Genomic DNA, 220,993 nt, shown 5'->3' with positions numbered 1-220,993 from the left:
CAAGGGGAGCGTTTCGAGCCCCTTCAGCACCACCCAGGCGTTGAAGGCGCTGAGCGTCGGCCCGGTGTTGCGCTGGAAGGGCATCAGCACTTCGTCGATCCACTGCTTGCTGGCGCAGATCGCGCCCGCCAGCACGCGGCCCTGCCCGTCCATCAGCTTGGTGGCAGAGTAAGCCACCACATCCGCGCCGAATTCCATCGGGCGTTGCAGCACCGGCGAGGCGAAGGCGTTGTCCACTACCGTGGTTATCCCGTGCGCACGCGCGAGCCCGCAGACATGCCTGAGATCGACCACGTCGAGCGTCGGGTTGGCCGGGGTCTCAAAGAAAAACACCTTGGTGTTGGGCCGGATCGCAGCCTCCCACGCGGCGTTGTCAGCACTGTCGATGACGGTGGTTTCGATCCCGAACTTGGGCAGCAGATTGTCGACAAGCCAGCGGCAGCTCCCGAAGGCGGCGCGCGCGGCGACGACGTGATCGCCCACCGAAAGCTGGCACAGCAGCGCCGCGGTCATCGCCGCCATTCCGCTCGCCTGCGCGCGGCAAGCCTCGGCCCCTTCGATCAGCGCAATGCGTTCTTCGAGCATCGCGACGGTCGGGTTCTGAAGGCGCGAATAGGTCATCCCCACCGCCTCGCCCGCGAAGCGGTCGGCGACGGTCTGCGCGTCGTCGTAGGTGTAGCCCGAGGTGAGGAACAGCGCCTCGCTGGTTTCCCCGTGTTCGCTGCGCCAGGTGCCGCCGCGCAGCGCGCGGGTTGCGGGGCGCCAGCCGCTCGTGGCGGCGCGGTCCATGCCGGTGGTCTTCTTCATGGCGGCGTGGCTTAGTGCGCGCCGAGGTCGCTCGCAAGCAGTCCTTCGCTTGCGGTGCGCTCGTGGCCGACGGTCGCCAGCATCAGCGAACCTTCGAGCAGGGTCATGAGATAGCGCGCGCCCCCGGCGGGATCGGGATCGTCTTCGGGCATCTGCCGCTCGAGCCATTCCAATTGGCGCGTGATCATCCGATCGGCTGCGGCGCGATAACCCGGCAGGCCGCGCGCGGCCCCGGCGACAATTTCCCACCACAGCACCATGAAAGCCTGCATCCCCGGTTGCCGCCCCTGTTCCAGCAGCAGCGCAAAGCATTCCCTGCGGGTCGCGCCGCGAGCATTGCCCAGCGCCATGTCGAGCGCGGTGGAATAGACCCCGGCGATGTAGTCTAGCAGCTCGGTGATCAGCGTCTCCTTGTTGCCGAAATGATAGATCAGCATCCGGTCGCTGGTCCCGGCGGCCTTTGCCAGCGGGCGCAGGCTCGCCCCGCCCATCCCGTGTTCGAGCACATGGGCGGCCAGCAGCGGGAGCAGCGTTTCGCGGGACAATCGGGCGGTCTGCATTTTCCTCTTGTAGCGGGTGCTACATTTCACTAACAGGCGTTTGTAGCACTCGCTACATAACATGGAGTTTTCGACATGAGCACGCTGCAAATCGCTTGGCTGGCCGCGACCACAGGTGGCTTCATCGCCCTTCTTAGCATCCTGATGGCAAAGCGCGAGAGCGGCAGCGCACTGCTGGCCGCGATCCTGTCGGGCGGGTTTGCGACCTACACGGCGATCCAGATCGCGCAGGAGGGCGTGATCGGCTTTTTCACCAACCACACCCAGAACCTCACCGGGCTGCAGGTGTGGTGGGATCTGGTGATGTGCGCGATGATCGCGCTGTTCTTCATCGCACCGCGCGCCCGCAAGGTGGGCATGAATGTGGTGCCGTGGAGCCTCCTCGTCGCCGGCACCGCCAGCATCGGCTTGCTCGCGATGTGCGCGCGGCTGTTCTGGCTGGAGAATCGCGCCGCGAGCGCCGCTGCATAATCCACCTTGCTCTCCCCCGCGCCGCTGCCTAAGCGCGCGGCAACATGGCCCAAGCGCAAGCGCCCACCTCTCCCGCCGCTGCCCCGCCCCTCCGTCCGAGCGATCCGCTGGGGTGGTGTCTGGTGCTGACGGGGGTGTTCGCCCTCATCACCGGATGGCGGCTGGCGATCCCCTCGATCCCCTATTTCGACGAGGTCCACTACATCCCGGCCGCGCGCGAAATCCTGTCGTGGTGGCAGACCGGGCAAGGCGCCTATCTCAACCGCGAGCACCCGCTGCTCGCCAAGCTGCTGATCGCGGTGGGCATGGGCCTGTTCGGCGACACGCCGCTGGGCTGGCGGATCATGCCGTGGCTGTGCGGTGTGCTGGCCTTCCTCGCTGCGACCCGCGCCTTGTGGCATGCGAGCCATGACCGCTTCGCCACCCTCGCCTTTGCCGTCCTCTTGGGAACCGGGTTTCACCTCTTCATCCACACCCGTATCGCGATGCTCGACATCGTCATGGTGGCAGCGCTCACCGTGGCGGCATGGCAGTTCGCCGCCGCCTGCGCCCAGCCCGAACAGGGCCGCTGGCGGCTGGCGCTGACCGGTATCGCCATCGGCTGCGCGCTCGGGGCCAAGTGGAACGCGATTCCCCTCGCGGTGGTGCCGGGGATCACCTTCTTCATCGCCCGCGCGCTGGCCGGGCGTCGCCGCCTGCTTATGAGCCGCCGCGGCGCGCCGGTGCCGGGGATCACGCTGGTCGAGGCGTTCCTATGGCTCGGCATTCTGCCGCTCGCGATCTATGCGCTGACCTTTCTGCCGGGCTACTGGCTGGCCGACTATCTCCACCCCTCCCCGCTGGCCGAGAAGGGGCTGATCGGGTTCCACCACTACATCTTCCAGCTGCAAAGCCAGCTGATGACCCCGCACCGCTACATGAGCACCTGGCCGCAATGGGTGCTGAACGCGCGCGGGGTGTGGTATCTGTTCGAGCCGATCGACGGGGCGCAGCGCGGGGTGCTGCTGATCGGCAATCCGCTGACGATGTGGCTGGGCCTGCCCGCGCTGATGTGGTGTCTCGTGCGGGGCGTTTGGCAGCGTGATCGCGCGCGGCTGGCGGCGGTGATCGGCTATGCAGTCAGCCTCGGCTTCTGGATCGTCGCGCCCAAGCCGGTGCAGTTCTATTACCACTATTTCGTGCCGAGCTTCTTCCTGCTCGCCGCGCTGGCGCTGACATGCAGCGACCTGCGCCATTGGCCGCGGGGCAAGTGGCTCGCGTGGGGCATTCCGGCGGCCTCGGTGCTGGTCTTCGCCGGGTTCTTCCCGATCATCGCCGCCCTGCCCTTGGCGGATGGCGACAGCTACAAGATCTGGGCCTGGGTGCGCGGATGGCGGTGAGGCTCTAGAACCTTCCCCACACAAAGCGGCTGGAGAGGGCGTAGTTCCAGACTGACCCCACCACGATCCCCGCCAGCGCGGCGATGGCCCAGTGGATGCCGCGGCCTTCCATAAAGGTGGCGATCGCGACGTTGGCGAAGGCGCCGATCGCGCAGGTGGCGATGAAGCCCAGCCAGCCGCGCAGCAGCGCGAGCGCGCCCACCAGCCGCTTGTCACGATAGGTCAGCCAGTTGTTAAGCCAGAAGTTGAAGCTCATCGCCACCAGCACCGCAGCGGTCTGGGCGATGGTGAAGCGCTCCCCGAAGGCGAACAGCAGCGCGGTCAGCACGGCGAAGTGCACCACCACGCCCAGCGCGCCGACGGTGCCGAACAGGGCGAAACGGGTCGGGATCACCTTGCCCAGCGTCTTGTCGTAGAGCCCGGCGAGGAAATCGAACAGAATGGCGCGGTCCAGCTTGCTTTCTCCTTCGCGGCGGGCGGCGAAATTGAGGGGGAATTCCTTGACCTTCATCGGCGCGTCAGCGGTGGCGAGCAGGTCGAGCAGAATCTTGAACCCGATCCCCGACAGGCGCGGAACCAGCGTGCGGGCGGTGGCGGCAGGAAGCATGAAATAGCCGCTCATCGGATCGGACAGCTCCACCCCAGTGATCTTGCGGGCGATGGCGTTGGCGTAGGTGGATAGCTTCTCGCGCTCGGGCATGGCCCATTCGGCGGTGCTGGCGCCCTCGGCAAAGCGGCTGGCGACGCAGATCTCGGCCTCGCCCGAAGTGAGCGCGGCGAGCATGCCGGGGAGCAGCGCCGGGTCGTGCTGGTGGTCGGCGTCCATCACCGCGACGAAGGGCGCAGCGGTGGCGCAGAAGCCCTCGATTGCGGCGCTCGCGAGGCCCCGCCGCCCGATCCGCTGGATCACCCGCACGCGCGGGTCGGTGAGCGCCAGCGCGCGGGCTTCGTCCGCCGTGCCGTCGCGGCTGTCGTCGTCGACGATGATGACCTCCCACGCCGCCGCATCACGGATCGCGCGGTCGATTCGCTCCACCAGCGGGGCGAGATTGCCGCGCTCGTTGAGCGTGGGGAGAATGATGGCGAGTTGCAGTGTCACAGCCGCTCCCGCACCGCTGCGCCGATCGCCGCCGTGCCATGCGCGCCGCCCAGATCGCCGCCGAGGATGCCGTCAGCCAGCGCGCGCGCCACCGCCGCCTCGACGCGCGCGGCCTCGGCCTCCATCCCGAAGGAATGGCGCAGCATCATCGCCGCCGACAGGATCGTCGCCATCGGGTTGGCCTTGCCCTGCCCGGCGATGTCGGGCGCAGAGCCGTGGATCGGCTCGTAAAGGCCGAAGGTGCCGTATGCGGTCTGCCGCTCGCCCAGCGAGGAAGAAGGCAGCAGGCCGATCGAACCCACGGCGGCGCTCGCCAGATCGCTCAGAATGTCACCGAACAGGTTGCCCGTCAGCACCACGCCGAAGCGGTCGGGATGGCTCACCACCTGCATCGCGGCGTTGTCGACATACATGTGATCGAGCGCGACCTCGGGGTATTCGGCGGATACCTCCACCACCACGTCGCGCCACAGCTGGCTGGTTTCGAGCACATTGGCCTTGTCGACGCTGGTGAGCGGCAGGCCCGCCGACTGCGCCGCGCGGAAGGCGACATGGGCGATGCGGCGCACTTCGCTCTCGGCGTAGGACATGGCGTCCCACCCTTCGCGCTCGCCGCTGTCGGTGGTGCGCTGGCCCTTCGCGCCGAAATAGACATCGCCCGTAAGCTCGCGCACGATCAGCATGTCGAGCCCGCCCGCAATACCGGCGCGAAGCGGCGAGAGATGCTCCAGCCCCGCGAACACCCGCGCCGGGCGCAGATTGGCGAACAGGCCGAGATGCTTGCGCAGGCCAAGGATCGCCTGTTCTGGGCGCAGGTGCCGCTCCAGCGTGTCGCAAGAAGGATCGCCCACCGCGCCGAACAGCACAGCATCGGCCTCGCGCGCCATCGCCAGCGTTTCTTCCGGCAGCGGATGCCCGTGGCGATGATAGGCCGCCCCGCCGACATCACCGCTGAACAGCACCAGCCCCGGCAGGGCGAGGCTTTCGAGCACGGCGACCGCCTCGGCAGTGACCTCGGGACCGATCCCGTCGCCGGGCAGGACTGCAATCTTCATCTCGGGTGCTCTTTCAGCCTATGCGCGCGAGCCGCTCAGTCAGCAGCTTGCGTGCGCCCATAACATCGCGGCGGTCGCCTGCAAGCAAGTAGGTCGCCAACTGGCCTTCGAGTATCCCCAGCATCGCCAGCTGCGCGGCCCAATCGGCGGCCGGTGGCGGGGCCTGCCCGCCATAGCCGAGTTCGGACAGCAGCAGTGCCTCATAGGCCGCCAGCCCACTCACCCAGCCGCGCGCGGAGGGGGCGATGGCAATCGCCTCAAGCAGCGCGTCGAGCGCTTCGGGCAGGGCCGGATAGGCCTGTCGTTCGGGGAGGACGGCGGCGGTGAGCGCGCAGGCCCACTGGATCGCTGCGGCAGGCAGCGGCTCGGTCATCAAGGCGGCGCGCGATTGTTCCAGCTCCAGCCGGGCGAAGGGCAGCTGCGTTCCGGGACGCGTGGTAAACTCGGCGGCGACGCGGTTGCCGGGCACCATCACCGCGCGCATCTGCCGCCCGCGCCCGCCCGCGACATAGGCCGCGACCAGCCCGTTCTCGGTCGTCAGCAAGCGCGCCATCGCCCCGGTCTCGCCCTGAGGCCGCGAGCCGAGCAGAATGGCGGAGGCACGCGCGGTCATGATCCTGCTTCGTCACCCCTGCGCAGGCAGGGGCCCATACGACCGTGCATCTGCTTGTCAGGCATTGATTGTCTCGAACAGATCGAGCCAGTCGGGGTTCTGCTGCCGGATCAGCCGCAGCTTCCACTGGCGCTTCCATTTCTTCATCGCCTTTTCGCGGGCGATGGCATCAATGATCGTGTCATGATGCTCGGCATAGACGAGCCTGACCAGATCATATTTGCGGCAAAAGGCTGACCCGCGACCCTCGCGATGAGCACAGACCCGCGCGGCAAGGTCTGACGTAACGCCGATGTATAGCGTGCCGTGCGCACCGTTCGACATGATGTAGACCCACGCACCCATTGCCGCGCATTAGAGGCATTTGCGCTTGCGAGCCAGCTTGGATAGGCCCCTGCCTGCGCAGGGGTGACGGGACCGCCTATTTCTTCGACTTGGCTTCCAGCGCCGCCAGCCGCGCTTCGAGCGCGTCGGCCTGTTCGCGGGCCTTCTGGGCCATGGCCTTGACCGTTTCGAACTCCTCACGGGAGACGAAGTCGATCCCGCCAAAGGCCTCGCGCAGCCGTTCGCGCGCGCTGTCGCGGGCTTCGCGGCTCATGCCGGCCATAGTGCCGGCAGCGCTGTTGGCGAGTTTGACAAGGTCGGCGATGATCGGGTTCTGGCTCTGCATATTTTCTTTTTGGGGATGCTTGCCCTGAAGTGCAAGCATCCTCCTCGCTCATACGGCCTAAAGGCCGCGTCGCTGCGGGCGGCCCGTCGGCCTTGCGGGCGTCTGGCGACGCCCGTTTCACTGGCGACTGCAACCGGCTTACAAGGGCACCGAGATTTCCGCCCCGTCGCTGCCGCGCGCGCCGCCGTCGGGGTTGGCCACGATAAACGCGTAGTTGAGCGCGCTCGCAAAGCACAGCCACGCCAGATATGGCAGCAACAGCCACACCGCCGCGCGCCGCACCCGCCAGATCAGCGCCAGCGCGACCAGCAGGCTGGCGACGCCGAAGCCCAGCACCATCAGCCCGCCGGTCATGTCCTGCAAGCCGAAGAACACCAGCGTCCAGCCCTGCGTGACGATGAAATGGATCGCGAACGCCACCAGCGCCACGATGCGCCCCTGCGCGCCCCAGGCACTGGCGACCAGCGCGAGCGCGAGCCCGATCAGGATGAACAGAGTCGTCCAGACAATCGGAAAGGCGATGGCGGGCGGGTAGATTGCGGGCTTCACCAGTCCGGCGAACCACGGCGTGTTCGGCCCGCCCAACTGCCCGGCGGAAAAGCCGATCAGCAGCACCAGCGGCACCATGAACAGGGCCCAGCGAATAAAGCTCGCACGCAGTTGGGCAGGCGAGGCAAGGACGTTCATTGTGCGACTCCGACGCTGCTTTGCGCGAAATCCGGGGTTACCAGAGCCGTGCGGCGGATGGCAACCTGAGGCCAGTGCGCGCCGTCCGGCTGGTGAGAAATGGCTCAGGGCCTGCCCCGAATTGAGGCACGTCAAAGGTCGCTCCCCGGGGGCGCGGACAAAAATGTGGTAAAAATGGGGCAGACAGTCACGAAACGCTTTGGGGTTGGCAAAAACCTCTGCTAGAGGCTGCCACATTCCTGCCGTGATTCGAAAGCGCGTTGGCGGTGGGAGCTCAAAATAACGCGCTTTTGCTCATTATCGGCCCTCTCGGGCTCATAGGGGAATTGATTATGAAGAAGATCGCTCTCGTCGCCGTCGCCGGCCTCGCCCTGACCGCCGCCGCTTGCTCGAAGCCGGCTGAAGAAGCCAACACCGAAGCCGACGCCATGACCGCCGAAACCCCGATGGTTGAAGAAACCCCGATGGCTGGCGAAACCCCGATGGCTGCCGAAACCCCGGCCGCTGAAGACGCCATGGCTGCCGAAACCCCGGCTGCCGAATAATCCTTCGCGGATTGCCGGTTCCGGCCTTGCGCCGGAAGCACGGATTTGAAGAGCCGGTGGCGACCTTCGGGTTGCCGCCGGTTTTTCTTTTTGGGGTCGTTCCGGGCGCGCGAGGCGTGCTCAGCCGCGCCGGGCGGCGATCAGGAATTCGACATTGCCCTGCGGTCCGGTGATCGGGCTTTCGACGATCCCGTCGACCTGCCAGCCCAGCCCCTCGATCCAGCCGCGCACTTCGTCGCAGACCCGCGCGTGCAGCGTGGAATCGCGCACCACCCCGCCCTTGCCCACTTCCTCGCGCCCCACTTCGAACTGCGGCTTGATGAGCGCGACGAGGCGGCATTCCGGCGCAGCGAGTTGCAGCGGGACCTCAAGCACTTTCGACAGGCTGATGAAGCTGGCGTCGCACACCACCCAGTTGCACGGGCGGTCGATGTGCTCGGGTTTGAGCAGCCGGGCGGAGAGCTGTTCGAGCACGGTCACACGCGGGTCTTCGCGGAGTTTCCACGCCAGCTGATTGGTGCCGCTGTCGACGCAGAAGACGTGTTCCGCGCCGTGCGTCAGCAGCACATCGGTGAAGCCGCCGGTCGAGGAGCCGATATCCATCGCCACCGCCCCCCCCGGATCGAGCCCGAAATGTGTCAGGGCATGCGCCAGCTTGATCCCGCCCCGGCTCACCCAGGGATGATCGCGCCCGCGCACGGTCAATGCCGTGTCATCGGCCACTTGTTGACCGGGCTTGTCGACCTTGTTGTCACCGATAAACACCAGCCCCGCCATCACCAGCGCCTGTGCCCGCGCCCGGCTTTCGGCGAGCCCGCGCTCGACCAGCAATTGATCGACGCGGCGCTTTTGCGGCTTGGGTGTGGGAGGCGGATGGTCAGGCATGGACAATTGCCGCCTCTAGCGCGCAGAGTGACAGGATGAAAGCGATCACCCAAACTGCCGCCGCCATCCTTGCCCTGACCCTTGGCCTTGTCGCCTGTGTCCCCGCGAGCGCCCCGCCGCCCGCGCCCACCCAGCCTGTCGCGAGCCGCCCAGCACCAAGGCCCGCCCCCGCGCCGCCGACGGTGGTGCAGCCGCCCGTAACGACCAACTGGATGGACGTGCCTGCCACGGCCGGCAACTGGGAGTTCGCCGCCTTTCCGTTCGGCTCGCAGGCGATTTTCCGCGGCCCTTCGGGGCCGGCCAGCGGCTTCTCTGTCTCGTGCAATGCACAGGCCCGCCAAGTCACTCTGCTACGCCTTGGCGCAGGCGACCGTCCGTCGCCGATACGAATCCTGACCGAGACCGCCAGCCGCGCAGGTCTTGCCGAACCGGCGGGCGAGCAGTTTTCCGGCGTCGTCCTGCGGCTCGCCCCCAATGACCCGCTGCTCGATGCAATGGCGCTGTCGAAAGGGCGATTTGCGGTGGAGGTCGATGGTCAGCCGACGCTCTACCTCCCCAGCTATGCCGAGGTCAGCCGGGTGATAGAGGATTGCAGGGGTTAGTCCTCCTCATTGCGAGGAGCCAAGGGCGACGAAGCAATCCATGGCCGGCGTTAGCATTCATGCACACCGGCAGTTCATGGATTGCCGCCTCGCCTCTTCGAGGCTCCTCGCAATGACGAAGTGACCACCGATTCCATACATTAATATCCACAGGCTTGCCCCCAGCCTGTCCACAAGCCGCCTGTGAAACGCGAAACGCCCGAGGTCTCCCCCGGGCGCGGCTGCCTGCAGTGTTACGCGGCGACAAACGAGTATGACGCGGGAAAAGATTTATACAAGTCTTGTGGAAGCGCTCGCGATGAATCACATTGTATCCCGAGGCCAGCGGCGAACGCGGCTCTCGGCCCTCGGTGATGCGGCGGGTCTGGCTCACAAGCGCGAAAGGAGGTGATCCGATGTCTCATGGTTCAGTAGCGAGGTCGGTGAAGATCCCTACGGAGCATACTCGGTAATTATCCGCCTGAGTAAGGCTACGTGAGCGGCACTTCCGGCCGCTGACCATGTCAAGGGCGTTTCCTCCGACGGGCAGGAAACGCCCTTTTCATTTTTTGGTTTGCGAAGGCGCATCCGCGCCTTCGTCCTCGGCGAGCTTCAGGCCCTGCGGGCCTGATCGCCTGCGGGCGGGCGGTCGCCCTTGCGGGCCTGCGGCCCGAGCTATCGCGCCACTTCGACCTTTCAAGGGTCGCTCCAACACGCATCTTGCCCTCGCCCGCGCGCAGGATTAGGCGCATTCCATGCAACTCAACCGCCTCCCGCACCCCTCGCCCACGCCTGACGATACCCGCGATGCGCTGATCGCCGATCCGGGCTTCGGCACGGTGTTCACCGATCACATGGTGACGATCGACTACGACGAGGCGCTCGGCGGCTGGCAGACCCCCACCATCGGCCCGCGCGAGGCGATCCCGCTCGATCCGGCGGCGAGCGTGCTGCACTATGCGCAGGAGATCTTCGAAGGGCTGAAGGCTTACCGCCATCCGGACGGCAGCCTCGGCCTGTTCCGGCCCGAGGCAAACGCCGCGCGCTTCAACGCCTCGGCGGACCGGCTTGCCATGCCGCACCTGCCGCCCGAGCTGTTCATCGGTGCAATCCGCGCGCTGCTTGATGCCGACGGCAACTGGTATCCGGCGGTCGAGGGCGGCTCGCTCTACCTGCGCCCCTTCATGATCGCGACCGAGGCCTTCCTCGGGGTGCGTCCGGCGAAGAAGTACAAGTTCATCGTCATCGCCTCGCCTGCCGGCAACTACTTCAAGTCAGGTGCCAAGGCGGTGAGCATATGGATCTCCGACTACACCCGCGCCGCGCCCGGCGGCACCGGGGCGGCCAAGTGCGGCGGCAATTACGCCGCCAGCCTCGTCCCCACCGGACAGGCCTTTGCCAAGGGCCACGACCAGGTGCTGTTCCTCGATGCGGTGGAGCGCAAATGGGTCGAGGAGCTGGGGGGCATGAACCTGTTCTTCGTCTTTGCCGACGGTACCGTCATCACCCCGCCGCTGACCGGCACGATCCTGCCCGGCATCACCCGCGACAGTCTGATGATGCTGCTGGCCGAACAGAGCCTGACCGTCTCCGAAGCGCCCTATTCGATCGACCAGTGGCGCGCCGATGCGGCGAGCGGACACCTCGTCGAGGTCATGGCCTGCGGCACGGCGGCGGTCGTCACAGCAGTCGGCAAGGTCGCCGGGCCGGACGGCGAATTCACCATCGGCGCAGGCGGGATCGGCCAGACCACCGCGCGCCTGCGCGAGCAGCTCGTCGGCATCCAGACCGGCCGGGTGGCCGACACGCATGGCTGGGTGATGCGCGTTTAATCCCCGTGTTGCGCAAGACCACACCGTGGTGGGGCGAGGCCATAGCGGTGGCCGCTGTTCTCGCTGTGGGAATGGCGGGGCTAAGGCTGCTGTCCGATTACCGCGCTGCGGAAGTGCGCAAGGAGACGCCCGAAATCGTGCACGGCAGACTCTTAAAGACCGCAATCGGCTCGGGTCGCCACCTCGCTGAAGGGCGCTCGTTTCTGGTCAGGCTCCCGGACGGTTCGATGCGGTATCTTCCGGTTCGCGACAGGGACGATAGAGGTTGCGAGGTCGGAAGCCGCGTCACGTTGGAACAACGTGGGACCAGCTTTATGCTGGCCCCGATCGTGTGCCCGGATGGGCGGGAGGGTGATCGGTGACCGCCAACCTTCATGCCGCGTCCGGCATCACTGTCGCCGCGCTCTACCAGTTCACGCCTTTCCCCGACCCCGAAGCCCTGCGCGCGCCGCTGCTCGCGGCCTGCGAGGCGCATGGGATCAAGGGCACGTTGCTGCTCGCCCGCGAAGGGATCAACGGGACGATCGCGGGTGCGCCGGAGAACCTCGACGCAGTACTCGCCCACATCCGCGCGCTGCCGGGGTGCGCGGACTGCGATGTGAAGTTCTCCTCCGCGCCCGCGATGCCGTTCCATCGGATGAAGGTGCGGGTGAAGCGCGAAATCGTCTCCATGGGCGAGCCCGAGATCGATCCGACGCTCGCCGTCGGCCACTATGTCGATCCGCAAGACTGGAACGCGCTGATCACAGACCCGGACACGCTGGTGATCGACACACGCAATGATTACGAGGTCGCGGTGGGCACTTTTGCCGGTGCGGTCGATCCGGCGACGCCATCCTTCCGCGATTTTCCGGCTTGGTTCCGCGCCCATCGCGACGCATTGCTCGCGGGCAAAAAGAAGGTCGCGATGTTCTGCACCGGAGGCATCCGCTGCGAGAAATCGACCAGCTTCCTGCGCGCCGAGGGGATCGAGGAGGTCTATCACCTCAAGGGCGGGATTCTGAGGTATCTCGAACAGGTGCCTGAAAAGGAAAGCCTCTGGCACGGCGAATGCTTCGTGTTCGATGAACGGGTGACGGTGCGCCACGGCCTCGAACAGGGCACCTTCCAGCTGTGCCGCGCCTGCCGCCGCCCGCTGGATGCGGCCGCGCTTGCCCACGCTGACTACGCGGACGGGGTCAGCTGCCCCGCCTGCATTTCCGAGCGCACGCCCGAGCAGCGTGCGGGCTACGCCGAACGCCAGCGGCAGGAGGCGCTGGCCAAGGCGCGCGGCGAATTGCACGTCGGCGCGGTGCGCGTGCCGAAAGAATGACGCTGCCCGTCCTCTATTCCTTCCGCCGCTGTCCCTATGCGATGCGCGCGCGCATGGCGCTGTGGGTGGCGGGGGTGACGGTAGAGCTGCGCGAGGTGAAGCTGGCCGCCAAGCCGCCCGCGCTGCTTGCTGCCAGCGCCAAGGGCACGGTGCCGGTGCTGGTGCTAGCGGAGGGACGCGTGATCGACGAAAGCCTCGACATCATGCGCTGGGCGCTCGCGCAGCATGACCCGGAGAATTGGCTGGCGGGCGATGATCCGGCGCTGATCGCGGCCAATGACGGGCCGTTCAAGCACCATCTCGACCGTGCGAAATATCCGGGCCGCTATGAGGAGAACGGCGAGACCGACCACCGCGCCGCCGCCCTCGCGCTGCTCGAACCGCTCGAGACTCGGCTGGCGCAGGCGCCCTACCTGTGCGGCGAGACCCGCAGCCTGACCGACATCGCGCTGCTGCCCTTCATCCGCCAATTCGCAGCGATCGACCCGGAATGGTTCGCCGCCCAGCCCTTGCCCGGATTGCAGGCATGGCTGGCGGACCTGCTCGCCTCCGACCTGTTCGCAGCCATCATGCCCAAATTCGCGCCGTGGCGGGAGGGCGACGCGCCGGTGCTGTTTGGCCCTCAGACCTGATCCCCCAACCCCTCCCGAAAGGCATCGACCAGCCAGCTGGCTGCGGGGCCGAGCCGCGTGTCGCGGCGCCACAGGGCTGAAAGGCGGTAATGCGCACCGGGCTTTTCGGGCAGATCGAGTTCGACCAGCGCGCCGCTCGCCAGATCGCCTGAGACCATTGCGCGCGGCATGTTGCCCCAGCCCAGCCCTTCCTTCAGCAGAGAATGCTTCGCACCCAAGTCACCCAGCCGCCAGGTCAACGGGGAAAGCACCGAAAACTCGCGCCCCTCGGTCAGCGGGGAGCGGTCGGTCAGCACCAATTGCAGGTGGCGGCGGCTTTCGCCCGGCGCGATACCGGGACGCGCCAGCGGATGTGACGGCGCGGCGACCGGGATAAGGTCGATCTCGCCCACCGCCTGCCGTTCGAGCGCGGGGTTGTCGCCGATCACCGGGCCGCCAATGGCGAGGTCGGCGCCGCCCTCGATCACGCAGGCGGCGACCGCGCCCAGCCCCTCGATCCGCAAAGTGAGCGCGCAACTCGGGAACATTCGCCGGAATTCGCCCAGCACATGGGCGGTGACATCGCCCGGCACCATAACGTCGACCACCAGCGTCAGCGACGGCTCCTGCCCGGCGTGGAGCGAGCGCGCCTTGGCGAGCAGCGCGTCGGCCGCGTCGGCAATGCTGCGCGCCTCGGCCAGCAGGCCCGCGCCTGCCACCGTGAGCACCGGGCGGCGCGAGCCTTCGCGCTCGAACAGGGTCAGCGCCAGTTGCGCCTCAAGCTGCGCTATGCCGTAGGACACGGCCGAGACCGCCCGCCCCATCGCCCGCGCTGCGCCACCGAAACTGCCGTGTTCGGCCACTGCAATGAACAGGCGGAGTTGATCGAGACTGGGTTCGCCGAGCTTCATGCCGCTCTTGTTCAGATAATCCGAACATCTTGGCAAGTTTTATCGCACTTATCCGGATGAACCCTGCGGCCTATCTGACGTTCATCCAACAGGAGACACGCCATGATCGAACTTCGCCCCTTCAACACCCTCGGTGCCGCGAACCACGGCTGGCTCGATGCGCGCCATCACTTTTCCTTCGCCAATTACCACGATCCCGCCCGCGTCCACTGGGGCGCGCTGCGGGTCTGGAACGACGACAAGATCGCTGCCGGAACGGGCTTCCCCGCCCATCCGCACAGCGACATGGAAATCATCACCTACGTCCGCAGCGGCGCGATCACGCACCGCGACTCCATGGGCAACGAAGGCCGCACCGAAGCGGGCGACGTGCAGGTGATGAGCGCCGGGACGGGTGTGCGCCATTCGGAATACAACCTCGAAGGCACCGATACGACGCTGTTCCAGATCTGGATCATCCCCGATCAGCGCGGCGGCGAGCCGAGCTGGGGCGCACGCCAGTTCCCCAAGGACGACCGCAACGGCGCCTTCGTGCCGTTGGCGAGCGGCGTGGCGAACGACAACGACGCCCTCAAGATCCGTGCCGATGCGCGGGTGCTGGGTGCAACTATCCGGGCGGGCGAAAGCGTGACCTACACGCCCCGCAGCGCCGACCGCCACCTCTATCTGGTGCCCGCCACGGGCAAGATCCGGATCGACAATGTCGAAGGCGTGGAAAGTGTAGAAGCGGGCGCCCGCGACGGTGTCGCGATCACGCAGCTTGCCGAAGTGACCATCACCGCGCTCGAAGACAGCGAAGTGGTGCTGGTCGACGCGGCGTAAGCCTTCCCTCCGGAGCCGGCCGATTCCCCGATCCCCTCTCCCGCCGGCCGGCTCCACCCCCCTCCCACAATCGAAGGACATCTTACCATGAGCAATATTCTCTATCTCACCGCCAGCATCCGCTCCGAGACTGAAAGCGTCTCGCGCGGGCTCGGCCAGCGCCTGGTCGACGGGCTGGCCGCCAAGAGCGGTGCCAGCGTCACCACCCGCGATCTGGCGGAGAACGACCTTCCCTACATGACCGCCGAACGCTTCGGCGCGAACCTCACCCCTGCCGCCGAGCGCTCGCCCGAGCAGGCAGAGCTCGCGGCCATCGCCGATACGCTGATCGCCGAGCTGCAGGCCGCCGATACCATCGTGATCGCGACGCCGATCTACAATTTCGGTCCGCCCTCGACGCTCAAGGCCTGGGCCGATCTGGTCGCCCGCGCAGGCACCACCTTCCGCTACACCGCGACCGGCCCCGAAGGTCTGCTGACCGGCAAGAAGGCCTATCTCGCCATCGCCAGCGGCGGCACGCCGGTGGGCAGCGATGCTGACTTCATGAGCCGCTGGCTGACCTTCTTCCTCGGCTTCCTCGGCATCACCGATGTCGAGACCGTCGCCGCCGACGGGATCATGGGCATCGATGGCGAAGCCAAGATCGCCGCTGCACAGGACGCTGCCGAAAAGCTGGCTGCCTGATCCGGCACTGAGACGGAATTGGGGCGGGCGGGGACATCCTCGCCTGCCTCAGCGCGTCGGCTTCTCCGCCAGTTCATAGGGCACCACCCCGCGGCGCCAATGGTGCACGGCGATCTGCTGGTCGTTGGGCGGATAGGCGCGCTGTTCGCAGTCCGAGCGCGGGCAGATGCGGCACGACACCCCGATTGGCGTCACCGCCCGCCCGGCAGTAAGATCAAGCCCGTCGGCATAGACAAAATCGCCCGCGTGCCGCACCTCGCATCCCAGCGCCACCGCATAGCGGCGCGGGGTGCGGTCGAACCGGCCCGAGGCCTTCACCAACCCCTTGGCGATCGAGACATAGCGCGATCCGTCGGGTGTCTCCGCCAGCTGCACCTGAATGCGATCGGGGATCGCGGCGGCCTCGTGCACGATCCACAAGGGGCAGGCCCCGCCGAAGCGCGCGAACTGGAAGCGCGTGGCGCTGTGGCGCTTGGTGATGTTGCCCGCCATGTCGACCCGGCAGAAGAAGATCGGCAGGCCCCGCTCGCCCTCACGCTGCATCGTCGAGAGGCGGTGGCAGGTCTGCTCGAAACTGGTCTGGAAGGTCAGCGCCAGCCGGTCGACATCGTGGCGAAACTCGCGCGCAGCACGTCGGAAGTGGCCATAGGGCATCAGCACGGCGCCAGCGGCGTAGTTGCCGAGGCCCACTGTCAGCAACTCGCGCGCGACATCGCTGCGCAGGCCCGCGCCTTGCACAATCTCGCGGATCACGGCGCCGAGCGCGGTGGCGGCGACGTGATAGGCCAGCTGGAACCGCACGCTGGGCGCGGGCTGGCTCGAATCGATCCGCAGCACCTGCTCGCTCACATCGAAGCTGCGCAGAGAGGCCGCCGGGCGCAGTTCGACCGCGATGCCGTGGACGACGGTAAGGTGGCGGTGCAGCGCCTCGGTGGTCGGCACGCCGTCGGGCCCCGCCATGGCATCGGCCAGCCGCTCCGCCGCGCGGTCGATCGGATCGACATAGTTGTTCGAAAGGTGAAACCAGTCGCGCACCTCCTCCCACGGCAGGCGCGCGCCCTCGTCGGTTTCGACCGAGATCGCCTCGTCGACCATCTCGAGCCGCTGGTTGGCGCGGCGGAGCGCTCCGTAAAGATCGACGAAGCGCCGCGCGAATGCGGGCTGCTGCTGCGCAAGCCGGGCGACGGCATCGGGGGGCAGCGGGGCATCGAAGATCGGATCGGACACCGCCTCACGCAGCGCGAGCGATAGCTGTTCGGCATCCTCACCCGGGAAATCCTGCCATTCGAGCGGAAACAGGCGCGCCACCTGCTCGATCAGGCGCGGGGTCAGCGGGCGGTCGTCATGCTCGAGCTGGCTGAGATAGGACGGGCTGATCGCGAGCTGCTGCGCCAGCTCGGCCTGCATCAGCCCGCGCCTCTCGCGCAGGGCGCGCAGCTGGGCTCCGGCGAAGATGCGCGGTTTGGTGATGGTGGGCGTGGTCATGGAGATCAGGGCTAGTTTGCAAATCGGCACTTTGCAACTTTGCAAATTAACATTGGACTCGTGCCGGTCGCTTGCGCAGTCTCCGCCCTGTCGCTTCACCGCACAGGGAGACTGCTTGTGGCCACCAACGTGCTCGAACTTCGCCCCCATGAACGCGTCACCGCCAAGACCATGCGCGGCGCGGCGATCACCACGCTCGACGACATCCGTTCCGCTGCCGAATATCTCGCCAGCAAAGTCGCCGAATTCGGGCTCAAGGCGATGGTATGGCCTGACCTCGCGACGCTTGACGCGCCGGTCGATGGCGCGGGCGCCCCGCTGCATGGTTCCGTGTTCGGCTGGTCGGCCGAGGCGCTGGCCCCGTGGCAGGTGGTCGACCGGGCGATGCGCTCGCCGTACCTGCGCGCCGCCCGCGTGGCGAGTGAGCCGCTGCTGATCAGCCGCGACGGCATCCGCAGCCGCAGCCGCAGCGCCAACCGCCTGCTCGACCATATCGACCTCACCGAACTCGACACCTGCCCGGCCCCGGCGGCCAGCGCCATCGTCATCCCTATCCACATGCCGCTCGGTCAGATCGGCGCGGCGATCCTGACCCCGCGCGATGCTGACACGGGAGACCTCACCGCCCTGTTTGACGTCTGCGCCGCACCGCTGACGGCTGCGGTGTGGCGCTTCATCACCGGCTACGTCAGCGTCAGCCGCGACGAGCGCTATCTTCCCACAGAAGGCCTGCTCACCACCCGCGAGATCGAGTGCCTGAGCTGGGTCGCGCACGGCAAGACCGATTACGAAATCAGCATCATCCTCGGCTGCAGCCATGCCGGGGTGCGCTATCACGTGACACGCGCCTGCGCGAAGCTGGGGGCGGTCAACCGCGCGCAGAGCGTGTTCCGCGCCGCACAGCTCGGCTATCTCGGCGCCCCGCTCGCGCCCCGTAAGGCGGGCGGCGAGCGCGCCAACTAGTCAGGCGTCCCCCCGGCATTGGGTTGCATTTGACAATCCATTCGCGGGCCCGCAGTCTGCCGCGCGAGAGAGGCTCTCGAAGGGGATCATTGCATGCAAGCGCAAATACTCGCGCCCGCCGCCGTGTTGGTGGTGTGGTCGCTGATCATGCTGTTCTGGATGGCGGGCGTGCGCCTGCCCGCGTTGAAGAAGGCCGGGATCGATCTCGGCGCGCGGCCCGGCGGGCGGGGGCAGGATCTGGAAGGCCAGCTCGACCCGAAGGCCAACTGGCCCGCGCACAATTACGCGCACCTGATGGAGCAGCCGACGCTGTTCTATGCGGTGGTGACGATCCTTGCGATCATGGGCCCGGGCGCGGCCGACGCGCTGGCGGCGTGGATCTATGTCGGCTTGCGGATTGTCCATTCGGTCTGGCAGGCGAGCGTCAACAAGGTGCCGGTGCGCTTCGCCCTGTTCATCCTCAGCACCTTTGCGCTGCTGTTCCTCGCCGTCCGCGCCGCGATCGCAACCCTGCTGGCCGATCCCTCGGCCCTGCCCGCATAAGGAACCCGTCATGATCGGTATGGATATTCTGAAACCCGTCGTGGTGCTGCTGGCGTGGACCATGGTGATGTGGGTGTGGATGTATGCCACCCGCATCCCGGCGATGACCAAGGCCGGGATCAAGCCCGACGATGCCCGCAACACCGGCGCGCTGGGCTCGCTGCTGCCCGACCAGGTGCAGTGGAAGGCGAACAACTTCAACCACCTGCACGAATCCCCTACGCTGTTCTATGCGGTGGCGTTGGTGCTGGCGATCATCGGTCAGGGTGACGGGATGAACACCAACATCGCCTGGGCCTATGTCGCCCTGCGGATCGCGCACAGCATCGTGCAGGCGACCATCAACAAGGTCGCGATCCGCTTTGCGCTCTACGCGCTGTCAAGCCTCGCGCTCATGGCGCTGATCCTGCACGCCGGGATAGCGGTGTTCCACTAAGCCGGGCGCCGGCGGAGTTACTTACTCCGCCGCTTCGGCCTCCTGCACGGCGTGCTGGCGCGCAGCGAGGTAACGCTCGGCATCGAGCGCGGCCATGCAGCCCATGCCTGCCGCGGTCACCGCCTGACGGTAGACGTGATCGGTCACATCGCCCGCGGCGAAGACACCGGGGATCGCGGTCTTGGGGGTGCCGGGTTCGTTCAACAGATAGCCGCTCTCGTCCATCGGCAGCTTGCCCTTGAACAGTTCGGTCGCGGGCGCGTGGCCGATCGCGACGAAGGCCCCGTCGGTTTCCAGCGTGCTCGCCTCGCCTGTTACGGTGTCGGTCAGCGCGAGGTGGTGGAGCATACCATTCTCCCCCGCCTCGAAGCTGTCGACCGCTTTGTTCCACAGCACGGTGATTTTGGGATTGGCGAAGAGCCGTTCCTGCAGGATCTTCTCCGCGCGTAGGGAATCGCGGCGGTGGATCAGGGTCACGTTGTCGGAGTGGTTGGTGAGGTAGAGCGCCTCCTCGACCGCGGTGTTGCCGCCGCCAATCACCGCGACCTTCTTGCCGCGGTAGAAGAACCCGTCACAGGTCGCGCAGGCGCTGACACCCTTGCCGCCCAGCGCCATCTCGCCCGGAACGCCAAGCCACTTGGCCTGCGCACCGGTGCAGATGACGAGGCAATCGGCGATATATTCGTCCCCGCTGTCACCGATCGCGCGGAAGGGCGAGCCGTTCTCGAGATCGACCGTGACGATCGTGTCCCAGATCATCCGCGTGCCGACATGTTCGGCCTGCGCGCGCATTTCCTCCATCAGCCAGGGGCCCTGCACCACGTCGCGAAAGCCGGGGTAGTTCTCGACATCGGTGGTGATGGTAAGCTGCCCGCCGGGCTGGAGGCCCTGCACGACGATCGGCTCAAGCATCGCGCGCGCGGCGTAGATCGCGGCGGAATAGCCTGCCGGGCCGGAGCCGATGATCAGCATCTTGGTGGTGTGGGTCGCCATGGGGAGTGCCTCGCGTGAATTTCAGGTGAGCGATATGGGGATTTCGGCGGCGATTGTCACGCCACCAGCTTGGCGCGGAGGCGCTGTTTTCTATCCTCGTCCACACCTAAGATTGTCGCCAGATAGGCATCGAGCGAGCCGTGATCGCGTGTCACCTCTGCGATGTAAGTATCGATATATTCAGGCAGAACACCCATCAGATTGTGCAGCGCTTGCGCATCGATCGTGCCGTAGTGGGCTTCCATTCGGGGCAGCGACTGGCGTTCGAGGATGTCGCGGGTGGGCGCATCATTGGTCAGCAGGAATTCGGCAACGATATCATCGTGATGCACGCCCAGCGCATGGAGCAGCAGGCTGGCGGCGACCCCGGTGCGGTCCTTGCCGGCAAAGCAATGCACCAGAGAGCCGCCCTCGCTTTCGTCAAGCGCCCGGAAATATTCGCGGAAAATCCAGATCATCGCGGGGTTCACCGGCATCCGGCGATAGACCGCCAGCATCCGCTCGCGCGCCTTCTCCGGGGTCATCACCACCTTACCGCCCCCGCCTTCATGCGGCGGGGAGTTGGATGTTTCACCTTCATAGGCAATCACTTGCGCGACGAACTTCGGATGGCGTCGGCATGGAAATCCCTCCCGCTCGCTCGTGCCGCGCAGGTCGATCACGGTGCGGATGTCGAGTGCGTCGATCAGCGCCAGATCCTCGTCCGAGGCTTCCATGTGCTGGCCCGAGCGGAACAGCACGCCGCTGCGCACCCGCCCCTCTCCCGGCACCGCATAGCCGCCATAATCGCGCAGATTGTGAATGCCTTGCGTCACGAAGAACGGGCCGATGCGGGCGGTATCGATAGAATCGTTTGTCATCGCGCGAGACCCTTACACCCCTCCAAGACCCCGACAAGACCAGCGCAAGACAGGGACAATCCCCGCCCTAGGTGATGTTGCGAGGGGACAGGACAGGGCCCTCGGAAGAGCTGTGTGGTTAATGCCGCATTTCCCAACAATTGCTGTTCAAGGCCCCACCCCCATGGCCCGGATCCTGATTGCCGATGATGATGAGCTGATCGCCGAGCTGGCGAGCGAAGTGCTGATCGATGCCGGGCACGCCTGCGGCTGGGTCACCAGCGCCGCCGAGGCCTGGGCCTGCGTCCAGCGCAAGCGGCCCGATATCCTGCTGCTCGACCAGTCGATGCCGGGCGAGAGCGGCCTCACCCTGCTGCGCCGCCTGCGCCTCTCGCCCGCGTTCTACGATCTGCCGGTGATCATGTTCACCGCCATGAACGGCGAGCAGGACCATGTGCAGGCGATCTATGCCGGGGCGCAGGATTTCCTCTCCAAGCCCTTCGATCCGCTGTTTCTGATTTCGCGCGTGAACCGCCTTCTCAAGCAGCGCGGGATGCGGCCGCGCCATGTCGATCTGCGAACGGCGGTGGTGGGCGACAGTCTGCGGGTCATGCCGGCGATGCCCGCGCGGCGGGTGCTGTAATCAGGCCGCTGCCGCGCGCGCCGGCCCGGCCAGCAGCCCGCGCCCGATTACTTGCGCCTGAATCTCAGCTGCGCCTTCGAAGATGTTGAGAATCCGCGCATCGCATAGCACCCGGCTGATCGGATATTCGAGCGCATAGCCATTGCCGCCGTGGATCTGCACCGCATTGTCCGCCGCGCTCCAGGCCGCGCGGGCAGCGAGCAGCTTGGCCATCCCCGCCTCGATATCGCAGCGCGCGCCCGAATCCTTGGCGCGCGCAGCGGCATAGGTCAGCTCGCGCGCCATCACGGTTTCGACCGCCATCAGTGCGAGTTTGTCCGCCACGCGCGGGAAGCCGACCAGCGCCTCGCCGAATTGCCTGCGCTCCAGCGCGTAAGCCATCGCGAGGTCGAAGGCGTTCCACGCCACCCCCACCGCGCGTGCGGCGGTCTGGATGCGTGCGCCTTCGAAGGTGCGCATCAACTGCTTGAAGCCCTGCCCCTCGCGCCCGCCCAGCAGGCCCTCGGCGGCGACCGCAAAGCCATCGAGCCCCAGCGCATATTCCTTCATGCCCCGGTAGCCGAGCACCGGAATCTCGCTCCCGTCGATCCCCGCATCGGGGAACGGCACGGTCTCGGTGCCGCGGGTCTTCTCCGCGATCAACATCGACAGGCCGCCATAGCCGGGCTGCGCCGGGTCGGTGCGGACCAGCATCGTCATCAGATCGGCGCGCGCGGCGTGGGTGATCCAGGTCTTGGCGCCCGTCACCCGCCAGCTGCCGTCGCTCTGGCGCAGCGCGCGGGTGCGCACCGCGGCGAGGTCCGATCCGGTGTCGGGCTCGGTGAAAACCGCGGTCGGCAGGCAGGAGCCATCGGCGATGCGGGGGAGCCAGCGCGCCTGCTGTTCGGGCGTGCCGTTCTCGGCAATCAGCTCGCCCGCGATCTCCGAGCGGGTGCCGAGGCTGCCGGCACAGATCCACCCGCGCGACAATTCCTCCGACACCACCGCCATCGCCAGTTTTCCGAGGCCGAGCCCGCTGTGGGCTGGCGGAATGCAGATGCCGAACACGCCCAGCCCCGCCATCGCGGTGATGACATCATCGGGGATCAGCGCGTCCTCCAGATGCCAGCGATGCGCGTGCGGCGTGATCGCCTCGGCGGTGAAGGCGCGCATCGTCTCGCGCACCTGATCGAGCGTTTCGTCGCCCAGCGCCTCGTCGGGCCGCGCGCCATCGGCAAGCAGGGCGGCGAGGCGCGCGCGGGTTTCGGGCGTGTTGCCCTCGGTCAGCAGGCGGGCGACGGCGGAGTGTGCGGCCATTGCCTGCGCCTCGGCGCCGAGCCCGAAAGCCGCGGGGCGAACCACTTCATGCGCGCTCATCGGAAGGCCGCTGGCGATCTGGGCGAGGTATTCGCCAAAGCCGATCCGCAAGGTCAGCGCCTCGACCTCGCCGAAACGCCCCGCCTTTTCGGCGCGCACCGCCCAGTCGAGCGTCGCTTCGAGCGCGGCGAGGCTGGCGGCGATCCAGGCGAGGCCGTGAACGCGGTGCTGCTCCCGCGCGAGCCGCTCGGTGTCCACCTGCCCGGCGGGGGCGAGCGCCTGCCGCACACGCTCCTGAACGCTCTGCGCATAGTCGCGCGCCGCCCCCAGGCTCGCGCGCGCTGCTGTGATCCATTCCGTCATGCGCGCGGTGCTAGCAGAGCCCCCCGCCACGCGCGAACCCGCAAATTCGCAGGTGTGGCCCGGGTGTCACAATGGCCCGGCGAAGTGCCGTCAGCCCCCGGGCATATACGCAGAATGACCACTACCACGATTTCGGCGAGCCGTAATACCGGGCGTGTGCCGCAGCGCTTCTGCGCGCGGCGCAACGACAATCGGGGGCGGACAGGCGCCGGGCGACACGACCCGGCCACCTCCTCGCGCAGGAAGGACCGGACAGGACGTCCCGCAACGCAAGGCCAATACCGGCCGCGCGGGCTGCGATCCTGACGACGACGGCACGGAATGGCGCTGCCACGCAGCAGCGCTGGTCATGCCCCGGTCACACTTACGCGAGGACCCATCATGCGTATTTCGAAGCTCTCCCTTCAGTCGCCATCGCTCCCTGCCCTTGCCGCCGCGCTGCTGGTCGCCGGGCTTGTTCCCGCCGCCGCCCATGCGCAGGACAGCGTGGCCGAAGACGATCCCGCCGCAGAACCCGAAAGGGCGATCGTGGTCACCGGCTCGCGCATTGCGAGCGATCCGACCACCGCCTCTCCCAGCCCGGTGCAGGTCATCACCGCAGAGCAGTTCAGGAACGCCGGTGAAATCGACATCACCCAGACGCTGCGCGAACTGCCGGCCTTGCAGGGTTCTGACCCCGCCAACCTCGACAGCGCGCAGGGCTTTGCCCTGACCGGTGCGAGCACGCTGGATCTGCGCAGTCTTGGCGCGAACCGCACGCTGGTGCTGCAGGACGGCAAGCGCCACGTGCCCGGCATCGCCGGAACCGCAAACGTGGATATCAACTCGATACCGGCAGCGCTGGTCAAGGAAGTCCAGGTGCTGACCGGCGGCGCTTCGGGCGTGTACGGGGCCGACGCGGTCTCGGGCGTGGTCAACTTCATCACCCGCACCGGACGCGACTTCGACGGGCTTGAATACCGGCTGCAGACCGGCATCAGCGACAAGGGCGATTCCGAGGAAGTCTTCGGATCGGTGGCCGGCGGCGGCACATTTCAGGATGGCCGGGGCAGCGCCCTGTTCGCGATCGAATATTCGCACAACACCAGCATCACCAACGGCGACCGCGATTTTGCCTTTGGCGAAGGCAATTTCGAGTTCCGCCAGAGCTCACCGATCCTCAACGAGGCGCTGGGGCTCGATCCCGATGCGCGCAACGCGCTGATCCGCAACCCCACGCTTCCCGTCTCCAGCACCAACGCGATCATCGCTGTCGGCGGCTTCCCTTTCGACCGGCTGGCCTTCGGTCCGCGGGTTGCGGTGAACTTCACGCCGGGAACCAGCACGGTTCCCAACCTGCCGGGGACCAATATCCCGATCCTGCAGATCATCGACCCGGTGACGGGCCAGCTGCGCGCCTATAATCCGGGCATTTCGGCAAGCGCCTTCAATGCAATCGGCGGGGACGGGATTCCGAGCAACCCGGCGACCCTCACGCTGATTCCCGAAACCACGCGCGTCGTCGCCGCAGCCGGCGTCGATTACGAGGTGACCGACACCATCACGCTCTTCGCCGATGCCAAGTTCGCCTATACCGAGACTTCGAACACGGTGGGCATTCCCTTCACCGACGACCTGATCTTCGCGGCCGACAACCCCTTCGCGCCGCCGGAATTGCAGGCGCAGTTTGCCGCGACGGGGGCCACCTTCGCAGGTGTCGCGCTCGACAACCTCGGCTCCGACATCGGGCGCGGAGACGATATCGAACGCTCCACCATCCGCGCATCGGCCGGGCTGCGCTGGGATGCGCCGAACAGCAATGTCAATTTTGAGGCGAGCTACACGTGGGGTCGCACCCAGGTCGATGCGACCTTGCGCAACCGCCGCATCAATGATCGCTATTTCACCGCCTTCGACGCTGTTGCGCTGACGGCGGACAATATCAGCGGCGCTGACCCGGTGTTCAACTTCACCAGCGGTTCGGGCACGCTCAATGCCGTGCGGAACGGGCAGGAGATCCAGATCACCCCGGGCAGCGCACAGGTGGGCGATATCGTCTGCCGCGCGGAAGTGACCGGCCTGCCGGCCCAGTCCAATGCGCCCTTCCTCGTCGGCGGTCCGCCGGTCTATGCCGATGGCACGGTGATCAACGGCGTCGATGTCAGCGGGCTCACCCGCCCGGTGACCTTCCAGATCGGCGACGGCACCTGCGCCCCGCTGAACCTGCTCGACCCGCGCAATTTCGGTCAGGCCGGACTCGACTTCGCCTTCCTCGATCTCAAGCAGGACACCACGATCGAACAGCAGCAGTTCCTCGCTGTTCTGGCCGGCGATACCGAGCACCTGTTCGAATTGCCGGGCGGCCCACTCGGCTTTGCCGTCGGCTTCGAATGGCGCCGTGACGAGTCGCAGTTCGTCCGCGACAGCTTCGAGACGATCGAGCCGCGGGTCATCGAGAACGTCAATGCCCCGCTGTTCAACTCGCCGGCCAATGGCGAGGGGATCCGGGTGTGGGAAGTGTTCGGTGAATTGCGCGTGCCGATCCTCAGCGACATGCCCTTCGTCGACAAGCTCGAAGTCACCGCTGCGGGCCGTTACTCCGATTACAACACCATCGGTTCGACCGAGACCTACTCCTTCGGCGCCGTCTACAGCCCGGTCGACTGGCTGAGCTTCCGCGGCACCCTCTCCCGTGCGATCCGGGCGCCCAACATCGGCGAGCTCTTCGCGCCGCAGGGCATCGCCACGATCGGCGTGAACGAAGATCCCTGCGACGATGGCAACATCAATGACGGCAGCTCGAACCGCGCCGCCAACTGCGCCCAGTTCGTGGTGCCGGGCTTCAGCTCGGACGACTTCCTCACCGCCTTCTCGACCGGCACCAGCGGGGGCAACCCGTTCCTGACCGAGGAGACGTCGGACAGCTTCACCCTCGGCGCGATCTTCCAGCCGCGCGGCATTCTGGGCGGCGCGCTGGATAACTTCGTCGCGATCGTCGACTATTACGATATCGAGATCGTCGATGCAGTCGGCAGCCTCACTGGCGCAGAAATCGCCGCGGCCTGCGTCGATCTGCCCGATATCAACAACCAGTTCTGCGACGCGATCGACCGTGATCCGACGCGCGGCGGGGCGATTGTCGGTTTCCGTTCGGGCAACATCAACCTCTCGGTCCTGCGCGCGCGCGGTATCGACTTCGAAACCCGCTACACCTTCGATGCGCCGTTCGGCGAGGATTGGGGCAAGTTCACCCTCTCGGCGGTGGGCACGCACTTCCTCGAACGCTTCACTGAAGGCGATCCGGTCATCCAGCAGACCATCGCCGACACGACCGACCCGCTCGAAAAGCAGCTGTTGATCGTCGACCAGGCGAACAACAGCAACCTGCTGGGCGTGATCGGGGTGCCGGAATGGGTCGTCAATTTCGGTCTCAACTGGGAAGTGAACCGCTGGAACCTCGGCTGGAGAACGCGGTGGGAGGATTCCACCCTGCGCCTCGACAACGGAGCGGCCTTCACCGCGGAAATCGTCGGCGATCAGGTCGTCCTGTCACCCAATGAAGGCGTGGCCGATCCCTCGCAGCTCTACACCGGCGACGGTTTCGAGCATGATTTCAGCGTCAGCTACGAAGCGACCGACAACATCGAAATCTTTGGCGGCGTGAACAATGTCACCGATCGCGAGCCGTTCCTCGGCAGCTTCGCGCGCCCGGTGGGGCCGCGTGGGCGGTTCTTCTTCGTCGGGGTGTCCGGATCGTTCTGATCCGGGCTGACCGGCGCGAACAACGGGGGACGCGAGGGCCAATGCCTTCGCGTCCCTTCTTGTTTCTGACGCCTACTCCCGCGTGCCCAGCAGCGCGCGCGCCACCACCCAGTTGTGGATCTCGCTCGGCCCGTCGTAGATGCGCATGGTGCGCAGCTTGTTGCTCATCAGGTAGAGCGGCAATTCGCGGGTCATGCCCATGCCGCCGAACAGCTGCATGGCGTGATCGACGATGGTGTAGGCTTCCTCGATGCAGAAGCTCTTGATCATCGAGATTTCGCTGCGGGTGTCGCGGCCCTCGTCGATCTTCCAGGCGCAATCATAAGTCATCAGCCGCATCGCGTGGATCTTGGTCGCGGCGTCGGCGATCCAGTTCTGCACCGTCTGGCGCGCCGAGAGCGGCTTGCCGAAGGTGACACGCTGGGGGGCGTAGTCGATCATCATCTCCATCGCGCGCTGCGCCATGCCGATCGACCATGAAGCCATCTCGATCCGCCGCGTGCCAAGGCGCACCTGCATCGGCGCAAAGCCCTGCCCGCGCTTGCCGAGCAGTTTCCAGCCCGGCACCCGGCAATCGTCGAGCGCGATTTCGTAGGTCGCGGTCCCGTCGATCATCGGGATCTTGCGGGTGACGTTGAAGCCGGGGGTGTCGCGGTCGACGAGGAAGGCCGACATGCCGTTGCGCCCGTCGGGGTTCTTGTCGGTGACCGCCATCAGGATGGTGAAGTCGGCCTCGGCCCCCTTGGTGATCCAGATCTTGCGGCCGTTGATGATCCAGTCGTCGCCGTCCTGAACGGCGGTGGTCTTCATCCCCGCCGGGTCCGCGCCTGCGCCGGGCTCGGAAATGCCGATCGCGCTGATCGTCTCGCCGCGCACGTAAGGCGCAAGGTAAGCCTCGCGCTGGCGTTCGTCGGCAGCGACCATCAGCATCCTGAGGTTGGGCGAATCGGGCGGCAGGTAATAGGGCACCACGGTCTTGCCGAGCTCTTCCGAGACGCCGACCATCGCCACCATCGGCAGGTTCATACCGCCCACTTCCTCGGGCGCGTCGAGACCCCACAGGCCCAGCTCGCGGCTGACCGCGTCGACCTTCGCGGTCTCCTCGGGGGTGAGATAGGTGCCCTGCCCGACATTCTCGCGTGCGATCACCGTCGCCTCGTAAGGCATCAGCTGGTCGCGCACGAACTTGCCGACCAGATCCTTGAGCATTGCGTGTTCGTGGGGGAGTTCGAAATTCATGGGTCGTGTTCCTGTCTGATGGCGCCCCTGAGACCACACATTGCGCGGGCTGTCATCCGCCGAGATTGAGAGGAGCGGCGGATTTTCCGGCGCGTCAGGCCGGTTGGACAGATCGATGCGCAAAGCCGCTTGACGCCTGATACAAGATTACATACCTTCATAGTTGCAAACCTGCAAACTCTTGCAGGCTTGGGAGAGGGACATGCCGAGTCGGCTCATCGTTTCGCGCGAGCTTGCAGATCTGTTCAAGCTGCTCGCCCATCCCGACCGGCTGCGGCTGGTCGAGGAGCTGGGCGCGGGCGAGATGGATGTGACCGGCCTTGCCGACGCGCTCGATCTGCCTGCCACCCGCATCTCCCAGCATCTCGCATTGCTGCGCGCCCAGCGGCTGGTCGAGGAACGCCGCGACGGGCGCAACCACTTCTACCGCCTATCCAATCCGCATCTGGCCGCCTGGGTGCTGGATGCCCTGCCCTTCATCGACATCCGCCAGCGGCTGGAGGATGCCGAACATTTCGACAGCGCGCGCGCCCTGTGGTCGGCCCGCGAACCCCAGTCATCGTCTTCAAAGTAAAAGGATAATCGCAATGCCCCATTTTGCCCAAGGCGTGGTCAAGTTCCAGCGCGAGGTCTTCCCCGAGAAGGCCGAACTGTTCGAAAAGCTCGCCACCGGCCAGAGCCCCGAGGCGCTGTTCATCACCTGCTCGGACAGCCGGATCGAGACCGCGATGCTCACCCAGACCGATCCGGGCGAGCTGTTCATCTGCCGCAACGCGGGCAATATCGTGCCGCCGCACACCAACCAGACCGGCGGGATGACCGCCTCGATCGAATTCGCCATCGGCGCGCTGCAGATCCCGCATATCGTGATCTGCGGGCACACCGAATGCGGGGCGATGAAGGGCGCGATGAACCGTGCCGGCCTCACCAGCCTGCCGCACGTGCGCGAATGGCTGGGCTATGCGCAGGGCGCGGTCGACATCACCGAGGCGATGGGTGCCGGGCTCGATCCCGATGCCAAGATGCGCATGCTGCTCGAACAGAACGTCATCCTGCAATTGCAGCACCTAAAGACCCACCCCACGGTGGCGGTCGCGCTGGCGCAGAAGACCGTACAGCTGCACGGCTGGGTCTATGACATCAAGACCGGCGAAGTCTCCGCCTTCGACGAGGCGACCGGCAGCTGGATCTCGGTCGAGGAACGCTACGCCGGCGATCTCGCCGCGCAGATGGTGCACAGCCACGCCTGCTGACGCAGCAACCGCCTTCCCCCACTCTCTCTCCCCGGAGCCTTCCCCTATGTCCTCTGCCACTGCAACCCGCGTGACATCCGCGGTGCTCGGGCGCGATTTTCTCGCCTCGATCGTGGTCTTCCTCGTCGCCCTGCCGCTGTGCATGGGGATCGCGATCGCTTCGGGCGCGCCGCCCGCGCTCGGCTTGATCACCGGGATTGTCGGCGGGCTGGTGGTCGGCACGATCGCCGGGTCGCCCTTGCAGGTGAGCGGGCCTGCGGCGGGGATGGCGGTGCTGGTCTATCAGCTGGTGCAGGAACATGGCCTGATCATGCTCGGCGTGGTCGGACTGATCGCTGGCGGGCTGCAACTGCTCGCGGGCGTGTTCAAGCTCGGCCAGTGGTTCCGGGCGATCTCGCCCTCGGTGATCCACGGGATGCTGGCCGGGATCGGGGTGCTGATCTTCGCCTCGCAGCTGCACGTCATGCTCGACGATGCGCCGCGCGCCAACGGGCTGCTGAACCTCGCCGCGATCCCCGAAGCGATCGTCAAGGTCTTCCCGGTCGATGGTTCGGTCCACCACCTCGCCGCGATGGCGGGGATCGTGACCATCGCCACCATCGTGCTGTGGAACCAGTTCAAGCCCAAGTCGTTGTCGCTGATCCCCGGCCCGCTGCTTGGCGTGATCGTCGGCGCGGTGTTCGCCATGATCTTTGGCCTGCCGATCAATCTGGTCAACCTGCCCGAAACGCTGGTGAGCGGCCTCAACATCCCGACCCGCGAGGCGCTGGGCGGCTTCGTCGATCCCGACATCCTGACGCTGGGCCTGGTCTTCGCCTTCGTCGCCAGTGCCGAGACTTTGCTGTGCGCGACCGCGGTCGACAAGATGCACACCGGCGCGCGCACCGATTACGACAAGGAGCTGCGCGCGCAGGGGATCGGCAACATGATCTGCGGCGGGTTCGGCGCGCTGCCGATGACGGGGGTGATTGTGCGCTCCTCGGCGAACGTCGATGCCGGGGCGACCACGCGTTTTTCGGCGATCATGCACGGCGTCTGGCTGCTGCTGGCGGTCGCCGCCTTCCCCTTCGTGCTCAACGCCATCCCGACCTCGGTGCTGGCCGCGATCCTTGTCTATACCGGCTACAAGCTGGTCAACGTCGCGCAGATCCGCAAAATCGCCGAATTCGGCAAGCAGGAGCTGGTGATCTACTTCGCGACCCTGATCGGGGTGGTGGCGATCGACCTGCTCACCGGCGTGATCCTCGGCTTCGTGCTGGCGACGCTGAAGCTGGTCTATACCTTCTCGCACCTCGACATCCGCCGCGAGCATGACCCGGAAACGGGCCGCATCGACCTGTGGATGACGGGATCGGCGACCTTCTTCTCGATCCCGCAGCTGGGCAAGGCGCTGGAGTCCTCGCCCTTCGGGTCGGAGGTGCACATCCATGTCGAGAAGCTCGACTATATCGACCACGCCTGCCTCGAGATGCTGTCTTCGTGGGAGAAGCAGCACCAATCGACTGGCGGTTCGCTGATCGTCGAGTGGAGCGAGCTGGTGGAGCGTTATGGCCGCCGGTCGGAAGATCCGAGCAAGACCGCGATCCCCGGCCTGATGACCCGCTCCGCCGCCTGACGCGCCGGAGCGGGCGCGCCCGTTACATCACGGTTTCGGCCGCCTCGGCGTGCCACAAGCGCTTGGCCTGCTCGATATCGCTGCTGCTGGCGCGGCTGAAGCGGTGGGCGACGAAGTCGATGCCTTCGATCAGCCACAGCGCCAGATCGGGCTGCGCGAGCCGATAAACCCGCTGCTGGCCGCGCGTCTCGGTCTCCACCAACGCAATCGCGCGCAGCACGCCAAGGTGCTGCGAGACGCGGGTGGGCGAGATTTCGAGGAGTTCGCCCAGCTCGTTGACGGTCTGGTCGCCCGATTGCAGCTTCAGCAAGAGCCGGATGCGGTCGGGATGCGAAATCTGCCGGAGCACATGCGCCAATTCGTTCGCGACAATCTTGCGGCTCGGCATATCAACGACCTTTCGTGTTGGAGGGGAGTGCAGGATATGTTGTCACAACACGCAAATGCGGCATTTGGCTCCCGTCTTTTGCAATTTTTTCATTTTCGAGCGCGCGCCACGGTTGCTGCGCCCGTTTGCTGACCGCGGCATCGCTGCACAGCAGATCAAGGAAAGCCGCATCGTCGACCGCCTTGACGTAGGGCGCAGCGTCCCCGCAGCGGGTGGTGGTCACGCCGCTGTCCCGCAGCCGCGCCCAGGCCTCGTGCAGCCGCGACGCTGCACGCGCCGCGCCGCCGTGGTGGAGCGTCAGGGCAAGTGCGTGGATCAACGCCGCCGCATCGAGCGGCAGGCGGCTCACCCCCTCGCCCGGCGCTTCGCTGGTGACCGCGACCAAGGCGCGCTCGCCTGTCCCGTCAAGCCACAGCATCGGCCAGGCCCCGCGCATGCCGCTGGTGGCTGCCAGCAGGGTGAACACCGTCCCGCGCAGATCGGGCATGGCGATGATCGCATCCCACACGGGCGGGCCTGCCGTCAGCGTGCCGAGCGCATCTTCGAGCGTGAGGATATCGAGCGTCATCCCTTCGCGGTTCAGGCCCTTGCCCGCCGCCAGCAAGCTCTTGGCGACGGCGTTGCGCTGGCGGGCGGTGAGGATGATCGCGAGCCGCTGGCGCCCTTCGCGCTGCGCGGCGCGGATCATCGCGGTCAGCGCGCGCGGCGAAGGCAGTGGCGGGCCGCCGGCGTCCTCGGGCGGGCAATGCGCGGGATGCGGGCTCATCAGCACACAATCGATCCCCCCGCGCCCGCCCGCCTGTCCGCGCGGGTGGTCGATCAGATAGCTCGCGGCAAACAGCGCCTTGGGCAGACCGGCGAGGCCGCCGTGCTGGAAGGCGACGGGGCTCCACCCGGTCCACGGGGCGAACAGTGGGGCGGAGGCTCCGGCGGGCAGCGCCCAGCCGGCCATGCGCGGGAGGCGGCGCGCATGGTGTGCGGGCGTTGTGAGTTCGGCATCGATCCCGAGCCAGCCGAGCAGCCGCTCCAGCCCTTCGGCCCAGCCCTGCGGCGCGGGTTCTGGCGGCAGGGCAAGCGCAAAGCGCGAGGCCACCAGCGCCAGCGTCGGGCGCGGCGGCACCGGCCGCAGGGCAGAGACAGGGCGCTCGGAAATCAGCGTGCGATGATCCATGATGCGGGGTCCCTCAGCTGGAGGCGGAAGCGTGGGACCGGTTGTTAGCGGCCGATGCCAAATCGGAAAAATTCAATCTTTCTTCGCAAACGTTCTGTTATTTGAATAGTTGCAGATAGGGCCCATTCCCCTTCCGCCCACCCACTTGCCAGCACCGCGCAGCAAAGGCATCACAGGCGCGGGAGAAGAGGGGAGACAATCATGACAATCGCCCGATGGCGCGCGCGCGCCGCGCTGGCTCTTATCGCAGGGGTGGCCGGAAGCGCTGCGGCGCAGGACAGCGCGGCGCCCGCCAGCCCCACCACCCGCGCCGCGCAGGCCGAGGCGGCGACCCGGCTTCCGCCGGAAGGCACCCGCGATGCCGACAATGTCCGCCGCGGCTTCCTCGCCACCCGCGCCGATTCGGTGATCCTGAGTCCCGAAGGCAAGCCCGTCTGGAATCTCGACACCTATGCCTTTGTCGAAGGGCCTGCTCCGGACACGGTCAACCCCAGCCTGTGGCGGCACATGACGCATCTGAAGAACCACGGCCTTTTCGCCGTGACCGAGGATGTCTGGCAGGTGCGCGGGTTCGACCTGTCGAACATGACCATCATTCGCGGGCAAACGGGCTGGATCGTGATCGACCCGCTCACCAGCGTCGAGGCGGCGCGCGCGGCGCTCGAACTGGTCAACCAGACGCTGGGTGAGCGCCCCGTCAGCGCGCTTATTTATTCGCACAGCCACGGCGACCACTTCGGCGGCGCGCGCGGGGTGCTCGACCCTGCCGATGCCGGGCGCGTGCCCGTGATCGCGCCCGAAGGCTTCATGGAGGAAGCGACCTCGGAGAACGTCATCGCCGGGGGCGCGATGACCCGGCGCGCGGCCTATCAGTTCGGCACCGGTCTTGCGCCGGGGGCAACCGGGCAGATGGGCAGCGGCATCGGCATGGGCCTTTCGGCGGGCACGCTTTCGCTGATCGCGCCCACCGACACCGTCGCCGCCACAGGGGAGACCCGCGTGGTGGACGGCGTGCCGCTGGAATTTCAGATCGTCTCGGGCAGCGAGGCTCCGGCGGAGTTCAACATCTTCATCACCCCGGCCAAGACCTTCCTCGCCGCCGAGATCGCCACCTGCACGATGCACAACATCCTCACCCCGCGCGGCGCGAAGGTGCGCGATGCACGGGCCTGGGCGCATTACCTCGATGAAGCGGCGACCCGCTACGGCCCGCAATCCGACGTGGTGATTTCGAGCCATTGCTGGCCGATCTTCGGGCGCACCGCAGGCACCGCCTGGCTGACCGCCCAGCGCGACAATTACCGCTGGCTCCACGATCAGACTCTGCGCCGCATGAACCGCGGCGAGACGATGGACGAAATCGCCGAAGCGCTCGAACAATCGCCCCCGCCCGGCCAGTCCGCGGAATGGGCGACGCGCGGCTATTACGGCACGGTCAGCCACAACGCCAAGGCGATCTACCAGTTCTATCTCGGCTGGTATGACGCCGTCCCCGCCAATCTCCACCCCCACCCCCCGGTCGAGCGGGCGAAGCGGCTGGTGAGCGCGCTGGGCGGGGCCGAGCGCACGCTGGCGCTGGCCGAGAATGCGATGGCAGCAGGCGATTATCGCTGGGCCAGCGACCTGCTCCAAAGCCTCGTCTTCGCCGCGCCCGACAATGCCGCAGCCAGGGCGATGCTCGCGGCAAGCTACGAACAGCAGGGCTACCGCGCGGAAAGCGCGATCTGGCGCAACCAGTTCCTCGCCGCCGCAAATGAATTGCGGAACGGGCGCAGCGATCGCAGCGCGGTGCAGAGCAATGATCTGATCGCCGCGATCTCGACGCAGGAATTGCTCGATTCCGCCGCGACCCGCTTCGCGCCCGAAGGCCGAACGCCGGTGGGTCTGACCATCGCGATCGACATTCCCGACCGCGGGGAACAGGCAGTGCTGGAGGTAGGCCGACAGGCGCTGATCGGGCGCGTTGGCGCGCAGCCCGAAAAGGCCGATGTCACCATCCGCGGGCCGCGCCGGGCGCTGCTGGCGCTGCTCTTTGTCAAGCTGCCGGTCAGCACCGTGGCCGCGATGGAGGGGGTGACGATCGAGGGCGATCGGGCGCGCTTGCAGGAGTTGGTCGACACGCTCGACCCGCTCCCGCACGGGTTCGACATCGTGCTGCCCTAGAAAAATTGCACCGGGGCGCGAAGGGTGATGCGCGTTCAGCCGTTGATCAGGCGCCGTGCGGTTTTCTTGCCGTCGGTTGCCATATTCAGGAATGCACCGCCATGCCCGTGACCTTCGCCCGCAAGGAGCTGCCATGACCCCGGCCAGCATCGCGATCAACCGCTTCGGCTACGGCCATTCTGCCTCCGGCCCGGTGCCGAACGACCCGAAGCGCTGGCTGCTGCGCCAGCGCGATGCCTTCGACCCCGCACCGCCCGTCATCGCCGGGCGGATGGATACCCGCGCGAAGACGGGCGAAATGATCGAACTGGTGCGCAACCTGCGGCAGGACACCCGCGCGCTGGCGGCGATGGAGGGTGCCGAGGCTCCCGCCATGGCCGGGCCGATGGGCGATGCCATGACCGCCGACAATCCCCGCGCTGCGGCGCTCGCCGGATTGCCGCCCGAATATCGCGAAAAGCTGATCGACGCGCGCCGGGTGCTGGTCGACGACATCGCCGCGCGCGTCAATCTTGCGGTGACCAGCAAAACCCCGCTGGCCGAGCGGCTGGTGCACTTCTGGGCGAACCACTTCAGCGTCTCGGTCGGCAAGCTCGGCACCCAGTTCGAAGTCGGCCCGCACGAATTCACTGCGATCCGCCCGCATGTGTTCGGACGCTTTGGCGATATGCTCAAGGCCGCGGTGCTGCACCCGGCGATGCTGATCTATCTCGATCAGTTCCAGTCGATCGGCCCCAATGCGCCCTTCACCCAGCGGCGCGCGCGGCGGGGCGGCGATGCGCCTCAGCGGCCCCGCGGGCTTAACGAGAATCTCGCGCGCGAGGTGCTCGAGCTGCACACGCTCGGCGTCGATGGCGGCTACAGCCAGACCGACGTGACCGAGCTCGCCCGCGCGCTGACCGGCTGGACGGTGCCCGGGATCGGCCGCGCCGGACGCTTCGCCGAGACGCAGGACAGCGGCGCGGCCTTCGTTGCGCTGGTGCACGAGCCCGGCGCGCGGCAAGTGCTGGGGCGCAGCTATTCCGCGGGCGAGGCGCGGCAGGCGCTGGCGATCCTTGACGATCTCGCCGCCCATCCTGCCACTGCGCGCCATGTCGCCACCAAATTCGCACGTCATTTTGCGGGCGACACCCCGCCGCCTGCGCTGGTCGCGCGGCTGGAGGCCGATTTCCTCAAGACCGGCGGCGATCTGGCGAGCCTCACGGCGACGCTGATCGACGCGCCCGAAGCGTGGACCGCGCAGCCGGTCAAGTTCCGCACGCCGTTCGAATGGCTGGTCGCGACCCTGCGCCTCACCGGTGTGAAGGAGTTGCCGACACAGCGTATCGTCGGCGCGCTGGCGCAGCTGGGGCAGGCCCCGTGGCGCGCGCCTTCGCCTGCCGGGTATGACGATCTCGCTGCCAGCTGGGCCGGGCCCGATGCGCTGATCCGCCGCGTCGAATTCGCCGAGCGCGTGTCCCGTGCGGTTCCGGCAGACAATGTCGTCGCGCTGGCAGAAGCCGCCTTCCCCGGCGCATTGACCGAGCCGACCCTGACCCAGCTGAAGCGCGCCGAAAGCGGCAGCCAGGCGCTCGCGCTGCTGCTGGTCTCGCCTGAAATGATGCGGAGATAGATCCATGACCACCGCTCTCGATCGCCGCTCGCTGCTTGCCGGATCGCTGGTGCTGGGCGCAGGCGGCCTCGCCCTCCCCCGCATCGCCTTTGCGCAAGGGGCAGGAAGCCGCAACCTGCTGTTCGTGCTGCTGCGCGGCGCGGCGGACGGGATGGCGATGCTTGCCCCCGTGGGCGACCCCGGCCTTGAGGCGCTGCGTGGGGCCGCACTAGCCGATTACGACAATGCGCCCCGGCTCGGCAGCTTCTTTGCCGTCCATCCGGCGCTGGCCGAGATCGGCAAGGCGGCTGCAGCGGGCGAGGCGCTGTTCGTCCACGCGGCGGCAACCGCCTATCGCGAGCGCTCGCATTTCGACGGACAGAACCTGATCGAGACCGGCGGCACCGCGCCTTATGCGACCAAGGACGGCTGGCTCAACCGCCTCGCCGCGCTGGTGAGCGCAGGCGCCCCTGCGCCCTTGCGCGCGCTGGCGATTGCGCAGGCCGTCCCGCTGGCCTTGCAGGGCGCCGCGCCGGTTTCGAACTACGCGCCCTCCGCCCTCCCCAATGCCAGCGAGGATCTGATAGCCCGCGTCAGCCAGCTCTATGCCGGTGACAGGGAGCTTGGCGCGCTGTGGTCGCGGGCGCTGGAGACGCAGACGATGGCCGCCGATGATGGCCTGCGCAACCTCAACGATGCGCGCGCGGCGGGTGAACTCACCGCCTCGCTGATGCGCGGCGAGGGCGGCGCGCGGATCGGGATGATCGAGCTGGGCGGATGGGACACCCACGCCAACCAGCGCGGGGCCTTCGCCCGCTCGGCCCGCCAGCTTGATGCGCTGCTCGCCGCCTACAAGGCGGGCATGGGCGCAGGCTGGGCCGATACGATGGTGGTTGTGGCGACCGAATTCGGCCGCACCGCGCGTCTCAACGGCACCGGCGGCACCGACCACGGCACCGCCGGAGCGGCGCTGGTGATGGGCGGCAGCGTCAAGGGCGGACGGGTGATCGCCGACTGGCCGGGCCTTGCGACCAGCCAGCTTTACGAGGGCCGCGACCTCGCCCCCACCATCGCGCTCGAAAGCGTGCTGGCGGGCGCGGTGGCCGAGCATCTGCGGCTCGATCCCAAGCTGGCGATGGCGCGGCTGTTCCCGGGACGCAGCGGCGCGCCGTTATCCGGTCTGATCCGCAGCTAGAACGAACACTCCGCGCTCGCAGCCGCCTCGTCGCGGGCGATCTCGCTGATCTGGAGCGTAAAGTCCCCCTTCGAGGCAAAGCTCAGCGTGCCGCCGGTGGTGCCGAGGCAGGCCGGGGTCAGCACCATCTCGCGCCAGCCCTTGCCCTCGGCTACCGAGAGCCCCTGCGTGATGTCGAGCGGCTTGCCGCCCGCCGTCACTGTCACCGCCGCGCCGGGGCGGGCGGCGACCTGATAGGTGATGCGCCATGCCGCGCCGCTCTCCGGCCCGGTCAGGGTCAGCTTCGCACCGGGGGCAAAGGCGATGCGGCGCGCGTCTTCCTGCGCGCGGCGATCGAGGCCGGTGGCGGTGATCCCGCTGCCGGTGCCGCGCAGATCGGGGAGCAGAGCGTTGTCGGCCACGGCCTGCACCTGCGCGCCGAGCTTGCCGCTGGCGAACCACACCGCGCCATTATCCTGCGTCAGCGCCACACAGCTCTCGTCGAGCGGCACATAGGCCATCCGCGGGGCCTTGAAACCGAGCCCGTAGCCGAGCGGAAACAGCGCGCCTTCGGGCCTGTTGAGCGGCGTGCCTTCGCAGGTCTTGGGCCAGCTGAAGGACAGCTTGCCGGTGGGCTGCATCTTGCCAAACAGCACATCGGCCACTCCGGCGCCTTCGCTACCCGGCAGCCACGCGGCGACGAAGGCGTCGGCGGCATTCAGCTCGCGGTTGACCCACAAGGGGCGGCCTGAAAGGAAAACCGCCACCGTCGGGATGCCGCGCGCCTTGTAGGCTTTGAGCAGGCTCAGCCCCTCCTCGTCGCGGAAGGCGAGATCCTTCCGGTCGCCGACGAATTCGGCATAAGGCTCCTCGCCGAAGACGACGATGGCGATATCGGGCGTGCCCGCGCCATTGCCTTCAGGCGCAAGCACGGCCTCGCCGCCTGCGGCCTTGGCAGCCTCGGCGATGCCCTGCCAGATCGAGGTCGCGCCGGGGAAGTCGGCGGCGGTGAGTTCGCCCCCGCCCTGCCATGTGACCGACCAGCCGCCCGCCTGCTGGGGGATATTGTCCGCCGCCGCGCCCGCCACTTCGATCCGCGCGCCGGGCCGCAAGGGCAGCAGGCCTTGGTTCTTGAGCAGCACCATCGACTTTGCCACCGCCTCGCGCGCAATCGCGCGGTGTTCGGGCGCGCCGAGCCTGTCCCACTTGCCCCCAAGCATCCGCGCCGAGGGCGTGACCTCGCCATCGAGCACGCCCAGCCGCTGCTTCATCCGCAGCACCCGCAGCACCGCCTCATCGAGCCGGGCCATCGGGATCGTGCCGTCCTTGACCTGCTTGACGAGGCTGGCGTGGAGCGCCTTCCAGTCCTCGGGAACCATATAGACGTCGAGCCCCGCCATCAGCGCCTGCGGGCAATCGGAATTGGTGCAACCCTTGATCTGGCCGTGGCCGTTCCAGTCGCCGACGACCACGCCCTCAAACCCCAGCTTGCCGCGCAGCTCGCCCGTCAGCAGCGCCTGATTGCCGTGCATCTTGGTGCCGTTGATCGAATTGAAGCTCGCCATCACGCTGGCGACGCCGCGGTCGATCGCGGCGGGGTAAGGCGCGGCGTGGATCGCCATGAGCTCGGCCAGATCGCCGTTGACATCGCCCTGATCGACCCCTTGCGCGGTGCCGCCGTCGCCGAAGAAGTGCTTGGCGGTAGCGGCGACCTTGCCTTCGCCGAGGAAACCCGGCTCGCCGGGGCGGCCCTGGAGCCCCTCGACCATCGCCGCACCAAGGCGGCTGACCAGCGCGGGGCTTTCCGAATAGCTTTCATAGGTGCGCCCCCAGCGATCGTCGCGCGCCACCGCGATGGTGGGCGCGAAGGTCCAGTCGATGCCGGTGACCTCAATTTCGACCGCAGTCGCTGCGCCGATGCGGCGGATGAGGTCTTCATCACCCGTCGCGCCCAGCGCGATATTATGGGGGAAGACCGTCGCGCCGATCACATTGGCGTGGCCGTGCACCGCGTCGGTCGCCCACAGCGCGGGGATCGCGGGTTCGCCATTGGGGAGCGGCGCGGTCGAGGCGGCCCAATATTCGTCCGCCAGTTTCAGCCAGTCTGCCGCCGGGGCCTTGTCATCGCCATAGGGCCCGGAATTGCCGCCGTTGAGGATCGTGCCGAAGCGATATTCGCGCATGTCGGCGGGCGTGATCGATCCGATATCGGGCTGGATGATCTGCGCGACCTTGCGCTCGATGCTCATGCGGGCGAGCAGCGCCTCGGGGGTGTTTGCATTGGCCGGGGCGACGGCGCTCGCCGATTGCACCTCGGGCGCGGTGCTGCATCCGGCCACCAGCGCTGCCAGCGCCGCCCCGCATACCAGCCGGCCGATCCGTGTGTGGTGCATCGCGTCAGTCCCTCCCAAGACCTGTGATTTTCTTTGTGAACGTTATCAAACTATGCCGCCGCGCGCCGCCTTTGGCAAGCCCGCTGCGCGCTCCGATCAGCGGCGCAGGAAGCCCGCGAGCAGCACCGCGCTCGCCAGCGAGAGGCCCGCGAACAGCACGAACAGCGCGTTGTAGCCGAACTGCGGTACCAGCAGCACAGTCAGCCAGGGCATCACCATGCCGGGCACGGTGTTGGTGAGGTTGAACACCCCGAGATCGCGCCCGCGATGCTGCGGCTGGGGCAGCACCCGCAGCGTCTGGCTGGCATGGAGCGCAAGGAACACTGCGGCGGCAAGGCCGAACATAACATAGCCAGCGATCGCCCAGGGAAGGCTCGGCGCGGCGGCCATCACCAGCATCCCGCAGGCGCACAGCACCGCGGCCGCCACCAGCGGCAGGATCGGCCGTCCGTGGCGGTCCGACCAGCGCCCCGCCAGCAGCGAGACCGGCACCGCACAAACCAGCACCGCGCTGAAGATATTGGCCGCGCCGTTCTCAGGATAGCCGGGCGCGAGCGAGCGCAGCCAATACAGCAGGAAGGCGAACATGCCGCCCTCCGCCACCTGCACCAGCAGGCGCGCGGCCCACATCCGCAGCACAACGCGCTCGCGCGGGCGCTCCGGGTCGGCAGCGGGGAGAGGCTCGGCGGGGATCATCAGCGCAGGCTGCACCCGCCCTTTCCCGAGCAGGACCGCCGGCAGCACCAGCACGCTCACCAGCACCGCCACCAGCCCCAGCCGCGCCTCGGGCGCGACCAGTCCGGCCCAGGTCACCAGCGACCCCGCCAGCGCGCCCAAGGCGGGCGAAAGCGACAGCGCCCCGCCAAGCACGCCCTTCTGCTCATCCGGGAAACAGTCGCCCGCCCAGGCCATCAGCGGCGCAAGCATCATATTGAGCGCCACCTGCCACACCATCACCAGCAGCACGATCGTCCCCACGCTCCGGGCCTCTCCGATCGCCAGCAGCAGCGCGTTGGACAGCAGCAGCCCGGCAATAATCCACGGACGGCGTGTGCGGGTGGAATCGCTGAGGATGCCGACCGCGAAATTGGCGAGGCTCGCCATCGCCGCGCCAAGGAAGGTCACCCGCGCCAGCGCCGCGACATCCTCGCTGCCCTGAATGTCGGCAATCGCCTGCGGCAACAGCACCGTCAGCAGCGGGACATAGGCCACCGCGCCCCCGGCGGCGGCGAGGGCGAACAGCGCCAGAAACCAGCCGGGCTGGCGCTGCGGCGGGGGGATATTCAAGCCCGGACCGGCGGCGGCGCGGTCGAGGCGCGTTCGACGAGGCCAGCGGCCACCTCGATCACAGCATCGTCATCCCCATTGGGCGTGCGGGCGATCAGGTGCTCAACCGCGCGGCTGACCGTCGCGGCGATGGGCTGGTCGATCGCGGTCAACGGCGGCTGCGTGAAGCGCACGATCGGAGTGTTGTCGAAGGAGACCAGCGACAGGTCATCGGGCACTGTAAGCCCGCGCTCGCGCGCGACTTCGAGCGCGGCGAGCGCCATCTGGTCGGACGAGGCGATGATCGCGGTCAGATCGGGGTGGCGATCAAGCAGCACGCGCGCGGCGCGGATACCGCTGTCATAACCGAAATCGCCGACTTCCAGCAGCCCCTCGTCCGGCAAATCCAGCTCGGCCAGCGCGCGCCGCCAGCCGTCGATACGCCAGCCGCTGAGGCTGTATTGATCCGGCCCCGCGATCATCGCGATGCGGCGGTGGCCCAGCTGCGCGAGGTGCGTGGTGGCGAGATGCGCCGCCCCGTGATCGCCCATCGTCAGCGCGATGCCCGGGCCCGGCGCATCCGATCCGATCCGCGCGAAAGGAATGCGCCGTTCAGCCAGCAGCTGCGTGATCAGGCAGTTTTCGGAGTGCGGCGGGGTAAGAATCACGCCGTCGGGCTGCAGCGCCGAAAGCGCCGCGCCGAGCTCGCGCTCGACATGGTCGGAATGGGTGTCGACCAGCTCAACCATCATCCGGTAGCCGTGCGGGTTACAGGTCAGGATCCCGCCCAGCAGCATCTGGTCGACCCAGTCGGTGCCGATCCGCTCGCGCCAGTCGGCGAGCGTGCGTTCACGGTCGTTGATCGCAAGGATGATGTAGGAGCGCGACCCGCTCATCCGCTGGGCCGCAAGGCTCGGGACATAGCCGAGCTTGTCGATCGCGGCCTGCACCCGCTCGCGCAGTTGCGGGCGCACGTTGGGGCCGCCGTTGACCACCCGGCTCACCGTCTGGAGCGAGACCCCCGCATCCTCGGCCACGTCCCTGATCGTGACTGTCTTGCGCACCCGCGCCATGAAAAACCGCTTCCCGTTCCGCTTGCTCTGGGCCTAGCGCATGCAGGCGCGGCCCGTCTCCGGATCGCTCGCGCATTGATAGACCCTGATCCAGTCAATCGCGAATTGCGCGGGAAAACTGCTCGCGGCAACCCCCTTGGCGTTGTTTTCTTCCGGCAATCTGCCGCCGACGGCAAGATTAGCCATGACATAGAAGGGCTGGTCGAAGGGCGCCGCGGGATTACCCTTGGCAATTGGCGATGCCGTGTCCCACTGATCTTGCGTGACAGTGAAGTGCACCCGGTCATCGACCAGAAAGCGGATCAGCCCCTCGCCCCATTCGACCGCATAGACGTGGAAGTCGTCCGATGGCAGCGCACCACTTTCAAGCGCCGTCTTGTTGGCCACGAAGCGATTATTCGGCCACAGATCGCCGAAATGCACCGCGCTGATGGTGCGGTTCTCCCCGCGACCGCCCTCGCATTCAGGGCAAGTCGCGCCGATATTGATCGCCTCGAGAATGTCGATCTCGCCCGATAGCGGCCAAGGGCCGTAGGTGTCGTTGTTCTGCATCATCCACACTGCGGGCCACGTGCCCTGCCCGGCCGGCACCTTGGCGCGTACTTCGATCCGCGCATATCGCCAGGCGTGAAGCCCGCGCGTGCGAACCTTGCCCGAGGTGTATGGTTGCGTGAGCACCGGGTTGGGATCGTCGGCCGTCTCAGGCGGACGCGCCGGGCCGGTGAAGCGTTCCTTGCGCGCCTTGAGCAGCAAGAGCCCGCCCTCGACCGCGATGTTATCGGGACGGTCGGTATAGCATTGCCACTCGTTGCTGCCCCCGCCCCAGCAGGATTCCTCGGGGGTCCATTTGGTCCGGTCGAGCGCCTCGCCCTCGAACTCGTCGGCCCAGACCAGTTGCCAGCCGCGCCCATCCAGCGGGGCGAGCGGCTGTTCTTCAGACGGGGGCGTCGCCCCCAAAAGCAGCAGGGCCGCCGTCAGCGTTCCCGCTTTCGGCAGCCCTGTGCGTGTCATCGGCTTGCCCCCGCTCAGAAGTTGAAGCGGGCGATGAAGGTAAAGCGCCGGTCGTTGCGGAACACCGCGCTGATCGGGCGCGTCCCGTCGAAATCGACCAGCGTCGAAAGCTCGGTGGTCTCGTCGAGCAGGTTCACGCCCTGCACGCCCAACTTGATCTGCGGAGTGACGCTGTAGAAGATCGACCCGTCCAGCTGGCCGCCGGCTTCCTGGAAGATCGGCGAGAACGGGAAGAGGTCATCCCGCTGCGTCACCAGGAAGTCGCTGCGCCAGTTGTAGGCGGCGCGCATCGAAAGCGGGCCCTTTTCGTAGAACAGCGTCGCGTTGACGGTGTGCTTCGAAATCCCGGCAAGCGGCAGCTGACCGGCGAAGGGTCCGTTGTTGAGCGGCTGGCCGCTCGAATTGACCGACGGCGAACCGATGCCCGAGATATTGGGGTTCGGGAAATCGCTGCCGTCGACATAGGTATAGGTGAACTGCGAACCCAGCCCGCTGAGCAGCCCCGGCAGGAAGTCGTAGGTCTGCTGATAGGCAAGCTCGACACCCTTGAGCGTGCCCGAAATGTCGTTGGCCGGGCCGTTGATGATCACCTCTTCCTGATCGTTGCCGATCGAGCTCGGATAGATCACGGTGCCCGTACCGGATGTCACGATCCCCTGAATATCCTTCACGAAGAAGGCAGCGGTCAGCGAGCCGACGGCGCTGAAATACCATTCGGCGCTGATGTCGTAGTTCCAGGATTCGGTCGGCCGCAGGTTGCGGTTGCCGGTCGAGACCGCCAGCAGCGGGCCATCGTTCACCCGGCCGCTGAAGCCAAGCACCCCGCCTGCGTTGAACAGGTTGAGATCGGGGCGGCTGATGCCCTTCGACACTGCACCGCGGATGACGACACCGGTGCCCGAATCCCAGCGCACGTTGAAGGACGGCAGGAAGTGATCGAAACTGATGTCGCGCGTGTCGCGGATCACTTCACCCGTGAACAGCGCGGCATAATCGGCGAGGCGCTGTCCGGTCAGCTGGCAATAGGCCCGCTGCGGGATGAAACCGCCGTTGTCGGGAATGCTCGGATCGACCGGCGGGCAGCTGGCAAGGATCTCGGCTACCTGCACGACACCGTCGTTGTTGCCGAAGTTCGGATCGGCATCGAACTGCGCCGGGTCCGGGAAGGCGATCAGCGCGTTATTGCTGACATTGGTGCGGACGTAACGCAGGCCGATATTCCCCGCGAGCGACGATCCGCCGGCGAAATCGGTGCCGAAATCGACGCGCACATAGGCAGCCGAGGTGATTTCGGTGACATCCGAAACCTCCGACGGACAATAGGGATCGCACTGGACCGTCGTACCATCCGGCAGCGTCCGGCTGCGACCGTTGACACCGAGGTTAAAGCTTTCCGGCGACTGGCTGAAGGTGGTGATCTCATCCCATTGCTGATCGGTCACGCCGTCGAGATATTCCCGCAGGAAGTCGTCGCCGCCGTAGAAGTACGCGCCGCCGTTCTGGATCGGCGTGCCGGACTCGCCACGCTGGAAGTTGTCCGCAAAGGGGTTGCGATAGGCCGAGGCATCGGGGAATTCATCGACATAGGCGCCGCCGCCGATCGCAAACTCCTGACCCGGCAGACCGGTGAAGAACCGGCCCGGCTGAAAGCCGCCGGTCGCCGCACAGCCCGGTCCGGCGTTCCACGGGGCGCAGCCCGCGCGGCCCGCCCAAGGCGCCGAGAGGTTGCCCCAGGTGCTGAAGTTGGTGTTGCGGTTGGCGCGGTCGCGCGCCGCCCAGCGTCCGCCGAAGGCCGCCTTGCGGATGAAGCCTTCGTCGCTCACATCATATTCGAAATCGCCCGCGAGGCTGAAGAGCTCGCCGTCATTCCGCTCGCGGCTGTCGAGACCGAACCAGTAATAGGTGTAGAACCCGCTGGTGAAGTAATCCGACGGCGCGCCGACGGGTGCGAGGAACTCGATGTCCGGCGTGCCGCCCGACAGGTCGATCCCGATATCGGCCCAGGTACTGGTCGCACCGAACACCGAATCGCGCGTCAGATCCGATTGAACATATTGCATCTCGACCTTGCCGCGGAACCGGTCGGTGAATTCCATCTGCGCGTCGAGCGAGAGGTCCTGCGTGGTCGACTGGGTGTCGCGCACGAAGCGCAGCGCATCCATCGGAATGCCGCCGAGGCCGAAGGGCGTGGCGTAGGCATTGCCGACGTTCTGCGTGAGAATGCCGCTGACGAAATTGCCGTTCGCGTCGAACTCGTAATTCGTGCCCGCGCGCGGCTGGTTGGTCGACACGCCATCATCGATGCGGCCCAGCAGCGCGAATTCCTCGGTCGCGAAGCTGGTCTCCGAACGCAGGTATTCGAGCGTCAGCAGCAGGTCGCCGTCGAGTGTTTCGAACTGGCCGATCGCCGAGAAGGCCTCACGATCGCGATCCAGCGTCGTCGTGCGGACGTTGGCGAACTGCGGGACAAGCACCGAATTGGGCGGCGGGAAATTGTCGGGGGTGAAGTTGGGTTCATCCCCGAAGCCGCCCGAATTGAGATCGAAAATCCGCGCGCAGCCGCCGCTCAAGTCGGCCGGGCGATAGCAGTAGTCGACGAGCTGCGAGGCGTCGGTGCGGCTCTTGAGCTTGGAATTGGAATAGCTGAACTGCAGGCCGAAGGTGCCCTGCCCCGTCTCGAAGGTGTTCGAGGCGAGGATGTTGAAGGTCGGCGACCATTCCTGCCGCAGATCGCCGTAATTGCCTTCGACCGAGCCCGCCACGTGGAAGCCGGGATTGTCGAGCGGCTTGCGGGTGACGAGGTTGACGAGGCCCGCGATGTGGCCTTCGATCTGGTCGGCGGTGATGTTTTTAAACACTTCCACGCGGCCGACGAGCTCGGGCGAAACATCCTCAAAGCTCAGCGAGCGGCCGCCATTGGCCGAGAAGATGTCGCGGCCGTTGAGCTGCGAACTGACATAGGGAAGGCCGCGGATGATGAGGCCTGTGCCCTCGACCGAGAAACGGGTCGGGTCGGACTGCTTCTCGAAGCGGCCGATGTTGACACCCGGCACGCGCTGAAGCGCCTCGGCGACGGAACGGTCGGGCAGCGCGCCGATGTCTTCAGCGGTGATCACGTCGACCACGGTGTCGGCATTGCGCTTGATATTCTGCGCGTTCTGGAGCGAAGCGCGGAAGCCGGTGACGACGATGTCGGTCGCTTCCCCCTCGACTGCCGTGTCAGCGGTGTCCTGATCGGCCTGATCGGCGTCCTGCGCCATGGCCGGGCTGGCGGCAGCGATGGCAAGCGCCGAAGCCGTGCCAAGTGCGAACAGGCGCCGGGTCGGCGCACGCGATGCGATGTTCATGATGTTTCGTCTCTCCCCACGCCGCGCGACAGATTCATGCCTGACACTGCGGACTGCACGCATCTTCTAGCGTATGTTGAGAGCGTTCTCAAGACTTGTAATCTTGCGTTCATATTGCATTCTGGCAACACATGGCGAGGCAACAACGCCCGCGCCGACATGGCCCGCAGAGGCCCGATTGGGATCGAGGAAAACGTGACAATTGAACGTATTATTATCGTCGGCGGGGGAACGGCGGGATGGATGGCAGCCGCTGCCCTGTCGCGTATCAAGCGCGGTCGGCCTGTGGAAATCGCACTGATCGAATCCGAAAGCATCGGCACGGTCGGCGTCGGCGAGGCGACGATTCCGCCCTTCGTCGGCTTCAACGAGCTGATCGGCATCAACGAAGCCGAAATGCTGGCGGCAGTCGGCGGCACCTTCAAGCTGGGCATCCAGTTCGAAAACTGGGGCAAGCTGGGCGAAAGCTACATCCACCCCTTCGGCGCCTATGGCTACACCATGGGGGGCATCAGCTTCCATCATGTCTGGCATCGGATGCAGGGCGCGGGCGACAAGCGCCCGATCCAGGTCTTCAACCTCGAGACCATGGCCGCCTATTTCGGCAAGTTCGCGCGGAGCCAGGATTTCAAGCGCGATGATCTGCCGCCGGTGAATTACGCCTATCACCTCGATGCGGGCCGGTATGCCGCATTCCTGCGCCAGCTGGCCGAAAGCCGCGGCGTGGTGCGGCATGAGGGCAAGATCGCCGATGTGCAGCTCGATGGGGAAAGTGGCTTCGTCACCGGCGTCACGCTGGACGATGGACGCGCCTTCCGGGGCGATCTGTTCATCGATTGCTCGGGCTTCCGGGGGCTGCTGATCGAGCAGGCGCTCAAGACCGGCTATGACGATTGGAGCCACTACCTGCCCTGCAACCGCGCGGTCGCCCTGCCCTGCAAGCGCGACGACGGCGGCCCGCCCCCGCCCTTCACCCGCGCCACCGCGCACAGCGCGGGCTGGCAATGGCAGGTGCCGCTGCAGCACCGCAACGGCAACGGCCATGTCTATTGCAGCGCCTATATGGAGGACCAACAGGCGCTCGACATCCTGCTCGGCAATATCGCGGGCAAGCCCCAGGCCGAGCCCAACTGGCTGCGCTTCGTCACCGGACGGCGCAAGAAGTTCTGGAACAAGAACGTCGTCGCGCTGGGGCTGGCGGCGGGCTTCATGGAGCCGCTCGAATCCACCTCGATCCATCTCATCAACACCGGGATCGACAAGCTGATCTCGCTGCTGTCGCTGGACGGGATCACGCAGGTGCAGGAGGATACCTTCAATCGCCTGACGGGCCGCGAATATGCCCGCATCCGCGACTTCCTGATCCTCCACTACAATGCCACCAGCCGCGACGATTCCGACTTCTGGAACTATGTCCGCACCATGCCCGTGCCCGACAGTCTGACCGAGAAGGTCGAGCTGTTCCGCGCCAACGGCCAGATCTTCCGCGAGGAGGACGAGCTGTTCACCGAGACCAGCTGGGCGGCGGTGATGATGGGTCAGGGCATCCGGATGGGCGGCCACAACGCGATGGCCGATGCACTCGATGCCGAGCAGACCGCCCGCGAGATTACCGAGATTGAGCAGTCGATCCGCTATCTGGTGCAGCACATGCCCGGGCACGGCGATTACCTCGCCCGCTATTGCCCCGCGCCGATGGCAGCCTGAGCCGGGCCGGGCTTTCTTGACAAAGGCGCGCGGCGCTTGGAAGGGGGCGCGTCGCTTCCACCCTTGCCCCGACCCCACGACCCCCGAGGTTTGCCCGCCCATGACTGACGCTTCCCACGGCTGGACCGCGCTGGTGCTGGCGGGCCAGCGCCCGGGGGTCGATCCGGTGGCGGCGCAATTCGGCATCGAAGCCAAGGCGCTGGTGCCGGTCGCGGGCGAGCTGATGCTGAACCGGGTGCTGATGGCACTCGCCGATGCGCCCGAGGTCGCGCGGATCGTAGTGCTAGCGCAGAACACGCTCATGCTGGCGGGCCACCGCGATCTGGGCTGGGCCGTGGAAGAGAAGCGCATCAGCTTCCGCGTGTCGGGCCCGACGATCAGCGGATCGGTGCTGGCGGCGATCGACGATCCCGCGATCGGCCTGCCGGTGCTGGTGACGACTGCCGACAATGTGATGCTCACCCCTGCCACCATCGCCGAATTCGTGGCTGGGGCAGGCGCGAGCGACGTGTCGGTCGGCATGGTCGAGCGCAAGCGGCTCGAAGCGGCGGTTGGGCCCAACCGGCGCACCTGGCTGACCTTTCGGGGCGGGGCCTATACCGGCGCCAACCTGTTCGCGCTGACCGGCCCCGGCGCGAGGAATGCGCTCACTTTCTGGGAGCGGGTCGAACAGGACCGCAAGTCGGTGCTGCGCCTCGCCGCGCATTTCGGCCCGGCGCTGATGATGAAGCTGCTGCTGCGGCGTATGACGGTGCAAGAGGCGCTGGCCGCGGCGGGCCGCAAGCTGGGTGCCACCGCCGCGCCGGTGCTGCTCAGCGACGGGCGCATGGGGGTCGATGTCGACAAGGTCGAGGATCACGTCCTCGCCGAACGACTGCTCAAGGGCCCGCGCTGAGGATGCAGCGCATCGCTCTCTACGATCTCGACCGCACGGTGACGCGCGCGCCGACCTTCACGCCGTTTCTGGTGCACATGGCGGCGCGCGGCACGGGTCTGCGGCTACTGGCCCTGCCGCTGTGGATGCTGGCGATGCTGGGCTACAAGGCGAAGCTCTATGGGCGCGAGGCGCTGAAACGGTTCGGCCTCGCCCTGCTGGTAGGGCGCGTGGTGACGGACCCCGCGCTCCAGCCGCGCATCGACGCTTTTGTCGCGCGGCAGCTGGCGCACAATATCCAGCCCGGCGCGCGCGCGCAGATCGCCGCCGACCGGGCGGCGGGCGTGCGGCTCGTCCTCGTCACCGCCGCGCCGGAAATCTATGCCGAGGCTATGGCCGCAGGTCTCGGCTTCGACGCCTGCATCGCCACCCGCCACCGGCGCGATGCGCGCGGGCACCTGCTCGCCGCGATCGACGGCGCGAACAATTATGGCGCACGCAAGGTCGCGCGGGTGGAGGAGTGGCTCGCCGCCGAGGGGCTGACCAGAGGCGATGTCCACCTCACCGCCTATACCGACCACGCCAGCGACGCGCCGATCCTCGATTTCGCGGACGAGGCCGTGCTGGTCGGCCGCTATGCCAAGCCCCGGACAGGCTGGGCCAGCGCCGACTGGAGCACGGCATGAAGCGCATCTGCTTCCTGTTCAACCACGATCAGACCCATCAGGTCGCCCACGCCCTCCCCATCGCGCTGGCGCTGGCGGCGCGGGGGGAGCACCGCATCATGCTCGCCTATGCGCGCGACGCCATCCGCCGGGAGATCGAACGGCAGGCCGATCCGGCGCTGCTGGCGCGGGTGGAGCTTGTGCAGCTTGACCTCAAACGCGGCGCATCGCAGGCGCTGGCGGGGGTGCTCGAACGGCTGGTGCCCGCCACCAAACTGCTGATCTACCGCGACAACCTCGATTTCTTCCGAAGCTTCGATGCGGTGGTGGTGTCGGAGAAGACCACGCTGCTGCTCAAGACCCGCTACGGGCTGGACAACGTGAAGCTCATCCACACCCGCCACGGCGCGGGCGATCGGGCGATCGGGTTCAACCCCGAAAGCGCGCAGTTCGATCTGGTGCTGGTCTCCGGCCCCAAGATTCGCGACCGGCTGATCGCGGATGCGGGATTGACGCCGGAACAGATCGCGCTGGTGGGCTATCCCAAGTTCGATCTTTGCGCCAACAACCGCTTCCAAGACAGCTTCCCTGCGCCCGAGCGGCCCACGGTGATCTACAACCCCCACCCCTCGCCCAAGCTGTCGAGCTGGTTCAAGCACGGCGCGGCGGTGCTTGAGGCCTTTCGCGGGCAGGATCGCTACAACCTGATCTTCGCGCCCCATGTGATGCTGTTCGAGCGCAAATGGGTGGTGACGCTCGACCCGCCCAGCCTTGCCCGGGTCGAGCCCCCCGGCCCGGAATACGCTTGCGAGCCGCGCATCCATATCGACACCGGCAGCGCGGCCAGCAGCGACATGAGCTACACCAACCGCGCCGACATCTACCTCGGCGATGTCAGCAGCCAGGTCTACGAATTCCTGCGCGTGCCCCGGCCCTGCCTGTTCCTCAACAGCCATGGCGTGGACTGGCAGGGCGATCCCAACTACCTGCACTGGCAGGCCGGCCCGATACTGGAGAGCGCCGCCGGGCTGCTCGATGCGATAGATGCTGCCATCGCGGAGCAACCGCGCTATGCGCCGGTGCAGCAGGCGCTGATCGATGCGACCTTCTCGCTCTCCGGCCGCCCCTCGGCCGAGCGGGCGGCGGATGCGATCGGCGCATTTCTCGAAGGAACAGGCACCCGTGGCTAGTCTCGCAGCTTTCTGGCGCTACGGCGTGGTCAAGACCCTGCGCAAGTGGAAGGCCGCCGCGCTCTCGCCCGTGCTGGCCGCGCGCGGGGAGGCGGCGGTGCGCTCAAGCTACGGCGTGCTGATGGTGCCCAACTGGCAGGACACGACCTTCCGCTATTGCATCTTCGGCACCTATGGGCGCGATCTGGCCGATCTGCTGCTGGGCCAAAGCGAGGACTTCGTCTTCGTCGATATCGGCGCCAATCAGGGGCTCTATTCGCTGATCGCCGCGCAGAACCCCCGGTGCCGCAAGATCATCGCCTTCGAGCCGGTGCCCGCCACCCACGCGCGCCTCGCCGCCAACGTTGCGCTGAATGGCGGGGCGGAGCGGACGGTGTTGCACCCGCTCGCCATCGCGGACTCTGTTGGCGAAGTGACCATCAGCGTTGCCGAGGGGCACACCGGGACGGCCACGCTGGCCGGGCGCGAGGAGGGCACACCTTCGGGAGGCGGCGTGACCATCCAGACCATCGATGCACCCATGCTCGATCCGCTACTGGCAGGCGAACTCCCGATGTTCGTCAAGATCGACGTCGAGGGGCTGGAAGCGGTGGTGATCGCCGAGCTCGCCAAGACAGCCAGCTTCGCCCGCGTCGCGGCAATCTTCTACGAGGTCGACGACCGCTGGGCGAGCGCGGGCGAAATCGAGGCCTTGCTGCGGGCCTCAGGCTTCACCCGTTTCGCCAAATATGGGCGCGGGCACCACTACGACGTGCTGGCGACTCGCGCCTGACACACCGCCTCGGCGAGCGTCCGACCTGACAGCCACGCACCCTCGACCCGCGGGGAATGCAGGTAGTCCCCGGCGATCCCGATCCCCAACACCGGATCGAACCGCGCGCCCTCACCCCGGAGGGCTTCGGGCAGGGCGTAGAGCCAGCGGTGCGCGTCGCAATGCTGCGGAATGGCGGGCGCGATGCCGGTGGCGGCGAAGAAATCGGCGAGCAGGGCCTTGGCGGCTTCATCCTTGGGCAAGTCGATCAGTTCGCCGCTGCGCGCGGGACTAGCGTGGATCACCCAGGTCTCCGCGCCGCTGCGCCCCGGCTTGGCCGAATTGCGCGCCGCCCAGCTGACGGCTGCGCTGTCGGAGCGGAAGGTGTCGGGCTTATAGGTCAGCGGCGCGTCGAACGCCGCCATCGCCGCCCAGCACGGCGCGGAGGTCACACCCGCCGGCAGCGCGGCGAGATCAGGGGCAACTTCGGCCAGCAGCACGGCGGCCTGCTCGGCAGGGACGGCGACCAGCACGGTGGCGGCGGTAAAAACCTGCTCGCCCGCCGTGACCCGCCAGCCCGCGCCGTCACGCTGCAACCGTTCGGCCCGCAGACTCCAGCGCACGTCGAGCGCGCCCGCCATCGCCTTGACGCAGGCGTTCATCCCCGGCGTGCCCACCCACGCATCCTCACCCGCAGCAGGCCAGCGCGCGGCGACGCCCGCCTCTTCCCATGCCGCGACCGCCGTCTGAAAAGCGGGATCGCGCGCGGTGAAATATTGCGCGCCGTGGTCAAAGCTTACTGGCTGGCCCGCGATCTCCACCCGCCGCGCCGCCATCCGCCCGCCGGGGCCGCGGCCCTTGTCGAGCACGATGATCCGCGCGCCGGTTGCGGCAAGCGCAGTCCCGGCGGAAAGCCCCGCCATGCCGCCGCCGATGATGAGAATGTCAGCCAAAATATCCGAATGTCCATCCATCCCGCGCCAACGCACGGGAGCGCCGGAGGTTTCGGGCCAAATCGCCTCAGGGCGCCGAACGCGGCGGACGGGATTCGGCGAGCACCAGCGAAAACCGCTTCGCTTCGTCGGTCCAGCGCGCGCGCGGTTCCCATCCGCCCGCCGCAAGCAGCTGCTGCGAGGAGCGCTTGGTGAACTTGTGGCTGTTCTCGGTATGAATGCTTTCGCCCGCGCGCATCGCAAAGCGTTGGCCGCTGACGGTGAAGCTCACATCCTCACGCGCCACCAGATGCATCTCGATCCGGGCGAAGGGATCGTTCCAGCGCGCCTCATGTGCGAAGCTGGCGACCGGGATGTCCGCATCAAGTTCGCGGTTGATCCGCTCCAGCAGATTGAGGTTGAAGCGCGCGGTCACGCCCGCGGCATCATCATAGGCGGCGAGCAGCACGTCCTCGTCCTTCACCAGATCCATGCCGATCAGCAGCAAGGCGCTCTCGCCCAATGTCTCGCGCATCGAGCGCAGCAGATCGGTCGCGGTGCGGGCGATCATGTTGCCGATAGTGGAGCCGGGGAAGAACCCGAGCTTGGGCAGGTCGGCGACCTCGGCGGGCAATTCGACCCGGCGCATGAAATCAGCCTCGACCGGCAGGACCGGCAGGCCCGGAAACTTCTCCGCCAACGCCGCCGAAGATGCGCGCAGGAAGTCTCCGGCAATATCGAGCGGCACATAGGCCGAGGGCGCAATCGCCGAGAGCAGCAGCGGCGTCTTGACCGAGGAGCCCGAGCCGAACTCCACTACTGCCCGGCCCGGCCCAATCAGATCGGCGATTGCGGCCGAATGCTGTGTCAGGATCTCGGTTTCGGCGCGGGTCGGGTAATATTCGGGCTGCTGCGTGATATCCTCGAACAGCTGCGAGCCTTCGTCGTCGTAGAACCAGCGCGCGGGGATCGCCTTCTGCGGCTCGGCAAGGCCGGCGAGCACGTCGGCCCGGAAGGCCAGATCGACACCGTCGGCGTCACGGTTGACCAGTTGCAATCCCGGGGCGGTCGTCATCTCAGATATCCTTGGCAAGGCGCAGCCCGGTGAATTGCCAGCGCTGGTGGGGGTAGAAGAAATTGCGGTAGGACGCGCGCGAATGGCCGCGCACCGTGGCGCAGCTCGCCCCGCGCAGCACCACCTGCCCGCTCATGAACTTGCCGTTATATTCGCCCACCGCACCCTCCGGCACGCGGAAGCCGGGGTAAGGCAAATAGGCCGAGCGGGTGAATTGCCAGCTATCACCGAACAGGCCGGGCGAGCCTGCGGGGAGCGGCGGGGCTGCGGCATCGAGCTGGTTGCCCGCTGCGGGATCGTGGCTGGCTGCGATGGTCTCCCACTCGAACTCGGTCGGCAGCCGCGCGCCTGCCCAGGTAGCAAAGGCGTCGGCCTCGAAATAGGAGATGTGGGTGACGGGCGCGTCGGCGTCGCGCTTCTGCCAGCCCTGATGGGTGAAATGCTCGTCCTCCCGCCAGTAGAGCGGCGCGTCGATGCCGTGCTGCTGCACCCATGCCCAGCCATCGGCGAGCCACAGGCGCGCCGTGGTGTAGCCGCCATCGGCGATGAATGCGTCCCACTCGCCATTGGTAACCAGCCGATCGGCGAGCGCGAAGGGTTCGAGCAGAACGCGGTGGCGGGGGCCTTCGTTGTCGAAGGCGAAGCCCTGCCCATCATGGCCGACGCGCGCGATCCCGCCGGGGTGCCTGTGCCATCCCAGAGGTGCGGCGGTCGCGGCAGCGGCAGTGCGGCCCTCCCACATCGCCGGCCCCAGCGGGTTCTGGAACAGGGCGTGCTTGATGTCGGTCAGCAGCAATTCGATGTGCTGCTGTTCATGCGCCACGCCCAGCGCGATCAGATCGGCCAGCGCCGGATCATCCAGCAAGGGCGCCATGGCATCGGTCACCGCCGCGCGCCATTCGAGCACCTCGGCGAGGGTCGGACGCGAGAGCATTCCGCGCGCGTCGCGGGCAATGCGGTCGCCATGGGCTTCGTAATAAGAATTGAACAGGAACGGCCAGTCCTCGCGCCACAGCCGGTAATCCGGCACGTGCTCGCGCAGCACGAAGGTTTCCCAGAACCACGTCGTGTGAGAGAGGTGCCACTTGGCGGGGCTCGCATCGGGCATCGACTGGATGGTCGCGTCGGCATCGCTGAGCGGTGCGACCAGCGCCTCGGTCAGGGCGCGGGTGGCGCGGAAGGCGTCAGCCAGTGGAGCTGCCGCAGGTTCGGCCCGTTGATGTTCGCTGCGCTGCACGTGCTCTCCCGTCGTCGCCCTGCCCAGTTTCGGACAGTGCCTCTCTCCGGTTACAGCGACAAGTCGAAAGCGCCCGCGATGTTCCGCAGGTGCGACGAACAAGCAGGCGGCGTCCGCGCCTTCAGTCCGCCGTCAGGCCGCGTGGCTGACCTCGGCCTCGCGCCCGCCTGCCGCCTCGTTGAGCATTTCCGCCACGAGGAAGGCCAGCTCCAGCGACTGTTCGGCGTTGAGGCGCGGATCGCAATGGGTGTGGTAGCGATCGCCCAGACGTTCCTCGGTAATTGCCACCGCGCCGCCGACGCATTCGGTCACGTCCTGCCCGGTCATCTCGATATGGATGCCGCCGGGGTGTGAGCCTTCGGCGCGGTGGACGGCGAAGAAGCCCTTCACCTCGCGGGTAATGCGGTCAAAGGGGCGCGTCTTGAAGCCGGTGTCGGACTTCACGACATTGCCGTGCATCGGATCGCAGCTCCACACCACCGGGTGCCCTTCGCGCTGCACGGCGCGCACCAGCTTGGGCAAGCCATCCTCGACCTTGTCGTGGCCGAAGCGGCTGATGAGCGTGATGCGCCCCGCTTCGCGCTTGGGGTTGAGATCATCGAGCAGCTTGAGCAGCGCGTCGGGCTCGAGGCTCGGCCCGCACTTCATGCCCAGCGGATTGCCGATCCCGCGCGCATATTCGATATGCGCCGAGCCGGGGAAGCGCGTGCGGTCGCCGATCCAGAGCATGTGCGCAGAGGTCGCATACCAGTCCCCGGTCAGCGAATCCTGCCGGGTCATCGCCTGTTCGTAAGGCAGCAGCAGGCTTTCGTGACTGGTGTAGAAGCTGGTGCCCTTCAATTGCGGCACGGTGCCGGGGTCGATCCCGCAGGCCTCCATGAAGTCGAGCGCTTCGCCGATGCGGTCGGCCATCTCGCTGAACTTTTCGGTCCACGGGGTCCGGCCCATAAAGTCGAGCGTCCACTGGTGGACTTGCCGCAGGTTCGCATAGCCCCCACCCGCAAAGGCGCGCAGCAGGTTGAGCGTTGCAGCGGCCTGCGAATAGGCACGCACCATGCGGGCCGGATCATTGCGGCGGCTGACGGGGTCGAACTCGATCCCGTTGATATTGTCGCCGAGATAGCTCGGCAGAGTGACACCGTCGATCGTCTCGGTCGGGGCCGAACGCGGCTTGGCGAACTGGCCGGCCATGCGCCCCACTTTCACCACCGGGCGCTTGCTGGCGAAGGTCATGACGACCGCCATCTGCAGCAGCACGCGGAAGGTGTCGCGGATGTTGTTGGGGTGGAACTCGGCAAAGCTTTCCGCGCAGTCCCCGCCTTGCAGCAGGAAGCCGTGACCATTGGCCACATCGGCAAGATCGGCCTTGAGCGCGCGCGCCTCTCCCGCGAAGACCAGCGGGGGATAGGATGACAGCGTGCGCTCCGCCTCGGCCAGCTCGGCCGCATCTTCGTAATGCGGCAGGTGGCGCGCTTCGTAAGCCTTCCAGCTTTCCGGGGTCCAGGTCTCGGGCACGGTCATAACTCTTTCAATCGCTTCGGCGCGGCAACCCCCGCGCGGGGGCGCCCGCTACAGGATGGGGGCACGAATTGTAAAGCGGCAATGCCGCTTTGGACAATATTATTTCCCGATCACAGCAAGCCGCCGGATCGATCAGCGCCCCGCCGGCACGGGTTGCGCAGCATTCGCACTCGCCCCGCCAGTCGCCGGCGATGGCGCCGGTCCCTGGGCAAGGGTCTGGCCTTCGGGGATGATCGCCAGTCGGAACGGCGATGTCTTGGCGAAATAGCGATCGGCGAGGAACTGCATGATCTGCGGGCTGGTCTGCGAATAGTCGGACAGCAAGGTGCGCAGCAGCACCACGCGCTGCGGATCGGTGGTCGCGCCTTCGAGGTTGTAGAGCCAGAACTGGTTCCCGGTCGAAGCGCGGCGGATCATCTGGCCAAGCGGCTCGGTCACCCGCGCCAGCTCGTCCGCGGTGGGCGGGTTGGCAGCGAGATCCTTGGCGATGCGGTCCGCCTCGGCGAAGAACACCGGCACGAATTCGGGCTCCAGCTGGGCCAGCGCGGTGATCCGCCCGCCGCTGGCGAGATCGGACGGCCAGTTCGAGAACACCTGCGGCGAATAGCTCGCCCCGGCGCGTTCGCGCAGGGCATCAAGCAGGCGGTTGTTGAACAGCTGGGTGAGAATTTCGAGCTGACGGCTTTCGCGCAAGCTCGCAACCCCGCCCCCGCTTGGCCAGGCGACCACGGCGGCTGCCTGGTTGGCATCGCCGCGATGCGCGACCACCTGCGGCGCTGCGGCAGGGGGCGCGAAGGGCGGCACGCGGGCGGCGACATCGGCGGGGATCGGCTCGCGCGGGGCGAGCGCGCCGAAGGTCAGGCGCAGCTGCTCGATCACCTTGGGCGAATCGAACTCGCCGAACACCAGCACCTCGATCGGACCCTGCTTCAGCAGCGGCTCCCATACTTGGCGGAAGCCTTCAGGCGTCGCCGCCTTGAGCGCGGCCGGATCGGGCGTGGCAAAGCGTTGGTCGCCGCCGGTGACGAGATATTCGAGATCGCGATTGAGAATGCCGCCGGGCGAGGTGGCATAGGTGTTGTAGGCCAGCTCCGCCGCCGCCTTGGCGCGGATCACGGGGTCCTTGTCCCAGCGCGGCATCCCGAGCTTGGCGGCGAAGAGATAGAGCTGGTCGTTGACATCTTCCGACCGGGTCTGCGCGGTGAAGGTGAACACGGCTTCATCGATGGCGAAATCGAAGCCCAGCTTGCGGCCCGTCGCCAGCCGGTCGATCTCGTTCTGGCCCAGCTCGCCCAGCCCCGATCCGACCAGCGCGCCCTGCCCCAGCGAGGCATAGACCGCGCTGTCCTTGTCAAAGGCGCGCCAGCCCGCGCCGAAGCGGACGCGCACGGTGACGCGGCCCGGCTCGGCATCATTGGCCCAGACCAGCGCCTTGACGCCATTAGCGAAATCGACCTGCTCGATCTCGAGCACGCCAAGCGGCCTTTGCTGGACGATGGTGCCCGGCTCGCCCACGGCGGGCAATTCGTCGAAAGAGATCGTCTGCGCGGCGAGGCGCGCGCTGCCGTCGATCTGCGCTTCGCTCGCCAGCGCCAGACGGAGCGCGGCGACATCGGCCTCGCCAGACTCAGGCGTGACATAGACTGAACGGGTGACGGTGCCTTCGAACAGGCCCTGCGTGCGCGCCAGCACCTCTTCGGGCGTCAGGCGCGGTTTCATGCCGCGGAACACGTCGAGCACCACTTGCGGCGCGGCGACGGTTTCGCGGATATCGACCGCGTTGACGAGATTGTCCGCCAACCGCGATCCGGCCTCGACGGTTTCCTGCTCGACGCCGTTGGCGAAGACCACGTCGAACTCGGCCACCTCGCGGTCGATCTCTTCCTGCGTCGGCGGGTTGACGAGAGCATCGGCGATGACGCTGCGCACATCGGCGAGCGCGGCCTGCCAGTCGCCGGTCAGCGGGGCGAAGGTCACGAAAGTCGCATCAGCCGAACGCGAGACGTCTTCCTGCTGCACCTGCGCATAGAGGAAACTGCCGCCACCGCGTGCGCGCGATTCGAGCCGGCGGTTGATGATCGCCTGCGCCACCGCATCGAGCAGCAGGCCTTCATTATAGACGATGGTATCCTCGACCGGACGCCACGGGCGCAGCACGCCGTAGGTGAGGCTGCGCGGCAGATCGGGTTCGACGCCCACCGCCAGCTGCCCGATCGGCGCGGTCGCACCCTCCGGAGTCACGGCATCGGCGGGCGGCAACGGATCGCCGAAATCGGGTGCAACACCCGGCGTGCCGGTGCCCTTCCAATCGCCGAACCACTGTTCGACCAGCCCAGCCAGCACCATCGGATCGGCATCACCCGCGACGATGATGACGGTATTCTCGGGGCGATACCAGCGCTCGTAGAAGGCCTTCACGCCCTTGCCGTCGGCGGCCCGGAGCGTTTCGTCGGTGCCGATCGGGCTGCGCGTCGCAAGCCGCTGTCCGGCAAAGAAGGTCTGCCGGGTCAGCTCCGCCATGCGCTGGCCCGCCCCGCCACGCTCGCGCTTCTCGGCGAGCACGATCGGGCGTTCGGCGGCGACATTGGCATCGTTCAGCACCGGCTCGCGGATCATGCCCGACAGGAGCTTGAAGCTTTCGGAGAGCTTGGCCTGATCGATGTTCGGGATGTCGAGCTTGTAGGCAGTGTGGGTCGGCGTGGTCTCGGCATTGGCATCGCTGCCGAAGGTCGCGCCCAGCCGTTGCCAGGCGCTGATCGCCTCGGCTTGCCCCAGGTACTTGCTCTCGCGGAACAGCAGGTGTTCGAGCAGGTGGGCATAGCCCTGTTCGGCGTCGGTCTCGTGCAGCGAACCGGCGTCGATCCGCACTCTGATCGAGACCTGACGCGGCGGAACGCCGTTGCGGCGCACGGCATAGCGCAGCCCATTGGGCATTTCGCCGAAGACCCACTTCGCATCGACCGGCACATCCGAGCCGCGATAGAGCCACGGCACTTCGCCATTGGTTTGCACAAACTTCGGCGCAGGCACCGGGGCGGGCGCAGGCGTTTCCGCCGGGGCCGGTTGCGGGGCGGCGTTCTGCTGGGCGACCAGCGGCTGCACCAGCGCAAGCGGAGCGAGCAGGAAGGCGAAAGCGCGGGCCGCGCGGGAAATCGACGTCATGGGCTGCTTATAGGGCGGGGAAACGTGAAGCGATAGTGAATGTATCCCCGCCGCAGCCATCGGCCCTGTTCTGCGCCCTTCCCATCGACTTTGCGCGCTTGAAATCCGACAAAATCGGTCTTAAATGCAGCCCCATGTTCATCGAAACCGAAACCACCCCCAACCCCGCCGCGCTCAAATTCCTGCCGGGGCAGACCGTCATGGCCGCAGGCAGCCGCGAATTCGCGTCGCCCGAGGCTGCCGAGGCAAGCCCGCTGGCGCAGGCGATCTTCGATACGGGCGAGGTGGTGAACGTGTTCTTCGGCGCCGATTTCGTCAGCGTCACCGCAGCGCCCGGCGCGGACTGGAGCGCGCTGAGGCCGCAGGTGATTGCGATCCTGCTCGATCATTTCGTCTCGGAAGCGCCCTTGTTTACCGCGCCGAGTGGCAACGGCATCGCCGTCCCCCCCGAAGACGAAGCCGTGGTGGAAGAGCGTCCCGAAGACGCCGAGATCATCGCCGCGATCAACGAGTTGCTCGAAACCCGCGTGCGCCCGGCGGTGGCCGGCGACGGCGGCGACATCGCCTACCGCGGCTTTCGCGACGGGGTGGTCTATCTCACGCTGCAAGGCTCATGCTCGGGCTGCCCGTCGAGCACCGCGACCTTGAAGCACGGGATCGAGGGCCTGTTGAAACATTATGTGCCCGAAGTGGTTGAAGTCAGAGCCGCCTGACCTCTCTTCAAAGCAACCACGAGGATTACCATGACCACCCAGTTCCACGACCACGTCCTGTCGGACGCGGCGCTCGCTCAGCTGTTCAACGACGCGCGCAGCTACAACGGCTGGCTCGACAAGCCGGTCAGCGACGAACAGCTTCACGCGATCTGGGATCTGATGAAGATGGCGCCGACCTCGGCCAATATGCAGCCGGTGCGGATCGTGTGGGTCAAGTCCGACGAAGCCAGGGCCAAGCTGGTCGAGTGTGTGTCCGACGGCAACAAAGACAAGGTCGCCGCCGCGCCGGTGACCGCAGTGATCGGCTACGACATCGATTTCCATGAGGAACTGCCCTGGCTGTTCCCGCACACCGACGCCAAGAGCTGGTTCGAGGGTGACGAGGAAGGCCGCAAGGAAGGCGCGTTCCGCAACTCTTCCTTGCAAGGCGCCTACCTGATGCTGGCCGCACGCGCGGTGGGGCTCGATTGCGGGCCGATGTCGGGGTTCGACAAGGATGCGGTCAACGAAGCCTTCTTCGCCGATGCGCCGCGCCACCGGGTCAACTTCATCTGCTCAGTCGGCTATGGCGACCCCGAGAGCATTTTCGATCGCAGCCCGCGCCCAGACTTCGACCGCTTCAACCGCATCGCCTGAGCCCGCCACAGACCGCTTGCACCCGGCCGCGCGCTGAGGCAGGGCGCGGGCATGCGGACACTGGCGATCGAAACCGCTTCCGAGGCGTGCAGCATCGCCCTGTTCGAGGGCGATACGCTGATCGCGCGCGACCACCGCGTGCTGGGGCGCGGCCATGCCGAGGCGCTGGTGCCGATGATCGCAGCCCTGCCCGACAAGGGCCGGAGCGAGCGCATCCTCGTCAGCCTCGGCCCCGGCAGCTTTACCGGCGTCCGGATCGGCCTTGCGACCGCGCGGGCGCTGGGCTTTGCGTGGGGAGCCGAAGTGCTGGGCTACCCCACCCTCGCCCTGATCGCCGCGCAGGCGCGCGCTGTGCATCCGGGATCGGAGGTGACGGTGTGCGTCAACGGCGGTCATGGCGAGTGGTTCGTGCAGGATTTCGGCGCCGATGGCCAGGCGCAAGGCGCGGTCGCCTCGCTCGCGCCCGCTGCGGCTGCGGCGCGCCCGCTCGCGGCGGTGATTGCCGGCAGCCGCGCCGCAGAGCTGGCCGCGCTGGTCGGTGAACAAGGGCGCACTGTCCTGCCGCTGCTGCCCGAAGCCGCTGCCGTGCCGCTCGGCGATCCTGCGCTCTTCACCCCCGCGCTCACCCCGATCTATGGCCGCGGCGCCGACGCCACCCCGATGGCCGAGCGGGCGCGCGCGTGAGCGTTTCGGCTGCCACCATCGACCGGATCATGGCGGTGATGGAAGCGGCCTTCGACCCGGCCTTTGGCGAGGCCTGGAACCGGCGGCAGGTGGCCGATGCGCTCGCCATGCCGAGCACCCATGCGCTGGTGGTCGATGCGGAAGGGTTGGTGATCCCCGATGGCCCCGCACGCGCCGCGCCGGCCGGTTTCGTGCTCACCCGCCATGTTCTCGACGAGGAAGAGCTGCTGCTCATCGCCGTCACCCCCGGCGCGCGGCTGCGCGGGGTCGGCACGGCGCTGATCGCGCATCTGTTCGATGCCGCCCGAACCCGCGGTATCACACGGATTTTTCTCGAAATGCGGCGCGGCAATCCAGCTATCCAATTGTATCGCAAGTTCGGTTTCGAACCGATTGGCGAGCGGCGCAACTATTACCGCATGGCCAATGGCGAGCGGATCGACGCGATTACTTTCGCTCGCACAATCTAACCTCGCGCGATTTGTCGCAAAGTGGTGCATTACGCAAAGCAACATGGTTGCCAAAATTGGTTCTCTGGCCCATGGCGCAGTAACCGGCGCAAGTTGAACGCCGCCAGTGAGGAACGCATGCAGGATCTGGAAATCGACATGAAAGAAACGCTTATCACGCTGACCAGCGACATTGTCGCAGCGCATGTCAGCAACAATGATGTGGCTGTGGGTGATCTGCCCAGCCTGATCACCAACGTCTATACGGCGCTCGCCAATCTTGGTGAAACCCCGGTGGTCGAAGAAGCCAAGCCGCAACCGGCCGTGGCGATCCGCAATTCGGTCAAGCCCGATTACATCGTCTGTCTTGAAGACGGCAAGAAGCTGAAGATGCTCAAGCGCTATCTTCGCACCAATTACGACATGACCCCCGAAGAATACCGCGCGCGGTGGGGCTTGCCGACCGATTATCCGATGGTCGCGCCCAACTATGCCGAAAAGCGCCGCGATCTGGCGAAGAAGATCGGTCTGGGCCGCAAGCCCGGCACCACGGTGGCGCCCAAGGCCCGCCGCGCCAAGAAGACCGCCTGATTTTAGCCCGGCGGGTCGCAAACGCCGCCCCTGTTGAGAGGGTGGCAAGCCGCCTTGAGCAAGCCGCCTCGTCCCTGTAGGGATGAGGCGGCTTTGCTTTTGGGCGATCGCACCGACACCGGGCGACGCGCTTGGCGATGGAGTGTTCCTTGACCCAGAAGATCGATCTCGAACAGCTGTGCGCGGAAAAAGGCCTGCGCATCACCGAACAGCGCCGCGTCATCGCCAAGGTGCTGTCGGAAAGCGACGACCACCCCGATGTCGAACTGCTCCACAGCCGCGCGGTCGCGGTCGATCCGCGCATCTCGATTGCCACGGTCTACCGCACCGTGCGCCTCTTCGAGGAAGCAGGCATCCTCGACCGCCACGATTTCGGCGACGGGCGCTCGCGCTATGAACCCGTGCCCGAGGCGCACCACGATCACCTGATCGATGTCGAGACCGGCAAGGTGGTCGAATTCGTCGATCCGGAAGTCGAAGCGCTGCAACGCCAGATCGCCGAGCGGCTGGGCTACCGCCTGGTCGATCACCGCATGGAGCTCTACGGCGTCCGCTTGTCGCGCAATGACTGACGCCGCCCGATGAAGGATGCAGAACTGCGCGCGGCTGCCGCGCGGGGGGAGGACACGCCGGTCTCGGCCATGGGCTGGGTGCGGCTGGGGCTGCGGGCGCTGACCCTGATCGCGCTGATCATCGTCTTCGTGCCGCTCCACTACCTCTACCGCGCGCTGTCTTACGGCTCGCCCTTCCCGATGCTGTTCCTGCGCTATGCCGCGCGGGTGTGCGGGGCGAAGGTAGAGGTGATCGGCACGCACCTGAGGCGCGACGTATTCTTCGTCGCCAACCACCTGTCGTGGATCGACATTCTCGCGCTCGCCGGGGCGAGCGGCACGGCCTTCGTCGCCAAGGCCGAACTGGCGCAGGCGCCGGTGGTCGGCTGGCTCGCCAGCCTCAACCGCACGGTCTTCGTCAAGCGCGAGCACCGCATGGGCGTGGCCGAGCAGATCAACGCCCTGAAGGACGCGCTGGCCGACAACTGGTCGGTCACGGTTTTCCCCGAAGGCACCACCACCGACGGGCAATCGCTGCTGCCGTTCAAGACCTCGATGCTCTCGGTGCTCGAGCCCCCGCCGCCCGGCGTACTCGTCCAGCCGGTGATCCTCGATTATGGCCCGGTTGCCGAATGGATCGGCTGGGTCGGCAACGAAAGCGGCCTCAACAACGCCAAGCGCGTGCTGGCGCGCAAGGGGACGTTCAAGGTGCGGCTGCACTATCTCGAGCCCTTTTCGCCAGAGGACTTCCGCGGGCGCAAGGCGATCGGCCAGGAATCGCGCCGCCGGATCGAGGAGGCGCTGATCGCAATCCTCGGCAAGCCGCTGCGCCCGTTCGAATATGCGGTCGCCCCGGTGCGCTACGAGCCCAAGAACGAAGATCAGGCGGGGGGTTAGAGCCCCGCGCGCACCAGCCAGTCGTGGAAGATGCGCACCGGGCGGCTTTCCAGCGCCACCGGCTTGCACACGAACCAGTAGCTATAGGGGCTCTCCACCGGCTTGCCTGGCAGGTTGGTGAGGCGGTTGTCGTTGGCGCGGCGCAGGTGATCGTCGTGCATGATCGCAACGCCGAGGCCCTGCGCGGCGGCCTCCAGCATCAGCGCGCCCGAATCGTAATGGTCGATCGCCGCCGGGTCCATCTGTTCGAGCCCGTTGGCCTTCTTCCACGCGACGAAGCTTTCCGGCAGTTCGTTGTGGATCAGGAAAGTCTGCTTGGCCATCGCCTCGGGCGTGATGTCCGGGCCGATATTGCGGGCGGTGTCCTTGGAGCAGATCGCGTGAACCAGATTGTGGTCGAGCCGCACCGCGTGCAGCCCGCTCGCAGGTCCGCGTGAAAGGATGATCGCCGCATCGAGCGTATCGCCTACCCGGTCTTCCAGATGCGGGGCGGTGTCGATGTCGATGTGGAGCAGCGGGTGGCGCTTGCGCAGCTCGCCCAGCCGCGGGAACAGGCGCTGGCTGCCGAACATCGGCAGCACGCCCAGCCGCAGCCGCAGCAGCGCGATATTGTCCGACTGGCTCTCCACCGCGCGGGCGAGCGCTTCCATGTGCGGATTGACCGCCTCGTAGAAGGCCTGCCCTTCATCGGTCAGCTGCATCGATTGGCGCGCGCGGGTGAACAGCTTCTTGCCGACGAATTCCTCAAGATTGCTGATCCGCCGCGACAGGGCCGAAGGGCTGAGGCCGATCTCCTCCGCCGCCGCGCGTGCCGAACCCAGACGCACAGTGCGCATGAAGGCTTCCAGAGCGCGCAGAGGGGGCAGGCGACGTGCAGGCATGGTCTCTCTCCTTGGTGAGAGCAGATACGCCTGACAAGCCGAATGGATGCAAAAAATCGAAGAAAAAATACGTATGGGGCAAAAAAGTTGCGCCTATTGCACGTCGTCCTCGGTCGGTGGGGGGTGCAGACGCAGGCGCGTGACATGGGTTTCATCGCCCGCTGTGACTTCAATTCGCCAGCCGCTCGGATGTTCCAGCACCGTGCCGACCGGCGGCACCGCCTCGGCCAGCACGAAGGCGAGACCGCCCAAGGTATCGACGCTCTCGGCAACTTCGGCGAGGCGCGGGTCGATTTTCTCGGCGATGTCGTCGAGCTCGGCGCGCGCGTCGCAATCCCACATGCCTTCGCCGATCGGGGTGATCAGCTCGGGCGGGGCATCGTCATGCTCGTCCTCGATATCGCCGACGATTTCCTCGACCAGATCCTCGATCGTGATGAGGCCATCCGTGCCCGAGAACTCGTCGAGCACGATGGCAAGATGCACGCGCTGCGTGCGCATGTCGGCGAGCACATCGAGCGCCCCACGCGCCTGCGGCACATAGAGCGGTTGGCGCATCAATGTCGTCCAGTCGGCGGGCGGCGGCGTGCCGTTGGCGAGATATGGGAAGATGTCCTTGATGTGGATCATCCCGATCACGCTATCGAGCGTCTCGCGATAGACCGGCATGCGCGAATGGCCGTGTTCGGAGAAGGCGGCGACCATCTCTTCCCAGCTGATCGCGGCATCGACCGCGATGATCTCGCCGCGCGGCACGGCAACGTCATCGGCATCGTGTTCGGAGAAATGGAGCAGGTTGCGCAGCATCTGCCGCTCCACCCGCGACAGATCGCCGCCGGGGCTGGCGCGCTCGTCACCGCCCTCGGGGCCGCTGCCGTCCTCGTGCTCGTCGATCGCCTCTTCGAGCTGTTCGCGCAGGGACCGCGCGGCCTCGAACCCGAGGATCTTGCGAAGCGCAGGCCAAAGCCCGCTGCTACTGTCCGCCTCTCCCGACGGGGAGGCGGGCGAATGGGAATCGGCCATGGCCTTGTGAGTGGCTCCTGTTGCTACCTGTCGCCATATGGGTCAGCGATGCCCAGTTTGGCAAGTATGGCGGTTTCCAGCGCCTCCATGGCCTCGGCCTGTTCGTCGGAATCGACATGGTCGTGGCCGGCGAGGTGGAGCAGGCCGTGGACGATGAGGTGGGTCGCATGGGCTTCGAGGGTGATGCCCTTTTCCGAAGCTTCGCGGGCGCAGGTTTCATAAGCCAGCGCGATGTCGCCGAGCATTTCGGGCGGGCCTTCCGGGGCGAGGACCTTCAGTTCCTCGCGTTCGAGCATCGGGAAGCTCAGCACATTGGTCGGCTTGTCCCGCTCGCGCCATTCGCGGTTAAGGGTGTGGACTTCGGCATCCGAGGTGAACAGCACACTCGCCACAAGGCGCGGATTGGCGAGCAGCGGCTCACCCTCGTCAGCCACCGCAGCGGCGCGCGTGGCGAGTGCTTCCCAGTTGCCTGCGGGCCAGTCTTCGATGTCGATGTCAAGCTGCATGGGTCGCGCCCTTAGCGCGGTTCCTTCATCCAAGGAACCGGCCTGAACGCATCAACCCAGCCCGTCGCCCCGTGCTTGACACGGGGTGACTAAAAACTGGGAAGAGGTGTTATCCCCCCTCCCCCTCGCCGTTGCCCTCATAGGCCTCGACGATCCGCCCCACGATCGGGTGGCGCACCACGTCTGCGGCGGTGAAGCGGATCGTGCCGAAGCCCTCCACCCCCTCCAGCCGCGAGACCGCATCGTTGAGGCCGCTCATGTTCGGGCCGCCCGGAATGTCGACCTGCCGCGGGTCGCCGCAGATCACCATCCGGCTGTTCTGGCCGAAGCGGGTGAGGAACATCTTCATCTGCTCGCGCGTGGTGTTCTGCGCCTCGTCTAGGATGATGAAGCTGTCGGCCAGCGTGCGCCCGCGCATGAAGGCGATGGGCGCGATCTCGATCTCGCCATTGGCCAGCCGCCGCTCGACCTGTTCGGGCGGCATGCAGTCGTTCAGCGCATCGTAGAGCGGGCGCAGATAGGGATCGACCTTCTCCTTCATGTCGCCGGGGAGGAAGCCGAGCTTCTCCCCCGCTTCGACCGCCGGGCGCGAGAGGATCAGGCGCTGCACGCTTCCGGTGATCAGCTGGCTGACCGCCTGCGCCACCGCGATATAGGTCTTGCCGGTGCCTGCCGGGCCCAATGCGAAGATGATGTCGTCCTTGGCAAGGCTGCGCATGTACTCGATCTGCGTCGCCGAGCGCGGCACGATGGTTTTCTTGCGCGTGCGGATCATGATCGGCGGCGCGCCCTGATCGCCCGCGATGATCCCTTCCAGCGTCGGTTCGGCCGACATGGCGATCATCGATTCGATCGCCCCGCTGTCGAGCGCCTCGCCGCGCGCCAACCGGTCATACATGGTCTTCAAGGTTTCGCGGGCGCGGGCGACATCGTCCTCCGGCCCTTCGATCACCACCTGATGGCCGCGCGCGTGGATATAGACCCCGAGCCGGTTTTCGACCTGCACCAGATTGGCGTCGAACTGCCCGAACAGGGGCCCCAGCAGGGCCTGATTCTCGAAGGTCAGATCGACACGCGCGCGCCGCTGTTCAGGGATGCCGCGCGGATCGGGCGAGAGCGCCGGGTGTCCGGCACGGGAGGGTCGTCGGCCCATAGGTTCCTTTGGTTGCGGCAAGGGACGATCCCTTGCCCTAGAGTCGGGAAGGTAAGCGGGAGGACGCGCAAAGCAAGCGCGCAGCGGCGAGATGATCGTGGATAGTCATCGAATTGCCATGCCGCCGGGGCGCGGGATGGAGCCTTTGCGTTCATCAGACATTCATGGCTAAAGTGTTGATCTTGCGATTGAAGGAGGCTCCCGGATGAAGCAGGCCCTGACCGCCCTCGCTGCGCTTGCCGTGCCGGGAACGGCGACAGCGCCTGCCGCCGCGCAGGAGGCCGAGCCGCCGCCCATCGTGGTCGAGGGCGAGAAGCCGCAGACTGAAAAGGCGCTCGACGAACTCGCCCGCGACATCGCCGGCAACCCCCGCCCCCGCCGCCCGCTGGCACGCTTCGAACAGCCGCTGTGCCTGATGGTCGCGGCCGGAGACACGGGGATGGCGCAAGAGGTCGCGGAACGCATTATCGACAATGCCAAGGCAGCCAAGGTCAATGTGCGCGGCAGCGGCTGCAAGCCCAATGCGCTGCTCGCTTTCTCGGACGATGCTCAGGCCCAGCTGCGGGCGATCCGCCAGAGCGGGCGGCGCCTGTTCGCGGGTATCAGCGCGCGGGATATCGACGCGGCGATGGGCGCGCGCGATCCGGTCTATGTGTTTCAGGCGAGCAAGCAGACCTCCGCCAGCGGCGAGCCGATTGTCTCCAGTCCCGAAGCCGGCGGAACGAACGGCATAGCGGGCCCGCAAAACGTGATCTGGAGCGCCGGGCGGCTCAAGCGCCTGACCCGCGAAGATCTGCTCGCTGTGCTGGTGGTGGTCGACAACGCCGCGATCGCCGGGCTCACCGCCGTGCAGATCGCCGACTACGCCAGCCTGCGCCTGCTCGCCCCGACCGGCGAAGTGGATGTCGCCGAGGCGGGAGCGCCGCGCACGATCATGACCCTGTTCGTCGCTCCTGATCGCGCGCCGACGGCGATGACACGCTTCGACCGGGCCTATCTCAGGTCGCTCTACCGGCTGCCCGCGGGCTCCTATGCCTTCGAGGTCCTGCGCGCCGCCGTGAAGGAGACCGCGAAGGGGGCAGAAGATCAGGAATGAGGCGGCGTAGGCTCACGGCAGGTCTGACGCTGCTCGGCGCCTTCGCCGCTGCATCGGTGCCAGCCCATGCCGAACCGCCTGAGGCAACGCGGGCCGATCCGATCATCGTGCGCCCGCCCCCGACCGAGGCCGAGCGCGAGAGGGAATTGCGTGACTTTGCCCGCGCGGTGATCCGACCCGCGAAGCTGCGCGAGCCGATCGCCAAGTTTGCTTTCCCCGTCTGCGTCGAAGTTCGGGGCCTTGCACCCGATGATGCCGCCGTCATCGCCGAGCGCATCCGCGACAATGCCCGCGCGTTGGGTGTGGGAGCCGATGATGCGCCGGACTGCGTGCCCACGGTGCGGGTCGCCTTCATGGCACCTGCCGCAGGCCCGGCCGCGCAATGGCTGACGCAGGATTCGCCGCAGCTCGCCCATCTCGCTGGCTATCAGCGCGAACGGGTGCTGGGCGAGCCGGGGCCGGTCAGGGCGTGGAACAAGGTCGCTGTGCGAGACGCGACCGGCAAAGCCTTCCGCCCGCAGCTTGGCGATCAGTTCCGGTTTCCGACCTTCACGGAGATCGAGCCGCTGAGCGCCAGCGACCCCATCGCCACCACCGAGATCACCGGCGCTGCCGTGCTGATCGGGCGCGAGGCGGCGGAGGGCCTGACGCTCGGGCAACTCGCCGACTATGCGACGATGCGCGCGCTGCTCGGCACCGGCGCGCCCGAAGGCGCTGCGCCTGCCCTGACGATCCTCACCCTGTTTTCAGACCCCAGACCGCCGGAAGGCTTGACCGATTTCGACCGCGCGCTGGTGCGCGAGCTTTACGACGCCTCACGCAATGCCAAGCCGCGCCGGGTGTTCACCGACATCGCCCGCGCGGCGGTGGCGGCGGAGCGCTCAGACGTGCGTGACGAGGCCCCGTAGCGAATTCGGCCCCGCCTCGGCGAGCTTCACCTCGACGAGGTCGCCGACGGCGTAATCACCCTCGAACCACACACTCTGGAGCCATGGCGACTTGCCGAGCCATTGGCCGGGATGTCGTCCGGTGCGTTCGACTAGCACGTCGCAGCGCTTGCCCACGCTTGCCTGATTGAAGGCATATTGGTGGTGGCCGATGCGCTGCTGCAAGCGCTGGAGGCGCTCGTCCATCACCTCGGGCGCGATCTGGCCATCCATCGTCGCGGCCGGTGTGCCGGGGCGCGGGGAATACTTGAAGCTGAAGCACGCGGCGTAGCGCACTTCGTCGACAATGCTCAGCGTGTCGGCGAACTCGGCCTCGGTCTCGCCCGGAAAGCCGACGATGAAATCGCCCGACAGCGCGATGTCGGGGCGCATGGCGCGGAAGCGTTCGATCAGCCTGAGGTAGCTTTCCGCGGTGTGCTGGCGGTTCATCGCCTTCAGGATGCGGTCATTGCCCGCCTGCACCGGCAAATGCAGATAGGGCATCAGCTTGGCGACCTCGCCATGCGCAGCGATCAGGTCGTCGTCCATGTCGTTGGGGTGGCTGGTGGTGTAGCGGATGCGCGCGAGGCCATCGATCCCCGCCAGCGTGCGGATCAACCCGCCCAGCCCGACGCGGCGGCCGTTGTCGTCCTCACCCGCCCAGGCATTGACGTTCTGGCCGAGCAGCGTGATCTCCTTCGCCCCCGCCTCGACCAATTTCCGCGCTTCGGCGACCAGATGGCTGAACGGCCGCGAGATTTCCGCGCCGCGGGTATAGGGCACCACACAATAGGTGCAGAACTTGTCGCAGCCCTCCTGCACGGTAAGGAACGCGCTCGGCCCACGCTTGCGGCGCGCAGGCAGCGCGTCGAACTTGGCGATGGCGGGCATGTCGGTATCGGTCGCACGCTCGCCCAGCGCGGCCTTGTCGAGCATCTCAGGCAGGCGGTGATAGGCCTGCGGGCCGACCACGATGCTGACCGCAGGCGCGCGGGCCATGATCTCTTCGCCCTCGGCCTGCGCAACGCAGCCCGCGACCGCGATCAGCGGCTGCTTGCCCGCCTCCGCGCCCGCCTTCACCAGCCGGCCGATGTCCGAATAGACCTTCTCGGCGGCCTTTTCGCGGATGTGGCAGGTGTTGAGGATGACCAGATCGGCCTCCTCCCCCTCGGGCGCAGGCGTGATGCCGCGTTCGGCGAGCAGCTCGCCCATGCGCTCGCCGTCATAGACGTTCATCTGGCAGCCGAAGCTCTTGACCCGGTAGGTCTGGGGAGGGGCAGTGGTCGGTTTCATGAGGCTCGCGCCCTTAGCGCTCTTGCCGCCCCGGTTCAATCGCCGCCGCGTTTGCTCTTCTTCTTGTCCTCGCGCCCGCGATGGACGCAAGGTTCGCCCTTGCGCGCGCCGGGGCCGGGGTGCGTGGTGTCTTCCGGGCGGCACTCGACCCAGGGCTTGGCGATGCCGTTGGCCTTCACCACGGCAAGGGCATCGGCGCTATCATAGGCGGCAATCCATGTGAGGCAGTCGGCAAGCGAGCGCACCGAATGCTTGGCGATGGAATTCTTGCGCGGCTCGCAATTGATGGTGAAGACATTGGCCGCGGGCGGTTCGCCATATTTGGCGAAGCGGCGCAGAAACTCGCCGCGCTCATTGAACACGATACGCTGCAGCGCATTGTCCTTCGCTTCGCTGCGGTAGAAGGGCGAGGTGTTGAACATATAGGCGCGCACGTCGGGTTGGGCGATCGACACCTCGGTCGCCAGCGCCCCGCCGAGCGAGTGGCCGGTGACGATCCACGGCACGTCCGAGCCAAGGCGCGATTTCTCGGCCTCGAAATAGCGCAGCGCCAGTTCGATCTGGTCGTTGCGGAGCGTGCCATAGAAAATGTCGCTGAGGCTCTTCATGTCAGTACCGCGGAACGACAGGATCCGCGCGATCGGCTTGCGATCGGGATCGCCCACGGTGCCGGAGTCGAACTGGTTGAAGACCTCGTAGCTGAAGCCCTTTTCCTCGTCGCCCGGAGCGATCGGGATGCGAGGAATGCGCTGGATCACCCGACCCGGCCGTTCGAACAGGTCGTCGTCGCCGGTATAGGCATTGGTCGCCGCCAGCGCGTAGGGATAGGCATCGACCGCCGCCTCGCGCAGGAAACCGCACCACCCCCCCGGCTCGAGCTGGCAGGGGGAGCGCGCTTGCGAAATGTCGGGGAAAGTGGCGCAGCCGGAAAGCAGCAGCGCGGCCAATGCAGCCAGCCAAGACTTCATCATCACCCCCGATCTTTCGCTGTTGTGCCTCAGGCCACCGTCGCCTTGACGATCTTGCCGGGGCTGCGCGGCGGTTCGCCCTTGGGGATGGCGTGGACGTGTTCCATGCCGCTCGTGACCTGGCCCCACACGGTGTACTGCTTGTCGAGGAAGCGCGCGTCGTCAAGGCAGATGAAGAACTGCGAATTGGCGCTGTTGGGGTTCTGCGCGCGGGCCATCGAGCAGGTGCCTTCGACGTGCGGTTCGGCGTTGAATTCGGCGGCGAGGTCGGGCTTGTCGCTGCCGCCCATGCCGGTGCCGGTCGGATCACCGCCCTGAGCCATGAAGCCCGAAATCACGCGGTGGAAGATCACGCCGTCGTAGAAGCCTTCGCTCGCCAGCTCGGCGATGCGCGCGACGTGGCCGGGGGCGAGGTCGGGACGCAGCTTGATGACGACGTCGTTCTGCGCGCCATCGCCATTGTCGAGCGTGAAGGTGAGTGTTTCGGCCATGTTCGTGTCTCCTGAGGGAATTTGCCCGCGCTTTTAGCACCCAATTGCCGCCTGTCACCCTCCCGGCTTGCTTTTCATCCCTCCCCGCCTAAACCGCCCTCATGGCCGACGAGCGCTTCCCCGACGACGATCTGTTGACTGCCGATCCGGCAGAGGTCGAGGTGCGCCCGGATGACCGGGTCGACGATGAACGCCATGACGAAGAAAACCGCCTGAAGCCCAGCTTCGTCAGCGCCGTCCACGATGCGCTGGAGGCGGGCGACAAGGGCGCGGTCTATGATCTGGTCGAGCCGCTCCACGCCGCCGACATCGCCGACCTGATCGAACTGCTCGAACCGCGCGAGCGCGCGCAGATGGCCTCGGCGATCAGCGACCTGATGACCGGCGACGTGATCGCCGAACTTAACGATTACGTGCGCGAAGACCTGATGGACACTTTGTCCGCGCAGGCCGTCGCCACCATCGCCGAGCAGCTCGACACCGACGACGCGGTGCAGCTGATCGAGGATCTCGACGAGGCCGATCAGCGTGCCGTCATGGCCGAGCTGGAGCCGGAGACCCGCGCGGCGGTCTCCAGCGCGCTCGCCTATCCCGAAGAGACCGCCGGGCGTTTGATGAGCCGGCACTTCGTGGCAGTGCCGGAACATCTCACGGTCGGCGACCTCATCGATTACCTGCGCGAGGATGGCGATCTCGAGCACGATTTCTTCGAAGTTTTCGTGATCGACGAGCGGCACCACCCGGTCGGCACCTGCGCCCTCAACTGGATTCTCACCACGCCGCGCTCTGTCCGTCTCACCGACGTGATGAAGCGCGACCAGACCCTGATCCCGGTGACGATGGATCAGGAAGAAGCCGCGCTGATGTTCCAGAAATACGCGCTGATTTCGGCCGCGGTGGTGGACGAAAGCGGGCGGCTGGTCGGGCAGCTGACGGTCGACGATATCGTCCACATTATCTCCGAAGAGGCGGGCGAGGACGCGCTGCTGATGTCGGGCGCGGGTGACGGCGACATCAACGAGCCGCTGCGCGAGGCCTATTCCGCCCGCGTGCGCTGGCTGATCGCCAATCTGGGGACGGCGGTGGTCGCCTCCTCGATCATCGCCTTTTTCGGCGCCGCGATCGAGCAACTGGTAGCGCTCGCGATCCTCATGCCGATCGTCGCCAGCATCGGCGGCAATGCGGGCACGCAGACCATGGCCGTGGCGGTGCGCGCGATTGCGACCAACCAGCTGACCCGGTCGAACACCAAGCGCATCCTGTGGCGCGAGTTTCGCGTGGCGCTGCTAAATGGCGGCACCATCGCCGTGCTGATCGGGCTGGCAGCGGCGGCGCTGTTCTCGCCAATGATGGGCGTGGTGATTGCGCTGGCGATGATCATCAATATCGCGATTGCGGGCCTTGCGGGCGTGCTGGTGCCGGTGATCTTCGAGCGGCTGGATCAGGATCCGGCGGTGGCGAGCAGCGTGTTCGTGACGATGATCACCGATTCGATGGGCTTCTTTGCCTTCCTGGGTTTGGCCGTCGCGATGGGGCTGGCGACGTTCTGACGCGCGCCTGCTTGTGGACGGTGCGCGCGCCATGGCTTGATCATGCGCTGCTTTACCCCACATTGAGCCCATGCCTCTCAATCTGACCAAGATCGCCTTCGGGGCGAAGAGCTATGAGCACCTTGAAGGCTGGTATCGCGGGCGCGGCGCCATCGCGCTCACCACCCGCAACCGCCCGACCCGGCACGAGGAGTGCATCGGCGGCTCGCTCTACTGGATCATCAACCATGCGATCGTGGCGCGCTCGCCGATCATCGGGTTCGAAAAGACCGAGGACGGGCGCTGGGATATCGTGCTGGAGCCCCGCCTGATCCGCGTCCACCAGCAGGCGAAGCGCGCGCATCAGGGCTGGCGTTACCTCACCGAGGACAAGGCCCCGCAGGACGTGGCCGAGGGCGAGGACATCGGCGATGCGCTGCCCGGCAAGCTGGCGATGAAGCTGGAGCGGCTGGGGCTGGTCTAGCCCGCCGCCTGACTCTTTTCCGCGACGCGCCGCAATGCGTTGACATAGACCTCGGGCGATTGGGCACCGGGGATCAGGAACTTGCCCTCCACGATCATCGCCGGAACGCCCGAGATGTTCATGTCCCACGCCTGCGCCTCTTCGGCGAGGACGCGGGCTTCGAGCTCGGGATCGTCGAGCGCCGCCTTGGCCGCGACGCGGTGAAGGCCGACACCGGCGGCGATGTCGAGCAGCACGTCGCGGTCACCGAGGTTGCGGCGCTGGTTGAAATGCGCGCGGAACAGCGCGAGTTTCAGCGCGGTCTGCACCTCGGGCCCGGCCTGCTCCAGTGCGAAGGTCAGCAGCTTGTGGCAATCGCGGGTGTTCCACATCATCGCCGGGGGCGCCTCGCCCTCCCCTTCGTAGTTGAGCGAGACGCCCGCGCTTTCCGCAATCGCCTTCATCTGCCCGCGAATCCGCGCGCCTTCTTCGGCGGGACGGCCATATTTCCGTTGTAGGTGCGCCTCCTGCTCCTCGCCTTCGGGGGGCATCTGCGGGTTCAGTTCGAAGGGCCGCCAGCGGATCTGCGCGTCAATCTCGCCCTCTAGCTCGCCCAGCGCCTTGGTCAGCTGGCCGTAGCCGATCAGGCACCACGGGCACATGACGTCGGAATAGATGTCGATGGTCAGTTGCTCGGTCATTTGTCGAGCCACCATGCCACAAGGTGATGCGCAATCGCGAAGGGGCGCGGGAAATAGAGCAGATCGGTGCCGTGCTCGCCCGCCGCGCGCGCTTCCTCGAGCTCGGCGCGGGTGAACCAGCGCGCGTCTTCGAGCTCGGTGCGGTCGATGGTAATCTCGGGATCATCCGCGATCGAGGTGCAGCCGATCATCAGCTGGCTGGGGAAAGGCCAGGGCTGGCTGGCGATGTAGCGCACATCGCGCACGCGCACGCCCGCCTCCTCGTGGATTTCCCGCGCGACCGCCTCCTCGATGGTTTCTCCCGGCTCGACAAAGCCGGCGAGCGCCGAATACATCCGCGGCGGGAAGCGCGGCTGGCGGCCGAGCAGCAGGCGGTCTTCGTGCTCGACCAGCATGATCGTCACCGGGTCGGTGCGCGGGAAGTGGTCCGCGCCGCAGCCATCGCAATGCCGCTGCCAGCCGCCCTTGACCAGCTTCGTCGGAGAACCGCAGCGCGCGCAGAAGCGGTGCCGCGCGTGCCAGTCGACAAGGCTGCGCGCCCCGCCATAGATCGCCAGATCGGGCGGGCTCAGCAATTGCATCAGCTGCCATGCGGCGGGCTGGGCGTAGGCCGGGCCTTCCGCGCCGCCGGTCGGCACGGGGGCGAAATGGGCCTTGCCGTCGAGCATCCCCAAAAGCACCAGCTCGGCATCCTCGGCGACATCGGCGAGGCTGCCCCAAACGAGGCCGCCCGCATCGTCCACCCCCGGCAGCAAGCCGTCCATCAGCAGAACCCGCGCGCGCCAGTTCATCAGCCCGCCGAGCGCCGCATCATCGACCCGGATGTTGTCCGCCCGGTCGATCGGCGACCCGGAAAAGGCCATTGGCAGCGGGGGCAGCTCGGCGCCGTGCATCAGGCAGCCATCTTCTTCGCGCGCATGGCCTCCAGATCGGATTGCATCGCGGCGAGGAATTCGTCGCGGATCGGATAGGCTTCCGACGGCATATATTGCGTCCACAGGCAGGAGCGCAGGCCGAGGCCGAAATCGACCGCTCCCAGCGTGCCCGCAGCCCCGCCCCAGCCAAAGCTGCTGCCCGAAACACGGCCGCCCGCGCCGTGGCCCTCGCCCGCAACCCAGCTGCCCGAGGTATCGACGCTGGCGGGCAGCAGGTTCGACGTGCCGACCCGCACCGCCTCCTCGCTCATGATGAAGCGCCCGTCGAGGCGGCCATAGCCCAGTAGCATCCGCAGGAAGCGGTCGTAATCCTTGGGGCTCGACACGAGGCCGCCGCCGCCTGCCGGAACTTCGGGCGGGTCGAGGAAAACCGAATTGGCCGCCGGGTCGATCGGGAACGGGGTCCCGCCGACGATGCCGTAATTGTCGGTCAGCCGGTGCGCCTCGCTCGCGGGCACCTGCATCCAAGTGCTGGTCATGCCGCAGGGGTCGAAGATGCGCTGCTTCAAGAAGGTCTCGAACGGCATGCCGCTCGCCACCTCGATCACCCGGCCGAGCAGGTCGATCGAGCAGGAATAGCTCCACTTGGTCGCCGGCTGATACATCAGCGGCAGCGTCGCCAGCCGGTCGGCCCATTCAGCGAGACCCGGCGCGGGCGTGACCGGCTCGATCCCCGGGATCGGCAGCCGGCTCACCCGCCCTCCGACAAGGCCGAGTTCGTTATAGGCCTTTTGCAGCGGCCCCTTGCTGATGATCTGGTAGCCAAGGCCCGAGGTGTGGGTCAGCAGCATGCGGATGGTGATCGGCTGGGTGGCGGGCACCACATCCTCCAGCGGGCCTTCCGGGTCGATCAGCACCTGCATGTCGCGGAAGGCAGGGAGGATTTCGTGCACCGGCTGGTCGAGCCCGAGCTTGCCCTCGTCGATCAGGATCATCGTCGCCATGCCGGTGATCGGCTTCGACATCGAATAGATGCGATAGAGCGAATCCACGTCCACAGTCGTCGGCTTGCCAAGTGCGAGCGTGCCGCCGCCCACGGTGTGCGGGTGATCCTCAGAAGCGCCCCAGCCGAAGGTCAGGAACAGGTTGGCGAGCTTGCGGCTGGCAACATACTTGTCCGCCAGCGCCGCGAGCGCAGGCCAGCTTTCGGCGACATCATGCGCAAAGGCCATGCGCCCGAACGGCAGGCCGGAGAGCGCCGCGCCCCCGGCAAACAGCGCGGAACCGCGCAGCAGCGACCGGCGCGAAAGAGCGGGCGAGGCAAGGGTGTGAACCGACATGGGGGCAGAATCTCCGGCTGATGCAATGCGGGGCCTGTGTGCGGCAGGCCGCCGCAAGGGTCAATCGCGATGCTTGCAATCGCGGGGTGTCTTGCCCATATAAGACACATGCTCAACGCACTTGCCTATATCATCGGCCTCATCAGCCTGATCATCGTCATCCCCGCGCAAATCCCGCTGCTCGGCTGGGCCAACTGGCTCGCCCTGCCGGTGATCGTGACGGGGATCATCCTTGGCGCCCTGTCGTCGAAGGACGGCGGGCGCAATTTCTGCCTCGTCGCGCTGTTGATCGCGGGCGTGCGGCTGACACTGGGCGGCGGGCTGATCTAACCGTCCGCCTGCGCCAGCTGCGCTGCCTTGGCGAACAGCGTCGCCAGCCCCGCCTCGCCGAGCCGGCCCGTCGGCCACCACTGCCCCTCCCCCGGCGGATCGGCAGCGACTGCGATGGCCACCACCTCAAGCGTCAGGCTGGCATGGGTGAAGCCGTGCCTTATCGCGCCCAGACGGCGCGCCTCGCCCGCAACGGGAGCCTTACCCGAGCCATCGGCCTGCGCGCTCCAGCCATCGTCGGGTAGCGCGCGCATCCCCCCGAGCATCCCTTGCGCCGGGCGGGTGACAAGCCACACCTCGGTGCCCGCAAGGCGCGTGATCCAGAAGGCGGTGCCGCGCCGTTCGGGGACGGGCTTCTTGACCGGCTTGACCGGCAGGCGCTCGGGCTCGCCCTGCTTGCGGCCCGCGCAGGCCTCGGCCAGCGGACACAGCAGACAGCGCGGCGCGCGGCTGGTGCAGACGTGGCTGCCGAGATCCATCATCGCCTGCGCAAAGTCCCCCGCGCGGGCATCGGGCGTGATCGTGTCCGCCGCCGCGCGGATCGCCTTGCGCGCACCCGGCAGCGGTGCGTCGATGGCGAAAAGCCGCGCCACCACCCGCTCGACATTGGCATCGACCACCACCGCGCGCGCACCGAAGGCGATCGCGGCGACGGCTGCCGCGGTGTAATCGCCAAGGCCGGGGAGCGCTCGCAGCTCCGCCTCGGTCGCGGGAAAGCCGCCCCGCTCCGCGACGGCCCGCGCGCATTTCACCAAATTGCGCGCACGCGAGTAGTACCCCAGCCCGGCCCATGCCGCCATGACGTCATCCTCGCGTGCCGCGGCAAGCGCCTCGACCGTGGGCCAGGTCTCGGTGAACTTCGCGAAATAGGGCTTCACCGCCGCAACCGTCGTCTGCTGGAGCATCACTTCCGACAGCCACACCCGGTAGGGCCATGCCGCGTCGCTCGGCACCGGGCTCCCCGGCGGCGCGCGCCACGGCAGGTCGCGGGCGTTGCGGTCGTACCAGGCAAGCAATTGATCGGAGATACTGGCAGTCACGCGCCGCCTATGGCATGGCGGGCGCAATCATGGGAAGCGACAAGACATCCTCCGGCAAGAAGGGCCAGATCAAGCCATACACCCGCCCGCGCGGCAGGGGTGTGCGCGCGATCGGCGATCTGACGCCCGAGATCGGCCGCACCGCCTTCCGCCGCTTCGGCTTTGTGCAATCCTCGGTCGTCACCCGCTGGCCCGAGATCGTCGGCCAGCGCCACGCCCGCGTGTGCAGCCCCGAAGCGATCCGCTTCCCCCCGGGCGAGAAGGCAGAAGGGATCCTTGAACTGGTGGTGATCCCGGCCCACGCCCCGCTGATCCAGCAGGTCGTGCCTGAGATCATCGAGCGGGTGAATCGCTTCTTCGGTTACCGCGCAGTCGCCCGCGTTAAGCTGCGGCATGGCGCCGTCACCCCACCCTCCGACGCCGCCCCCGCCAAGCCGCCGCCGTCGCTGAAGCCGATCCCACTGGAATTGGGCGACAGCTTGCGCGATATCGGCGATCTGGAGCTGCGCACCGTGCTGGAATCGCTCGCCCGCAGCCTTACGAACACGCAAGACCCCGCTGAGGACAACCCTACGTCATGATCAAGCCTCTCATCCTTTCCGCTGCCGCTGGCGCGGCCGCTCTGGCCGTGGCGAGCGTCCCGGTCACCGCGCAGAAGCAGCAGCAGGGTCTGGAGCGCCCCGACAGCGCCTTCGTGCCGCAGGACAACCCCGGAAACTGGCAGGCGATCATCACGCGCACCGAACGCGGCCATGTGATCGGCAATCCGAAGGCCGATGCGCAGATGATCGAATTCATCAGCTACACCTGCCCGCACTGTGCCGATTTCACCGCGCGCGGCGAACCGGCGATCGAGATCGTGCTGCTGAAGCCGGGCAAGCTCACCGTCGAGGTGCGCCCCGTCATCCGCAACGAGATCGACACCACCGTCACCCTGCTCGCCCAGTGCGGCGATCCCGCCGGGTTCAAGGCGCGCCATCAGGCGCTGATGCTGTCTCAGGCCGATTGGCTCGGCAAGGCGCGCGCCGCACCGCAGAGCCAGCAGGCGCTGTGGATGCGCGGCGACCGGGCAGGACGGATGAACGCCGCCAGCGCGCTGGGGCTGACCCAAATGCTGGTCGCGCGCGGCCAGTCGCAATCGGAACTCGACGCCTGCGTCTCCGACGATGCCGCCGCTCAGCGCCTGCGCGACAACAGCAAGGCCGACTTTGCCGAGATCGGCGTCAACAGCACGCCGAGCTTCGCGCTCGATGGCAAACTGATGGCGGATGTGCATAGCTGGGAGGCACTCTACCCCGCGCTTTCGGCCCGCTTTTCCGCCCGGCCGGACAGCTGAGCCGACTTGTTCACACCCCGCCGCCCGGCCCGCTTGCTGGACGGGTGGGCGAAACGCTATCCTGCCCCTTCACTGCCTGAGGATTTCCGACCGATGACTGTCTCCCGCCTGCTCTCGCTCCCCCTGCTCGCGCTCGCGCCGCTCATGCTGGTTGCTTGCGGCGACGATGCCGCCACCGATGGCACCGCGCGCAGCGAACCGCTGCCGATGGTTGCCGCGCCGGAAGGCACCAGCTGGACCGACAAGGTCGCCGCCACGCCCGAAGGCGGCTATCTGGTCGGCAACCCGGATGCGCCGCTGAAGCTGGTCGAATACGGCTCACTGACCTGCCCGGCCTGCGCGCGCTTCGCGGAAGAGGGCGTTGACCCTCTGATGGAAAAATATGTGGCAACGGGGCGGGTCAGCTTCGAGTTTCGCAGCTTTCTGATCCACGGACCGCTTGATCTGGTGTTGACGCGATTCATTGGCTGTTCCTCGCCCGAAGCAGCACTGCCGCTGGCAGATCAGATCTGGGCCAACCTCGGCCCGCTTCAGGACCGCGCCTATGCCAATCAGGCAGCGCTCAGCGCCGCCAACGATCTGCCGGAAAATCAACGGTTCGTGCGGTTTGCCGAAGTGGCCGGCCTGTATGAATTCTTTGCCGCGCGCGGGATCAGCGAAGATCAGGCGCGCACCTGCCTTGCCGACTTCGCCTCGCTCGAACGCCTCGCCAAACTGTCCGAAGGCTATGCCGGCGACGGCATCAACCAGACGCCGACTTTCCTTCTCAACGGGCGCAAGCTCGATGGCGGCGCCTGGTCGCAGGTCGAACCGCTGCTCCAGCGCGCCGGCGCGCGCTGAGGCCAGCGGGGGCGCAGACCCAGCCCGATGCAGATCCACCGGCTCAAGCTCAGCGGTTTCAAGAGCTTCGTCGAGCCGGCGGACTTGCGTATCGAGCCCGGGCTGACCGGCGTGGTCGGCCCCAATGGCTGCGGCAAGTCCAACCTGCTCGAAGCGATCCGTTGGGTCATGGGGGAAACCTCGGCCAAGTCGATGCGGTCGGGCGGGATGGAGGACGTGATCTTCGCGGGCACCTCCACAAGGCCCCCGCGCGACTTTGCCGAAGTGGTGCTCCACGCCGAGGATGACGGCGGCGAGGAACTGGTCGTCACCCGCCGGATCGAGCGCGGCGCAGGTTCTGCCTACCGGGTGAATGGCCGCGACGTGCGCGCCAAGGATGTGGCGCTGACCTTCGCCGATGCCGCCACCGGCGCGCATTCGCCCGCGCTGGTCAGCCAGGGCAAGATCGCGCAGGTGATCGCCGCCCGCCCCGCAGAGCGCCGCGCGATGCTCGAAGAGGCCGCCGGGATCGCCGGGCTCCACGTCCGCCGCAAGGATGCCGAGAGCAAGCTGCGCGGCGCAGAAGCGAACCTCGCGCGGCTCGAAGACCTGATGGCGGGCCTCGACGCGCAGATCGCTTCGCTGAAGCGTCAGGCGCGGCAGGCGGAGCGCTACACCGAGCTCACGACGAAGATTCAGGCGGCTGAGGCGCGTCTGCTGTTCGCCCGCTGGCGCGAAGCCGCCGCCGCCGCCAAGGCCGCGCGCGCCGCAGCGCAGGACGCCGAGACCAAGGTCGCGCAGGCGCAGAAGCTGGTCGAAATCGCGCAAAAGCAGCAGGCCGAGGCGGCGCAGGCGCTCGCCGATGCGCGCGACGAACTCGCCGACCGGCGCGACGATGCCAGCGCCCACGGGCACCGCATGGCCGCGCTTGCCGAAAAGCTCGAAGCCGCCGAAACCCGTCTCGCCGATCTCGCCCGCCAGCAACGCCGGCTGGAGGAAGACCGCACGGATGCCGACCGGCTCACCAATGCCGCGGTCGCCGCGCTCGCCCGGCTGACCGATGAACTCGCCGCCAGCCGCGAAGCCGCCGCCGCTGCGGAAGCCGCACGCCCGGTGCTCGCCGAAAAGGCCGAGGACAAGGAACGCGCCCACCGCGCCGCCGAACTTGCTCTGGCCAAGGCGACCGCCGATCAGGCCGGGGTCGAGGCCGAATGGCGCGTGGCCGAAGCAGCGGTCGATCAGGCCGAGGCGCGCCTCGCCCGGATCGAGGCCGAAGCCGCCCGCATCGCGCGCACCCGCGCCGAGCACGAAAACGCGGGCGATCCGGAGGCCGATGTCATCGCGGCCCGCGCCGCTGTCGAGGACGCTGCCGCGGAGGTGGCGCGGCTCCGTGCGAAGCTCGCCGAAGACCAGTCGCGCAAGGCGGAACTGCAATCGCGGCGCGACGAGGTCGCAAGCCAGCTTGCCGGAGCGCGCGCCGAACTGGCCGGGGTCGAGCGCGAGCACACGGCCCTCGCCCGCGACCGCGACGCGCGCGCCAAGCGCGAGGCCGGACGGCAGGGCATGACCACCCCGCTCGACCGGGTCAGCGTGGCTTCGGGATACGAACGCGCGCTCGCCGCGGTGCTGGGGCGCGACGGGAAATCGCCGTTGGGTGCGCGTGCGGGCTCGGCGGATGGGCGGTTCTGGACGGGGGCCGCTGCGCCACAGCCGGTTGCCGACAGCCTCGCCAAGCGCCTCACGCAATGCCCCGACGAACTCGCCGCGCGCCTCGCACTGGTACATTGTGTGGACGAAGACGATGGCCGCGCACTCGCCCCCGGCGAATGGCTGGTGACCCGCGCCGGGCACCTACGCCGCTGGGATGGCTTCGTCGCGCGCGGCGAAGGCGCTGCCGAAGCAGCGCAGCTTGAAGCGGCCAATCGCTTTGCCGAACTGGACACCGCCCTCCCGCCCTTGCGCGCCGCCGCCGCCGCTGCCGAGGCCGAGGACAAGGCCGTGCGTGAAGAACTGTCCGGGCTTCAGACCGCGCTCGTCGCGCAGGAACGCAGTCTCGCCGGAGCGATCGAGGCCGAGCGGCAGGCCCTGCGCAAGCTCGATCAGGCCGAGGCCGCCAAGGAACGCCTCGCCGCGCGCCTTGCCGAACTCGCCGCCAGCGCTTCCGACATCGACAGCCAGATCGCCGCCGGGCGCGCCGAGGTTGGAACGGCGCGGGAGGCCTGCGCGCGCCTGCCCGAGAAGGACGCTGGACGCGCTGCGCTGGAAGCCGCGCAGGCCCGCAACGCCGCTGCCCGCGCCGCAGTGCAGACGGCGCTCGCCGAACTCGCCGCGCAGGATCAGGCGCTGGCCGTGGCGCGTGAGCGGCTGGCGGCGCAGACCGCGGACCACGCCGGCTGGCAGGCGCGCTCCTCCGATGCCGAGCGGCGCATGGCTGAGACCACCCGGCGGCTTGCAGAAATCGCCGAGGATGTCGCGATCCACGCCGCGAAGCCCGCCGCGCTCACCGCCGAAATCGAAGCGGGCGAAGCGACCCGCAACCGGCTCACGCAAGAACTCGCCGCCGCCGATGCCGTGATGCGCGAGGCCGACACCCGCCAGCGCGCCGCCGACGCCGCGCTCGCGCAGGCGACCGAAGTGCTCGCCCAAGCCCGCGAGAGCCGCGCCAGCCTCACCGCCCGCGCCGAGAACGAGGAACTGCGCCGCGCCGAAATGGCCCGCATCTCGGGCGAGCGCTTCCAGTGCCCCCCGCCGCTGCTGGGCGAACGCTTCGGCTTCGACGAGAACGATCTGGCCCCCGCCGCCGACGAATCCACCGAGCTCGAAAAGCTCACCGCCGCGCGCGAACGGATCGGCCCGGTCAACCTCGTCGCAGCCGACGAACTCGCCCGGATCGAAGCCGAGCACGGCTCGTCAGCCGAGGAACAGGCCGAACTGGTCGAGGCCATCGCCCGGCTGCGCGGCTCGATCGGCAGCCTCAACCGCGAGGGGCGCGAGCGGCTGCGCGCGGCCTTCGAGGCGGTGGACGGGCATTTCCGCGTGCTCTTCACCCGGCTGTTCGAAGGCGGGCAGGCGCATCTGGCGCTGATCGACTCCGACGATCCGCTGGAAGCAGGGCTGGAGATCTACGCCCAACCGCCGGGCAAGCGGCTGCAATCGCTCTCGCTCTTGTCTGGCGGCGAGCAGGCCCTGACAGCGACCGCGTTGATCTTCGCCCTGTTCCTCACCAACCCCGCCCCGATCTGCGTGCTCGACGAAGTCGACGCGCCCTTGGACGATGCGAACGTCGAACGCTTCTGCGACCTGCTCGAATCGATGGTCGCCAGCACCACCACCCGCTACCTGATCGTCACCCACAACGCGGTGACGATGAGCCGGATGCACCGCTTGTTTGGCGTGACGATGGCGGAAAAAGGCATCTCGCGGCTGGTGAGCGTCGATCTGGGCGAGGCCGCGCTGCTGGCGGCGGAGTAGGTATGATGGCAAACGAGGTCGACGAAGCATTCGCGCGCATCCGCAGCTGGTCAGAGGCCAATTTCCCCGCCTTGATTGAAGGGCTCAATCCCGGGCTCACCGAAGCGGAGATTGCGAACGCGACAGACATCGCAGGGTCCGAACAGCTCAAGCAACTCTATCGCCTTGCGAATGGCGAAAGGAGAAACGGCATCGGGTTTTTCTTCGGACTGCGCTTCATGCCGATCGACGAACTGTCTCGAACCGCGCAGCTGTGGCGCGACATCGCCCAATCCGATCCGGAGCTCGCTGACGACGGCGAATTCCATAGTTCCGACCCCGAAGCGGCCATCACCGCCAAATACATCAACTCGGGCTGGATCGCTTTCGCCCACGATTATGGCGGCAATCACCTCTCGGTGGATACAGCGCCCGGTCCGGCAGGCACTGCGGGACAGATCATCAATTCCGGACGGGATGAGGAGCGCAAGCGCGTTATCGCGGGCAGTCTTGCATCATTTCTCAGTTGGATGGCGGATACGCTGGAGCAAGACAATTGCTCGATCACCGCGACCGGAAAGGCCGATCTGCCTTACGAATTTCTGCTCGCTGAGCCGCCCAACACTCACTTGCTTGATGCCGTGCAGAAGATGAACCTGCCGGTCTGAGAAGGTCTAACCCTCCAGCGCCGCCGCCAGCTTGGCGCGCACGGCCTTGAGCCCTGCGATCACCTCGGCCAATTCAGGCGCTTCGGCGACGACCACCCGCACGCCGGGGGTATCGCCGCTGTCGGCATCGGCGCGGCGATCTCCTGCGCGGCGGTCGGCCGAGCGGCGGTCGAGTCCGGACTTGGCCGAGGCGCGCAGCACCGCTTCGGCGCCCTTCAGGGTGTAGCCTTCGCGGTTGATCAGCCGGTCGATCGTTTCGACCAGCGCGACGTCATCAGGACGGTAATAGCGTCGCCCGCCGCTGCGCTTCAGCGGTTTGAGCAACGGGAACTGCGCTTCCCAATAGCGCAGCACGTGCGGTTTGATGCCCAGCGCCTCGCTGACTTCGCCGATGGTGCGCAGCGCGCCCTCGTCCTTGCCGTCATCGAACCCGGTCATCAAACCTCACCTTGCTGGCCAAAGGGTCATCCCTTGGCAATACGTTCCTTGAGCAGCTGGCTCGCGCGGAAGGTCATCACCCGGCGCGGGGTGATCGGCACTTCGACCCCGGTCTTGGGGTTGCGGCCGATCCGCTCGTTCTTGTCGCGCAGCACGAAACTGCCGAAGCCCGAGATCTTGACGTTCTCGCCCTTGGCGAGTGCGTCGCTCATCTTGGCGAGGATCGCTTCGACCATGTCGAGCGACTCCGCGCGGCTGAAACCCATCTTGCGGTTGATTGTTTCCGCCAGATCGGCGCGAGTAAGAGTGCCAACCGAACGCATCATGCGTATTCTCCTTTGCGGCGCGACCCGAAGGAAGGTGCAAAGCTTTACGAATTTTATGCGGTTTTGCAATGCGATGCCGGGCGTTGTGATGAATTTTCCGCAATTGTGCTAGGTGCGGGTCTGCCGCCGCCCTGTTGCGGTCACAACCGAATGAGGCTCGCCCCCCAGGTAAAGCCCCCGCCCATCGCCTCCAGCATCACCAGATCGCCCGCCTTGATCCGCCCGTCCTTGCGCGCCACATCCAGCGCCAGCGGCACCGAGGCGGCCGAGGTGTTGGCGTGATCCTGCACGGTCACGATCACCTTGTCGGGCGAAATGCCGAGCTTCTTTGCGGTCGCATCGAGGATCCGGGCATTGGCCTGGTGCGGCACGACCCAGTCGAGTGCATCGGCGGAAACCCCTGCATCCTCAAGCACTTCCTTGAGAACAGCCGAGAGGTTGACGACCGCGTGGCGGAACACTTCGGGGCCCTTCATGCGGACGTGGCCGGTGGTCTGCGTGGTCGAGGGGCCGCCATCGACATAGAGCAGATCGTGATGCGCCCCGTCGGCGTGCAGCCGCGCGGCGAGGATGCCGGGTGCGTCGGGGCCCTGCGCTTCGCCCAAGGGCGCTTCGAGCACCACGGCCCCGGCCCCGTCGCCGAACAACACGCAGGTGGTGCGGTCTTCCCAATCGAGGATGCGGCTGAAAGTCTCCGCCCCGATCACCAGCGCGCGCTTGGCCATGCCGGTGGTCAGCAGCGAATCGGCGACGCTCATCGCGTAGAGAAAGCCCGAGCACACCGCCGCGACATCGAAGGCGATCCCACCATTGCAGCCCAGCGCCTGCTGCACCTTGGTGGCGGTCGCTGGGAAGGTGTTGTCGGGCGTGGCGGTGGCGAGCACGATCAGCCCGATGCTGGCCGCATCAACCCCCGCATCGGCCAGCGCGGCGCGCGCGGCGGCAATGGCGAGGGTCGAGGTGGTCTCGTCATCCTCGGCGATATAGCGCTGGCGGATGCCGGTGCGCGCGACGATCCATTCGTCGGAGGTATCGACGCGCTCCGCCAGCTCGGCATTGGTCACCACTCGGCGCGGCAGGGCCGATCCGGTGCCGAGCAAGCGCGAACCGGTCACGCGGCTGTCTCGTCGCTCGGCGCGGGTTTGCTGCGGCCCTTGCGGCTCAGCGCGCCTTCGCCCAGCTGGGAGAGGTCATGCGCGATCCGCTCGGTCAGCTTGTTTTCGAGCAGCCGCGCGGTCACCGCCACCGCGTGAGCGACACCCTTGGCGGTCGCGCTGCCGTGGCTCTTCACCACCACGCCATTCAGGCCGAGGAACACCGCGCCGTTGTGATTGTTCGGGTCGAGATGGTGCTTCAAAAGCTCGGTCGCCGGGCGCGAGACCAGAAAGCCGATCTTCGACCGCAGCGAGGAGGTGAAGGCCTGGCGCAGCAGATCGGTGACGAAGCGCGCCGAACCCTCGATCGCCTTCAGCGCGATATTGCCGGAGAAACCGTCGGTGACGACCACATGGGTCTCGCCGCGGTTGATCTTGTCGCTTTCGACGAAACCGTCGAATTGCAGCGCCAGCCCGCCTTCGGACGAGGCGGCGGTCAGCATCGCGGCGGCATCGCGCAGCTCTTCAGTGCCCTTGATCTCTTCGGTGCCGATGTTGAGCAGGCGGACGACCGGCTTGTCGAAGCCGTTGACGATCCGCGAATAGGCCGCGCCCATCACTGCATATTGCACCAGGTTGCGCGCGTCCGCCTCGGTGTTGGCGCCGAGGTCGAGCATCACCACGTCATGCGCCTGCAAGGTCGGCATGATCGCCGCGAGCGCCGGGCGGTCAATCCCGGGCATGGTGCGCAGGGCCAGCTTGCTCATCGCCATCAGCGCGCCAGTGTTGCCGGCGCTGACGGCGGCGCCTGCCGCGCCTGACTTTACCGCATTGACGGCGAGGCCCATCGAGGTGGTCTTGGCACGGCGGATCGCGCGGCTGGGCAGCTCGTCGCCACCCACCACGTCGTCGCAATGCAGGATTTCGGAGGCCGCCCTGAGGTTGGGGTGGTTTTCGAGCGCAGCTTCGATCCGCGCGCCATCGCCCACCAACAGGAAGTTGAACTTGTCGTGGTCGCGCCGCGCCAGCGCCGCGCCCTCGACCATCACGCGCACGCCTTCATCGCCGCCCATCGCATCGACAGCGATACGGGGCAGGCTCATGATGCGTTACTCCGGTTCAGGGTGAAGGCCATCGGCTCAGCCGACGGCGACGACCTGACGCCCGTTGTAGTGGCCACAGTGGCCGCAGATGTTGTGCGGGCGCTTCAGCTCACCGCAGTTCGAGCATTCACCGAAGGCTTCGACCTTCAGCGCATCGTGCGAACGACGCATGCCGCGACGGGAAGGCGATACTTTTCTCTTGGGGACAGCCATGGCGGCACCAATTCCTCAAATAACTCTGTGGGGCACCGAGTGGCACCTGCGATTCTCGAAGGCCGCCCTTACGGCAAGGAGTGCGCGCGCACAAGCAACAAGCAGGTGCGTGCATTCCTTGGCCAGCAGCGGCGGGAAGGCGCGCGCTATAGCGAAAATTTCGCGCGTTGCAACCCGCTCGCGGCCCGCCTAGCAAGGGCGCCGCAATATCGAGGGGTTTCTATCATGATCGTGCTTCCTGTCACGCTGGCCGCGGCGGCGGCGGCTGCCGTGCTCAATCTCTGGCTGTCGATCCGCATCGGCGCCGTGCGCCGCGCACTCTCGATCAACGTCGGCGACGGCGGCAGCGAGAGCCTGCAACGCCGGATGCGGGCGCAGGCGAATTTCGTCGAGAACACGCCCTTCGTGCTGGCGCTGATCGCGGGAATCGAGCTGGCGGGCCGGGGCAGCTGGTGGCTCAGCCTCGTGGCGGCGGCCTACATGATCGGCCGGGTGCTGCACGGCTTCGGCATGGACGGCGGCAATTGGGGCTGGGGCCGCATGGTGGGCACGCTGGTGACAATGCTGGTGCTGCTCGGGCTGGCGGTGGTCGCGGCGCTGGTGGCAATGGGGGTGATGTAGGCTACTCCAACGGGTGGCGCCCATCGGCCCGCCGCAGGACGGGCCGCAAGGCCGACCGGCCGCCCGCAGGTGCCCGTAGCGAAGCGAAGGAACAGCACCGAGGACGACCCCGCGGAGGCGGGGTCGCAATCAAGAAAGCGCGTAATCCGAGACGAACGCGTTCGTCTTGCGCTCGCGCCCGAAGGTGCTGGTCGGGCCGTGGCCGGGGATGAACATCACGTCCTCGCCGAGCGGCCAGAGGCGCTGGGTAATGCTGTCGATCAGATCCTGATGATTGCCGCGCGGGAAGTCGGTGCGACCGATCGAGCCCTGAAACAGCACATCGCCCACGATGGCAAAGCGGCTTGGTTCGTGAAAGAACACCACGTGTCCGGGCGTGTGGCCGGGGCAATGGATCACATCGAGCGTCAGCTCGCCCACCGTCACCCTGTCGCCATGCTTGAGCCAGCGGGTCGGGGTGAAGCTCTTCGCCACCATTCCCCAGCGCGGGCCGTCATCGTCGAGTTGGTCGATCCAGAAGCGGTCATCCTCGTGCGGGCCTTCGATGTCGAGGCCCAGCTCGTCCGCCAGCATCCCCGCCTGCCCGCAATGGTCCAAGTGCCCATGGGTGACGAGGATTTTCTCCAGCGTAACACCGGCTTTGGCGACGCCTTCCTTGAGCTTGTCCAGATCCCCGCCGGGATCGACCAGCGCGCCTTTCATGGTCTTGGTGCACCAGATCAGCGAGCAGTTCTGCTGCAGCGGCGTCACCGGAATGATCGCGGCGCGCATGGGGGGCGTGGGCTTGGGGGTGTCGGTCATGGGCCGTAGTTGGACAGAACGCGATCCGATTGCAACCCGGTCAACCTGCCTGACCCCGCAGGATCGCCAACCTGTTCGCCGGGGCGTCGGGACTCAGGAAGTCGGGAATGGTCTGATCGGTCCGGCGTGGCCGACTGAGCCAAGCGACCTGCCACTCGGCGATCCTTTCTCCTTTCATGTGCTCGTATCGACCGGCTTCGGGTTCATCGAGCCACTCCCGTTGGAGCACCAATGCCAAAGGCTCCTCCGCCCCAGCCTCATGGGCCGAGCATTCGAGCGCCTCTTCATAAGTGGCGAATGCATAGTAGTAATCGTCGCCACCCTCAGGCGGATGGCACCATACACGATATTCCAGCACCTCGTCCCACACGAGGCCGCCGCCTGCCTTGGTCAGAGCAGGGTAATGCCCAACCTTGCTTGCATCGACTGCCATAGGAAATTGCCGCATCGTGTCGCTCACACCCGTCCCCCCTTCCAAACAACCCGCCCGATAATTTCCACCTCCTCCGCCGCCACCTCGACCGGGGGATAGGCGAGGTTCTGCGAGAGCAGCGCCACCCGCCCCGGCCCGGCGCTGGCGACGCGCTTCACCATCAGCGTGTCGCCGAGGCGCACCACGTGGATACCGTCGCGGAACGGGCGCGGGCAGCAATCGACGAGGATTTCGTCGCCGTCATTGAGCAGCGGCTCCATCGAGTCTCCCTCCACGCGGATCGCGGAAAGCTCGGCGCGGGCGAGACCCTGTTCTTCCAGCCAGCGGCGCGAGAAGCGGAAAGTGTCGAAGGCGGCCTCGCTTCCGGGCACCCGCCCTGCCCCGGCGGATGCGCCGAGATCGAGCCGGGGCACCTCCACCCACTCGCCCTCCTCGCGACGCCTCGGGGGCTTTACGTAGGAATTTTCCTGCACCTCCCGCAATTCCTCCTCGGCCACGCCGAGAAAACGCGCGAGCGTCGCGCGATCCTGTTCCTCCAGCTTTCGCGGGCTGCCTTTGCGAATGAATTGCTGAAGATAGGAAGGGTTGCGCCCCAGCAGATCGGACAGGGCCGCCAGACTTACCCCACGTTCCTGCGACAATTCCAGCAGCCGGGCACGCGGCCCGGAGAGTAATTCAGCGTCGCTGTGTTGGGTTTCCTTCATGGACACTTCCTACACGAAAGAAATTTCCTAGACAAGCACCAAAAAACATGGAACATTTCAGGAACATCGGGCGAATCACCCGATGCTCACCCATCGGCTCAGCATCAACAGGGACGCAAAACCATGCTGCTTCGGACCATCGAAACCTTCCTCAGCGAGCACCAGTTGCCCGCGACGCGATTCGGGCGACTCGCCGCCCATGATCCGCGCTTCGTTCTCGACCTGCGCATGGGCCGCAGCCCGCGCCGCGAAACCGAATTGCGCACCCGCGCGTGGATGAAAGGCTATGCCGACCGCGCCGCCGCCGAAGCGCCCGGCGTGGCCAAGGGGGGGATGGCCTGATGCTGCTGACCGAAAGCCTGCGCGATCCCTTCGCGCATATCTTCGCCGATTTCGACCAGATCGAGGTCAAGTCCGCCCCCCTCCCCGCAGCGCCACCCGCCGCCCTGCGCGCGCGCCGCACGCTCGCCGACCGGGTGCACACCGCGCTGATGACGCTCACGAACGGGCACGGCACGGTGCTGGGGCACGAGGAGAAGGCCTGGGCCTCGATCACCTTCGCCGGCACGCGGCACGAAGTGGTGCTGGAGTTCTGCGGCGCAGAAGCGGTGGTCGGCGGTGAGGAGCTGATCGAGCGCCTGCCCGATCACGAATTCACCCTCCCCGGCCAGCTGGTCGCCGATGCCACCGTCACCAAGGTCGACCACCGCTTCGGCGCGATGGAGCGGCTGGAGGTGACCGCGGTGCTGCTGCTGCTTGAGGAGGGGTGAAGACCGTCGCGCCTTCCCGGGCTTGACCCGGGCCCCCGCTGCCTTCCTGCCGGGAAGAAAAGCGGGGCCCCGGCTCGGAGGCCGGGGAGACGATGTGCCTAAGCCCGCCGCACGATCAAATTACGGATCTCGCTCATGTCTTCCATCGCGAAGCGGATACCCTCGCGGCCGAGGCCTGAATCCTTCACCCCGCCATAGGGCATGTTGTCGACCCGGTAGCTGGGCACGTCGTTGATCACCACGCCGCCCACGTCGAGCCGGTCCCAGCTATCGAACATCTTGAACAGGTCGCGGGTGAAGATCCCCGCCTGAAGACCGAAGCGCGATTTGTTGACCTCGCCAAGCGCGGCGTCGAAGTCGTCGAATTTCTGGAGAATGGCGAGCGGCCCGAAGGCTTCCTCGTCGCGCGCCTTGGCACCCTCGGGCACGCCTTCGAGCAGCGTTGCTTCGAGCATGTTGCCGCGCGACAGCCCGCCGCCGCACAGCAAGGTTGCCCCGTCCTCGACCGCTTCGTCGATCCAGCCCTTCAGCCGCTCGGCCTCGCCCTTGGAGATCATCGGGCCGATGAAGGTGTCACGGTCCTTGGGATCGCCCGCGACCAGCGTCTTGGTCTTGGCGACCAGCATGTCCTTGAAGCGGTCATAGACCTCGGCGTGGATCAGGATGCGTTGCACCCCGATGCAGGACTGGCCCGACTGGTAGAAAGCCCCGAAGATCACCCGCGCCAGCGCGTCCTCGAGATCGGCGTCCTTGTCGATCACGACCGCCGCGTTGCCGCCAAGTTCGAGGATCACCTTCTTCTTGCCCGCCTTGGCCTTGAGAGCCCAGCCCACCCCTGGCGAGCCGGTGAAGGAGAGCAGCTTCAGCCGCTCGTCCTCGGTGAACAGGTCAGCCCCGTCGCGGCTGGCGGGGAGGATTGAGAACGCGCCTTCCGGCAGCACATCGCACTCGGCCAGCACCTCGCCCATGATGAGCGCGCCAAGCGGGGTTTTGGAGGCGGGCTTCATCACGAAGGGGCAACCGACCGCGATGGCGGGCGCGATCTTGTGGGCGGCAAGGTTCAATGGGAAGTTGAACGGCGAGATGAAGCTGCACGGCCCGATCGGCACGCGCTTCCACATCCCCATATAACCCTTGGCCCGCGCCGAAATGTCGAGCGGCTGGACCTCGCCGTAATTGCGCACCGCTTCTTCGGCGGCGATGCGGAAGGTGTCGATCAGGCGGGTGACCTCGCCTTCGCTATCCTTGATCGGCTTGCCCGCCTCGATACACAGCGCATAGGCGAGCTCGTCAAACCGTTCCTTGAAGCGCTTTACGCAGTGCATCAGCACATCCTGCTTCTCGTAGGAGGCAAGCTTCGCCATCGGCTCCGCCGCGCGCACCGCGCCTGCGATCCCCTCCTCGATCACATCGGGCGTCGCCAGCGCGGTGCGGAAGGCGACCTCGCCGGTGTATTTGTCCGTCACCTCGAGATCGGTGTTGGGCTGCACCGGCTTGTTGTTGAGGTAGAGTGGGTAGGTCGATTTGAGTTGGGGCATGGTTTTTGCGTCTTCCTCGTCTTCCCGGACTTGATCCGGGATCCCGCTACTTCTTGCGCCGCTGCGGGAAATAAGCGGGGCCCCGGGTCAAGCCCGGGGAGACGAAAAGGTTCAAAGCTCCTTCGAAAGCCGCTTGATGTCGTGGTTCAGGATCTGGTCGTTCTCGCTGTAATCGACTGGGCAATCGATCAGATGCACCCCGGGCGTATCGCGGCAATGTTGCAGCAGGTCGGTCAGGTGCTCAGCTGACGTCACCCGGTGCCCGGTCGCGCCATAGCTTTCGGCATATTTGACGAAATCGGGATTGCCATAGGTAAGGCCGAAATCGGCAAAGCCCATGTTGGCCTGCTTCCAGCGGATCATCCCGTAGGCATCGTCGCGCAGGATCAACACGGTCAGGTTCAGCCCAAGCCGGACGGCGGTCTCCATCTCCTGCGAGTTCATCATGAACCCGCCATCACCGCAGATCGCCATCACCTTGCGGTCGGGATAGAGCATCGCGCTCATCATCGCGCTTGGCAGGCCCGCGCCCATCGTTGCCAGCGCATTATCGAGCAGCACGGTGTTGGGGAGGTAGGCGGTGTAGCCGCGCGCGAACCAGATCTTGTAGACGCCGTTGTCGAGGCAGATGATCCCGTCCTCGGGCATGGCGCCCCTCACCTGCGCTACCAGATGCGGCGGGAAGATCGGGAAGCGCGCGTCGGCGGCGAGCGGCGCGGTGTGCGCGACCTCGGCGGCGCGGTATTCGAGCATCCGGCGGAAATCCCAGCGGCCTTGCGGGACGATGTCTTCCTTGATCTGGTAGATCGCGTTGGCGATGTCGCCGATCACTTCGATGTGGGGGAAGTAGACCGGATCGACCTCGGCGGTCTTGGTCGAGACGTGGATGACCTTGGGCGGGCTGTCGGATCCGACCGGGCCTTCGCAATCGTTCCGCATGAAGAACGGCGGCTTCTCGATCACGTCGTGGCCGATATTGACGATGCAATCCGCGTCCTGAATCGCGCGGTGGACGAAGTCCCCGGCCGAGAGCGCCGCGCAGCCGAGGAACAGCGGATGCCGTTCATCGACCACGCCCTTGCCCATCTGGGTGGTGACGAAGGGGATGCCGGTCTTGTCGATGAACTGGCGCAGCATCCGCCCGGTCATCTTGCGGTTCGCGCCCGCGCCAATCACCAGAATTGGAGCCTTGGCCTGCTCCAGCGCCAGCACGGCCTGCCGCACGGCCTTCTGTTCGGCAGACGGCCGCCGCGCGATCGAGGGGGCAAGGGGCCGGCTGGTGGTGTGTTCCTCGGCGATATCCTCGGGGAATTCGAGATGCACCGCGCCGGGCTTTTCCTCTTCGGCGAGCCGGATCGCCTCGCGCACGCGGCTGGGGATGTTATCGGCGCTCGCAAGCTGGTGGGCATATTTGGTGATCGGGCTCATCATCGCCACGACATCGAGGATCTGGAAGCGGCCCTGCTTCGATTTCTTGATCGGCTTCTGCCCGGTGATCGCCAGCGTCGGCATCCCGCCCAGCTGCGAATAGGCGACCGCGGTGACCATGTTGGTCGCGCCGGGGCCGAGCGTGGCGAGAAACACCCCGGTCTTGCCGGTGTGCCGGCCATAGGTCGCCGCCATGAACCCCGCGCCCTGTTCGTGGCGGGTGAGGATCAGCCTGATCTTGTCCGACTTCGACAGGCTCTCGAGGAAATCGAGGTTCTCTTCCCCCGGTACGCCGAAAATATACTCGACGCCCTCGGCTTCGAGGCATTCGATGAACAGGTCCGATGCCTTTTTGGTGTCGCTCATGTCTGCTTGTCCCCCCTTGCCGCGTCCAGCCCCCCGCTGGCTCATTGCGCACGGGTTAGCGCGCGCGTGTGACCGCCGCGTGATGGGCGCTCGCCTGCGCGAAGTATTGCAGAAAAGCGCCAAGCCGCCAAACGGCGGGCGGCTTCAGTAGCCAAGCCGGGGGTCGAACACCGGGGCGACGGGCTCGCCGCGCAGATATTTGTCGAGGTTTGCGAGGAAGCGGTCGCCCGAGCGGACAAACATCTTGTCCTGCGCCCGGCCCGACAGGTGCATCGAGATATGCGCATTGTCGAGCGACCATAGCGGATGATCGGCGGGCAGCGGCTCAGGCGTGGTCACATCGAGGAAGGCGCCGCCAATCGCGCGGGCTTGCAGCGCCTCGATCAGCGCGGGCTGGTCGATCACCGAACCGCGCGCGATGTTGACGATCACGGCGTCGCTTTTCATCGCCGCCAGCTCTGCCGCGCCGATCATTCCGTCGGTCTCGGGCGTAGCAGGCACGGCGAGGATCACCCAGTCGAACTCCCCAAGCCGCGCGCGCCATTCATCGGGGCCGAGCGTATTCGCGCCGGGCGAGCGCCGCACCACGCTCACCGCGACATCAAAAGCTTCGAGCCGCGGCTGGATCAGTTTCCCGATCGCGCCGTAACCCAGCAGCAGCGCCTTCGACCCCGCCAGTTCGCGCTTGCCGGGGCTGTCGAGCAGCCATTCGTGCCTACCTTGCGCGCGCACAACCTCGCGGTAGCCCTTGGCGATGTTGAGCATCCCCATCACCACATATTCGGCGATGGTGATGGCGTTGATCCCGGCCCCGTTGGTTACGGTGATCCCGCGCTCGATCAGCACGTCCATCGGCAGGAAATCGAGGCCCGCATAGATCGAATTGAGCCACTTCATATCGGTCGCCGCGCGCAGCGTTTCGGCCATGGCTTCCTTGCTGTTGGAATCGAACCAGCCGATCTCCGCGCCCTTAACCGCCTCCAGCGATTCCTCGTGGGTCATGAACCAGCGCACATCGAGGCCTTCAGGCAGGCGCGGTTCGAGCATCGGGCGGATCAGTCCGGACAGGGCGAGCGTGGTCATGCGGCGTTCCTAGTGCCTTTGCGGGCGCGCGGCCAGAGGGCGCAAGCGGCTTGACAGGCGCAACCCGGCTTGTGACAGCCCGCGCCATGCTGCTGCCGGTCTGTATCATCGACGACTTTCTCGGGCCGGAGGTGTCGGCCCGGATGCGCGAATTCGTGATCGGGCATGAGGCCGAATTCGAGCCTTCGGCGCAGTATCACTATGGCGGCTCCCGGTCCCTTGAAGGGTTCCGCAAGTCGCTGTCGTTCAGGGGTGATCCCGAGCCCGTGCTCGAACCCTTCGCGGCCGGGTTGAAAGAGGTCGCTGGCCGGTTGCGGGCCGAGACGGGTTGCGAGAGTTTCGGCCTCGAACTGTCCGACTTCGATCTGACTGCCTATCGCGACGGGCACCGGCTGAAGCGCCATATCGACACGCATACCGGGCCGAAGCGCGCGCTCTCGGCATCGGACCGGGTGCTGAGCCTGGTCTATTACCTCATGGCCGAGCCGCGACGCTTTTCGGGCGGCGATCTGGTGATGCACGGGCTGGTCGGCGATGAACGCCAGACCATCACGCCACAGCACGATCGGCTGGTCGCCTTCCCGTCGCTCGCGCCGCACGAGGTCGAGACAATCCACCTGCCGGGCGACGATTTCGCCACCGCACGATTTTCGCTGGTGTGCTGGCTGTGCCGCCCGCGTGCCGACAATCCGGCCGCGGCCTAACCGAGCTTCCACTCCCAGCCGAGCGGGTCGCCATCCATCACCTCGACGCCTTGGGCTGTGAGTTCGTCGCGGATTGCGTCGGAGGCGGCGAAGTCCTTGGCCGCGCGGGCCTCCTTGCGGCGGGCGAGCGCTGCCAATACTTCCCGCTCTTCGATAAGAGCATCAGCAGGTCGAATTCTGAAGTCTTCTATACGGAGATCGAACAATTTGAGACCTAGCACACTATCCATCTCTTCGATCAGAGCGCGCTGAGCCGGTAGACTCACTTTTTTCAGTGCTAATGCTCGTTCAAGCTGCGTAAGTGCAACCGGCGTGTTAAGGTCATCGCTTAAAGCGAGATGGAATTTGAATTTCATGTCGTAACCGACGATTGCTAGGGCTTCTTTAGTAGCGTCTTTAGCGTCGACACCACGAAGCTTATCTATTGCCCTCACCATCCGCTTCAACCGCGTAAGCGCCGCGCCCAACCCTTCCCAGCTGAACTCCAGCTCGGAGCGATAATGCGCCTGCAGGCACATCAGCCGGTAGGCGAGCGGGTGGTAGCCCTTGTCGATCAGCAATTGCAGCCGCAGGAACTCGCCAGAGGACTTGCTCATCTTCCCCGAGCGCTCGACGAGGAAGTTGTTGTGCATCCAGATCTTCGCACCCGAATTCTTCGGGTCGTCCAACCCATTCGTGCAGCAATAGGCCTGGTTCTGCGCGATTTCGTTGGGGTGGTGGATCTCGCGGTGGTCGATCCCGCCGGTGTGGATGTCGAAGGGGAAGCCGAGCAGCGCCTCGCCCATCACCGAGCATTCGAGGTGCCACCCCGGCGCGCCCCGGCCCCACGGCGAATCCCATTCCATCTGCCGCGTCTCGCCAGCGGGCGTCTTGCGCCAGATCGCGAAGTCGGCGGCATTGCGCTTGCCCTCGACGCTCTCGATCCGGCCCTCCCCGTCCTCGGTCACCGCGCGGGCCAGCCGGCCATAGTCGGCGACGGTCGAGACGTCGAAATAGAGCCCGCTCTCCAGCTCGTAGCAGTGCTTGTCGGCGATCGACTTGCCCCATGCGATCATCGCTTCGACATATTCGGTCGCGCGGGGGTGCTGCTTGGGCTGGACGTTGAGCCGCGCCAGATCCTGTTCGAAATCAGCCTGATAGAACTTCGCGATATCCCACGCGCTCTTTCCCTCGCGCGCGGCCATGCGCTCCATCTTGTCCTCGCCCTCGTCCGCGTCGGAGGTGAGGTGGCCGACATCGGTGATGTTGACCACATGGGTGAGCTTGTAACCCTTCCACTGGAGCGTGCGCCCCAGCGTGTCCGCAAAGACATAGGCGCGCATGTTGCCGATGTGCTGGTAGTTGTAGACCGTCGGCCCGCAGGAATAGACGCGCGCCTCACCCGGGTGGACGGGCTCGAACACCTCGAGCGAGCGGGTGAGCGAGTTGAACAGCTTGAGCGGCGTATCGGTCATGGCGGCGGCCTTTGCCCTATTCCGTCCTCCCAGCGCAAGCTGGGATCTAGAGCCGCAAGCGCCGAGGCCGCCGCCCTAGGCCCCAGCTTCCGCTGGGGTGACAGGAAGCATCAGAACCCGATGAACTTGACGTGCTCTTCCAGCGGCACGCGCTGGCGTTCGAAATTGTTCACTGGCGCCTCCGGGTCACGATAGCCGATCGCCATGCCGCAGAAGAGCATGTAGCGCTCGTGATCGAGGCCGAGGAAGTCGCGGATCGTCGTCGCGAAGATCGCCATGTATTCCTGCCAGCAGGAATCGAGCCCCTCCTCGCGCAGCAGCAGCGCCACCGTTTGCAGCCACATGCCGACATCCGACCACTGCGGCTCCTTCATCAGCCGCGGGAAGTAGACGAACATCACCGCAGGCGCATCGAAGCTGGTGGTGTTGCGCGCCATCGCCGCCATGCGCCCCGCGCCATCATCGCGCGCGATCCCCATCGCCCCGAACATCCCTGCCGAGACCGCATCAAGCCGCTTCTTGTAGGCCTCCTCCTGCCCCGGAGCCGCCCAGTCATATTCGGCAGCTTTCGGCCCTTCCGCGATCATCTTCGCCTGCAAGTCCTTCAAGGGCTGACCGGTCACGATGCTCGCTTCCCACGGCTGGTAATTGCACCCCGAAGCCGCCCAGCGCGCGGTGTCCATCACCCGGGTCAGCGTCGCCAGATCGACCGGCTTGTCGAGAAAGGCGCGGATCGAGCGGCGGGTGGTGACGGCTTCGGTGACGTTCATGGACAGGTCTTTCGCTGGCAATGGGTCATGCCCTGCGCGCCTTCAGGCACAAGCAAACGGGCCGCAAGCGACATAATCGCTAGCGGCCCGCACGCAAGGCTCAGAAAGGATCAGCCCGGATAGTTGGTCTGGCGCACGGCTTCCGACATGTCCTCGGCATCGACCATCTTGGGGTTCTTGTGCTTTTCGCGGAATTCCTTCTCGGTGCTCGGCGCGATATCGGCGCGGCCCGACATGAAGCCGGTCTTGATCTTGCAGCGCACGAACTGGGTCTCGCCCTCTTCGATCTCGAGCGTCAGCGCGTCCTTGGTCTCGAGCGACTTGACGGTGAAGCTGCGCGGGCCGGGATCGGAGACGAGCACGAAATACTTGCCCGCGCCGAGCGAGGAGAGCTTGTCCTCGGCCCCCACATCGAACACCGCACAGCCGAGCGCCGCGCCGCTGAGGCCGCCGGTGCGGTAGAACAGCACCTGCCCCTTGCCCGGCGGCGGCGCGGGAATTTCGAGCTGGGCGTCGGCCTTGTCCTCGGCCATCGCGGCCGGTGCGGCGACGCTCAGCACGAGCGGCGATGCTGCGGCAAGCACCGCAGCGGTCAGCAATTTCTTCATGGCATTTCCTCCCCGTTAGAGAGCGGTTGTCCGGCAGGAATGCCCTGCGCGGGACGCTCGAAAGTCTCGTCGTTGCGGGTCTTGGCGCTGGCGAGCGTGCCCGGCAGGACATTGGTGTTGCCGCCGCCGATCAGAAAGCCGATCGGCCCGGCGAGCGCGGTGGTGACGTTGGACACGCCGGTGTTGTCCTGCCCCTTGGACAGCGTCTCGTCACCCGCGTCGAAAAAGCGGAAGCTGCGCAGCTCGATGCGGCGCCCGTCATGCTCGAGATAGCGCGCCGCCAGCACCAGCTCGCCCGCCGCCCCGGCAAGGCCCGCCTTCTTGGCGTGGACGACCTCGCCCTCCCCGCTGATCCCGGCGGGAAGCGCCTCGACCCCGTCGACCTCAACGGGCCTGGCAAGGCGGATCGGGAATTTCTGCCCGGCGGCGCTGATCTTGGAGCCAAGTTCGGCATCGATCACGATGGTGAGCGGCGTGGTCTTGGGAAGCAGAAGCGCAGGCGCGGGTTCCGGTGCGGCTTCAACCGAGACCGCCTCGGACAATGCTTCGGCAGCGAGAGCCTCGTCGGCGATCACCTCAGGCGCATCGGCGGGAACCGCCTGAGCAAGCAGTGCAAGAGCAACGGACAACATGGTTTGCGACCCCCGGTAGAGGCGCACACATCCTGCAAGTCTGCGAAGAGGTCAATCGGGATTCTGAAGGCTATCCCCTGCGGCTAACGCCCCGGCCCTTCACGCCCTTCTCATCCTCGAACAGCTCGGCAAGTTGCTCCATGATCGTCCCGCCCAGTTGCTCGACATCCATGATCGTCACCGCGCGGCGATAATACCGCGTGACATCGTGGCCGATACCGATGGCGACCAGTTGTACCGGCGAGACCTTCTCGATCCACTCGATCACGCTGCGCAGGTGCGCTTCGAGATAGCCCGCCGAGTTCACGCTTAGCGTCGAATCGTCCACCGGCGCGCCGTCGGAGATCACCATCAGGATGCGGCGTTCTTCGGGGCGGTAGAGCAGGCGGCTGTGCGCCCAGATCAGCGCCTCGCCGTCGATGTTTTCCTTCAGCAACCCCTCGCGCATCATCAGCCCGAGATTGCGGCGCGCGCGGCGCCAGGGCTCGTCGGCCTGCTTGTAAATGATGTGGCGAAGATCGTTGAGGCGGCCGGGGTTTTGCGGCTTGCCATCGGCGAGCCAGGCCTCTCTGGACTGCCCGCCCTTCCATGCGCGGGTGGTGAAGCCGAGGATTTCGGTCTTCACGCCGCAGCGCTCCAGCGTGCGCGCCAGAATGTCGGCGCTGATCGCGGCAATCGAGATCGGCCGCCCGCGCATCGAGCCGGAATTGTCGATCAGCAGCGTGACAATCGTGTCCTTGAACTCGACATCGCGCTCGACCTTGTAGGACAGCGCCGTGCCGGGCGAGATGATCACGCGGGCAAGGCGCGCGGCATCGAGCACGCCCTCTTCCTGATCGAAGTCCCAGCTGCGGTTCTGCTGCGCCATCAAGCGGCGCTGCAAACGGTTGGCGAGGCGCGTCACCACGCCCTGCAATCCGGTCAGCTGGCTGTCGAGATAGGCGCGCAGGCGATCCAGTTCCTCGGAATCGCACAGGTCGGGCGCGGCGACTTCCTCGTCGAAGCGGGTGGTGAAGGCCTTGTAGTCGACGCTCGCGGGGATTTCGGCTTGCGGGCGGTTGGGGCGCACGGGAGCATTGGCGGCGTCGCTGTCGTCGCCGGGCTCGCCTTCGGCCATGTCGCTGTCGGCCTGGGTGTCGGAGGATTGCTCGCCCTCGCCTTCGCCCTCGGCCATTTCGCCGGCCATTTCGGCGGCCTGCGGGTCGCCCTCGCCCTGATTCTCGTCCTCGCCCTCGCTGTCGTCCGGGCCGTCCTCGTCGTCGGCCTCGTCGGAGTCGCTTTCGTCGGGGGCTTCGGTCGGCCGGGTGAGATCAAGTTCGCGCAGCATGTCGAGCGCGAGCTTCTGGAAAGCCTCCTGATCGCCAACCGTCTCGGCCAGAGCGGTGAAGTCGCCGCCGACTTTCTCCTCGAGAAAGTCGCGTACCAGTTCAATGCCGCCCTGCGCCTTCTGCGGCACCGCTTCGCCGGTCAGCGCCTCACGCACCAGCAAGGCAAGCGCGGTCTGCAAGGGGACTTCGGAGGAATTCTGCGCGCGCACGATCTTGTCGCTCGCGGTGCGCAACTCGGTCGCGGCGTCGAGATTGGCCTTCATCCCGCCGAAGCGGTTGGCGCCCAGTGCCTCGTAACGTACCTGCTCGATCGCATCATAGCAGGCGCGCGCGATGGGTTCCGGCGGCGCGGCCTTGGCGTGGAGCGCCGCGTCATGGTGACGCAGTTTCAAGGCAAACGAGTCGGCAAACCCGCGCGCCTCGGTCACCTGATCTTGCGGCAAATCGCGCCCCGGCAGCGGCACGCGGAAGCGGTTGCCCGCGCTGCCGGGCACATCGGCGCTCCACGCGACCTCTACCTCGGGATCGCGCGCAATCGCCCGGCTCGCGCCGGTGAGCGCCTGTTTGAACAGATCGAGCGGGGACTGGTCGGCCATGGCTTAGAGGATGCTCTGCCCCGTCTTGGCCCAGTCGGCCATGAAGCCTTCGATCCCCTTGTCGGTCAGCACGTGCTTGAACAGGTCGTGGATCACCTTGGGCGGCGCGGTCATCACGTCGGCGCCGATCTTGGCGGCCTGCAACACGTGGGTGGTGTGGCGCACGGAGGCGACGAGGATTTCGGTGGCGAAGTTGTAGTTGTCGTAAATCAGGCGGATATCCTCGATCAGGTCCATCCCGTCGAAGCCGTTGTCGTCATGCCGGCCCACAAAGGGCGAGATGAAACTCGCCCCCGCCTTGGCCGCGAGCAGCGCCTGATTGGCCGAAAAGCACAGCGTGACATTGACCATTGTGCCCTCACCCGTCAGCGCCTTGCAGGTCTTGAGGCCATCGACCGTCAGCGGCACCTTGATGCAGACATTGTCCGCGATCTTGCGGAGGACTTCGGCCTCTTTCATCATCGTCGCGTGATCGAGCGCGACCACTTCGGCGCTGACCGGACCGTCGACGATCCCGCAGATTTCCTTGGTCACCTCCATGAAGTCGCGGCCCGACTTGGCGATCAGCGAGGGATTGGTGGTCACCCCGTCGAGCAGGCCGGTGGCGGCGAGTTCCTTGATCGGTTCGATCTCGGCGGTGTCGACGAAGAATTTCATCAGGTCACTCCAGTATTTTTGCGATGGCCGGCGGGCATGGCTGGGCTTAGGGGACGGGCATGACACGGATGCCCATGCGTTTCGCGATGCTGCTTGCCGCCACACTGGCGGCTTGGCAACCGTCGAAAGCGCAGGCGCAGGATCAAGATGTGCAATTGTGGCATGTCTTCAACCTGACCGGTGACATCGCCGAGGGCACGCGCCTGACCATCGATGCGAGCCAACGCTGGCGCGAGGAAGCGCGCGGCGATGAGCAGCAGACTCTGCGCTTCACCATCGAGCAGACCGTGGCCGAGGGCGTGCGGATCGGCGGCGGCGGAGCGGTGTTCGAAGCGGGCGGCCTGACCGAGATTCGCCCGCACCAGCAGGTGACGCTCACGCAAGGCCGATTCGAATTCCGCACCCGGCTGGAAGAACGGTTTGTCGACGGGGCCGACCGGGTCGAGCTGCGGCTGCGCCAACGCGTGCAATATACCCAGCCGCTCGGCAAGGGCTGGCGCGCGCAGGTGGGCGGCGAGTGGCTCGGGCTGCTGCAGGGCCGCCAGCGCGGGCAAGGCACATCGACCGAGCAATGGCGCGCGCTTACCGGTGTCGCCTACAAGGTGAGCGACAAGGCTGAGATCGGCGGGAACTACTGGCTGCTGGAATTCCCACGCGGCGAGCGGCCGAACCGCACCAGCCACGTGTTCCAGACAGTGGTGACCTATCGGTTCTAAATCTGGCGACCGAGCCCGAATACGCCGATCAGCAGCGGATCGCGGGTGCTTTCGGGATTGGCTCGGATCGCACCTTCCTCGCGCGCGATTTCGCCCCATATCGCATCGTCGACCGCGCGCCCGAAGCGGTCCGCCACGCCCGCCGTATCGACTCCGGTGAGCGCGCCGAGCAACTGGCCGATCACCGGATCGCGGCTCACCCGGATCGCCTGGCCGAGTTCGGGCACCATCGCATCGACCAGCGCCGGGCCGACTTCGCCGCGCAGATAGCTGCTCGCCGCGGTCGGGCCGCCGCGCACCAGATCGATCGCGTTCTCGAAGCCGATCAGTTGGATCGCATCGGTCACCACCGGCGCGGCGCGGAAGCTGGCGTCGATCGCATATTCGGCGAAGCGTTCCTCCAGCTGATCCTTGACCAGCCCCGAGGTCAGGATGCGCGAGAGCACATCGCCGCGCGTTCCGAGCAGATTGGCGAGGCCTAGCTTTGCCACTTGCTGATCCCAGAACCCGCCAGGCGAGGTCAGACGCGCAAAAGCATTCTCGCTGGCCAGCAGCAGCAGGCGGCGCACCGCTTCGACCATGCTGAACCCGCCGGTGGTGGCGCAGCCCGGCAAGAGGGCTATCGCGCCAAGGCCCGCCGCTCCGGAGAGCAGCGCGCGGCGGGTGGGGCGGGCGGTGACAATTGCGGTCATTGATCGGGTCTCCAAGCTTGCCCTTGTCCTATGCCTCTCCCCATATAACCCCAAGATGAACCGCGTTCGCCTCCTTGTCCTGAACGCTGCGCTCGGCCCGCTGGATTACCGCCTGCCCGAGGGCGCCCGCGCGCCTGCGGGAAGCGTGGTGATCGCACCGCTGGGCCCACGCAAGGTGACGGGAATCGTGTGGGACGAAGGCCGTCTGCCGGGTGACGAGATCGCTTTCGAGCGCCTGCGCCCGATTCTCGAGGTGCTGCCCGTGCCGCCCCTGCCCGCGCCGCTGCGGCGGCTGATCGAGTGGACGGCGGACTATTATTGCGCGCCGCTGGCCGCGGTCGCGCGCATGGCGCTCTCGAGCGGCGGGGCCTTGGGCGGGCCGGCAACGATGACTGAATACCGCCTCACCGGCGGCGTCCCCGAACGCATGACCGCACAGCGCCTCGCCGCGATCGAGGCGCTGGCGGGCGAACAGGGGACGATGCGCGAGTTGGCGGGGATTGCCGGGGTCTCGGAAGGCGTGCTGCGCGGCCTTGCCAACCAAGGGGTGATCGAGCCGGTCACGGTGAACATCGACCGCCCCTACCCACCTGCCGATCCCGATTTTCACCAGCCCGACCTCTCCGAAGCGCAAGCGGCGGTGGCAGGGACATTGGTTGAGGCGGTGCGCGCGCGGGCGTTTGCGCCGTTCCTCATCGACGGGGTGACCGGATCGGGCAAGACCGAGACCTATTTTGAACCCGTCGCCGAGGCGATCCGTTCGGGCAAGCAGGTGCTGGTGCTGCTCCCCGAAATCGCGCTCACCGAAAATTTCCTCGCGCGGTTCGCGGCGCGGTTCGGGGCCAAGCCGGTGCTGTGGCACTCCTCGCTGAAATCGACCGAGCGGCGGCGGGCTTGGCGGGCGATCGCACAGGGAGAGGCGCAGGTCGTGGTCGGCGCGCGTTCGGCGCTGTTCCTGCCCTATGCCAATCTCGGCCTGATCGTCGTCGACGAGGCGCACGAGATCAGCTTCAAGCAGGATGACGGCGTGCGCTACAATGCCCGCGACGTGGCGGTGATGCGTGCGCGGTTCGAGGGCGTGCCGGTGGTGCTGGCCAGCGCCACGCCCGCGCTGGAAAGCCTGCACATGGCGGAAATCGGGGTCTATCAGAAGCTCGACCTACCCGCCCGTTTCGGCGGGGCGAGCCTGCCTGACGTGCGGCTGGTCAATCTCACCGAAGAAAAGCCGGGCAGCCAGCGCTGGCTTGCCGGGCCGCTGATCGATGCCTTGCGCGACCGGCTGGACAAGGGGGAGCAGTCGCTGCTGTTTCTCAACCGCCGCGGCTATGCGCCGCTTACTTTGTGCCGCAATTGCGGGCACCGCTTCAAATGCCCCTCGTGCAGCGCGTGGCTGGTCGAGCACCGCCTGTCCGCCCGCCTCGCCTGCCACCATTGCGGCTTCGAGACGCGGGTGCCCGATGCCTGCCCCGAATGCGGCGAGAGCGACTGCCTGGTCGCCTGCGGCCCCGGCGTGGAGCGAATCGCGGCGGAAGTTGCCGACCTCTTCCCCGAAGCGCGGGTCGCGGTCGCCACCTCGGATACGCTCAACACCCCCGACCGTGCGGCGGAGTTCATCGCCAAGGCCGAGGGCAAGGCGATCGACATCATCATCGGCACGCAGCTGGTCACCAAGGGCTTTCACTTCCCCGAGCTGACGCTGGTGGGGGTGGTCGACGCTGACTTGGGCCTTGAGGGCGGAGACCTGCGCGCGGGCGAACGCACCTTCTCGCAGATCGCACAGGTCGCGGGGCGCGCCGGGCGCGGGGCCAAGCCGGGCGAGGTGCTGATCCAGACCCGCCACCCCGATGCCCCCGTGATCGCCGCACTCGCGAGCGGCGACCGCGACGGCTTCTACGCCGCCGAAACGCAAGGCCGCCGCGATGCGGGCGCACCCCCGTTTGGGCGCTGGGCTGCGATCATCCTGTCGAGCGAGGACGAAAAGGAAGCGCGCGAGGCTGCACAGCGGCTTGGCGATGTCCGTCCGCGGCTCGACGACGTGCAGATCCTCGGCCCTGCCCCGGCCCCGCTGGCGCTGCTGCGCGGGCGCTATCGTTACCGCTTTCTGGTGAATGCCAAGCGCAGCGCCAATCTTCAGGCCGCCTTGCGCGACTGGATCGGGGCGATGAACTTCGCCCCCGGCGTGCGCGTGGGGGTGGATATCGACCCCTACTCCTTCGTCTGACCGGCGGCTTTACAGAGGCTTGGCCGCCGCTATCGTGGGCGTGATGATCCATCGCCTCACCGTTCTGCTGATCGCCCTCTGCCTCGCCCTGCCCGCCAGCGCCGCCGAATGGCTGCGCGCAGAAAGCGAGCATTATGTGGTCCACGCCCAAATGAACGAGGCAGATCTCGGCGCGCTGGTGCAATATCTCGAGGATTTCGGCGAAGTGCTCGATATCGTCCTTCCGGGCGAAACCACGCCGGGCCGCAAGCTGGAGCTCTATCTCGCCGCCAACGCCAGCGAAGTGAGCCGGGTGACCAACCTCAAGCTGAGCGGCGTGGGTGCGGGCGGCGCCGAGGTTCCGGTGGCCTATGTCGCCTATGATTACGGGCGGGAGCCAAAGCGCCGCGCCGGCGACCTGCTGTTCTACCTCGGCGGCTACCACCTCAGCCACAAGTTTTTCCGCCCCCACCCTGTGTGGGTGCGTTTCGGCTTCAGCGATTTCTTCCGCACCACCTGGCGCGACGAAAACGGCGATTTCATCCTCGGCGAACCTCCGCCTGCGATCGAGCGGCGCCGGAATATCGCGGTCCCCGACCTGCGCATGGCGCTCGCCGCCCGGACGAGCCCGGACGATCAGGCCGCCTTCGACCGCTTCTACCAGACCAGCGCCGCGATGGTCGCGCCGCTGCTGATCGAGCCCGAACAGCGCGGGGTGCTGGCGCGCTACCTCGACGCCTATGTCTCGGGCGCGCCGATGGAGGTGGCGGGCGAGACGCTGGGCGATCCCGAGGCTCTCGCCAAGGTGATTTCTCGCCGCAAAAGTGCGCGCACCGTACCGATGCGCCGCGTGACGCTCCCCGCCCGCGCGCCCGCCGCGGTCAGCATCACGCCGATGTCGGCAGATGCGGCCGCGCTGGTCGAGGTGCGGATCGAACGCCTGCTCGATGAGCGGCGCGAGGCGGTGTCGGGCAAGCTCGCCACGCTCACCGGCCAATTCCCCGACAGCGCGCCCGTCTGGTACGAATATGCCGCCGCCGAATTCGCCCGCGTGCAGGCCGCCGATTTTGGCGGGCTACCGCTGATGCGCGGGTTCGGCTTCGCCAATGGCGAGCTGATCGTGACCGCCAATCGCTATTCCGATGCCGAGGCGTGGCGCGCGGTCAACCAGGCGCTGGCGCTCGATGCCGATCACGCGCAGGCGCGGCGATTGAAGGCGGAGATCATGCTCGGGCGGCTGGTGCGCGCAGGCGAAGAGCCTGCGCCGGACGAGTGGGACGCGGTGCGCGCGCTGCTCGAACCGCTCGCCGCCGATCCGCAGGCGCACCCGCTCGCTGCCGCGCTGTCCTACCAGTCGTGGATCGAGCAGGGTCTCACCCCGCCCGATACCGCGCTGGATCGGCTGGGCCGCGCCTTTGTCGCCAATGCGGGGGTGGCCGATTTCCGCTATGCCTATGCGGTCGCGCTAGCCCGCGCGGGCAAGGGCGATGTGGCGCGGATGCTGCTGACCTCGATGCTCAACCACCCCGAATTCGCCGAAGCCGCCACGCGCGCGCTGGAGGAAGCGCGCTAGAGCACTTTCCGACCAATCCGGATCGCCCTGATCGCGTCAGGAAGTCCGCTGGACAGGAGTGGCGCGCAGCAGGGGCTGGTTGCCCCTGCAAGGGCCGCGACGAAGCCAGCGGACTTCCTGACGCGACCTCCCATGGGGCGGGCCGATTTGGGCCCAGCGCGGCGTCTCTCCTCGCTCACTATGCTTCGGCATGGCTCGCTCGTCGTTCCTTGCTCTGGGCCCAAATCGGCTCCGTCAGGGTGACCCGGATTGGTCGGTAAGTGCTCTAGAAACCAACCGGGCGCTCGCGCGTAACCCTGCCTATGACCTCTCCCGTTCTCGTGCCGATCCTCGGCGACCAGCTGTCGCGTTCGCTCTCCAGCCTCGAAGGCCGCGACCCCGGCAACACCGTTGTCCTGATGATGGAGGTGTGGGACGAGGCGACCTACGTGAAGCACCACAAGCAGAAGATCGTGCTCATTTTTTCGGCAATGCGCCACTTCGCGGATGAATTGCGCGCCGAGGGGTTCACGGTCGATTACGTGAAGCTTGGCGACCCCGACAACACAGGCAGCTTCACCGGCGAAGTTGCCCGCGCCGCCGAACGCCGTGATCCGTGCGAGATCCGAGTCACCGAAAGTGGCGAATGGCGGGTGCAGCAGGCGATGGAGGAATGGGCAGACCGCTTGCCCTGCCCGGTCACGATCTGCCCCGACACCCGCTTCATCGCCACCCATGCCGAGTTCCGCGACTTCGCCGAGGGGCGCAAGCACCTGACGATGGAGTATTTCTACCGCGCAATGCGCCGCAAGACCGGGCTGCTGATGGAAGGCGACAAGCCCGTCGGCGGCGACTGGAATTACGACGCCGAAAACCGCGAACCGCCCAAGGAGGGGATGAACCCGCCGCCTGCGCCCAAGTTCGAACCCGACGCCATCACGCAAGAGGTCATCGACCTTGTCGGCAAGCGCTTCGCCGACCACTTTGGCGACCTCGAGCCCTTCGGCTGGCCCGTGACGCGCGAACAGGCGCTTGAGGCCGCCGACGCCTTCTTCGCCAAGCGGATCGAGAAATTCGGGCCCTATCAGGACGCGATGGTGCATGGGGAGGACGATCTCTATCATTCGATGCTCTCTACCAGCATCAATATCGGCCTGCTGCTCCCGCTCGAACTGTGCGAGCGCGCCGAGGCTGCCTACAAAAAGGGCACGGCTCCGCTCAATTCCGTAGAGGGCTTCATCCGCCAGATCATCGGGTGGCGCGAATATGTGCGCGGGTTCTACTGGCACCAGATGCCGGGGCTGGCCGAAGCCAATGAATTGGGCGCGACCCGGCCGCTCCCGGAATTCTTCTGGACGGGCGAGACAGACATGCGCTGCCTCGCCGATTGCATCCGCACCACGTGCGAGGATGCCCATGCGCACCACATCCAGCGGCTGATGGTGCTGGGCAATTTCTGCCTGATCGCGGGCGTCGACCCCAAGCAGGTCGCCGACTGGTATCTCGCGGTCTATGCCGATGCCTTTGAGTGGGTGGAGCTGCCGAATGTCGCCGGCATGATCCTCTATGCCGACGACGGCAGGCTCGCGACCAAGCCCTATGCGGCAAGCGGCAATTACATCAACAAGATGTCCGATTACTGCGGCAAGTGCCGTTACAAGGTCTCGAAGAAAACCGGCGACGGCGCCTGCCCCTTCAACCCGCTCTACTGGCACTTCATGGACCGGAATCGCAACCGGCTGGAAAGCAACCACCGCATCGGGCGCATCTATGCGACATGGGATCGCATGGGCGAGGCGAAGCAGGGCGAATATCTGGAGAGCGCGGAAAAATTCCTCGACAGCCTTGAGCCTGCGCGCGAAGGCTGGGCCAGAAACTGATCGGGAGAAGAGCCATGCTAACCATCCACCACCTGCGCCTGTCGCAATCCGAACGCATCGTCTGGCTGGCCGAGGAGCTGGGGCTCGATTACGAGTGCAAGCTCTACACCCGCCGCACCGACAACCGCTTGGCGCCTGACGAATACAAGGCGCTGCACCCGATGGGCATTGCCCCGGTCATCACCGACGGCGACATGGTACTGGGCGAAAGCGGGGCGATCATCGATTACATCGTGGCGAAATATGCGCCCGATACGCCTCTGGTGCCCGGCCCCGATCACCCCGATTATGCCGACCACCTGTTCTACCTCCACTGGGCCAATGCGACCTTCATGACCAACGGCATGATGGCGCTGGTGGCGCAGTTCATGGGGGCAAAGGAGCTCCCGCCCTTCGTCGCCGACCGGGTGCAGAAAGGCTGGGCGATCGTCGAAAAGCGGCTGGGCGAGGCGGACTATTTCGGGGGCAAGCAGCTGACCACCGCCGACATCATGATGGGCTTCCAGCTCACCACCAGCCGCGCGATGAGCGGGATGGCCATCGACCACCTGCCCAATCTGCAGGCCTATCTGAAGCGCATCGGCGAGCGTCCCGCTTACCAACGCGCGATGGCCAAGTGCGAACCGGGGATGCCGCCCAAGCTGGATTGAGGGCGCGCAGCTTCGGGCGCAAACCTAACAGGACTTGTCACGCACAGGCGGCAGGAAATGCCCTATTGGTCCGGGAGTTGATGTCTCACTCCGGGGGTAAAGCCATGATCCGTTCCGCTCTGTTCACTGTCGTCTCTTTCAGCCTTTGCATGTCTGTGCCTTCTGCGGGCGCGGCCGCCAGCAAGGATGACGAGAAGATGATGCGGCTGGTTGCCGAATGTGCTTACGTTGTCAGGGTCGCCGAAGGGAACGGCGTAAGGCTCAACAACTCCGCAGCGACCTGGGATCAGGCCAAGGCGGGCATGGGCGTCAAGCTTCAGATCGACCCGGCGCGCTATGATGCCGAGGCCCGCGCCAAATACAAGGTGCGTGAACGCAAGCTGGGATCGGAACAGGCCCTGCGCGGCCTGATCCAGCGCGCCCGCGATTGCGATGCGCAGCTGTAAGTCGATGCGCGGCATCCGACCTTTCGGCGTGGCCCTGATACTGGCTGCGCCCTTCGCAGCCGTATCGGCCAATGACGGCGGCGGATCGCCGCAGGATCGCGCCAACAACATCCTGCTGTGCGCCTCTGCGATGCAATTCTCAGAGGATAACGGAGAACCTCTGCGGTTCAGCAGCGATGTGCTGTTCGAGGAATTCCTGACGATGGAGCGCGAAGAGGGGATTTCGCGCGAAGTGGCGCGCAAATGGGCCACGGCAGAGTTCGACAATGTCACCGCCGGGTTGTCCGAGTTCGATGCGGAACAATTGATCTTCGATACGGCGATGCAATGCGAATTCCGGGCGATCGAACGTGAAGAGCAGCGCCTTGCAGCGCAGGGCGGCCAGTCGGGAGCGCCGGGGGCCGAGATCGACGTCGCCTTCCTGCGGCAGCATTTCGCCACCAACCGCAACCCGCGCCTGATCGCCGATTACATCGTCGATCGCTATCCGGGCGGCAAGGGCAGGATGGGGCCGCCGATTCCCGAAGGCGAATACCTCGGCGAGCTGGTGGTCGAACTGGGCAAATCCGGTGTGCAGGCGCTGAGCGATCCGGCCATCGTGGCGATGATCACCGATCCCTTCTGGCAATATAATCCGCCCGCCACCCGGTTGGTGACCGAGGAATACCAACGGCGCTTGCGGGTGATGCGGTTCAACGAGCGTGACGCGCAGGCCTGGGCCGGGCGGGTGCAGGCCGAGAGGCGGCGCGAGATGGAAAGCACCGCCGTGCGGTCGGCGGAACGCTGGGGCACTGGTGTGAAGTGCACCAATGTCGCGCCGCAGGGGCTGGAAGGCAAAAGCTACACCTCGTGCCGGGTGCTGGATCGCTACGGGCAGTAGGCGGCGGCGGGGCGGGGCGCGCGCTACTCGCGATATTTGTCGTTGCCGGTGAACCCGAACGTGAACCCGTCCCGCGCCGAGGCGAATATTATCACGTTCAGCAGCACCGCAAACCGCTCGTAGTCTGCCTCGGCGAGCATGTCGTTGTTCGCCGGGCTGAAGACCAAGGTCTTGTCGCCCTCGAACCGCAGCATGGTGCCCGGTGCAAAACCCGCATGGGCCTCAAGCGCGCGGGCGTAGTCGGCAGGTGTGCTGTAATCCTCGCGCGCGGGGAAATTCTCCAGCAACCCCTGCTCCGCCAGCGCGGTCTGCGCTCCGGCGAGAATTTGTGGTCGATAAAGTTCCCCAATGTATTCATTGTATTGCGCGAACATCGGGCCGTCTTCGAAGGTGACGATTTCGGGGAAGGCGGCCTCCTTGATGCAGCCGAAATGCTCCGGCGTCGCGCCTGCCGCCGGTGTGATCCTCACTTCGATGCTCTGGAGATAATCCTCGTAGCGGACGGAGAAGCCCTCGGCCTTCAGCCCGCAGCCGATCAGCTTGCTCTCGATGAGCTGTTCCTGCGCGGCGGGCGGTTCGGGCGGAGTGTCGATCATTCAACGCGTTATAGCGCCGCCGCGATGGCGGACAACCCCCGCCGGGCAGCAGAAAGATCGCGGCACCGGGCGCGGGTTATCGCGCGCAGGCGTCGGTTCGGCTGACAAAACGGAACAGCGCCACGCGCAAATCCCTTGGGTTGGCAAGAAGCGCGCAGGCCCGTCTGCGGCGCGAGACACATGCAACAGGAGCGCCCCATGGCCGATCCCCTCAACCCGCAACCCCCTCGCAACAAGTGGCTCTGGCCTGCCGTGATCGCGCTGATGGGCGTGCTTGCCATTGTGGTGATGATCGATCCCTCGGGCGATGGCGACGGCACGGTCGAAGATCCGATCGTGATCGAGGATACCGGCGTGGGCAATGTCGTGGGCGACCCGCCGGCAGAGAATGTCGATACCGGCCCCGCGCCCGAACCCTTCGCGCCGGGCGGCGAGCCGGACGATCAGTAATCAGCCCGCGCCCTCGCGCCGGAGCAACTCCGCCTTGATCGCCAATCCGTAGGCATAGCCTCCCAGCGAGCCGTCGGCGGCGATCACGCGGTGGCAGGGAATTAGCACCGCGACATTGTTCGCGCCGTTGGCCCCGCCCACCGCGCGGCTCGCATTGGGATTGCCCAGCGCCGCCGCCAACTCGCCATAGCTCCGCGTCTCGCCGTGCGGAATGCGGCGCAATTCGTCCCACACGCGCTGCTGGAACGCGGTGCCCTTCACGTCGAGCGGGATCGCGGCCGAGCCCGGCCCCGGCTGTTCGACCGCCGCGACGACCTGCGCGAAAAGATCGCGGAAAGCCTCGCCCGCCCTGACCAGTTGAGCGCGGGGGAAGCGGGCGCGCAGTTCCGCCTCGCCCTCTCCAAAGGCGAGACAGCACACGCCCTTGTCAGTCGCGGCCACCAGCATGTCCCCGAGCGAGGTCTCCAGCACCGCCCAATTGATCACGCGGCCCGCGCCGCCCCTGCTCCAGTCGCTGGCATTCATGCCCAGCCTGCCTTTCGTTTCTGCGTAGAACTGCTTGGGTCCGGCATAGCCCGCGCGCGCCAACGCGTCGCCCACCTGTTGCCCACTCGTCAGCGCCTCGTGCACACGTTGTTCTCGCAGGCTGCGGGCATAGGCGGCGGGCGACAGGCCGACCGTCCGCTTGAACAGCCGCTGGAAGTGCGTGGGGGCATAGCCGGTCAGATCGGCGAGCTGATCAAGCGTCATCGCGCCGTTCTCGCGGATCGCGGCAATCGCGGCGAGCACGCAGGCTTCCTCGGCGCTGCGGCTGTTCGGGGAGCAGCGCTTGCACGCGCGCAGCCCCGCCGCCTCGGCCTCGGCAGAGCCGGGGTAAAACCGCACATTGCGGCGCAAGGGCGCACGTGCCGGGCAGGAAGGGCGGCAATAGATCCCGGTCGAGTGAACTCCGGTGACGAAGGCCCCGTCGAACCGGCGATCCTTGTCCAGCACGGCCTGCCAACGCGCCGCATCGGATATGTTCTCAAAATGTTCCACGTGAAACATTCTGCCCGATTCTGCGCCCGCGCACACCCCCGCGTCTTGCGCTCAATGTCGCAGGCGGCGTGATCAGGTGATCGTGAGCGCGATCTCGCGGGCGCGGGCCATCAGCGCTGCGGCGTCAGCGCCGGGGGTGAAATCATAGGCGTTGACCGTTATCAGCCGTCCCCGAATCAGCGTGACACAGACACCCACCTGACCGGCGACCTTGCGCCCATCCGCGCCGGCCGCCTCCAGCGAGCCACCGAGATAGACGCACGTCTCATCCGCATCGCGATAGCCGAATGTGTCTCCGCCGACCTTGACCGCTTTGCCCGACCCGTTGCTGAGATCGCGGCTCCCGATGGCAAGGCCCTGCTCGATGACATCGGGGGTGAATTGCTGCTTCATCACGCCGAGGAATTCCGCGCGGGACAGCGCGATCGGCTCGGCAAGGCGCGGTGTCTTCACCAGGATGTAGTCCCCGCTGTCAGTGCCGCACTTGATCAGACTGACCGGCGTAAAGTTCTGCGAATCCCACGCATTCGCCGTATCCATCTGCGCCGCCCGCGCTCCGGTGGGGGCGCAGTAGCCTTTGGGCGTCGCCACCGCAAAGGCATCGCCATGCACCGTGAAGGCGATTGTTCCGGAAGGAGCCTCGGCCACCGGAGGGCTTGGCTGCGCGATGGCCGGAGCAGCGATCATGGCAGCCAGCATCGCAAGCACGAGCGGAAAGCGGCGTGACATCGGGTGATTCTCCTCGGCAGAGCGCTGCATTCCGTTCCGACGCAACGCGAACTAGCCCATGCTTCGCAAACGCGCTTATAAGCGTCAATCTATGCAAGACGTCCCCCGCATCATCAAAGCCGCTTCGCTGCGCCATCTGACCCTTGGGCTTGCGGCCCTGCTGGTGCTGGCAATCACCCTCGCCCTGCCCGCTGGCCCCGCCGCCGCCGATCCGGGCGATGTCGAAGCGGCTTCACGCGGGGTGGTGCGGGTGGTGATCATCGGCGAAGAGGGCGATCAGCCCGTTCCCATCAGCCACGGCACCGGCTTTGCCGTCAGCCCCACCCGGATCGTCACCAACGCCCATGTGGTGAGCGAGGCGACGCAGGACGATACGCTGCGCATCGGCATCGTCCCGCCCGAAGGCAAGGGCGGCGCCTTTGCCCGGGTGATCGCGATCAGCCCGCGCAACGACCTCGCCCTGCTCGAAATCGCCAAGGGCGCGCTGCGCCTGCCGCCGCTGGCGCTGGCGGGCGGCAACGGCGCGAACCTCGGCGAGGTGGCGGCAGTGGGCTATCCGATGAATGTCGATCTGGCGCAGGGGCTCGACATGGCCGACATTTTCAGCGCGCAGCCGCCGGTGAAATCACGCGGCTTCCTTTCGGGCGAACGGCCCAGCCGCCAGTTCGACACCATCCTTCACACCGCCCCCATCGCGCGCGGCAATTCGGGCGGGCCGCTGCTCGACCCGTGCGGACGGGTGATCGGGGTCAATTCCTTCAGCGCGGATTCCTCGGGCGGGGACGGCGAGTTCTACTTCGCGGTGTCCCTGCGCGAACTGCTCCCATTCCTGCGCAGCAACGGGGTGGAACCGACCACCAACACCCTCCCCTGCCGCTCGATCGACGAGCTCAACGCCGAAGAACGCCAGCGGCTCGAAGCCGAGCAGTCGCAGGCGCGCGAGCGGATGGCGCAGCGGTCCGAGGAAATGCGCGAGGTGCGCGACAAGGCCCGGCTGACGGCGCAGATGCAGGTGTTGGCGGCGCGCGAGAACCGCATGGCGCTGGCGCTGATCGCGCTGATCGCGGCGATCGGTGCAGGCTATGCCGCAAGCGTGTGGCGCGGTGACGCGGCGCGCACCACTCAGGCCCGCCTCGCCGCCGCTGCCTCCGCCGCCGCGCTGGTCATCGCCGGGCTGCTGTGGATCACCCGCCCCGGCCTTGCCGAGATCGAGGACCGGGTCGCCGCCGCCCTCGCCGAAGCCGAAGGCGGCCCCGCGCCCGAACCGACCTCCCCCTCCACCGCAGCCGAAGGCGACCTGATCTGCACGCTCGTGCCCGACCGCAGCCGCGTCACCGCCGCGCGCACCGATGATGTTGCGCTGGAATGGTCGGCGGATGGCTGCGTCAACGGCCGCACGCAATACGGGCTCGGCAAGGGCGGCGAATGGATCCGCGTGTTCGCCGCGCAGGAGGATTCGGCCGTGGCGGTCAACACCTATGACCCGGCCACCCGAACCCTGCGCACCGACCGCTATCTTCTAGGTGCAGAAGCGCTGGCCGAAGCGCGCGAGGCCCGCGCCGCCTATACCCCGCCCTCCTGCGGGGTCAGCGATGCTGCGCGTACGCTGGGCGAGCAGCAGTCGGCACTGATCGCCAAGCTGCCCGATCGGCCCAACGAACGACTGGTCTATTCCTGCACCGCAAAGGCAGCGGCGCGGTGACGCAATCGCGCTGGCCCAAGGTGATTGCGGGGCTGGCACCGCTGCTTATGGCGACAGCCTGCGTCACCTCGCAGAATGGCGGGATCGCAGCCGGGGACACGCTGCTCGATCGCCATGTGCATGGTTTTGCCATGGCCCATTGCCTCCGCTCGCTTGAGGGCAAGGGCGTGCCCGAGACCGATGCTCGCGTTCTGCGCGAACAGGGCGACCGTTGGGGTCAGGTGCTGGTCGAGCACTCGCGCGGCGACATCTTCGCCGCCTTCAATGTCTTGCTGCCCGCAATCGATGCCGCGCTGGCAGAGATGCCGATCGCGCTCGTCAAACTCGAGGAGACCGGCGGCTCGGCCACGGCGCCGGTGTTCTATTGCGACGACCTGCTCCACCAGCCTGCCGTCATGCGCGCCATGGACGAAGCGCGTATCCGCCTCGCTCCGGCCTATGCCGAGGATTAGCCCGCCCCGCGCGTGACCGGCGCATTCTTCGCACTTGCACAATTCCCGCCGCTCGCGGCTTGCAGGATCGGGAATCAATTGCTAGGCGCGCGCCAACCTTGCGGGCAGCCTGTGCGCTCGCCCTTACGCCAAGGTTCAAGCAAGACCCCTTTACGAGTTTTCCGAGAGGACGAGACGCGCGTGGATATTTCCGCCGGTATCAAGGCTAGCCTGGCTGGACGCTATGCCTCGGCCCTGTTCGATCTGGCTGCCGAGAATGGCAAGGTGACTGCGGTCGAGAAGGATCTCGAAACGCTGGGCGCTGCCCTGACCGATTCGGCCGATCTCACGGCGCTCACTACCAATCCCGAGCTTGCCCGCGACGTGCAGGGCAAGACGATGGCAGCGGTGGCCAAGAAGCTGAAGCTCAGCCCGCTGACCACCAATTTCCTCGGCGTGCTCGCCGCCAACCGCCGTCTGGGCAAGCTGCCCGCGATCATCAGCGCGTTCAAGGCGATTGCCGCTGCCCAGCGCGGCGAAGTGACCGCCACCGTCACCAGCGCCCACCCGCTGAGCGCCGATCAGCTCGCCAGCCTCAAGACCAAGCTCACGCAGCGCGAAGGTCGCACTGTCATGCTCACCGCCTCGGTCGATCCCGACCTTCTCGGCGGCCTCGTCGTCACCATCGGTTCGCAGCGCATTGATGCCTCGATCCGCACCCGTCTCAACTCGCTCGCCAAAGCCATGCAGGCTTAAAGGACACGAAAAATGGAAATCCGCGCCGCAGAAATCTCGAAGGTCATCAAGGACCAGATCGCCAATTTCGGCACCGAGGCCGAAGTCAGCGAAACCGGCACCGTGCTGTCGGTGGGTGACGGGATCGCCCGCATCCACGGCCTCGATCAGGTGCAGGCCGGCGAGATGGTGGAATTCGCCAACGGGGTGCAGGGCATGGCGCTCAACCTCGAAGCCGATAATGTCGGCGTCGTGATCTTCGGCTCGGACAGCGAGATCAAGGAAGGCGACGTCGTCAAGCGCACCGGCACCATCGTCGACGTGCCGGTCGGCAAGGGCCTGCTCGGCCGCGTGGTCGATGCGCTCGGCAACCCGATCGACGGCAAGGGCCCGATCGTCGCCGACAAGCGCATGCGCGTCGAAGTGAAGGCGCCGGGCATCATCCCGCGCGAATCCGTTTCCGAACCCGTGCAGACCGGCCTCAAGGCGATCGACGCGCTGGTGCCCGTGGGCCGCGGCCAGCGCGAACTGATCATCGGTGACCGCCAGACCGGCAAGACCGCCGTCGCGATCGACACCTTCATCAACCAGAAGGAAGCCAATCAGGGCGACGATGAAGGCAAGAAGCTTTACTGCGTCTATGTCGCGGTCGGCCAGAAGCGCTCGACCGTCGCGCAGATCGTCAAGCAGCTCGAAGAAAACGGCGCGATGGAATATTCGATCGTCGTCGCCGCGACCGCTTCCGAGCCCGCCCCGCTCCAGTACCTCGCGCCCTACACCGGCTGCGCGATGGGCGAGTTCTTCCGCGACAACGGCATGCACGCCGTGATCGTCTATGACGACCTTTCCAAGCAGGCCGTCGCCTACCGCCAGATGTCGCTGCTGCTGCGTCGTCCTCCCGGCCGCGAAGCCTATCCGGGCGACGTGTTCTATCTGCACAGCCGTCTGCTCGAGCGCGCGGCGAAGATGAACGCGGACAACGGCCACGGCTCGCTGACCGCTCTGCCGATCATCGAAACCCAGGCGGGCGACGTGTCGGCCTACATTCCGACCAACGTGATCTCGATCACCGACGGCCAGATCTTCCTCGAAACCGGCCTGTTCTATCAGGGCATCCGCCCCGCGATTAACGTCGGTCTTTCGGTGAGCCGCGTCGGCGGTGCCGCGCAGACCAAGGCGATGAAAAAGGTCTCGGGCTCGATGAAGCTCGACCTCGCGCAGTACCGCGAAATGGCGGCCTTCGCGCAGTTCGGATCGGACCTCGATGCGGCGACGCAGAAGCTGCTGAACCGCGGCGCGCGCCTGACCGAGCTGCTCAAGCAGAAGCAGTTCTCGCCGATGCCGTTCGAAGAGCAGACCGTGTCGATCTACGCCGGCACCAACGGCTTCCTCGATTCGATCCCGGTGAACCGCGTCAACGAATACGAAGCGCAGATGCTCGACTTCATGCGCCGCGAACACGGCGACGTGCTGACCGAAATCCGCACTTCGAAGAAGTTCGAAGGCGACGTCGCGGACAAGACCAAGGCCGCGCTCGAAGCTTTCGGCAAGCAGTTCGCGTAAGGACACCCGGCAGTGCCATCGCTCAAGGAACTCAAGGGCCGGATCAACTCGGTCAAATCGACCCAGAAGATCACCAAGGCCAAGCAGATGGTCGCGGCGGCCAAGCTGCGCCGTGCTCAGGCTGCGGCCGAGGCCGGGCGGCCCTATGCCCTGCGCCTGTCTGCGGTGATGGCGTCGCTGGCGAGCAAGGTGTCCGGCTCCGCCGCGCCCAAGCTGCTGGCGGGCACGGGCGCCGATCAGAAGCACCTTCTGGTCGTCGTCAACACCGACAAGGGCCTGTGCGGCGGTCTCAACTCGAACATCGTCAAGGCCGCCAAGGCCAAGGCGCGCGAGCTGCAGGCCGCGGGCAAGACGGTCGAATTCTACCTCGTCGGCAAGAAGGGCCGCGCGCCGCTGAAGCGCGAGTTCCCGAACCTGATCGGCGCGGGCTTCGACACCAGCACGGTCAAGACTCCCGGCTTCAACGAGGCCGAGGCCATCGCCGACGAGCTGATCGCAATGTTCGACGCAGGCCAGTTTGATGTCGCACACCTGATCTACCCGACGTTCAAGTCGGCGCTGGCGCAGGACCCGACCGTCAACCAGCTCATCCCCGTCCCCGCCCCGACCGATGCGGTCGCGGCCGACGCGGTGGTCGAATACGAGCCCGGCGAAGAGGAAATCCTCGAAGAACTGCTGCCGCGCTACGTGCGCACCCAGCTGTTCGGCGCGCTGCTCGAGCGTGAGGCCTCCGAACAGGGTGCCTCGATGACCGCGATGGACAACGCCACGCGCAACGCGGGCGAGCTGATCCAGAAGCTCACCATCCAGTACAATCGCAGCCGCCAGGCCGCGATCACCACCGAACTCATTGAAATCATTGCTGGCGCCGAAGCGCTCTAATCGAAAGCCAAGGAAACAATCATGGCCACCGCCGCTCTCAACCAGACCACCAACGGCACGATCAGCCAAGTCATCGGCGCTGTCGTCGACGTGCAGTTCCCCGGTGAACTGCCCGCGATCCTCACCGCGCTCGAAACCCGCAACGGCGACAAGACGCTGGTGCTCGAAGTCGCCCAGCACCTCGGCGAGAACACCGTGCGCACCATCGCGATGGACGCGACCGAAGGCCTCGTGCGCGGCAGCGAAGTGATCAACACCGGCGCGCAGATCTCGGTGCCGGTCGGCCCCAAGGTTCTGGGCCGCATCATGAACGTCGTCGGCGAAGCGATCGACGAGCGTGGGCCCATCGGTGCGGAAATGACCTCGCCGATCCACGCCGAGGCTCCGCTGTTCGTCGACCAGTCGACCGAAGCGGCGATCCTCGTCACCGGCATCAAGGTGATCGATCTCCTCGCCCCCTACGCCAAGGGCGGCAAGATCGGCCTGTTCGGCGGCGCGGGCGTCGGCAAGACCGTGCTGATCCAGGAACTGATCAACAACATCGCCAAGGGCCACGGCGGTGTGTCGGTGTTCGCCGGCGTGGGTGAACGCACCCGCGAGGGCAACGATCTCTATCACGAATTCCTCGACGCGGGCGTAATCGCCAAGAACGAAGCGGGCGAGGCGATTTCAGAAGGCTCCAAGGTGGCGCTCGTGTTCGGCCAGATGAACGAGCCCCCGGGTGCACGTGCCCGCGTCGCCCTGTCGGGCCTGACCATGGCGGAATATTTCCGCGACGTCGAAGGCCAGGACGTATTGTTCTTCGTCGACAACATCTTCCGCTTCACGCAGGCGGGTTCGGAAGTGTCGGCGCTGCTCGGCCGTATTCCTTCGGCGGTGGGTTATCAGCCGACGCTGGCGACCGATATGGGCAAGCTGCAGGAACGCATCACTTCGACCACCAAGGGTTCGATCACCTCGGTGCAGGCGATCTACGTTCCTGCGGACGATTTGACCGACCCTGCGCCTGCTGCGTCGTTCGCTCACCTTGATGCGACCACCACGCTCAGCCGCGCGATCTCGGAGCTCGGCATCTACCCCGCAGTGGACCCGCTGGACTCGACCAGCCGCGTGCTCGAACCGCGCGTCGTGGGTGCGGAGCACTACGAGACCGCCCGCCGCGTTCAGGAAACGCTGCAGAAGTACAAGAGCTTGCAGGACATCATCGCCATTCTCGGGATGGACGAGCTGTCGGAAGAGGACAAGCTGATCGTCGCTCGCGCGCGCAAGCTGCAGAAGTTCCTTTCGCAGCCGTTCCACGTCGCCGAAGTCTTCACCGGCATCTCGGGCGTGTTCGTGCAGCTCGAAGACACCGTGAAGAGCTTCAAGGCGGTGGTCGACGGCGAATACGACCACCTGCCCGAGCAGGCCTTCTACATGGTCGGCGGGATCGATCAGGTGGTCGAGAAGGCCAAGAAGATGGCCGAAGAGGCGTAAGGCAGCATGCCCCTCCACTTCGAACTCGTCACCCCGGCCAAGCTCGTCCGTTCGGAAGACGTCCACATGGTGGTCGTCCCCGGCACCGAGGGCGAATTCGGCGTGCTCGAAGGCCACGCGCCCTTCATGAGCACCATCCGCGACGGCGCGGTGCAGGTCTTCGCCAAGGAGGGCGCTGCGCCCGAGATCATTCAGGTGCGCGGCGGCTTTGCCGAGGTGAATGAAAAGGGCCTCACGGTTCTCGCCGAGCACGTCGAGGGCTGAAACGAAGATGTGAGTCCCCGCGCAGGCGGGGATCTCATTAGGCAAAGAGCGATGTTGCACGAGATCCCCGCCTGCGCGGGGACTCGCTGGATTGAGACAAGGGCGGGCCAATGGCTCGCCCTTTTTGATTCTATCCCCTTCACATCACCGCGCGCACTCGGCACAACATCGGTTCGCATTCCCCAGAGGAGAGGACGCTTGAAACTTGTCTCCACTTTCGCACTGGCTCTCGCAATGACCGTCGCATCCGCCACCGGCACTGCCGCTGCCGCCGCCGAAGAAACCGCCGTCGCGGGCATCCCCGGCCCCGAGCAGGATCCCTTCATCTTCCTCGAAGAAGCCCGGAGCCCCGAAGCGCTCGACTGGGTCGCCAAGGAGAACGAACGCACCCTGGCGGCCTTCGAATCCGACCCGCGCTACGCGCAGCTGAAGGCCGAGGCGCTGGCGATCTTCAATTCGGACGAGCGGGTGCCGGGCGTCGGCTTTGCCCCCTACGGCATGGTCAATTTCTGGCAGGACGCGAAGAACCCCAAGGGCATCCTGCGCCGCACCACGCTGGAAAGCTGGCGGACCGACAAGCCCGAATGGGAAACCATTCTCGATGTCGACGCGCTCGCCGCGGCTGAGGGCAAGGAATGGGTCTATGGCGGCATGTCCTGCCTGCCGCCCGAAGGCACACGCTGCATGGTCTACCTGTCGGACGGCGGCAAGGACGCGAGCCTTGGCCGCGAATTCGACATCACCACCAAGAGCTTCGTCGAAGGCGGCTTTGCTCTGCCCGAAAGTCAGGGCAGCGCGCAGTGGCTCGATGAAGACACCATGCTGGTGAGCCGCAACTTCACGCCCGAGACCACCACCGAAAGCTTCTACCCCTTCACCACCCGCCTGTGGAAGCGCGGCACCGCGCTGGAGGACGCGCCGGAGATCTTCCGTGGCGAGAAGACCGATGTGTCCTCGGGCGCCTCGCTGCTGCGCGATGGCAATGCGGTGATCCACGGCCGTCTCGCCTATCGCGGCGTGTCGTTCCACGAGCGCGAGTACTTCTTCGAGAAGGACGGCGCGTGGCTGAAGCTCGACCTGCCCAAGAAGGCCGGGCCCTATGGCATTATCGACGGCCAGATCCTGTTTTCGACCGACGAGGACTGGACCCGCGGCGACCAGACCTTCCCGGCGGATTCGCTGGTCTCAGCCGATCTCGAGGCGTGGAAGGCCGACCCCAACGGCGCCGCAATGACGCTGGTCTGGGCTCCGGGAGAGCGCCAGACCAAGCTCGGCGCGGCCACCACCAAGAGCAGCCTGTTCGTCAACCTGCTCGACAATGTCCGGGGCCGGGTGCTGAAGTTCGACTACGCCGATGGCAAGTGGACCAGCACGCAGGTCGCCCTGCCGGACAATGCCACGGTTGGCGTCGTCGCGTCGTCCGACGAGACCGACGAGATCATGTTCACCTCGACCGACTTCCTCAGCCCTGGCACCTGGTATTACGCCAAGGACGGAGTGACGCTGGAGCAGGTCAAGCAATCGCCCTCCTACTTCGATCCCGCAGGCATGGATGTCGAACAGCACGAGGCGACCAGCAAGGACGGGACGAAGATCCCCTACTTCGTCGTCAAGCCCAAGGGGATGACCCTCGACGGCTCCACAGCGACACTGCTGACCGGCTATGGCGGGTTTCAGGTGCCGCGTCTGCCGGGCTACCTCGGCTCCACGGGCAAGCTGTGGGTCGAGAAGGGCGGCGCCTATGTGCTCGCCAACCTGCGCGGCGGGGGCGAGTTCGGGCCGATGTGGCACCAGACCGCGATCCGCGAGAACAAGCAGCGCACCTGGGACGATTTCATCGCGGTGGGCGAGGATCTGGTGAAGCGCGGCTTCACGTCGCCGGAGCATCTCGGCATTCAGGGTGGCTCGCAAGGCGGCCTACTGGTGGGCACCTTCTTCACCCAGCGGCCCGACCTCTTGAATGCGGCGATCGTCCAGATCCCGCTGTTCGACATGCTGCGCTATCACCTGATCGGGCGCGGGGCCTCGTGGATCGGCGAATATGGCGATCCGCGCATCCCCGAACAGCGCGCCTGGATCGAGGGCTATTCGCCCTATCAGAAGATCGTGGAGGGCGTGGACTACCCCGCCCCCTTCCTCTGGGCCTCTACCGCTGATGATCGCACCCACCCCGCCCACGCGCGCAAGGGTGCGGCCAAGCTGAAGGCGCTCGGCCAGCCCTATTACTACTTCGAGGACACCACCGGGGGCCACTCCGGCGGGGTGGACAATGATCAGCGCGCCAAGCTGCAGGCGCTCCAATTCGTCTACCTGATGCAGCGCCTGATGGGGCCGGCGGCAGGCGAGTAAACGCGCCCATCCGGAGTCTTGCGGCGGGGGCGGTGCCAGGGCGGCACCGCCCCCGCTTTGCGTTAGTTTCGAGAGGCAACGCAACTGCCTGTAAAACAAGCCGACACTTTGCCCTCAACTCGCCGCGCGAAAAGCACGGCGCGTTTCATCAAGCCCTTGTTAACCATATCCGGCAGCATCTCGTTAGGCCTCCCCGTCAACACTCGTCTCAATCGGGGGCGATGACGACAAGCGACGAGGAGTATGAGCAATGGCCTATCCCAGAAATGTCTCGATCGCCGATGCGATCAAGAGCTACAATTCGCTGCCGCGCAATCACCGCGTGCACTGGTCCAAGGCGCGCAAGGACGAGGTGGTGCGGGCGGTGCACGAAAAGGCGATCAGCTTCCATGAAGCGCGCGAACGCTACCTGCTGAGCCGCAGCGAGTTCGCGCAGTGGGAAGCGGATTACATCGCCACCGGCGGCGAAACCGCGCCGATGCAGGACGCCTGATGGCTAGTCCGGCTCTCTACTGCGCCGCGACGGGGATCAGCACCTCGTTGCGGCGCAGGGGGCCGGGCACCATCGGGGCATCGTAAAAGGCATATTCGGCCTCGCCTGCGGGCATCAGGCCCTGCGTGGCGAGCCAGTCGCGCAGCCGCGCTTCCATCAGTGCGAGATCACGGGCCCCGCCGTAGCCTGCAAACCGCACTGCCGCCATGCGCCGCGCGGGAACTTCGGTCAGCGTAATGTCGGCAGGTGCGGGCGGCAGCGTGGCGAGCGTGTATTTCGACGGCATCACGAAGCGCATCCGCCATTCGCCGGGCTGGGTTTCGTCCTGAAGCACGGGCGACGTCATGGCGATGGCCTCGCCGCCTTCAGGGCGGTCCTGCGCGAAGATATAGGCTGCAAGCCGCCGGAAGCTCGCCCCGCTCGCCCGCTCGCGCGAGCCTGAATGACTGACCTCGGCCACGACCAGCGACGGGTAGTCGCGCAGTTCGAAATCCTCGTCCGCGCGCACCACGGCGAAATCGGGCTGTTCGGTCTGGCGATACTGGGCATACACGGCGGCGGCTCCCACAGAGGCGAGGGCGACCCCGGCAGCGATCCAGCGAGCGGCTTTCATGGCGGTTCTCCTGATGATGCAGGATAAACCGGGCAAGCCTGCGATAAGTTCCGTGCCTAGCGCGTCGGCGCGTCGAAATCGGCGGGCTTGTTCGCGATCCAGGCGACGAATTTGGCGATGGCGGGATTGTCGCGGATCGACTCCGCGTCCTCGCCGATGCGGGCAAGTTCGTTGTTGGTGAAGTTGGCGTGGACCGTCTTGTGACAGATCGGGTGCACCGGCACCTTCACCTTGCCCTTTTTCGCCTTCGGGATCGAGTGATGCCACTGGACGATGTCGCCCAAGGGGCGCTCGCACAGCCAGCAGGTGAGGTCGTCGTGGTCACTCATTGCCGGGAGGGTCCGCTCTAATGGTTTCGTCGGTGAACAACTTGCCCTCGTCTTCCCATATCGCGTTGGCTGCCTCGTTCCGGAGGGGGATCATATCAGGATCTTCGCACAGCTTGATGTCGACAAACCTGCCTCCACGCTCGATCACGATCCCGTCGCTGATCGCGGGGCGGTTGCCATTCTCGTCGAAACCCGTGCGGACCATGCGGCTGAAAACGATGTAGCGCGTGTCACCATTGTCGAAAGCGATCTGGCCCTCGCCGCCGCCGGAATACATGGTGTAGGCGTAGTTGCCGCCGTCCAGTTCAAGTTCTGCCGTGTCGCGGCCAAAGCGGTATCGTCCATACCACTCGCTCACGCCGCACACGGCAACGCGCTTGCCGTCCTTGAATTGGCAGGCAAAGATCGGCGTCTCGTCGGCGGCGCAGTCAAGTTTGGCGCTGCTCTTTGCAGGCGCTGCTGTGGGCTCGGCTGCTGGGGCAGACGAGACCGGAGCGATCTTCGCTTCGTTTGCGCCAGCCTCATGAGCCGGTTGCCCCTGGCATCCCGCCAGCAACGCGAGCGCCGCGAGGCCGAGCGCCGCCCTCACCCCTTCTTCTCCGCCGCTTTCTTCTTCTTCATCGCATCGTGGAAGCGGTCGGCCCAGCCGTCCTTCACCAGCTGCTCGGCGCGCACCATGCGCAGTTCGCCCGGCGCGACATCGCGGGTGACGGCCGATCCGGCTGCGACAATCGCATCCGCGCCGATGGTGACGGGCGCAATCAGCGAGGAATTCGAGCCGATAAAGGCGCGCTCGCCGATGGTGGTGCGATATTTGAAATAGCCGTCGTAATTGCAGGTGATGGTGCCCGCGCCGATATTCGCGCCCGCGCCCACCGAGGCATCGCCCAGATAGGTGAGGTGGCTGGCCTTGGCCCCGGCGTGGAGCGTGGCGTTCTTCACTTCGACGAAATTGCCGATGAAGCTGCCCTCCTCCAGCACCGTGCCGGGGCGCAGCCGCGCGAAGGGGCCGACCTTGACCCCGCTGGCGAGCGAAGCGCCTTCGATATGGCTGTTGGCGCGGATCAGCACCTTGTCGGCCACCTGCACGCCGGGGCCGAAGAAGACATTGGGCTCGATCGTGACATCGCGGCCCAGCACCGTGTCATGAGCGAAGAAGACGGTGTCGGGGGCGATCAGGGTCGCGCCTTCCTCCATCGCGCGAAGGCGGCGGGCGGCCTGCCAGCGCGCCTCGGCCCCTGCGAGTTCGGCGCGGGAGTTGATCCCGGCGACCTCGTCGGCGCTCTCGGCCACGATCACCGCGCAGCTGCGTCCTCCGGCAATTGCGATATTGACGATATCGGGGAGGTAATATTCGCCCTGTGCGTTGTCGTTGCCGATGCGGGCGAGCAGCGCGAACAGGTCTTCGGCACGCGCCGCGAGCAGGCCCGAATTGCACAGGTGGCAGGCGCGCTCGCCCTCGTCCGCGTCCTTGTATTCGACCATCTTGAGGATCGCGCCTGCATCATCCGCGATCACCCGGCCATAGGCGAGCGGATCATCCGGCTCGAAGCCGAGCACCACCACGGCAGGCGCGTCCGGGCCGTGCAGCCGCTCAAGCATGGCGCGCATCGTGCCTGCCTTGACGAAGGGCACATCGCCATAGAGCACCAGCACATCGCCGCTGAAGCCCGCCAGCGCGCTCTCCGCCTGCTGCACCGCGTGCCCTGTGCCGAGCTGCGGCTCCTGAAGGCAGGTCACCGCGCGCGTCCCCACCGCCTTCTCGATCTGCTCGCGCCCCGCGCCGACGACCACGGCGGTGCGCTCCGGCCCGAGCTCTGCAACGCTCGCCATCAGGTGATCGAGCATCGCCCGCCCGGCAATCGGGTGGAGCACCTTGTGCAGATCGCTCTTCATCCGGGTGCCCTTGCCCGCAGCAAGGATGATGGCGGCAAAGGGAGAAGTGATGTCGGTCATGAAAGCCCCTGTAAGCAAACCCGCGCCTGCCAGCAAATGCTTGCGATTTGAAGAAGCATCCGCCACGCGGCCGCCCATGACCACCATCCCCTTCGACGCCATCGGTTTCGACCTCGACGGCACGCTGCTCGATACCTTCCGCGATCTGGGCGCGGCGGTGAACCATGCGCTGGCGCTGGGCGGGTTCGCGGCGGTGTCGGTGGAGACCAGCAAGGACCTGATCGGCGGCGGGGCCAAGATCATGCTGGCCCGTGCGATCGAGGCGCAGGGCGGCGTGGCCGAGGACGAGTTCCGGCGGCTCTACAAGGCGATGCTCGGGTTTTACGAGCAGAACAACGCGGTCCACACCGTGCCCTATCCGCAAGTGCGCGAGGTGCTGGACGCACTCGCCGCGCAGGGCGTGCGGATGGCGGTGGTGACCAACAAGTTCGAAGCCTTCGCCCGCTCGGTCCTGACCCAGCTCGATCTGATCGACCGCTTCGACACCGTGATCGGAGGGGATTCGATGGGCAAGGGCGAAGACGGCCAGTTCCTCGCCAAGCCCCACCCCGCCCCTGTCCTCGCCGCGCGCGAGGCGACCGGCGGCGGACGTTTCGTGTTCATCGGTGACTCCACCTACGACGTGCGCGCCGCCAAGGCCGCGGGCGTTCCGGTGATCGCGGCGGCTTACGGCTATTGCGACAGGCCCCCGCATGATCTTGGCGCGGATGGGGTGATCGATTCGTTTGAGGGCCTGATTCCCAGGCTGCGGGCGCTACAACCCTCGGCCTGACCCTACGGCATCGCCCTCTGCCTTTTCCGCTGTTGCATGGGGCGCGCGAAAGTGCCACGCAGCGCGCCGCAACTCGGTTTACGCGGGCGTAAAGCACGCCCTCTCACATCACAGGAGAGAGATCACATGACCATCAGCTTCAAGGACAAGGTCGCCATCGTCACCGGTGCCGGCGGCGGGCTCGGCAAGGCCTATGCGCTCGAACTCGCCCGGCGCGGCGCGAAGGTTGTTGTGAACGACCTCGGCGGTTCGCGCGATGGCACCGGCACCTCGGACGCCGCGGCGCAGGTCGTCGCCGAGATCGAGGCGATGGGCGGTGAAGCGATCGCCAACGGCGCCAGCGTCATCGAATACGAGCAGATGGAAAAGATGGTCGCCGACGCCAAGCAGAAGTGGGGCGGCGTCCATGTGCTGATCAACAACGCGGGCGTGCTGCGCGACAAGACCTTCGCCAAGATGGAGCCCGCCGACTTCGAATTCGTGGTCAAGGTGCACCTCACCGGCAGCGCCTTCGCCACCAAGGCCGCGTGGGAAACGATGCGCGAGCAGGGCTATGGCCGCATCCTGATGACCGCCTCCTCGACCGGCCTGTTCGGCAATTTCGGTCAGGCGAATTACGGCGCGGCGAAGCTGGGTCTCGCTGGCCTGACCAAGACGCTGGCACTTGAAGGCGCGAAGTACAACGTACGCTGCAACACGCTCTCGCCGGTCGCGGGCACCCGCATGACCGAAGACCTCTTCCCCGAGGAAGCCTTCAAGCTCTTCGCACCCGAGAACGTCGTGCCTGCCGCGCTGTTCCTCGTCTCCGAAGACGCGCCGACCAACGCCATCGTCGGCGCGGGTGCGGGCGGCTATCACTCCTCGTGGACCGTGATGAACGACGCCGTGTGGCTGCCCGAAGGCGAGCGCACGCTCGAAGGCTTCGCCGCACGGTGGGAGGAGATCAATTCCTTCACCAACCTCATCGCCCCGCAGTCGGGCTCCGAGCAGTCGGGCAATATCCTCAAGGCGATGCAGAAGGTCACCGGCACCGGGCCTGCCAGCGCGCGCGGGTAAGTGCGCGCTTCTCGGCGAGAAGCCCTTGAATTTGCGGCGCCCCCGTGCAGAAATGCGCGGGGGCGTTTTGCATTGGTGCATGGCCCCTCAGGGGAGCAAGGCATGCAGGCAGAAGGGGTCGTTCCCGGCATCGGGACATTGCAGCAGCGCGCGAGCATCGCGATCTACGCATCATACGCGGTTATCGGGATCTTCGTGCTGGCGCTGTTGTGCGAGGTGCTGGAGCTGGCCGGGGTGATCGACCCCTTTGGCGACCCGGACTCGTTGGTGACGATGGTCTATATGGTCATCATGATTTCGACGACGCTCGTCTTCGTGGTGTCGGTGATCGTGGTCGCCATGTGGATTCACCGGGCCCATGCGAATCTTCATGAAGCGGGCCTGCCGGGGCTTGAGACGTCTCCCGGCTGGGCGGTCGGCTGGTTTTTTGTCCCGATCGCCAACCTGTTCAAGCCGTTCCAGGCGATGCGCGAATTGTGGCACGAAAGCCACCAGAGCGCTGACAGCTTCAGTTCGGACGCACCCGGAACGCTGACCTTGTGGTGGGGGCTGTGGATCGTCGGCAACATCCTCGGCAATATCAGCATGCGGCTCGGCATGGCGGCGGATGCCGGCAACCTGCAGGTGGCCACCATACTCGGCATCGGATCGAGCATCTGCACCATCGGCGCAGCATGGCAGCTGATCCAGATCATTACGGCGATCACAGCGGCACAGCTCGATACGCTGGAGGCAAGCGCGATCTTCGAATAACGTCCGCGCAAAGCCAACCGCCTTACTGTATTGACAAACCAACACACCCGGCGCATTCTTCCCGCAAATCAGGGGGAGATTGCCCGGTGTATAGTGACGAAGACCTCAATTCCGCCGTCGCCGCAGGCGCGCTGAGCGCCGAGGCGGCGGCGAATTTCCGCAGCCATATGAGCCGGATGCGCGCGCTGCCGCATGCCTCGGAAGAGGATTTCCGGCTGCTCAACTCCTTCAACGACATCTTCGTCAGCATCGGGATCGTGATCCTGCTGGTGGCGCTGGGCGCGATCGGTCAGGCGCTGGCGGGGTTGATCGCGCCGGAGCCTGCGTGGCCTGTCACCGAGTATGGCAAGGCGGGCGCAGAGGCATGGGCGGCCTATGATGCCGCATCGGATCGCAACAATGCTGTCACGGCGATGCTGGCAGGGATGTTCGTGGCTGCTGCCGCATGGCCACTGGCGCTGTTCTTCACCGCGCGGCGACGCATGGCCCTGCCCTCAATCCTGCTGCTGCTCGCCTTTGTCGGCGGCGTGTTTGCGACCGGTATCGGCGGCGTGTTTCTGACGGGTGCGGCCACCAACGACAACAATTCGCTGGTGGCGGTGCTAGTCGCCCTCGCTGCCCTGCTGGCGGCGGGCGCGGCCTGGCTGCACTGGCGGCGGTTCATGGTGCCGATTACGGTTGCGGCGGGCTCTGCCGCGGTCGCGGGAACGGTTCTGGCGCTGACCGCCGCCGCGATCGGCCCCGACAATCTGGGCGAGAAGGTGATGCTCTCGCTGGTGCTGGTCGCGGGGCTCGCCGTGTTCGCCTTCGCGATGCGCTGGGACATTTCCGACCGCGCGCGCACCACCCGCCGCTCTGACGTCGCCTTCTGGCTCCACCTCACCGCCGCGCCGATGATCGCGCATCCGATCTTCGCGCTGCTGGGAGTGACCGACGGCGACAATCCCGGCGTCGGCGCCGCCGTCGCGGTGCTCGGGGCCTATGTCGCCTTCGGTCTCGTCGCACTGGCGACCGACCGGCGCGCGCTGCTGGTCTCGGCGCTGGCCTATGTGCTGTTTGCGCTGACCTTCCTGTTCCGCGAATTCGGCGCGGTCGAGCTCAACTTCGCGCTGACCGCGCTGGTGATCGGCTCGGCGCTGCTCAGCCTCTCGGCCTTCTGGCAGCCGATCCGGCGCGGGGTGGTGACGCTGCTGCCCGCGAATGTGCAGGCGCTGCTCCCCGCCACCGAGGAGCCCGCCTACGCCCCGCCCGCAGGGGCCAGCCCGGCGTAAGCGTCGTTTCGGAGAGACAGTGACGGCCCCGTCAGGCTTCGGTCTGGCGGGGCCGTTTCGTTCTGCCTAGTCGTCCACCGCCTTCAGCAGCCGCCGCTCCATCGGGGCGAGCACGCCGGCGAGGTCGTGGCCGCGCTTCAGGATCTGCCCGTGTTCGCCGAACAGCGTCCACATCCCCTGCTTGGCGCGCAGCGCCGGGCGCTTTTCCACCCGCGCCTGCGGGCGTTCGGCAGCGCGGCGGAAGGCGGCGAAAGTGGCGGCGTGGCGGGTGAAGTCCATCGCATAGTCGCGCCATTCCCCGGCGGCGACCATCCGGCCATAAAGATCGAGGATGCGCATCAACTCGGCCCGTTCGAACCCGACCTGATCCGCGCCGCGTCCGGGAAAGGGAACCACCTGTCCGGCCCCGCCGTGGGGCGCCATTGCGGGAGGCTTCAAGCGGTCAATCCTCGGCCGCACGCTTGCGGATGCGCACCGGCGCGGCAGGCGGCGTCGGATCGGCCACCGGGGCCGCGCGCTCGGCCAGCATGGCCTTCATCAGCGCCAGTTCCTCACGCATCATCGCCACCTCGGCCTCGAGCTTTTCGACGCAATCCCCGCGCGGGCGGCCCTTGTCGTCGCAGGGCGGATCGTCGCAGGGCGTGCCGTAGGGGATGAACTCCTTGATCCACTCCTCCGCCGGAACCAGCGTGGAGCGCGCCTTGAGGCCGACCATCGTCGCGCCCGCAGGCACATCATCGGTGACGACCGCATTGGCGCCGACGCGCGCGCGCTCCCCCACCTCGATCGGCCCGATGATCTGCGCGCCCGAACCGATGATGACATTGTCGCGCAGCGTCGGGTGGCGCTTGCCGCCCTTGCCGTTGGTGGGGTTGGTGCCGCCCAGCGTTACGCATTGGTAGATCGTGACATTGTCGCCGATCTCCGCGGTCTCCCCGATTACGGTGAAGCCGTGGTCGATGAAGAAATTCTTGCCGATCGTCGCGCCCGGATGGATGTCGATCGCGGTCAGCAGGCGCGCAATGTGGTTCACCACCCGCGCGAGGAAATACATCTTCGCCTCGAACAGCCAGTGCGCGACGCGGTGGAAACCGAGCGCCCAGACACCGGGGTAAAGCAGGATCTCCCAGCGCGAACGCGGCGCGGGATCGCGCGCGCGCACCGAGTCCAGATAGCTGATCAGCCGGTCAAACATGGCGCTCCATCATCCCACCAAAGCACAGCCGATGCAATCGGCCGATGAGAGCACTTCCCGACCCATCCGGGCCACGCTGATCGCGTCAGGACATCCGCTGGACAGAAGTGGTGCGCAGCAGGGGCTGGTTGCCCCTGCAAGCACCGCGACGAAGCCAGCGGATGTCCTGACGCGACCCCGAAGGGGCGGGCCGATTTGGGCCCAGCGCGGCGTCTCTCCTCGCTCACTATGCTTTGGCATGGCTCGCTCGTCGTTCCTTGCTCTGGGCCCAAATCGGCTCCGTCAGGGTGACCCGGATGGGTCGGGAAGTGCTCTAGAACAAGCGCTGCTGTTCGGGCCCGTGCAGGGCCTCGAGCGCGGCGCGCCAGACAGACATGGTGGCGGGCGTCTGGCGTTCAAGAGAGATGCGGTCAATTGCCGCCACCAGTGCGGCAATCGCGGCAAAGCTGCGCTCCGTGCGGGGCACGAGGTAGTCGGCCGCCCCGTCAGGCAGGCTCAGCCCGCGCGCCTCGGCATGAGCGAGGATCAGGTCGGCGGCCATCGCATCGTCGGGCGGGCCGATCTCCAGTTGCAGCGATCCGCCGATGCGAGAGGCGAGATCGGGCAGCGCGATACGCCAGCCCTTGCCCTCTGCCGCATCGGCATTGGCGACGATCAGCAGCGCCTTGCCTTCCTCGCTGCCGCCCTGCTGCACCGCGTTCCAGCGGTGGAACAGCGCGGTCTCGTCCATCCTTTCGGCATCGTCGATCACCGCGAGCCGATCCGCGCCGTGCAGCCCCTGCGCCCAGCGCGCGAGCAGGCTCTTGCCCGATTGCGGCGGGCCGGTGAGGATGGCGACGTGGAACGGCCAGCGCTCGGGCGACTGCAAGGCCTCGACCACGGCCGCATTGGCATCGCCCACCACGATCCGCTGCGCGCCGCCACGGGCATGCACCGCCAGCGGCAGGGCGATTTGCGACGGCTCGGCCATGGCCGGCGCCTAGCGGCTGATGGCGAGCGCGTTCGCCCCGCGCCGCACCGCAAACCCGCGCGCTTCGAGCGCCGCGGCGAGATCTTCGAGCGAGCCGGCATAGCTCACGCTCATCACCGAGGTGCCGCCGATGGCGGTGCTGCTGAGCAGCAGGCCGCGCACGCCAGACGTGCCGCGCACGGCGGTGATCGCGCTGTCGAAAGCCGCGCCGTCCGGGGTGGCGAACTGAACGGTGAAACTGCGCACCGCCGCCTCGGTCTCGGCGCCGGTGACGGGCTGGGCATCGATCCGCGGCACCAGCCCTGCGGCCGCCGCTGCCTCAGCCGCCTGCCGCGCCTTGGCCGCGCGGCCGATGTCGAGCAGGCGCTGGATCGCCGGGTCGATCGCGCCGCCCGCCCCCAGCCTCAGGCTCGGATCGGGGCGCAGCTTGCCCTCCGCGAGCGCGCTCGCATAGATTCCGTCCATCCGCTCCACCGCCTGCGCCAGCATCGCGGGCAGGCCCTCGGCCGTGTCGGCCTTGAGCGTAAAACTGCCCAGCGGGCGATTGTCGGGGCCGTAGCGTGCGGTGAAGGTGCCGCTCACCGGACCGCCGGGAAACTGGTGATCGAGCCGTGCAAAGGCCATCACCACATCGGTCGCGCCATATTGATCGAGCGTCGAGCGCCACCATGCCCGGCTGCGGCGGTTCGCCTGCCCGAAATTCACCAGCAGCGAATCGCCCCCCGCGCCCGAGAGGCGGACATAGTCGATGCGGCTCTGCCCCGGATTGAACTCGGCCCAGGCGCGTTGCCAGGGGTTGCGCTGTTCGAAGGTGATATAGGCGCCGCCGCTCTCCACCACCGGGATCACCAGCAGCGGGGCCGAGCGGGTCTGCTGCGCTGCTCCGCCGAGATAGGCGCCCGCGCGCTGGCGGTCGAACACCACGCCGAGCTGCGCGATATAGCGCCGGGGGCCAAGCTGCTCGCGCTCGATCACCACGGCCGAGACCAGCCCTTCGAGCTGGCTGTCGGAAATCTTGGGGCCCTTGAGCTTTTCCCACGCCTTGCGCTGCGCCTCGCGCCAGCCCTTGGCCCGCGCGTCCTCGGCGCTCTTGCCCTGAACGTCGACACTGATGCCCTTGACCTCGATATCGGCGCTGGCGGCGGTGGCGGCGATCCCGCGGTCGCCCGCGACCTGCGCCATCAGGGCATAGCCGCCGCCCAGCAGCGCAAGGGCAATCGCGGTGCCGCCAAGCCAGCGCCGCGGCGCTTGCGAAGGGGCGGCAGCCGGGCCGGGAAGGGAAAGCGTCGCACGCATGGGGAAAATCGCACCCCCTTTGCCCAATGGCGAGTGGAATTCCAAGCGCGAAAGGCTAAAGCGGCGTGCATGACGATCAAGAACTCGCCCTATACTTACGCCGATGCCGGCGTCTCGATTGCTGCGGGCAATGCGCTGGTCAAGGCCATCGCCCCGCTGGCGAAAGCCACCGCGCGCCCGGGTGCGACGAGCGAGCTGGGCGGCTTCGGCGGCTTTTTCGACCCCAAGGCGGCCGGTTACACCGACCCCCTTCTGGTCGCCGCCAATGATGGCGTCGGCACCAAACTGAAGCTGGCGATCGAGCATGACCGGCATGACACGGTCGGGATCGACCTCGTCGCCATGTGCGTCAACGATCTGATCGTGCAGGGTGCCGAGCCGCTGTTCTTCCTCGACTATTTCGCCACCGGCAAGCTGGAGAACGGCGTCGCGGAGCGGGTAATCGCGGGGATCGCGGATGGCTGCAAGCTCGCGGGCTGCGCACTGATCGGCGGCGAGACGGCGGAAATGCCGGGGATGTATGCGCCGGGCGACTACGACCTTGCAGGCTTCTGCGTCGGCGCGGTCGAGCGCGGCGAGCAGCTGACGGGCGACAAGGTTGCGCCGGGCGACGTGCTGCTGGGCCTCGCATCAAGCGGGGTGCACTCCAACGGCTATTCGCTGGTGCGCAGGCTCGCGGCGGACAAGGGCTGGAAGCTGAACCGCCCCGCCCTGTTCGATCAGGAGCAATTGCTGATCGACGCGCTGATTGCGCCCACCCGCATCTATGTCGCCAGCCTGCTGCCACTGATCCGGGCCGGGCTGATCAACGCCCTCGCCCACATCACTGGCGGGGGCTTGCTCGAAAACATCCCGCGCATCCTGCCCGATGGCGCGCACGCGCACGTCGATGCCGACCTGTGGCCCCAGCCGCGCCTGATGGCCTTCCTGCAAGCGCAGGGCCAGATCGAGCCCGAGGAAATGGCGCGCACCTTCAACTGCGGGGTCGGCATGGTGCTCGCCGTCAGCGAGACGAACGTCGCCGAAGTCACCGCGCGGCTCGAAGCGGCGGGCGAGACCGTTGTCCCGGTCGGCCGGATCGAAGCGGGCGACAAGGGCTGCACCGTCCGCGGCTCGGTTGAAACTTGGTCGGCGAAGGGCGACTGGACAGCTACCCACCTCGCATAATTCGTCACCCTGAACTTGTTTCAGGGTCCATCGTGCCACAAAGAACCGGCAGCGCTTCGGGGAGGAATGGATGCTGAAACGAGTTCAGCATGACGATTAAGGCCAAAATCGCCGTCCTCATCTCCGGCGCGGGGACCAATATGGCCGCGCTGGTCTATGCCAGCCGGATCGCGGATTGCCCCTATGAGGTCGTGCTAGTCGCCAGCAATGACCCGCAAGCCGAAGGCCTTGCGCTCGCGCAGGCCGAGGGGATCGCCACCTTCGCCCTGCCGCACAAGGGGCTCACCCGCGAGGCGCACGATGCTGCGATGGAGGCCGCCGTGCTGGAAGCGGGCGCGGAATATATCGTGCTGGCAGGCTACATGCGCATCCTTTCGGACGGGTTCGTCGTGCGCTGGGCCGGGCGGATGCTCAATATCCATCCCTCGCTGCTGCCCAAATACAAAGGCCTCGACACCCACGCCCGCGCCATCGCGGCAGGGGACAGCCACGGCGGTACCAGCGTCCATGTGGTGACGCCCGAGCTCGATGCGGGCGAGGTGCTGGCGCAGATCGCGGTGCCGATTGTTGCCGGTGACACGCCGGATACCCTCGCCGAGCGGGTGAAACTCGCCGAACACCAGCTCTACCCGCGCGCCGTGGCCGATTACGTCAGCCGCTGGCGCGATCCGGTCGCGCTGCTCGAACGGGTGCGCAACCTCGCTTTGGCCTTCCCCGAAACCGACGAACGCGAGAGCCACGGCAGCCCCGGCTTTCGCGTCGGCGGCGAAAAGAGTGGCAAATACTTCGCCTATTTCGCCGATCAGCACCACGGCACGCCGCACATCGCTTGCCTCGTGCGCACCGGCGGGATGGACGAATTGCTCAACCTCGTGGAAGCGCAGCCCGAGGTCTATTTCAAACCCGCCTATTACGGGGCGAGCGGGTGGATCGGGATCATCCTCAACCGCCCGGGCGTGGACTGGGACGCGGTCGCCGAATGGCTGACCCGCAGCTGGCGCGGCGCCGCGCCCAAGCGGCTGACCCGGCTACTGGACGTGGCGGACGAGTTTTGACCATGGCGACCCGCTCACCCCCGCCCCGCCCCCATCTGCTCGCCCGTGGCCCCTTGGCGAACCGCGCCAATGCCTTTCTCGGGCAGGCGTGGGAGCGCGGCTGGCTGCCGCCGCCCGCGCTCGATCCCGAGGCGCTGTGGGCGCTTGCAGCCAAGCCCTATGGCGCGCGGGCCGAGGCAGTGGAGCATGGCGGGCGCAGCGAAGAGGATGTCGCCGATTTCCGCGAGCGGCTGAAGCGGCTGATCACCGCCGCGCTGGCCGAGGCCGACCTCAACCCGCTGGGCCGGGCGATGGCCTGGGGGCAGCTCTCGCGCGTGGTCAAGAACCGGCTGGCCTTCGGCGCGCTGTGGCTGGAGCGGCCCGGGCTGGCCGAGACGCCGCTCGCCCCGCCGATCATCGTCATCGGCCATATGCGCAGCGGCACCACCCGAATCCACACGCTGCTTGCCGCAGACCCGGCGCATTCGCACACGCGCTATTGCGATGCCTATCACCCCGTGCCGGCGAAGCTGGGCATGAACCGGGTCAAGGCGGCGATGGAGCTGGCGATGCTGGGGCGGCTCAACCCGTGGCTGCAATCGATCCACCCGATGGCGGCGGGCGCGGTGGAAGAGGAGCTGGCGTGGATCAGCGCCGCGCTCCACCATTCGATCTACGAATCGCAGTGGCACATCCCGAGCTATTCGGCCTGGAGCGAGGCGCGCGGGTCGCTGCCGATCTACCGCGAAATGGCGCGTATCCTGCGCACCGACGCCGCCCACCGCGGCATTGCCGATCGCCCGCGCGTGATGAAAGTCCCTGCCTTTGCCGAGGACTTGCCCACGCTGCTCGCGCTGTTCCCCGATGCCCGGCTGGTGATCGCCAAGCGTGCGCACGCAGAAGTGCTCAAGAGCGCGGTCAGCCTCGCGGCGAACCAGATGGCAATGCAGTCCGATGCCTGCGATCTGGCCCGGATCGAAGCGCGCTGGGAGCATAAGATCGCGCTGCGCGAGGCGCGCATGGCGATGGCGCTGGATGGCTGGCAGGGGCCGGTGGCGCGGCTCGATTTCGACGAGATCAATGCCGACTGGGAGGGCGCGATCGCGCGCTGCTATGCCGCGCTGGACCTCGACCTCACCGGCGAGGCGCTGCTGGCGATGCGCCGGGTGATGGCGGCGAGCGAGGCCGGGCACCACCACGCCCACCGCGAACAGCTCGCACGCTTTGCTGAAGCCAAATAGCAAAAGGGCCGCCCCCCTTGCGGAGACGGCCCTTTGCACTTCATCCGGCGAAACGGATCAGCCGACGATCTCTTCGTCCTTGAAGAAATACGCGATTTCGATCGCGGCGTTTTCTTCCGAATCCGAACCGTGGACGGTGTTCTCGCCGATCGAGAGCGCCAGTTCCTTGCGGATCGTGCCGGGCTCGGCGTTCTCGGGGTTGGTCGCGCCCATGATGTCGCGGTTGCGGGTCACGGCGTCTTCGCCTTCGAGCACCTGCACGACCACCGGCTCGCTCATCATGAAGTCGACGAGTTCACCGAAAAAGGGGCGCTCCTTGTGCACCGCGTAGAAGCCTTCGGCCTGTTCGCGGGTCATGTGGATGCGCTTGGAAGCGACGACGCGCAGGCCGGCGTCTTCCAGCATCTTGGTGACCGCCCCGGTCAGGTTGCGGCGGGTGGCATCGGGCTTGATGATCGAAAAGGTGCGGGTGACCGCCATGAGTATGCTCCTGTGAACGTCTTTTTATGGGAGGGGGATATTGGCCGCGGCCCGTAGATGGTGCGATGCAAAATGGCAAGCATCAGCGCACGGGGCGGCAAATGCGGGCCGCTACGCGCAGCGGCTCCCACGGTCAGGTTGGTCGGAACGTGCGCTAGAGCCCGTCCTGCCCGATGGTGAGTTGCGCTTCGCTCATGCCGGGGCTGTCGGGGCTGGGCGAAGCAGAAAGCCCAATAATCATACGATCGGATTTTTCGGCGACCAGAATGGCGATCCCGTCATCATATGAATCGAGCTGGATCTCGAAGCCTGCCGCCTCGGCCTGCCGCCGGTAGAAGGCGGTGATCGTCGTGGGCGCATCGGCGCTTTCGAAATTCACGATCGTGTTGAAGGCGCTATCGGTCCTGTAGGTGGTGTTACCGAAAATCGTCGCGCCGGGATAAAGCGTGAAGCCCCCCGGCAAATCGCCCTGCGACGGCGCGGCTGTGGCCTCGCCCGGCGCTTGCATCGCGCTCGCCAGCGCCGGTCCGGCGACCTGCGCCAAAATCGCCAACACCGCTCCGCCCGCCAGGATGATGGCCGTTTTGCGCATTGGAATTGTATCCTCGTCTTTGCCGCAGCAATGCAGATCGATTTCAGCCTGCCTTGGTGCCGATGATGATCTGGCCGGTGGTCTTGTCGCCATCATTGTCGGTGGCCGTGACCGACAGGCTCGATCCCTTGTCCTTGATCTCGCCCCCGATCATCCGCGTGCCGTTGGTGTTCATTTCGAGCTGGATGTCGAACCCGGCGGCCTTGGCCTGATCGCGGTAGTGCTTGACCACATCTTCGGCTGAGGCATCGGCTTCGAAGGTGATCATCGTGCCCTGCCCATCGGGCTGATTGACCACGGTGTTGGTGACAACCTTCGAGCCCGGATAGAGGCTGAAGCCATCAGGCAGGGTCACCGGCACATCCGCGCCCGAGCGTAAGGTGGCCTCGCCATCCTCGCCCTTGATGGTCATGCTGGTTTCGCCGCTGTCCTTGTCGATGGTATATTCGGCGTTCTTGCCGTCCTCGGTGGTGAATTCCCCCGAAGTTTCCGATCCGCAGGCCGTCAGCAGCAGCGCGCCGCCGCTGGCCAGAATCATTGCCGTCATGCGCATGGTCTTGTCCCCCCGATAGCCTTGCGCGAAAGATTCCCCATCGCGCCGCTCAGCGCAAGGGGCTTAGCCCTTCTTGACCCAACGCCCGTCTGCCTGCGCGAAATAGCTCCGCTCCACACCTTCGCGTCCGTCCTGCGCGCGCCATGCCTGCCGCGCTGCGGGGGCGAGGTCGGGCGGGAAGAGTAGGAAGACGCGGGAAAAGCCGGGGCAATCGCGGAAGGTCCCGTCGGCGAGGATCACATGGCTCGCGCCGTTGACGGCGACCGGCTCGGCGGCGAGCAGCACCGGCTGGCGATCGGCTCCCGGCGCATCGGCCTCGCCATTGGCAAGAAAGCTTTCGGAGCCGCCTTCCCACAGTGCGCGCGAGATCGCGGCGCGCTGTTCGGCGTCTCCAGCGACCACCAGCACGCGCTCGCCCTGCCCCAGCGCGCGCTTGGCGATCAAGGCGACGACTTTCTCGACTGGATCGTCGGTGACCTGCCAGAAATCGAGCTTCATGAGTTCTGGTTGTCCTACCGCTTCGCTACTTGAGGACATTCTTGGTCCCCTTCCCGCTGCGGCAGCGGTCCGAACAATATTTCACATTGTCCCAATCCCGCTCCCACTTCTTGCGCCATGTGAAAGGCAGCCCGCAGGCGAGGCAGGTTTTGGTGGGCAGATCGCTCTTTTTCCGCATCTTGGGGATGGCAGAAACTCCCCCTTTAGGCTTCCACCACATCCCGCACGAACTGGTCGATCAGGCGCACGCCATAGCCGGTCGCGCCCTTGTCCCAGGTGTGGCCGGGCTTGTTCGACCAGACCATGCCCGCGATGTCGAGGTGCGCCCAGGGGGTGCCATCCTTGACGAAGCGCTGGAGGAACTGCGCCGCCGTGATCGAACCACCCTCGCGCGGGCCGATGTTCTTCATGTCGGCGATGGGGGAGTCGATCAGCTTGTCGTAATTCGCGCCCAGCGGCATCCGCCACAGCTTGTCGCCGCTCGCCTTGCCCGCCGCGGCAAGCTGCTCTGCAAGCGTATCGTCGTTCGCGAACATCCCGCCATATTCGTTGCCGAGGCTGATGATCATCGCGCCGGTCAGCGTGGCGAGGTCGACGATCCGCGCGGCATCATATTGCTGCTGCACCCAGTGCAGCGCATCGCACAGCACCAGACGCCCTTCGGCATCAGTGTTGAGCACTTCGACCGTCTGCCCGCTCATGGTGGTGACGACATCGCCGGGGCGCTGTGCCTTGCCGTCGGGCATGTTCTCGACCAGGCCCATCACGCCGATCACGTTGGCCTTGGCCTTGCGCCCGGCCAGCGCCAGCATCGCGCCCGCGACCGCGCCTGCGCCGCCCATGTCCCACTTCATGTCTTCCATGCCCGGCCCGGGCTTGAGCGAGATCCCGCCGGTGTCGAAGGTCACGCCCTTGCCGACGAACACGGTCGGCTTGTCACCCGCCGCCCCGCCATTCCAGCGGATCGCGAGCAGCTTCGATTCGCGCTCCGAGCCGAGGCCGACGCCCACCAGCGCGCCCATGCCGAGCTTGTCCATCTCGGCCTCGCCCAGCACGGTGATTTCCACCCCGGTGCCCGCGAAGGCTTCCTCGCAGGTGGCGACGAAGCTGGCGGGGTAGATGATGTTGGCAGGCTCGGTCACCAGCGTGCGGGTGAATTCGACCCCCCTGGCGAGCGCCGCCTCGCGCTGCCACGCCGCCTCGGTGCCCTCGGGTGCGCCGATGACGTGGACCGTGGCAAGGCTCGGCTTCTTGTCGGAGGCCAGCCGCGTGCGATACTTGTCGTGCCGCCAGCCGCGCAGGCGCAGCGCCAGCAGCACCGCGGCGGCATCGTCGGCGCTGAGCCCGGCGTGCGACAGATCGAGCACCATCGCCTTCTCGCCCGAGACCAGATATTTCGCCGTCAGCGCAGCGCCCGCACGCTCGCAATTGGCGCGGCGGTCGGCGGCATCGGCCTCACCCGCGCCCGCCAGCGCAATCCGCTTCACCGCGCCGCCGATGCTGGCAAAGCCTTCGAACAGCTGCCCCGCGCGCCCGGTAAAGGCCGATGCGGCCGCACCTTCGACCAGCGCCGTATCGAGCCCGGCAAGCGCAGCCCCCTGATTGACGACCCGCGCGTGCAGGCGAATGTCGGCAGGGGCGGCGGCGGTGAAGTGAATCTGCATGAATACTCCGAAGAAGCTGGAAGCCGGGGCTGCTGCGACGGAGCGGACAAGGCGCCGTCCACCTGCGACAGACCGTGCAATACTGAGCGCGCGAGAGGCGCAATGCCGATTGCGATTAGGCCCGAGCGGTGCAATAGGCAAGGCCATGTCGGGAGGCTCCCTGGACCGATCGCGCAAGGGCGCGTGCCATGCCCTGCGCGTGTCGACGCGGGGTGCCGCTACGCGTCTGGTGCTTGTGCTGGCGCTGACGGCAAGCCCCGCTGCCCTTGCCGCGCAGGACGAGCAGCACGCCCCGGCCCCCGCCGCATCCGAAGCGACCACAACCGCCCCGCGTCAGATCGATTTCGAGGCGAGCGAGCTTGGCTACAACAGTGAAACCGACACCGTTACCGCGCGCGGCAATGTCATCCTGCGCTCCGAAGACCGCTCGGTGCGCGCCGATGAGGTCGTGTGGTTCCGCGAGACCGGCCGGATCATCGCCAGCGGCAATATCCGGCTCGTGGATGAGGCGGGCAACCAGCTGTTCACCGATCAGGTCGAACTTACGGAGGAATTCGATACCGGCGCGATGAGCGAGCTGCTGATCGCCCTGCGCGCCGGGGGCCGCCTCGCCGCCCGCTCGGCGGAGCGCGGGGAGAACGGCGATGCGATCCTGATCGACGCGGCCTATTCCGCCTGCCCCGTGGTCGATGCCGAGGGCTGCACCAAGGATCCGACCTGGCGCGTCACTGCGCGGCGCGTGATCTACGATCAGAGCGCGGCGCGGGTGCGCTTTGAAGGCGCGATGCTGGAGCTGTTCGGCGCGCGCATCCTACCGCTGCCGGGCCTCGCGATCCGCACCGATGGCAAGGCCGAAAGCGGGTTTCTTGTGCCCGACGTCCGCGTCACGCAGGTCAACGGGCTGGAGCTGTCGGGCGAATATTATTGGCGCATGGCCGACAATTACGACCTGACGCTTGGGGCCTATGTCTTCTCCAACGTCGCCCCGATGGCGAGCGCCAAGTGGCGGCACCTCACCGAAAAAGGCGCCTATCAGATCACCGGCTACGGCACCTTTTCCGACCGCGCGACCGACTTTACCGGAGCGCAGGGCCTGCAAACCGACCCGCGCGGTTATCTGGATGCCAATGGCACCTTCCAGTTCTCCCCCGACTGGAGCCTGTCGGGATCGATCCGCCTCGCTTCGGACCGCACCTTCCTGCGTCGCTACGATCTCAGCCGCGATGACCGGCTGCGCTCGACCATCAATCTCGAACGCATCACCGACCGCTCCTATTTCTCGGTGGCAGGATGGGCGACGCAGACGCTGCGGCTCAACGCCGATCAGGGGCAGGTGCCGCTCGCCCTGCCCGCGATCGACTATCGCCAGCAGGTCGGCGACACGGTGCTGGGCGGCAATCTGATGGTGCAGGCCAACAGCCTCGCGCTGCTGCGGCGCGACGGGCAGGACACCCAGCGTGCCTTTGCCGGGGCGCAGTGGGACCTGAAGCGGCTGACCGGCATGGGGCAGGTCGTCACCCTGACCGCGCTGGTGCGCGGCGATGTCTACAACACAAACGATGTGCTCTCCACCACCACCCCGGCCTATCGCGGCACCGAAGGCTGGACCACGCGCGGCATCGCCACCGCGGCGCTGGATATCGAATGGCCTTTCGTGGGCGAAGCCTTCGGCGGCACGCAAGTGTTCAAGCCGCGCCTGCAGATCGTTGCCAGCCCCGACATCAAGAACCTCGCCGTCCCCAACGAGGATGCGCGCGCGATCGATCTGGAGGATTCCAACCTCTTCGCCCTCAACCGCTTCCCCGGCTATGACCGGGTCGAAGACGGCAGCCGGGTGACCTGGGGGGTGGACTGGGAATTGCAGCGCCCCGGCTGGCGCGTGCGCTCGACCATCGGGCAATCCTTCCGGCTCAGCGCGCCCGATCCGGCGCTGTTCCCCCAAGGCACGGGCCTGTCCGAAAGCGTCACCGATTTTGTCGGTCGCACCGAAGTGCGCTTCCGCAACCTTGTCAGCTTCACCCACCGCTTCCGGCTCGACAAGGACAATTTCGCGGTGCGCCGCAACGAGATCGACGCTACCATCGGCTCGCGCCGCACCTATCTCGAAGTCGGCTATCTGCGGCTCGACCGCAATATCCAGACGGTCGAGGATCTGCGCGACCGCGAGGAACTGCGCGCCGCCGCGCGGGTGGCGATCGGGCGCAAGTGGTCGGTGTTCGGCTCGGGCGTGTTCAACCTCACCGATCCTGAGGAAGATCCGGTGTTCCAGCCCGATGGGTTCCAGCCGATCCGCACCCGGCTGGGGGTGGCCTATGCCGATGACTGCATCGAATTCGGCGCGACCTGGCGGCGCGACTTCATCGACGCGGGCGACGCGCGGCGCGGGAATGCCTTCCAGCTGTTCTTCGCCCTTCGCAATCTGGGCTTCCGCTGACCATAGCCAGACAATCGGTGGGCTGCCCATCTGCACGAATTGGCAGGCACGGCAAATGGCGTTAAGGAAGCGCCGAGCGCAAGCTGGGCGGCCTGACGGGGGTCGGCGACTCAGCTTCCATTCAGCCGGTGGAGGGCACTGGCACAGCACCACGCGCCCCTTGAGCGCGGACATTTTGGCATGAAGACGGGATTTATCGAGTGAGAGTGAAGCTGTTTTCCAAGGCCCTGTTGGCAAAGACCGGGACGGCGCTGGCCGCTGCCGGGGTGCTCGGTCTTGCCCTGACCCCGATTGCGGCACCGGCACAGACCGTTGCTGTGCCGACGGCGGACAACCCCTTCGGCCTGCCCGAGGACATCACCCTGTTCGGCAAGTCCGATCCCGATCGCCGCACCGCGACCGCGATCGTCAACGGCTTCGTCATCACCGGCACCGACATCGACCAGCGCGTGGCGCTGGTGACCTCGGCCTCGGACGCGCCGATCTCGGACGAGGAAATGCTGCGCCTGCGCGTGCAGGTGCTGCGGAACCTGATCGACGAGACGCTCAAGATCCAGGCCGCCGCCGCGTCCGAAATGGCGGTGAAGCGCGAAGAAGTCGAACAGACCTATTCGCAGCTCGCCGGGCAGAACTTCGGCGGCGATACCAAGAAGATGGACGAATACCTCGCCTCGATCGGCTCTTCGGCGGCATCGCTCAAGCGCCAGATCGAAGGAGAAGTGGCGTGGGAAAACCTCCTGCGCCGCAACGTCATCCCCTTCGTCAACATCTCGGCCGAAGAGGTTAACGAAGCTCTCAAGCGTATGAATGAGGCGAAGGGCACCGACGAATACCGGGTGGGCGAGATTTACCTTTCGGCGACCACCGAAAACCGCGCGCAGAAGCTGGCGAACGCGCAGCAGATCATGCAGCAATTGCAGCAGGGCGGCAGCTTCGTCGCTTACGCGCGGCAGTTCTCCGAAGCCTCGCACTCGGTGGTGGGCGGCGATCTCGGCTGGCTGCGGATCGGCCAGCTGCCCCCGCAGCTCGCCGCCGCAGTGCGCACGATGCAGCCCGGCCAGCTTCAGGGCCCGATCGAAATTCCCGGCGGTTTCTCGATCGTCTACCTGATCAACAAGCGTCAGGTGCTGATGGCCGATCCCAACGAGGCGATCCTGAACCTCAAGCAGATCTCCATCAACTTTGCCCCCGGCACCACGCAGGAACAGGCCGAGGCGCGGGTCGAGGAGTTCGGCACCTTCCTTGAAGGCCTGCGCGGCTGCGCCGATGCCGATGCGGGCGCCAAGGCCATCGGGGCCGAAGTGGTGACCAACGATCAGATCAAGGCCGCCAACCTGCCCGAACAGCTGCGCGCGATCATCCTCGGCCTTCAGATCGGGCAGGCGACGCCGCCCTTCGGGGGTCTGCAGGAAGGCGTGCGCGTGCTGATGGTGTGCGGGCGCGACGATCCGGTCGATGCCGGCGCGCCGTCCTTTGCCGCGGTCATGGACCAGATGGAAGAAGAGCGCGTCGGCAAGCGCGCCCAGAGGTTCCTGCGCGATCTGCGCAACGACGCCTACATCGAATACAACTGACGGCGCGCGGGCGTTGACGGGGCCGCTCGCGATCACGCTTGGCGATCCGGCGGGGATCGGGCCGGAGGTGATCCTCGGCGCGTGGCTGCGTCTGCGGCGCGAAGGCCGCGCGCCGCCCGCCTTCGTCGTCGGCGGGCCGGAGCTGCTGCGGCAGGCCGCCGAGCGCTGCGGGATCGACTGCCCGATCGTGCCGATTGCCGAGCCCGCCGAGGCGATGTTTGCCTACGCTGCGGGCCTTCCGGTGATGGCGGGGCTCGACGGGCCCTGGCACCCCGCCCGCCCGTCGCCCGATGGCGCGCGGCTGGCACTGGCCTCGCTGCAATGGGGCGCGAAGTTCGCGCTCTCCGGGGTCGCGTCCGGGCTTGTGACCGCGCCGGTCGCCAAGGGCGCGCTGGCGGAGATCGGGTGGGATTACCCCGGCCAGACCGAATTCCTCGCCGACACCTGCGGCAGGCCCTATCGCGATGCGGTGATGATGCTCGCCGGGCCCAGCTTGCGCACCGTGCCGATCACTGTCCACGTCGCGCTGGCCGAGGTGCCGGGGCTGCTGTCGGCCGAGCTCATCATCCACAAGGCGCGGATCGTGGCGGCGGGGCTGGCCCGCGACTTCGGCATTGCGAGCCCGCGCCTCGCCGTGGCCGCGCTCAACCCCCATGCCGGCGAAGGCGGCCAGTTCGGCGACGAGGACGCGGCGATCATCGCCCCGGCCATCGCCGCCCTGCAGGCCGAGGGGATCGCCGCTTTCGGCCCCGTCCCCGGCGACGCGCTGTTCACCCCGCGCGCCCGCAGCGGCTATGACGCGGCGCTGTGCATGTATCACGATCAGGCGCTCATCCCGCTGAAAGCGCTGGAGTTTGACGAGGGCGTAAATGTCACGCTCGGCCTGCCGATCATCCGCACCTCACCCGATCACGGCACCGCCTTCGACATCGCCGGGCAAGGCGTGGCCGACGCGGGCGCGATGGCGGCGGCAATCGTGATGGCGGCCGAGATGGCCGCGGCCCGCGAGCGTGCCGGTGCCTGATCTTCCCCCCATCCGCGAGGTCATCGCCCGCCACAACCTCGCCGCGTCCAAGGCGCTGGGGCAGAACTTCCTGCTCGACGAGCAGCTCCTCGCCCGCATCGCCGCGCTGCCGGGGAGCCTCGAAGGCAAGCGGGTGCTCGAAGTCGGCCCCGGCCCCGGCGGGCTGACGCGGGCGCTGCTGCGCGCTGGGGCGAAGGTCATCGCGATCGAGATGGACCGCCGCTGCCTCCCCGCGCTGGCCGAACTGGGCGAAGCTTTCCCCGGCCAGCTGACCGTGATCGAGGGCGACGCGCTGAAGCTTGATCACGCGGCGCTGATGGGCGGGGAGCCGTTCCATGTCCTCTCCAACCTCCCCTATAATGTCGGCACCGCGCTGTTCGTGCGCTGGCTCGGCGGTGAGGCATGGCCGCCGCTGTGGCAGTCGCTCACCCTGATGTTCCAGCGCGAGGTCGCCGACCGGATCGTCGCGGCGGCAGGCGACGACGCCTATGGCCGCCTCGCCGTCCTCGCTCAATGGCGGGCCGAGGCGCGATTGGCGATGAAGGTCCACCGCAGCGCCTTCACCCCGCCCCCCAAGGTGATGAGCGCCATCGTCCACGTGACCCCCGCCGAAATGCCGAAAGGCGTCTCCGCCCGGATGCTCGAACGCCTCACCGAAGCCGCCTTCGGCCAGCGCCGCAAGATGCTGCGCCAGAGCCTCAAAGGCGTGCCGGGGGCCTTGGAGGCGCTAGCGATGCTGGGGATCGACGAAACGCGGCGCGCCGAGACGGTCAGCGTCGCGGAGTTCGTCAGCGTGGCGCGGGCGCTTACCCACCGGCCGGGCTAGACATCCTGCGCACCAATTCGGCGCGTTGGAGCATCAGGCCGAGGATCTCCGACTTCTCGGCAGCCCATTCCATGACATTGGAAAACATGGTGATTTCCAAGCCGCCAACGCCTTCCATCCGGATGCCATAGGCTCTGCCGACCAGATCCCACGCGGCAGGCTCGATTGTAATCTGGTCGAACGGCAGGAACAGATCGCGACAGCCATGTCGGAACGGCGGCACGATCGTCAGGCTCAGCCCGTCAGGGTGAACGCCGAGCACAACCGGCGGGTAACGCTCCGACTTCAACTCGCCTGACAGGTGCCCCCAGCGGAAGCCGGGCGGCGCAATGCGCAGCATCCCCGCCAGCTTCTTTGCGATCGGCTCACGCGGAGAAATCGCGGCATAGAACAGTTCAAACTCGCGCCAGCGCGAGTGGCTGGCATGCATGATATAGAACGCGAGCCCCCCGAACACACCAAGGCTGACCATGCTGACCACCGCCAGATAGAGCTGTTCGATGATGTCTCCCATGTGGATTCGTCCTGGGTCCCGGGATTTGCAATCGCGATTACCCTAACCGAATCCGGTAGATAAAAGGTTTACCCTGCCTTCTTCCGCAAGCGCCAGGCATGCAGCAGCGGTTCGGTGTAGCCGCTCGGCTGCTCCACGCCCTTGAAGATCAGGTCCTTGGCCGCGCTGAAGGCCGCGCCGTTCTCGTTGCCTGTCAGCGGTTCGTAGAGCGGGTCGCCCGCGTTCTGCGCGTCGACCTTGGCGGCCATGCGGGTGAGGCTGTCCATCACCTGCGCCTCGCTCACCACCCCGTGCAGCAGCCAGTTGGCGATATGCTGCGAGGAGATGCGCAGCGTCGCGCGGTCTTCCATCAGTCCGACATCGTTGATGTCGGGCACCTTCGAACAGCCCACGCCCTGATCCACCCAGCGCACGACGTAGCCGAGAAGGCCCTGACAATTATTGTCGAGCTCCTCGCGCACCTCGGCATCGGACCAGTTCGCGCCCTCGGCGAGCGGGATTGCCAGCAGCGCGTCGAGCCCAGCGGGTTCGGGAAGGTGCTTCTGCACGTCGAACACATTGATCTGGTGATAATGAAGCGCATGGAGCGTCGCGGCGGTGGGGGACGGCACCCACGCGGTGTTCGCGCCGGCCTTCAGGTGCCCCACCTTCTCGACCATCATCTGCCCCATCAGGTCAGGCGCGGCCCACATGCCCTTGCCGATCTGCGCCTTGCCCGAAAGGCCGTGGCGAAGGCCAATGGCGACGTTGCGCGCCTCATAGGCCTTGAGCCAATCCGCCCCCTTCATCGCGCCCTTACGCAGCATCGGTCCGGCGCGCATGGAGGTGTGGATTTCGTCGCCGGTGCGATCGAGGAAGCCGGTGTTGATGAACACGATCCGGTCCTTCACTGCATGGATGCAGGCGGCGAGATTGGCCGACGTGCGGCGTTCTTCGTCCATCACGCCGACCTTGATCGTGTGGCGCGGGAGCTGAAGCATATCCTCAACCGCGTCGAACAGGTCATTGGTATAGGTGCATTCTTCCGGCCCGTGCATCTTGGGCTTCACGATGTAGATAGAACCGCAGCGCGAGTTTCCGAAGCGGCCCTTGCCTTCGACATCGAGCGTGCTGATCGCGCTGGTGAAGACCGCGTCCATGATGCCCTCGGGGATCTCGCTGCCGTCGGGCAGGCGGATTGCCGGGTTGGTCATCAGGTGGCCGACATTGCGCACGAACATCAGGCTGCGCCCCGGCAGGGTGTGCGTGGTGCCATCAGGAGCGGTGTAGGTTTTGTCGCCCGCCAGCGTGCGGGTGAGCGTCTTGCCACCCTTTTCGAAGCTCTCCGACAGATCGCCCCGGATGATGCCGAGCCAGTTGGTGTAGGCGAGCAGCTTGTCCTCGGCATCCACCGCCGCGACCGAATCCTCGCAATCGGCGATGGTGGTGAGCGCGGATTCGACCACAATGTCGGCGATCCCGGCTGTGTCGGTCGCGCCGACGGGGGTGTCGCGGTCGAACACCACTTCGATATGCAGGCCGTTGTTGCGGAACAGCAGGCCCTTGTCGGTCTTGCCGACATACTGGCTTTCGTCCTGCAATTTGCCGTCGTGCTCGTCGGCAATGTCCGCCCAGCTCTGGTCCACCAGCGGCAGCGCCTCGTCTAGAAACTGCCGCCCGCGTGCGATCACCGCCGCGCCGCGCGCTTCGTCATAGCCGCCGGGCTTTGCCGGGGGAGCATCCAATGCATCGGTACCGTAGAAGGCATCATAAAGGCTCCCCCAGCGCGCATTCGCCGCATTCAGCAGGAAGCGCGCGTTGAGGATCGGCACCACCAGCTGCGGGCCAGCCATCGTGGCGATCTCGGGATCGACATTCTGCGTGCCGATCTGGAAGTCGCCGGGCTCGGGCACGAGGTAGCCGATTTCGGTCAGGAAGGCCTTGTAGGCGGCGGCATCATGAGGCTTGCCTGCGCGCTCCATATGCCACGCGTCGATCTGCGCTTGAAGGCTCTCGCGCTTTTCGAGCAGCGCGCGGTTGCGCGGGGCGAACTCGGCCAGCAGCGCGGCAAAACCCTGCCAGAACGCCTCCACATCGCGGCCCAGCGGCGTCAGCACCTCGCGCTCGACAAAGGTCGCCAGCCGGGAGTCGATGCTCACGCCGGCGCGGGTGGTCATGTCAGTCATGGTAGTCCTCGTGTGGTAAGCGTGGAAAGCCGAACCCGGGGAGGAGAGGACGGATGGCCCTATGGCGCAGCCCCGACATGATTGCAACGGGTTGGACACCGGCGCGCAGACGGCTAGAGGGAGGGGATGGACGGGAACCTGGGCACAATCGACAGCGCAGCCATGCTCGCGCAGGTGCAGGCGTGGAGCGCGATCAACACGGGCACCGGCAATCTGGCCGGTCTGGCCGAGCAGGCCGCGGCACTGGCGGAAGCCTTCGGCGCGCTGCCGGCCACGGTGGAACTGGTCGACCCTGCCCCCGTCACCGCAATCGCCGCCGATGGCAGCGCCTTCGACAAGCCCCACGGCCAACATCTGGTGGTGCGCGTGCGCCCGCAGGCCAATCGCCGCATCCTGCTGACGGGGCATATGGACACGGTGTTCCCCGCCGATCACACCTTCCAGCACCAGCGCTGGCTGGATGAAGAGACGCTCAACGGCCCGGGCGTCGCCGACATGAAGGGCGGGATCGCGGTGATGCTCCACGCGCTGCTGGCCTTCGAGCAGACCCCCGGCGCGGGCGCGCTGGGCTATGATATCCTGATCAATTCGGACGAGGAAACCGGCTCGCTCGCCAGCGCGGACCTGATCGCGCAGCTCGCGGCGGGCAAGCTCGCGGCGCTCACCTACGAGCCTGCCGCGCTCCCCGATGGCACGCTGGCGCATGAGCGCGGCGGCACCGGCAACTATTCGATCACCTTCGCCGGCAAGAGCGCCCATGCCGGGCGCAATCCGCACGAGGGGCGCAACGCGGTGGTCGCAGCGGCCGATCTGATCCTGCGGCTGAAGGCGCTCGAGAGCGCCGAGATTACCATCAACCCCGCCAAGCTCGAAGGCGGGGCGGCCAACAACGTCGTGCCCGATCACGCGGTGCTACGTTTCAACGTGCGGCCCAAGACGGTCGAGGCGGGTGCAGCATTCGATAGCGTCCTCAACGATTTGCTGTGCAGCATTGAGACGACGCATGACATCGCCACCCATCGCCACGGCGGCGTCACCCGCCCGCCCAAGAAGGTCGATGCCGCAGCGCAGCGCCTGTTCGACCTCGTGCGCGAGTGCGGCGCGGAGCTGGGGCAGGACATTCGCTGGCAATCGACCGGCGGGGTGTGCGACGGCAACAACATCGCCGCCTGCGGCGTCCCCGTGGTCGACACCATGGGCGTGCGCGGCGGCGCGATCCATTCCCCGGACGAATATCTGATCGTCCCCAGCCTTGCCGAACGCGCCCGCCTCTCGGCCCGCGTGATCGAGCGTCTTGCTTCAGGAGCCCTCCAGTGACCTTCCGCCTGCGCGCCGCGCGCGCCTCCGATCTCGAGGCGCTTTACGAGATGGCCAAGCTGACCGGCGGGGGATTCACCAACCTGCCGCCCGATCGCGCCGCGCTCAAAGCCAAGCTCGAACGTGCCGAGGGTGCCTTCGCGCAGGACAGCGAGGCATTGGCCGACGAGCTGTTCGTGCTGGTGCTCGAAAACGCCCGCACCGGGGCGGTGCGCGGCACCTGCCAGCTGATGAGCCAGGTGGGCCAGCGCTGGCCGTTCTATTCCTACCGCCTCAACACGCTGACCCAGTATTCGCAGGAGCTGGACCGCACGGTGCGCGCCGAGCTGCTCAGCCTCGTGACCGATCTCGAAGGGTCGAGCGAGGTGGGCGGGCTGTTCCTCCACCCCAACGAGCGCGCCGGGGGCCTCGGCCTGCTGCTCGCCCGCTCGCGCTACCTGTTCGTGGCGATGCACCGCAAACGCTTTGCCGAGCGCATCCTGGCAGAGCTGCGGGGCATTATCGACGAGCGCGGCGGATCGCCCTTCTGGGACGGAGTGGCAGGCCGCTTCTTCGGGATGAGCTTTCAGGACGCGGACTATTTCAACGCGATCAACGGCAACCAGTTCATCGCCGATCTGATGCCCAAGCACCCGGTCTATATCGCGATGCTCGATGACGACGCGCGCAGCGTGATCGGCGTGCCCCATCCCACCGGGCGCGCGGCGATGCGGATGCTGGAGCACGAGGGCTTCCGCCACGATGGCTATGTCGACATCTTCGACGGCGGGCCGACGATGACGGCGCACACCGACATGGTCACCAGCGTGAAGAACTCCGTGTCGGCGCGGGTCACGGCGCTGTCGGTGGCCGAGGGCGAGAAGGCGATCCTCGCCACCGGGCGGCTCGGCACTTTCCGCGCCTGCTTCGGCGCGCGGGTACTGGGCGAGGACGGGACGATCGCGATCGATTCGGTCAGCGCCGACGTGCTCGACGTGTCCGAGGGCGACGAAGTGTGGAGCGTGGGGCGATGAGCCTGACTGAGATCAATTTCGACGGGATCGTCGGCCCCTCGCACAATTACGCGGGTCTCAGCCTCGGCAATATCGCCAGCGCGACGCATGGGGGCGATCCCTCATACCCGCGCGCGGCGGCCTTGCAGGGGGTAACCAAGATGCGCGGCAATCTCGCGCGGCTGGGCGTGCAGGGTTTCCTGCTGCCGCTCCCCCGCCCGAACACAGCCTTGCAGCAGGCGCTGGCGCTGGATGGCACCGAGCCGCCGCAGCTGCGCGCCGCGCCGTGGTCGGCCTCGTCGATGTGGACCGCCAATGCGGCGACCGTCTCCCCTGCCCCCGACACCGCCGACGGGCGCTGCCACCTGACGCCCGCCAACCTCGTCACCATGCTGCACCGCGCGCAGGAATGGCCGGATACGCAGGCGCAGCTGGCAATCGCGTTCGGCGACGCACGCCACTTCGCCATCCATGACGCGGTGCCGCCGAGCTTCGGCGACGAGGGCGCGGCCAATCACATGCGGCTGTGCGAGAGCCATGATGCGCCGGGCGTCGAAGTGTTCGTCTACGGCAAGACCGGCGGCCGCTTCCCAGCGCGCCAGCACGAACAGGCCAGCCGCCTCGTCGCGCGCGCGCATGGCCTCGATCCGGCGCGCACCGTGTTCATCGAACAGAACTCCGCCGCGATCGAGGCGGGTGCGTTCCACAATGATGTGGTCGCGGTGGCGAACGGGCGCGTGCTCTTCACCCATGCCGAGGCCTTTGCCAACCAGCACGGCGCCTATGACGCGATCCGCGCCGCCTTCCCCGCGCTGGAAGTGGTCGAGGTGCCCTCCTCAGCCGTCAGTCTCGCGGAGGCAATCCGCACCTATCTGTTCAACGCTCAGCTCTTGACGTTGCCCTCCGGCGAGATGGCGCTGATCGTGCCTGAGGAATGCCGCGAAAGCGCCGCCGTGTGGGGCTGGGTCGAAGGAATGCTCGCCGGCAACGGCCCGATCCGGCAGGTGATCCCGGTCGATGTGCGCCAGTCGATGGCCAATGGCGGCGGCCCCGCCTGTCTGCGCCTGCGCGTGGTATGCGACCCCGCGACCGTCGATCCGCGCTTCCTGCTAGACGAGGCAAAGGCCGACCTGATCGAGCGCACCATCGCCGCGCACTGGCCGGAACAAATCGACCCGTCCGATCTTGGAACAGCCACACTTGCGGCGAGCGTAATTGCGGCACGCCTCGCCCTGCTGAAGGCGCTCGATCTGGCACAGCTTGGTTAACGCATTTGGCGCGAAGCCCGCATCGCGGGTAAGGTTAGGCAAATATTGACGCGACTCAGCCGCAGCCGTGTCGCACCACAAACCGGGAGTCGCCATGCTGCGCAAAATCGCAAGGCTGTTCGTGATCAAGACGCGGTTCGAGGCGTTCCTGATCATCTACGCGCTTGCGCTCGGATCGAGCGCGCGGGGGATGGTCTATCTCCACGAATATCCTGGCTTTGGCGGCAAGCTGCTGTTTCTGGCGACCACCGGCGCGGTGTTCCTCGGCGGGGCGAAGATCCTCGATTGCCTGCGGCTGGAGAAGGAAGTGGCGGAATTGCGCGAGGCGCAGAGCCTGGCGCAGGACTAGGCCAGCCGGACGCCGAATGCGCGACCCGCAACCCGTCTTCGGATCTGCCTTTTTCTACGCAGTGATTGGCGGTTTCTTCCTTGCGATCTTCACTATGGGAGTCGTAGGCTTGGGCGAATGCTCGCATGATGGCACGCCCGAGGCGCTGGCCTGTAAGGCCGCCCACAGGCGGATCGGACTCTTCTATCCGCTGCTCTATATCGCAGTGACCGGGCTTGCGGTGCAGCGCTATCGGCGGGGCAAGGAAGGCGCGGCGGGGCTGGCGATTTTCGCGGGGCCGCTAGCTGCGGTGGGCGTGATGCTAGTCAACGCGTTCGCACGATAGGCCGTCATTCCGAAGGGAGAAAGGTGGGGGTTTCTGTTGCTACGTACCCCCGGACGCCCGGTTTCCGATTCTGTTGCCCGGTTCGGTCCAACCGCGCTTTTTGGCCTAATAAAAGAAGGGCGTTAGCCCATCAATTACGCAGCGATTGCGAGTGCTTCGTTGTCGTTGGCACTTATGGGTTTTGAGCCTTATGCGGGTTACTCAGCCCGGACGAAAACTACGCTTTTCAACACACGTCGATCCTGGTTCGGCCCCGTCAGGAGTTGCGGCGCCCTGTTGAGGGGCCGCCGCTACTGGTGGAGCCGCCGGGTACTGCCCCCGGGTCCGTTGCATCTATTATACGCAGCCATTTATCGTCATAGCCGGTCGAAACCGGCAGGATTGGATATAGCGCCGCAATCCTGAATGTGAAGTGGATGAGCTTTGTTTGTGCGCACCCATCCGGGCGCGCGTATCCTCGCTCATGCTGGCTGCGCCAGCGTCGCTGCGGGCGGGCGGTCGCCCTTGCGGCCCTGCGGGCCGTTGGAGCTGAACCGCCCTCCCCTACTTACTTCTTCAGCGCGTCCCGGATCTCGACCAGCAGTTCGACCTCGGTCGGCCCGGCAGGAGCGGCTTCCTCGGGCTTGGAGAACTGCGCGCTGATCTTGGTCACGTAACGCACCATCAGGAAGATGATGAAGGCGAGGATCACGAAGTTGATGATGGTCGACACGAAAGCGCCCAGCCCCAGCACGTTGGCCCCCGCCTCGCGCGCGGCGGCGAGCGGCGTGCCGGGCTCCACCTCACCCGAAAGCACCCAGTAACGGTCGGAAAAGTCGATATTTCCGAAGATCGCCCCAACGATCGGCATGATGATCTCATCCGTCAGCGATTTGACGATCGCCCCGAAGGCGGCGCCGATGATGACCCCGACGGCAAGATCCATGACATTGCCCTTGGCGATGAAAGCCTTGAAATCCGAAAGCATGATAATCCCCTCGACTGTAGCTGTTTACCATGTTCTGGCACTCGCACAGGCGTCTGCCAAGCGGGATACGAACGCCGTCCACCGCTTGAACGGGGAGGACGGTGTGCTATATCCGCAATACAGGAACACGCCGCCACGGGCCGCAATGCGGCACCGCGCGCGACAAGGAGGGATCATCCGATGAATTTGACCACCATGCTGCGCGGTGCCTTTGCCGCCGTCGCCGCGCTCAGCCTTGCGGCCTGCGGGATCAACTCGGTCCCGACCAAGGAAGAAGCCGCCAAGGCGCAGTGGGGCAATGTCGAAAGCGCGCTGCAGAACCGGTCGGACAAGATCCCCAATCTCGTCGCCGTGGTGCAGGCCGCTGCGATCTCGGAAAAGGACATCCTGCAAGGCGTGATCGACGCGCGTGCGCGGGCGACCTCGATCAACATCACCACCGATGACCTGTCGAACCCGGAAGAGTTCAAAAAATTCAGCGATGCGCAGAACCAACTGACGCAGGCGCTCGGGCAGCTGCGCACCGTGGTCGAAAACTACCCCCAGCTCGCCAGCCAGCCGCGCTTTGCCGATCTGATGGTGGCAATCGACGAGGCGAACAACCAGATCAACACCGAGCGGGTGCGCTACAATGACCTCGCGCGCGACTACAACACCGAGATCCGCACCTTCCCGTCCAGCATCGGCGCGAACATCGTCCACGGGGCCGAGGCACTCCAGTATTTCGAGGCGGATGAAGGCGCGAAGGCCAATCCCAAGGTCGACATGAGCGCGATCACCGGCGGCGCGACCCCGGCGGCCACGAACTGAGGTGACGCCGCGCGCCGCGCTCGCCGGCCTTGCGCTGCTGACGGTCGCCTGCGGCCGGGAGGCAGAACCGGCCAGGCCCGCCGAGCCGGTGACCGATCAGGCGGACATCCTCTCGCCTGCGGCAGAGGAAGCGCTGGACGAAACGTTGCGTCGCTACTGGAACCAGAAGGAGACCGCGATCGTGGTCGCAACCGTGCCAAGCCTGAAGGGCGAGTCGATCGAGGCGGCCGCCAACCGGATGTTCAACGATCGTGGTATCGGCGCGGTGGGCACCAACCGCGGCGTGCTGCTGCTGATCGCGCCCGAGGAGAGGAAATTGCGGATCGAGGTCGGCTGCGGCCTTGAAACGGTCCTGCCGTCCGAGGTGGCCGCGGGGATCATTCGCGAGGCGATCAAGCCGCGCTTCAGCGCCGGTGATTTCGATGCCGGGACCAGCGCCGGGGTCGATGCGCTGATCAGGCGGATCGACACCGCCAATGTCCCCGCCGGGCCAGTCAGCCGCCGCTGCAAGCAGATCATGAAGATCGCCGCATGAACCGGCTGCTTGCCCTGCTCCCCCTCTGGCTCGCGGCGATGCTGCTTGCCGCGGCAGCCCATGCGCAGGATTATCCTCCGCGCCCGGAAGGTCCGGTCTATGACGGGGCGAACATCCTCTCGCCCGCGACCGAGGCGCAGCTCGACAGTGAACTGCGCGCCTATAACGCCCAGACCGGCCGTGCGATTGTCGTTGCCACCGTGCCGAGCCTCGGAGGCGCGAGCATCGAGAGCTATGCGACCACGCTGTTCACCGACAAGTGGGGGATCGGCGGGGAAAAGCGCGACACCGGACTGCTGCTGCTGATCGCGCCGTCGGAACGCAAGATGCGGATCGAGGTCGGCTACGGCCTCCACGGCTATTTCGGCGGGATCATGGCCGGGCGCGTTATCAACGACGTGATCGCGCCGCGCTTCAAGGAAGGCAATTTCGATGCCGGCGTCACCGACGGGGTCGCGGCAATTCTTGCCCACCTTGCCAAGGCGCCCGAAGATGCCATCGCCATCGAGGAAGCCGCGCAGGCCGCGCAGGCCCAGGAGAGCCGCAGCGACGGGGGCTTTCCCTTCGGCGCGCTGATCTGGGTGGCGTTTCTGTTCCTTTTCTTCGTCCTCCCGCTGCTCGCTGGGCGTGGGCGGCGGCGCAAGTATCGCGCGCGCGGTGATGGCCCCTGGGGCAGCCGCGGTCTTGGCGACACGGCGCGCGACGTGATCCTGTGGGAAGTGGGCAGTGCGATAGCGCGCGGGATCATCAACAATAGTGGCCGCGGCGGTGGTGGCGGAGGCTTCGGCGGTGGCGGCGGCTTCGGCGGCGGTGGCGGGGGATTTGGCGGCTTCGGCGGCGGATCGTCGGGCGGCGGCGGCGCTTCGGGGGGATGGTAGATCATGGCATGGCTTGACGATGCCGGGCACGCGGCAGTGAGTGCCGCCGTGACCGAAGCGGAAAGCGCGACCTCAGGCGAGATCGTGACCGTGCTCGCTGAACAGTCGGACGGCTACACCGACGTCGCGCTGCTCTGGGCGATCGCGGCGGCCTTCACCGCGATGAGCGTGTTTGCCGTTTTTCCCGAGCCGTTCCTCGACCTTTGGGACTCCGCCTTCACCGGGTGGGGCCACGAATGGACCGCCGGGGAGCTTGCCAGCATGGTGATCGCGCTGGGGCTGGTGAAGTTCCTTGGCATTCTGCTGGTGCAGCAATGGCAGCCGCTGAAGTTCGCGCTGATCCCCGGCCCGGTGAAGGCGTTCAGAGTGCGCGACCAGGCGGTGCGGCAGTTCAAGGTCGGCGCGCAGGGCCGCACCGCGGCGCATACCGGCGTGCTGATCTACCTCTCGATGCGCGAACGCCGCGCCGAAATTGTCGCCGACGAGAGCATCGCCGCCAAGGTCTCCGCCGAAGTCTGGGGCGAGGCGATGGGCGACATGCTCGCCGAAATCCGCCAAGGCCGCATCGCCGAGGGCCTTGCCGTCGGCGTCCGCGATGTCGGCCATGTCCTCGCCGAACATTTCCCGCGCGGAAGCGAGGACGACAACGAGCTTCCCGACCGGCTGATCGAGGTGTGATCGCCTTGGGGCAACTCAGCACTTGACCCGTTCGCCCTGAGCCTGTCGAAGGGCCGTCCTTCTTTTGCACCGCGTCAGAATTGAAGTGCGGTCCTTCGACAGGCTCAGGACGAACGGAGAGAGTGCCTTGATCAAAGACCGCGACGCCGATCTGCCCGAAGAGGTGATGTGGGAAGGCCGCTTCATCACGACGAAAAAGCGCGGGCGCTGGGAATATGTCGGGCGCGCGCGCGGCATTCGCGCCGCGGCGATCATCGCGCTGGATACAGACGCGGACGGCACGCGCCATGTCATCCTCGTCAGCCAGTATCGCGTGCCGCTGGGCCGCTTCAGCCTCGAAATCCCCGCCGGGCTCGTCGGTGACGATGCCGGGGCCGAGGGTGAAAACGCGGCCGCCGCCGCCGCGCGCGAGCTGGAGGAGGAAACTGGCTATCGGGCCGCACACATGGAGGTGCTGGGGGAATTCTATTCCTCGCCCGGCATGGTCTCCGAATGTTTCACGCTGCTGAAAGCGACCGGCCTCGAGCGGGTTGGCGAAGGCGGGGGAACCGAGGGCGAGAACATCACCGTCCACCGCGTCGCGCTGCGCGATCTTTCGCGCTTCGTCGCTGAATGGCGGCGCGCAGGGCATGCGGTCGACGTGCGGATCGCGATGCTACTGACACCGGGATACTTGGGAGAGGATTGAATTATGGCAGGACGTGTAGCGGGCAAAATGGCCCTTGTGACGGGCGGCGCGCAGGGTCTGGGCCGCGCGCATTGCATCCGTCTCGCGCAGGAAGGCGCGCGGGTGCTGGCGACCGACATCAACGGTGCGGGCGCAGAGGAAACGGCCGCGATCATCAATGCCGAACTGGGCGATGGCACCGCTTTCGGCATCGCCCATGACGTGACCAAGCCCGACCAGTGGGAAGTCGCCGTGGATACCGCAAGGGAAAAGCTCGGCGGGCTCAATGTGCTGGTCAACAATGCCGGGATCGGCGTTCCGGGCAATATCGAGGCCTGCGATTTCGCGGACTGGCAGCGCTGCTTTGACATCAACGTCAATTCGATCTTCCACGGCTGCCAGAAGGCGCTGCCGCTGATGCGCGAACACGCGCCGGGATCGATCATCAATATCTCGAGCATCGCCGGACTGATCGCGAGCGATACCATGCCTGCCTACAACGCCAGCAAGGCGGCGGTGTGGATGCTGTCGAAGTCGATCGCGCTCCACTGCGCCAAGAAGGGGATGCAGATCCGCTGCAACTCGGTCCACCCGACCTTCGTCGACACCCCGATCCTCGACGGGACTGCGAAGGCGCATGCGCTCGACAAGGCGGTGCTGCTGGAAAAGCTGGCGCGGCAGATTCCGCTGAAGTTCGTCGGCGAGCCCAACGACATCGCCAATGCGGTGCTCTATCTCGCGAGTGACGAAAGCCGCTTCATGACCGGCGCCGAGCTCAAGCTGGATGGCGGCATCAGCGCGATGTAAAAGAAAGAGGGGCCCGCAAAGGCCCCTCCCGGTTTCTTTCCATCAGGTGCAGCGGCCCGATAAACCGGGAACCGCTTTGTGTGGTCGCTGCACTTAATCAGCAATCAGCGCGACTGCGAGGTAGATCAGCACCGGGCTGCCGAAGCCGAGCAGCGTTGCGGCGACGAAGCCGATGCGCACCAGCATGGTGTCGATGTCGAAGTAGTTGCCGATCCCGGCGCACACGCCGAAAACCTTGCCGTTGGCCTTGTCGAGGCGGAAGCTGCGGCTCGGCGGGGCGCCGTTCGAATGGCCGTCGAGGTTGTTCATGTCTATGGGTCTCCTGTTGCTTGTGGAAGGGCTCAGGCCATCAGGCCGGGGCTCGCGGGCACGATAGCATAAGCAAAGCTGGCGACCGTCAGCACGACGGCAAAAGCGGCAGAGGCGAAGCGGGCGGCGTTGTCAGATCCAAACATGGTATGGGTTCCTTTGATTGCGTGTCGAATGAAGATCAGGCGACGAGGTTCGGGCTGGCGGGGATGATAGCGTAGGCAAACACGGCGGCGGAAAGCACGACCGAGAAAGCGGCGGCGAAGAGGCGGTTGCTGGTTTCGATGGCGAACATGATAGGTCTCCTTGGTCTGTCTTGCGTTGTTTCCGGGACCATCCCGGGGATGCCGGATACTCTGCATGGGCCGTGCCAAACTCGAAAAATGGCGGAATTCTGGGGTTTCGATGCTTTCGCCGCGCAAACGATCCGTTCATGCAAACGAAAGATTGGGAAAATTCACCAAGGGTTGGGATCAGCCGATTCCAGCCGGCCCGCACTGGCCAAATCGCAGGGGCCCCGCTACCCGCGAGAGGCCATGGGCCTCAGCCGGATCACCCTCGAGAATTTCCGCAATCACGCCGCGACCCAGTTGGTCGACACGGCGCACTTCAACCTGCTGGTGGGGGAGAACGGCGCGGGGAAGACCAACCTGCTTGAGGCGCTTTCGCTGCTCGGACCGGGACGCGGATTGCGCCGCGCCAACCTCGGCGATCTGGCACGGCGGGCCTCGCCGGGCGATGCGCCCCTGCCCTTCGCCATCGGCGCGAGCCTGACCGAAGCGGGCACGGTCTCGGCGCGGCTGGGCACTTACACCGAGGCTGGCAACCCCGCCCGGCGGCTGGTGCGCGTCAACGGCGCACCCGCCAGCGCAGCGAGCCTCGCGGAATGGATGGCACTGTCATGGCTGACCCCGGCGATGGACGGTCTCTTCACCGACAGCGCGGGCGCAAGGCGGCGGTTCATGGACCGCATGGCGCTCGCTATCGCACCCGATCATGCGCGACGGGTCAACGCCCTGGAGACGGCGCTGCGCGAACGCGGCAAGCTGCTTGAAACGGGGGGCGACCCGCGCTGGCTCGATGCGGTGGAAGCTCAGGCCGCCGATCACGGCGCGGCGGTGGCGCGGACGCGGAGCGAGCTGGTGCTGCGGCTGGCGGACGAGCTTTCCGCGCTCCCACCTGAACCTTTCGCCCGCCCGGCGCTGGCCTACCGACCCGGCGGGCCGCTCGACGAGACCGCCTTACGTGCCGAGCTCGCCCGAGGCCGCCCGCGCGACCGGGGGGCGGGCCGCGCGCTCACCGGGCCGCAGCGGGACGAACTTGAGGTCAGGATGGCCTCCACCGGCCAGCCCGCCGCCGCCTGTTCGACCGGCGAGCAGAAGGCGATGCTGATCGCGATCACACTCGCCCACGGCATCCTCGCCGCTGCGGGCCGTCCCAGCGTGCTGCTGCTGGACGAGGTCGCCGCGCATCTCGATCCCGTCCGCCGCACCGAACTGTTCCGCCGCTTGCGCGAAGGCCGCGCGCAGGTGTGGATGACCGGCACCGAACTCGCCCCCTTCGATGCGATCCGCGACGAAGCGGCGATCTGGCGCGTCGCGAGCGGGGGCGTGGAGCGGCTCTAGGACGCGGGCGGCGGCAGCGCGCCCTCGACATCGCCCAGTGTCGAAGCCACCAGCCGCTCGATCCCCTCGGCGGTGGGGTGGATGCGGTCGGACTGGAACAGCGACGGATCGCGGTAGATGTCTTCGAGCCAGAACGGGATCAGTGCCGCGCCATATTCCTTGGCGAGTTCGCGATACATCGCATCGAAGCGCGCCTGATATTCCGGCCCGACATTGGGCGGGCTGCGCATCCCCATCAGCAGCACCGGCACATCCCGCGCCTTGAGGATGGTGAGCATCTTTTCCAGATTGCTCCGCGTTTCCTCGGGCGAAACACCGCGCAGCAGATCATTACCGCCGAGTTCGAGGATGAACAGCGCGGGCGGCGTGTCCTGTGCTTCGAGCGTGAATTCCAGCCGGTTCAGCCCCGCCGCGGTGGTGTCGCCCGAAACCCCTGCATTGATGACATCCGCGTTGACCCCCTTGGCCCTCAAAGCATTCTCCAGCTTCTCAGGGTAGGAATCGCGCGGGTCGAGGCCGTATCCGGCAAACAGGCTGTCACCGAACGCGATGATCTTGCGCTCCGGCCCCATCACCGGCACTGCCGGAAGCGCGGGCGCGCCATCTTTCGCCACACCGCCCGGCGGCGGGGGTGCCTCGTCTGCCGAATCCCCGCAGCCCGCCACGGCCAGAGCCAGAGCACCAACGACGCCATAAATCGACCAACCGCGCTTGTGCATCCGCACACCATCCTTAGCTGTAGCTTGTTGACCTCTCCCACCTATGCCATCGGAACCCCGTGACAAGCCCCTCTCTCGCTATCAGCGCCCGCAATCTCACTCTCACCCTCGGCAGCAGCGATGCACCGGTGACGATCCTGCGGGGTATCGATCTCGACGTGCCGCAAGGGCAGGTGGTGGCGCTGCTCGGCCCTTCGGGTTCGGGCAAGAGCTCGCTGATGGCGGTGCTCTCGGGCCTCGAACGCGCCAGCGGCGGGAGCCTGAGCGTGGCGGGCGCGGATTTCGGGAGCCTGACCGAGGATGGCCTCGCCGAAGCACGCCGCGGGCGGATCGGGATCGTGTTGCAGGCCTTCCACCTGCTCCCCACCATGACCGCTGCCGAGAATGTCGCGACCCCCATGGAACTCGCCGCCATGCCCGATGCGGCCCCCCGCGCGCTGGCGGAGCTTGAAGCGGTCGGCCTCGGCCACCGCACCGGGCACTACCCCACCCAGCTTTCCGGAGGCGAGCAGCAGCGCGTCGCCATCGCCCGCGCCACCGCCCCGCGCCCCGGCCTGATCTTCGCCGACGAGCCGACCGGCAATCTCGATGCGGCAACCGGTGAGGAGATCATCAAGCTGCTGCTCGCCCGCCGGGCCGAGACCGGGGCGACGCTGCTGATCATCACCCATGACGCCAGCCTCGCCGCGCGCTGCGAGCGGGTGCTGACGATGGCGGACGGGGTGATCGTCTCCGACACGGCGGGCGTGGCCGCATGAGTCTTCCGCTCGGCACGGCGTGGCGCATCGCCCGCCGCGATCTCAACGCCCGTTTCAAGGGGCTGCGGCTGCTGCTGGTGTGCATCTTCCTCGGCACCGCGGCGCTCGCCGCGATCGGCACCCTGACCAGCGCGATCAAGCGTGAGCTGGAATCGAGCGGGCAGGAACTGCTTGGCGGGGATCTGGAAGTCGAAGTGTGGCAGCGCGACCTCACCCCCGAGGAACGCGCGGCGCTCGCCGAATATGGCGAGGTGTCGAGCGGCTACCGGATGCAGGCGATGGCGAGCACCCCCGATGCCGCCGCGCCGATCGAATTGAAGGCGGTAGACGCGAAGTGGCCGATGTTCGGCACGCTGACGCTGACCGATGGCCGCAAGGTCGGCGCGCCGAGCGGCAATGACGCATGGATCGCGCAGACCGCGCTTGAGCGGCTCGGGATCAAGGTCGGCGACAACTTCAAGGTCGGCACCGCCACCTTGCGCGTGGCGGGGATCATCGAGGATGAACCCGATCGCCTGTCCGAAGGCTTCCAGCTCGGCCCGACGATCATCGTCGCGCAGGATGTGCCCGCCGAGGCCGGGCTGCTGCAACCGGGCGCGCTTTACCAGAGCAAGCACCGCGTCGCCTTCAGCAATCCGGCGCGCGACCCGGAGAGCGTGGAGGAGGCGCTGACCGAGGCCTATCCCACCGCCGGATTCGACATCCGCACCCGCGACCGCGCCTCGCCCGGTGCGGACCGCTTCGTGCGACAGATGAGCGACTTCCTGACACTGGTGGGCCTCGCCGCGCTGGTGATCGCCGGGATCGGGATTGCGGGCGGGGTGTCGTCCTATCTCGATCAGCGCCGTGCGAGCATTGCGACGCTCAAGGTGCTGGGCGCGACCTCCTCCGACATCGTGCGCATCTATGCACTGCAAATCGGCGTAGCAGCGCTGGTGGGCAGCGCGCTGGGCTTAGCGGCGGGCGTGCTGGTGACCCCGCTGCTGGCGAGCGCGCTGCAAGGGCTGCTGCCGGTCGAGAGCGGCTTCATCATCGCGCCGGGTGCGCTGGCGCTGGCGGCGGGCTATGGCCTGCTGGTCGCGTTCGCCTTTGCCGCCGCGCCGCTGCTGCGCGCGCGGACGTTCCCGGCGATGGCGCTGATGCGCTCGGGGATCGTGCCGCTGGCGCGTGACCGGCGCGCGTTGCTGGCGACTGCGCTGGGGCTGGCGGCGATCTGTGCGCTGGCGCTGTTGACCACCGCGCAGCCGATGCTGTCTGGCGGGTTTCTGATCGGCGCAGGGGCCGCGCTGGCGGTGCTGGCGGGCCTCGGCTGGGCGATCCAGCGTCTCGCGCGCCGCCTGCCGCGCCCGCGCAATCCGCTGCTGCGGAGCGCGCTCGCCAACATCCACCGCCCCGGTGCGCCGACCGGCGCGCTGGTGACCGCGCTCGGCTTCGGCCTGGCAGCCTTCGTGCTGCTCGCCGCGGTGCAGAGCGCGATCGACGGCAACATCGCCCAGCGCGTGCCCCGCGAGGCGCCCGATTACTTCGTGCTCGACGTGCCGCGTGACAAGGAGCCGCGCTTCTTCCAACTGATCCAGCAGGATTTTCCCAAGGCCGGCATCCGCACCGTGCCCACGATGCGCGGCGCGGTGATCGCCTATGGGCCCAAGGACAAGATGACCCGCGTCGCCGATCTCGCGGAGATCCCCGAGGGCGCCTGGGCGCTGCGGGGCGAGCGCGGGCTGACCTATGCCGACACCCTGCCCGAAGGCAACCGCGTGGTCGAGGGCCAGTGGTGGAGCCCGTTCCACGATGGCGAGCCGCTGGTCTCGGTCGACGCCGACTTCGCCCGCGCCGTGGGGCTGGAGGTGGGCGACTACCTCACCATCGGTATCCTCGGGGTCGAGCGCACTGCGCGGGTCGCCAACCTGCGGGAGATCGACTGGGAGAGCATGGGCTTCAACTTCGCGCTGGTGTTCAGCCGCAACGCCATCAGTGACGCGCCGCACAACCTCTCGGCCACGATCGACCTGCCCGACGGGGCGGACACCGCCGCGCGCGGCGCGCTGCTGCGGGCGCTGGTGAAGGAGATGCCCTCATCATCGGTGATCGAGGTCGGCGGGATCCTGGTCGAGGCGCGGAAGCTGCTCGAACAGGTGAGCCTTGCGACGCTCGCCGCGGCGGCGGTGACGGTGCTGGCGGGGCTGGCGGTGCTGATGGGCGCGATCGCCGCGGCGCGGGCGGCGCGCACCTATGATACGGTGATGCTGCGCGTGCTGGGCGCAAGCCGGCGGCAGATCCTGCTGCTGCAACTAGCCGAATATGGCCTGCTCGCCGGGGTTCTTGCGCTGGTCGCGCTGGCGCTCGGCGGAGGGCTGGCGTGGGTTGTGATCACCCAGCTGTTCGAATTCGACTGGCTGCCCGACTGGGGCGAGGTGCTCGGCGTGCTCGGCCTCGGCGTCGCGCTGGTGCTGGCCTTCGCACTCGCCGGATCGCTGCCGCTGCTGCGGGCGAAACCGGCGCGCGCTTTGCGAGAGCTTTAGCCTGCGCCCGACATTCAGATGATGACGCAGCCGAAAATGGTGCATTGTCAGCAGCCGGAGCGCAGCGGCCTTTAGGGCCGTGAGCACCAGAAGCCTGAGAACGGGCCGTTTGCAGGCCGTCAGCGCTGAATGCCGGGTGCAGGCTAGGCGAAGACCTCTTCCAGCCGCTCTGCCCCGCCGCCGGTGACTTCGCAGTGCAGCGCTGCGGTGAAGGTGGCGGTATAGATCGAATAGACCACGAACAGCGGCAGGAAGATCAGCAGGCCGACGATCCCCAGCACGATCCCGGTGCCCGGGCTGGTTTCGGTCATGTCTGCGGCAAAGAAGATCAGCATGAAGGGCACCGCCAGCGCTGCCAGCGAAATCCCGATGAAGCCGATCAGCGCGAGCAGGATGCGCAGGCCCTTGCCCTGCGTCACGGCCCAGCTGCGGCGCAGGGCCGCGATCGGGTTGAACACCTGATCCACTGCGACCACCGCCACCAGCACCGACAGGCGGCAGGCGAGCCAGATCACAAGCGGCAGCATCAGCAAGCCCAGCAGACCGCCCAATAGGCCTCCGACTGCACCTCCGCCGACCGTCGCAAGGCTCACCACCGCCAGCACCGCTGCGGTCAGCGCGAAATAGCCCAGCACCAGCAGCACCGACAGCCCGAAGAAGGGCAGCGCGCTGCGGAAGCCGCGGTTCATCGCCGTGCCGAACACAGGGTCTTCCATCGGCGATCCAAGCGTCACCATCGCCGCCTGCTGCGCCAGCAACAGCACGATGTAAGCGCCGTAGAACAGCACCATGAAGACGATCATCACGATCCCGAGCCCGCCGAGCGCAGTCGGATCGTCGAACCCCGTGCCGAGGCCCGCCACGCCGGCCATGCCGACCACCACCATCACCACGCCCAGCACGGTGGAGGCGGCCATCTGGATCGCCAGAAACACCGCCCACATCCCCACCAGCGGCCAGAACCGTTGGCGCAGCATGGCAAAGCTGGTCGAAAACACGCGCCCGATATCGATCATCGAAGTCCCCTTGCGCGGCCACCCCTGTTCGCCGCGTCGCCTGAGATTGCACAGGCCAAGCGCTTGAGGCAAACAGAAAACTACTCGAACAGGTCGCCCTGCCAGGTCTGGCGCGGATCGGGACCGTAGCGGTTGTCCCCCCATGTGCCGGGAAGGCACATCAGATAGATCAGCCAGCCGAGGCCGAGATAGGGGATCAGGCTGACGAGCCACCACCAGCCAGACTTGTCCGCATCGTGCAGGCGGCGCACCTGAAGCGCCAGCGTCGGCAGGCCGAAGATCGCTACATAGACCAGCGGCGCGCCCAGCAGCGCCGCGGGACTGTCCTCGCGGGGCATGAGGTTGATCCCCAGCAGCAGCGCGCCGAGCACGATCGGCACCTGCCAGGCGATGAACAGCCAGTATTCGCGCCGCCGCGAGCGGGTGCGGAAATCAAGGATGCGGCGGAAGGGATCGATCAGGCTGTCGAGCATCCCGCTTCATTCCCCGCCATCGCGCACCTTGCAAGAGGCCCGAAGCCTCCCCCACGAAAAAGGCCCCGCACCGCGAAGGTGCGAGGCCTTGATCTCGTGTGGCCGAAGCCCGGTGCGATCAGAACTTGAAGCGCACCAGACCACCCCAGGTGCGCGGCGGGTTGGGATATCCCGACACCGTGCCGGCCTGCGCAACGCCCGGGAAGATCGTCAGCGCGAACTGTTCGTCGAGCAGGTTGCGCGCAAACAGACCGACTTCCAGCCCGTTGTCGAGCGCCAGCGTGGTCGAAGCGTTGACCAGGTTGACTTCACGCCGGAACTGGTTGGCGTTGAAGCCCGCGATCCCGTCAAGGATGTTGACCTGGCTGTCATGCGCATAGTCGACGCGGGTGATCAGGAAGTTGCCGCTGCCGCCGAATTCGTGGCTGTAGGTCGCCGAAGTCCGCAGGCTCCAAGCCGGGATACCGGCCGGACGCCGTCCCGACAGATCGCCCAGCGGGCCGCCGGTGAAGTCGTCATACAGCGGGTCGAGGTGGGTGACGGCGAAGGTCAGCACCAGCGGATCGAACGGCTGGATGGTGGTATCGAGCTCGAACCCGCGCACCGACTGCTTGCCCGCATTGGCAAGGCCGAAGCCAAGCCCGGTGAACAGGAAGCTCTGGAAGCCTTCGATCTCCTGATCGAAGACCGCGAGGTTGAAGCCCCAACCATCCCACTGGCCCTTCATGCCGAGTTCGATCACGCGGGCTTCTTCCGGGCCGGCAAAGCGGGTGCCGGTCGAAAGGTTGGGCGTGGCCAGCCCGGCGTTGATGATCGGCGATGCCGGGGCACCGAAGGTCGAACCGCGCGGACCGGGGCCCGGGATGTAGTCGCTTGAGAGCGGACGGCTGTCACGCGACAGGTTGACCGAGCTCGCCTTGAAGCCGGTCGAATAGCTCGCATAGACGTTGAGCTCGTTCGATGCCTGATAGGCGACGCGCAACAGGTAGGTCAGCTGATCGTCCCGCGTGCGGCCATCCTCGACCGTGTTGGGCACGTCGGGCGACGGGGTCTGGAACTGCAGCGCGGCAAGGCCCAGCAGCGGGTTGACCCCCGGGTTGGTAGCCGCCGCCAGCAGCGCCTGCTGGTTGGCCGCCGGAAGCGCCTGGAACTGCGCGCGGGTGCGCACCGTGCCGGCAGTCGCCTGAGTGATGAAGGCATCGACCAGATTGATGTTCGCCAGCGGATCGAGCGCATCGAAATTGATGACGAAGTCCTTGCGGTCATCGGTGTAGTTGAACCCGGCGGTGAAGACGAGGCCGTCAGCCGGTTCGAAATCCACCGTGCCGAAAATCGACCACGAGGTGTTGTCCATCGCGAACCGTTCGTTGGTCAGCGCGGTGCCGCCGAGGATCGAGCCCAGCGGCAGGCCGAAGCTAGTCTCAACGCTCCGCAGCACGTTATTGCCAGCGGCGATCAGCGCGGCCGGGGGCGTGCCCGGAGGGGCAGAGGCAGCGGCGACCTGAATCGCGGCAAAGTTGCGGAAATCGCTGCCGATCGACAGGCTGCTGTCCTGGCTGATGCTTTCGTCGAAGTAGTAACCGCCGAGCAGGAAGTTGATCGGCCCGTCGAAGTCCGAGGTCAGGCGCACTTCCTGGGTGAAGGTATTGACCGCCTGATCGCGGGTTTCGGCGGTGATGTCGGCCGAGGTGAAGTCAACGTCCTGCGTGAAGGCGTTGGTGAGTTCACGATAGGCGGTGATCGAGGTCAGGTTGACGTTGCCGAAGGCCCAGTCGAGCTGCCCCGAGAAGCCGTAGTTCTCGTTCCTGTTGAACGGCACGGCGTTGAGGAAGTTGTCGAAGCTGAAGAAGTCGGTCGGGAACTGGCCGCCCACGCCGCCGATGGCGAGCTGGGTGATCGGGCCGACGACAAGGTTGCTGGTCTGGCAGCAGACTTCGTCGATATTGGTGTAGTCCGCGATCAGGCGGATCTTGATGTCGGCGGTCGGCTCGATCAGCAGGTTGCCGCGCACCGACCAGCGGTTGCGGTCGTTGATCTCGGCATTGTCGAGGTTGACGATCCGGCCAAAGCCGTCGCGCCGCTGATAGGTGCCGTCAAGCGACCAGGCGATGTTGTCGCTGATCGGCCCGGTCACTTCGCCGCGCAGGTTGATGGCGTTGAAGTTGCCGTAGGACGCTTCGATCTGGCCGCCGAATTCGTATTGCGGCTCCTTGGTGACGACCGAAATCACACCGGCGCTCGCGTTCTTGCCGAACAGGGTCGATTGCGGCCCGTTCAGCACTTCGATGCGCTGGATCATGTTGAGGTCGGACAGCGCCGCGGCCGAGCGCGAGCGGAACACGCCGTCAATGAAGACGCCGACCGAAGGCTCGATCCCGAAGTTGTTGTCGCCGTTGCCGAAGCCGCGGATGATGAAGGTCGTCGCGGACGAGGTCTGAAGCTGGCTGACACGCAGCGACGGCACCACGGTCTGCAGGTCGATCACGTCGCGGATCTGGGCGCGCTCGATAGTCTCGCCGCTGGTCACCGAGACCGCGATCGGGGTTTCCTGCAAGGTCTGTTCGCGCTTGGAAGCGGTAACGATGATGACGTTATCGGCCTCGGGCACTTCGGGCTCGTCACCCTCGTCCTGAGCGAAAGCGACGCTCGGCAGGGCAAGGGCCGTGGCCGCGCCTGCAAGCAGGGTGAATCGATATGCGCCGGCAATGCCGGTGAAGGTCGAACGCATGGAAGCTCCTCTCCAAAAATCCCGCGACCCCGGCGCCCTTTGGCGGGCACGCACCGTCCCAGTGCGCTCTCTCCCGTGATCGTGTGGGCGCCCTGATAAGCCAGCCGCGCGCGGGCGACAAGCGCTCCGCTAGCGCTTTTGAGGGGGCAATCGCGATAATGTTGCGCAAGAGTCACAGTGTCATGGCCGCGCCCAAAGGCTTCGGCCACCCCGGCGCTTGCCCCCCGCGCCCACCCCTGCTAGGCGCGCCGGCGATGTTGCATCGCAGCACACGGAGCCTTGCGCGGCGATTGCCGTAGCGTCCGGCGCTGTCGCCAACCCGCCACAAACATTGCCTAACGCACCGCGCCCACCCGCGTTGCCCCTGTTCTTCATCCGGATGCACCTGGTGTCCGGCTTTTCACTGGAAGTTTTGCCGCAAATGTCGTCCGCCCTCAGAAATATCGCGATCATCGCCCACGTCGACCACGGCAAGACCACGCTGGTCGACCAGTTGTTCCGCCAATCGGGCACCTTCCGCGAGAATCAGCGGGTCGAGGAACGCGCGATGGATTCGGGCGATCTCGAAAAGGAACGCGGGATCACCATTCTCGCCAAGTGCACCAGTGTCGAATGGCACTCGGACAATGGCGACACCACCCGCATCAACATCGTCGACACCCCCGGCCACGCCGACTTCGGCGCCGAGGTGGAGCGTATCCTCTCGATGGTCGATGGCGTGATCCTGCTGGTCGACAGTGCCGAGGGCGCGATGCCGCAGACCAAGTTCGTCACCGGCAAGGCGCTGGCGCTGGGCCTCAAGCCGATCGTCGTCGTCAACAAGATCGACCGTCCCGATGGCCGCGCGCAGGAAGTGCTCGACGAGGTGTTCGACCTGTTCGTCAGCCTCGATGCCGATGACGAGCAGCTCGATTTCCCCGTGCTCTACGCTTCGGGCCGCGAAGGCTATGCCAGCGAGGACGCCGAAGCGCGCTCAGGCACCCTTGCCCCGCTGTTCAACAAGGTGATCGAGCACGTGCCCTCGCCCGGCCTCGATCCGGATGCCAAGTTCAGCTTCCTTGCGACGTTGCTTGATCGCGACAACTTCATGGGCCGCGTCATCACCGGCCGTGTCCAGTCGGGCACGATCCGCGTCAATGATCCGATCCACGCGATCGACATGGACGGCAAGGTCATCGAAACCGGCCGCGCAACCAAGCTGATGAGCTTCGATGGTCTGGAGCGCGTGCCGGTCGAAATCGCGCGCGCGGGCGACATCATTGCGCTGGCGGGTCTGGAAAAGGCGACCGTCGCCAACACCATCTGCGATCCCTCGGTCAGCGAACCGATCGCCGCCCAGCCGATCGACCCGCCGACGCTGGCGATGCGTTTTTCGGTCAACGACAGCCCGCTCGCCGGGCGTGAGGGCAGCAAGGTCACGACGCGCATCATCCGCGATCGCCTGCTGCGCGAAGCCGAAACCAACGTCGCGATCCGCGTCACCGAGAGCGAGGACAAGGACGCCTACGAAGTCGCCGGGCGCGGCGAATTGCAGCTCGGCGTGCTGATCGAGACGATGCGACGCGAAGGCTTCGAGCTCGGTATCAGCCGCCCGCGCGTGCTGTTCCGCGAGGAAGACGGCAAGCGCACCGAGCCTTATGAAACGGTCGTGATCGACGTCGATGACGAACACTCGGGCACGGTTGTCGAGAAGATGCAGCGCCGCAAGGCCGACCTCGTCGAAATGCGCCCCTCGGGCCTCGGCAAGACCCGCATCACCTTCTCCGCCCCATCGCGCGGGCTCATCGGCTACCACGGCGAATTCCTGTCCGACACGCGCGGCACCGGGATCATGAACCGGCTGTTCGAGAAGTACGGCCCCTACAAGGGCCCGATCGAGGGCCGCATCAACGGTGTGCTGATCTCCAACGGCGATGGCGAGGCGAATGCCTACGCGCTCAACATGCTGGAAGAACGCGGCGAGCTGTTCGTGGCACCGCAGATGAAGGTCTATCAGGGCATGATCATCGGCGAGAATGCCAAGCCCGACGATCTCGAAGTGAACCCGATGAAGGCCAAGCAGCTTTCGAACGTCCGTTCGAGCGGCAAGGATGACGCGATCCGCCTCACCCCGCCGCGCCGCATGACGCTGGAGCAGTCGATTGCCTATATCGATGACGATGAAATGGTCGAAGTGACTCCGCTGTCGATCCGCCTGCGCAAGGCCGAGCTCGACCCCAACGAGCGCAAGAAGCTGCGCCGCAAGAAGGGCGATTGATCATCAGGGACAGCGCACCCAGGTCATTCTTTCGTTCTTGTCATAGCGGTAGCGCAGTCGGTCGCCGCCTTCGAGCGCCATGTAGAAGACGTAGCGGGTCGTGGTGTCGGCATAGGTTTCGTCGGCGGTGACGGCGGCGTAGTCGCTCTCGGCACGGACATTCAGCACTTCGGCCGAGCTTTCGATGAACTGGATTTTCTGGGCCGAGACGGTGAAGCGGCTGTGCGATTTCATCGCGCAGTCCTCCAGCGATGCGCCATAGGTGCCGTGGAACCGCGCGGGGATGGCGCTCTGCAAGGCGCCCGAGGCGGCGGCCTCTTCTTCCGGCCCCACCGGCGCGTCCGCCGCGGTCGGCACCGGCGTTGGGGTCGGTGTCTCCACCCCGGCGCGCGGGGTTTCAGTCGGCACGGTCTCTCTGGTGTCACGGTCTGCGTTGCAGGCTCCCAGAGCCAGCGTGGCGAGGGCGGCTGTAAGCATCCGGGTCATCGCGTCACCTAGCTATAGGCGAGGAAGTTGGGCTGGCCGTTGCTGGCTCCGATCCCGCCGTCGACCGGCAGGTTCACGCCGTTGACCATCCGCGCATCATCGCTGGCGAGGAACAGGATTGGCCCCGCGATATCGTCGGGCTCGGCCGGAGGCGGCAGCGGCATGCGGATCTTGAAGGCCTCGAACAGCGCCGCGTTGTCGGCGATCCCGTCGGTCATGTCGGTGCGCGTGAGCGAGGGATTGACGGCGTTGACCCGGATTTTCTTGCGTCCCAGCTGGAGCGCAAGCGCGCGGGTCAGATTGGTGACCGCGCCCTTCGAGGCGTTGTAAATCGGCAGGCTCCAGTCGCCGCCCAGCCCCGATACGCTCGAGGTGTTGACGATGCAGCCTTCGGTCTTGGCGAGCTCCGGGATCGCTGCGCGGCACATGTAAAGGACGCCCTTCACGTTGATGTCGATCACCCGGTCGATGTCGTCATCCGAAGCCTTGGCGAGCATGCCCCCCGCGGCGACCCCGGCATTGTTGACCAGCACGTCGAGCGCGCCGAACCGCTCCACCGTCTTGTTAACGATCTCCCGGGCGAATTCCGGCTTCGACACGTCGCCCGCCACGATCAGCGTGCGCGCCGGATCGAGATCGGCGGCGACGCTTTCGCAGTCCTTCGCGTTGCGCGAATTCAGCACCACGTTGGCGCCTTCGGCGGCAAAGCGACGCGCAGTCGCAGCCCCGATACCCGACGAGGAGCCGGTGATGATGACGGTCTTGTCTGGGAATCGGTTCATGCAATCGCGCCTTTCTTGTGTGTCTTCAGGCTACCAACCGGCAAAACCGCATTTTGGTCCGCCCCTGCCTGTGTCTCTGACGCCCCACGACGGCGACCGGACGCAAAAAGCCCCGCGCGGCCTGAGCTGCGCGGGGCTTTTCATGAGCGGACGGACACGCGGCCCGCCCGCTTTTTCAACGATTAGAACCGCAGGTTCACAGTCGCGCGCAGCGCGTGGTAATCGAAGCGATCATTCGAGAGCCGCATGTCCGTGCCGCCCGATTCCAGCAGGAACGGGTTGGTCGCAGGCGCGGTGCCCGGGCCGACAGCAACGGTGTATTCGTCGTCGTTGTAGCTCGAATAAAGGTATTCGAGACCCAAGCCGAGATTGCGGGTCAGCATGATTTCCGCACCGCCGCCGGCCTGCCAGCCGAACTGCCAATCATTGTTGTCGCTGGGCGTGAAGGAATTCACGCCGTTGCTGGTGGTGAAGGCGCGCTCGATCCGTGCATAGCCCACGCCGCCGGTGGCGTAGAACAGCGTGCGGCCGGCACCCGGCGAAATGCCGAGACGCGCGCGGGCGTTGACCGCCCAGTCGATCTCGCGCTGGAAGGTGTAGGAGGCGGGCGTGGTGCTGAACGCGGTGGTAAACTCCTCCACACCCGGCTTCGCGCCCTCGATCAAAACACCGGCGACGAACGGGCCGTCACCCATCTGCTTGTCGTAGCCGACGCGCAGGGCATAGCCTTCGTTCTGACGGTTGCCGCGGCAACCGGGGGTCGCGGCGGTCGCCGATCCGGCACAGAAGCCCGGCGAGAACGCATCGGCGCCCGCAGCGGTGATGACGTCGTCGTTGAACGCGCCGTCCCCATCGGTGTCGAAGACGATCCGGTCGCCAGCGCCGTCGTCCGCAGTTTCGAGGCCGATCGTGCCCGAGATATAGGGCCCGTCGAAATAGGGTTCGCCGTCCTGCGCATAGGCTGCCGACGAAATCGCCAGCGCCGCGACACCGATGACCGGCGCGACCTTTGTGATGAATGTCATTACTTGAACTCCGAGTTTCTCAATCGCCCGCATCCTTTGCGGGTCGTCGCGAGGTAAGGCGCTCGAAACAGGCTTTGTTCCACGATGGCGCGGGACCATGCGGCGAGTTGAGCGCGCAATGTGCTGCGCCGATCGGACCGCCCCTCGGCATGCCTCGGGTGGGGAAATTCGCCGCAACGGGTGGTCATGGCGCCAGACGCTTGTTACCCCTGCGCGCCATGAACCCCTATACTCTTGCCTCGCTCGCCGCCTATTTCGTCCTCATGATCGCCATTGGGCTCTATGCCTGGCGCAAGTCGACCGACAGTTCGGAAGGCTATCTGCTCGCGGGCCGCAATCTGCCGCCTGCCGTCGCGGCGCTCAGCGCCGGGGCGAGCGACATGTCGGGCTGGCTGCTGCTGGGCCTGCCGGGCGCGCTCTATGCCGCGGGGCTAGTCGAGGCATGGATCGGGATCGGGCTGTTCGTCGGCGCGCTCGCCAACTGGATCATCGTCGCCCCGCGCCTGCGCGAACAGACCGAGCGGATCGGCAACGCGCTGACGATCCCGCAATTTCTCGCCAACCGCTTCCCCGAACGCGGGATCATGCTGCGCGTCACCTCGGCGGTGATCATCGTCGCCTTCTTCACGGTCTACACCGCCGCCGGGCTGGTGGGCGGCGGCAAGTTGTTCGAGACCGCCTTTGCCGGGATCCTGCCCAACACCATGTTCAGCGACTACATGCTGGGCATTCTGATCACTGCGGGGATCGTGCTCGCCTACACCATGGTCGGCGGGTTCCTCGCCGTCAGCCTCACCGATTTCGTGCAGGGCCTGATCATGATGGTCGCGCTGATCGTGATGCCGCTGGTGGTGATGTTCGGCCCCGGCGGCTCTGCGGGCGGGAGCCTCAAGGAGGTGCCGGTCGAAGGCTTTCTCGACATCACGCAAGGCCTCACCGCTATCGGCTTCATCAGCGCGGTGACATGGGGGCTCGGCTATTTCGGCCAGCCGCACATCATCGTGCGCTTCATGGCGATCGACAAGGTGAAGAACGTGCCGCGCGCCGCCGCCTATGGCATGGGCTGGATGGGCATCGCGCTGGTCGGCGCGCTCGGCCTCGGGCTGGCGGGTCGTGCTTACGTGGAGCGCAACGGGCTGGTCGTCGAGGATCCCGAAACGATCTTCATCGTGCTCGCCCAATTGTTGTTCCACCCGGCGGTGACGGGCTTCCTCTATGCCGCGCTCCTCGCCGCGATCATGAGCACGATCTCCTCGCAGCTGCTGGTTTCGTCCTCGTCGCTGACGGAGGATTTCTACCGCCTGTTCCTGCGCCGCAACGCCTCGGAGCGTGAGGCGGTGAATGTCAGCCGCGTCGCGGTGGCGCTGGTGGCGATTGCCGCCTGCCTGCTGGCGAGCGATCCCAACAGCGAGGTGCTGGGGCTGGTCTCCAACGCCTGGGCGGGCTTCGGCGCGGCCTTCGGCCCGCTGATCCTGCTGGCACTGACGTGGGACAAGATGACCGGCGCGGGCGCGGTTGCCGGGCTTGTGACCGGCGCGGCGGTCGTCGCGGCATGGATTGCGCTGAGCTGGAACAAGGCCTTTCTGGGCGGCCCGGGTCTCTATGAGATCGTGCCGGGCTTTGCCGCTGCGATGCTGGCGATTGTGGTGGTCAGCCTCGCCACCGGCAAAAAAACCGCCACCGTGTAACCCTTCCGCCAGAGCGGACGAAACCTCCAGCGTCAGGACCGCACTGTCCCGTTTCCCCGCCACTCCCCCGGCGTGACCCCTGGCGGGCGGTGCGCTCCTGCGCCCTTTTCCCGGTTCATCGGAGGTTTCCCCATGCTGCGTTTCGTCCCTCTGCTCGCCGCGATCGGCGTGCTGCTTGCCGCTGCCCTCTCTGTCACCGCCCGCGCCGAAACCGGTGGCGGATGGCAGGCCTATGACGCCAAGAGCTTCGCCGCCGCGCAAGGTGCGGGCAAGACCATCGTGGTCGATGTTCACGCCGACTGGTGCCCGACCTGCCGCGCGCAGGCCCCCATCCTCGACGAGCTGCGCAAGGAACGCGCCAGCGACACCGTTGCCTTCGTGAAGGTCGATTTCGACAAGGACAAGGCCTTCCTGCGCACCCACCGCATCCCGCGCCAGTCGACCGTGCTGGTGTTCAAGGGCGGCAAGGAAGTCGCCCGCTCGATCGCCGAAACCGACCGCGGCCGCTTGCGGCAGATGGTGCTGGGCGCGCTGTAAGGGCTGCAAAACATGACCGGCAGCCTGCTGCTCGCCTTTTTTGCGGGGCTGGTGACGACCCTCAACCCCTGCGTCTTGCCGCTGGTGCCGATCCTTGTCGGGTCGGCACTGGGCAAGAGCCGGGCCGGGCCGCTGGCGCTGGCCGCCGGTCTGGTCACGAGCTTCACCATCTTCGGCTTCGGCGTGATCGCTTTCGGGCACACGCTGGGGATCGACGAGGGCGCGGTGCGCTGGCTGGCCGGTGCGCTGCTGCTGGTGGCTGGTCTGGTGCTGCTGGTGCCGCGCGCGCAGGCCGCGCTGAGCGCCGCCGCAGCCCCGCTCGCCGCCGCTGGCAACCGCAGGCTGGCGACAGTCAAGGGCGATGGCTGGCACGGGCAGGCAGCGATCGGCCTGCTGCTCGGGCTGGTCTGGGCGCCCTGCGTGGGCCCGACGCTGGGCGTGGCGATTGCGGCTGCCAGCGGCGGCGAGGATTTGATCGCCAGCTTCACGATCTTCCTCGCCTTCGGGCTGGGCGTGGCGAGTTCGATCCTTGCCTTCGCCTATGGCTCGCGCCGGGCGCTGGGTGAGCGGCGCAAGACCCTTGCCGCCCTCGCCCGCTACGGCAAGCCGCTGTTCGGGGCGGCCTTGGTGGTGGTGGGCACGCTGGTGCTGACCGGCTTCGACAAGGTGATCGAGGCCGCGCTGCTCGACGTGCTGCCTGCCTCGCTGGTGGCCTTCACGACGAAGTTCTAAGCGATCGCTCTTTTCTCCGGTCGCAGCATGGCGCATGATCGCCGTGGGGAGGACTTGGCGATGGCAGACACAAATTCAGGCGCACCGCGCGTCACCGGGCTCGGCGGGGTGTTCTATGTCGTGAAAGACCCGGCGGCGACGCGAGCGTGGTATCGCGACACGCTCGGGATCGACGGGCCCTATGGCCCGCAACTCGCCTGGGCGGACGAGCCGATGGCGCATCCCTATTCGCTGATCAGCCACTTTGGCGACGACACCTATATCAAGCCCGGCGCCGGCGGCTTCATGATCAACCTCAGGGTCAATGATTGCGACGGCATGGTCGCGGGTCTGAAGGCCAAGGGTGTCGAAATCTTCGGCGAGGCCGACGAGGGCTATGGCAAGTTCGCCTGGCTGCTCGACCCGGACGGGGTCAAGATCGAGTTGTGGGAACAGGTCGAGGATGCCCTGCCCTGAGCCGCCGTCTGCGCGCCAACCCCTAAGCGGCAACAAAGGAACGCTTTTCCGAAGGCGTTTCCGCCCTGTTAACCATTCCTGCGCAATAACCCTTGGCATGAAAGCCAAGGGCACCCTTCGCGCGATCACGCTGGCCACGGCCGCTCTGGCGCTGGCCGGTTGCGGATCGCTGATCCCGGGCAGCAGCGCCGCGCCGGGCAACGCCAGCCAAAGCGCGCGCGCCCCGGCCCGCCCGGCGGTGCCGGTCGCCTCGGCCCCGCGATCTTATGTGCCGCGCCCCAGCGAAGACGGATGCCTTGCCGATCTGGGCGCAAGCGGCGCGCGGTTCGATCCGCTGCCCGATACCTATGCCGCCCCGGGGTGCAACAAGCTTGGCACGGTGCAGCTGATGGCGCTGGCGGGCGACCGCGCGCCGATGAGCGTCAGCAATCTCGGCCCGGTGCGCTGCGGCGTGGCCAAGGCCTTCGGCGACTGGGCGCGCTTCGGCGTCGACCGCGCCGCGCGCGAGATCCTCGGCAGCCCGGTGGCGCGGATCGAGACGATGGGTTCCTATGCCTGCCGCAATGTCGCGGGCACCGAAGTGCGATCGGGCCATGCCCGCGCCGAGGCGATCGATGTCGCGGGCTTCGTGCTGGCCGATGGGCGCCGGATCGTGCTCAAGCGCGACTGGGATGGCGGCGATGCGTCGACGCGCGAGTTCCTGCGGGTGGTGCATCGCAGCGCCTGCAAGCGGTTCGGCACGGTGCTCGGCCCACAATATAATGCCGCGCACGCGGATCATTTCCATCTGGAAGGCACGGGCGCGAAGTTCTGCCGCTGAGCGGAGGGCGTGACCGCTCACGCCATCGGCGACCCCTTTCCACACGCGCAAACGAAAGCGGCCCCGGCCCGCTGAACCACCAGCGCCGGGGCCGCCCGTAAGACAAGCCTGATCGGTCCCGTCTGCTGTCGGCGTCGGCTCCTGCAAGGGGACAGGACGAGCCGGGCCGAAAGGTAGGGCGCTACGCCCGCAGCCTGGGTTCCAGCTTCGCCTCGAGTTTCAGGCGCACGGCTTCCGCCGCATGGCGCGCGCCGAGCTTGGTCATCATGTTGGCGCGGTGGATTTCCACCGTGCGCGGGCTGATGTCGAGTTCCCGCGCGATCGCCTTGTTGCTGCTGCCTTCCGCCAGCCAGTCGAGCACTTCGCGTTCTCGCGCCGAGAGGGTCGAGATGCGATCGCGCGCTTCGATCATGCGGCGGCGGGCGACGCCGAACTGTTCGGCCTCCTTCTCGATCCGCAGCAGGCAGCGGGTGAAACGCTCAGGATCGAGCGGCAGGGCGAGATAATCGAGCGCCCCGGCCTTGATCGCCTCGACAATCCGGCCCGGACGCGGCTGCACGTCGACCGCAATCAGCGGGAGCCAGATGCCCAGCCGCCCCAGCCGGTCGAGGATCATGCCGACCCCGCCTTCTTCGGCGGTGTCGCGGGCGATCAGGATCCCTTCGCGCGGCGGGTGGACCGCGAGTTCGGACAGGTCGCCGTAGACCTCGCAGTGGTGGCCCAGCGTGAAGCCTACCCGAGCCAGTTCGGCCCGTTGGCGGCTGCACGAATCGATGAAGTGGAGGGTGGCTTTGCGTGTCATGTCAGTCTGTCTGCGCCAACCCCTTGCGGGTTTCACGCAAGAGCGCCGCCGATCCGGAGGATTTACCATACCCGGAAAGGCGCAAACATCTGATAATAAGCTATAAAAATGCTCCAAAGCGGAGCCAGATTGCGGTAAATTGCTAGGTGTCGTCACCGAAGCGATAGGACGGAAGCGAGTGAAACGCCGATCGCAGCGCATCGCCCCAACCCGATGAAATGGTGTCGAAATAGGAATCGTCGGCAGCCACGCGGTGTTCGTGGGTGGCGGCAAACGTATCCTTGCCGATAACCAAAAGATCCAGCGGCAGACCGACCGACAGGTTAGCCTTGAGAGTCGAATCGAAACTGACCATCAGCAGCTTGATCGCATCCTCGAAACTCATGTCCCGATCATATCCGCGGATCAGGATCGGGCGGCCATACTTGGTCTCGCCGATCTGGAAGAAGGGCGTGTCCCAGCTGGCTTCGATGAAATTGCCTTCGGGATAGATCATGAACAGCCGCGGCTGCATCCCGGCGATCTGCCCGGCCACGATCATGGTGGCGGTAAAGCGCCCCTTCCCCCCATCGCCATTGACGTTCTGTGCGGTTTCAATCGTCGTGCGCAGCAGGCGGCCGATCTCCGTGGCGACCTGAAACATCGTCGCGCCCTTGAGCAGGGTGTTGTCGCGTTCGCCCGGGGCCTTGGTGCGTTCTTCCAGCTGGCTGATCACCGCCTGCGTGGTCGCCAGATTGCCTGCGGTCATCACCGCGATCATGCGCTCGCCCGGCACGGTCCAGTGGAACAGCTTGCGGAAGGTGGAGATGTTGTCGACCCCCGAATTGGTGCGGGTGTCGCTCATGAGCACGAGGCCCTTGTCGAGCACCATGCCAACGCAATAGGTCATGCCGTCATTCTCTCCTGTCGCCCGCGGGCCGAGGCGCACACTTACGCGAAGCGCGCCGCAGCGCAAACACCGCCGCCCTGCTTTGCGATTATTGTGATTGTTCGCCCTGCTGCTGGCTCTGGCCGCCCGCAGACGGCTGCCCTTCGACCATCAGGCCCACGGTCAGCACCTCGTCGGCCGCACTGCCGAAGCTGATCCCGGTGATCGGCGCCGCATCGCGGTAGTCGCTGCCCGTCGCCACGCGGACATAGCGCGGATCGGGGCTGATGCCGTTCGACACGTCGAAACCGACCCAGCCCAGCCCTTCGACATGGGCTTCGGCCCAGGCGTGGGTGGCCTCCTGCTCGATCCGGTCGTCCATCATCAGATAGCCGCTGACATAGCGCGCCGGAATGCCGTGCGCGCGCGCGGCGCCGATGAAGATGTGGGCGTGATCCTGACACACGCCTGCGCCCTGAAGGGTCGCTTCCTCGGCGGTGGTGGCGGAGTGGGTGCGGCCGGTTTCATAGGCCACCCGCTCGCGGATCAGCGCCGAGAGCGCGTGGAGGAAATCGAGCGGCGCATCGTCAGCCGCGCCCGCCGCCTCGCGCAGCAGGCTGCGCAACTTGACGCCGGGGCGGGTCAGCGGGGTCTGGCGCAGGAAGCTCCACAGGGGCAGGTGCCCCGAATGGCGACCGATCACCCCGGCATTGTCCTCGGTCTCGACTACGCCTTCGCAGCTTACGGTCACCTCGCGCGCACCCGGCGCAAGACCGATCAGCGTGACGTGGTTGAAATGCTGATCGTCATATTCGAGCTCGGCATGGGCGTTGTCGAACTGCATCGACCATTGGACGATGCGCTGACCTTGCGTCTCCTTGGGGGTCAGCCGCAGCCGCTGGAGCGCGTGGACCACCGGCTGCGCGAAGGCATAGTGAGTGGTGTGGCGGATCGAGAGGCGCAGTTTGCTCATGCGTGGAACCGGTAATCCTCGGCAATCGCCCGGCCGATGGCGGCGTTGCGGGCGAGGAAATCGATCAGGAATTCGTGCAGCCCCGCCTCGAAGATCTGGTCGACGCAAAGGTGGCTGATGCGGGTATCGGAATCGCGCATCAGCGCGACCGCGCCGCCCTCGACACCATGCGTTCGGGCGAGCGCGCCGAGACAATCGCGCAGGGCGTTGCGGCAGAAGGCGAGGCTGCGCGGGAAGCGGTCGTCGAGCACCAGGAATTCGACGATCCCGCGCGCTTCGATCTGCCCGGCATTGAGCCACGAATAGACCCGCGCCCCCGCGACCGAGCGCAGCACCTGTTCCCACTGCCCCGTATCGAGGCTCGATCCGACATAGGAGAGCGACGGCAGCAGCAGGAAATACTTCATGTCGAGAATGCGCGCGGTGCTGTCGGCCCGCTCGATGAAGGTGCCCGCGCGGGCGAAGTGATAGCCCTCGTCGCGCAGCATCGACCCGTCGAAAGCGCCGTGGACCTGCGTGCCGGTGCGCCGGATCGATGCCAGCAGCTCGCCCACCGCGGTCTGACCGACGGGCCGGGCGAGCAGCTTGTCGAGCTTCATCCAGTTGTCGTTGACCGCTTCCCACACGTCGGACGAGATATTGGTGCGCGCCATCCGCGCGTTGAAGCGCACGGCGCCCAGCATTTCGCGGACATTGGCCGGGTTGCCGGGCGCGCGCAGCACGAAGTTCCAGACGGTCAGTCCGTCATAGGAATCGTGGTTCGCCTCGAAGGCGGCCTGCAGCCCCAGCGTTGCGATCACCGAGCGCCACTCGGCCTCGGCGGTTGCCAGATCGCGGGTCAGCGCCATCCGCAGCGCCGCTTCGAGCAGACGCGCGGTGTTCTCCGCCCGCTCGAGATAGCGAAACATCCAGAACAGGCTGTTGGCGGTTCTGCCCAGCATCAGTCTTTCAACACCCACGTATCCTTGGTGCCGCCCCCTTGCGAGGAATTGACCACTAGCGATCCCTTCTTGAGCGCCACCCGCGTCAGCCCGCCCGGCGTGATGTCGATCCCTTCGGGGCTGACCAGCACGAAGGGCCGCAGATCCAGATGCCGGGGCGCAAGGCCCTTGGCGGTGTAGATCGGGCAGGTCGACAGCGCGAGAGTGGGCTGGGCGATGTAATTGTCGGGCTTGGCGACCAGCTTTTCGCGGAAGGCCGCGATCTCGCGCTTCGATGACGTCGGCCCGATCAGCATCCCGTAACCGCCCGATCCGTGCACTTCCTTGACCACCAGCTCGGCAAGGTTGTCGAGCACATAGGCCAGACTGTCCTTGTCCGCGCAGCGCCAGGTCTGGACGTTGGGCAGCAACGGCTTTTCGCCGGTGTAGAATTCGACGATCTCGGGCATGAAGCTATAGATCGCCTTGTCGTCCGCCACCCCGGTGCCCGGCGCGTTGGCGATGGTGATCCCGCCCGCGCGGTAGACATCCATGATCCCCGGCACGCCCAGCATGCTGTCGGGGTTGAAGGTGAGCGGGTCGAGGAACTCGTCGTCGACCCGGCGATAGAGCACGTCGATCGGCTTGTAACCGCGCGTGGTGCGCATCTGCACCCGGCCCTCGGTAACGCGTAGATCGCTCCCCTCGACCAGCTCGGCCCCCATCTGGTCGGCGAGGAAGGCGTGCTCGAAATAGGCCGAGTTGTAAATCCCCGGCGTCAGCACCGCGACCACCGGCTTGCCCCCGGTGAAGGCGGGCGGGACGCAGGCGGCAAGGCTGCGGGCGAGGCGGCGCGGGTAATTCGACACGCTCTCCACCGCCACCCGGCTGAACAGATCGGGGAACATCCCCATCATCGTCTCGCGGTTCTCCAGCATGTAGGAGACGCCCGAGGGCGTTCGCGCATTGTCTTCCAGCACGAAGAATTCGTCCGGCCCGGTGCGCACCAGATCGATCCCGACAATATGCGTGTAGATCCCGCCCGGCGGGGTGAAGCCGACCATGTTGGCGAGCCAGGCATCATTGCTTTGCAGCAGCCGCGCGGGCAGGCGGCCGGCGCGCACGATTTCCTGCCGGTGATAGAGATCGTAGAGGAAGGAATTGAGCGCGCGCACCCGCTGCTCGATCCCGCGCGACAAGCGGCGCCATTCGGCGGCGGTGATGATGCGCGGCACCATGTCGAACGGGATCAGCCGCTCTTCGGCGGCATCCTCGCCATAGACGTTGAAGGTGATCCCGGTGCGGCGGAAGGTATCATCCGCCTCGCGGTTCTTGCGGCGCATCAGTTCGGGCGGCTGTTCACCAAACCAGCGGCAATATTCGGCATAGGCCGGCCGCGTGTTGCCCGCTTCATCGAACATTTCATCAAAAGTGCCGCCGCGCGCCTGCATTACCCCCCGCTTGGTTTGTTAGGTGCAATGCAGCAATCTAACCGCGCTTTTGGAAAAGGGAAGCGGTGAGATCGGATTGCGACGATGGAGACGGGCCCCGGGGGTTTCAAACGCGCGTGATTTCAAGCTCGCGCAGCAGGCTCATGATGACCTGCGGATCATAGGTGAAGCCCATGTGGGTGCAGCGCAGCGCCACCGCGCGGTCACGCTCGCCGGGGCGACCGGCGGCGCAGCGCGGCGCGATCGCGCCATCGTTGGCACTCCAGAAAGCGACCGTCTCGACCGGCGGCTTGGCCGACAGCTGCGCCTCGATCGGCGGAGCGTCGACCGAATGGCCGGTGATGAACTGGTAAGCGCGCCAGACATTGTTGGCGCGCGGGCTACCGCTGAAGGGCGATCCCATGGTGACGACCTTGGCCACCGCCTGCGGCTGGCGCTTGGCCAGCTCGCGCCCATAGAGCCCGCCGAGGCTCCAGCCGACCAGCACGACCTTGCGACCGTAGCGGGCGTTGAGATCGAGCAGCCGCGCTTCCATCGCGGCGAAACTTTCCTCGTTCGGGCCCCAGTTGAAGCCCAGCCCCCAGCGCTTGACGCAGTGACCCGCCGCCTCGAGCTGGCGCGCGAGATAGCGCATCCGCACCGGATGCGTGGCAAAGCCGGGGAGCATCATCACCACCTGCGGATTGTCCGAGGCCGGAATGGCGAGCTTGCGGCGGGGACGGCGCACAGGTTCGAGCAGCACCTGCGTCTCGCCCAGTAGGCGCAGAAGCCGGGGCTTGCCACGCTCGTGCTCGACCGGGATTACTTCGCGCGCCAGCGCCACGCGGCGCGCGAGAGCGGTGGCGGCATAGGCCTGCTGCGCCTGTGCACCAGCCGCACTCGCCGCCGCAATCAGCGGCGCGGGCAGACGGGACAGTTCAGGAACGAAGCGCGGAGTGGCCATACTCCGCTCCAAGCCACATTCTGCATGAATGTTCCATGAAATGTAACACGCGTAACATTTCCGACACAAATCAACTGGCTGTCACGTCCCGGTCATTGCGCGGTCATTTGGCGGGACAGTCGCCGATCCGTTCGTTCTTGGCGGTAAAGTTCATGGTGCCTTCGCCCATGCCTTCGAACTTGATCTTGGTGCTCGCGGTGAATTCGGACGAAGTCGGGGTGGTCGTGCCCGACATGGTCATGCGCGATTCGCCCTGCGGGGTCTTGCACACCAGCACCCCGTCCATCTTGCCGCCGTTGAGGTCGAATTCCTCGAAGCTGCATTCGCCCTGCTGGCCCTGCTTGACCATTTCCTCGAAGCCCTTTTCGACGTCTTTCTCGGTCAGGCATTCCTCGACCGTGGTGGTCATGCCCGCGCCGTGGTTCTTCATTTCGGGCGGCATCCCGGGGATATCGACCCCGGTCATGGTGATGGTCGCCTTGTAGAGGCCCGGCTGCGGCCTGACCATTTCGGCGTCGGCCTTGGCGGCGACTTCCTTGGCGGTGATCTCGCCATCGCCGTCGGCGTCGGTCGCTCCGCCCGAACAGCCAGCCATCAAAGCGGCCCCGGCGGCGGCGACGAAAAGGGTGATGCGTGTCATAGGTCTCTCCTGCTCCATGGTTGCGAGGATATGACCATGCAGCGCCGCAGGTGCCAACCAAAATCGCGCGCGCGCCTTGCACGTCCCCGCTTTGTTCCCCATACAGGGAGCATGGCTGAACTCGTGATCCGCAGGGGGTTGGACGAGCCCGAAACGGGCGCGGACTTCACCCCGCACCGCCCCGCCCGCCCCGACAAGTCGATGGGAGGAATCCCGTTCAAGCTGGTCTCGGAGTACGAGCCGGCAGGCGACCAGCCGACCGCGATCAAGGAACTGACCGAAAGCGCGCTGGCGGGCGAGAAAACCCAGGTGCTGCTCGGCGTCACCGGGAGCGGCAAGACCTTCACCATGGCCAAGGTGATCGAGACGCTGCAACGCCCGGCGCTGATCCTAGCCCCCAACAAGATCCTCGCCGCGCAGCTCTATGGGGAATTCAAGAGCTTCTTCCCCGAAAACGCGGTCGAATATTTCGTCAGCTATTACGACTACTACCAGCCCGAAGCCTACGTCCCGCGCTCCGACACCTACATCGAGAAAGAGTCGAGCGTGAACGAGGCGATCGACCGGATGCGCCACTCGGCCACCCGAGCCTTGCTCGAACGCGACGACGTGATCATCGTGGCCTCGGTGTCGTGCCTCTACGGGATCGGCTCGGTCGAGACCTATTCGGCGATGATCTTCGACATCAAGCTGGGCGAGACAGTCGACCAGCGCGAACTGATCCGCAAGCTCGTCGCGCTGCAATACAAGCGCAACGATGCCGCTTTCACCCGCGGCAATTTTCGGGTGCGCGGAGACAGCCTCGAGATCTTCCCCTCGCACTACGAGGACATGGCCTGGCGGATCAGTTTCTTCGGCGACGAGATCGAGGAAATCGCGGAGTTCGATCCGCTCACCGGCACCAAGGGCGCGAAGCTGGAAAAGGTGCGGGTCTACGCCAATTCGCACTATGTGACGCCCGGCCCGACGATGAAGCAGGCGGCAGCCGCCATCAAGTTTGAGCTGGAAGAACGGCTCAAGGAACTGGAGGCGGAGGGCAAGCTGCTCGAACGCCAGCGGCTGGAACAGCGCACCCATTTCGACCTCGAAATGATCGCGGCGACCGGAAGCTGTGCGGGGATCGAGAACTACTCGCGCTTCCTCACTGGGCGCCTGCCGGGCGAGCCCCCGCCGACGCTGTTCGAGTACCTGCCCGAAAACGCGCTGCTGTTCGTCGATGAAAGCCACCAGACCGTGCCGCAGATCGGCGCGATGGCCAAGGGCGACCACCGCCGCAAGCTGACGCTGGCCGAATACGGCTTCCGCCTGCCGTCCTGCATCGACAACCGGCCTTTACGCTTCAACGAATGGGACGCGATGCGCCCGCAGACTTTCGCGGTCAGCGCCACGCCGGGAAGCTGGGAGATGGAGCAGACCGGCGGCGTGTTTGCCGAACAGGTGATCCGCCCCACCGGCCTGATCGACCCCCCGGTCGAAATCCGCCCGGTCGAGGATCAGGTGCAGGACTGCATCACCGAGTGCAAGGCAACCGCGGCCAAAGGCTACCGCACGCTGGTGACCACGCTGACCAAGCGGATGGCCGAAGACCTCACCGAGTTCATGCACGAGGCCGGGGTGCGGGTTCGCTACATGCACTCGGACGTCGAGACGCTGGAGCGCATCGAGCTGATCCGCGACCTGCGGCTCGGGGTCTATGACGTGCTGGTCGGCATCAACCTGCTGCGCGAGGGCCTCGACATTCCCGAATGCGGGCTGGTGGCGATCCTCGACGCCGATAAGGAAGGCTTCCTGCGCTCCGAGACTTCGCTGATCCAGACCATCGGCCGCGCCGCGCGCAATGTCGACGGGCGCGTGATCCTCTACGCCGACCGCATCACCGGCAGCATGGAGCGCGCGCTCGCCGAAACCGACCGCCGCCGTTCCAAGCAGGAGGCCTATAACGAAGAGCACGGGATCACGCCCCAGACGATTAAGCGCAACATCCACGACATCGTCGCCCATTCCGCGGCACAGGATTCAGTGCTGGTCGACACCGGCGATGAGGAGCGCAACAACCTCGTCGGGCACAATCTCAGAAGCTACATCGAGGACCTCGAAAAGCGGATGCGCAACGCGGCGGCCAATCTGGAGTTCGAGGAAGCCGGAAGGCTTCGCGACGAGATCCGGCGTCTGGAGGCGGACGAACTCGGGCTGCCGGACAGCGAGAAACGCGCGCCGATTGTCGGGCGGAGCAACGAGGGCAAGCCGGGGACGCGCAAGACGCGTTATGGCAAGACGCGGTACAAGAAGATGGGTGGGAAGCCGTAAGCCCACGAACTGGACGACGTCCGTAGCCGAGCTTTGGATGATGCAGCATTAGTTCTGCTAGCGATTCGCTGAATATCCAACGAGGCAGCTTATGATCCGCTCTTTCGCGTGCAAAGAAACCGAACGCATCTGGATCGGTCGCGCCAGCCGCAAGCTGCCTGCGGACATCCAGCAACGTGCGCTCGCCAAACTGGCGCTGCTCAACCGCGTCAAGACAATCGATGACCTGCGCAATCCCCCGTCCAACCGCCTCCACGCGCTCACCGGCGACCGCGAAGGGCAGCATTCTGTTTCCATAAACATGCAATGGCGTATATGCTTCGTGTTCGAAAACGGAGACGCACACGGTGTCGAAATCGTCGACTACCATTGATACCTCGGACTGGCTCCACATTCCGCACGCGGGCGAATTGCTTTGGTCGGAATTCATGGAGCCTTACGGGATGGACGCCGCCGCTTTGGCTCAAGCCATCTCGGTCGATGCGTCGCGCCTGCAAGCCGTGATCGACGGCACAAAACGCATGGATGGCGAATTGGACCTACGTCTCGCCCGCTACTTCCGCATGTCGGAAGGGTTCTTCATGGGATTGCAGATCGATTGCGAACTCCGCACCGCCAAGCGCGCACTCAATGGCGAGCTTGACCGGATCCAGCCCCGCGCTGCCTGACCGCACCGCGAGACAATGGGTGGGAAGCCCGGCCTGCGCCCCTTGAACGCGGCGCTCATCCCTGCCACTCCCCTACCCCCATGACCCCCCGATTCCTCATCGCGCTGGCCGCTGTCAGCGCTCTCGCCCTTTCCGCCCCCATCGCCGCGCAGGACTCGGCCAAGGACGAGGCCTCCAAGCCCTCCGCCGCCGAAGCCCAGACCCGCACGCGCGACCTCACCGGCATCTTCGGCGGGCAGCGTATCGCCTACAAAGCGACAATCGCCGACACAGTGCTCAGCAATGACGCCAATAATGAAACGGGGGGCAAGCCCGAGGCGGTGATTGTCACCACGTCTTACGTGAAGACCCCCGCCGATCCCTCGCGCCCGGTGTTCTTCATCTACAATGGCGGCCCCGGTTCGGGCTCGGTGTGGCTCCAGATGGGTGCCTTCGGGCCCAAGCGTGTGGCGATCCCCTCGGACGCGCGCGACGATGGCGCGCCGCCTTATCCGCTGCTCGACAACCCCGACAGCCTGCTCGATGTCGCCGACCTCGTCTTCATCGACCCGCCCGGCACCGGCTTCAGCCACCTGACGCAGGGCACCGATCCCAAGAAATATTATGGCCTGAGGCAGGATGCGCGCGCCGTCTCCAAGGTGATCCGCCGCTGGATCAACGACAATGGCCGCTGGAACAGCCCCAAGTTCATCGGCGGGGAAAGCTACGGCACCACCCGCACCGCGATGCTGGTCGACGAGCTGGAGGGCAGCACCTACAACGACGTCGGCCTCAACGGGCTGATCCTGATCTCGACGATCCTCGATTTCGGGATCGAGGATACGACGCCAGGCAACGAGCTGGCCTATGTCGTGATGCTCCCCAACATGGCGACCGCGGCGTGGTATCACGGCAAGGTGCAAGGCGCGTCGGCCGAGGCTGTCGCCGAGGAAGCGCGGCGCTTTGCGATCGGGCCGTTTGCCACTGCGCTCCTGAAAGGGCAGGACCTGCCCGAGGCCGAGCGCGCTGCGGTGCGCAAGGAACTCTCGCGCCTCACCGGTCTGAGCGAGACCTATCTCGATCAGGCCAACCTGCGCGTCACCGACCAGCGCTTTTACAAGGAGCTGCTGCGCGACCGCGGGCAGACCGTGGGGCGGCTGGACTCGCGCTACACCGGCACGGATTACGACAATGCCGGGGAGACGCCGGACAATGATCCGAGCTTCTACGGCATCGATGCGGGCTATACCGCCGCGATCAACAGCTGGGCGCGCGAGACGCTGGGCTATCGCACCGACCGCGAATATCAGTCGATCGGGCGAGAACCGGGGCGCAACTGGGACTGGAGCCTCGACGGATCGGGCCGCGGGGCCTATCTCAATGTCGCGCCGCTGATCGGGCAGGCCTTGCGGCAGAATTCCGGCCTGAGGCTGTTCAACGCGCAAGGGTGGTACGATTTCGCCACGCCCTTCTTCGGCGCGGAATATTCGCTGAAGCGGCACGGCATCCCGCAGGACCGGATCACGTGGAAATATTACGACGCAGGCCACATGATGTATATTCGCGACGAGGACCGCGCGAAGCTCAGCGCCGATATTCGCGCCTTCATTCGCGCCCGCTGATGCACAAGGGATTGCTGATCGCCGCACTGTGCGCCGGGCTGGTGGCTGGCTGCAAGCCGCCGCCGACCGATGCCGCGATGGCGCGCGTGTCGTTGGTGACGTCCGCGAGCGGGCCGTCTGCCCCGCTGGCCTCGCCCGATGTGACCGGCGCAGTGTGGGCGACGACCGACAAGGCCCTGCGGCTCGTCTACGGCGTGCCGGGGCAGCCGGTGATGCTGGCGCTCGAATGCAGCGCGCCCTCCAGCCCGGATGCGATGCTCACCATCACTCGCCATGCGCCCGCCGACAGCGGTGCGGCGGCGCTGCTGGCGCTGATCGGCAATGGCCGGATCGGGCGTTTCCCGGTCGATGCGACCGAGGTCGGCGGAAGGATGCTCTGGCAGGGCGCCGTGTCCGCCGCGCGGGCCGAATGGGATGCCCTGAAGCCCGAACGCGAGGCGACCGTGACCGTGCCCGGCGCGGGGCTGGTGAAGCTCAACCCCAGCCCGCTGCCGATGGAACTGGTGAGCACGTGCCGCGGTGCGCCGCCGGAAATTCCGCCGCCGGTGGTCGTGGCCGAAGCCCCGCCGCCGGTTCTGTCAGCGATTCCCTGAGGCCTTTTCTGCCAGCAGATCGGGCGTGAGCACCTGCGGCAATTGCTCCGGTGCGGCCGCGTTCGGCGCATACCACAGGTAGAGCGGCACGCCCGCGGCGCCCTGCTCGGTGAGGAAGGCGGTGATCGCTTCGTCCCGCGCGGTCCAATCGCCCACCAGCACCGTCACACCCGCCTGATCGAACGCCGCGCGCGTTGTCTCGCGCTCGATCGCTGCGGCTTCGTTGACCTTGCAGGTCACGCACCAGTCGGCGGTGAAGTAGAGGAACACCGGCTGGCCCGAAGCGCGCGCCTCGGCCAAGGCCTCGCGGCTGAAGGGCTGTGCGGCAAGGATGCTCTCCCGCGCGCGGGCCGAGGGCGCCTCGAACACCGAGGGCAGGCCGATCAGCGCAAAGGCGAGGAAGGGCGCGGCCACCAGCCCGAAGGCGGGCCAGGCCAGCTTGCCCGCGCGTTGCAGCCTGCCGGTGACGAACAGGCCCATCACCACGCCGATCACCAGCACCAGGGCGATCAGGCCGAAGGGCCGTCCGCCCAGCTGAACCGTCAGCCACAGCAGCGCCAGCGCGGTCAGCGCCATCGGGATCGCCATGATCCGCCGGAACCGCTCCATCCAAGCGCCGGGCTTGGGGAGCATCCGGCGCAGCGGCGGCACGAAACCGAGCAACAGGAACGGCAACGCCAGCCCGAACCCGAGGCAAGCGAACAGCAGCAGCGCCTGTGGCACCGGCAGCAGCAGCGCCGCACCCAGCGCCGCCGCCATGAAGGGCCCGGTGCACGGCGTTGCCACAAAGGCCGCCAGCAGCCCGGTGGCGAAGGCCCCCATCCGCTCGCCTCCCACCCGCACCGAGATCGCGGGCAGTTCGAACAGGCCGGCGAAATTCGCGGTGATCGCGGCAGCGAGCACCAGCAGGGCGACGACCACGCCCGGCTCCTGCAGCTGGAACGCCCAGCCGATCTGCTCTCCGCCCGCGCGCAGCGCCAGCAGCAGTGCGCCGAGGCCGAGGCAGGCCAGCACCACGCCTGCGGTATAGGCCAGCCCCTCGGCCCGGGCCTTGGCCTCGCTCTCGCCCGCACGGGCGAGCGCAATCGCCTTGAGGCTCAGGATCGGGAAAACGCAGGGCATGATGTTGAGCAGCAAGCCACCTGCCAGCGCGCCGAGGATCAGCGTCCAAAGCGCCGGCGAAGGCGCATCCTGCGGCCCGGCAAGCGGCTCGCCCCCACTAGGCACCGCGCCGAGATCAGCGGCAAAGCGCACGCCGATCCCGTCCCCGAAGGCGAGGATGCCTTCCAGCGCATCGGCCTTGCCGGTGCCGAAGTCATCGAGCGGGATTGCGGCCACCAGCACATCACCCACCCGGCGGAAGGTCTGCGGCGCGGCGTGGGCCACCAGCCGCTGATTGGCGACAAAGACATGCGGATCGGAAAGCGCCATGCTCGCAGGCAGCGGGATGGCGATGCGCAGGGTCTCGCCCTTAATCGCAAACCGCGCCTTCGCATCGAGCGGCGGGGCGATGGCGGCGCGCCAGCGCGCGAAATCGCCCCCCGTGCGCGCGGTCAGATCGGCATGCTGCGGCACGCAGATGTCCGAGCAGGCGAGGTAATCGACCGTCCCCGTGACCGGCCCGGCAAAACCCGCCGCAGAAGGCCCCGGCACCACCGGCACGAGGATCGTGTAGGGCCCTTCGTAAATGTGGTTCATCAACCCCGAGAGCACCAGCCGCTTGGGCACCGGATAGCGCGCCTCGCCCACCTGCCAGTCGGGCGGCAGGTCGAGCGACAGGCGCATCCCCTCACCCGCATCGCCGGGGTTCGACCAATAGCCGTGCCATTCGGGCGCGCTGGGGATGAAGTGCAGCGCCAGCAGCCATTCCTCGCCCGCGACCGGCTGGCCTTCCGCATAAAGCGCCACCGCGATCCGGTCAGACCCGAACAGCGGCGCGCGCGGTGCGGGTGTGCTGTCCTGCGCAATCGCGGGCACAGCCAGCAGCACACTTGCGAGCAGCGCAAGCACCCATGCAGCGAATTGTCGACCAATCGACGGGAAGATTCTTGCGTGCGGCACCGGCAACCCTCTAGGCGTGGCAAGATGGGTTCGCAATCGGAGCGCGCAAGGTGACAGCAACTTCAGATACTCGTGAAGAAGTCGGGGGGACCCGCGATCTGGTGATCCTCGGCGGCGGCCTCGTCGGCATGACGCTGGCGCTCGCGGCGGCGAAGAAGGGCCTGTCGAGCCACGTGATCGACCGCGCCGACCCGGCGGAGCTCACCGCCGAAGGTTTCGACGACCGCGCCACCGCGATCTCGACCGCGAGCTGGCACCTGTTCGAGAATATCGGCATCGCCGCAGGGCTGGAGCAATTCGCCTGCGACATCGCTGCGATTGCCGTCACCGACCAGAACAAGCCCGGCCGGCTCGATTTCGTCCCCGGTGAGGGCGACGGCACGCTGGGTCGGATGTTCCCCAATCGCCGCCTGCGCCTCGCGCTGTTCGAAGCGGCGGCGAAGGAGCCGCTGATCAACTGGGTCGCCAAGGCCCATGTGACCGAGCGCCAGCGCAGCCAGTTCGGCGTCGCCGCGGTGCTGGCCGACGGGCAGAAACTCAAGGGCCGGTTGATGATCGCCGCCGAGGGCCGCCAGTCGCCGACTCGCGATTCCGCCGGGATCACGCTCGCCAAGTGGGATTACAAGCACCGTGCGATCATTGCGGGGCTGACCCACGAAAAGCCGCATGGCAATGTGGCGTGGGAAATCTTCTACCCCTCCGGGCCGTTCGCGCTGCTGCCGCTCAACGACGATGCGGACGGCACGCACCGATCTTCGCTGGTGTGGACCGTGTCGGAGACCGATGCGGCGGGCGTCACCAAGCTGGGCGACCGCGCTTTCCTCGCCGAGGTCGAGAAGCGCATGGGCGGGGTGCTGGGCAAGGTGCTCAGCGTCGGCCACCGCTCGTCGTGGCCGCTGGGCTTTCACCACACCGCCAAGATCACCGCCGAGCGCCTCGCGCTGATCGGCGACGCGGGGCATGGCATTCACCCGATCGCAGGCCAAGGGCTCAACCTTGGCCTGCGCGATGTCGGCGCGCTGGTTGAAGTGCTGGCCGAGGGCGCGCGGCTCGGCCTCGATCCGGGCGATCCCGAGCTGCTCAAGCGCTACGAGAACTGGCGCGGGCTCGACAGCTTCATGGTCGCGCTGGCGACCGACGGCCTGACGCGGCTGTTCGGCGTGCCGGGCAAGGCCGCGAGCGCGGTGCGGCGGCTGGGCATGGCGGCGGTGCAGCGCACGCCGATGCTCAAGCAGTTCTTCATGGATGAAGCGCGCGGCGTTTCGGGCGACCTGCCGGAGCTGCTGCGGGGGTAATTGCCGCTTCTTCCCGTCACCCCAGCAAAAGCTGGGGCGACGGGTCTGGTTTGCGAAACTAGGGCCGCACCAGCGGGCTCGATTGGCGCACTGGATTGCCTGCCCCGTCGCGCAAGCCGCGCTGATCCAGCACCGCGGCAGTCTCGATCACTTCCAGCGCGTCCATCGCCTTCTTGAAGCGTTCCGCGTCCTTGATCCACGTTTCGGCCTTGGCCGCGCCGGGCATGCCCTTCACCTCGTCAATCGCCGCCTGATAGCGCCCCTGTTCCAGCGCGAAGCGCGCGCGCTCCAGCCGACGTTGTGGTTGCGGCGAGGGCGTGCTTTCGCGCCGGACCACGAACAGCTGGCCCAGCTCGCGGCGGAAGGCGGCCCACGAGGGGCCCTCGCTGCTTTCGCGCAAGCTTGGCGCCAGCCCGTCAAGCCGCGCCACGAGACCGTCGAGCCGGATGGGGTTGCGCGAAAATTCGATGATCGTGCCGACCGCATTGGGCCACTGATCGCCAAAGCGCAGGCGCAGCTGATCGGAGAGGTAGCCGAGCTCGGCCCCGCGTTCGACCGCGCGGCGGGTGGCAAAGGCGATCAGTAGGCTTTCGGCGCGCGCGGCATTGCCGGCGGCGGCCTGGGCCTGAAGGTCGAGCTGGGTGAGACGCTGTTCGGCGGCGGCCAGGCGCTGGTCGAGCCCGCCCTGCTGTTCGGCCACGCGCTCCACCGCCTGTTCGGTCGCGGCGAGCGGGGTCGGTTTGGCGGTGACCGGCAGCTGCGAAGCGGCGGCCACCCCGGCGCCGACCTTGGTGCCCGCTTCGGCGATCTGTGCCTCGGGAGCGGGTGCGGCGCGGTCTCCGGCGAGGTTGTACCACATCACCCAGCCCACAAGCGCGCCCCCGGCGATGAAGGCGATCAGCGCGGCCAGCAGCGGCGCCCGCCCCGACAGGGGCCCGCGCTGCGAGGCGATTGGCGATGATCCGGGCGGTGTTGCCATCGTGATCCGTTCTTTGCGACCTTGGTCTTCGCGCCTGCCGGTGTCCGCTGTTACGGCTGTCCGGTCGGCGTGGCGGGAATGGAGCGCGGCTTGGCGCACAAGTCAAATGCCAATTGCAGCAGCGCACCCTCGTCAGGGTGCGGGGCGGTATGGATGGCGGCCCAGCCCTCCCCCGCCGCCGCCGCGATGCGCGGACCGAGCGCGGCGAGCGCGATGCCTTGGCGTTCAAGGCCCAGCCGGTCGCACTCCGCAGCAAAGTGCCGCGCGGTGGCGGCCGAATGGAGCAGCACCAGCGTTTTTCGCGTGGCGAGCAGATTTACGACCGCGTCGAGCGGCTGAGGCTCGCTGCGGTAGGCGATCACCGTGTCGAAGGTCACGCCGGGCGGCGGGGTCAGCGGCACATGCTCCTCGCCCGCGATGCGTAGCAGGTGGCGAGGCGCAGGAATCTCATCAAGCACGCCCTGCAAGCCGCCACTCCCGGTCATGGCAACAGTCAACCCCGCCGCGCGCGCCGCATCGGCGGTGGCCTCGCCGACGGCATAGACCGGCTTGGCGACAAGGCGGGCGAGATCAGGCCCTGCGTGGAGAATGGCGTTGGCGCTGCCGATCAGCAGCGCGTCGATGGTGGCAGGCTCAGGGCACTGCCAGCCGACCGGGCGGATCGCCGACAGCGCATGGCCGGTGATCGGCAGGCCCAGCGCGCGGGCCTTGCCGAGGGTGGCGGAAAGACCCGGCTCGGGGCGCAATGCGAGCAAATGGAAGGCCATCAACCCGCGCGGAAGTGGTCGGTGATCGCCGGGGTGGCGCGCGCCAGCAGATCGGCGGCGAGCGCACGCACCGCCGCGTGGTCGCCGCCGGCGAAGGTGGCGCTGCCTTCGACCCGCTCGGCACCGTCGGGGCTGAACAGCGCGGCGCGCATCGTCAGGCTGTCGCCCCCGCCTTCGCACAGCACCGCGACGGGCGAGTGGCAGGTGCCGCCCAACGCCGCGAGCAGCGCGCGTTCGGCCTCCAGCTCGGCGCGGGTGGGCGCGTGGTCGATCGCGGCGAGCAGCGCGGTCGTGGCGGCGTCGTCCGCGCGGCACTCGATCGCGATTACCCCTTGCGCTGCGGCGGGGATCCAGTCGGCGCTCTCAAGCGGCGCGCCGACGTCGGACTGCCCGAGCCGTTCGAGGCCCGCTGCGGCAAGGAAGGTCACGTCGGCCTCCCCCTCGGCCAGCTTCTTGAGCCGGGTGGCGACATTGCCGCGGAACATCACGACCTTGCAGTCGGGGCGCAGGTTGAGCAGCTGCGCAGCCCGCCGCGGGGCGCTGGTGCCGACGACCGCACCTTCGGGAATCGCCGCGATGCTCGCCGCGCCGACCAGGCAGTCGCGCCGGTCGGCGCGTGGCAGGAAGGCGGGGAAGTGGAATGCATCCGGCCGGATCGTCTCGACGTCCTTCGCCGAATGCACCGAGAGGTCGATCCGCCCCTCGCCCAGCCACTGGTCGAGCTCCTTGGTCCACAGCGCCTTGCCGCCGATTTCGGCCAACGGACGGTCGAGCACCTTGTCGCCGCTCGCCAGCACGGGGACGAGTTCAACCTCCTCCTCGGCCCAGCCGTGGGCGGCGCACAGGCGGGCGCGGGTCTCCACGGCCTGCGCCATCGCGAGGGGGGAATTGCGGGTGCCCAGCCGCAGGCGGGGGGCAGATCGTTCAGGTTCAGTCATGGCCGCGCTTGCTCTAGCCCGCACAAGGACTAGATGGAAGCCGGATGGGATCGGTCACGCACACCTTGGACACGCGATTGGTGCCCCCGCTCGTGCTGGGCATCGAATCGAGCTGCGATGAAACCGCGGTCGCGCTGGTGCGCGGCGACGGCACCATCGTCGCGCAAGCGATCGCCAGTCAGGAGGCCGAACACGCCCCCTACGGCGGCGTCGTCCCCGAAATCGCCGCCCGCGCCCATGCCGAGCGCCTAGCCCCGATGCTGGCGAAGGTGATGGGCGATGCGGGCATGAGCCTCGACGACGTGGACGCCATCGCCGCCACCGCCGGGCCGGGGCTGATCGGCGGGGTGATGGTCGGCCTCGTCAGCGGCAAGGCGCTGGCGATGGCGGCGGACAAGCCCCTGCTGGCGATCAATCATCTCGAAGGCCACGCGCTTTCCCCCCGGCTGGCCGACCAATCGCTCGCGTTCCCCTATTTGCTGCTGCTGGTTTCGGGCGGGCATTGCCAGATCCTCGCCGTCGAGGGCGTGGGGCAATACCGCCGCCTTGCCACCACCATCGACGATGCGCTGGGCGAGGCCTTCGACAAGACCGCCAAGATTCTTGGCCTCGGCTATCCCGGCGGGCCTGCGGTCGAGCGGCTGGCGCTGGAGGGGAAACCCCACGCCGTGCCGCTCCCCCGCCCGCTCAAGGGCTCGGCCGAACCGCACTTCTCCTTCGCCGGGCTCAAGAGCGCGGTGCTGCGGGCCAAGGAAAATCAGCAGAAATCCGTTCGTGCTGAGCCTGTCGGAAGCGAAGCTGACGCGCAGCGTCAACCACCGTCCTTTCTTGAGACAAGTGTGGGGATCGAAGAGAAGGACGGCCCTTCGACAAGCTCAGGGCGAACGGAGAATTATTCTGACGCCGACATCGCCGCGAGCTTCCAGCAAGCCGCGGTCGATTGTCTGATCGACCGGCTGGAACGCGCGCTGGATACCGCGGGCCCCTTCCCAGCGCTGGTCGTCGCAGGCGGCGTGGCGGCCAACAAGACCGTGCGCGCCGCGCTCGAGACGCTTGCCGCCAAACACGCGATGCGTTTCACCGCCCCGCCGCTGGCGCTGTGCACCGATAATGCCGCGATGATCGCCTGGGCGGGCTGCGAGCGGCTGGCACTCGGCGGCGAACACGCGGCGGGCGATCCGCTCGATTTCGTCGCCCGTCCGCGCTGGCCGCTCGACCCGGCGGCGGAAGCCGTGCGCGGCGCGGGGTACAAGGCGTGATGGAGGGGTTATGAGCGATCGCGAAACCATCGGCGTTATCGGCGCGGGCGCATGGGGCACGGCGCTGGCGCAGATGCTCGCCTCCGACGGGCGCGAGGTAATCCTGTGGGCCTACGAGCCCGAGGTCGTCACCACGATCAATGCCGAACACCGCAACCCGCTCTACCTCCCCTCGGCGCAGCTGGCCCCAACCATCCGGGCGACCGGGGACCTAGCAGACCTTGCCGCACTCGAGACCATGCTGGTCGTCACCCCGGCGCAGGCGCTGGGCCGGGTGCTCGCGGGCCTCGCCCGCCCACCGCGCGATCTGGTGCTGTGCTCCAAGGGGATCGAGGCGGGCACCGGGCGGCTGATGAACCACGTCGCGCGCGATGCCTCCCCCGGCAGCGCCATCGCCGTGCTGTCGGGGCCAACCTTCGCGCATGAAGTCGCCGCCGGATTGCCGACCGCCGTGACGCTGGCGTGCAGCGGCGGCGGGGAGCAGTGGGAGCGGCTCTCCCCTGCCATCGCCCGCCCCACTTTTCGGCCCTATTACTCCGACGACGTCACCGGCGCGGAGATCGGCGGCGCGGTGAAGAACGTGCTCGCTATCGCCTGCGGGGTCGTGGAGGGACTCGCGCTCGGCCAGAATGCGCGTGCCGCGTTGATTGCGCGGGGTTATGCCGAGATGCTGCGCTTCGGCGAGACGCTTGGCGCGCAAGGCGAAACGCTGGCGGGCCTGTGCGGCCTCGGCGATCTGGTGCTGACCTGCTCCTCCACCTCAAGCCGCAACTTCAGCTTGGGCAAGGCGCTCGGCGAAGGCGCCTCGGCCGCCGCGCTGATGGCCGACCGCCGCACCGTGGCCGAAGGCGCGCATACCGCGCCGGTGCTGGCCGATCTGGCCCATGCGCGCGGTATCCCCATGCCGATCGTCGCGGCGGTCGACGCGATCCTGAAGGGCGAGGACGCGCGCAACGTGGTTGCCGAACTGCTCGCCCGCCCGCTGCGTGCCGAGCTTGAAAGCGACGCGGGAGATATCGAGGCGTGACCACCCCCGCCGCTGCCAGCCAGGATACCGACGATCTCGCCGCCATCGCCAAGGGCGGGCGAGCGAACACGCTCGGCTTCGTCATCCGGCTGGTGGCGCGCATCCCCTTCCTCGTCATCGCCACCCGTCTTTACGGTGCGGAAGCGCTGGGGCGCTTTGCCTCGGCGCTGGTACTGATCGAGATCGTCGCGCTGATCTGCTCGCTCGGCGAAAAGCGCGGCCTCGCGCAGCGCCTGTCCGAAGGCGCGGGCGAGAACAGGGCGGCGGAGACGAACCTCGTCTATGACGGCATCCTGCTGGCGCTGGCCTATTCCGCCGTCGCTGCCGGAGTGCTGCTGGTCTTCCCCGAACCGATGTTCCCCAACGGTACGAATGGCGTGTGGGATATCTGGCTGGTCGCCACCATCCCGGCCTTCGCCGTCACCGAGATCCTGCTCGCAGCGCAAGCCTATCGCTTCGACATCGCCACCACGGTGCGCGCGCGGGCGATCATCGAGCCGTGGACAATCTCGATCGCTGCGGGCGTGTTCTTCACCATCCCGGCGACGCGCGAGAGCGGACTGGCGCTGGCCTTCATCGCCTCGATCTATGCCGGGCTGCTGACCGCGCTGTGGCCGTTCCTGAGAACCTACGGCCTGCCACGCGGCTGGCGTCCGGCACCGCGCGCGCTGCTGGCGGTCTCGGCCCGCGCCTTCCCGCTGGTGGGGGCCGACGCGATCGAGCGCGGCACGCGGCTGCTCGACATCTTCATCCTCGGCCTGTTCGCGCCGCCCTCGGCGGTCGGCATTTACTACGCCGCGCAGCAGATCGCTTCGCTGCCGCAGAAGCTCAAGACCTCGTTCGAGCCGATCCTCTCGCCGGTCATCACCAAGAACCTGCGGATCGGCAACATGGACGCGATCGCCGCGCAGGTGCGGCAGGTGGGGTTCTGGATCATCGCCGTGCAATTGGGCATCGCGCTGGTGCTGGGCGTGCCGGGTGAGGCGGTGATGGGCCTGTGGGGGCCGGATTACGTCGCGGGCACCGCCGCGCTCGCATTCCTGCTCGCCGCCGAGGTGGTCGCCTCGATGGCGGTCGTGTCGGAAAGCGTGCTGGTCTACATCGCCCGCAAGCGCAATCTGGCAATCTCGGTCGGGATCATCGCCTTGCAGGCGGGGCTGACAATCGCGCTGATCGAGGCAGCGGAGCGCTTTGGCCTAGGCAAGGGCTACGAGGCGGCAGGCGCAGCCGGCGCGCTGATGATCGCGCTGGCGGTGTCCTCGCTGGTGAAGGCGCTGCTGCTCAAGCATCTGCTCGGCGCGCCGGTATCGAACTGGCGCTGGCCGCTCGCCCACGCGGCCGCTGCGGCGGTGGTGGTGGGCTATGCCTTCACCTGGCTGCCCGAATGGATCGAGCTCCTGATCGGCGTGCCCGCAGTGCTCGGCACCTATGCGCTGGTGATCTGGCGGCGCGGTTTTGACGAGGCGGACAAGGTGCTGTTCCGCAAGCAGGTCGTGCCCGAAGCAGATCCCGAACTGTCGTAAGCCAGGGGCGTTCAGTCGCTATTCACGCCCCGCCCCGGATTTTCGTGCGCGCTGTAATGAGCGGGGAGATTTGGTGATGCGTGGGAAGAAACTGGCCGCAGCAGCGGCTCTGTGTGCGATTCTGGCGGGCTGTGCGAAGGATGCGCCCGAGCAACTGGCCAAGGTCTCGCCCCCACCCAGCGTGATTGCGCCCCCGCCACCTCCGCCGCCCCCGCCTCCTCCGCCGGGATCGGTGGCAAATGCACCCATCGTCGTCACCGGCCAGCGTGTCAGGCCGCAGGAAACGCGCGAAGTGGCCATGGCTGTCACGGCGGTCAGCACCGAGACTTTGAGCCGCACGAAAGCCCCTTCCGCCACCTTCGTACCCCCAGTTCAGGTTGCGACCGATCCGGGCACCGAGCGCTACGACGGCAAGGAGGTCTCCCCCGTCAAGCTGACGCAGGCCGAACCGGTCTCCACCTTCTCGGTCGATGTCGACACCGGGGCCTATGCCAACACCCGGCGGTTCCTCACGCAAGGGATGCTCCCCCCGCAGGACGCGGTGCGCACCGAGGAGATGATCAACTACTTCCGCTACGATTATGCGCGGCCCAAGGATCGCAGCCAGCCTTTCACGGTGACCACCGATGTGGCGAAGAGCCCGTGGAATCCGGGCTCCTACCTGATGCGGATCGGCCTGCGCGGCTATGATATCGACACGGGCGAGCGCCCGGCTTCCAATCTCGTGTTCCTGATGGATGTCTCGGGCTCGATGAGCGACCCCGACAAGCTGCCGCTGGTCAAGACCGCGCTGGCGGGGCTGGCGGGCGAGCTCGGACCGCAGGACACGGTCGCGATCGTGGTCTATGCTGGCGCGGCCGGGCTGGTGCTCGAACCGACCAATGACACCGCCAAGATCCGCCGTGCGCTCGACAGCCTCTCCGCTGGCGGATCGACCGCGGGCGGCGCGGGCATCGAGTTGGCCTACCGCATTGCCGAGGACAATTTCATCAAGGGCGGCGTCAACCGCGTGATCCTTGCCACAGACGGCGATTTCAATGTCGGCGTGTCGGACACCAAGGCGCTGATCGAAGTGATCGAGAAAAAGCGCGACACCGGCATCACGCTGACCACGCTCGGCTTTGGTCAGGGCAACTACAACGAAGCGATGATGGAGCAGGTCGCCAACAAGGGGAACGGCAACTACGCCTATATCGATAGCGCACTGGAAGCGAAGAAGGTGCTGGGCGAGGAGATGCAATCGACCCTGTTCACCATCGCCAAGGATGTGAAGATCCAGGTCGAATTCAACCCCGCAGTGGTCGCGCAATACCGCCTTGTCGGCTACGAGAACCGGGCGCTGCGCGAGGAGGATTTCGACAATGACCGCGTCGATGCGGGCGATATCGGCGCCGGGCATCAGGTGACCGCGATCTACGAAATCGTGCCGGTCGGCGGCAAGGGCTGGATCGCCCCGCGCAAATACGAGGACAAGCCCGATGCCGCCGCAGCCGCCCGGATGGCGGAGGCCGCCACGGTCAAGCTGCGCTACAAGCTGCCCGATGGCGACACCTCGAAGCTGATCGAGCGGATCGTCCCCTCGTCCGCGATCGCCGAAGCCCGCGCGCCGACCGGCGATTTCGCCTTCGCCGCTGCGGTCGCCGCCTTTGGGCAGGTGCTGCGCGGGGACGAGCTGATGATGGGCTTCGACTTCGGCGATGTCGCCGCGCTCGCATCCAAGCAGGACAATTTCTGGCGGCAGGAATTCCTGCGGTTGAACGCGCTGGCGGCCAGCATGAAGGGCGGCTGATCGGTTCACCCTAATACCAAGGTTCGCTGACGCGAACCTGCAGACCTCCCGCCCCGCCTCCCCACCCGGCCACCAATGATACCATCATGATATGGTGGCCGGGTGGGGAGGCGGGGCGGGAGGTCTGCGTCGCGCGCCAGCGCGACCTAGTATCATGCACTCGCGGGGGCTTGGGAGAGTGGGGGCGGGGCTGCTAGAGCGCCCCTTCCCCACCCTTCCGATTCGCAGCGGAGCCCCTGCCCCATGTCGCCTGATCTGATGACCTATCTGCCGCTGATCCTGCTTGGCCTTGTCGCCCTGGTGGTGATCGTCTGGGCGCTGTCGCGGATGAACCGCAAGGCGAAGGTGCTGCGCGATGACGGCGCCGACCCGCTGGCGCGCGATGTGCTGGAAGAAGGCGCGTCCCCCGCCCCGCGCAATCAGTCCCTGATTGATGCCCCGCGCTCGGTCGCGATCAATCAGGGCGCGGTCTCGGCAGCGGCCAACAGCGATGCGCTGGCCGCCGCACCGGCGGTGGCCGATGCCGAAGCCGGGCCCGTCATCACCCCGACCATCGCCACGCCCGCCGCCGACACCCCCGACGATCTCACCCGCATCAAGGGCCTCGGCCCCAAGCTCTCAGGCCTGCTGGGGGAATTGGGCGTCACCACCTTCGCCCAGATCGCCGCGTGGGACGATGCCGCCGTCGCCCGGATCGACGCGCAGCTCGGCCGGTTTTCGGGGCGCATCACCCGCGATCAATGGGTTGAGCAGGCCAAGCTGCTCGCTGCGGGCGACGAAACGGGCTTCACCGCGAAATTCGGCAATAATGGATGAGATTCGCGTTAGCCTGACGTCCAAACCGTGATACACTTTTCCGCAATGGGATTCGTTGATGCGGGAGTGGGCCGATGAGTTTGCGAATCCTGGTTGCCGAAGACGAGTTCATTACCGCCTTCGATCTGTGCGACACCTTCGAAGAAGCGGGCTATGAGGTCGAAGGGCCCCATGCCGGCATTTCTTCCACCATGCTCGCCTGTCAGAAAGGGCGGCCCGACTGTGTGCTGCTCGATGTCGAGTTGGCCGATGGGCTGACCTATGATCTCGCGCAGAAGCTGATCGACGATAACGTGCCGGTGATCCTCCATTCCGAACGGGGCGAAATGAGCGCACTGGCCGCCCGCTTCCCGCGCGCGACCACGCTGGCGAAGCCCTGCCCGCCGGCCGATCTGCTCAATGCGGTAAACCGGATGCTCGCTCCGGCCTAGGGCACTTTCCTGACTGCAGGAACGACATCGGCCCGCCCACGGACGGGCTGCGAGCGCACGCGTGCGAGCCGCCGGCGCTCAAGCCCGCAGAGCTTGAAACCGCGCCGAGGACGGCACGCCGGATGACGTGCAGCAAACAAGCGTCCCATCCTCTTGCCCCGCCGCCGCACACCTGCGATGGCAGGGCCATGAGCACGATGAAACTCTACGGCTACTTCCGCTCCTCGACATCCTACCGCCTGCGCATCGCCCTCAACCTCAAGGGCCTCGCCTTCGAGAACATCCCCGTCAATCTCGTCACCGCCGAGAACAAGGACGCAGGGTTCACCGCGCGCAATCCCTTCGGCTCGCTGCCCATGCTCGAAGCCGACGGGCGCGACCGGGCGCAGTCGATGGCGCTGCTCGAATGGCTGGACGAGGCCTATCCGACCCCCGCCTTCCTGCCCGCCGATATCGAAGCGCGCTATACGGTGCGCGAACTCGCCTATGCGATCGCCACCGAGATTCACGCGGTCAACAACCTGCCGGTGCTGAAATATCTCAAGGACCCGCTCGGCCACACACAGGCTGAGATCGACGTCTGGTATCGCACCTGGCTGAAGCGCACGCTCGATCCGGTCGAGGCGCGGCTGGCTCAGCTCGGCACAGGCGATTTCCTCCATGGCGATGCGCCGGGGCTGTTCGAGATCGTGTTGATCCCGCAGCTCGCCAATGCACGCCGCTTTGCCTACGATCTGTCGGCGAGCCCGCACCTGACCCGCATTGAAGCGGCGTGCTGCGCGCATCCCGCCTTCATCGCGGCGCACCCCGACAAACAGATCGACGCACCTCAATCATAAGAACACGTCTCGGGAGGACACCTCAATGAAACTCGCAACCCTCGACAACGGCACGCGTGATGGAATGCTGGTCGTAGTCAGCAAGGACCTGACCCGCTGCTGCGCTGCCGGATATATTGCGCCGACGATGCAGGCCGCGCTCGACAATTGGGAGCGGATTGCGCCCGAGCTCGAAGTGCTCGCCCGCGATGTCGAGCACGAGACTGTGCCGTGCGAACGCTTTCACGAGCGGCAGGCGCACTCCCCCCTGCCGCGCGCCTATCAGTGGGCCGATGGCAGCGCCTATATCAACCACGTCGAGCTGGTGCGGCAGGCACGCGGGGCCAAGGTGCCCGAGAGCTTCTACCACGATCCGCTGATGTATCAGGGCGGCAGCGACGGCTTCCTGCGGCCGCGGCAGGATATCCCCTTGGGCGACCCCGCGTGGGGCTGCGACATGGAGGGCGAGATCGCCTGCATCACCGATGACGTGCCGATGGGCGTGTCGGCTGAAGGCGCCGCAAAGCACATCAAGCTGCTGATGCTGGTCAACGATGTCTCCCTGCGCGGGCTGATCCCGGCGGAGCTGGAAAAGGGCTTCGGCTTCTTCCAGTCAAAGCCTGCCAGCGCCTTCTCGCCCGTCGCCGTCACACCCGACGAACTCGGCGAGGCCTGGGCCGACGCGCTGATCCACCTGCCGCTGATGGTCGACCTCAACGGTAAGCCGTTCGGGCGGGCCAATGCCGGGGTGGACGCGACCTTCAACCTCGCGCAGCTGGTCGCCCACGCGGCCAAGACCCGCAACCTGGGCGCGGGCACGGTGATCGGCACCGGCACGGTATCGAACAAGGGTGCCGATGGCGGAGCAGGCAAGCCCGTGGCCGAAGGCGGCGCGGGCTATTCCTGCATCGCCGAAATCCGGATGATCGAAACCATCCGCGATGGTGCTCCGAAAACGCCGTTCATGCAGGCCGGAGACACGGTGCGGATCGAAATGCGCGACGATCACAACCACTCGATCTTCGGCGCGATCGAACAGCATGTGGTTGCGGTCTGAAAGCCGACCTGTGCCGAACCCGTTGCGCAGTCGTTGCCGGGTCGTTGCAATGGCGTTGCACGCGCCCGATGTTCTTTAAATGTTTCACGTGAAACATTGGCGAACCGGTGAAATAGCCGCTAGTGCGTGCCGCAACCTCCAGAAGTGGACTCTGTCATGACCGCCTATCCGACCCTCAAGATGCTCATCAACGGCGAATGGATCGCCGCAGGCGAGGCCGGGACGATGGCGGTGGTGAACCCGGCGACCGAGGCGGAGCTTGGCCAATGCCCGAAGGCCTCGCCCGCGCAGCTCGACGCGGCGCTCAAGGCGGCGGGCGATGCCTTCGGCCAATGGGGCCAGACCTCGGGCGCCGAGCGTCACAAGATCCTGCGCCGCGCCGCCGATCTGATGCGCGAGCGGGCCGACGCAATCGCGCGGGTGGTCACCGCCGAAATGGGCAAGCCGCGCGCGCAGGCCGTGGGCGAGATCACCTCGGCGGCCGACACGCTCGATTTCCTCGGCGAGGAAGCCAAGCGGCGCGGCGGGCGGCTGATCCCGACGCGCGGCAACCAGCTGATCGCGCAGATGGTGACGCATGAGCCGATCGGCCCGGCGGTGCTGCTCACCCCCTGGAACTTCCCGGTCAACCTGCCCGCCAAGAAGATCGGCGGCGCGCTGGCGGCGGGCTGCACCGCGATCTTCAAGCCGGCGGAGAACACCCCGGCCTCGGCGCAGCTGCTGGTGGAATGCTTCGTCGATGCCGGCCTGCCTCCGGGCGTGCTCAACCTCGTCTATGGTGACCCCGGACCGGTGTCGGAGCACCTGATCGTGTCGCCGATAACGCGCAAGGTCAGCTTCACCGGTTCGACCGCGATCGGCAAGCAGCTGGGCGCGCTGGCGGCCTCGCACATGAAGCGCTTCACCCCGGAGCTGGGCGGCCATGCCCCGGTGATCGTCAGCAAGCACGCCGATCTCGATCGCGCGGTGGCGATGTGCGCGGGCACCAAGTTCCGCAATGCCGGGCAGGTCTGCGTCTCGCCCACGCGCTTTCTGGTCGCGCGCGAAGTCTATGATCGCTTTGTCGCTGAGTTTGCTGAACGCACCGCGAAGCTCAAGGTGGGCGATGCGGGGGTGGACGACAGCGTCGACATGGGCCCGCTCGCCCACGCGCGCCGGGTGACGGCGATGGAGGCGGTGGTGGCTGATACCGGAGGCAATCGCGGCGAAGTCGTCACCGGCGGCGCGGCGATTGCGGGCAAGGGATTCTTCTTCCAGCCGACCGTGATCGCCAACCCCGCACCCGACAGCCGCTTCATGACCGAGGAGCCTTTTGGCCCGATTGCCGGGATCGTGCCTTTCGAGACCATCGAAGATGCGGTGAGCATCGCCAATTCACTGCGCTATGGCCTTGCGGCCTATGCCTTTTCCGCCGATCTCGACGAGGCGCATTACCTCGGGCGGAGCCTTCGCGCAGGGATGGTGGGGATCAACCAGCTGATCGTGTCCTCGCCTGAAACGCCCTTCGGCGGGGTCGGCGACAGCGGGTTCGGATCGGAAGGGGGCGAGGAAGGCTACCTCGCCTTCACCGACACCAAGCTGGTGATGCTGGCGAAAGCTGGCGGCTAGGCCACCACGCGGTCGCTCAGGCGATCAGGCTGGCGAGGCGTTCGATGAAGGACTGGCGCGATTGCATTGGCTGAATGCGACCATATCGCGCGCGGCGCGAGTGTTCGTTCGAAAGGCAAACAGTGCGGCGCATGGGATCCGGTCCGCTGGACCAGATAGTCGGCTTTTCCATCGTTGCGTCCCCGAATCGGCGGCTTTTTATGTAGCTTCAGCTAACACCAAACCTGTGGATAAAACGAGTCCTAAAGCCTTTCTGGGCAGAATTCCTTAAAATGCGGTCAACGGCCGAGCGCGCGATGTGCAATGACTGCTCACGCGGGGTGTGAGTGCACCTAACGGTCGGTGCGGCGCACCCCGGCGGCGCGGACTTCGGCGAGGGTCGGGTAGCCGTTGACCGCCATCAGCAGGTCGGCCTCGGCGAGGATCGACCGCAGCACCCACGCCGCACCCTCCGCCCCGCCCAGCGCGAGGCCATAGGTATAGGGCCGCCCCACGCCGACTGCGCGCGCGCCCATCGCCAGCGCCTTGACCGCATCGGTGCCGGAGCGGATTCCGCTGTCAAACAGAACCGGCACATCGCCGCCCGCCGCGACCACATCCGCGAGCAGGTCGATGGTCGCGATCCCGCCATTGGCCTGCCGCCCGCCGTGGTTGGAGCAATAGATCGCATCCGCCCCGGTATCGACCGCGCGGCGCGCGTCGTCGGGGTGGCAGATGCCCTTCAGCACGATCGGCAGCTTCGTCACCGACTTGAACCACGCCATGTCGTCCCACGTCAGCACCTGCCCGAAGGTCGCCGCCCAGGTGAAGATCGCCGCTGCCGGATCCTCTTCGGGTGGCTTTGCCAGCAGCGAGCGGAAGACAGGGTCGGTGAAGTAGTTCTGCAAGACCTTGCCGCGCAGCTGCGGGAAGTTCGACGCGTTGAGATCGCGCGGCCGCCAGCCGGTAACCCAGGTATCGAGCGTCACCACCAGCGCTGTGTAGCCGGCCTCCTCGGCACGGCGGATCAGACTGGTCGCAAGCTCCCGGTTCTTCGGCGTGTAAAGCTGGAACCACGCGGGCGTATCCCCGCAGGCCGCCTTCACATCCTCCAGCGGATCGTTGGCGAGGGTCGAGGCGCAGAACGGCACCCCCGTCATCGCCGATGCGCGTGCGGCGGCCATGTCGCCGTGGCGGTCCTGCGAGGCTTCGCCATTGAGGCCGATGGGGGCCATGAACAGCGGGGTGGGATACGTGTGGCCGAACAGCTCGATCGACAGATCGCGCGTGGCGCAATCGACCATCATGCGCGGCACCATGCCCCAGTGGTGGAAGGCCGCAGCGTTCTGATCCTGCGTGTGCTCGTCCCCGCAGCCGCCCGCGACGTAGTTGGTGAGACTCGGCCCCAGTGCCTGATGCGCGCGCTTTTCGAGCGTGGCGAAATCGACCGGGAAGGTGGGCAGAATGCCGCTTAGACCGGCGTTGTAGATCTCGTTCTGCATCGCGCCGAAATTGCTCATGGCGGCCGTCTCTCCCGTTTCTGTTTGACGGGAATTCAGACGATGCAGGCCGTCAGGGCAAGCGCTTTCTAGGCGAAGAAGCGTTGCAGGCGGGGCCGCACCTTGAGGAAGCGGACATAGGCCGCTTCCAGCACCCGCAGCACCGGCAACCAGCGCGCCGCCAGTCCGAGCGGGCGCAGCAGGGGGATTGCGCGCCACATCGCCGCGAAGGCCGCCGCGCCGGAATAGACCACGCCATCCTCCTCGGCATGGAAGCGGGCGAGCAACTGCGCACGGTCGATCGGGCAGGAGGGGTCGCTTCCTGCCGCGACATCGACAAAGGTGATCCGCCCGCGCCGGTCGAGCCACCGCATCACCGCGATCTCGCGCAGGCACAGCGGACAGGCGCCGTCGTACCAGACCTTGACGCTCACGGGGCGATCCACAAGCGGATGACATAGGCGACCGCGCCGAGCACCGAGACGCTCGCTGCCCAGATGCCGACCATCCAGAGCAGGCGCTGCCACAAGGGGCCTTCTGGCGGTTTCTCAGGCGGGGCAAGCATCAGTGATACCCCTCATCCGCCACCTTGCCGCGGAACACCCAATAGGCCCAGGCCGTGTAGCCGATGATCAGCGGCATGGTGATCGCCACGCCCACCAGCATGAAGATCTGGCTGCGTTCGGGCGCGGCGGCGTCCCAGATGGTGAGGCCCGGCGGCACGACATAGGGCCAGATCGTCACCCCCAGCCCCGCCATGCCAAGGAAGAACAGCGCCAGCGCCAGCCAGAAGGGCTTGGAATTGCGCTCACGCGTGATCGCCCGCAGCATCGACAGCGCGATGATCCCGGTGATGATCGGCACCGGGGCGACGTAGTAGACTTCCGGCGCGCTCAGCCAGTGCGCGGCATATTCGGCGTTAAGCGTGACGTTGTAGAGGCTCACTGCCCCCATCAAGACGATCGTGGCGATCGCGGCGCGCACCGCGAGCTTCCTCGCATGGGCCTGCTCGTCGCCGTCGAGCTTCCAGATCAGCCAGGTGCTCCCCAGCAGCGCATAGCCTGCGACCGTGCCGAGGCCGGTCAGCAGGGTGTACGGCGTGAACCAGTCGAACCAACTACCCGCATACGCCCGGTCAACCACCTCGATACCCTGTAGCAACGCCCCAAGCGTCATCCCCTGCGCCAGAGCCGCGACAAAGCTGCCGCCGGTAAAGGCCATGTCCCAGAACTTCTGGTGCCCCGGATCGCGCCAGCGGTATTCGAAGGCGACCCCTCGGAACACCAGCCCCAGCAGCATGGCGATGATCAGCGGGTAGGTCGCCGGCAGGATCACCGCATAGGCTAGCGGGAAGGCGGCGAAGAGCCCCCCTCCCCCCAGCACCAGCCAGGTCTCGTTTCCGTCCCAAACCGGCGCGATCGAGTTCATCGCCCGGTCGCGCTCGCGCCCCGGCTGGAAGGTCGGGAACAGGATGCCGATCCCGAGATCGAAGCCGTCCATCACCACATAGGCGAAGACCGCAAAGGCGATGATGAAGGCCCAGATGACGGTCAGGTCCATCACACCAGTTCCTTCTCGGGCGGGGCTTCGGTCGGCAGCGTCTCGGCCCCGCCGGGGTTCTGCGTCGGCCCCGGCGTGATCCCGGCGGTGCGGATCGGACCGACATCGCCACGCTTGACGCCATATTCGCCCGCGTGCGGCGGCTTGCTCATCAGCTTGAGGACATACCACACGCCGATGCCGAAGACGGTGAAATAGACGAGGATGAAGGCCAGCAGCGAGGCCGCCACCGCAGGCGCATCGAGCGGGCTCGCCGCGTCGGCCGTCCGCAGCACGCCGTAAATCACGAAAGGCTGGCGGCCGACTTCGGTGGTGATCCACCCCGCAAGCACCGCCGCAAAGCCCGATGGCCCCATCAGCACCGCCGCGCGGTGGAGCCAGGGCATGTCGTAGAGCCGCTTGCGGAAGCGCCCCCACAAGCTCCACAGTCCGATACCGAGCATCGCAAAGCCGATGCCGACCATCACGCGGAAGCTCCAGAACACCACGCCCACCGGCGGCTCTTCATCATCGGGAATCGTGTCGAGCCCCGCCATCGGGGCGTTGAGATCATGCTTGAGGATCAGCGAGGAAGCCTTGGGAATTTCGATCGCATAGCGCACCGTCTTCGCTTCGCTGTCGGGGATGCCGAACAGGATCAGCGGCGCGCCTTCGGGGTGAGACTGATAATGCCCCTCCATCGCCATCACCTTGGCGGGCTGGTGTTCGAGCGTATTGAGCCCGTGCATGTCGCCCGCGAAAATCTGCAAGGGCGTGACAATCGCGGCCATCCACATCGCCATCGAGAACATCTTGCGAGCGTGGGGATTGGCGCGGTCTTTCAGCAGGTGCCACGCGCCCACCGCACCGACCACGAAGGCGGTGGTGAGGTAGGCCGCCATCACCGTGTGGACGAGCCGATAGGGGAAGCTCGGGTTGAAGACGATGTCCCACCAACTCGGTCCCGGCAGGAACTGTCCGTTGGCGCCGATCTCGTACCCCGTCGGCGTTTGCATCCAGCTATTGACGCTGAGGATCCAGAAGGCCGAAACGAAGGTGCCCAGCGCCACCATCAGCGTGGCGGCAAAGTGCAGCTTCTTGCCGACCTTGTTCATCCCGAACAGCATCACGCCGAGGAAGCCCGCTTCGAGGAAGAACGCGGTCAGCACCTCATAGGCCATCAATGGCCCGATCACCGGCCCCGCCTTGTCCGAAAACACCGACCAGTTGGTGCCGAACTGGTAGGACATGACGATGCCCGAGACGACGCCCATCGCGAAGGCGATCGCGAAGATCTTCAGCCAGTACTTGAACAGGTCGAGATAGACCGACTTGCCGGTCTTGAGCCACAGCCCCTCCAGCACCGCGAGATAGCTGGCCAGCCCGATCGAGAACGCCGGGAAGAAGAAATGGAAGCTCACCGTAAAGGCAAACTGGATCCGCGCGAGCAGCAGGGCGTCGAGGTTGTCAAACATGATCAGCAGCTAGTCCCTTGGCTACGGCGTTCAATTGCAATGGCTGCACCGGATATACGGTTTGCAGCCGAAAGGGTTGCAGTGCAGCAAAACATCGGCGCTCAGATCAGTCCCCGCGCCTCGTCGGCCATGGGTAGCGGGGCATCCGCGCCGGTGTCGTTGGCGAGTGCGGCAAAGGCGCTGTCCTGCGACAGGAACACCTGGCCCGACAGATCATCGAGGAAGTGGCTGCGCTTCAGGGCGTCCATCACCGGCCCCTTCACTTCCGAAAGGTGCATCCGGATACCGCCATCGGCCAGCCGGTGATTGATCGCCTCGAGGCTCTCCAGCCCCGATGCATCGATCGCATTGACCGCGCTCGCCATCAGCACCACGTGGCGCAAGGCCGGGCGCTCGGCGACCTGTTCGAGCACATATTCCTCCAGCCAGCGGGCGTTGAGATAGGTGAGGCTCTCGTCGACCCGGATGGTGAGCAGGTGCGGGAGTGTGAGCACCTTGTGGCGCTCGACATTACGGAAATGCTCGGTGCCCGGCACCCGTCCGACAATTGCGGCATGGGGCCGGCTTGCGCGCCACAGATAGAGCAGCAGGCCGACGCCTACGCCCGCGATCACGCCCAGTTCCACCCCGGCGAGCAGAGTGACGGCGATGGTTGCGGCGTGGGCGGCGAAATCGGCCTTGGAATAGGCCCAGAGGCGGCGCGGGGTCTTGAGGTCGACCAAGCTTAGCACCGCAACGATGATCGTCGCCGCCAGCGTCGCATTGGGCAGATTGTAGAGCAGCGGGGTGAGGAACAGGCTGGCGAGCGCGATCCCCAACGCCGTGAAGGCCCCTGCGGCAGGCGTCTGCGCGCCCGCATCGAAGTTCACCACCGAGCGCGCGAAACCGCCCGTCACTGGATAGCCGCCCGACAGCGCAGAGGCGATGTTGCTTGCCCCCAGCCCGATCAGCTCCTGATCCGGGGCGATCCGCTGGCGGCGCTTGGCGGCGAGGGTCTGCGCCACCGAAACGCTCTCGACGAAGCCGATCACCGAGATCAGCAGCGCAGGCACCCACAGCGCCTCGATCAGCGCAAGGTCGGCGGAAGGGAGCATGAAGGGCGGCAGGCCTTGCGGGATCGCGCCGACGATCGAAACGCCCCGCGCCTCCAGCCCGAAGCCTATCACCGCGAGGATCGACAGCGCCACCGCCACCACCGGCCCGGCCTTGGCGCTCATGTCGGCGGCGCGCGGCGACAGGCCGAAACGTTGCAGGGCGGGCTTCAGGCCCTTCCTTACCCAGAACAGGAAGGCGGTCGCAGGAATACCAATCGCAAGCGTCGCCGGATTGATGTCCCCGACTGCGCGCGCCAGCCCTGCCAGCATCTCCGGCCAGGTCTCGCCCCCCACCTTCACGCCCAGAATGTGCTTCAGCTGGCTGGTCGCGATCAGCACGCCGCTCGCTGAGATGAACCCGCTGATGACGGGGTGGGACAGCAGGTTCGCGAGGAACCCCAGCCGCAGCAGTCCCAGCACCACCAGCATCACCCCCGACAGCGCGGCGAGCGTGATCGCGGCCTGCCAATATTCCGCCGTCCCGGGTGCCGCCACCGCGCCTGCCGCGCTTGCCGTCATCAACGAAACCACCGCCACCGGCCCGACCGCAAGCGTCCGGCTCGTCCCGAACAGGGCATAGGCGAAGAGCGGCAGGATCGAGGCATAAAGGCCGACCACCGGCGGCAGTCCCGCCAGCATCGCATAGGCAAGGCTCTGCGGGATCAGCATGATGGTGACGATCAGCGCCGCCATCAGATCGCTGGTCAGCGCGGGGCGATCATAGGTGCGTCCCCACGCGAGTATCGGGAAATAGCGCTCCAGCATGGTCTACTGCGCGATCAGCCCGCCGGGCCCGGCGAGCCATTCGCGACCCTTGAGCATCCCGTTCCAGTAAATCCACGGCAGCAGATCGGCCTTGAGCATCCACGACAGGCGCGCGGGCTTGGTGCCATCGATCAGCCACGTCGGGAAGCTGGGTGCAAGCTTGCCGCCATAGGCAAACTCGGCGAGCACGATCTTGCCGCGCTCGACCGTCAGCGGGCACGATCCATAGCCGTCATAGCCCGCCGTCGGCCCCTTGCCATCGAGCTGGCGCAGCGCATTGACCGCCACCACCGGCGCCTGCTTGCGCACGGCTGCGGCGGTCTTGGCATTGGGCATCGACCCGGCATCGCCAAGACCGAACACATAGGGATAGCGCACATGCTGGAGCGTGTGCTGATCGACATCGGTAAAGCCGCTCGGCGCCGCCAGCGGGCTGTCCGCGAGGAACTGCGGCGCGACCTGCGGGGGGACGACGTGGAGCATGTCGAAGCTGACCGTCTCCTCGCCCTCACCCGTCTTGAACGTCGCCAGCCGCGCCGGGCCATCGACCGCGACGAGACTGCTGCCAAGATGAAGGTGGATGCCGTATTTCTCGACATACTCCATCAGCGCCGGGACATAGTCCGCCACGCCGAACAGCACCGCGCCCGCATTGCGGAACTCGACCTCGATATCGCCGAGCACGCCCGCGCGCCGCCAGTGATCGCAGGCGAGATACATCGATTTCTGCGGCGCGCCGGCGCATTTGATCGGCATGGGCGGCTGCGAGAAGATTGCCCGCCCGCCGCGCGTGGTCTGCACCAGCTCCCATGTATAGGGCGCAAGGTCTGCGCGGTAGTTCGAAGTGACGCCGTTCTGGCCGAGCGTCACCTCAAGCCCGGCGATTTTCTCCCACGCGAGGCGAATTCCGGGAGCGACGATCAGCACGTCATAGGCCAGCGTGCCGCCGTCAGCGAGCGTGACCGCCTTGTCCTCGGGCCGGAAGCCGGTGCAGGCCTGCTTCACCCAGGTGACGCCCTTCGGCATGACGCTCGCCATCGGACGGATGGTGGTGGCGACATCGAACACCCCGCCGCCAACCATCGTCCAGCCGGGCTGATAGGCGTGGGTGTCGGAGGGTTCGACAATGGCGATATCAAGCCCCGGGCGGCGCTTGAGCATCGAGGCTGCCGTGGCGATCCCCGCCGCGCCGCCGCCGATGATGACGACGCTGTGCTTGCTGCTGCTACCCATGTCCGATCCCTCCTTTGCGCGCGGCCCTTAGCCGCCCGCTTCCATGCGCTCGGCGAGGCCTGAAAGGTCGTATCCGGCGGCGGCTGCGTGCCCGAGCCGCTCCGCAACGCTGAAGCCGTGCACATTGGCGAGCGCGTCGAGCGTCGCTGCACGGGTTCCGGTGCGGCAATAGGCCAGCACCTTGCCCGGCGTGCCGCGCCGGATTGCGCCAAAGGCAGCGACCGCAGCATGCGGAAAGACACCGCCCGACACCGGGATATGGTGGAAGGCGAGGCCAGCCCCTTGCGCCGCTGCGCGCATCGCTTCGATCGGGGGCTGGCCGGGCTCTTCGCCGTCGGGGCGGTTGCAGATCACGGCGGCAAAGCCCTGCTCGGCAAGGCCCGCAAGCTCTTCGGGCTGCATCTGCGCCGCGACCGCGAGGGTTTCGTCGATCACTTTGGGTTCCATCATCCTCGTCCTTCCATCAGCCGCACCAGCAGCATTCCGGCGAGCATTGCCGCCACGAAAATCGCCGCCGAGACAGGCGCAATCGCCAGCGCGGCAAAGCCGGGGCCGGGGCACAGCCCGGCGATCCCCCAGCCCACCCCGAACAGCGCCGATCCTCCGACAAGGCGCGGGGTCAGGTCGTTGCGGTCGGGCAGCGAGAAGCCTTCGGCAAAGGCCGGGCGCTGCATCCTTCGCTGCACCGCCCAGGCCAGCGCCATCACCAGCACAGCCCCGCCCATCACGAAGGCGAGCGTCGGATCCCACGCCCCGAACAGGTCGAGGAACCCGCGCACCCGCGCCGGGTCGGTCATGCCGCCGATGGTCAGGCCCGCACCGAAGATCGTGCCCGAGGCGAGCGGAACGAGAGTGGCGCGCATCATGGCAGCACCGTGATGCTGAGCGCGTTCATCACTGCGACCGTGGCAAAGCCAGTGATCATGAAGGTCGCCACCGCCACCAGCGAGCGCTGGGACAGGCGGCTCATGCCGCACACCCCGTGCCCGCTGGTGCAGCCGCTCCCGATCCGGGTACCGATGCCGACGATCAGCCCTGCGATCACCAGCACCACCGGGCTCGCAAAGCCGGGCGTCGGCGCATCGGTCTGGCTCATCACCAGAAACGCGCCGAGTGGCAGACCGATCACGAAAGCCCATGCACCAAGACGCGGCAGCGAAGAGTCGGCAAGGCCAAAGGCGCGCGCCGCTATGCCCGAGACCCCGGCGATCCGCCCCGCCCCCAGCAGCATCAGCGCCGCCGCCAGACCGATCAGCAGCCCGCCGATCAGCCCCGGCAGCGGGGCCGCGTCAGGAAATCCCGCCAATCCCAATTCAAAGCTCGTCATACGGCGTTGACCGGGAGCTTGAGGTAAGTGATCCCGTTTTCGTCCGGCGGCGGCAGGTGGCCTGCGCGCATGTTGACCTGCACCGCGGGCAGGATCAGGCGCGGCATGTCGAGCGTCGCATCGCGCGCCTCGCGCATCGCGACAAACTCGTCCTCGGTGATGCCGTCATGGGCGTGGATATTGCCCTCACGTTCGGCCGCGACGGTGGTCTCCCACACATAGGCCGTGCGGCCCTTGGGCAGATAGTCGTGGCACATGAACAGGCGCGTCTCGGGCGGCAGCGACAGGATTCGCCGCAGCGAGCGGAATAGCGTGCGCGCGTCACCGCCGGGAAAATCGGCGCGGGCTGTGCCGTAATCGGGCATGAACATGGTGTCGCCAGTGAACACGGCGTCTCCCACGACATAGGCGATGTCGGCCGGGGTGTGGCCGGGGACGTGCATCACCGTCACCGGCACATTGCCGATGGCGAAGGTGTCGCCGTCCTTGAACAGGTGATCGAACTGCGATCCGTCACGCTCGAACTCGGTGCCCGCGTTGAACAATTTGCCGAAGACGTTCTGCACCGTCGTGATCTCGGCCCCGATGGCGATCTTCCCGCCGAGCTTTTCCTGCAGGTAGGGCGCAGCCGAGAAGTGATCGGCGTGAGCGTGAGTCTCCAGCAACCACTTCACTTTCAGATTATGCGAAGTGACATGCTCGATCACCTTGTCGGCGGAGAGCGTCGCCGTGCGGCCCGAATTGGGATCAAAATCCAGCACCGAGTCGACAATCGCCGCCTCGCGAGTCGCCGGATCGTGAACGACGTAGGTGACTGTAAAGGTCGCGGGGTCGAAAAAGCTCGCGATTTCGGGACGCAGCGCAGCGTCGCCAACGGCGTGCTGCACTTGCTGGGTGGCTTCCAGCAGAACCAGATCAGCTTGGGAGTCGGCTTGCGACATGGCACTTCTCCATTTATTTACATAAATCGTGTATATGTATTGCAATCCATCTGTCAAGTGCTATGAGGCCTTTCATGGACCATCACGCCGCCGCCCAGCTGCCCTCCTCCGGCCTCCGCATCGGAGATATGGCACCCGATTTCGAGGCGCGCAGCACCATCGGGCCGGTGCGGCTTTCGTCTAATCGCGGGCGCTGGCTGGTGCTGTTTTCGCACCCGGCCGACTTCACCCCGGTGTGCACAACCGAGTTCGTCGCCCTCGCCCGCGAAGCCGCCGCCTTCGCAAGCCGCGATTGCGCGCTGATGGCGCTGTCGGTCGACAGCCTGTTCTCGCACTTCGCCTGGCTGCGCATGATCCGCGACCGCTTTGGCGTAGAGGTGCGCTTCCCGATCCTCGAAGACCCGACGCTGGTGATCGCCCGCGGCTTCGGCATGGTTTCGGCGCAGGACAACGACAGCGCGGCGGTGCGCACCACCTTTTTCATCGACCCCAAGGGCGTGATCCGGGCGATGACCTGCTATCCGGCCAATCTCGGCCGTTCGATCCCGGAAATGCTGCGCATTCTCGACGGGCTTCAGGCGATCGACGCGCAGGACGCACTGGCTCCGGCCAACTGGCAGCCGGGCGAGGCGCTGCTGCAACCGCCCGCGCATGATCTGGACGCGGTGTTCGATGCCGAAGACGTCACCAGCTGGTTCCTGCGCAACACCGGAGCGCGCGGCTGATGGGCGATGACGATCTGATCGAGGCGCTCAAGGCGCTCGCCCACCCGCTGCGATGGCGCATCCTCACTGCCTTGGCGCAAGGCGAGAGCAATGTCGGCGAGATCGAGCAGGTGACGGGGATCGCCCAACCGGGCCTGTCGCAGCAGCTCGGCGTGCTGCGCAAGGCCGATCTCGTGACCACGCGCAAGGAAGCCAAGCTGGTGTTCTATTCGCTTGATCGCGGGGTGCTGGGCAAGGTCCACGCCGCCACGGCGCTGCTCGCTCCCACCGATGCGATAACACCGCGCGGGACTTCAGCCGCCCGCCCCTCGGCCCCCGGGGTCGCGAACTTCGCGCGGCTGTCCTAGGCGGGCGGCGGCGCTGCCAACGCGGCGCGCAGCCGCCGCCGCGCCAGCCACGGCTCCAGCCAGCGGCCGACGAGATAGATCACGAAGAAGATACCGGCCAGCACGTAACCCTCAATGGGGGAATGGCGGCCTTCGTCCTTCTTTTCGTCCTTCTTCTTGTTCGGATCCTCGGGTGCAGGCGCGCCGAGGAATTCGTCAACCGGGTTGAGTTTTTTGACCGGCTTGGGCTTGTCGTCCTCTTTCTTTTCCTCCGTCGCCGCGCCGCTTGCCGCTTCCCAGTCGTTGATCGCGACCGCCATCTGGGCGAAGCCGAGGAACAGCAGCGGCGCAAGGAAGCACAGCAGCAGTGCGTGACTGAACAGATCGAAGCGCAGCACCGCGCCCTGACCCGCCCGCTCGATCCACATCCGCCCGCGCGTGAAGGTGGCGAGCTTGTCCTGCGCGGCCGGGTTGTCCTTGGCGTAGATCAGCGCCTCGCCCTCGGTCACGATGGTGGTGCCGGGGGTGCGCAGCAGCGGATCGAGCCGGGCGAAGACCTCTTCGTTGGTCAGCGAGGGATCGAGCGGGACATCGCCCCGGGCCCGCCAGATAGCTTCGATCAGGGGCAGCCTGATGGCCGGAAACCCGGTGGGAGCCTTCGCACCACCCCCGCTCCCCCATGGCTCCGGCTTGTCACTGGCAAGGCCGGCGGAAGGTTCGCTCACTCGGCCGGTTCCAGCTGCGGCGTCGCAACCGCTGCGCCCTTGGCCCGGTCGCTGCCGAAGCGCCGCGCCCACGCGGCCTTGGCATCACGCCAGCCTTCGCGGAACGGGAACACCATCGTCTCGCCGATGTGCATCCGGCGACCGCCCTCCATGCCCAGCAGTTCGGCCTCACCATCGACGCAGGTGCCGAAGATCCGGTCCCAGATGATCCAGGTGCCCGAATAGTTGCTGCGGGTCGCCTCGTAATCCTGCGAGTGGTGGACCGAGTGATGCTCCACGGTGTTGAAGACATAGCGCCACCAGCGCGGCGTGTTGAAGCGCACGTTGATGTGCTGATAGACCGCCACCGTCATCCCGATTGCTCCCGCCAGCAGGAAGGCGCGCGGGAGGAAATCGAACAGCCCGCCGATCCCCAGCCCGATCAGGAACAGCTCGATCGGATTGCCGACCGCGCCCTTGTTGATGTTCAATTGGGTGATGTAGTGGTGCGGCGCGTGGACCAGCCACAGGGGGTGCCAGTTGTGCATGCCCCTGTGCATCCAGTACTGACCAAAGTCGAAGATCATCGAAATGAGGATCGCCTGCAACAGCAGCGGCAGCCCGGTGAACCAGCTGAACTTGCTCCAGTCGAACGCGCCCTGCACGGCGGCGATGATCGCCCCGTCGCCGATATAGGCATCGACCATGCGCAGGAAGGTCATCCCGAGCGCGACGTAGAAGGCATCGGTGGCGAATTCCTTCCAGGTCAGCTGCCAGCTTTCGTAACGCGGGTTGACCCATTCGAGCCCCAGCAGCAGCACCATCCACCCGAGCCGGATCGCAATCGCGGTGGAGGCGACCGCCAGCCAGTTGGGGGCATAATACCAGAACAGGATCGCCGCGATCAGCATTACCGGCTGGAACCAGGTGAACACGAATTGCTTGATCGGCCCGCCTTCGACCTTGCCGATATTCTCCCAGCCCACGATCACGGGTGCGTCGGCTCCGATGATCCGCTTGCCTACCTGAGTTCCGGCCCCTGCCTGTGTTCCGGTCATGGTTTGCTCCAGTCGCGCGTTGATGGGTTCTCTGCGTCATAAAGAGCCATGCCGCCCTCGCGCGTGCGAGGAAGTGGGTAAATGACGTAGGTTTGCGCGACCCGGGAGTAAGTGCCTGTTATTCGAATGCAGACCGGCTCAGTCGGTCATGTGCCTTACAGCAATTGCCGTAGCGGCTGCGCGGGTTTCCACCCCGAGTTTGCGAAACACCTGTTCGAGGTGCTTGTTGACTGTGCGCGGGCTTATACCAAGAATTTCGCTGATTGTCTTGTTGGTCTTGCCGTAGCTGACCCACAGCAGCACTTCTGCTTCGCGCCGGGTGAGGCCGCCCTGCTTTTGCAGCGTCTCGATCTTGCCGTCCTCGCTGAGTTCGGTGACGCGCACCAGCACTTCGCCCGGGCGGTCGCCTTCCACCAGCGCCAGCTCGATCTCGATCCCGCGTGCGGTGACGCGCGATGCGGCCGATGGTTGGGTCGGATCGGCGATCAGCTGGCGCACGGCGGTGGCCAGCGCGTCCGGCAGGGCGGCGCGCTCGGGGGTCCAGTCCGGGTCGATCTGCATCAGCAGCGTCTCGGCCTGCGGCGTGCACCACACCGGCGCGCCATCCGGATCGATCGCCACCAGACTGCGCCCCGCCAGCCCCAGCGCGAGGCGCGAGCGGTAGGTGGTGCGGGCATTGGCGAGATGCACCCGGATGCGCGCCAGCAGCTCCTCGATCACCACGGGCTTGCGCACATAGTCGACGCCCCCGGTGCCGAGCGCCGCCACGACATGATCGGGATCGCCGAGGCCGGTGATGAAGATGACCGGAATATGCGCGGCGGCCGGATCGCTTTTGATCGCCTGGGTCGTCTCGATCCCGCTGATGCCGGGCATCACCGCGTCCATCAGGATAAGATCGGGCTGCACCTCGCCGAGCAGCTCCAGCGTCGCTTCGCCGCTGCGCGCGATGAGCACGGTCATGCCCTCGGCCTCGAGGGTGTCGACGAGAAAGCGAAGCGATTCCGGGCTGTCGTCGACGACGAGGATGCAGTCCCTATTCTGCATCAGCCGCCACCGTCTGTGCGAGCGCCGCCAGCGCGGCAAGATCGAACCGGTCGAGCGCGGCGCGCATCCGGTCGGCGAGCGGCGCGGCTTCCGGCGTAAGCGCGGCAAGCGCATCGATTGCGCCCTCCAGCCCGCGCACATGACCGATCCGCACCAGCCGCGCGATCTCTGCCCCATGCGCGACCAACTGCGGGCCGAGCGCTGCCGGCAGGCGCGG

General features: G+C 66.7%; 223 protein-coding genes and 1 other RNA gene (2 of these 224 running past the window's edge). 111 read left to right on the top strand and 113 right to left on the bottom strand.

The window, feature by feature from the left end; all coding sequences use genetic code 11:
• On the bottom strand, positions 1-807 hold the 5' portion of the coding sequence (locus BZF59_RS15305; protein WP_086609078.1) for a trans-sulfuration enzyme family protein. 411 nt of this gene lie to the left of the window's left edge; only the first 807 of its 1,218 coding nucleotides appear in the window; the start codon lies at positions 805-807; its stop codon lies beyond the left edge, outside the window.
• A gap of 11 nt (positions 808-818) precedes the next feature.
• A complete protein-coding gene (locus BZF59_RS15300) occupies positions 819-1,367 on the bottom strand; it encodes a TetR/AcrR family transcriptional regulator (RefSeq protein WP_086609077.1) in 549 nt (182 codons plus the stop codon).
• 75 nt (positions 1,368-1,442) lie between these two features.
• On the opposite strand from BZF59_RS15300, the gene BZF59_RS15295 reads away from it, so the two are divergent.
• Both BZF59_RS15295 and BZF59_RS15290 read left to right on the top strand, forming a co-directional pair.
• Positions 1,443-1,838 carry a DUF2834 domain-containing protein gene (locus BZF59_RS15295; protein ID WP_086609076.1) on the top strand — a complete coding sequence of 132 codons (396 nt, stop codon included), beginning with the start codon at positions 1,443-1,445 and terminating at the stop codon, positions 1,836-1,838.
• 44 nt (positions 1,839-1,882) lie between these two features.
• Positions 1,883-3,217: a phospholipid carrier-dependent glycosyltransferase gene (locus BZF59_RS15290; RefSeq protein WP_086609075.1), complete on the top strand. Its 1,335-nt coding sequence runs from the start codon at positions 1,883-1,885 to the stop codon at positions 3,215-3,217.
• 4 nt (positions 3,218-3,221) lie between these two features.
• Here the strand turns inward: BZF59_RS15290 and BZF59_RS15285 are convergent, their stop codons facing one another.
• The 6 genes from BZF59_RS15285 to BZF59_RS15260 form a co-directional block, all read right to left on the bottom strand.
• Positions 3,222-4,316, bottom strand: a complete 1,095-nt coding sequence (locus tag BZF59_RS15285) for a glycosyltransferase (protein WP_086609074.1) — start codon at positions 4,314-4,316, stop codon at positions 3,222-3,224.
• The gene (leuB, locus tag BZF59_RS15280; protein WP_086609073.1) at positions 4,313-5,371 is read right to left on the bottom strand and encodes a 3-isopropylmalate dehydrogenase; all 1,059 of its coding nucleotides are present in this window, start codon (positions 5,369-5,371) and stop codon (positions 4,313-4,315) included. The genes BZF59_RS15285 and leuB overlap by 4 nt, the downstream gene beginning before the upstream one ends.
• A gap of 13 nt (positions 5,372-5,384) precedes the next feature.
• Entirely contained in the window at positions 5,385-5,984 is a 600-nt protein-coding gene (recO, locus tag BZF59_RS15275; protein WP_086609072.1) for a DNA repair protein RecO, read from the bottom strand.
• A 57-nt stretch (positions 5,985-6,041) separates the two neighbouring features.
• The gene (locus BZF59_RS15270; protein WP_086609071.1) at positions 6,042-6,329 is read right to left on the bottom strand and encodes a GIY-YIG nuclease family protein; all 288 of its coding nucleotides are present in this window, start codon (positions 6,327-6,329) and stop codon (positions 6,042-6,044) included.
• A gap of 76 nt (positions 6,330-6,405) precedes the next feature.
• Positions 6,406-6,654 carry an accessory factor UbiK family protein gene (locus tag BZF59_RS15265; RefSeq protein WP_086609070.1) on the bottom strand — a complete coding sequence of 83 codons (249 nt, stop codon included), beginning with the start codon at positions 6,652-6,654 and terminating at the stop codon, positions 6,406-6,408.
• 138 nt (positions 6,655-6,792) lie between these two features.
• Positions 6,793-7,341 (bottom strand): TspO/MBR family protein, encoded by a 549-nt coding sequence (locus tag BZF59_RS15260; RefSeq protein ID WP_086609069.1) that lies wholly within the window; start codon positions 7,339-7,341, stop codon positions 6,793-6,795.
• A 332-nt stretch (positions 7,342-7,673) separates the two neighbouring features.
• Here BZF59_RS15260 and BZF59_RS15255 point away from each other — a divergent pair, with 332 nt between their 5' ends.
• Complete coding sequence (locus BZF59_RS15255) at positions 7,674-7,886, top strand: hypothetical protein (protein ID WP_086609068.1); 213 nt, start codon at positions 7,674-7,676, stop codon at positions 7,884-7,886.
• A 120-nt stretch (positions 7,887-8,006) separates the two neighbouring features.
• On the opposite strand, the gene BZF59_RS15250 is transcribed toward BZF59_RS15255, so the two are convergent.
• A complete protein-coding gene (locus BZF59_RS15250) occupies positions 8,007-8,771 on the bottom strand; it encodes a TlyA family RNA methyltransferase (RefSeq protein ID WP_086609257.1) in 765 nt (254 codons plus the stop codon).
• Between the two features lie 35 nt (positions 8,772-8,806).
• On the opposite strand from BZF59_RS15250, the gene BZF59_RS15245 reads away from it, so the two are divergent.
• The 4 genes from BZF59_RS15245 to BZF59_RS15225 all read left to right on the top strand — a co-directional run bounded on the left by BZF59_RS15245 (position 8,807) and on the right by BZF59_RS15225 (position 13,128).
• Positions 8,807-9,373: a hypothetical protein gene (locus BZF59_RS15245; protein WP_086609067.1), complete on the top strand. Its 567-nt coding sequence runs from the start codon at positions 8,807-8,809 to the stop codon at positions 9,371-9,373.
• A 734-nt stretch (positions 9,374-10,107) separates the two neighbouring features.
• Positions 10,108-11,184: a branched-chain amino acid aminotransferase gene (locus tag BZF59_RS15240; RefSeq protein ID WP_086609066.1), complete on the top strand. Its 1,077-nt coding sequence runs from the start codon at positions 10,108-10,110 to the stop codon at positions 11,182-11,184.
• Between the two features lie 358 nt (positions 11,185-11,542).
• Positions 11,543-12,496, top strand: coding sequence for an oxygen-dependent tRNA uridine(34) hydroxylase TrhO (gene trhO / locus BZF59_RS15230; RefSeq protein WP_086609064.1), 954 nt, complete (start codon positions 11,543-11,545; stop codon positions 12,494-12,496).
• Positions 12,493-13,128: a glutathione S-transferase gene (locus tag BZF59_RS15225; RefSeq protein WP_086609063.1), complete on the top strand. Its 636-nt coding sequence runs from the start codon at positions 12,493-12,495 to the stop codon at positions 13,126-13,128. The genes trhO and BZF59_RS15225 overlap by 4 nt, the downstream gene beginning before the upstream one ends.
• Here BZF59_RS15225 and BZF59_RS15220 read toward each other — a convergent pair.
• A complete protein-coding gene (locus BZF59_RS15220; protein WP_086609062.1) occupies positions 13,119-14,018 on the bottom strand; it encodes a LysR family transcriptional regulator in 900 nt (299 codons plus the stop codon). The two genes, BZF59_RS15225 and BZF59_RS15220, sit on opposite strands and share 10 nt — an antisense overlap.
• 102 nt (positions 14,019-14,120) lie before the next feature.
• On the opposite strand from BZF59_RS15220, the gene BZF59_RS15215 reads away from it, so the two are divergent.
• Together BZF59_RS15215 and BZF59_RS15210 are read left to right on the top strand one after the other, a co-directional pair.
• A complete protein-coding gene (locus tag BZF59_RS15215; RefSeq protein ID WP_086609061.1) occupies positions 14,121-14,840 on the top strand; it encodes a pirin family protein in 720 nt (239 codons plus the stop codon).
• An 87-nt stretch (positions 14,841-14,927) separates the two neighbouring features.
• On the top strand, positions 14,928-15,524 hold the full coding sequence (locus tag BZF59_RS15210) for an FMN-dependent NADH-azoreductase (protein ID WP_086609060.1): 597 nt from the start codon (positions 14,928-14,930) through the stop codon (positions 15,522-15,524).
• A 48-nt stretch (positions 15,525-15,572) separates the two neighbouring features.
• Here the strand turns inward: BZF59_RS15210 and BZF59_RS15205 are convergent, their stop codons facing one another.
• Positions 15,573-17,009 (bottom strand): helix-turn-helix domain-containing protein, encoded by a 1,437-nt coding sequence (locus BZF59_RS15205; protein ID WP_086609059.1) that lies wholly within the window; start codon positions 17,007-17,009, stop codon positions 15,573-15,575.
• Positions 17,010-17,126: 117 nt separating this feature from the next.
• Between BZF59_RS15205 and BZF59_RS15200 the strand changes: the two genes are divergently transcribed.
• From BZF59_RS15200 to BZF59_RS15190, 3 genes are all read left to right on the top strand, one after another.
• Positions 17,127-17,972, top strand: a complete 846-nt coding sequence (locus BZF59_RS15200) for a helix-turn-helix transcriptional regulator (RefSeq protein ID WP_086609058.1) — start codon at positions 17,127-17,129, stop codon at positions 17,970-17,972.
• A gap of 93 nt (positions 17,973-18,065) precedes the next feature.
• Positions 18,066-18,515 carry an MAPEG family protein gene (locus tag BZF59_RS15195; RefSeq protein WP_086609057.1) on the top strand — a complete coding sequence of 150 codons (450 nt, stop codon included), beginning with the start codon at positions 18,066-18,068 and terminating at the stop codon, positions 18,513-18,515.
• Between the two features lie 10 nt (positions 18,516-18,525).
• Complete coding sequence (locus tag BZF59_RS15190; protein ID WP_245806176.1) at positions 18,526-18,951, top strand: MAPEG family protein; 426 nt, start codon at positions 18,526-18,528, stop codon at positions 18,949-18,951.
• 21 nt (positions 18,952-18,972) lie between these two features.
• On the opposite strand, the gene trxB is transcribed toward BZF59_RS15190, so the two are convergent.
• Both trxB and BZF59_RS15180 read right to left on the bottom strand, forming a co-directional pair.
• Positions 18,973-19,944, bottom strand: a complete 972-nt coding sequence (trxB, locus tag BZF59_RS15185; protein WP_086609056.1) for a thioredoxin-disulfide reductase — start codon at positions 19,942-19,944, stop codon at positions 18,973-18,975.
• A 56-nt stretch (positions 19,945-20,000) separates the two neighbouring features.
• Complete coding sequence (locus tag BZF59_RS15180) at positions 20,001-20,804, bottom strand: tyrosine-protein phosphatase (RefSeq protein WP_086609055.1); 804 nt, start codon at positions 20,802-20,804, stop codon at positions 20,001-20,003.
• Between the two features lie 163 nt (positions 20,805-20,967).
• On the opposite strand from BZF59_RS15180, the gene BZF59_RS15175 reads away from it, so the two are divergent.
• The gene (locus BZF59_RS15175) at positions 20,968-21,426 is read left to right on the top strand and encodes a response regulator (RefSeq protein ID WP_086609054.1); all 459 of its coding nucleotides are present in this window, start codon (positions 20,968-20,970) and stop codon (positions 21,424-21,426) included.
• On the opposite strand, the gene BZF59_RS15170 is transcribed toward BZF59_RS15175, so the two are convergent.
• Positions 21,427-23,085, bottom strand: coding sequence for an acyl-CoA dehydrogenase family protein (locus tag BZF59_RS15170; RefSeq protein ID WP_086609053.1), 1,659 nt, complete (start codon positions 23,083-23,085; stop codon positions 21,427-21,429).
• A gap of 381 nt (positions 23,086-23,466) precedes the next feature.
• On the opposite strand from BZF59_RS15170, the gene BZF59_RS15165 reads away from it, so the two are divergent.
• Positions 23,467-26,826, top strand: a complete 3,360-nt coding sequence (locus BZF59_RS15165; RefSeq protein ID WP_158094338.1) for a TonB-dependent receptor domain-containing protein — start codon at positions 23,467-23,469, stop codon at positions 26,824-26,826.
• A 72-nt stretch (positions 26,827-26,898) separates the two neighbouring features.
• On the opposite strand, the gene BZF59_RS15160 is transcribed toward BZF59_RS15165, so the two are convergent.
• Positions 26,899-28,065 (bottom strand): acyl-CoA dehydrogenase family protein, encoded by a 1,167-nt coding sequence (locus BZF59_RS15160; protein WP_086609051.1) that lies wholly within the window; start codon positions 28,063-28,065, stop codon positions 26,899-26,901.
• Positions 28,066-28,267: 202 nt separating this feature from the next.
• Here BZF59_RS15160 and BZF59_RS15155 point away from each other — a divergent pair, with 202 nt between their 5' ends.
• The 3 genes from BZF59_RS15155 to BZF59_RS15145 are packed head-to-tail and all read left to right on the top strand — an operon-like array spanning position 28,268 to position 30,933.
• The gene (locus tag BZF59_RS15155; protein ID WP_086609050.1) at positions 28,268-28,639 is read left to right on the top strand and encodes an ArsR/SmtB family transcription factor; all 372 of its coding nucleotides are present in this window, start codon (positions 28,268-28,270) and stop codon (positions 28,637-28,639) included.
• A gap of 13 nt (positions 28,640-28,652) precedes the next feature.
• Complete coding sequence (locus tag BZF59_RS15150) at positions 28,653-29,318, top strand: carbonic anhydrase (protein WP_086609049.1); 666 nt, start codon at positions 28,653-28,655, stop codon at positions 29,316-29,318.
• 46 nt (positions 29,319-29,364) lie between these two features.
• The gene (locus BZF59_RS15145) at positions 29,365-30,933 is read left to right on the top strand and encodes a SulP family inorganic anion transporter (protein ID WP_086609048.1); all 1,569 of its coding nucleotides are present in this window, start codon (positions 29,365-29,367) and stop codon (positions 30,931-30,933) included.
• A gap of 22 nt (positions 30,934-30,955) precedes the next feature.
• Here BZF59_RS15145 and BZF59_RS15140 read toward each other — a convergent pair whose 3' ends face one another.
• Together BZF59_RS15140 and BZF59_RS15135 are read right to left on the bottom strand one after the other, a co-directional pair.
• A complete protein-coding gene (locus tag BZF59_RS15140) occupies positions 30,956-31,321 on the bottom strand; it encodes an ArsR/SmtB family transcription factor (RefSeq protein ID WP_169712077.1) in 366 nt (121 codons plus the stop codon).
• Position 31,322: 1 nt separating this feature from the next.
• Positions 31,323-32,492, bottom strand: a complete 1,170-nt coding sequence (locus BZF59_RS15135) for a hypothetical protein (protein WP_143738189.1) — start codon at positions 32,490-32,492, stop codon at positions 31,323-31,325.
• 201 nt (positions 32,493-32,693) lie between these two features.
• Here BZF59_RS15135 and BZF59_RS15130 point away from each other — a divergent pair, with 201 nt between their 5' ends.
• The 3 genes from BZF59_RS15130 to BZF59_RS15120 all read left to right on the top strand — a co-directional run bounded on the left by BZF59_RS15130 (position 32,694) and on the right by BZF59_RS15120 (position 37,441).
• A complete protein-coding gene (locus BZF59_RS15130) occupies positions 32,694-34,655 on the top strand; it encodes an alkyl/aryl-sulfatase (protein ID WP_086609046.1) in 1,962 nt (653 codons plus the stop codon).
• A gap of 133 nt (positions 34,656-34,788) precedes the next feature.
• Positions 34,789-36,267 (top strand): DUF1800 domain-containing protein, encoded by a 1,479-nt coding sequence (locus BZF59_RS15125; RefSeq protein WP_211277411.1) that lies wholly within the window; start codon positions 34,789-34,791, stop codon positions 36,265-36,267.
• Positions 36,268-36,271: 4 nt separating this feature from the next.
• A complete protein-coding gene (locus tag BZF59_RS15120) occupies positions 36,272-37,441 on the top strand; it encodes a DUF1501 domain-containing protein (protein ID WP_086609045.1) in 1,170 nt (389 codons plus the stop codon).
• On the opposite strand, the gene BZF59_RS15115 is transcribed toward BZF59_RS15120, so the two are convergent.
• From BZF59_RS15115 to BZF59_RS15095, 5 genes are all read right to left on the bottom strand, one after another.
• A complete protein-coding gene (locus BZF59_RS15115) occupies positions 37,438-39,813 on the bottom strand; it encodes a glycoside hydrolase family 3 protein (protein WP_086609044.1) in 2,376 nt (791 codons plus the stop codon). The two genes, BZF59_RS15120 and BZF59_RS15115, sit on opposite strands and share 4 nt — an antisense overlap.
• A 96-nt stretch (positions 39,814-39,909) precedes the next feature.
• Positions 39,910-41,100: an MFS transporter gene (locus tag BZF59_RS15110; protein WP_086609043.1), complete on the bottom strand. Its 1,191-nt coding sequence runs from the start codon at positions 41,098-41,100 to the stop codon at positions 39,910-39,912.
• Positions 41,097-42,152, bottom strand: a complete 1,056-nt coding sequence (locus tag BZF59_RS15105; RefSeq protein WP_086609042.1) for a LacI family DNA-binding transcriptional regulator — start codon at positions 42,150-42,152, stop codon at positions 41,097-41,099. Before BZF59_RS15105 ends, BZF59_RS15110 begins: the two co-directional genes overlap by 4 nt.
• A 33-nt stretch (positions 42,153-42,185) precedes the next feature.
• A complete protein-coding gene (locus BZF59_RS15100) occupies positions 42,186-43,163 on the bottom strand; it encodes a glycoside hydrolase family 16 protein (protein WP_086609041.1) in 978 nt (325 codons plus the stop codon).
• A 14-nt stretch (positions 43,164-43,177) separates the two neighbouring features.
• Positions 43,178-46,510, bottom strand: a complete 3,333-nt coding sequence (locus BZF59_RS15095) for a TonB-dependent receptor (protein WP_086609040.1) — start codon at positions 46,508-46,510, stop codon at positions 43,178-43,180.
• A gap of 159 nt (positions 46,511-46,669) precedes the next feature.
• Here BZF59_RS15095 and BZF59_RS15090 point away from each other — a divergent pair, with 159 nt between their 5' ends.
• The 5 genes from BZF59_RS15090 (at position 46,670) to BZF59_RS15070 (ending at position 51,718) form a co-directional block, all read left to right on the top strand.
• Positions 46,670-48,217 (top strand): tryptophan halogenase family protein, encoded by a 1,548-nt coding sequence (locus tag BZF59_RS15090; RefSeq protein ID WP_086609253.1) that lies wholly within the window; start codon positions 46,670-46,672, stop codon positions 48,215-48,217.
• Positions 48,218-48,317: 100 nt separating this feature from the next.
• On the top strand, positions 48,318-49,112 hold the full coding sequence (locus BZF59_RS15085; protein WP_086609039.1) for an NTP transferase domain-containing protein: 795 nt from the start codon (positions 48,318-48,320) through the stop codon (positions 49,110-49,112).
• A gap of 2 nt (positions 49,113-49,114) precedes the next feature.
• A complete protein-coding gene (locus BZF59_RS15080) occupies positions 49,115-49,777 on the top strand; it encodes an HAD family hydrolase (RefSeq protein ID WP_086609038.1) in 663 nt (220 codons plus the stop codon).
• Positions 49,774-50,946: a hypothetical protein gene (locus BZF59_RS15075; protein WP_086609037.1), complete on the top strand. Its 1,173-nt coding sequence runs from the start codon at positions 49,774-49,776 to the stop codon at positions 50,944-50,946. The genes BZF59_RS15080 and BZF59_RS15075 overlap by 4 nt, the downstream gene beginning before the upstream one ends.
• A complete protein-coding gene (locus BZF59_RS15070; RefSeq protein WP_158094337.1) occupies positions 50,939-51,718 on the top strand; it encodes an FkbM family methyltransferase in 780 nt (259 codons plus the stop codon). The genes BZF59_RS15075 and BZF59_RS15070 overlap by 8 nt, the downstream gene beginning before the upstream one ends.
• Here BZF59_RS15070 and BZF59_RS15065 read toward each other — a convergent pair.
• The 5 genes from BZF59_RS15065 to BZF59_RS15045 form a co-directional block, all read right to left on the bottom strand.
• Complete coding sequence (locus BZF59_RS15065; RefSeq protein ID WP_342744128.1) at positions 51,691-52,650, bottom strand: NAD(P)/FAD-dependent oxidoreductase; 960 nt, start codon at positions 52,648-52,650, stop codon at positions 51,691-51,693. The two genes, BZF59_RS15070 and BZF59_RS15065, sit on opposite strands and share 28 nt — an antisense overlap.
• Positions 52,651-52,717: 67 nt before the next feature.
• Positions 52,718-53,704 (bottom strand): L-histidine N(alpha)-methyltransferase, encoded by a 987-nt coding sequence (egtD, locus tag BZF59_RS15060; RefSeq protein WP_086609034.1) that lies wholly within the window; start codon positions 53,702-53,704, stop codon positions 52,718-52,720.
• A gap of 1 nt (position 53,705) precedes the next feature.
• Complete coding sequence (egtB, locus tag BZF59_RS15055) at positions 53,706-54,941, bottom strand: ergothioneine biosynthesis protein EgtB (RefSeq protein WP_086609033.1); 1,236 nt, start codon at positions 54,939-54,941, stop codon at positions 53,706-53,708.
• Positions 54,942-55,073: 132 nt separating this feature from the next.
• On the bottom strand, positions 55,074-56,462 hold the full coding sequence (locus BZF59_RS15050) for a class II 3-deoxy-7-phosphoheptulonate synthase (RefSeq protein ID WP_425429583.1): 1,389 nt from the start codon (positions 56,460-56,462) through the stop codon (positions 55,074-55,076).
• Between the two features lie 132 nt (positions 56,463-56,594).
• A complete protein-coding gene (locus BZF59_RS15045; RefSeq protein ID WP_086609032.1) occupies positions 56,595-59,624 on the bottom strand; it encodes a M16 family metallopeptidase in 3,030 nt (1,009 codons plus the stop codon).
• Between the two features lie 134 nt (positions 59,625-59,758).
• Here BZF59_RS15045 and BZF59_RS15040 point away from each other — a divergent pair, with 134 nt between their 5' ends.
• From BZF59_RS15040 to BZF59_RS15010, 7 genes are all read left to right on the top strand, one after another.
• Positions 59,759-60,337 carry a NifU family protein gene (locus tag BZF59_RS15040; RefSeq protein WP_086609031.1) on the top strand — a complete coding sequence of 193 codons (579 nt, stop codon included), beginning with the start codon at positions 59,759-59,761 and terminating at the stop codon, positions 60,335-60,337.
• 30 nt (positions 60,338-60,367) lie between these two features.
• Positions 60,368-60,976, top strand: coding sequence for a malonic semialdehyde reductase (locus tag BZF59_RS15035; RefSeq protein ID WP_086609030.1), 609 nt, complete (start codon positions 60,368-60,370; stop codon positions 60,974-60,976).
• Positions 60,977-61,027: 51 nt separating this feature from the next.
• A complete protein-coding gene (gene tsaB / locus BZF59_RS15030) occupies positions 61,028-61,660 on the top strand; it encodes a tRNA (adenosine(37)-N6)-threonylcarbamoyltransferase complex dimerization subunit type 1 TsaB (RefSeq protein WP_086609029.1) in 633 nt (210 codons plus the stop codon).
• A gap of 29 nt (positions 61,661-61,689) precedes the next feature.
• Positions 61,690-62,130, top strand: coding sequence for a GNAT family N-acetyltransferase (locus BZF59_RS15025; RefSeq protein ID WP_086609028.1), 441 nt, complete (start codon positions 61,690-61,692; stop codon positions 62,128-62,130).
• Between the two features lie 117 nt (positions 62,131-62,247).
• Positions 62,248-62,700 (top strand): Ros/MucR family transcriptional regulator, encoded by a 453-nt coding sequence (locus tag BZF59_RS15020; protein WP_086609251.1) that lies wholly within the window; start codon positions 62,248-62,250, stop codon positions 62,698-62,700.
• Between the two features lie 149 nt (positions 62,701-62,849).
• Positions 62,850-63,272, top strand: a complete 423-nt coding sequence (locus tag BZF59_RS15015) for a Fur family transcriptional regulator (RefSeq protein ID WP_086609250.1) — start codon at positions 62,850-62,852, stop codon at positions 63,270-63,272.
• A gap of 9 nt (positions 63,273-63,281) precedes the next feature.
• Positions 63,282-64,148 carry a lysophospholipid acyltransferase family protein gene (locus tag BZF59_RS15010; protein ID WP_086609027.1) on the top strand — a complete coding sequence of 289 codons (867 nt, stop codon included), beginning with the start codon at positions 63,282-63,284 and terminating at the stop codon, positions 64,146-64,148.
• On the opposite strand, the gene BZF59_RS15005 is transcribed toward BZF59_RS15010, so the two are convergent.
• The 4 genes from BZF59_RS15005 to BZF59_RS14990 form a co-directional block, all read right to left on the bottom strand.
• Positions 64,145-65,029: a LysR substrate-binding domain-containing protein gene (locus BZF59_RS15005; protein WP_086609026.1), complete on the bottom strand. Its 885-nt coding sequence runs from the start codon at positions 65,027-65,029 to the stop codon at positions 64,145-64,147. The genes BZF59_RS15010 and BZF59_RS15005 overlap by 4 nt on opposite strands.
• A gap of 93 nt (positions 65,030-65,122) precedes the next feature.
• Positions 65,123-66,052, bottom strand: coding sequence for a hemolysin family protein (locus tag BZF59_RS15000; protein ID WP_086609025.1), 930 nt, complete (start codon positions 66,050-66,052; stop codon positions 65,123-65,125).
• A gap of 23 nt (positions 66,053-66,075) precedes the next feature.
• On the bottom strand, positions 66,076-66,558 hold the full coding sequence (gene ybeY, locus BZF59_RS14995; protein ID WP_086609024.1) for an rRNA maturation RNase YbeY: 483 nt from the start codon (positions 66,556-66,558) through the stop codon (positions 66,076-66,078).
• A gap of 109 nt (positions 66,559-66,667) precedes the next feature.
• Positions 66,668-67,711: a PhoH family protein gene (locus BZF59_RS14990; protein ID WP_086609023.1), complete on the bottom strand. Its 1,044-nt coding sequence runs from the start codon at positions 67,709-67,711 to the stop codon at positions 66,668-66,670.
• Positions 67,712-67,916: 205 nt separating this feature from the next.
• Here BZF59_RS14990 and BZF59_RS14985 point away from each other — a divergent pair, with 205 nt between their 5' ends.
• A complete protein-coding gene (locus BZF59_RS14985; RefSeq protein ID WP_086609022.1) occupies positions 67,917-68,807 on the top strand; it encodes a hypothetical protein in 891 nt (296 codons plus the stop codon).
• Entirely contained in the window at positions 68,804-69,715 is a 912-nt protein-coding gene (locus BZF59_RS14980) for a hypothetical protein (RefSeq protein WP_086609021.1), read from the top strand. Before BZF59_RS14985 ends, BZF59_RS14980 begins: the two co-directional genes overlap by 4 nt.
• Here BZF59_RS14980 and miaB read toward each other — a convergent pair.
• From miaB to BZF59_RS14965, 3 genes are read right to left on the bottom strand one after another with little or no spacing between them, the layout of a single operon-like run.
• Positions 69,689-71,026: a tRNA (N6-isopentenyl adenosine(37)-C2)-methylthiotransferase MiaB gene (gene miaB, locus BZF59_RS14975; protein ID WP_086609020.1), complete on the bottom strand. Its 1,338-nt coding sequence runs from the start codon at positions 71,024-71,026 to the stop codon at positions 69,689-69,691. The genes BZF59_RS14980 and miaB overlap by 27 nt on opposite strands.
• A gap of 35 nt (positions 71,027-71,061) precedes the next feature.
• Positions 71,062-72,000, bottom strand: a complete 939-nt coding sequence (locus BZF59_RS14970) for an alpha/beta hydrolase family protein (RefSeq protein ID WP_143738188.1) — start codon at positions 71,998-72,000, stop codon at positions 71,062-71,064.
• 23 nt (positions 72,001-72,023) lie between these two features.
• On the bottom strand, positions 72,024-72,485 hold the full coding sequence (locus BZF59_RS14965) for a peptidylprolyl isomerase (RefSeq protein WP_086609018.1): 462 nt from the start codon (positions 72,483-72,485) through the stop codon (positions 72,024-72,026).
• Between the two features lie 101 nt (positions 72,486-72,586).
• On the opposite strand from BZF59_RS14965, the gene mgtE reads away from it, so the two are divergent.
• Together mgtE and BZF59_RS14955 are read left to right on the top strand one after the other, a co-directional pair.
• Positions 72,587-74,035, top strand: coding sequence for a magnesium transporter (gene mgtE / locus BZF59_RS14960; protein ID WP_086609017.1), 1,449 nt, complete (start codon positions 72,587-72,589; stop codon positions 74,033-74,035).
• Between the two features lie 70 nt (positions 74,036-74,105).
• Positions 74,106-74,498: a DUF1489 family protein gene (locus BZF59_RS14955; protein WP_086609016.1), complete on the top strand. Its 393-nt coding sequence runs from the start codon at positions 74,106-74,108 to the stop codon at positions 74,496-74,498.
• On the opposite strand, the gene BZF59_RS14950 is transcribed toward BZF59_RS14955, so the two are convergent.
• The 3 genes from BZF59_RS14950 to BZF59_RS14940 are packed head-to-tail and all read right to left on the bottom strand — an operon-like array spanning position 74,495 to position 77,393.
• The gene (locus tag BZF59_RS14950; RefSeq protein WP_086609015.1) at positions 74,495-75,178 is read right to left on the bottom strand and encodes a DsbA family oxidoreductase; all 684 of its coding nucleotides are present in this window, start codon (positions 75,176-75,178) and stop codon (positions 74,495-74,497) included. The genes BZF59_RS14955 and BZF59_RS14950 overlap by 4 nt on opposite strands.
• Positions 75,175-76,071: an NAD(+) diphosphatase gene (gene nudC / locus BZF59_RS14945; protein WP_211277410.1), complete on the bottom strand. Its 897-nt coding sequence runs from the start codon at positions 76,069-76,071 to the stop codon at positions 75,175-75,177. Before nudC ends, BZF59_RS14950 begins: the two co-directional genes overlap by 4 nt.
• A complete protein-coding gene (locus BZF59_RS14940; protein ID WP_086609014.1) occupies positions 76,071-77,393 on the bottom strand; it encodes a serine hydrolase domain-containing protein in 1,323 nt (440 codons plus the stop codon). Before BZF59_RS14940 ends, nudC begins: the two co-directional genes overlap by 1 nt.
• Before the next feature lie 108 nt (positions 77,394-77,501).
• On the opposite strand from BZF59_RS14940, the gene BZF59_RS14935 reads away from it, so the two are divergent.
• Complete coding sequence (locus tag BZF59_RS14935; RefSeq protein ID WP_086609013.1) at positions 77,502-77,723, top strand: hypothetical protein; 222 nt, start codon at positions 77,502-77,504, stop codon at positions 77,721-77,723.
• Here the strand turns inward: BZF59_RS14935 and BZF59_RS14930 are convergent.
• On the bottom strand, positions 77,720-78,763 hold the full coding sequence (locus tag BZF59_RS14930; protein WP_086609012.1) for an A/G-specific adenine glycosylase: 1,044 nt from the start codon (positions 78,761-78,763) through the stop codon (positions 77,720-77,722). The genes BZF59_RS14935 and BZF59_RS14930 overlap by 4 nt on opposite strands.
• Positions 78,764-78,777: 14 nt before the next feature.
• Between BZF59_RS14930 and BZF59_RS14925 the strand changes: the two genes are divergently transcribed.
• The 5 genes from BZF59_RS14925 (at position 78,778) to BZF59_RS14905 (ending at position 85,036) form a co-directional block, all read left to right on the top strand.
• Positions 78,778-79,344 (top strand): DUF721 domain-containing protein, encoded by a 567-nt coding sequence (locus tag BZF59_RS14925; RefSeq protein ID WP_086609011.1) that lies wholly within the window; start codon positions 78,778-78,780, stop codon positions 79,342-79,344.
• Positions 79,341-80,099, top strand: coding sequence for a DsbA family protein (locus tag BZF59_RS14920; protein ID WP_086609010.1), 759 nt, complete (start codon positions 79,341-79,343; stop codon positions 80,097-80,099). Before BZF59_RS14925 ends, BZF59_RS14920 begins: the two co-directional genes overlap by 4 nt.
• Positions 80,100-80,192: 93 nt before the next feature.
• Positions 80,193-80,939, top strand: a complete 747-nt coding sequence (locus BZF59_RS14915) for a thioredoxin domain-containing protein (protein WP_086609009.1) — start codon at positions 80,193-80,195, stop codon at positions 80,937-80,939.
• 27 nt (positions 80,940-80,966) lie between these two features.
• Positions 80,967-84,389, top strand: a complete 3,423-nt coding sequence (locus tag BZF59_RS14910) for a chromosome segregation SMC family protein (RefSeq protein ID WP_086609008.1) — start codon at positions 80,967-80,969, stop codon at positions 84,387-84,389.
• Positions 84,390-84,394: 5 nt separating this feature from the next.
• Positions 84,395-85,036: an SMI1/KNR4 family protein gene (locus tag BZF59_RS14905; RefSeq protein ID WP_158094336.1), complete on the top strand. Its 642-nt coding sequence runs from the start codon at positions 84,395-84,397 to the stop codon at positions 85,034-85,036.
• Between the two features lie 6 nt (positions 85,037-85,042).
• On the opposite strand, the gene BZF59_RS14900 is transcribed toward BZF59_RS14905, so the two are convergent.
• The 5 genes from BZF59_RS14900 to rpmF form a co-directional block, all read right to left on the bottom strand.
• Positions 85,043-85,474, bottom strand: coding sequence for a MerR family transcriptional regulator (locus BZF59_RS14900; RefSeq protein ID WP_086609248.1), 432 nt, complete (start codon positions 85,472-85,474; stop codon positions 85,043-85,045).
• 26 nt (positions 85,475-85,500) lie between these two features.
• Positions 85,501-85,800, bottom strand: coding sequence for an integration host factor subunit alpha (locus BZF59_RS14895; protein ID WP_181443397.1), 300 nt, complete (start codon positions 85,798-85,800; stop codon positions 85,501-85,503).
• Between the two features lie 140 nt (positions 85,801-85,940).
• Positions 85,941-86,915, bottom strand: coding sequence for a beta-ketoacyl-ACP synthase III (locus BZF59_RS14890; RefSeq protein ID WP_086609006.1), 975 nt, complete (start codon positions 86,913-86,915; stop codon positions 85,941-85,943).
• Positions 86,912-87,997, bottom strand: coding sequence for a phosphate acyltransferase PlsX (gene plsX / locus BZF59_RS14885; protein WP_086609005.1), 1,086 nt, complete (start codon positions 87,995-87,997; stop codon positions 86,912-86,914). Before plsX ends, BZF59_RS14890 begins: the two co-directional genes overlap by 4 nt.
• A 36-nt stretch (positions 87,998-88,033) precedes the next feature.
• Complete coding sequence (rpmF, locus tag BZF59_RS14880; protein WP_069310627.1) at positions 88,034-88,210, bottom strand: 50S ribosomal protein L32; 177 nt, start codon at positions 88,208-88,210, stop codon at positions 88,034-88,036.
• Between the two features lie 225 nt (positions 88,211-88,435).
• Here rpmF and BZF59_RS14875 point away from each other — a divergent pair, with 225 nt between their 5' ends.
• Complete coding sequence (locus BZF59_RS14875; RefSeq protein ID WP_211277409.1) at positions 88,436-88,831, top strand: MAPEG family protein; 396 nt, start codon at positions 88,436-88,438, stop codon at positions 88,829-88,831.
• A 129-nt stretch (positions 88,832-88,960) separates the two neighbouring features.
• On the opposite strand, the gene BZF59_RS14870 is transcribed toward BZF59_RS14875, so the two are convergent.
• The 3 genes from BZF59_RS14870 to BZF59_RS14860 form a co-directional block, all read right to left on the bottom strand.
• Positions 88,961-89,602 (bottom strand): MBL fold metallo-hydrolase, encoded by a 642-nt coding sequence (locus BZF59_RS14870; protein ID WP_086609245.1) that lies wholly within the window; start codon positions 89,600-89,602, stop codon positions 88,961-88,963.
• A gap of 70 nt (positions 89,603-89,672) precedes the next feature.
• Positions 89,673-90,092 (bottom strand): hypothetical protein, encoded by a 420-nt coding sequence (locus BZF59_RS14865; protein WP_211277408.1) that lies wholly within the window; start codon positions 90,090-90,092, stop codon positions 89,673-89,675.
• The gene (locus BZF59_RS14860; protein WP_086609004.1) at positions 90,089-90,769 is read right to left on the bottom strand and encodes a LexA family transcriptional regulator; all 681 of its coding nucleotides are present in this window, start codon (positions 90,767-90,769) and stop codon (positions 90,089-90,091) included. The genes BZF59_RS14865 and BZF59_RS14860 overlap by 4 nt, the downstream gene beginning before the upstream one ends.
• Before the next feature lie 123 nt (positions 90,770-90,892).
• Here BZF59_RS14860 and BZF59_RS14855 point away from each other — a divergent pair, with 123 nt between their 5' ends.
• On the top strand, positions 90,893-91,111 hold the full coding sequence (locus tag BZF59_RS14855) for a hypothetical protein (RefSeq protein ID WP_086609003.1): 219 nt from the start codon (positions 90,893-90,895) through the stop codon (positions 91,109-91,111).
• The gene (locus BZF59_RS14850; RefSeq protein WP_086609002.1) at positions 91,111-91,539 is read left to right on the top strand and encodes a hypothetical protein; all 429 of its coding nucleotides are present in this window, start codon (positions 91,111-91,113) and stop codon (positions 91,537-91,539) included. The genes BZF59_RS14855 and BZF59_RS14850 overlap by 1 nt, the downstream gene beginning before the upstream one ends.
• Before the next feature lie 98 nt (positions 91,540-91,637).
• Here the strand turns inward: BZF59_RS14850 and BZF59_RS14845 are convergent, their stop codons facing one another.
• The 3 genes from BZF59_RS14845 to BZF59_RS14835 form a co-directional block, all read right to left on the bottom strand.
• Positions 91,638-93,077, bottom strand: a complete 1,440-nt coding sequence (locus tag BZF59_RS14845; protein ID WP_086609001.1) for an aldehyde dehydrogenase family protein — start codon at positions 93,075-93,077, stop codon at positions 91,638-91,640.
• Positions 93,078-93,188: 111 nt separating this feature from the next.
• A complete protein-coding gene (locus BZF59_RS14840; RefSeq protein WP_086609000.1) occupies positions 93,189-94,871 on the bottom strand; it encodes an acetolactate synthase large subunit in 1,683 nt (560 codons plus the stop codon).
• A 144-nt stretch (positions 94,872-95,015) separates the two neighbouring features.
• Positions 95,016-95,954: a D-2-hydroxyacid dehydrogenase gene (locus BZF59_RS14835; RefSeq protein WP_086608999.1), complete on the bottom strand. Its 939-nt coding sequence runs from the start codon at positions 95,952-95,954 to the stop codon at positions 95,016-95,018.
• An 86-nt stretch (positions 95,955-96,040) separates the two neighbouring features.
• Between BZF59_RS14835 and BZF59_RS14830 the strand changes: the two genes are divergently transcribed.
• Positions 96,041-96,658, top strand: a complete 618-nt coding sequence (locus BZF59_RS14830; protein ID WP_086608998.1) for a 2OG-Fe(II) oxygenase — start codon at positions 96,041-96,043, stop codon at positions 96,656-96,658.
• Here BZF59_RS14830 and cysS read toward each other — a convergent pair.
• The 6 genes from cysS to fsa form a co-directional block, all read right to left on the bottom strand.
• Positions 96,655-98,112 (bottom strand): cysteine--tRNA ligase, encoded by a 1,458-nt coding sequence (cysS, locus tag BZF59_RS14825; RefSeq protein WP_086608997.1) that lies wholly within the window; start codon positions 98,110-98,112, stop codon positions 96,655-96,657. The two genes, BZF59_RS14830 and cysS, sit on opposite strands and share 4 nt — an antisense overlap.
• A gap of 110 nt (positions 98,113-98,222) precedes the next feature.
• Positions 98,223-98,882 carry a nitroreductase gene (locus BZF59_RS14820; protein ID WP_086608996.1) on the bottom strand — a complete coding sequence of 220 codons (660 nt, stop codon included), beginning with the start codon at positions 98,880-98,882 and terminating at the stop codon, positions 98,223-98,225.
• Positions 98,883-98,992: 110 nt separating this feature from the next.
• Complete coding sequence (locus tag BZF59_RS14815; protein WP_086608995.1) at positions 98,993-99,490, bottom strand: hypothetical protein; 498 nt, start codon at positions 99,488-99,490, stop codon at positions 98,993-98,995.
• On the bottom strand, positions 99,487-100,122 hold the full coding sequence (locus BZF59_RS14810; protein ID WP_086608994.1) for a hypothetical protein: 636 nt from the start codon (positions 100,120-100,122) through the stop codon (positions 99,487-99,489). The genes BZF59_RS14815 and BZF59_RS14810 overlap by 4 nt, the downstream gene beginning before the upstream one ends.
• A 70-nt stretch (positions 100,123-100,192) precedes the next feature.
• Entirely contained in the window at positions 100,193-102,046 is a 1,854-nt protein-coding gene (cobT, locus tag BZF59_RS14805) for a cobaltochelatase subunit CobT (RefSeq protein WP_086608993.1), read from the bottom strand.
• A 3-nt stretch (positions 102,047-102,049) separates the two neighbouring features.
• Positions 102,050-102,703 carry a fructose-6-phosphate aldolase gene (gene fsa / locus BZF59_RS14800; RefSeq protein WP_086608992.1) on the bottom strand — a complete coding sequence of 218 codons (654 nt, stop codon included), beginning with the start codon at positions 102,701-102,703 and terminating at the stop codon, positions 102,050-102,052.
• 59 nt (positions 102,704-102,762) lie between these two features.
• Between fsa and BZF59_RS14795 the strand changes: the two genes are divergently transcribed.
• The gene (locus BZF59_RS14795) at positions 102,763-103,419 is read left to right on the top strand and encodes a DUF2490 domain-containing protein (protein WP_086608991.1); all 657 of its coding nucleotides are present in this window, start codon (positions 102,763-102,765) and stop codon (positions 103,417-103,419) included.
• On the opposite strand, the gene BZF59_RS14790 is transcribed toward BZF59_RS14795, so the two are convergent.
• Complete coding sequence (locus BZF59_RS14790; RefSeq protein ID WP_086608990.1) at positions 103,416-104,111, bottom strand: DUF4197 domain-containing protein; 696 nt, start codon at positions 104,109-104,111, stop codon at positions 103,416-103,418. The two genes, BZF59_RS14795 and BZF59_RS14790, sit on opposite strands and share 4 nt — an antisense overlap.
• Before the next feature lie 55 nt (positions 104,112-104,166).
• Between BZF59_RS14790 and BZF59_RS14785 the strand changes: the two genes are divergently transcribed.
• The 6 genes from BZF59_RS14785 to BZF59_RS14760 all read left to right on the top strand — a co-directional run bounded on the left by BZF59_RS14785 (position 104,167) and on the right by BZF59_RS14760 (position 111,719).
• On the top strand, positions 104,167-106,332 hold the full coding sequence (locus tag BZF59_RS14785) for a primosomal protein N' (protein WP_086608989.1): 2,166 nt from the start codon (positions 104,167-104,169) through the stop codon (positions 106,330-106,332).
• Positions 106,333-106,375: 43 nt separating this feature from the next.
• Entirely contained in the window at positions 106,376-107,884 is a 1,509-nt protein-coding gene (locus BZF59_RS14780) for a hypothetical protein (protein WP_086608988.1), read from the top strand.
• A gap of 302 nt (positions 107,885-108,186) precedes the next feature.
• Positions 108,187-109,743, top strand: a complete 1,557-nt coding sequence (locus tag BZF59_RS14775; protein WP_086608987.1) for a cryptochrome/photolyase family protein — start codon at positions 108,187-108,189, stop codon at positions 109,741-109,743.
• Between the two features lie 14 nt (positions 109,744-109,757).
• Positions 109,758-110,393, top strand: coding sequence for a glutathione S-transferase family protein (locus BZF59_RS14770; protein ID WP_086608986.1), 636 nt, complete (start codon positions 109,758-109,760; stop codon positions 110,391-110,393).
• 104 nt (positions 110,394-110,497) lie between these two features.
• Entirely contained in the window at positions 110,498-110,839 is a 342-nt protein-coding gene (locus BZF59_RS14765) for a hypothetical protein (protein WP_158094335.1), read from the top strand.
• 4 nt (positions 110,840-110,843) lie between these two features.
• A complete protein-coding gene (locus tag BZF59_RS14760) occupies positions 110,844-111,719 on the top strand; it encodes a hypothetical protein (protein ID WP_086608984.1) in 876 nt (291 codons plus the stop codon).
• Between the two features lie 23 nt (positions 111,720-111,742).
• Here the strand turns inward: BZF59_RS14760 and BZF59_RS14755 are convergent, their stop codons facing one another.
• The gene (locus tag BZF59_RS14755; RefSeq protein ID WP_086608983.1) at positions 111,743-112,315 is read right to left on the bottom strand and encodes a hypothetical protein; all 573 of its coding nucleotides are present in this window, start codon (positions 112,313-112,315) and stop codon (positions 111,743-111,745) included.
• A gap of 198 nt (positions 112,316-112,513) precedes the next feature.
• Between BZF59_RS14755 and BZF59_RS14750 the strand changes: the two genes are divergently transcribed.
• Positions 112,514-112,765 carry a hypothetical protein gene (locus tag BZF59_RS14750; protein ID WP_086608982.1) on the top strand — a complete coding sequence of 84 codons (252 nt, stop codon included), beginning with the start codon at positions 112,514-112,516 and terminating at the stop codon, positions 112,763-112,765.
• On the opposite strand, the gene BZF59_RS14745 is transcribed toward BZF59_RS14750, so the two are convergent.
• Together BZF59_RS14745 and BZF59_RS14740 are read right to left on the bottom strand one after the other, a co-directional pair.
• Positions 112,766-113,812: a bifunctional transcriptional activator/DNA repair enzyme AdaA gene (locus BZF59_RS14745; RefSeq protein ID WP_086609243.1), complete on the bottom strand. Its 1,047-nt coding sequence runs from the start codon at positions 113,810-113,812 to the stop codon at positions 112,766-112,768.
• A gap of 63 nt (positions 113,813-113,875) precedes the next feature.
• Positions 113,876-114,532, bottom strand: a complete 657-nt coding sequence (locus BZF59_RS14740) for a hypothetical protein (RefSeq protein ID WP_143738187.1) — start codon at positions 114,530-114,532, stop codon at positions 113,876-113,878.
• Positions 114,533-114,623: 91 nt separating this feature from the next.
• Here BZF59_RS14740 and BZF59_RS14735 point away from each other — a divergent pair, with 91 nt between their 5' ends.
• From BZF59_RS14735 to BZF59_RS14695, 9 genes are all read left to right on the top strand, one after another.
• The gene (locus BZF59_RS14735) at positions 114,624-116,234 is read left to right on the top strand and encodes a S1 family peptidase (RefSeq protein WP_086608980.1); all 1,611 of its coding nucleotides are present in this window, start codon (positions 114,624-114,626) and stop codon (positions 116,232-116,234) included.
• The gene (locus BZF59_RS14730; protein ID WP_086608979.1) at positions 116,231-116,686 is read left to right on the top strand and encodes a hypothetical protein; all 456 of its coding nucleotides are present in this window, start codon (positions 116,231-116,233) and stop codon (positions 116,684-116,686) included. The genes BZF59_RS14735 and BZF59_RS14730 overlap by 4 nt, the downstream gene beginning before the upstream one ends.
• A 180-nt stretch (positions 116,687-116,866) precedes the next feature.
• On the top strand, positions 116,867-117,421 hold the full coding sequence (locus BZF59_RS14725; RefSeq protein WP_086608978.1) for a F0F1 ATP synthase subunit delta: 555 nt from the start codon (positions 116,867-116,869) through the stop codon (positions 117,419-117,421).
• A 12-nt stretch (positions 117,422-117,433) separates the two neighbouring features.
• A complete protein-coding gene (atpA, locus tag BZF59_RS14720) occupies positions 117,434-118,963 on the top strand; it encodes a F0F1 ATP synthase subunit alpha (protein ID WP_086608977.1) in 1,530 nt (509 codons plus the stop codon).
• 12 nt (positions 118,964-118,975) lie between these two features.
• Positions 118,976-119,845 carry a F0F1 ATP synthase subunit gamma gene (locus BZF59_RS14715; protein ID WP_086608976.1) on the top strand — a complete coding sequence of 290 codons (870 nt, stop codon included), beginning with the start codon at positions 118,976-118,978 and terminating at the stop codon, positions 119,843-119,845.
• 21 nt (positions 119,846-119,866) lie between these two features.
• Positions 119,867-121,321, top strand: coding sequence for a F0F1 ATP synthase subunit beta (gene atpD / locus BZF59_RS14710; protein WP_086608975.1), 1,455 nt, complete (start codon positions 119,867-119,869; stop codon positions 121,319-121,321).
• Between the two features lie 6 nt (positions 121,322-121,327).
• Positions 121,328-121,585 (top strand): ATP synthase F1 subunit epsilon, encoded by a 258-nt coding sequence (locus BZF59_RS14705; protein WP_086608974.1) that lies wholly within the window; start codon positions 121,328-121,330, stop codon positions 121,583-121,585.
• Positions 121,586-121,819: 234 nt separating this feature from the next.
• Complete coding sequence (locus BZF59_RS14700; protein WP_086608973.1) at positions 121,820-123,934, top strand: prolyl oligopeptidase family serine peptidase; 2,115 nt, start codon at positions 121,820-121,822, stop codon at positions 123,932-123,934.
• Between the two features lie 250 nt (positions 123,935-124,184).
• On the top strand, positions 124,185-124,427 hold the full coding sequence (locus tag BZF59_RS14695; RefSeq protein ID WP_086608972.1) for a DUF1153 domain-containing protein: 243 nt from the start codon (positions 124,185-124,187) through the stop codon (positions 124,425-124,427).
• Between the two features lie 16 nt (positions 124,428-124,443).
• Here BZF59_RS14695 and BZF59_RS14690 read toward each other — a convergent pair whose 3' ends face one another.
• The 4 genes from BZF59_RS14690 to glmU are packed head-to-tail and all read right to left on the bottom strand — an operon-like array spanning position 124,444 to position 127,325.
• Complete coding sequence (locus BZF59_RS14690; protein ID WP_086608971.1) at positions 124,444-125,040, bottom strand: SOUL family heme-binding protein; 597 nt, start codon at positions 125,038-125,040, stop codon at positions 124,444-124,446.
• A gap of 56 nt (positions 125,041-125,096) precedes the next feature.
• Positions 125,097-125,369: an HNH endonuclease gene (locus tag BZF59_RS14685; RefSeq protein WP_086608970.1), complete on the bottom strand. Its 273-nt coding sequence runs from the start codon at positions 125,367-125,369 to the stop codon at positions 125,097-125,099.
• The gene (locus BZF59_RS14680) at positions 125,362-125,958 is read right to left on the bottom strand and encodes a hypothetical protein (RefSeq protein ID WP_086608969.1); all 597 of its coding nucleotides are present in this window, start codon (positions 125,956-125,958) and stop codon (positions 125,362-125,364) included. Before BZF59_RS14680 ends, BZF59_RS14685 begins: the two co-directional genes overlap by 8 nt.
• Entirely contained in the window at positions 125,955-127,325 is a 1,371-nt protein-coding gene (gene glmU / locus BZF59_RS14675; RefSeq protein WP_086608968.1) for a bifunctional UDP-N-acetylglucosamine diphosphorylase/glucosamine-1-phosphate N-acetyltransferase GlmU, read from the bottom strand. Before glmU ends, BZF59_RS14680 begins: the two co-directional genes overlap by 4 nt.
• 76 nt (positions 127,326-127,401) lie before the next feature.
• On the opposite strand from glmU, the gene BZF59_RS14670 reads away from it, so the two are divergent.
• From BZF59_RS14670 to BZF59_RS14655, 4 genes are all read left to right on the top strand, one after another.
• Positions 127,402-128,097 carry an HAD-IA family hydrolase gene (locus tag BZF59_RS14670; protein WP_086608967.1) on the top strand — a complete coding sequence of 232 codons (696 nt, stop codon included), beginning with the start codon at positions 127,402-127,404 and terminating at the stop codon, positions 128,095-128,097.
• 126 nt (positions 128,098-128,223) lie between these two features.
• Positions 128,224-129,153, top strand: coding sequence for an SDR family NAD(P)-dependent oxidoreductase (locus tag BZF59_RS14665; RefSeq protein ID WP_086608966.1), 930 nt, complete (start codon positions 128,224-128,226; stop codon positions 129,151-129,153).
• 102 nt (positions 129,154-129,255) lie between these two features.
• Positions 129,256-129,906, top strand: a complete 651-nt coding sequence (locus tag BZF59_RS14660) for a DUF4328 domain-containing protein (protein WP_086608965.1) — start codon at positions 129,256-129,258, stop codon at positions 129,904-129,906.
• Positions 129,907-129,992: 86 nt separating this feature from the next.
• The gene (locus BZF59_RS14655; RefSeq protein ID WP_086608964.1) at positions 129,993-131,177 is read left to right on the top strand and encodes a hypothetical protein; all 1,185 of its coding nucleotides are present in this window, start codon (positions 129,993-129,995) and stop codon (positions 131,175-131,177) included.
• A gap of 66 nt (positions 131,178-131,243) precedes the next feature.
• Here BZF59_RS14655 and BZF59_RS14650 read toward each other — a convergent pair whose 3' ends face one another.
• From BZF59_RS14650 to BZF59_RS14635, 4 genes are all read right to left on the bottom strand, one after another.
• Positions 131,244-131,600 (bottom strand): DUF2794 domain-containing protein, encoded by a 357-nt coding sequence (locus tag BZF59_RS14650; RefSeq protein WP_086608963.1) that lies wholly within the window; start codon positions 131,598-131,600, stop codon positions 131,244-131,246.
• 19 nt (positions 131,601-131,619) lie between these two features.
• The gene (gene epsC / locus BZF59_RS14645) at positions 131,620-132,372 is read right to left on the bottom strand and encodes a serine O-acetyltransferase EpsC (protein ID WP_245806175.1); all 753 of its coding nucleotides are present in this window, start codon (positions 132,370-132,372) and stop codon (positions 131,620-131,622) included.
• Between the two features lie 313 nt (positions 132,373-132,685).
• The gene (locus tag BZF59_RS14640) at positions 132,686-133,342 is read right to left on the bottom strand and encodes an HdaA/DnaA family protein (protein WP_086608962.1); all 657 of its coding nucleotides are present in this window, start codon (positions 133,340-133,342) and stop codon (positions 132,686-132,688) included.
• Positions 133,343-133,351: 9 nt separating this feature from the next.
• Positions 133,352-134,638: a hypothetical protein gene (locus BZF59_RS14635; protein WP_086608961.1), complete on the bottom strand. Its 1,287-nt coding sequence runs from the start codon at positions 134,636-134,638 to the stop codon at positions 133,352-133,354.
• Positions 134,639-134,707: 69 nt separating this feature from the next.
• On the opposite strand from BZF59_RS14635, the gene purM reads away from it, so the two are divergent.
• From purM to BZF59_RS14620, 3 genes are all read left to right on the top strand, one after another.
• Entirely contained in the window at positions 134,708-135,805 is a 1,098-nt protein-coding gene (gene purM, locus BZF59_RS14630; protein WP_086608960.1) for a phosphoribosylformylglycinamidine cyclo-ligase, read from the top strand.
• Positions 135,806-135,894: 89 nt separating this feature from the next.
• Complete coding sequence (purN, locus tag BZF59_RS14625) at positions 135,895-136,860, top strand: phosphoribosylglycinamide formyltransferase (RefSeq protein WP_086608959.1); 966 nt, start codon at positions 135,895-135,897, stop codon at positions 136,858-136,860.
• A 2-nt stretch (positions 136,861-136,862) separates the two neighbouring features.
• Positions 136,863-138,080, top strand: a complete 1,218-nt coding sequence (locus BZF59_RS14620) for a sulfotransferase family protein (RefSeq protein ID WP_086608958.1) — start codon at positions 136,863-136,865, stop codon at positions 138,078-138,080.
• 57 nt (positions 138,081-138,137) lie between these two features.
• Here BZF59_RS14620 and ndk read toward each other — a convergent pair whose 3' ends face one another.
• The 6 genes from ndk to BZF59_RS14590 all read right to left on the bottom strand — a co-directional run bounded on the left by ndk (position 138,138) and on the right by BZF59_RS14590 (position 141,867).
• Positions 138,138-138,560, bottom strand: a complete 423-nt coding sequence (gene ndk, locus BZF59_RS14615; RefSeq protein ID WP_086608957.1) for a nucleoside-diphosphate kinase — start codon at positions 138,558-138,560, stop codon at positions 138,138-138,140.
• Positions 138,561-138,714: 154 nt separating this feature from the next.
• Complete coding sequence (locus BZF59_RS14610) at positions 138,715-139,152, bottom strand: hypothetical protein (protein WP_086608956.1); 438 nt, start codon at positions 139,150-139,152, stop codon at positions 138,715-138,717.
• Positions 139,153-139,195: 43 nt separating this feature from the next.
• Positions 139,196-139,699, bottom strand: a complete 504-nt coding sequence (locus tag BZF59_RS14605; protein WP_086608955.1) for a hypothetical protein — start codon at positions 139,697-139,699, stop codon at positions 139,196-139,198.
• Positions 139,700-139,768: 69 nt separating this feature from the next.
• On the bottom strand, positions 139,769-140,203 hold the full coding sequence (locus BZF59_RS14600) for a DNA polymerase III subunit chi (RefSeq protein WP_086608954.1): 435 nt from the start codon (positions 140,201-140,203) through the stop codon (positions 139,769-139,771).
• A gap of 25 nt (positions 140,204-140,228) precedes the next feature.
• Complete coding sequence (locus tag BZF59_RS14595) at positions 140,229-140,381, bottom strand: DUF2256 domain-containing protein (RefSeq protein WP_425429582.1); 153 nt, start codon at positions 140,379-140,381, stop codon at positions 140,229-140,231.
• Between the two features lie 25 nt (positions 140,382-140,406).
• Positions 140,407-141,867, bottom strand: coding sequence for a leucyl aminopeptidase (locus BZF59_RS14590; RefSeq protein WP_086608952.1), 1,461 nt, complete (start codon positions 141,865-141,867; stop codon positions 140,407-140,409).
• Between the two features lie 145 nt (positions 141,868-142,012).
• Here BZF59_RS14590 and BZF59_RS14585 point away from each other — a divergent pair, with 145 nt between their 5' ends.
• The 4 genes from BZF59_RS14585 to rsmA all read left to right on the top strand — a co-directional run bounded on the left by BZF59_RS14585 (position 142,013) and on the right by rsmA (position 147,725).
• Positions 142,013-144,301: an LPS-assembly protein LptD gene (locus BZF59_RS14585; RefSeq protein ID WP_086608951.1), complete on the top strand. Its 2,289-nt coding sequence runs from the start codon at positions 142,013-142,015 to the stop codon at positions 144,299-144,301.
• A 206-nt stretch (positions 144,302-144,507) separates the two neighbouring features.
• Positions 144,508-145,875 (top strand): peptidylprolyl isomerase, encoded by a 1,368-nt coding sequence (locus BZF59_RS14580; RefSeq protein ID WP_086608950.1) that lies wholly within the window; start codon positions 144,508-144,510, stop codon positions 145,873-145,875.
• A gap of 13 nt (positions 145,876-145,888) precedes the next feature.
• Positions 145,889-146,899 carry a 4-hydroxythreonine-4-phosphate dehydrogenase PdxA gene (gene pdxA, locus BZF59_RS14575; RefSeq protein WP_245806174.1) on the top strand — a complete coding sequence of 337 codons (1,011 nt, stop codon included), beginning with the start codon at positions 145,889-145,891 and terminating at the stop codon, positions 146,897-146,899.
• Positions 146,892-147,725: a 16S rRNA (adenine(1518)-N(6)/adenine(1519)-N(6))-dimethyltransferase RsmA gene (gene rsmA / locus BZF59_RS14570; RefSeq protein WP_086609242.1), complete on the top strand. Its 834-nt coding sequence runs from the start codon at positions 146,892-146,894 to the stop codon at positions 147,723-147,725. Before pdxA ends, rsmA begins: the two co-directional genes overlap by 8 nt.
• Here rsmA and BZF59_RS14565 read toward each other — a convergent pair.
• Both BZF59_RS14565 and BZF59_RS14560 read right to left on the bottom strand, forming a co-directional pair.
• On the bottom strand, positions 147,706-148,239 hold the full coding sequence (locus BZF59_RS14565) for a hypothetical protein (protein WP_086608949.1): 534 nt from the start codon (positions 148,237-148,239) through the stop codon (positions 147,706-147,708). The two genes, rsmA and BZF59_RS14565, sit on opposite strands and share 20 nt — an antisense overlap.
• A 68-nt stretch (positions 148,240-148,307) precedes the next feature.
• A complete protein-coding gene (locus tag BZF59_RS14560) occupies positions 148,308-150,404 on the bottom strand; it encodes a malate synthase G (RefSeq protein ID WP_086608948.1) in 2,097 nt (698 codons plus the stop codon).
• A gap of 126 nt (positions 150,405-150,530) precedes the next feature.
• Between BZF59_RS14560 and BZF59_RS14555 the strand changes: the two genes are divergently transcribed.
• From BZF59_RS14555 to BZF59_RS14535, 5 genes are all read left to right on the top strand, one after another.
• Positions 150,531-151,721 carry a hydrolase gene (locus BZF59_RS14555; protein ID WP_245806173.1) on the top strand — a complete coding sequence of 397 codons (1,191 nt, stop codon included), beginning with the start codon at positions 150,531-150,533 and terminating at the stop codon, positions 151,719-151,721.
• Entirely contained in the window at positions 151,718-152,734 is a 1,017-nt protein-coding gene (locus tag BZF59_RS14550; RefSeq protein WP_086608947.1) for an arginine N-succinyltransferase, read from the top strand. The genes BZF59_RS14555 and BZF59_RS14550 overlap by 4 nt, the downstream gene beginning before the upstream one ends.
• Positions 152,731-153,981, top strand: a complete 1,251-nt coding sequence (locus BZF59_RS14545; RefSeq protein ID WP_086608946.1) for an N-succinylarginine dihydrolase — start codon at positions 152,731-152,733, stop codon at positions 153,979-153,981. Before BZF59_RS14550 ends, BZF59_RS14545 begins: the two co-directional genes overlap by 4 nt.
• A gap of 94 nt (positions 153,982-154,075) precedes the next feature.
• Positions 154,076-154,330 (top strand): hypothetical protein, encoded by a 255-nt coding sequence (locus BZF59_RS14540; RefSeq protein ID WP_086608945.1) that lies wholly within the window; start codon positions 154,076-154,078, stop codon positions 154,328-154,330.
• A 94-nt stretch (positions 154,331-154,424) separates the two neighbouring features.
• The gene (locus tag BZF59_RS14535) at positions 154,425-154,655 is read left to right on the top strand and encodes a hypothetical protein (protein ID WP_143738185.1); all 231 of its coding nucleotides are present in this window, start codon (positions 154,425-154,427) and stop codon (positions 154,653-154,655) included.
• 59 nt (positions 154,656-154,714) lie between these two features.
• Here the strand turns inward: BZF59_RS14535 and ssrA are convergent.
• Positions 154,715-155,071, bottom strand: a transfer-messenger RNA (tmRNA) gene (ssrA, locus tag BZF59_RS14530).
• Between the two features lie 131 nt (positions 155,072-155,202).
• Entirely contained in the window at positions 155,203-155,622 is a 420-nt protein-coding gene (gene mscL / locus BZF59_RS14525) for a large conductance mechanosensitive channel protein MscL (protein ID WP_086608943.1), read from the bottom strand.
• 180 nt (positions 155,623-155,802) lie between these two features.
• Here mscL and BZF59_RS14520 point away from each other — a divergent pair, with 180 nt between their 5' ends.
• From BZF59_RS14520 to BZF59_RS14495, 6 genes are all read left to right on the top strand, one after another.
• Positions 155,803-156,432: a LemA family protein gene (locus tag BZF59_RS14520; protein ID WP_086608942.1), complete on the top strand. Its 630-nt coding sequence runs from the start codon at positions 155,803-155,805 to the stop codon at positions 156,430-156,432.
• A gap of 1 nt (position 156,433) precedes the next feature.
• The gene (locus tag BZF59_RS14515; RefSeq protein ID WP_086608941.1) at positions 156,434-156,967 is read left to right on the top strand and encodes a TPM domain-containing protein; all 534 of its coding nucleotides are present in this window, start codon (positions 156,434-156,436) and stop codon (positions 156,965-156,967) included.
• Positions 156,964-157,845, top strand: coding sequence for a TPM domain-containing protein (locus tag BZF59_RS14510; RefSeq protein WP_086608940.1), 882 nt, complete (start codon positions 156,964-156,966; stop codon positions 157,843-157,845). Before BZF59_RS14515 ends, BZF59_RS14510 begins: the two co-directional genes overlap by 4 nt.
• A gap of 3 nt (positions 157,846-157,848) precedes the next feature.
• Positions 157,849-158,523 (top strand): TPM domain-containing protein, encoded by a 675-nt coding sequence (locus BZF59_RS14505; RefSeq protein ID WP_086608939.1) that lies wholly within the window; start codon positions 157,849-157,851, stop codon positions 158,521-158,523.
• A gap of 166 nt (positions 158,524-158,689) precedes the next feature.
• Positions 158,690-159,211 (top strand): NUDIX hydrolase, encoded by a 522-nt coding sequence (locus BZF59_RS14500; protein ID WP_086609239.1) that lies wholly within the window; start codon positions 158,690-158,692, stop codon positions 159,209-159,211.
• A gap of 3 nt (positions 159,212-159,214) precedes the next feature.
• Positions 159,215-159,997 carry an SDR family oxidoreductase gene (locus BZF59_RS14495; protein WP_086608938.1) on the top strand — a complete coding sequence of 261 codons (783 nt, stop codon included), beginning with the start codon at positions 159,215-159,217 and terminating at the stop codon, positions 159,995-159,997.
• Positions 159,998-160,090: 93 nt separating this feature from the next.
• Here BZF59_RS14495 and BZF59_RS14490 read toward each other — a convergent pair whose 3' ends face one another.
• From BZF59_RS14490 to BZF59_RS16360, 3 genes are read right to left on the bottom strand one after another with little or no spacing between them, the layout of a single operon-like run.
• A complete protein-coding gene (locus BZF59_RS14490) occupies positions 160,091-160,306 on the bottom strand; it encodes a PspC domain-containing protein (RefSeq protein ID WP_086608937.1) in 216 nt (71 codons plus the stop codon).
• A 32-nt stretch (positions 160,307-160,338) separates the two neighbouring features.
• A complete protein-coding gene (locus BZF59_RS16365) occupies positions 160,339-160,452 on the bottom strand; it encodes an enoyl-CoA hydratase (protein WP_211277407.1) in 114 nt (37 codons plus the stop codon).
• Between the two features lie 35 nt (positions 160,453-160,487).
• Positions 160,488-160,601 (bottom strand): enoyl-CoA hydratase, encoded by a 114-nt coding sequence (locus tag BZF59_RS16360; protein ID WP_211277406.1) that lies wholly within the window; start codon positions 160,599-160,601, stop codon positions 160,488-160,490.
• A gap of 241 nt (positions 160,602-160,842) precedes the next feature.
• Here BZF59_RS16360 and recF point away from each other — a divergent pair, with 241 nt between their 5' ends.
• Entirely contained in the window at positions 160,843-161,931 is a 1,089-nt protein-coding gene (gene recF, locus BZF59_RS14485) for a DNA replication/repair protein RecF (RefSeq protein WP_086608936.1), read from the top strand.
• On the opposite strand, the gene BZF59_RS14480 is transcribed toward recF, so the two are convergent.
• Positions 161,928-162,650, bottom strand: coding sequence for an arylesterase (locus BZF59_RS14480; protein ID WP_086608935.1), 723 nt, complete (start codon positions 162,648-162,650; stop codon positions 161,928-161,930). The two genes, recF and BZF59_RS14480, sit on opposite strands and share 4 nt — an antisense overlap.
• Positions 162,651-162,709: 59 nt before the next feature.
• Between BZF59_RS14480 and BZF59_RS14475 the strand changes: the two genes are divergently transcribed.
• Positions 162,710-163,408: an ABC transporter ATP-binding protein gene (locus tag BZF59_RS14475; RefSeq protein ID WP_086608934.1), complete on the top strand. Its 699-nt coding sequence runs from the start codon at positions 162,710-162,712 to the stop codon at positions 163,406-163,408.
• Positions 163,405-165,930, top strand: coding sequence for an ABC transporter permease (locus BZF59_RS14470; RefSeq protein ID WP_086608933.1), 2,526 nt, complete (start codon positions 163,405-163,407; stop codon positions 165,928-165,930). The genes BZF59_RS14475 and BZF59_RS14470 overlap by 4 nt, the downstream gene beginning before the upstream one ends.
• Positions 165,931-166,073: 143 nt before the next feature.
• On the opposite strand, the gene BZF59_RS14465 is transcribed toward BZF59_RS14470, so the two are convergent.
• From BZF59_RS14465 to BZF59_RS14455, 3 genes are all read right to left on the bottom strand, one after another.
• A complete protein-coding gene (locus BZF59_RS14465) occupies positions 166,074-166,946 on the bottom strand; it encodes a hypothetical protein (protein WP_086608932.1) in 873 nt (290 codons plus the stop codon).
• Positions 166,947-167,026: 80 nt separating this feature from the next.
• Positions 167,027-167,419: a DUF805 domain-containing protein gene (locus tag BZF59_RS14460; protein WP_086608931.1), complete on the bottom strand. Its 393-nt coding sequence runs from the start codon at positions 167,417-167,419 to the stop codon at positions 167,027-167,029.
• Positions 167,420-167,537: 118 nt separating this feature from the next.
• The gene (locus BZF59_RS14455; RefSeq protein WP_086608930.1) at positions 167,538-170,147 is read right to left on the bottom strand and encodes a TonB-dependent receptor; all 2,610 of its coding nucleotides are present in this window, start codon (positions 170,145-170,147) and stop codon (positions 167,538-167,540) included.
• A 421-nt stretch (positions 170,148-170,568) separates the two neighbouring features.
• On the opposite strand from BZF59_RS14455, the gene typA reads away from it, so the two are divergent.
• Entirely contained in the window at positions 170,569-172,404 is a 1,836-nt protein-coding gene (gene typA, locus BZF59_RS14450; protein ID WP_086609238.1) for a translational GTPase TypA, read from the top strand.
• A gap of 3 nt (positions 172,405-172,407) precedes the next feature.
• Here the strand turns inward: typA and BZF59_RS14445 are convergent, their stop codons facing one another.
• From BZF59_RS14445 to BZF59_RS14435, 3 genes are all read right to left on the bottom strand, one after another.
• A complete protein-coding gene (locus BZF59_RS14445; RefSeq protein WP_158094334.1) occupies positions 172,408-172,881 on the bottom strand; it encodes a hypothetical protein in 474 nt (157 codons plus the stop codon).
• Positions 172,882-172,898: 17 nt separating this feature from the next.
• Positions 172,899-173,672, bottom strand: coding sequence for a meso-2,3-butanediol dehydrogenase (gene budC / locus BZF59_RS14440; protein ID WP_086608928.1), 774 nt, complete (start codon positions 173,670-173,672; stop codon positions 172,899-172,901).
• A gap of 182 nt (positions 173,673-173,854) precedes the next feature.
• Entirely contained in the window at positions 173,855-174,697 is an 843-nt protein-coding gene (locus BZF59_RS14435; RefSeq protein WP_086608927.1) for an outer membrane protein, read from the bottom strand.
• Between the two features lie 218 nt (positions 174,698-174,915).
• Between BZF59_RS14435 and putP the strand changes: the two genes are divergently transcribed.
• The 5 genes from putP (at position 174,916) to BZF59_RS14410 (ending at position 178,930) form a co-directional block, all read left to right on the top strand.
• Positions 174,916-176,385, top strand: a complete 1,470-nt coding sequence (putP, locus tag BZF59_RS14430; RefSeq protein WP_086608926.1) for a sodium/proline symporter PutP — start codon at positions 174,916-174,918, stop codon at positions 176,383-176,385.
• 132 nt (positions 176,386-176,517) lie between these two features.
• Complete coding sequence (locus BZF59_RS14425; protein WP_086608925.1) at positions 176,518-176,922, top strand: thioredoxin family protein; 405 nt, start codon at positions 176,518-176,520, stop codon at positions 176,920-176,922.
• Positions 176,923-176,934: 12 nt separating this feature from the next.
• Entirely contained in the window at positions 176,935-177,654 is a 720-nt protein-coding gene (locus BZF59_RS14420) for a cytochrome c biogenesis CcdA family protein (RefSeq protein WP_086608924.1), read from the top strand.
• 60 nt (positions 177,655-177,714) lie between these two features.
• The gene (locus BZF59_RS14415; RefSeq protein WP_086609237.1) at positions 177,715-178,110 is read left to right on the top strand and encodes a VOC family protein; all 396 of its coding nucleotides are present in this window, start codon (positions 177,715-177,717) and stop codon (positions 178,108-178,110) included.
• Positions 178,111-178,207: 97 nt separating this feature from the next.
• The gene (locus tag BZF59_RS14410) at positions 178,208-178,930 is read left to right on the top strand and encodes an extensin family protein (protein WP_086608923.1); all 723 of its coding nucleotides are present in this window, start codon (positions 178,208-178,210) and stop codon (positions 178,928-178,930) included.
• 181 nt (positions 178,931-179,111) lie between these two features.
• Here BZF59_RS14410 and BZF59_RS14405 read toward each other — a convergent pair whose 3' ends face one another.
• The 7 genes from BZF59_RS14405 to BZF59_RS14375 all read right to left on the bottom strand — a co-directional run bounded on the left by BZF59_RS14405 (position 179,112) and on the right by BZF59_RS14375 (position 185,527).
• A complete protein-coding gene (locus BZF59_RS14405; RefSeq protein ID WP_086608922.1) occupies positions 179,112-179,732 on the bottom strand; it encodes a response regulator transcription factor in 621 nt (206 codons plus the stop codon).
• Positions 179,733-179,874: 142 nt separating this feature from the next.
• Positions 179,875-180,621 carry a proteasome-type protease gene (locus tag BZF59_RS14400; protein ID WP_086608921.1) on the bottom strand — a complete coding sequence of 249 codons (747 nt, stop codon included), beginning with the start codon at positions 180,619-180,621 and terminating at the stop codon, positions 179,875-179,877.
• 88 nt (positions 180,622-180,709) lie between these two features.
• A complete protein-coding gene (locus tag BZF59_RS14395; protein ID WP_086609236.1) occupies positions 180,710-181,564 on the bottom strand; it encodes a transglutaminase family protein in 855 nt (284 codons plus the stop codon).
• A gap of 5 nt (positions 181,565-181,569) precedes the next feature.
• Complete coding sequence (locus BZF59_RS14390; protein WP_086608920.1) at positions 181,570-182,514, bottom strand: alpha-E domain-containing protein; 945 nt, start codon at positions 182,512-182,514, stop codon at positions 181,570-181,572.
• The gene (locus BZF59_RS14385) at positions 182,514-183,944 is read right to left on the bottom strand and encodes a circularly permuted type 2 ATP-grasp protein (RefSeq protein WP_086608919.1); all 1,431 of its coding nucleotides are present in this window, start codon (positions 183,942-183,944) and stop codon (positions 182,514-182,516) included. Before BZF59_RS14385 ends, BZF59_RS14390 begins: the two co-directional genes overlap by 1 nt.
• 106 nt (positions 183,945-184,050) lie before the next feature.
• The gene (locus BZF59_RS14380; protein WP_086608918.1) at positions 184,051-184,887 is read right to left on the bottom strand and encodes an esterase/lipase family protein; all 837 of its coding nucleotides are present in this window, start codon (positions 184,885-184,887) and stop codon (positions 184,051-184,053) included.
• Positions 184,888-184,990: 103 nt separating this feature from the next.
• Positions 184,991-185,527: a DUF3617 domain-containing protein gene (locus BZF59_RS14375; RefSeq protein WP_158094333.1), complete on the bottom strand. Its 537-nt coding sequence runs from the start codon at positions 185,525-185,527 to the stop codon at positions 184,991-184,993.
• A gap of 111 nt (positions 185,528-185,638) precedes the next feature.
• Between BZF59_RS14375 and uvrB the strand changes: the two genes are divergently transcribed.
• From uvrB to BZF59_RS14350, 5 genes are all read left to right on the top strand, one after another.
• Positions 185,639-187,834 carry an excinuclease ABC subunit UvrB gene (gene uvrB, locus BZF59_RS14370; protein ID WP_086608916.1) on the top strand — a complete coding sequence of 732 codons (2,196 nt, stop codon included), beginning with the start codon at positions 185,639-185,641 and terminating at the stop codon, positions 187,832-187,834.
• A gap of 91 nt (positions 187,835-187,925) precedes the next feature.
• Positions 187,926-188,207 (top strand): type II toxin-antitoxin system RelE/ParE family toxin, encoded by a 282-nt coding sequence (locus tag BZF59_RS14365; protein WP_086608915.1) that lies wholly within the window; start codon positions 187,926-187,928, stop codon positions 188,205-188,207.
• Complete coding sequence (locus BZF59_RS14360; protein ID WP_086608914.1) at positions 188,182-188,502, top strand: HigA family addiction module antitoxin; 321 nt, start codon at positions 188,182-188,184, stop codon at positions 188,500-188,502. Before BZF59_RS14365 ends, BZF59_RS14360 begins: the two co-directional genes overlap by 26 nt.
• A gap of 80 nt (positions 188,503-188,582) precedes the next feature.
• Positions 188,583-190,103 (top strand): S10 family peptidase, encoded by a 1,521-nt coding sequence (locus tag BZF59_RS14355; protein ID WP_086608913.1) that lies wholly within the window; start codon positions 188,583-188,585, stop codon positions 190,101-190,103.
• Positions 190,103-190,696 carry a hypothetical protein gene (locus BZF59_RS14350; RefSeq protein ID WP_086608912.1) on the top strand — a complete coding sequence of 198 codons (594 nt, stop codon included), beginning with the start codon at positions 190,103-190,105 and terminating at the stop codon, positions 190,694-190,696. The genes BZF59_RS14355 and BZF59_RS14350 overlap by 1 nt, the downstream gene beginning before the upstream one ends.
• Here BZF59_RS14350 and BZF59_RS14345 read toward each other — a convergent pair.
• A complete protein-coding gene (locus tag BZF59_RS14345) occupies positions 190,682-192,757 on the bottom strand; it encodes a protein-disulfide reductase DsbD family protein (protein WP_086608911.1) in 2,076 nt (691 codons plus the stop codon). The two genes, BZF59_RS14350 and BZF59_RS14345, sit on opposite strands and share 15 nt — an antisense overlap.
• A gap of 50 nt (positions 192,758-192,807) precedes the next feature.
• Here BZF59_RS14345 and BZF59_RS14340 point away from each other — a divergent pair, with 50 nt between their 5' ends.
• The gene (locus BZF59_RS14340; RefSeq protein ID WP_211277405.1) at positions 192,808-194,052 is read left to right on the top strand and encodes a UbiH/UbiF/VisC/COQ6 family ubiquinone biosynthesis hydroxylase; all 1,245 of its coding nucleotides are present in this window, start codon (positions 192,808-192,810) and stop codon (positions 194,050-194,052) included.
• Between the two features lie 58 nt (positions 194,053-194,110).
• Here the strand turns inward: BZF59_RS14340 and BZF59_RS14335 are convergent, their stop codons facing one another.
• Genes BZF59_RS14335 through hemC form a run of 3 tightly spaced genes read right to left on the bottom strand, consistent with a single transcriptional unit; the run spans position 194,111 to position 196,736 of the window.
• Positions 194,111-195,031, bottom strand: a complete 921-nt coding sequence (locus BZF59_RS14335) for a hypothetical protein (RefSeq protein ID WP_245806172.1) — start codon at positions 195,029-195,031, stop codon at positions 194,111-194,113.
• A gap of 50 nt (positions 195,032-195,081) precedes the next feature.
• Positions 195,082-195,798: a uroporphyrinogen-III synthase gene (locus tag BZF59_RS14330; RefSeq protein ID WP_086608909.1), complete on the bottom strand. Its 717-nt coding sequence runs from the start codon at positions 195,796-195,798 to the stop codon at positions 195,082-195,084.
• Positions 195,798-196,736 (bottom strand): hydroxymethylbilane synthase, encoded by a 939-nt coding sequence (hemC, locus tag BZF59_RS14325; protein WP_086608908.1) that lies wholly within the window; start codon positions 196,734-196,736, stop codon positions 195,798-195,800. Before hemC ends, BZF59_RS14330 begins: the two co-directional genes overlap by 1 nt.
• Before the next feature lie 44 nt (positions 196,737-196,780).
• Between hemC and tsaD the strand changes: the two genes are divergently transcribed.
• The 9 genes from tsaD to BZF59_RS14280 all read left to right on the top strand — a co-directional run bounded on the left by tsaD (position 196,781) and on the right by BZF59_RS14280 (position 207,064).
• Positions 196,781-197,995: a tRNA (adenosine(37)-N6)-threonylcarbamoyltransferase complex transferase subunit TsaD gene (gene tsaD, locus BZF59_RS16115; RefSeq protein ID WP_143738183.1), complete on the top strand. Its 1,215-nt coding sequence runs from the start codon at positions 196,781-196,783 to the stop codon at positions 197,993-197,995.
• Between the two features lie 10 nt (positions 197,996-198,005).
• Positions 198,006-199,022: an NAD(P)H-dependent glycerol-3-phosphate dehydrogenase gene (locus tag BZF59_RS14315; protein WP_086608907.1), complete on the top strand. Its 1,017-nt coding sequence runs from the start codon at positions 198,006-198,008 to the stop codon at positions 199,020-199,022.
• Positions 199,019-200,545 (top strand): lipopolysaccharide biosynthesis protein, encoded by a 1,527-nt coding sequence (locus BZF59_RS14310; RefSeq protein ID WP_086608906.1) that lies wholly within the window; start codon positions 199,019-199,021, stop codon positions 200,543-200,545. The genes BZF59_RS14315 and BZF59_RS14310 overlap by 4 nt, the downstream gene beginning before the upstream one ends.
• A gap of 76 nt (positions 200,546-200,621) precedes the next feature.
• Entirely contained in the window at positions 200,622-202,334 is a 1,713-nt protein-coding gene (locus tag BZF59_RS14305) for a vWA domain-containing protein (RefSeq protein ID WP_086608905.1), read from the top strand.
• Between the two features lie 243 nt (positions 202,335-202,577).
• The gene (locus tag BZF59_RS14300; protein WP_086608904.1) at positions 202,578-203,150 is read left to right on the top strand and encodes a hypothetical protein; all 573 of its coding nucleotides are present in this window, start codon (positions 202,578-202,580) and stop codon (positions 203,148-203,150) included.
• Positions 203,151-203,224: 74 nt separating this feature from the next.
• Positions 203,225-203,581, top strand: a complete 357-nt coding sequence (locus BZF59_RS14295; protein WP_086608903.1) for a response regulator — start codon at positions 203,225-203,227, stop codon at positions 203,579-203,581.
• Between the two features lie 197 nt (positions 203,582-203,778).
• Positions 203,779-204,420, top strand: a complete 642-nt coding sequence (gene maiA / locus BZF59_RS14290; RefSeq protein WP_086609234.1) for a maleylacetoacetate isomerase — start codon at positions 203,779-203,781, stop codon at positions 204,418-204,420.
• 25 nt (positions 204,421-204,445) lie between these two features.
• Positions 204,446-205,456, top strand: a complete 1,011-nt coding sequence (locus BZF59_RS14285; RefSeq protein WP_086608902.1) for a fumarylacetoacetate hydrolase family protein — start codon at positions 204,446-204,448, stop codon at positions 205,454-205,456.
• A 156-nt stretch (positions 205,457-205,612) separates the two neighbouring features.
• Positions 205,613-207,064 carry an NAD-dependent succinate-semialdehyde dehydrogenase gene (locus tag BZF59_RS14280; protein ID WP_086608901.1) on the top strand — a complete coding sequence of 484 codons (1,452 nt, stop codon included), beginning with the start codon at positions 205,613-205,615 and terminating at the stop codon, positions 207,062-207,064.
• Positions 207,065-207,396: 332 nt separating this feature from the next.
• Here BZF59_RS14280 and BZF59_RS14275 read toward each other — a convergent pair whose 3' ends face one another.
• The 11 genes from BZF59_RS14275 to BZF59_RS14230 form a co-directional block, all read right to left on the bottom strand.
• On the bottom strand, positions 207,397-208,563 hold the full coding sequence (locus BZF59_RS14275; RefSeq protein WP_086608900.1) for an alpha-hydroxy-acid oxidizing protein: 1,167 nt from the start codon (positions 208,561-208,563) through the stop codon (positions 207,397-207,399).
• A gap of 68 nt (positions 208,564-208,631) precedes the next feature.
• A complete protein-coding gene (locus tag BZF59_RS14270) occupies positions 208,632-208,976 on the bottom strand; it encodes a thiol-disulfide oxidoreductase DCC family protein (protein ID WP_086608899.1) in 345 nt (114 codons plus the stop codon).
• The gene (locus BZF59_RS14265) at positions 208,973-209,107 is read right to left on the bottom strand and encodes a DUF2474 domain-containing protein (protein ID WP_086608898.1); all 135 of its coding nucleotides are present in this window, start codon (positions 209,105-209,107) and stop codon (positions 208,973-208,975) included. The genes BZF59_RS14270 and BZF59_RS14265 overlap by 4 nt, the downstream gene beginning before the upstream one ends.
• Positions 209,107-210,102: a cytochrome d ubiquinol oxidase subunit II gene (gene cydB / locus BZF59_RS14260; protein WP_086608897.1), complete on the bottom strand. Its 996-nt coding sequence runs from the start codon at positions 210,100-210,102 to the stop codon at positions 209,107-209,109. The genes BZF59_RS14265 and cydB overlap by 1 nt, the downstream gene beginning before the upstream one ends.
• The gene (locus BZF59_RS14255) at positions 210,102-211,556 is read right to left on the bottom strand and encodes a cytochrome ubiquinol oxidase subunit I (RefSeq protein WP_086608896.1); all 1,455 of its coding nucleotides are present in this window, start codon (positions 211,554-211,556) and stop codon (positions 210,102-210,104) included. Before BZF59_RS14255 ends, cydB begins: the two co-directional genes overlap by 1 nt.
• A gap of 101 nt (positions 211,557-211,657) precedes the next feature.
• Positions 211,658-213,415, bottom strand: a complete 1,758-nt coding sequence (locus BZF59_RS14250; RefSeq protein ID WP_086608895.1) for a SulP family inorganic anion transporter — start codon at positions 213,413-213,415, stop codon at positions 211,658-211,660.
• 3 nt (positions 213,416-213,418) lie between these two features.
• Positions 213,419-214,648 carry an NAD(P)/FAD-dependent oxidoreductase gene (locus tag BZF59_RS14245; protein ID WP_245806171.1) on the bottom strand — a complete coding sequence of 410 codons (1,230 nt, stop codon included), beginning with the start codon at positions 214,646-214,648 and terminating at the stop codon, positions 213,419-213,421.
• Positions 214,649-214,675: 27 nt separating this feature from the next.
• Positions 214,676-215,098: a protein tyrosine phosphatase family protein gene (locus BZF59_RS16455; RefSeq protein ID WP_245806170.1), complete on the bottom strand. Its 423-nt coding sequence runs from the start codon at positions 215,096-215,098 to the stop codon at positions 214,676-214,678.
• The gene (locus BZF59_RS14240) at positions 215,095-215,514 is read right to left on the bottom strand and encodes a DUF6691 family protein (RefSeq protein WP_086608894.1); all 420 of its coding nucleotides are present in this window, start codon (positions 215,512-215,514) and stop codon (positions 215,095-215,097) included. Before BZF59_RS14240 ends, BZF59_RS16455 begins: the two co-directional genes overlap by 4 nt.
• Complete coding sequence (locus BZF59_RS14235) at positions 215,511-215,960, bottom strand: YeeE/YedE family protein (RefSeq protein WP_086609233.1); 450 nt, start codon at positions 215,958-215,960, stop codon at positions 215,511-215,513. The genes BZF59_RS14240 and BZF59_RS14235 overlap by 4 nt, the downstream gene beginning before the upstream one ends.
• Positions 215,961-215,971: 11 nt before the next feature.
• Entirely contained in the window at positions 215,972-216,916 is a 945-nt protein-coding gene (locus tag BZF59_RS14230; RefSeq protein WP_086608893.1) for an MBL fold metallo-hydrolase, read from the bottom strand.
• A 74-nt stretch (positions 216,917-216,990) separates the two neighbouring features.
• Here BZF59_RS14230 and BZF59_RS14225 point away from each other — a divergent pair, with 74 nt between their 5' ends.
• On the top strand, positions 216,991-217,641 hold the full coding sequence (locus BZF59_RS14225; RefSeq protein ID WP_086608892.1) for a peroxiredoxin: 651 nt from the start codon (positions 216,991-216,993) through the stop codon (positions 217,639-217,641).
• A complete protein-coding gene (locus BZF59_RS14220) occupies positions 217,641-217,988 on the top strand; it encodes an ArsR/SmtB family transcription factor (RefSeq protein ID WP_086608891.1) in 348 nt (115 codons plus the stop codon). Before BZF59_RS14225 ends, BZF59_RS14220 begins: the two co-directional genes overlap by 1 nt.
• On the opposite strand, the gene BZF59_RS14215 is transcribed toward BZF59_RS14220, so the two are convergent.
• The 4 genes from BZF59_RS14215 to BZF59_RS14200 form a co-directional block, all read right to left on the bottom strand.
• Positions 217,985-218,692, bottom strand: coding sequence for a hypothetical protein (locus BZF59_RS14215; protein WP_086608890.1), 708 nt, complete (start codon positions 218,690-218,692; stop codon positions 217,985-217,987). The two genes, BZF59_RS14220 and BZF59_RS14215, sit on opposite strands and share 4 nt — an antisense overlap.
• Positions 218,689-219,729 (bottom strand): sterol desaturase family protein, encoded by a 1,041-nt coding sequence (locus tag BZF59_RS14210; protein WP_086608889.1) that lies wholly within the window; start codon positions 219,727-219,729, stop codon positions 218,689-218,691. Before BZF59_RS14210 ends, BZF59_RS14215 begins: the two co-directional genes overlap by 4 nt.
• Before the next feature lie 138 nt (positions 219,730-219,867).
• Positions 219,868-220,776, bottom strand: coding sequence for a response regulator transcription factor (locus BZF59_RS14205; protein WP_086608888.1), 909 nt, complete (start codon positions 220,774-220,776; stop codon positions 219,868-219,870).
• Positions 220,766-220,993 carry the 3' portion of an ATP-binding response regulator gene (locus tag BZF59_RS14200; protein WP_086608887.1) on the bottom strand. The gene runs 1,242 nt beyond the window's last position, so only the last 228 of its 1,470 coding nucleotides appear in the window; its start codon lies beyond the right edge, outside the window — the gene reads right to left on this strand; it ends in the stop codon at positions 220,766-220,768. The genes BZF59_RS14205 and BZF59_RS14200 overlap by 11 nt, the downstream gene beginning before the upstream one ends.

Source organism: Erythrobacter donghaensis (assembly GCF_002155425.1).
In the GTDB taxonomy this organism is placed as follows: domain Bacteria; phylum Pseudomonadota; class Alphaproteobacteria; order Sphingomonadales; family Sphingomonadaceae; genus Erythrobacter; species Erythrobacter donghaensis.
This window is presented reverse-complemented; position numbering and strand designations above follow the sequence as displayed.

Excerpts from the sequence above, each read along its gene's own strand:
- BZF59_RS15045 (WP_086609032.1), bottom strand. The coding sequence starts at position 59,624 with ATGACGTCGATTTCCCGCGCGGCCCGCGCTTTCGCCTTCCTGCTCGCT.
- BZF59_RS14490 (WP_086608937.1), bottom strand. The coding sequence starts at position 160,306 with ATGAACAACCTCGACGGCCATTCGAACGGCGCCCCGCCGAGCCGCAGC.
- BZF59_RS14985 (WP_086609022.1), top strand. The coding sequence starts at position 67,917 with ATGAAGCAGGCCCTGACCGCCCTCGCTGCGCTTGCCGTGCCGGGAACG.
- recO (WP_086609072.1), bottom strand. The coding sequence starts at position 5,984 with ATGACCGCGCGTGCCTCCGCCATTCTGCTCGGCTCGCGGCCTCAGGGC.
- BZF59_RS14650 (WP_086608963.1), bottom strand. The coding sequence starts at position 131,600 with ATGGCGCCCCACGGCGGGGCCGGACAGGTGGTTCCCTTTCCCGGACGC.
- BZF59_RS14225 (WP_086608892.1), top strand. The coding sequence starts at position 216,991 with ATGGACCATCACGCCGCCGCCCAGCTGCCCTCCTCCGGCCTCCGCATC.
- BZF59_RS15225 (WP_086609063.1), top strand. The coding sequence starts at position 12,493 with ATGACGCTGCCCGTCCTCTATTCCTTCCGCCGCTGTCCCTATGCGATG.
- BZF59_RS15210 (WP_086609060.1), top strand. The coding sequence starts at position 14,928 with ATGAGCAATATTCTCTATCTCACCGCCAGCATCCGCTCCGAGACTGAA.
- BZF59_RS14560 (WP_086608948.1), bottom strand. The coding sequence starts at position 150,404 with ATGACTGACATGACCACCCGCGCCGGCGTGAGCATCGACTCCCGGCTG.
- BZF59_RS14470 (WP_086608933.1), top strand. The coding sequence starts at position 163,405 with ATGAGTCTTCCGCTCGGCACGGCGTGGCGCATCGCCCGCCGCGATCTC.
- BZF59_RS14295 (WP_086608903.1), top strand. The coding sequence starts at position 203,225 with ATGAGTTTGCGAATCCTGGTTGCCGAAGACGAGTTCATTACCGCCTTC.
- BZF59_RS15250 (WP_086609257.1), bottom strand. The coding sequence starts at position 8,771 with ATGCCTGACCATCCGCCTCCCACACCCAAGCCGCAAAAGCGCCGCGTC.
- BZF59_RS14305 (WP_086608905.1), top strand. The coding sequence starts at position 200,622 with ATGCGTGGGAAGAAACTGGCCGCAGCAGCGGCTCTGTGTGCGATTCTG.
- plsX (WP_086609005.1), bottom strand. The coding sequence starts at position 87,997 with ATGAGCCTGCCCCGTATCGCTGTCGATGCGATGGGCGGCGATGAAGGC.
- fsa (WP_086608992.1), bottom strand. The coding sequence starts at position 102,703 with ATGAAATTCTTCGTCGACACCGCCGAGATCGAACCGATCAAGGAACTC.
- BZF59_RS14480 (WP_086608935.1), bottom strand. The coding sequence starts at position 162,650 with ATGCACAAGCGCGGTTGGTCGATTTATGGCGTCGTTGGTGCTCTGGCT.
- BZF59_RS14830 (WP_086608998.1), top strand. The coding sequence starts at position 96,041 with ATGCTGCTGCCGGTCTGTATCATCGACGACTTTCTCGGGCCGGAGGTG.
- BZF59_RS14965 (WP_086609018.1), bottom strand. The coding sequence starts at position 72,485 with ATGGCCGAAACACTCACCTTCACGCTCGACAATGGCGATGGCGCGCAG.
- BZF59_RS15175 (WP_086609054.1), top strand. The coding sequence starts at position 20,968 with ATGGCCCGGATCCTGATTGCCGATGATGATGAGCTGATCGCCGAGCTG.
- BZF59_RS15080 (WP_086609038.1), top strand. The coding sequence starts at position 49,115 with ATGCAGCGCATCGCTCTCTACGATCTCGACCGCACGGTGACGCGCGCG.
- BZF59_RS14425 (WP_086608925.1), top strand. The coding sequence starts at position 176,518 with ATGCTGCGTTTCGTCCCTCTGCTCGCCGCGATCGGCGTGCTGCTTGCC.
- trxB (WP_086609056.1), bottom strand. The coding sequence starts at position 19,944 with ATGGCGACCCACACCACCAAGATGCTGATCATCGGCTCCGGCCCGGCA.
- recF (WP_086608936.1), top strand. The coding sequence starts at position 160,843 with ATGGGCCTCAGCCGGATCACCCTCGAGAATTTCCGCAATCACGCCGCG.
- tsaB (WP_086609029.1), top strand. The coding sequence starts at position 61,028 with ATGCGGACACTGGCGATCGAAACCGCTTCCGAGGCGTGCAGCATCGCC.
- BZF59_RS15140 (WP_169712077.1), bottom strand. The coding sequence starts at position 31,321 with ATGCCGAGCCGCAAGATTGTCGCGAACGAATTGGCGCATGTGCTCCGG.
- purN (WP_086608959.1), top strand. The coding sequence starts at position 135,895 with ATGACGATTAAGGCCAAAATCGCCGTCCTCATCTCCGGCGCGGGGACC.
- BZF59_RS15160 (WP_086609051.1), bottom strand. The coding sequence starts at position 28,065 with ATGAATTTCGAACTCCCCCACGAACACGCAATGCTCAAGGATCTGGTC.
- BZF59_RS14810 (WP_086608994.1), bottom strand. The coding sequence starts at position 100,122 with ATGTTGTCCGTTGCTCTTGCACTGCTTGCTCAGGCGGTTCCCGCCGAT.
- BZF59_RS16360 (WP_211277406.1), bottom strand. The coding sequence starts at position 160,601 with ATGTTCGCCATCGAAACCAGCAACCGCCTCTTCGCCGCCGCTTTCTCG.
- BZF59_RS14815 (WP_086608995.1), bottom strand. The coding sequence starts at position 99,490 with ATGAAGAAATTGCTGACCGCTGCGGTGCTTGCCGCAGCATCGCCGCTC.
- BZF59_RS14955 (WP_086609016.1), top strand. The coding sequence starts at position 74,106 with ATGCCTCTCAATCTGACCAAGATCGCCTTCGGGGCGAAGAGCTATGAG.
- BZF59_RS14420 (WP_086608924.1), top strand. The coding sequence starts at position 176,935 with ATGACCGGCAGCCTGCTGCTCGCCTTTTTTGCGGGGCTGGTGACGACC.
- BZF59_RS14250 (WP_086608895.1), bottom strand. The coding sequence starts at position 213,415 with ATGCTGGAGCGCTATTTCCCGATACTCGCGTGGGGACGCACCTATGAT.
- rpmF (WP_069310627.1), bottom strand. The coding sequence starts at position 88,210 with ATGGCTGTCCCCAAGAGAAAAGTATCGCCTTCCCGTCGCGGCATGCGT.
- BZF59_RS15005 (WP_086609026.1), bottom strand. The coding sequence starts at position 65,029 with ATGCCTGCACGTCGCCTGCCCCCTCTGCGCGCTCTGGAAGCCTTCATG.
- BZF59_RS14695 (WP_086608972.1), top strand. The coding sequence starts at position 124,185 with ATGGCCTATCCCAGAAATGTCTCGATCGCCGATGCGATCAAGAGCTAC.
- BZF59_RS14400 (WP_086608921.1), bottom strand. The coding sequence starts at position 180,621 with ATGACCTATTGCGTTGGCATGGTGCTCGACAAGGGCCTCGTGCTCATG.
- maiA (WP_086609234.1), top strand. The coding sequence starts at position 203,779 with ATGAAACTCTACGGCTACTTCCGCTCCTCGACATCCTACCGCCTGCGC.
- BZF59_RS15100 (WP_086609041.1), bottom strand. The coding sequence starts at position 43,163 with ATGACACGCACAGGGCTGCCGAAAGCGGGAACGCTGACGGCGGCCCTG.
- BZF59_RS15155 (WP_086609050.1), top strand. The coding sequence starts at position 28,268 with ATGCCGAGTCGGCTCATCGTTTCGCGCGAGCTTGCAGATCTGTTCAAG.
- BZF59_RS14500 (WP_086609239.1), top strand. The coding sequence starts at position 158,690 with ATGTGGGAAGGCCGCTTCATCACGACGAAAAAGCGCGGGCGCTGGGAA.
- BZF59_RS14765 (WP_158094335.1), top strand. The coding sequence starts at position 110,498 with ATGATCCGTTCCGCTCTGTTCACTGTCGTCTCTTTCAGCCTTTGCATG.
- BZF59_RS15265 (WP_086609070.1), bottom strand. The coding sequence starts at position 6,654 with ATGCAGAGCCAGAACCCGATCATCGCCGACCTTGTCAAACTCGCCAAC.
- BZF59_RS14600 (WP_086608954.1), bottom strand. The coding sequence starts at position 140,203 with ATGAAGCTCGATTTCTGGCAGGTCACCGACGATCCAGTCGAGAAAGTC.
- cysS (WP_086608997.1), bottom strand. The coding sequence starts at position 98,112 with ATGACCGATACGCCGCTCAAGCTGTTCAACTCGCTCACCCGCTCGCTC.
- BZF59_RS15115 (WP_086609044.1), bottom strand. The coding sequence starts at position 39,813 with ATGCACCACACACGGATCGGCCGGCTGGTATGCGGGGCGGCGCTGGCA.
- BZF59_RS14845 (WP_086609001.1), bottom strand. The coding sequence starts at position 93,077 with ATGCCCCAACTCAAATCGACCTACCCACTCTACCTCAACAACAAGCCG.
- BZF59_RS14860 (WP_086609004.1), bottom strand. The coding sequence starts at position 90,769 with ATGAAGGAAACCCAACACAGCGACGCTGAATTACTCTCCGGGCCGCGT.
- BZF59_RS14365 (WP_086608915.1), top strand. The coding sequence starts at position 187,926 with ATGATCCGCTCTTTCGCGTGCAAAGAAACCGAACGCATCTGGATCGGT.
- BZF59_RS14410 (WP_086608923.1), top strand. The coding sequence starts at position 178,208 with ATGAAAGCCAAGGGCACCCTTCGCGCGATCACGCTGGCCACGGCCGCT.
- BZF59_RS14760 (WP_086608984.1), top strand. The coding sequence starts at position 110,844 with ATGCGCGGCATCCGACCTTTCGGCGTGGCCCTGATACTGGCTGCGCCC.
- BZF59_RS15105 (WP_086609042.1), bottom strand. The coding sequence starts at position 42,152 with ATGGCGCGGGTGCGCAAGACAGTCACGATCAGGGACGTGGCCGAGGAT.
- budC (WP_086608928.1), bottom strand. The coding sequence starts at position 173,672 with ATGAACCGATTCCCAGACAAGACCGTCATCATCACCGGCTCCTCGTCG.
- leuB (WP_086609073.1), bottom strand. The coding sequence starts at position 5,371 with ATGAAGATTGCAGTCCTGCCCGGCGACGGGATCGGTCCCGAGGTCACT.
- BZF59_RS15135 (WP_143738189.1), bottom strand. The coding sequence starts at position 32,492 with ATGGATCATCGCACGCTGATTTCCGAGCGCCCTGTCTCTGCCCTGCGG.
- BZF59_RS14610 (WP_086608956.1), bottom strand. The coding sequence starts at position 139,152 with ATGCGCAAAACGGCCATCATCCTGGCGGGCGGAGCGGTGTTGGCGATT.
- hemC (WP_086608908.1), bottom strand. The coding sequence starts at position 196,736 with ATGACTGAACCTGAACGATCTGCCCCCCGCCTGCGGCTGGGCACCCGC.
- BZF59_RS14265 (WP_086608898.1), bottom strand. The coding sequence starts at position 209,107 with ATGCTTGCCCCGCCTGAGAAACCGCCAGAAGGCCCCTTGTGGCAGCGC.
- putP (WP_086608926.1), top strand. The coding sequence starts at position 174,916 with ATGAACCCCTATACTCTTGCCTCGCTCGCCGCCTATTTCGTCCTCATG.
- BZF59_RS15120 (WP_086609045.1), top strand. The coding sequence starts at position 36,272 with ATGACCACCGCTCTCGATCGCCGCTCGCTGCTTGCCGGATCGCTGGTG.
- BZF59_RS15150 (WP_086609049.1), top strand. The coding sequence starts at position 28,653 with ATGCCCCATTTTGCCCAAGGCGTGGTCAAGTTCCAGCGCGAGGTCTTC.
- BZF59_RS14240 (WP_086608894.1), bottom strand. The coding sequence starts at position 215,514 with ATGATGCGCGCCACTCTCGTTCCGCTCGCCTCGGGCACGATCTTCGGT.
- BZF59_RS15050 (WP_425429583.1), bottom strand. The coding sequence starts at position 56,462 with ATGACCGTGCCCGAGACCTGGACCCCGGAAAGCTGGAAGGCTTACGAA.
- BZF59_RS14520 (WP_086608942.1), top strand. The coding sequence starts at position 155,803 with ATGAATTTGACCACCATGCTGCGCGGTGCCTTTGCCGCCGTCGCCGCG.
- purM (WP_086608960.1), top strand. The coding sequence starts at position 134,708 with ATGACGATCAAGAACTCGCCCTATACTTACGCCGATGCCGGCGTCTCG.
- BZF59_RS15295 (WP_086609076.1), top strand. The coding sequence starts at position 1,443 with ATGAGCACGCTGCAAATCGCTTGGCTGGCCGCGACCACAGGTGGCTTC.
- atpA (WP_086608977.1), top strand. The coding sequence starts at position 117,434 with ATGGAAATCCGCGCCGCAGAAATCTCGAAGGTCATCAAGGACCAGATC.
- BZF59_RS15205 (WP_086609059.1), bottom strand. The coding sequence starts at position 17,009 with ATGACCACGCCCACCATCACCAAACCGCGCATCTTCGCCGGAGCCCAG.
- BZF59_RS14910 (WP_086609008.1), top strand. The coding sequence starts at position 80,967 with ATGCAGATCCACCGGCTCAAGCTCAGCGGTTTCAAGAGCTTCGTCGAG.
- BZF59_RS14540 (WP_086608945.1), top strand. The coding sequence starts at position 154,076 with ATGCTGCGCAAAATCGCAAGGCTGTTCGTGATCAAGACGCGGTTCGAG.
- BZF59_RS14275 (WP_086608900.1), bottom strand. The coding sequence starts at position 208,563 with ATGAGCAATTTCGGCGCGATGCAGAACGAGATCTACAACGCCGGTCTA.
- BZF59_RS14375 (WP_158094333.1), bottom strand. The coding sequence starts at position 185,527 with ATGACACGCATCACCCTTTTCGTCGCCGCCGCCGGGGCCGCTTTGATG.
- BZF59_RS14590 (WP_086608952.1), bottom strand. The coding sequence starts at position 141,867 with ATGCAGATTCACTTCACCGCCGCCGCCCCTGCCGACATTCGCCTGCAC.
- BZF59_RS14840 (WP_086609000.1), bottom strand. The coding sequence starts at position 94,871 with ATGAGCGACACCAAAAAGGCATCGGACCTGTTCATCGAATGCCTCGAA.
- BZF59_RS14350 (WP_086608912.1), top strand. The coding sequence starts at position 190,103 with ATGCACAAGGGATTGCTGATCGCCGCACTGTGCGCCGGGCTGGTGGCT.
- BZF59_RS15040 (WP_086609031.1), top strand. The coding sequence starts at position 59,759 with ATGTTCATCGAAACCGAAACCACCCCCAACCCCGCCGCGCTCAAATTC.
- BZF59_RS15260 (WP_086609069.1), bottom strand. The coding sequence starts at position 7,341 with ATGAACGTCCTTGCCTCGCCTGCCCAACTGCGTGCGAGCTTTATTCGC.
- BZF59_RS14555 (WP_245806173.1), top strand. The coding sequence starts at position 150,531 with ATGGACGGGAACCTGGGCACAATCGACAGCGCAGCCATGCTCGCGCAG.
- BZF59_RS14900 (WP_086609248.1), bottom strand. The coding sequence starts at position 85,474 with ATGACCGGGTTCGATGACGGCAAGGACGAGGGCGCGCTGCGCACCATC.
- BZF59_RS15010 (WP_086609027.1), top strand. The coding sequence starts at position 63,282 with ATGAAGGATGCAGAACTGCGCGCGGCTGCCGCGCGGGGGGAGGACACG.
- BZF59_RS14220 (WP_086608891.1), top strand. The coding sequence starts at position 217,641 with ATGGGCGATGACGATCTGATCGAGGCGCTCAAGGCGCTCGCCCACCCG.
- BZF59_RS14405 (WP_086608922.1), bottom strand. The coding sequence starts at position 179,732 with ATGACACGCAAAGCCACCCTCCACTTCATCGATTCGTGCAGCCGCCAA.
- BZF59_RS14565 (WP_086608949.1), bottom strand. The coding sequence starts at position 148,239 with ATGGGAGACATCATCGAACAGCTCTATCTGGCGGTGGTCAGCATGGTC.
- BZF59_RS14740 (WP_143738187.1), bottom strand. The coding sequence starts at position 114,532 with ATGTCACGCCGCTTTCCGCTCGTGCTTGCGATGCTGGCTGCCATGATC.
- BZF59_RS15245 (WP_086609067.1), top strand. The coding sequence starts at position 8,807 with ATGAAAGCGATCACCCAAACTGCCGCCGCCATCCTTGCCCTGACCCTT.
- BZF59_RS14835 (WP_086608999.1), bottom strand. The coding sequence starts at position 95,954 with ATGACCACGCTCGCCCTGTCCGGACTGATCCGCCCGATGCTCGAACCG.
- BZF59_RS14980 (WP_086609021.1), top strand. The coding sequence starts at position 68,804 with ATGAGGCGGCGTAGGCTCACGGCAGGTCTGACGCTGCTCGGCGCCTTC.
- BZF59_RS15095 (WP_086609040.1), bottom strand. The coding sequence starts at position 46,510 with ATGAACATCGCATCGCGTGCGCCGACCCGGCGCCTGTTCGCACTTGGC.
- BZF59_RS14775 (WP_086608987.1), top strand. The coding sequence starts at position 108,187 with ATGACCTCTCCCGTTCTCGTGCCGATCCTCGGCGACCAGCTGTCGCGT.
- BZF59_RS15270 (WP_086609071.1), bottom strand. The coding sequence starts at position 6,329 with ATGGGTGCGTGGGTCTACATCATGTCGAACGGTGCGCACGGCACGCTA.
- BZF59_RS14940 (WP_086609014.1), bottom strand. The coding sequence starts at position 77,393 with ATGTCGGTTCACACCCTTGCCTCGCCCGCTCTTTCGCGCCGGTCGCTG.
- BZF59_RS15170 (WP_086609053.1), bottom strand. The coding sequence starts at position 23,085 with ATGACGGAATGGATCACAGCAGCGCGCGCGAGCCTGGGGGCGGCGCGC.
- miaB (WP_086609020.1), bottom strand. The coding sequence starts at position 71,026 with ATGAAACCGACCACTGCCCCTCCCCAGACCTACCGGGTCAAGAGCTTC.
- BZF59_RS14605 (WP_086608955.1), bottom strand. The coding sequence starts at position 139,699 with ATGACGGCAATGATTCTGGCCAGCGGCGGCGCGCTGCTGCTGACGGCC.
- BZF59_RS14210 (WP_086608889.1), bottom strand. The coding sequence starts at position 219,729 with ATGACCGGAACACAGGCAGGGGCCGGAACTCAGGTAGGCAAGCGGATC.
- BZF59_RS14205 (WP_086608888.1), bottom strand. The coding sequence starts at position 220,776 with ATGCAGAATAGGGACTGCATCCTCGTCGTCGACGACAGCCCGGAATCG.
- BZF59_RS14510 (WP_086608940.1), top strand. The coding sequence starts at position 156,964 with ATGAACCGGCTGCTTGCCCTGCTCCCCCTCTGGCTCGCGGCGATGCTG.
- BZF59_RS14640 (WP_086608962.1), bottom strand. The coding sequence starts at position 133,342 with ATGGCCGAGCCGTCGCAAATCGCCCTGCCGCTGGCGGTGCATGCCCGT.
- BZF59_RS14690 (WP_086608971.1), bottom strand. The coding sequence starts at position 125,040 with ATGAAAGCCGCTCGCTGGATCGCTGCCGGGGTCGCCCTCGCCTCTGTG.
- BZF59_RS14870 (WP_086609245.1), bottom strand. The coding sequence starts at position 89,602 with ATGCGCGCCGCGATCATTCCGGTGACGCCGCTGCAGCAGAACTGCTCG.
- BZF59_RS14380 (WP_086608918.1), bottom strand. The coding sequence starts at position 184,887 with ATGGCCACTCCGCGCTTCGTTCCTGAACTGTCCCGTCTGCCCGCGCCG.
- BZF59_RS14915 (WP_086609009.1), top strand. The coding sequence starts at position 80,193 with ATGACTGTCTCCCGCCTGCTCTCGCTCCCCCTGCTCGCGCTCGCGCCG.
- tsaD (WP_143738183.1), top strand. The coding sequence starts at position 196,781 with ATGGGATCGGTCACGCACACCTTGGACACGCGATTGGTGCCCCCGCTC.
- BZF59_RS14770 (WP_086608986.1), top strand. The coding sequence starts at position 109,758 with ATGCTAACCATCCACCACCTGCGCCTGTCGCAATCCGAACGCATCGTC.
- BZF59_RS15165 (WP_158094338.1), top strand. The coding sequence starts at position 23,467 with ATGCGTATTTCGAAGCTCTCCCTTCAGTCGCCATCGCTCCCTGCCCTT.
- mgtE (WP_086609017.1), top strand. The coding sequence starts at position 72,587 with ATGGCCGACGAGCGCTTCCCCGACGACGATCTGTTGACTGCCGATCCG.
- BZF59_RS14700 (WP_086608973.1), top strand. The coding sequence starts at position 121,820 with ATGACCGTCGCATCCGCCACCGGCACTGCCGCTGCCGCCGCCGAAGAA.
- BZF59_RS14705 (WP_086608974.1), top strand. The coding sequence starts at position 121,328 with ATGCCCCTCCACTTCGAACTCGTCACCCCGGCCAAGCTCGTCCGTTCG.
- BZF59_RS14780 (WP_086608988.1), top strand. The coding sequence starts at position 106,376 with ATGATCCATCGCCTCACCGTTCTGCTGATCGCCCTCTGCCTCGCCCTG.
- BZF59_RS14755 (WP_086608983.1), bottom strand. The coding sequence starts at position 112,315 with ATGATCGACACTCCGCCCGAACCGCCCGCCGCGCAGGAACAGCTCATC.
- BZF59_RS14950 (WP_086609015.1), bottom strand. The coding sequence starts at position 75,178 with ATGACCGAGCAACTGACCATCGACATCTATTCCGACGTCATGTGCCCG.
- BZF59_RS14585 (WP_086608951.1), top strand. The coding sequence starts at position 142,013 with ATGTCGGGAGGCTCCCTGGACCGATCGCGCAAGGGCGCGTGCCATGCC.
- BZF59_RS16365 (WP_211277407.1), bottom strand. The coding sequence starts at position 160,452 with ATGTTTGGATCTGACAACGCCGCCCGCTTCGCCTCTGCCGCTTTTGCC.
- egtD (WP_086609034.1), bottom strand. The coding sequence starts at position 53,704 with ATGACGACCGCCCCGGGATTGCAACTGGTCAACCGTGACGCCGACGGT.
- BZF59_RS14850 (WP_086609002.1), top strand. The coding sequence starts at position 91,111 with ATGCTGCTGACCGAAAGCCTGCGCGATCCCTTCGCGCATATCTTCGCC.
- atpD (WP_086608975.1), top strand. The coding sequence starts at position 119,867 with ATGGCCACCGCCGCTCTCAACCAGACCACCAACGGCACGATCAGCCAA.
- BZF59_RS14925 (WP_086609011.1), top strand. The coding sequence starts at position 78,778 with ATGGCGGGCGCAATCATGGGAAGCGACAAGACATCCTCCGGCAAGAAG.
- BZF59_RS14685 (WP_086608970.1), bottom strand. The coding sequence starts at position 125,369 with ATGAGTGACCACGACGACCTCACCTGCTGGCTGTGCGAGCGCCCCTTG.
- BZF59_RS14665 (WP_086608966.1), top strand. The coding sequence starts at position 128,224 with ATGACCATCAGCTTCAAGGACAAGGTCGCCATCGTCACCGGTGCCGGC.
- BZF59_RS14790 (WP_086608990.1), bottom strand. The coding sequence starts at position 104,111 with ATGACCGCAATTGTCACCGCCCGCCCCACCCGCCGCGCGCTGCTCTCC.
- BZF59_RS15145 (WP_086609048.1), top strand. The coding sequence starts at position 29,365 with ATGTCCTCTGCCACTGCAACCCGCGTGACATCCGCGGTGCTCGGGCGC.
- BZF59_RS15020 (WP_086609251.1), top strand. The coding sequence starts at position 62,248 with ATGCAGGATCTGGAAATCGACATGAAAGAAACGCTTATCACGCTGACC.
- BZF59_RS15195 (WP_086609057.1), top strand. The coding sequence starts at position 18,066 with ATGCAAGCGCAAATACTCGCGCCCGCCGCCGTGTTGGTGGTGTGGTCG.
- BZF59_RS14990 (WP_086609023.1), bottom strand. The coding sequence starts at position 67,711 with ATGGGCCGACGACCCTCCCGTGCCGGACACCCGGCGCTCTCGCCCGAT.
- BZF59_RS14920 (WP_086609010.1), top strand. The coding sequence starts at position 79,341 with ATGATCAAGCCTCTCATCCTTTCCGCTGCCGCTGGCGCGGCCGCTCTG.
- cydB (WP_086608897.1), bottom strand. The coding sequence starts at position 210,102 with ATGGACCTGACCGTCATCTGGGCCTTCATCATCGCCTTTGCGGTCTTC.
- BZF59_RS14280 (WP_086608901.1), top strand. The coding sequence starts at position 205,613 with ATGACCGCCTATCCGACCCTCAAGATGCTCATCAACGGCGAATGGATC.
- BZF59_RS14435 (WP_086608927.1), bottom strand. The coding sequence starts at position 174,697 with ATGACATTCATCACAAAGGTCGCGCCGGTCATCGGTGTCGCGGCGCTG.
- typA (WP_086609238.1), top strand. The coding sequence starts at position 170,569 with ATGTCGTCCGCCCTCAGAAATATCGCGATCATCGCCCACGTCGACCAC.
- BZF59_RS14875 (WP_211277409.1), top strand. The coding sequence starts at position 88,436 with ATGATCGTGCTTCCTGTCACGCTGGCCGCGGCGGCGGCGGCTGCCGTG.
- BZF59_RS15130 (WP_086609046.1), top strand. The coding sequence starts at position 32,694 with ATGACAATCGCCCGATGGCGCGCGCGCGCCGCGCTGGCTCTTATCGCA.
- mscL (WP_086608943.1), bottom strand. The coding sequence starts at position 155,622 with ATGCTTTCGGATTTCAAGGCTTTCATCGCCAAGGGCAATGTCATGGAT.
- BZF59_RS15025 (WP_086609028.1), top strand. The coding sequence starts at position 61,690 with ATGGCGGTGATGGAAGCGGCCTTCGACCCGGCCTTTGGCGAGGCCTGG.
- BZF59_RS14315 (WP_086608907.1), top strand. The coding sequence starts at position 198,006 with ATGAGCGATCGCGAAACCATCGGCGTTATCGGCGCGGGCGCATGGGGC.
- BZF59_RS14895 (WP_181443397.1), bottom strand. The coding sequence starts at position 85,800 with ATGATGCGTTCGGTTGGCACTCTTACTCGCGCCGATCTGGCGGAAACA.
- BZF59_RS15090 (WP_086609253.1), top strand. The coding sequence starts at position 46,670 with ATGGCCCGCAGAGGCCCGATTGGGATCGAGGAAAACGTGACAATTGAA.
- BZF59_RS14745 (WP_086609243.1), bottom strand. The coding sequence starts at position 113,812 with ATGTTTCACGTGGAACATTTTGAGAACATATCCGATGCGGCGCGTTGG.
- BZF59_RS14785 (WP_086608989.1), top strand. The coding sequence starts at position 104,167 with ATGAACCGCGTTCGCCTCCTTGTCCTGAACGCTGCGCTCGGCCCGCTG.
- BZF59_RS15035 (WP_086609030.1), top strand. The coding sequence starts at position 60,368 with ATGACCACCCAGTTCCACGACCACGTCCTGTCGGACGCGGCGCTCGCT.
- BZF59_RS16455 (WP_245806170.1), bottom strand. The coding sequence starts at position 215,098 with ATGATGGAACCCAAAGTGATCGACGAAACCCTCGCGGTCGCGGCGCAG.
- BZF59_RS14255 (WP_086608896.1), bottom strand. The coding sequence starts at position 211,556 with ATGTTTGACAACCTCGACGCCCTGCTGCTCGCGCGGATCCAGTTTGCC.
- epsC (WP_245806175.1), bottom strand. The coding sequence starts at position 132,372 with ATGTTTGACCGGCTGATCAGCTATCTGGACTCGGTGCGCGCGCGCGAT.
- BZF59_RS15300 (WP_086609077.1), bottom strand. The coding sequence starts at position 1,367 with ATGCAGACCGCCCGATTGTCCCGCGAAACGCTGCTCCCGCTGCTGGCC.
- BZF59_RS14905 (WP_158094336.1), top strand. The coding sequence starts at position 84,395 with ATGGCAAACGAGGTCGACGAAGCATTCGCGCGCATCCGCAGCTGGTCA.
- BZF59_RS15000 (WP_086609025.1), bottom strand. The coding sequence starts at position 66,052 with ATGGCCGATTCCCATTCGCCCGCCTCCCCGTCGGGAGAGGCGGACAGT.
- BZF59_RS14335 (WP_245806172.1), bottom strand. The coding sequence starts at position 195,031 with ATGGCAACACCGCCCGGATCATCGCCAATCGCCTCGCAGCGCGGGCCC.
- BZF59_RS14460 (WP_086608931.1), bottom strand. The coding sequence starts at position 167,419 with ATGCTCGACAGCCTGATCGATCCCTTCCGCCGCATCCTTGATTTCCGC.
- BZF59_RS14415 (WP_086609237.1), top strand. The coding sequence starts at position 177,715 with ATGGCAGACACAAATTCAGGCGCACCGCGCGTCACCGGGCTCGGCGGG.
- BZF59_RS15075 (WP_086609037.1), top strand. The coding sequence starts at position 49,774 with ATGAAGCGCATCTGCTTCCTGTTCAACCACGATCAGACCCATCAGGTC.
- BZF59_RS14465 (WP_086608932.1), bottom strand. The coding sequence starts at position 166,946 with ATGATCGATATCGGGCGCGTGTTTTCGACCAGCTTTGCCATGCTGCGC.
- BZF59_RS14855 (WP_086609003.1), top strand. The coding sequence starts at position 90,893 with ATGCTGCTTCGGACCATCGAAACCTTCCTCAGCGAGCACCAGTTGCCC.
- cobT (WP_086608993.1), bottom strand. The coding sequence starts at position 102,046 with ATGGCCGACCAGTCCCCGCTCGATCTGTTCAAACAGGCGCTCACCGGC.
- BZF59_RS15085 (WP_086609039.1), top strand. The coding sequence starts at position 48,318 with ATGACTGACGCTTCCCACGGCTGGACCGCGCTGGTGCTGGCGGGCCAG.
- BZF59_RS14750 (WP_086608982.1), top strand. The coding sequence starts at position 112,514 with ATGGCCGATCCCCTCAACCCGCAACCCCCTCGCAACAAGTGGCTCTGG.
- BZF59_RS14735 (WP_086608980.1), top strand. The coding sequence starts at position 114,624 with ATGCAAGACGTCCCCCGCATCATCAAAGCCGCTTCGCTGCGCCATCTG.
- BZF59_RS14355 (WP_086608913.1), top strand. The coding sequence starts at position 188,583 with ATGACCCCCCGATTCCTCATCGCGCTGGCCGCTGTCAGCGCTCTCGCC.
- BZF59_RS14795 (WP_086608991.1), top strand. The coding sequence starts at position 102,763 with ATGACACGGATGCCCATGCGTTTCGCGATGCTGCTTGCCGCCACACTG.
- BZF59_RS15180 (WP_086609055.1), bottom strand. The coding sequence starts at position 20,804 with ATGACAAACGATTCTATCGATACCGCCCGCATCGGCCCGTTCTTCGTG.
- BZF59_RS15215 (WP_086609061.1), top strand. The coding sequence starts at position 14,121 with ATGATCGAACTTCGCCCCTTCAACACCCTCGGTGCCGCGAACCACGGC.
- glmU (WP_086608968.1), bottom strand. The coding sequence starts at position 127,325 with ATGACCGACATCACTTCTCCCTTTGCCGCCATCATCCTTGCTGCGGGC.
- ybeY (WP_086609024.1), bottom strand. The coding sequence starts at position 66,558 with ATGCAGCTTGACATCGACATCGAAGACTGGCCCGCAGGCAACTGGGAA.
- BZF59_RS14935 (WP_086609013.1), top strand. The coding sequence starts at position 77,502 with ATGCTCAACGCACTTGCCTATATCATCGGCCTCATCAGCCTGATCATC.
- BZF59_RS14390 (WP_086608920.1), bottom strand. The coding sequence starts at position 182,514 with ATGCTGGGCAGAACCGCCAACAGCCTGTTCTGGATGTTTCGCTATCTC.
- BZF59_RS14620 (WP_086608958.1), top strand. The coding sequence starts at position 136,863 with ATGGCGACCCGCTCACCCCCGCCCCGCCCCCATCTGCTCGCCCGTGGC.
- BZF59_RS14670 (WP_086608967.1), top strand. The coding sequence starts at position 127,402 with ATGACCACCATCCCCTTCGACGCCATCGGTTTCGACCTCGACGGCACG.
- BZF59_RS14445 (WP_158094334.1), bottom strand. The coding sequence starts at position 172,881 with ATGCTTACAGCCGCCCTCGCCACGCTGGCTCTGGGAGCCTGCAACGCA.
- BZF59_RS15255 (WP_086609068.1), top strand. The coding sequence starts at position 7,674 with ATGAAGAAGATCGCTCTCGTCGCCGTCGCCGGCCTCGCCCTGACCGCC.
- BZF59_RS14285 (WP_086608902.1), top strand. The coding sequence starts at position 204,446 with ATGAAACTCGCAACCCTCGACAACGGCACGCGTGATGGAATGCTGGTC.
- BZF59_RS14820 (WP_086608996.1), bottom strand. The coding sequence starts at position 98,882 with ATGAACGTCACCGAAGCCGTCACCACCCGCCGCTCGATCCGCGCCTTT.
- BZF59_RS14385 (WP_086608919.1), bottom strand. The coding sequence starts at position 183,944 with ATGCAGGCGCGCGGCGGCACTTTTGATGAAATGTTCGATGAAGCGGGC.
- BZF59_RS14455 (WP_086608930.1), bottom strand. The coding sequence starts at position 170,147 with ATGCGTTCGACCTTCACCGGCATTGCCGGCGCATATCGATTCACCCTG.
- BZF59_RS14230 (WP_086608893.1), bottom strand. The coding sequence starts at position 216,916 with ATGTCGCAAGCCGACTCCCAAGCTGATCTGGTTCTGCTGGAAGCCACC.
- BZF59_RS14660 (WP_086608965.1), top strand. The coding sequence starts at position 129,256 with ATGCAGGCAGAAGGGGTCGTTCCCGGCATCGGGACATTGCAGCAGCGC.
- nudC (WP_211277410.1), bottom strand. The coding sequence starts at position 76,071 with ATGCACGGCGCCGAGCTGCCCCCGCTGCCAATGGCCTTTTCCGGGTCG.
- BZF59_RS14330 (WP_086608909.1), bottom strand. The coding sequence starts at position 195,798 with ATGGCCTTCCATTTGCTCGCATTGCGCCCCGAGCCGGGTCTTTCCGCC.
- BZF59_RS15220 (WP_086609062.1), bottom strand. The coding sequence starts at position 14,018 with ATGAAGCTCGGCGAACCCAGTCTCGATCAACTCCGCCTGTTCATTGCA.
- BZF59_RS14245 (WP_245806171.1), bottom strand. The coding sequence starts at position 214,648 with ATGGGTAGCAGCAGCAAGCACAGCGTCGTCATCATCGGCGGCGGCGCG.
- BZF59_RS14300 (WP_086608904.1), top strand. The coding sequence starts at position 202,578 with ATGTCGCCTGATCTGATGACCTATCTGCCGCTGATCCTGCTTGGCCTT.
- BZF59_RS15190 (WP_245806176.1), top strand. The coding sequence starts at position 18,526 with ATGATCGGTATGGATATTCTGAAACCCGTCGTGGTGCTGCTGGCGTGG.
- BZF59_RS14545 (WP_086608946.1), top strand. The coding sequence starts at position 152,731 with ATGAGCCTGACTGAGATCAATTTCGACGGGATCGTCGGCCCCTCGCAC.
- BZF59_RS14635 (WP_086608961.1), bottom strand. The coding sequence starts at position 134,638 with ATGCGTGCGACGCTTTCCCTTCCCGGCCCGGCTGCCGCCCCTTCGCAA.
- BZF59_RS15240 (WP_086609066.1), top strand. The coding sequence starts at position 10,108 with ATGCAACTCAACCGCCTCCCGCACCCCTCGCCCACGCCTGACGATACC.
- uvrB (WP_086608916.1), top strand. The coding sequence starts at position 185,639 with ATGGCTGAACTCGTGATCCGCAGGGGGTTGGACGAGCCCGAAACGGGC.
- BZF59_RS14505 (WP_086608939.1), top strand. The coding sequence starts at position 157,849 with ATGGCATGGCTTGACGATGCCGGGCACGCGGCAGTGAGTGCCGCCGTG.
- BZF59_RS14495 (WP_086608938.1), top strand. The coding sequence starts at position 159,215 with ATGGCAGGACGTGTAGCGGGCAAAATGGCCCTTGTGACGGGCGGCGCG.
- BZF59_RS14595 (WP_425429582.1), bottom strand. The coding sequence starts at position 140,381 with ATGCGGAAAAAGAGCGATCTGCCCACCAAAACCTGCCTCGCCTGCGGG.
- BZF59_RS15125 (WP_211277411.1), top strand. The coding sequence starts at position 34,789 with ATGACCCCGGCCAGCATCGCGATCAACCGCTTCGGCTACGGCCATTCT.
- BZF59_RS15290 (WP_086609075.1), top strand. The coding sequence starts at position 1,883 with ATGGCCCAAGCGCAAGCGCCCACCTCTCCCGCCGCTGCCCCGCCCCTC.
- BZF59_RS14535 (WP_143738185.1), top strand. The coding sequence starts at position 154,425 with ATGGGAGTCGTAGGCTTGGGCGAATGCTCGCATGATGGCACGCCCGAG.
- ndk (WP_086608957.1), bottom strand. The coding sequence starts at position 138,560 with ATGGCGGTCACCCGCACCTTTTCGATCATCAAGCCCGATGCCACCCGC.